Origin of the sequence: Methylobacterium gnaphalii, from assembly GCF_007992215.1 — a bacterium.
Classification (GTDB): Bacteria; Pseudomonadota; Alphaproteobacteria; order Rhizobiales; family Beijerinckiaceae; genus Methylobacterium; species Methylobacterium gnaphalii.
On the sequence record NZ_BJZV01000004.1, the window covers coordinates 56,794 to 282,191 of the forward strand.

The 225,398-nt window shown below is 66.7% G+C and carries 206 protein-coding genes, 1 tRNA gene and 1 pseudogene (2 of these 208 only partly in view); 103 read left to right on the forward strand and 105 right to left on the reverse strand.

The features are described 5' to 3' along the window. A protein-coding gene (locus MGN01_RS04625) for a hypothetical protein (RefSeq protein ID WP_147045423.1) crosses the window boundary here: on the forward strand, positions 1 to 114 show its end. Its footprint begins 357 nt before the window's first position; the window shows 114 of its 471 coding nt (coding positions 358–471); its start codon lies off the left edge, out of view; its stop codon occupies positions 112 to 114. 5 nt (positions 115 to 119) lie between these two features. On the opposite strand, the gene hyi is transcribed toward MGN01_RS04625, so the two are convergent. Beyond that, positions 120 to 911, reverse strand: a complete 792-nt coding sequence (hyi, locus tag MGN01_RS04630; protein WP_147045424.1) for a hydroxypyruvate isomerase — start codon at positions 909 to 911, stop codon at positions 120 to 122. 169 nt (positions 912 to 1,080) lie between these two features. Here hyi and MGN01_RS23405 point away from each other — a divergent pair, with 169 nt between their 5' ends. Together MGN01_RS23405 and MGN01_RS04635 are read left to right on the forward strand one after the other, a co-directional pair. Further along, the gene (locus tag MGN01_RS23405; protein ID WP_170245836.1) at positions 1,081 to 1,236 is read left to right on the forward strand and encodes a hypothetical protein; all 156 of its coding nucleotides are present in this window, start codon (positions 1,081 to 1,083) and stop codon (positions 1,234 to 1,236) included. Between the two features lie 90 nt (positions 1,237 to 1,326). Continuing rightward, positions 1,327 to 1,674 (forward strand): PetM family of cytochrome b6f complex subunit 7, encoded by a 348-nt coding sequence (locus tag MGN01_RS04635; RefSeq protein WP_147045425.1) that lies wholly within the window; start codon positions 1,327 to 1,329, stop codon positions 1,672 to 1,674. A gap of 13 nt (positions 1,675 to 1,687) precedes the next feature. On the opposite strand, the gene MGN01_RS04640 is transcribed toward MGN01_RS04635, so the two are convergent. After that, positions 1,688 to 2,077 (reverse strand): PRC-barrel domain-containing protein, encoded by a 390-nt coding sequence (locus tag MGN01_RS04640; RefSeq protein WP_147045426.1) that lies wholly within the window; start codon positions 2,075 to 2,077, stop codon positions 1,688 to 1,690. A 113-nt stretch (positions 2,078 to 2,190) separates the two neighbouring features. Here MGN01_RS04640 and mepA point away from each other — a divergent pair, with 113 nt between their 5' ends. Beyond that, complete coding sequence (mepA, locus tag MGN01_RS04645) at positions 2,191 to 3,120, forward strand: penicillin-insensitive murein endopeptidase (RefSeq protein WP_147045427.1); 930 nt, start codon at positions 2,191 to 2,193, stop codon at positions 3,118 to 3,120. A 54-nt stretch (positions 3,121 to 3,174) separates the two neighbouring features. Next, on the forward strand, positions 3,175 to 4,572 hold the full coding sequence (locus MGN01_RS04650; RefSeq protein WP_147045428.1) for an amino acid permease: 1,398 nt from the start codon (positions 3,175 to 3,177) through the stop codon (positions 4,570 to 4,572). 92 nt (positions 4,573 to 4,664) lie between these two features. Here MGN01_RS04650 and MGN01_RS04655 read toward each other — a convergent pair whose 3' ends face one another. The 7 genes from MGN01_RS04655 to cpdR all read right to left on the reverse strand — a co-directional run bounded on the left by MGN01_RS04655 (position 4,665) and on the right by cpdR (position 9,188). Further along, a complete protein-coding gene (locus MGN01_RS04655) occupies positions 4,665 to 5,660 on the reverse strand; it encodes a phosphoribosylaminoimidazolesuccinocarboxamide synthase (RefSeq protein WP_147045429.1) in 996 nt (331 codons plus the stop codon). Positions 5,661 to 5,790: 130 nt separating this feature from the next. Beyond that, positions 5,791 to 6,294, reverse strand: coding sequence for a TIGR00645 family protein (locus MGN01_RS04660; protein ID WP_147045633.1), 504 nt, complete (start codon positions 6,292 to 6,294; stop codon positions 5,791 to 5,793). Between the two features lie 80 nt (positions 6,295 to 6,374). Next, positions 6,375 to 7,040: a peptide-methionine (S)-S-oxide reductase MsrA gene (gene msrA, locus MGN01_RS04665; protein ID WP_147045430.1), complete on the reverse strand. Its 666-nt coding sequence runs from the start codon at positions 7,038 to 7,040 to the stop codon at positions 6,375 to 6,377. Positions 7,041 to 7,127: 87 nt separating this feature from the next. Further along, on the reverse strand, positions 7,128 to 7,613 hold the full coding sequence (locus tag MGN01_RS04670) for a DUF1178 family protein (protein WP_147045431.1): 486 nt from the start codon (positions 7,611 to 7,613) through the stop codon (positions 7,128 to 7,130). Between the two features lie 20 nt (positions 7,614 to 7,633). After that, the gene (locus MGN01_RS04675) at positions 7,634 to 8,476 is read right to left on the reverse strand and encodes a carbon-nitrogen hydrolase family protein (protein ID WP_238257797.1); all 843 of its coding nucleotides are present in this window, start codon (positions 8,474 to 8,476) and stop codon (positions 7,634 to 7,636) included. Further along, positions 8,476 to 8,733, reverse strand: a complete 258-nt coding sequence (gene grxC, locus MGN01_RS04680) for a glutaredoxin 3 (protein WP_147045635.1) — start codon at positions 8,731 to 8,733, stop codon at positions 8,476 to 8,478. Before grxC ends, MGN01_RS04675 begins: the two co-directional genes overlap by 1 nt. Before the next feature lie 98 nt (positions 8,734 to 8,831). Then, a complete protein-coding gene (gene cpdR, locus MGN01_RS04685; protein WP_147045432.1) occupies positions 8,832 to 9,188 on the reverse strand; it encodes a cell cycle two-component system response regulator CpdR in 357 nt (118 codons plus the stop codon). 153 nt (positions 9,189 to 9,341) lie between these two features. On the opposite strand from cpdR, the gene MGN01_RS04690 reads away from it, so the two are divergent. Continuing rightward, positions 9,342 to 10,238: an N-formylglutamate amidohydrolase gene (locus MGN01_RS04690; RefSeq protein WP_174804553.1), complete on the forward strand. Its 897-nt coding sequence runs from the start codon at positions 9,342 to 9,344 to the stop codon at positions 10,236 to 10,238. A 266-nt stretch (positions 10,239 to 10,504) separates the two neighbouring features. Here the strand turns inward: MGN01_RS04690 and MGN01_RS04695 are convergent, their stop codons facing one another. After that, a complete protein-coding gene (locus tag MGN01_RS04695; RefSeq protein ID WP_147045433.1) occupies positions 10,505 to 11,185 on the reverse strand; it encodes a DUF4142 domain-containing protein in 681 nt (226 codons plus the stop codon). A gap of 152 nt (positions 11,186 to 11,337) precedes the next feature. Then, positions 11,338 to 11,898: a DUF4337 domain-containing protein gene (locus tag MGN01_RS04700; protein ID WP_147045637.1), complete on the reverse strand. Its 561-nt coding sequence runs from the start codon at positions 11,896 to 11,898 to the stop codon at positions 11,338 to 11,340. 110 nt (positions 11,899 to 12,008) lie between these two features. Between MGN01_RS04700 and MGN01_RS04705 the strand changes: the two genes are divergently transcribed. Both MGN01_RS04705 and MGN01_RS04710 read left to right on the forward strand, forming a co-directional pair. Further along, complete coding sequence (locus tag MGN01_RS04705) at positions 12,009 to 12,740, forward strand: MBL fold metallo-hydrolase (protein ID WP_147045434.1); 732 nt, start codon at positions 12,009 to 12,011, stop codon at positions 12,738 to 12,740. A gap of 68 nt (positions 12,741 to 12,808) precedes the next feature. Continuing rightward, a complete protein-coding gene (locus MGN01_RS04710; RefSeq protein ID WP_147045435.1) occupies positions 12,809 to 13,330 on the forward strand; it encodes a DUF2059 domain-containing protein in 522 nt (173 codons plus the stop codon). Positions 13,331 to 13,339: 9 nt separating this feature from the next. Here MGN01_RS04710 and hemA read toward each other — a convergent pair whose 3' ends face one another. Further along, positions 13,340 to 14,674, reverse strand: a complete 1,335-nt coding sequence (gene hemA / locus MGN01_RS04715; RefSeq protein WP_174804554.1) for a 5-aminolevulinate synthase — start codon at positions 14,672 to 14,674, stop codon at positions 13,340 to 13,342. A 328-nt stretch (positions 14,675 to 15,002) separates the two neighbouring features. Between hemA and MGN01_RS04720 the strand changes: the two genes are divergently transcribed. Both MGN01_RS04720 and murA read left to right on the forward strand, forming a co-directional pair. Next, complete coding sequence (locus tag MGN01_RS04720; protein ID WP_147045436.1) at positions 15,003 to 15,191, forward strand: hypothetical protein; 189 nt, start codon at positions 15,003 to 15,005, stop codon at positions 15,189 to 15,191. A 165-nt stretch (positions 15,192 to 15,356) separates the two neighbouring features. Continuing rightward, positions 15,357 to 16,646 carry a UDP-N-acetylglucosamine 1-carboxyvinyltransferase gene (gene murA, locus MGN01_RS04725; protein WP_147045437.1) on the forward strand — a complete coding sequence of 430 codons (1,290 nt, stop codon included), beginning with the start codon at positions 15,357 to 15,359 and terminating at the stop codon, positions 16,644 to 16,646. Positions 16,647 to 16,700: 54 nt separating this feature from the next. Here murA and MGN01_RS04730 read toward each other — a convergent pair whose 3' ends face one another. After that, the gene (locus MGN01_RS04730; RefSeq protein WP_174804555.1) at positions 16,701 to 17,012 is read right to left on the reverse strand and encodes a hypothetical protein; all 312 of its coding nucleotides are present in this window, start codon (positions 17,010 to 17,012) and stop codon (positions 16,701 to 16,703) included. Positions 17,013 to 17,257: 245 nt separating this feature from the next. Here MGN01_RS04730 and MGN01_RS04735 point away from each other — a divergent pair, with 245 nt between their 5' ends. Continuing rightward, complete coding sequence (locus MGN01_RS04735) at positions 17,258 to 18,673, forward strand: EAL domain-containing protein (RefSeq protein ID WP_147045438.1); 1,416 nt, start codon at positions 17,258 to 17,260, stop codon at positions 18,671 to 18,673. Positions 18,674 to 18,765: 92 nt separating this feature from the next. Next, positions 18,766 to 19,665: a TIGR01459 family HAD-type hydrolase gene (locus MGN01_RS04740; RefSeq protein ID WP_147045439.1), complete on the forward strand. Its 900-nt coding sequence runs from the start codon at positions 18,766 to 18,768 to the stop codon at positions 19,663 to 19,665. A 9-nt stretch (positions 19,666 to 19,674) separates the two neighbouring features. On the opposite strand, the gene MGN01_RS04745 is transcribed toward MGN01_RS04740, so the two are convergent. After that, positions 19,675 to 20,961, reverse strand: a complete 1,287-nt coding sequence (locus MGN01_RS04745) for a PQQ-dependent sugar dehydrogenase (protein ID WP_147045440.1) — start codon at positions 20,959 to 20,961, stop codon at positions 19,675 to 19,677. 415 nt (positions 20,962 to 21,376) lie between these two features. Here MGN01_RS04745 and trxA point away from each other — a divergent pair, with 415 nt between their 5' ends. After that, positions 21,377 to 21,697 (forward strand): thioredoxin, encoded by a 321-nt coding sequence (trxA, locus tag MGN01_RS04750; protein WP_147045441.1) that lies wholly within the window; start codon positions 21,377 to 21,379, stop codon positions 21,695 to 21,697. A gap of 147 nt (positions 21,698 to 21,844) precedes the next feature. Here trxA and MGN01_RS04755 read toward each other — a convergent pair whose 3' ends face one another. The 4 genes from MGN01_RS04755 to MGN01_RS04770 all read right to left on the reverse strand — a co-directional run bounded on the left by MGN01_RS04755 (position 21,845) and on the right by MGN01_RS04770 (position 26,328). Then, positions 21,845 to 22,723: an outer membrane protein gene (locus MGN01_RS04755; protein WP_147045442.1), complete on the reverse strand. Its 879-nt coding sequence runs from the start codon at positions 22,721 to 22,723 to the stop codon at positions 21,845 to 21,847. A gap of 260 nt (positions 22,724 to 22,983) precedes the next feature. Then, complete coding sequence (locus MGN01_RS04760; RefSeq protein ID WP_147045443.1) at positions 22,984 to 24,309, reverse strand: bifunctional folylpolyglutamate synthase/dihydrofolate synthase; 1,326 nt, start codon at positions 24,307 to 24,309, stop codon at positions 22,984 to 22,986. 45 nt (positions 24,310 to 24,354) lie between these two features. Next, positions 24,355 to 25,233: an acetyl-CoA carboxylase, carboxyltransferase subunit beta gene (gene accD, locus MGN01_RS04765; RefSeq protein ID WP_147045444.1), complete on the reverse strand. Its 879-nt coding sequence runs from the start codon at positions 25,231 to 25,233 to the stop codon at positions 24,355 to 24,357. 132 nt (positions 25,234 to 25,365) lie between these two features. Next, complete coding sequence (locus MGN01_RS04770; RefSeq protein ID WP_147045445.1) at positions 25,366 to 26,328, reverse strand: hypothetical protein; 963 nt, start codon at positions 26,326 to 26,328, stop codon at positions 25,366 to 25,368. A gap of 406 nt (positions 26,329 to 26,734) precedes the next feature. Between MGN01_RS04770 and dnaK the strand changes: the two genes are divergently transcribed. The 3 genes from dnaK (at position 26,735) to MGN01_RS04785 (ending at position 30,762) form a co-directional block, all read left to right on the forward strand. Beyond that, the gene (dnaK, locus tag MGN01_RS04775) at positions 26,735 to 28,651 is read left to right on the forward strand and encodes a molecular chaperone DnaK (protein WP_147045446.1); all 1,917 of its coding nucleotides are present in this window, start codon (positions 26,735 to 26,737) and stop codon (positions 28,649 to 28,651) included. A gap of 141 nt (positions 28,652 to 28,792) precedes the next feature. Next, positions 28,793 to 29,944, forward strand: a complete 1,152-nt coding sequence (gene dnaJ, locus MGN01_RS04780) for a molecular chaperone DnaJ (RefSeq protein ID WP_147045447.1) — start codon at positions 28,793 to 28,795, stop codon at positions 29,942 to 29,944. 170 nt (positions 29,945 to 30,114) lie between these two features. Then, the gene (locus MGN01_RS04785; RefSeq protein WP_147045448.1) at positions 30,115 to 30,762 is read left to right on the forward strand and encodes a class I SAM-dependent methyltransferase; all 648 of its coding nucleotides are present in this window, start codon (positions 30,115 to 30,117) and stop codon (positions 30,760 to 30,762) included. Positions 30,763 to 31,211: 449 nt separating this feature from the next. Here the strand turns inward: MGN01_RS04785 and MGN01_RS23410 are convergent, their stop codons facing one another. Genes MGN01_RS23410 through MGN01_RS04810 form a run of 5 tightly spaced genes read right to left on the reverse strand, consistent with a single transcriptional unit; the run spans position 31,212 to position 34,790 of the window. After that, entirely contained in the window at positions 31,212 to 31,433 is a 222-nt protein-coding gene (locus MGN01_RS23410; protein WP_170245837.1) for a hypothetical protein, read from the reverse strand. Positions 31,434 to 31,454: 21 nt separating this feature from the next. Then, complete coding sequence (deoA, locus tag MGN01_RS04795; protein WP_147045450.1) at positions 31,455 to 32,765, reverse strand: thymidine phosphorylase; 1,311 nt, start codon at positions 32,763 to 32,765, stop codon at positions 31,455 to 31,457. Then, positions 32,762 to 33,517 (reverse strand): deoxyribose-phosphate aldolase, encoded by a 756-nt coding sequence (gene deoC / locus MGN01_RS04800; RefSeq protein ID WP_147045451.1) that lies wholly within the window; start codon positions 33,515 to 33,517, stop codon positions 32,762 to 32,764. The genes deoA and deoC overlap by 4 nt, the downstream gene beginning before the upstream one ends. Beyond that, the gene (locus MGN01_RS04805) at positions 33,514 to 34,341 is read right to left on the reverse strand and encodes a purine-nucleoside phosphorylase (protein WP_147045640.1); all 828 of its coding nucleotides are present in this window, start codon (positions 34,339 to 34,341) and stop codon (positions 33,514 to 33,516) included. Before MGN01_RS04805 ends, deoC begins: the two co-directional genes overlap by 4 nt. Before the next feature lie 8 nt (positions 34,342 to 34,349). Then, positions 34,350 to 34,790 carry a cytidine deaminase gene (locus MGN01_RS04810; protein ID WP_147045452.1) on the reverse strand — a complete coding sequence of 147 codons (441 nt, stop codon included), beginning with the start codon at positions 34,788 to 34,790 and terminating at the stop codon, positions 34,350 to 34,352. A 110-nt stretch (positions 34,791 to 34,900) separates the two neighbouring features. Between MGN01_RS04810 and MGN01_RS04815 the strand changes: the two genes are divergently transcribed. Further along, a complete protein-coding gene (locus MGN01_RS04815; protein WP_147045453.1) occupies positions 34,901 to 35,125 on the forward strand; it encodes a DUF2093 domain-containing protein in 225 nt (74 codons plus the stop codon). A 191-nt stretch (positions 35,126 to 35,316) separates the two neighbouring features. On the opposite strand, the gene lpxK is transcribed toward MGN01_RS04815, so the two are convergent. The 3 genes from lpxK to MGN01_RS04830 are packed head-to-tail and all read right to left on the reverse strand — an operon-like array spanning position 35,317 to position 38,321. After that, entirely contained in the window at positions 35,317 to 36,297 is a 981-nt protein-coding gene (gene lpxK, locus MGN01_RS04820; RefSeq protein ID WP_147045454.1) for a tetraacyldisaccharide 4'-kinase, read from the reverse strand. Continuing rightward, positions 36,298 to 37,602 (reverse strand): 3-deoxy-D-manno-octulosonic acid transferase, encoded by a 1,305-nt coding sequence (locus tag MGN01_RS04825; RefSeq protein WP_147045455.1) that lies wholly within the window; start codon positions 37,600 to 37,602, stop codon positions 36,298 to 36,300. Further along, positions 37,599 to 38,321, reverse strand: a complete 723-nt coding sequence (locus MGN01_RS04830) for a lysophospholipid acyltransferase family protein (protein WP_147045456.1) — start codon at positions 38,319 to 38,321, stop codon at positions 37,599 to 37,601. The genes MGN01_RS04825 and MGN01_RS04830 overlap by 4 nt, the downstream gene beginning before the upstream one ends. A gap of 210 nt (positions 38,322 to 38,531) precedes the next feature. Here MGN01_RS04830 and MGN01_RS04835 point away from each other — a divergent pair, with 210 nt between their 5' ends. After that, entirely contained in the window at positions 38,532 to 39,428 is an 897-nt protein-coding gene (locus MGN01_RS04835) for a metallophosphoesterase family protein (RefSeq protein ID WP_147045457.1), read from the forward strand. Positions 39,429 to 39,482: 54 nt separating this feature from the next. On the opposite strand, the gene MGN01_RS23415 is transcribed toward MGN01_RS04835, so the two are convergent. Then, positions 39,483 to 39,647, reverse strand: coding sequence for a hypothetical protein (locus tag MGN01_RS23415; protein ID WP_170245838.1), 165 nt, complete (start codon positions 39,645 to 39,647; stop codon positions 39,483 to 39,485). A gap of 572 nt (positions 39,648 to 40,219) precedes the next feature. Between MGN01_RS23415 and MGN01_RS23420 the strand changes: the two genes are divergently transcribed. After that, positions 40,220 to 40,651 carry a PilZ domain-containing protein gene (locus tag MGN01_RS23420; protein ID WP_280178536.1) on the forward strand — a complete coding sequence of 144 codons (432 nt, stop codon included), beginning with the start codon at positions 40,220 to 40,222 and terminating at the stop codon, positions 40,649 to 40,651. On the opposite strand, the gene MGN01_RS04845 is transcribed toward MGN01_RS23420, so the two are convergent. The 3 genes from MGN01_RS04845 to MGN01_RS04855 all read right to left on the reverse strand — a co-directional run bounded on the left by MGN01_RS04845 (position 40,652) and on the right by MGN01_RS04855 (position 46,147). Further along, on the reverse strand, positions 40,652 to 42,037 hold the full coding sequence (locus MGN01_RS04845; RefSeq protein WP_147045641.1) for a peptidoglycan L,D-endopeptidase MepK: 1,386 nt from the start codon (positions 42,035 to 42,037) through the stop codon (positions 40,652 to 40,654). A 374-nt stretch (positions 42,038 to 42,411) separates the two neighbouring features. Next, entirely contained in the window at positions 42,412 to 44,439 is a 2,028-nt protein-coding gene (locus tag MGN01_RS04850; protein WP_147045459.1) for a L,D-transpeptidase family protein, read from the reverse strand. A 214-nt stretch (positions 44,440 to 44,653) separates the two neighbouring features. Further along, on the reverse strand, positions 44,654 to 46,147 hold the full coding sequence (locus MGN01_RS04855; protein WP_147045460.1) for a sigma-54-dependent transcriptional regulator: 1,494 nt from the start codon (positions 46,145 to 46,147) through the stop codon (positions 44,654 to 44,656). 337 nt (positions 46,148 to 46,484) lie between these two features. Between MGN01_RS04855 and MGN01_RS04860 the strand changes: the two genes are divergently transcribed. The 6 genes from MGN01_RS04860 to MGN01_RS04885 all read left to right on the forward strand — a co-directional run bounded on the left by MGN01_RS04860 (position 46,485) and on the right by MGN01_RS04885 (position 53,503). Beyond that, entirely contained in the window at positions 46,485 to 48,314 is a 1,830-nt protein-coding gene (locus MGN01_RS04860) for a M3 family oligoendopeptidase (RefSeq protein WP_238258326.1), read from the forward strand. A 211-nt stretch (positions 48,315 to 48,525) separates the two neighbouring features. Beyond that, complete coding sequence (locus tag MGN01_RS04865) at positions 48,526 to 49,887, forward strand: ABC1 kinase family protein (protein ID WP_147045462.1); 1,362 nt, start codon at positions 48,526 to 48,528, stop codon at positions 49,885 to 49,887. 113 nt (positions 49,888 to 50,000) lie between these two features. Beyond that, positions 50,001 to 50,294, forward strand: a complete 294-nt coding sequence (locus MGN01_RS04870; RefSeq protein ID WP_147045463.1) for an aa3-type cytochrome c oxidase subunit IV — start codon at positions 50,001 to 50,003, stop codon at positions 50,292 to 50,294. 143 nt (positions 50,295 to 50,437) lie between these two features. Beyond that, positions 50,438 to 51,646 carry a Re/Si-specific NAD(P)(+) transhydrogenase subunit alpha gene (locus MGN01_RS04875; RefSeq protein WP_147045464.1) on the forward strand — a complete coding sequence of 403 codons (1,209 nt, stop codon included), beginning with the start codon at positions 50,438 to 50,440 and terminating at the stop codon, positions 51,644 to 51,646. Positions 51,647 to 51,648: 2 nt separating this feature from the next. Then, on the forward strand, positions 51,649 to 52,098 hold the full coding sequence (locus MGN01_RS04880) for a proton-translocating transhydrogenase family protein (protein WP_147045465.1): 450 nt from the start codon (positions 51,649 to 51,651) through the stop codon (positions 52,096 to 52,098). Between the two features lie 4 nt (positions 52,099 to 52,102). After that, a complete protein-coding gene (locus tag MGN01_RS04885) occupies positions 52,103 to 53,503 on the forward strand; it encodes an NAD(P)(+) transhydrogenase (Re/Si-specific) subunit beta (protein WP_147045466.1) in 1,401 nt (466 codons plus the stop codon). Between the two features lie 227 nt (positions 53,504 to 53,730). Here the strand turns inward: MGN01_RS04885 and MGN01_RS04890 are convergent. Then, positions 53,731 to 53,807, reverse strand: a tRNA-Pro gene (locus tag MGN01_RS04890). Between the two features lie 94 nt (positions 53,808 to 53,901). After that, on the reverse strand, positions 53,902 to 54,651 hold the full coding sequence (locus tag MGN01_RS04895; protein WP_147045467.1) for a 4'-phosphopantetheinyl transferase family protein: 750 nt from the start codon (positions 54,649 to 54,651) through the stop codon (positions 53,902 to 53,904). 416 nt (positions 54,652 to 55,067) lie between these two features. Between MGN01_RS04895 and MGN01_RS04900 the strand changes: the two genes are divergently transcribed. After that, entirely contained in the window at positions 55,068 to 56,057 is a 990-nt protein-coding gene (locus MGN01_RS04900) for a LysR family transcriptional regulator (RefSeq protein ID WP_147045468.1), read from the forward strand. A gap of 91 nt (positions 56,058 to 56,148) precedes the next feature. Here the strand turns inward: MGN01_RS04900 and MGN01_RS04905 are convergent, their stop codons facing one another. From MGN01_RS04905 to MGN01_RS04935, 7 genes are all read right to left on the reverse strand, one after another. Beyond that, positions 56,149 to 57,021, reverse strand: coding sequence for an RNA polymerase factor sigma-32 (locus MGN01_RS04905; RefSeq protein ID WP_147045469.1), 873 nt, complete (start codon positions 57,019 to 57,021; stop codon positions 56,149 to 56,151). A 244-nt stretch (positions 57,022 to 57,265) separates the two neighbouring features. Next, positions 57,266 to 57,859 (reverse strand): CarD family transcriptional regulator, encoded by a 594-nt coding sequence (locus tag MGN01_RS04910; RefSeq protein ID WP_147045470.1) that lies wholly within the window; start codon positions 57,857 to 57,859, stop codon positions 57,266 to 57,268. 422 nt (positions 57,860 to 58,281) lie between these two features. Beyond that, the gene (fdxA, locus tag MGN01_RS04915) at positions 58,282 to 58,620 is read right to left on the reverse strand and encodes a ferredoxin FdxA (protein WP_147045471.1); all 339 of its coding nucleotides are present in this window, start codon (positions 58,618 to 58,620) and stop codon (positions 58,282 to 58,284) included. A gap of 234 nt (positions 58,621 to 58,854) precedes the next feature. Continuing rightward, entirely contained in the window at positions 58,855 to 59,145 is a 291-nt protein-coding gene (locus MGN01_RS04920) for an RNA-binding S4 domain-containing protein (RefSeq protein WP_147045472.1), read from the reverse strand. A gap of 42 nt (positions 59,146 to 59,187) precedes the next feature. Continuing rightward, positions 59,188 to 62,439 carry a helicase-related protein gene (locus tag MGN01_RS04925; protein ID WP_147045473.1) on the reverse strand — a complete coding sequence of 1,084 codons (3,252 nt, stop codon included), beginning with the start codon at positions 62,437 to 62,439 and terminating at the stop codon, positions 59,188 to 59,190. Positions 62,440 to 62,519: 80 nt separating this feature from the next. Then, positions 62,520 to 62,843: a hypothetical protein gene (locus tag MGN01_RS04930; protein WP_238258320.1), complete on the reverse strand. Its 324-nt coding sequence runs from the start codon at positions 62,841 to 62,843 to the stop codon at positions 62,520 to 62,522. A gap of 208 nt (positions 62,844 to 63,051) precedes the next feature. Further along, positions 63,052 to 63,960: a DUF3108 domain-containing protein gene (locus MGN01_RS04935; protein ID WP_147045642.1), complete on the reverse strand. Its 909-nt coding sequence runs from the start codon at positions 63,958 to 63,960 to the stop codon at positions 63,052 to 63,054. A gap of 369 nt (positions 63,961 to 64,329) precedes the next feature. Here MGN01_RS04935 and MGN01_RS24545 point away from each other — a divergent pair, with 369 nt between their 5' ends. After that, positions 64,330 to 64,524: a DUF2735 domain-containing protein gene (locus tag MGN01_RS24545; RefSeq protein ID WP_147045474.1), complete on the forward strand. Its 195-nt coding sequence runs from the start codon at positions 64,330 to 64,332 to the stop codon at positions 64,522 to 64,524. A gap of 9 nt (positions 64,525 to 64,533) precedes the next feature. On the opposite strand, the gene MGN01_RS04945 is transcribed toward MGN01_RS24545, so the two are convergent. From MGN01_RS04945 to MGN01_RS04970, 6 genes are all read right to left on the reverse strand, one after another. Beyond that, positions 64,534 to 65,760: an acyl-CoA dehydrogenase family protein gene (locus tag MGN01_RS04945; RefSeq protein WP_147045475.1), complete on the reverse strand. Its 1,227-nt coding sequence runs from the start codon at positions 65,758 to 65,760 to the stop codon at positions 64,534 to 64,536. A 137-nt stretch (positions 65,761 to 65,897) separates the two neighbouring features. Continuing rightward, positions 65,898 to 66,218 (reverse strand): HPr family phosphocarrier protein, encoded by a 321-nt coding sequence (locus tag MGN01_RS04950; RefSeq protein ID WP_147045476.1) that lies wholly within the window; start codon positions 66,216 to 66,218, stop codon positions 65,898 to 65,900. Positions 66,219 to 66,365: 147 nt separating this feature from the next. After that, a complete protein-coding gene (locus tag MGN01_RS04955) occupies positions 66,366 to 66,767 on the reverse strand; it encodes a PTS sugar transporter subunit IIA (RefSeq protein WP_147045477.1) in 402 nt (133 codons plus the stop codon). Between the two features lie 124 nt (positions 66,768 to 66,891). After that, complete coding sequence (locus tag MGN01_RS04960) at positions 66,892 to 67,419, reverse strand: HPr kinase/phosphorylase (RefSeq protein ID WP_147045478.1); 528 nt, start codon at positions 67,417 to 67,419, stop codon at positions 66,892 to 66,894. After that, the gene (locus MGN01_RS04965; RefSeq protein WP_147045479.1) at positions 67,416 to 69,269 is read right to left on the reverse strand and encodes a sensor histidine kinase; all 1,854 of its coding nucleotides are present in this window, start codon (positions 69,267 to 69,269) and stop codon (positions 67,416 to 67,418) included. The genes MGN01_RS04960 and MGN01_RS04965 overlap by 4 nt, the downstream gene beginning before the upstream one ends. 32 nt (positions 69,270 to 69,301) lie before the next feature. Then, positions 69,302 to 70,012 carry a response regulator transcription factor gene (locus MGN01_RS04970; protein ID WP_147045480.1) on the reverse strand — a complete coding sequence of 237 codons (711 nt, stop codon included), beginning with the start codon at positions 70,010 to 70,012 and terminating at the stop codon, positions 69,302 to 69,304. A gap of 266 nt (positions 70,013 to 70,278) precedes the next feature. Here MGN01_RS04970 and MGN01_RS04975 point away from each other — a divergent pair, with 266 nt between their 5' ends. The 4 genes from MGN01_RS04975 (at position 70,279) to MGN01_RS04990 (ending at position 75,882) form a co-directional block, all read left to right on the forward strand. Further along, complete coding sequence (locus MGN01_RS04975) at positions 70,279 to 71,091, forward strand: HugZ family pyridoxamine 5'-phosphate oxidase (RefSeq protein WP_147045481.1); 813 nt, start codon at positions 70,279 to 70,281, stop codon at positions 71,089 to 71,091. Between the two features lie 139 nt (positions 71,092 to 71,230). Beyond that, positions 71,231 to 73,036, forward strand: a complete 1,806-nt coding sequence (gene lepA, locus MGN01_RS04980) for a translation elongation factor 4 (protein ID WP_147045643.1) — start codon at positions 71,231 to 71,233, stop codon at positions 73,034 to 73,036. A gap of 258 nt (positions 73,037 to 73,294) precedes the next feature. Beyond that, positions 73,295 to 74,794 (forward strand): ATPase domain-containing protein, encoded by a 1,500-nt coding sequence (locus MGN01_RS04985; RefSeq protein ID WP_147045482.1) that lies wholly within the window; start codon positions 73,295 to 73,297, stop codon positions 74,792 to 74,794. After that, the gene (locus MGN01_RS04990; protein ID WP_147045483.1) at positions 74,791 to 75,882 is read left to right on the forward strand and encodes a sensor histidine kinase; all 1,092 of its coding nucleotides are present in this window, start codon (positions 74,791 to 74,793) and stop codon (positions 75,880 to 75,882) included. The genes MGN01_RS04985 and MGN01_RS04990 overlap by 4 nt, the downstream gene beginning before the upstream one ends. Before the next feature lie 16 nt (positions 75,883 to 75,898). On the opposite strand, the gene MGN01_RS04995 is transcribed toward MGN01_RS04990, so the two are convergent. Further along, entirely contained in the window at positions 75,899 to 76,828 is a 930-nt protein-coding gene (locus tag MGN01_RS04995; RefSeq protein WP_147045484.1) for an alpha/beta hydrolase, read from the reverse strand. 195 nt (positions 76,829 to 77,023) lie between these two features. Next, positions 77,024 to 78,841, reverse strand: a complete 1,818-nt coding sequence (gene typA, locus MGN01_RS05000) for a translational GTPase TypA (RefSeq protein WP_147045485.1) — start codon at positions 78,839 to 78,841, stop codon at positions 77,024 to 77,026. Between the two features lie 361 nt (positions 78,842 to 79,202). On the opposite strand from typA, the gene minC reads away from it, so the two are divergent. Continuing rightward, positions 79,203 to 79,871: a septum site-determining protein MinC gene (minC, locus tag MGN01_RS05005; protein ID WP_238257617.1), complete on the forward strand. Its 669-nt coding sequence runs from the start codon at positions 79,203 to 79,205 to the stop codon at positions 79,869 to 79,871. A gap of 275 nt (positions 79,872 to 80,146) precedes the next feature. On the opposite strand, the gene MGN01_RS05010 is transcribed toward minC, so the two are convergent. Next, positions 80,147 to 80,518, reverse strand: a complete 372-nt coding sequence (locus MGN01_RS05010; RefSeq protein ID WP_147045487.1) for a 4a-hydroxytetrahydrobiopterin dehydratase — start codon at positions 80,516 to 80,518, stop codon at positions 80,147 to 80,149. A 228-nt stretch (positions 80,519 to 80,746) separates the two neighbouring features. Between MGN01_RS05010 and MGN01_RS05015 the strand changes: the two genes are divergently transcribed. Genes MGN01_RS05015 through MGN01_RS05025 form a run of 3 tightly spaced genes read left to right on the forward strand, consistent with a single transcriptional unit; the run spans position 80,747 to position 83,263 of the window. Further along, positions 80,747 to 81,733: an ABC transporter substrate-binding protein gene (locus MGN01_RS05015; RefSeq protein WP_147045488.1), complete on the forward strand. Its 987-nt coding sequence runs from the start codon at positions 80,747 to 80,749 to the stop codon at positions 81,731 to 81,733. A gap of 41 nt (positions 81,734 to 81,774) precedes the next feature. Further along, positions 81,775 to 82,509: an ABC transporter permease gene (locus tag MGN01_RS05020; protein WP_147045489.1), complete on the forward strand. Its 735-nt coding sequence runs from the start codon at positions 81,775 to 81,777 to the stop codon at positions 82,507 to 82,509. Beyond that, complete coding sequence (locus MGN01_RS05025; protein ID WP_147045490.1) at positions 82,490 to 83,263, forward strand: ABC transporter ATP-binding protein; 774 nt, start codon at positions 82,490 to 82,492, stop codon at positions 83,261 to 83,263. Before MGN01_RS05020 ends, MGN01_RS05025 begins: the two co-directional genes overlap by 20 nt. A gap of 55 nt (positions 83,264 to 83,318) precedes the next feature. On the opposite strand, the gene MGN01_RS05030 is transcribed toward MGN01_RS05025, so the two are convergent. The 3 genes from MGN01_RS05030 to MGN01_RS05040 all read right to left on the reverse strand — a co-directional run bounded on the left by MGN01_RS05030 (position 83,319) and on the right by MGN01_RS05040 (position 86,291). Further along, positions 83,319 to 84,533, reverse strand: coding sequence for an MFS transporter (locus MGN01_RS05030; protein WP_238257606.1), 1,215 nt, complete (start codon positions 84,531 to 84,533; stop codon positions 83,319 to 83,321). A gap of 27 nt (positions 84,534 to 84,560) precedes the next feature. Then, positions 84,561 to 85,418 (reverse strand): prephenate dehydratase, encoded by an 858-nt coding sequence (locus tag MGN01_RS05035; protein WP_147045491.1) that lies wholly within the window; start codon positions 85,416 to 85,418, stop codon positions 84,561 to 84,563. 129 nt (positions 85,419 to 85,547) lie between these two features. Continuing rightward, the gene (locus MGN01_RS05040) at positions 85,548 to 86,291 is read right to left on the reverse strand and encodes a 3-deoxy-manno-octulosonate cytidylyltransferase (RefSeq protein WP_147045492.1); all 744 of its coding nucleotides are present in this window, start codon (positions 86,289 to 86,291) and stop codon (positions 85,548 to 85,550) included. Positions 86,292 to 86,573: 282 nt separating this feature from the next. On the opposite strand from MGN01_RS05040, the gene MGN01_RS05045 reads away from it, so the two are divergent. The 5 genes from MGN01_RS05045 to MGN01_RS05065 all read left to right on the forward strand — a co-directional run bounded on the left by MGN01_RS05045 (position 86,574) and on the right by MGN01_RS05065 (position 93,296). After that, on the forward strand, positions 86,574 to 87,503 hold the full coding sequence (locus MGN01_RS05045) for a c-type cytochrome (RefSeq protein WP_147045493.1): 930 nt from the start codon (positions 86,574 to 86,576) through the stop codon (positions 87,501 to 87,503). A 119-nt stretch (positions 87,504 to 87,622) separates the two neighbouring features. Continuing rightward, positions 87,623 to 89,527 carry an extracellular solute-binding protein gene (locus tag MGN01_RS05050; protein ID WP_147045494.1) on the forward strand — a complete coding sequence of 635 codons (1,905 nt, stop codon included), beginning with the start codon at positions 87,623 to 87,625 and terminating at the stop codon, positions 89,525 to 89,527. Between the two features lie 113 nt (positions 89,528 to 89,640). After that, the gene (locus MGN01_RS05055; RefSeq protein ID WP_147045495.1) at positions 89,641 to 91,509 is read left to right on the forward strand and encodes an extracellular solute-binding protein; all 1,869 of its coding nucleotides are present in this window, start codon (positions 89,641 to 89,643) and stop codon (positions 91,507 to 91,509) included. 60 nt (positions 91,510 to 91,569) lie between these two features. Further along, entirely contained in the window at positions 91,570 to 92,673 is a 1,104-nt protein-coding gene (locus tag MGN01_RS05060; RefSeq protein ID WP_147045496.1) for a microcin C ABC transporter permease YejB, read from the forward strand. 116 nt (positions 92,674 to 92,789) lie between these two features. Beyond that, on the forward strand, positions 92,790 to 93,296 hold the full coding sequence (locus MGN01_RS05065) for a GNAT family N-acetyltransferase (RefSeq protein ID WP_147045497.1): 507 nt from the start codon (positions 92,790 to 92,792) through the stop codon (positions 93,294 to 93,296). A gap of 92 nt (positions 93,297 to 93,388) precedes the next feature. On the opposite strand, the gene MGN01_RS05070 is transcribed toward MGN01_RS05065, so the two are convergent. The 4 genes from MGN01_RS05070 to MGN01_RS05085 form a co-directional block, all read right to left on the reverse strand. After that, on the reverse strand, positions 93,389 to 95,473 hold the full coding sequence (locus MGN01_RS05070; protein ID WP_147045498.1) for a hypothetical protein: 2,085 nt from the start codon (positions 95,471 to 95,473) through the stop codon (positions 93,389 to 93,391). Between the two features lie 88 nt (positions 95,474 to 95,561). Then, positions 95,562 to 98,417 (reverse strand): DUF4159 domain-containing protein, encoded by a 2,856-nt coding sequence (locus MGN01_RS05075; protein ID WP_147045499.1) that lies wholly within the window; start codon positions 98,415 to 98,417, stop codon positions 95,562 to 95,564. A gap of 9 nt (positions 98,418 to 98,426) precedes the next feature. Then, positions 98,427 to 99,341, reverse strand: coding sequence for a DUF58 domain-containing protein (locus tag MGN01_RS05080; RefSeq protein WP_147045500.1), 915 nt, complete (start codon positions 99,339 to 99,341; stop codon positions 98,427 to 98,429). A 13-nt stretch (positions 99,342 to 99,354) separates the two neighbouring features. Further along, on the reverse strand, positions 99,355 to 100,362 hold the full coding sequence (locus MGN01_RS05085; RefSeq protein WP_147045501.1) for an AAA family ATPase: 1,008 nt from the start codon (positions 100,360 to 100,362) through the stop codon (positions 99,355 to 99,357). Positions 100,363 to 100,574: 212 nt separating this feature from the next. On the opposite strand from MGN01_RS05085, the gene MGN01_RS05090 reads away from it, so the two are divergent. From MGN01_RS05090 to MGN01_RS05110, 5 genes are all read left to right on the forward strand, one after another. Next, positions 100,575 to 101,000: a PaaI family thioesterase gene (locus MGN01_RS05090; RefSeq protein WP_147045502.1), complete on the forward strand. Its 426-nt coding sequence runs from the start codon at positions 100,575 to 100,577 to the stop codon at positions 100,998 to 101,000. Positions 101,001 to 101,073: 73 nt separating this feature from the next. Continuing rightward, positions 101,074 to 101,679: a DUF1285 domain-containing protein gene (locus MGN01_RS05095; protein WP_147045503.1), complete on the forward strand. Its 606-nt coding sequence runs from the start codon at positions 101,074 to 101,076 to the stop codon at positions 101,677 to 101,679. After that, complete coding sequence (locus MGN01_RS05100) at positions 101,676 to 102,356, forward strand: CoA pyrophosphatase (protein ID WP_147045504.1); 681 nt, start codon at positions 101,676 to 101,678, stop codon at positions 102,354 to 102,356. The genes MGN01_RS05095 and MGN01_RS05100 overlap by 4 nt, the downstream gene beginning before the upstream one ends. A gap of 34 nt (positions 102,357 to 102,390) precedes the next feature. Further along, positions 102,391 to 102,648, forward strand: coding sequence for a DUF6111 family protein (locus tag MGN01_RS05105; protein ID WP_147045505.1), 258 nt, complete (start codon positions 102,391 to 102,393; stop codon positions 102,646 to 102,648). After that, positions 102,648 to 103,898, forward strand: a complete 1,251-nt coding sequence (locus MGN01_RS05110) for a CCA tRNA nucleotidyltransferase (protein ID WP_147045645.1) — start codon at positions 102,648 to 102,650, stop codon at positions 103,896 to 103,898. Before MGN01_RS05105 ends, MGN01_RS05110 begins: the two co-directional genes overlap by 1 nt. Before the next feature lie 16 nt (positions 103,899 to 103,914). Here MGN01_RS05110 and trpA read toward each other — a convergent pair whose 3' ends face one another. Further along, a complete protein-coding gene (gene trpA, locus MGN01_RS05115) occupies positions 103,915 to 104,748 on the reverse strand; it encodes a tryptophan synthase subunit alpha (protein ID WP_147045506.1) in 834 nt (277 codons plus the stop codon). Positions 104,749 to 104,987: 239 nt separating this feature from the next. Between trpA and MGN01_RS05120 the strand changes: the two genes are divergently transcribed. From MGN01_RS05120 to MGN01_RS05130, 3 genes are all read left to right on the forward strand, one after another. Further along, on the forward strand, positions 104,988 to 107,069 hold the full coding sequence (locus MGN01_RS05120; RefSeq protein ID WP_147045507.1) for a PAS domain-containing hybrid sensor histidine kinase/response regulator: 2,082 nt from the start codon (positions 104,988 to 104,990) through the stop codon (positions 107,067 to 107,069). An 84-nt stretch (positions 107,070 to 107,153) separates the two neighbouring features. Next, on the forward strand, positions 107,154 to 107,489 hold the full coding sequence (locus MGN01_RS05125) for a hypothetical protein (RefSeq protein ID WP_147045508.1): 336 nt from the start codon (positions 107,154 to 107,156) through the stop codon (positions 107,487 to 107,489). 102 nt (positions 107,490 to 107,591) lie between these two features. Beyond that, complete coding sequence (locus tag MGN01_RS05130; RefSeq protein WP_147045509.1) at positions 107,592 to 108,179, forward strand: hypothetical protein; 588 nt, start codon at positions 107,592 to 107,594, stop codon at positions 108,177 to 108,179. Positions 108,180 to 108,201: 22 nt separating this feature from the next. On the opposite strand, the gene MGN01_RS05135 is transcribed toward MGN01_RS05130, so the two are convergent. Together MGN01_RS05135 and MGN01_RS05140 are read right to left on the reverse strand one after the other, a co-directional pair. After that, positions 108,202 to 109,215, reverse strand: coding sequence for an adenosine kinase (locus MGN01_RS05135; RefSeq protein ID WP_147045510.1), 1,014 nt, complete (start codon positions 109,213 to 109,215; stop codon positions 108,202 to 108,204). Positions 109,216 to 109,441: 226 nt separating this feature from the next. Beyond that, positions 109,442 to 111,130 carry a methyl-accepting chemotaxis protein gene (locus MGN01_RS05140; RefSeq protein ID WP_147045511.1) on the reverse strand — a complete coding sequence of 563 codons (1,689 nt, stop codon included), beginning with the start codon at positions 111,128 to 111,130 and terminating at the stop codon, positions 109,442 to 109,444. Between the two features lie 243 nt (positions 111,131 to 111,373). On the opposite strand from MGN01_RS05140, the gene soxC reads away from it, so the two are divergent. The 3 genes from soxC (at position 111,374) to MGN01_RS24380 (ending at position 113,468) form a co-directional block, all read left to right on the forward strand. Beyond that, entirely contained in the window at positions 111,374 to 112,684 is a 1,311-nt protein-coding gene (gene soxC / locus MGN01_RS05145; RefSeq protein WP_147045512.1) for a sulfite dehydrogenase, read from the forward strand. Further along, positions 112,665 to 113,198, forward strand: coding sequence for a c-type cytochrome (locus tag MGN01_RS05150; protein WP_147045513.1), 534 nt, complete (start codon positions 112,665 to 112,667; stop codon positions 113,196 to 113,198). The genes soxC and MGN01_RS05150 overlap by 20 nt, the downstream gene beginning before the upstream one ends. 144 nt (positions 113,199 to 113,342) lie before the next feature. After that, positions 113,343 to 113,468 (forward strand): hypothetical protein, encoded by a 126-nt coding sequence (locus MGN01_RS24380; RefSeq protein ID WP_280178534.1) that lies wholly within the window; start codon positions 113,343 to 113,345, stop codon positions 113,466 to 113,468. An 88-nt stretch (positions 113,469 to 113,556) separates the two neighbouring features. Here the strand turns inward: MGN01_RS24380 and MGN01_RS05155 are convergent, their stop codons facing one another. Further along, positions 113,557 to 113,877 (reverse strand): hypothetical protein, encoded by a 321-nt coding sequence (locus MGN01_RS05155; RefSeq protein WP_147045646.1) that lies wholly within the window; start codon positions 113,875 to 113,877, stop codon positions 113,557 to 113,559. 194 nt (positions 113,878 to 114,071) lie between these two features. Between MGN01_RS05155 and ligA the strand changes: the two genes are divergently transcribed. Beyond that, the gene (gene ligA / locus MGN01_RS05160; RefSeq protein ID WP_147045514.1) at positions 114,072 to 116,510 is read left to right on the forward strand and encodes an NAD-dependent DNA ligase LigA; all 2,439 of its coding nucleotides are present in this window, start codon (positions 114,072 to 114,074) and stop codon (positions 116,508 to 116,510) included. A 14-nt stretch (positions 116,511 to 116,524) separates the two neighbouring features. Here the strand turns inward: ligA and MGN01_RS05165 are convergent, their stop codons facing one another. Further along, positions 116,525 to 117,181, reverse strand: a complete 657-nt coding sequence (locus MGN01_RS05165) for a glutathione S-transferase family protein (RefSeq protein WP_147045515.1) — start codon at positions 117,179 to 117,181, stop codon at positions 116,525 to 116,527. Between the two features lie 394 nt (positions 117,182 to 117,575). On the opposite strand from MGN01_RS05165, the gene MGN01_RS05170 reads away from it, so the two are divergent. Together MGN01_RS05170 and irr are read left to right on the forward strand one after the other, a co-directional pair. Continuing rightward, positions 117,576 to 118,790 carry a polyhydroxyalkanoate depolymerase gene (locus tag MGN01_RS05170; protein WP_147045516.1) on the forward strand — a complete coding sequence of 405 codons (1,215 nt, stop codon included), beginning with the start codon at positions 117,576 to 117,578 and terminating at the stop codon, positions 118,788 to 118,790. 112 nt (positions 118,791 to 118,902) lie between these two features. Continuing rightward, on the forward strand, positions 118,903 to 119,406 hold the full coding sequence (gene irr / locus MGN01_RS05175; protein ID WP_147045517.1) for a Fur family transcriptional regulator Irr: 504 nt from the start codon (positions 118,903 to 118,905) through the stop codon (positions 119,404 to 119,406). A 55-nt stretch (positions 119,407 to 119,461) separates the two neighbouring features. Here the strand turns inward: irr and MGN01_RS05180 are convergent, their stop codons facing one another. Continuing rightward, complete coding sequence (locus MGN01_RS05180; RefSeq protein ID WP_147045647.1) at positions 119,462 to 120,004, reverse strand: SH3 domain-containing protein; 543 nt, start codon at positions 120,002 to 120,004, stop codon at positions 119,462 to 119,464. A gap of 220 nt (positions 120,005 to 120,224) precedes the next feature. On the opposite strand from MGN01_RS05180, the gene MGN01_RS05185 reads away from it, so the two are divergent. Further along, complete coding sequence (locus MGN01_RS05185) at positions 120,225 to 121,229, forward strand: 2-hydroxyacid dehydrogenase (RefSeq protein WP_147045518.1); 1,005 nt, start codon at positions 120,225 to 120,227, stop codon at positions 121,227 to 121,229. 57 nt (positions 121,230 to 121,286) lie between these two features. Then, a complete protein-coding gene (locus MGN01_RS05190; protein WP_147045519.1) occupies positions 121,287 to 121,577 on the forward strand; it encodes a hypothetical protein in 291 nt (96 codons plus the stop codon). On the opposite strand, the gene MGN01_RS05195 is transcribed toward MGN01_RS05190, so the two are convergent. Further along, on the reverse strand, positions 121,555 to 122,280 hold the full coding sequence (locus MGN01_RS05195; protein ID WP_147045520.1) for a sulfate transporter family protein: 726 nt from the start codon (positions 122,278 to 122,280) through the stop codon (positions 121,555 to 121,557). The two genes, MGN01_RS05190 and MGN01_RS05195, sit on opposite strands and share 23 nt — an antisense overlap. Before the next feature lie 126 nt (positions 122,281 to 122,406). On the opposite strand from MGN01_RS05195, the gene MGN01_RS05200 reads away from it, so the two are divergent. Then, on the forward strand, positions 122,407 to 123,351 hold the full coding sequence (locus tag MGN01_RS05200) for a Kelch repeat-containing protein (RefSeq protein WP_147045521.1): 945 nt from the start codon (positions 122,407 to 122,409) through the stop codon (positions 123,349 to 123,351). 228 nt (positions 123,352 to 123,579) lie between these two features. Beyond that, positions 123,580 to 124,758 carry an MFS transporter gene (locus MGN01_RS05205; RefSeq protein ID WP_238257608.1) on the forward strand — a complete coding sequence of 393 codons (1,179 nt, stop codon included), beginning with the start codon at positions 123,580 to 123,582 and terminating at the stop codon, positions 124,756 to 124,758. A 4-nt stretch (positions 124,759 to 124,762) separates the two neighbouring features. Here MGN01_RS05205 and MGN01_RS05210 read toward each other — a convergent pair whose 3' ends face one another. Beyond that, positions 124,763 to 125,632, reverse strand: coding sequence for an NAD(P)-dependent oxidoreductase (locus tag MGN01_RS05210; RefSeq protein ID WP_147045523.1), 870 nt, complete (start codon positions 125,630 to 125,632; stop codon positions 124,763 to 124,765). A 147-nt stretch (positions 125,633 to 125,779) separates the two neighbouring features. On the opposite strand from MGN01_RS05210, the gene MGN01_RS05215 reads away from it, so the two are divergent. Continuing rightward, on the forward strand, positions 125,780 to 127,168 hold the full coding sequence (locus MGN01_RS05215) for an MFS transporter (protein WP_147045524.1): 1,389 nt from the start codon (positions 125,780 to 125,782) through the stop codon (positions 127,166 to 127,168). Positions 127,169 to 127,250: 82 nt separating this feature from the next. After that, entirely contained in the window at positions 127,251 to 128,042 is a 792-nt protein-coding gene (locus MGN01_RS05220) for an SDR family NAD(P)-dependent oxidoreductase (RefSeq protein ID WP_147045525.1), read from the forward strand. Positions 128,043 to 128,107: 65 nt separating this feature from the next. Here MGN01_RS05220 and MGN01_RS05225 read toward each other — a convergent pair whose 3' ends face one another. Beyond that, the gene (locus MGN01_RS05225; RefSeq protein ID WP_147045526.1) at positions 128,108 to 128,452 is read right to left on the reverse strand and encodes an SWIB/MDM2 domain-containing protein; all 345 of its coding nucleotides are present in this window, start codon (positions 128,450 to 128,452) and stop codon (positions 128,108 to 128,110) included. 1,180 nt (positions 128,453 to 129,632) lie between these two features. On the opposite strand from MGN01_RS05225, the gene MGN01_RS05230 reads away from it, so the two are divergent. Further along, on the forward strand, positions 129,633 to 129,905 hold the full coding sequence (locus tag MGN01_RS05230) for a hypothetical protein (RefSeq protein WP_147045527.1): 273 nt from the start codon (positions 129,633 to 129,635) through the stop codon (positions 129,903 to 129,905). A 119-nt stretch (positions 129,906 to 130,024) separates the two neighbouring features. Beyond that, positions 130,025 to 130,465, forward strand: coding sequence for a PRC-barrel domain-containing protein (locus tag MGN01_RS05235; protein ID WP_147045528.1), 441 nt, complete (start codon positions 130,025 to 130,027; stop codon positions 130,463 to 130,465). An 82-nt stretch (positions 130,466 to 130,547) separates the two neighbouring features. Here the strand turns inward: MGN01_RS05235 and MGN01_RS05240 are convergent, their stop codons facing one another. Beyond that, positions 130,548 to 130,943 carry a hypothetical protein gene (locus MGN01_RS05240; protein WP_147045529.1) on the reverse strand — a complete coding sequence of 132 codons (396 nt, stop codon included), beginning with the start codon at positions 130,941 to 130,943 and terminating at the stop codon, positions 130,548 to 130,550. Between the two features lie 391 nt (positions 130,944 to 131,334). Here MGN01_RS05240 and MGN01_RS05245 point away from each other — a divergent pair, with 391 nt between their 5' ends. From MGN01_RS05245 to MGN01_RS05255, 3 genes are all read left to right on the forward strand, one after another. Further along, entirely contained in the window at positions 131,335 to 132,051 is a 717-nt protein-coding gene (locus MGN01_RS05245) for a PRC-barrel domain-containing protein (RefSeq protein ID WP_147045530.1), read from the forward strand. Further along, positions 132,048 to 133,382: an MFS transporter gene (locus MGN01_RS05250; RefSeq protein WP_147045531.1), complete on the forward strand. Its 1,335-nt coding sequence runs from the start codon at positions 132,048 to 132,050 to the stop codon at positions 133,380 to 133,382. Before MGN01_RS05245 ends, MGN01_RS05250 begins: the two co-directional genes overlap by 4 nt. A gap of 296 nt (positions 133,383 to 133,678) precedes the next feature. Further along, complete coding sequence (locus MGN01_RS05255) at positions 133,679 to 135,445, forward strand: ABC transporter ATP-binding protein (protein WP_147045532.1); 1,767 nt, start codon at positions 133,679 to 133,681, stop codon at positions 135,443 to 135,445. An 82-nt stretch (positions 135,446 to 135,527) separates the two neighbouring features. On the opposite strand, the gene MGN01_RS05260 is transcribed toward MGN01_RS05255, so the two are convergent. Further along, positions 135,528 to 136,442 (reverse strand): manganese catalase family protein, encoded by a 915-nt coding sequence (locus MGN01_RS05260; protein WP_147045533.1) that lies wholly within the window; start codon positions 136,440 to 136,442, stop codon positions 135,528 to 135,530. Between the two features lie 216 nt (positions 136,443 to 136,658). After that, positions 136,659 to 137,354, reverse strand: a complete 696-nt coding sequence (locus MGN01_RS05265; protein ID WP_147045534.1) for a L,D-transpeptidase — start codon at positions 137,352 to 137,354, stop codon at positions 136,659 to 136,661. Between the two features lie 476 nt (positions 137,355 to 137,830). Between MGN01_RS05265 and MGN01_RS24660 the strand changes: the two are divergent. Together MGN01_RS24660 and MGN01_RS24665 are read left to right on the forward strand one after the other, a co-directional pair. Beyond that, a pseudogene (locus MGN01_RS24660) lies at positions 137,831 to 138,438 on the forward strand (DUF8370 family protein); the annotation flags it as partial. Positions 138,439 to 138,657: 219 nt separating this feature from the next. After that, positions 138,658 to 139,299 carry a DUF8371 domain-containing protein gene (locus MGN01_RS24665; protein ID WP_488803221.1) on the forward strand — a complete coding sequence of 214 codons (642 nt, stop codon included), beginning with the start codon at positions 138,658 to 138,660 and terminating at the stop codon, positions 139,297 to 139,299. Between the two features lie 114 nt (positions 139,300 to 139,413). Here the strand turns inward: MGN01_RS24665 and MGN01_RS05275 are convergent, their stop codons facing one another. The 4 genes from MGN01_RS05275 to MGN01_RS05290 form a co-directional block, all read right to left on the reverse strand. Beyond that, positions 139,414 to 139,878 (reverse strand): hypothetical protein, encoded by a 465-nt coding sequence (locus tag MGN01_RS05275; RefSeq protein ID WP_147045535.1) that lies wholly within the window; start codon positions 139,876 to 139,878, stop codon positions 139,414 to 139,416. A gap of 516 nt (positions 139,879 to 140,394) precedes the next feature. Further along, complete coding sequence (gene trmB / locus MGN01_RS05280; RefSeq protein ID WP_147045648.1) at positions 140,395 to 141,099, reverse strand: tRNA (guanine(46)-N(7))-methyltransferase TrmB; 705 nt, start codon at positions 141,097 to 141,099, stop codon at positions 140,395 to 140,397. 355 nt (positions 141,100 to 141,454) lie between these two features. After that, positions 141,455 to 142,630: a methionine adenosyltransferase gene (gene metK / locus MGN01_RS05285; RefSeq protein ID WP_147045536.1), complete on the reverse strand. Its 1,176-nt coding sequence runs from the start codon at positions 142,628 to 142,630 to the stop codon at positions 141,455 to 141,457. A gap of 139 nt (positions 142,631 to 142,769) precedes the next feature. Next, positions 142,770 to 143,180 (reverse strand): helix-turn-helix domain-containing protein, encoded by a 411-nt coding sequence (locus tag MGN01_RS05290; RefSeq protein WP_147045537.1) that lies wholly within the window; start codon positions 143,178 to 143,180, stop codon positions 142,770 to 142,772. Between the two features lie 642 nt (positions 143,181 to 143,822). Between MGN01_RS05290 and MGN01_RS05295 the strand changes: the two genes are divergently transcribed. The 3 genes from MGN01_RS05295 to MGN01_RS05305 all read left to right on the forward strand — a co-directional run bounded on the left by MGN01_RS05295 (position 143,823) and on the right by MGN01_RS05305 (position 148,158). Beyond that, positions 143,823 to 144,632 (forward strand): DNA-binding protein, encoded by an 810-nt coding sequence (locus MGN01_RS05295; RefSeq protein ID WP_373319145.1) that lies wholly within the window; start codon positions 143,823 to 143,825, stop codon positions 144,630 to 144,632. Between the two features lie 7 nt (positions 144,633 to 144,639). Beyond that, entirely contained in the window at positions 144,640 to 146,118 is a 1,479-nt protein-coding gene (locus MGN01_RS05300; RefSeq protein WP_147045539.1) for a M48 family metalloprotease, read from the forward strand. Between the two features lie 279 nt (positions 146,119 to 146,397). Further along, on the forward strand, positions 146,398 to 148,158 hold the full coding sequence (locus tag MGN01_RS05305) for a sensor histidine kinase (protein WP_147045540.1): 1,761 nt from the start codon (positions 146,398 to 146,400) through the stop codon (positions 148,156 to 148,158). Between the two features lie 22 nt (positions 148,159 to 148,180). On the opposite strand, the gene MGN01_RS05310 is transcribed toward MGN01_RS05305, so the two are convergent. After that, entirely contained in the window at positions 148,181 to 149,101 is a 921-nt protein-coding gene (locus MGN01_RS05310) for a hypothetical protein (protein WP_147045541.1), read from the reverse strand. A 265-nt stretch (positions 149,102 to 149,366) separates the two neighbouring features. Between MGN01_RS05310 and MGN01_RS05315 the strand changes: the two genes are divergently transcribed. Continuing rightward, the gene (locus MGN01_RS05315; protein WP_147045542.1) at positions 149,367 to 149,963 is read left to right on the forward strand and encodes a superoxide dismutase; all 597 of its coding nucleotides are present in this window, start codon (positions 149,367 to 149,369) and stop codon (positions 149,961 to 149,963) included. 180 nt (positions 149,964 to 150,143) lie between these two features. After that, entirely contained in the window at positions 150,144 to 151,673 is a 1,530-nt protein-coding gene (gene murJ, locus MGN01_RS05320; RefSeq protein ID WP_147045543.1) for a murein biosynthesis integral membrane protein MurJ, read from the forward strand. On the opposite strand, the gene addB is transcribed toward murJ, so the two are convergent. From addB to ahcY, 7 genes are all read right to left on the reverse strand, one after another. Further along, positions 151,674 to 154,784 (reverse strand): double-strand break repair protein AddB, encoded by a 3,111-nt coding sequence (gene addB / locus MGN01_RS05325; RefSeq protein WP_147045544.1) that lies wholly within the window; start codon positions 154,782 to 154,784, stop codon positions 151,674 to 151,676. 140 nt (positions 154,785 to 154,924) lie between these two features. Next, the gene (locus MGN01_RS05330) at positions 154,925 to 155,671 is read right to left on the reverse strand and encodes a nucleotidyltransferase family protein (RefSeq protein ID WP_147045545.1); all 747 of its coding nucleotides are present in this window, start codon (positions 155,669 to 155,671) and stop codon (positions 154,925 to 154,927) included. A gap of 93 nt (positions 155,672 to 155,764) precedes the next feature. Continuing rightward, a complete protein-coding gene (locus tag MGN01_RS05335; protein WP_147045546.1) occupies positions 155,765 to 156,190 on the reverse strand; it encodes a VOC family protein in 426 nt (141 codons plus the stop codon). A 52-nt stretch (positions 156,191 to 156,242) separates the two neighbouring features. Then, complete coding sequence (locus tag MGN01_RS05340) at positions 156,243 to 156,566, reverse strand: hypothetical protein (RefSeq protein WP_147045547.1); 324 nt, start codon at positions 156,564 to 156,566, stop codon at positions 156,243 to 156,245. 131 nt (positions 156,567 to 156,697) lie between these two features. After that, a complete protein-coding gene (gene tsaE, locus MGN01_RS05345; protein ID WP_238257613.1) occupies positions 156,698 to 158,281 on the reverse strand; it encodes a tRNA (adenosine(37)-N6)-threonylcarbamoyltransferase complex ATPase subunit type 1 TsaE in 1,584 nt (527 codons plus the stop codon). Between the two features lie 147 nt (positions 158,282 to 158,428). Continuing rightward, positions 158,429 to 160,942, reverse strand: a complete 2,514-nt coding sequence (locus tag MGN01_RS05350; RefSeq protein WP_147045548.1) for a sensor histidine kinase — start codon at positions 160,940 to 160,942, stop codon at positions 158,429 to 158,431. Positions 160,943 to 161,309: 367 nt separating this feature from the next. After that, positions 161,310 to 162,716 carry an adenosylhomocysteinase gene (ahcY, locus tag MGN01_RS05355; RefSeq protein WP_147045549.1) on the reverse strand — a complete coding sequence of 469 codons (1,407 nt, stop codon included), beginning with the start codon at positions 162,714 to 162,716 and terminating at the stop codon, positions 161,310 to 161,312. A gap of 280 nt (positions 162,717 to 162,996) precedes the next feature. Between ahcY and MGN01_RS05360 the strand changes: the two genes are divergently transcribed. The 4 genes from MGN01_RS05360 (at position 162,997) to MGN01_RS05375 (ending at position 169,833) form a co-directional block, all read left to right on the forward strand. Further along, positions 162,997 to 164,718, forward strand: coding sequence for a caspase family protein (locus tag MGN01_RS05360; protein ID WP_147045550.1), 1,722 nt, complete (start codon positions 162,997 to 162,999; stop codon positions 164,716 to 164,718). A gap of 222 nt (positions 164,719 to 164,940) precedes the next feature. Continuing rightward, on the forward strand, positions 164,941 to 165,579 hold the full coding sequence (locus tag MGN01_RS05365) for an OmpA family protein (protein ID WP_147045551.1): 639 nt from the start codon (positions 164,941 to 164,943) through the stop codon (positions 165,577 to 165,579). A gap of 150 nt (positions 165,580 to 165,729) precedes the next feature. Next, positions 165,730 to 166,614, forward strand: coding sequence for an efflux RND transporter periplasmic adaptor subunit (locus MGN01_RS05370; RefSeq protein WP_170245841.1), 885 nt, complete (start codon positions 165,730 to 165,732; stop codon positions 166,612 to 166,614). A gap of 60 nt (positions 166,615 to 166,674) precedes the next feature. Continuing rightward, positions 166,675 to 169,833, forward strand: coding sequence for an efflux RND transporter permease subunit (locus MGN01_RS05375; protein ID WP_147045553.1), 3,159 nt, complete (start codon positions 166,675 to 166,677; stop codon positions 169,831 to 169,833). Positions 169,834 to 169,903: 70 nt separating this feature from the next. Here the strand turns inward: MGN01_RS05375 and MGN01_RS05380 are convergent, their stop codons facing one another. Beyond that, positions 169,904 to 170,806, reverse strand: a complete 903-nt coding sequence (locus tag MGN01_RS05380) for a ketopantoate reductase family protein (protein ID WP_147045554.1) — start codon at positions 170,804 to 170,806, stop codon at positions 169,904 to 169,906. A 149-nt stretch (positions 170,807 to 170,955) separates the two neighbouring features. Here MGN01_RS05380 and MGN01_RS05385 point away from each other — a divergent pair, with 149 nt between their 5' ends. Further along, the gene (locus tag MGN01_RS05385; RefSeq protein WP_147045555.1) at positions 170,956 to 171,147 is read left to right on the forward strand and encodes a hypothetical protein; all 192 of its coding nucleotides are present in this window, start codon (positions 170,956 to 170,958) and stop codon (positions 171,145 to 171,147) included. A gap of 81 nt (positions 171,148 to 171,228) precedes the next feature. Here MGN01_RS05385 and MGN01_RS05390 read toward each other — a convergent pair whose 3' ends face one another. The 9 genes from MGN01_RS05390 to MGN01_RS05430 form a co-directional block, all read right to left on the reverse strand. Next, positions 171,229 to 172,032 (reverse strand): efflux RND transporter periplasmic adaptor subunit, encoded by an 804-nt coding sequence (locus MGN01_RS05390; protein WP_170245842.1) that lies wholly within the window; start codon positions 172,030 to 172,032, stop codon positions 171,229 to 171,231. Between the two features lie 156 nt (positions 172,033 to 172,188). Further along, the gene (locus tag MGN01_RS05395) at positions 172,189 to 174,000 is read right to left on the reverse strand and encodes an AsmA family protein (protein WP_147045557.1); all 1,812 of its coding nucleotides are present in this window, start codon (positions 173,998 to 174,000) and stop codon (positions 172,189 to 172,191) included. A 134-nt stretch (positions 174,001 to 174,134) separates the two neighbouring features. Continuing rightward, positions 174,135 to 177,887, reverse strand: coding sequence for a methionine synthase (gene metH / locus MGN01_RS05400; RefSeq protein WP_147045558.1), 3,753 nt, complete (start codon positions 177,885 to 177,887; stop codon positions 174,135 to 174,137). 163 nt (positions 177,888 to 178,050) lie between these two features. Next, on the reverse strand, positions 178,051 to 178,971 hold the full coding sequence (gene metF / locus MGN01_RS05405; protein WP_147045559.1) for a methylenetetrahydrofolate reductase [NAD(P)H]: 921 nt from the start codon (positions 178,969 to 178,971) through the stop codon (positions 178,051 to 178,053). Positions 178,972 to 179,023: 52 nt separating this feature from the next. Continuing rightward, positions 179,024 to 180,034 carry an ArsR/SmtB family transcription factor gene (locus MGN01_RS05410; protein WP_147045560.1) on the reverse strand — a complete coding sequence of 337 codons (1,011 nt, stop codon included), beginning with the start codon at positions 180,032 to 180,034 and terminating at the stop codon, positions 179,024 to 179,026. A 335-nt stretch (positions 180,035 to 180,369) separates the two neighbouring features. After that, positions 180,370 to 181,857 carry a PAS domain-containing protein gene (locus MGN01_RS05415; protein WP_147045561.1) on the reverse strand — a complete coding sequence of 496 codons (1,488 nt, stop codon included), beginning with the start codon at positions 181,855 to 181,857 and terminating at the stop codon, positions 180,370 to 180,372. Positions 181,858 to 182,407: 550 nt separating this feature from the next. Next, positions 182,408 to 183,688 carry an aspartate aminotransferase type Ic gene (locus MGN01_RS05420; RefSeq protein WP_147045562.1) on the reverse strand — a complete coding sequence of 427 codons (1,281 nt, stop codon included), beginning with the start codon at positions 183,686 to 183,688 and terminating at the stop codon, positions 182,408 to 182,410. A 104-nt stretch (positions 183,689 to 183,792) separates the two neighbouring features. Then, positions 183,793 to 184,707 carry an ROK family protein gene (locus MGN01_RS05425; RefSeq protein WP_147045563.1) on the reverse strand — a complete coding sequence of 305 codons (915 nt, stop codon included), beginning with the start codon at positions 184,705 to 184,707 and terminating at the stop codon, positions 183,793 to 183,795. Positions 184,708 to 184,720: 13 nt separating this feature from the next. Further along, positions 184,721 to 186,115 (reverse strand): dicarboxylate/amino acid:cation symporter, encoded by a 1,395-nt coding sequence (locus MGN01_RS05430; protein WP_147045564.1) that lies wholly within the window; start codon positions 186,113 to 186,115, stop codon positions 184,721 to 184,723. A gap of 298 nt (positions 186,116 to 186,413) precedes the next feature. Here MGN01_RS05430 and MGN01_RS05435 point away from each other — a divergent pair, with 298 nt between their 5' ends. After that, positions 186,414 to 186,818 (forward strand): L,D-transpeptidase, encoded by a 405-nt coding sequence (locus MGN01_RS05435; RefSeq protein WP_147045565.1) that lies wholly within the window; start codon positions 186,414 to 186,416, stop codon positions 186,816 to 186,818. 58 nt (positions 186,819 to 186,876) lie between these two features. Here MGN01_RS05435 and MGN01_RS05440 read toward each other — a convergent pair whose 3' ends face one another. The 3 genes from MGN01_RS05440 to MGN01_RS05450 form a co-directional block, all read right to left on the reverse strand. Beyond that, entirely contained in the window at positions 186,877 to 187,773 is an 897-nt protein-coding gene (locus MGN01_RS05440) for a CYTH domain-containing protein (RefSeq protein ID WP_147045566.1), read from the reverse strand. 227 nt (positions 187,774 to 188,000) lie between these two features. Continuing rightward, positions 188,001 to 188,420: a peptide-methionine (R)-S-oxide reductase MsrB gene (msrB, locus tag MGN01_RS05445; protein WP_147045567.1), complete on the reverse strand. Its 420-nt coding sequence runs from the start codon at positions 188,418 to 188,420 to the stop codon at positions 188,001 to 188,003. Between the two features lie 80 nt (positions 188,421 to 188,500). Continuing rightward, complete coding sequence (locus MGN01_RS05450) at positions 188,501 to 189,655, reverse strand: YihY/virulence factor BrkB family protein (protein WP_147045568.1); 1,155 nt, start codon at positions 189,653 to 189,655, stop codon at positions 188,501 to 188,503. A 370-nt stretch (positions 189,656 to 190,025) separates the two neighbouring features. On the opposite strand from MGN01_RS05450, the gene MGN01_RS05455 reads away from it, so the two are divergent. Both MGN01_RS05455 and MGN01_RS05460 read left to right on the forward strand, forming a co-directional pair. Continuing rightward, positions 190,026 to 190,271: a hypothetical protein gene (locus MGN01_RS05455; RefSeq protein WP_147045569.1), complete on the forward strand. Its 246-nt coding sequence runs from the start codon at positions 190,026 to 190,028 to the stop codon at positions 190,269 to 190,271. 189 nt (positions 190,272 to 190,460) lie between these two features. Continuing rightward, on the forward strand, positions 190,461 to 190,679 hold the full coding sequence (locus MGN01_RS05460) for a hypothetical protein (protein ID WP_147045570.1): 219 nt from the start codon (positions 190,461 to 190,463) through the stop codon (positions 190,677 to 190,679). A gap of 30 nt (positions 190,680 to 190,709) precedes the next feature. Here the strand turns inward: MGN01_RS05460 and MGN01_RS05465 are convergent, their stop codons facing one another. Together MGN01_RS05465 and MGN01_RS05470 are read right to left on the reverse strand one after the other, a co-directional pair. Then, a complete protein-coding gene (locus MGN01_RS05465; RefSeq protein WP_147045571.1) occupies positions 190,710 to 192,233 on the reverse strand; it encodes a malonate--CoA ligase in 1,524 nt (507 codons plus the stop codon). Between the two features lie 74 nt (positions 192,234 to 192,307). After that, positions 192,308 to 192,751 (reverse strand): hypothetical protein, encoded by a 444-nt coding sequence (locus MGN01_RS05470; RefSeq protein ID WP_147045572.1) that lies wholly within the window; start codon positions 192,749 to 192,751, stop codon positions 192,308 to 192,310. Positions 192,752 to 192,883: 132 nt separating this feature from the next. On the opposite strand from MGN01_RS05470, the gene MGN01_RS05475 reads away from it, so the two are divergent. Further along, positions 192,884 to 193,639 carry a collagen-like domain-containing protein gene (locus MGN01_RS05475; RefSeq protein WP_147045573.1) on the forward strand — a complete coding sequence of 252 codons (756 nt, stop codon included), beginning with the start codon at positions 192,884 to 192,886 and terminating at the stop codon, positions 193,637 to 193,639. A gap of 100 nt (positions 193,640 to 193,739) precedes the next feature. Here MGN01_RS05475 and MGN01_RS05480 read toward each other — a convergent pair whose 3' ends face one another. After that, positions 193,740 to 194,960 carry a TIGR03862 family flavoprotein gene (locus MGN01_RS05480; RefSeq protein ID WP_147045574.1) on the reverse strand — a complete coding sequence of 407 codons (1,221 nt, stop codon included), beginning with the start codon at positions 194,958 to 194,960 and terminating at the stop codon, positions 193,740 to 193,742. A gap of 199 nt (positions 194,961 to 195,159) precedes the next feature. On the opposite strand from MGN01_RS05480, the gene MGN01_RS05485 reads away from it, so the two are divergent. Next, a complete protein-coding gene (locus MGN01_RS05485) occupies positions 195,160 to 196,164 on the forward strand; it encodes a TerC family protein (protein WP_147045575.1) in 1,005 nt (334 codons plus the stop codon). 6 nt (positions 196,165 to 196,170) lie between these two features. Here MGN01_RS05485 and MGN01_RS05490 read toward each other — a convergent pair whose 3' ends face one another. The 3 genes from MGN01_RS05490 to MGN01_RS05500 all read right to left on the reverse strand — a co-directional run bounded on the left by MGN01_RS05490 (position 196,171) and on the right by MGN01_RS05500 (position 198,272). Next, positions 196,171 to 196,683, reverse strand: coding sequence for a hypothetical protein (locus tag MGN01_RS05490; RefSeq protein WP_147045576.1), 513 nt, complete (start codon positions 196,681 to 196,683; stop codon positions 196,171 to 196,173). 111 nt (positions 196,684 to 196,794) lie between these two features. Then, positions 196,795 to 197,550 (reverse strand): N-acetylmuramoyl-L-alanine amidase, encoded by a 756-nt coding sequence (locus MGN01_RS05495; RefSeq protein ID WP_147045577.1) that lies wholly within the window; start codon positions 197,548 to 197,550, stop codon positions 196,795 to 196,797. After that, positions 197,547 to 198,272, reverse strand: a complete 726-nt coding sequence (locus MGN01_RS05500; RefSeq protein WP_147045578.1) for a TerB family tellurite resistance protein — start codon at positions 198,270 to 198,272, stop codon at positions 197,547 to 197,549. The genes MGN01_RS05495 and MGN01_RS05500 overlap by 4 nt, the downstream gene beginning before the upstream one ends. Positions 198,273 to 198,520: 248 nt before the next feature. Between MGN01_RS05500 and MGN01_RS05505 the strand changes: the two genes are divergently transcribed. After that, entirely contained in the window at positions 198,521 to 199,432 is a 912-nt protein-coding gene (locus tag MGN01_RS05505) for a LysR substrate-binding domain-containing protein (protein ID WP_147045579.1), read from the forward strand. 172 nt (positions 199,433 to 199,604) lie between these two features. Beyond that, positions 199,605 to 201,785, forward strand: a complete 2,181-nt coding sequence (katG, locus tag MGN01_RS05510; RefSeq protein ID WP_373319179.1) for a catalase/peroxidase HPI — start codon at positions 199,605 to 199,607, stop codon at positions 201,783 to 201,785. A gap of 118 nt (positions 201,786 to 201,903) precedes the next feature. Here katG and MGN01_RS05515 read toward each other — a convergent pair whose 3' ends face one another. After that, positions 201,904 to 202,173 (reverse strand): YMGG-like glycine zipper-containing protein, encoded by a 270-nt coding sequence (locus tag MGN01_RS05515; protein ID WP_147045581.1) that lies wholly within the window; start codon positions 202,171 to 202,173, stop codon positions 201,904 to 201,906. A gap of 171 nt (positions 202,174 to 202,344) precedes the next feature. Between MGN01_RS05515 and MGN01_RS05520 the strand changes: the two genes are divergently transcribed. From MGN01_RS05520 to MGN01_RS05600, 16 genes are all read left to right on the forward strand, one after another. Further along, a complete protein-coding gene (locus tag MGN01_RS05520; RefSeq protein WP_306437175.1) occupies positions 202,345 to 202,920 on the forward strand; it encodes an urease accessory protein UreE in 576 nt (191 codons plus the stop codon). Between the two features lie 554 nt (positions 202,921 to 203,474). After that, positions 203,475 to 203,759, forward strand: coding sequence for a hypothetical protein (locus tag MGN01_RS05525; RefSeq protein ID WP_147045582.1), 285 nt, complete (start codon positions 203,475 to 203,477; stop codon positions 203,757 to 203,759). A 106-nt stretch (positions 203,760 to 203,865) separates the two neighbouring features. Further along, complete coding sequence (locus MGN01_RS05530) at positions 203,866 to 204,183, forward strand: hypothetical protein (protein WP_147045583.1); 318 nt, start codon at positions 203,866 to 203,868, stop codon at positions 204,181 to 204,183. Beyond that, complete coding sequence (locus MGN01_RS05535; protein WP_147045584.1) at positions 204,152 to 204,964, forward strand: hypothetical protein; 813 nt, start codon at positions 204,152 to 204,154, stop codon at positions 204,962 to 204,964. The genes MGN01_RS05530 and MGN01_RS05535 overlap by 32 nt, the downstream gene beginning before the upstream one ends. Positions 204,965 to 205,019: 55 nt before the next feature. Beyond that, a complete protein-coding gene (locus MGN01_RS24550; protein WP_170245843.1) occupies positions 205,020 to 205,274 on the forward strand; it encodes a MerR family transcriptional regulator in 255 nt (84 codons plus the stop codon). A 509-nt stretch (positions 205,275 to 205,783) separates the two neighbouring features. After that, entirely contained in the window at positions 205,784 to 205,987 is a 204-nt protein-coding gene (locus MGN01_RS05545) for a hypothetical protein (protein WP_147045585.1), read from the forward strand. Further along, on the forward strand, positions 205,987 to 206,304 hold the full coding sequence (locus tag MGN01_RS05550) for a hypothetical protein (protein ID WP_147045586.1): 318 nt from the start codon (positions 205,987 to 205,989) through the stop codon (positions 206,302 to 206,304). Before MGN01_RS05545 ends, MGN01_RS05550 begins: the two co-directional genes overlap by 1 nt. 960 nt (positions 206,305 to 207,264) lie before the next feature. Next, positions 207,265 to 208,758 (forward strand): terminase large subunit, encoded by a 1,494-nt coding sequence (locus tag MGN01_RS05560; protein ID WP_238257936.1) that lies wholly within the window; start codon positions 207,265 to 207,267, stop codon positions 208,756 to 208,758. Continuing rightward, positions 208,758 to 210,002: a phage portal protein gene (locus MGN01_RS05565; protein WP_147045589.1), complete on the forward strand. Its 1,245-nt coding sequence runs from the start codon at positions 208,758 to 208,760 to the stop codon at positions 210,000 to 210,002. The genes MGN01_RS05560 and MGN01_RS05565 overlap by 1 nt, the downstream gene beginning before the upstream one ends. Next, positions 209,999 to 210,679, forward strand: coding sequence for an HK97 family phage prohead protease (locus tag MGN01_RS05570; RefSeq protein WP_147045590.1), 681 nt, complete (start codon positions 209,999 to 210,001; stop codon positions 210,677 to 210,679). The genes MGN01_RS05565 and MGN01_RS05570 overlap by 4 nt, the downstream gene beginning before the upstream one ends. A 10-nt stretch (positions 210,680 to 210,689) precedes the next feature. Then, the gene (locus MGN01_RS05575) at positions 210,690 to 211,949 is read left to right on the forward strand and encodes a phage major capsid protein (RefSeq protein WP_147045591.1); all 1,260 of its coding nucleotides are present in this window, start codon (positions 210,690 to 210,692) and stop codon (positions 211,947 to 211,949) included. Between the two features lie 310 nt (positions 211,950 to 212,259). Beyond that, positions 212,260 to 212,886, forward strand: coding sequence for a hypothetical protein (locus MGN01_RS05580; protein WP_147045592.1), 627 nt, complete (start codon positions 212,260 to 212,262; stop codon positions 212,884 to 212,886). Continuing rightward, entirely contained in the window at positions 212,883 to 213,185 is a 303-nt protein-coding gene (locus MGN01_RS05585) for a hypothetical protein (protein WP_147045593.1), read from the forward strand. The genes MGN01_RS05580 and MGN01_RS05585 overlap by 4 nt, the downstream gene beginning before the upstream one ends. A gap of 9 nt (positions 213,186 to 213,194) precedes the next feature. Beyond that, positions 213,195 to 215,609, forward strand: coding sequence for a hypothetical protein (locus MGN01_RS05590; RefSeq protein WP_147045594.1), 2,415 nt, complete (start codon positions 213,195 to 213,197; stop codon positions 215,607 to 215,609). Next, complete coding sequence (locus tag MGN01_RS05595) at positions 215,606 to 216,436, forward strand: hypothetical protein (protein ID WP_147045595.1); 831 nt, start codon at positions 215,606 to 215,608, stop codon at positions 216,434 to 216,436. Before MGN01_RS05590 ends, MGN01_RS05595 begins: the two co-directional genes overlap by 4 nt. Next, positions 216,433 to 216,957: a MerR family transcriptional regulator gene (locus tag MGN01_RS05600; RefSeq protein ID WP_147045596.1), complete on the forward strand. Its 525-nt coding sequence runs from the start codon at positions 216,433 to 216,435 to the stop codon at positions 216,955 to 216,957. The genes MGN01_RS05595 and MGN01_RS05600 overlap by 4 nt, the downstream gene beginning before the upstream one ends. 124 nt (positions 216,958 to 217,081) lie before the next feature. Here MGN01_RS05600 and MGN01_RS23430 read toward each other — a convergent pair whose 3' ends face one another. Together MGN01_RS23430 and MGN01_RS05605 are read right to left on the reverse strand one after the other, a co-directional pair. Continuing rightward, the gene (locus tag MGN01_RS23430; protein ID WP_170245845.1) at positions 217,082 to 217,225 is read right to left on the reverse strand and encodes a hypothetical protein; all 144 of its coding nucleotides are present in this window, start codon (positions 217,223 to 217,225) and stop codon (positions 217,082 to 217,084) included. Positions 217,226 to 218,593: 1,368 nt separating this feature from the next. Then, the gene (locus MGN01_RS05605) at positions 218,594 to 219,667 is read right to left on the reverse strand and encodes a tyrosine-type recombinase/integrase (RefSeq protein ID WP_147045597.1); all 1,074 of its coding nucleotides are present in this window, start codon (positions 219,665 to 219,667) and stop codon (positions 218,594 to 218,596) included. Positions 219,668 to 219,789: 122 nt separating this feature from the next. Between MGN01_RS05605 and dusA the strand changes: the two genes are divergently transcribed. Further along, complete coding sequence (gene dusA, locus MGN01_RS05610; RefSeq protein WP_280178535.1) at positions 219,790 to 220,818, forward strand: tRNA dihydrouridine(20/20a) synthase DusA; 1,029 nt, start codon at positions 219,790 to 219,792, stop codon at positions 220,816 to 220,818. A gap of 12 nt (positions 220,819 to 220,830) precedes the next feature. On the opposite strand, the gene MGN01_RS05615 is transcribed toward dusA, so the two are convergent. Continuing rightward, the gene (locus tag MGN01_RS05615; protein WP_147045651.1) at positions 220,831 to 221,541 is read right to left on the reverse strand and encodes a sigma-70 family RNA polymerase sigma factor; all 711 of its coding nucleotides are present in this window, start codon (positions 221,539 to 221,541) and stop codon (positions 220,831 to 220,833) included. Between the two features lie 398 nt (positions 221,542 to 221,939). Between MGN01_RS05615 and MGN01_RS05620 the strand changes: the two genes are divergently transcribed. Further along, a complete protein-coding gene (locus MGN01_RS05620; protein WP_147045599.1) occupies positions 221,940 to 222,617 on the forward strand; it encodes a response regulator transcription factor in 678 nt (225 codons plus the stop codon). Continuing rightward, on the forward strand, positions 222,610 to 224,055 hold the full coding sequence (locus MGN01_RS05625) for a sensor histidine kinase (protein WP_147045600.1): 1,446 nt from the start codon (positions 222,610 to 222,612) through the stop codon (positions 224,053 to 224,055). The genes MGN01_RS05620 and MGN01_RS05625 overlap by 8 nt, the downstream gene beginning before the upstream one ends. Positions 224,056 to 224,110: 55 nt before the next feature. Here MGN01_RS05625 and MGN01_RS05630 read toward each other — a convergent pair whose 3' ends face one another. The 3 genes in view from MGN01_RS05630 to cobS are tightly spaced (at most 42 nt apart) and all read right to left on the reverse strand, a layout consistent with a single transcriptional unit that may run on beyond the window. After that, positions 224,111 to 224,806 (reverse strand): retropepsin-like aspartic protease family protein, encoded by a 696-nt coding sequence (locus MGN01_RS05630; protein WP_147045601.1) that lies wholly within the window; start codon positions 224,804 to 224,806, stop codon positions 224,111 to 224,113. Next, positions 224,803 to 225,015: a DUF1289 domain-containing protein gene (locus MGN01_RS05635; protein WP_147045602.1), complete on the reverse strand. Its 213-nt coding sequence runs from the start codon at positions 225,013 to 225,015 to the stop codon at positions 224,803 to 224,805. Before MGN01_RS05635 ends, MGN01_RS05630 begins: the two co-directional genes overlap by 4 nt. A 42-nt stretch (positions 225,016 to 225,057) precedes the next feature. Then, positions 225,058 to 225,398, reverse strand: partial view of an adenosylcobinamide-GDP ribazoletransferase gene (gene cobS / locus MGN01_RS05640; RefSeq protein ID WP_147045603.1) — the end only. Its footprint extends 487 nt past the window's final position; 341 of the gene's 828 nt are visible here — the last part of the coding sequence; the start codon falls outside the window, past its right edge; its stop codon occupies positions 225,058 to 225,060.

Consider the following 225,398-nt stretch of genomic DNA (forward strand, 5'->3'; position numbering starts at 1 on the left):
ACCAATCCGGTCGCCCAGCCGGGCAGCGTGAGCTGCAGCGCCGAGACACCGGGCGGAGCCTTCGCAGCCGAGTTCGTGACGGACGGCAAGCCGCCCGAGATCGTGAAGCCCTGACGGGTTCAGGCTGCCGGACGCGTCCGGTAGGGCGCGAACCAGTCGAGACCGTCCTGCGTGCGCGCGGCCGGGCGATACTCGGCGCCAACCCAGCCGTCATAGCCGATGCGGTCGAGCCATTCGAACAGGCTGGAGAAGTCGATCGCGCCGCTGCCCGGCTCGTGCCGGCCGGGCGCGTCGGCCACCTGGATATGGCTGATCTGTCCGAGATGCGCCGCGATGGCCGCCCCCGGATCCTCGCCCATCATCCGCATATGGTAGACGTCGTACTGCACGAAGAGGTTGGCGGAGCCGGTCTCGGCGATCAGGTCCAGCGCCTGCGCCGTGCCCGTCAGGAAGAAACCCGGCATGTCGCGGGTGTTGATCGCCTCGATCACGAGCCGGATGCCGGCCCGCTCCAGCTCCGCGGCGGCGAAGGTGAGGTTGTCGAGGAAGGTGTCGCGCAGCCGCGTCCGGCTGATCCCCTCGGGCGCCAGCCCGGCGAGGCAGTTCAGCCGGGTGCAGCCGAGCGTGGTCGCGTAGTCGATCGCGCGGCCGACGCCGTCACGGAACTCGGAGACCCGCTCCGGCAGGATGGCGATGCCGCGCTCGCCCGCCTCCCAGTCCCCCGGCGGCAGGTTGTGCAGGACGCACGTCAGGTCGTGACGCGAGAGCCGTTCGGCGATGGCTTCTTTCGGTGCCTCGTAGGGAAACTGGATCTCCACCGCCTCGAACCCGGCCTCCGCCGCCTGTTCGAAGCGGTCGAGAAAACTGTTCTCCGAGAACAGCAGGCTGAGATTGGCGGCGAAGCGGGGCATGGGTCGTGGAACCTGGGGCGGAAACGTCGCTTCGATCCGTCGCGTCTCGCGATCATGCAGCGGCGCAGATCAGCCGAGGGCAATTTCACCGCGACGCGGCGGAACGCGCGGCTGCTAGGCGTGGATATCCCCTGATGAGACCGTTCCCCGCAGAGGGCAAGGCAGCGGCATGACGGAGTCGTTCCTTCCTATCCTGTTTCTCGTCGCCGCATTCAGCGTCACTGCCGTAGCCGCAGCCTTCCTCACGCGGCTCGTCCTACGCCGGCGGCGTACCGAGAAGCCGGTCGCTCAGGAATGTGACCCGCGCGATCTACGCACCTGGTAGGCGCGAGACGGCTCCTTGCGCCGTCTACGGTGCACCCGTATTCAGCTCTCGGACCGGCTCCGCTCGGGCGGAGCGGCGAGACCCATTTCGATGCTCCGTTCCATCGCCAGCTTTCTCGGCCTGCCCTTCCTCAGCCGCGCGCTCGGGTTGCTGCTCCTGGCCGGCGGCTTCGTGCAGATCGTCTATGACGGCGCCCGCTCCATCGCCAACAACACCTTGCGGATCACCACCTTGAGCGAATTGCTGTTCGCGCTGTTCAAGGACAAGGCGAACGCGCTGCAGGGCTCGATCGAGGGTGTCGCCCCGTGGCTCTGGCAGGCGCTCGTCCTACCGCTGACGCTGGCACCGGCCGCCGTCGTGCTCCTGCTGATCGGCGCGGCGCTGCTCTGGCTCGGCCAGCCGGGCCGAGAGCCGATCGGCTTCGTGATGCGGACCTAAGGCGCCACCGGTCTCAAATCCCCCAGTAGGGTGCAGCATTGTAGTAGCGGTGGACGTGCTCCTCCCATTCGCGCTCGTCCTGCGGGTCACCGCCCTCGGGAGAGCGAGCGGGGGCGTTGCGGAGTTGCTCCTCGGTGATGTCGACGGAATAGGCGTCCATGCCGGTGTCGTAGGTCAGCACGGCCCAGGGCAGCGTGTAGTAGTCCTCGCCGAGGCCGAGGAAGCCGCCGAAGCTCATCACCACGTAGGCGACGCGGCCAGAGGTCTTGTCGAGCATCAGGCGTTCGATACGGCCGACCTTGCTGCCATCCGGCCGTCTGACCTCCGCGCCGACGACGCGGTCGCTCGCGATCAGGGTGCGGGGAGGGCGCTGGGCCGTCCCGGTCTTGGTCTCGGTCTCCATGGCGCAGGTCTCGCAACCTTGTTACATCGTGGCTGAAAAACGCCTGGGCAACCGGGCACGTTCCGGTGGGGCGGTCCAGCCGCTCGCGTCTTGTTCGAGGGATCCACGAGCCGATGCCGCTGACCGTCCGCCTGCCCTGTGCACTCGCCTTCACACTGGCGATGCTCGCCGCACCAGCCATGGCACAGGACAAGGGAACGCTCGATCCGAAGCCGCTGCCGCCGCTCGCCAATCCCAACGACCCCTCGACGCCCGCCAAGGCGCTGTTCGGCCGTGTCACCGCGCCGTCGAGCGGCCCGGCCGTGCCCTACGGCTCCTACGCCAAGGGCTGTTTCTCGGGCGGCGAGGGCCTGCCCTTCGACGGGCCGACCTGGCAAGTGATGCGTCCCTCGCGCAACCGGCGCTGGGGCACGCCCTACCTCATCAGCTTCATCGAGCGGCTCGCGAACAAGGCGCCGCAGGTCGGCTGGCCGGGACTGCTGGTCGGCGACATGGCGCAGCCGCGCGGCGGGCCGATGCTGACGGGCCATGCCTCTCACCAGATCGGCCTCGACGCCGATGTCTGGCTGACGCCGATGCCGAACCGCACCCTGACGCGGGCCGAGCGCGAGCAGATCTCGGCCACCGACATGGTGCGCGCCGACCGCCGCGACATCGACGAGGAAGTCTGGACGCCGGCCCATACCGCGCTGATCCGGCTCACGGCCCGGCAGCCGGAGGTGGCGCGCATCTTCGTGAATGCGGCGATCAAGAAAGCGCTCTGCCGCGAGGCCGGCAGCGACCGCGGCTGGCTCACCAAGGTCCGCCCGATGTACGGGCACAACTACCACTACCATATCCGGCTCGCCTGCCCGCGCGGTGCCGAATCCTGCAATGATCAGGCGCCTCCGCCCAGCGGCGACGGTTGCGGGTCCGAGCTCGACTACTGGTTCAGCGCTGCGGTGCTGAACCCGCCCAAGCCCAAGCACCCGCCGCGGCCCAAGCCGCCGATGACCATGGCCGCGCTCCCCGACGCCTGCCGAACCGTTCTGCACGCGCGCTGACGGGCTCGCCCGCGCCTCTCGCGCGGCAGACTTCGATCGTGCACGATCGGCGGCATGACCGTTCAGGATCGACGCCTGCCCTCGCCGCCGGAACACAGGGCCGCCCGGCTGCGCCCGGGATTGCGACACCGCCACCTCGGCATGATCGCCCTCGGCGGCATGATCGGGGCCGGGTTGTTCGTCGGCTCGGGGTCGGTCATCCGGCAGGTCGGGCCGGGAGCCTTCCTGTCCTATGCCGCCACCGGCCTGCTTATCATCCTGGTGATGCGGATGCTCGGCGAGATGGCCACGGCCGCGCCCTCCACCGGCTCGTTCGTCAGCTATGCCCGGGAGGCGCTGGGCGACTGGGCCGGCTTCGCAACGGCGTGGCTCTACTGGTACTTCTGGGTGATCGTCGTCGGCTTCGAGGCCGTGGCCGGGGCCGGACTGCTGCAGGTCTGGCTGCCAGAGGTGCCGCTCTGGACGCTGTCGCTCGGCCTAATGCTCTTGATGACGGCGACGAACCTCACCTCGGTCGGCGCCTACGGCGAGTTCGAGTACTGGTTTGCCGGCATCAAGGTGCTGGCGATCCTCGCCTTCCTTGTCCTCGGCGGCAGTTTCGCCCTCGGGCTCTGGCCCGGCCATCCGATGGATTTCTCGAATCTATCACGCGGCGGCGGCCTGTTTCCCAACGGCGTCGGCGCGATCTTTTCGGGGGTCGTGGTGGTGGTGTTCTCGATGGTCGGTGCGGAAATCGCCACCGTTGCCGCCGCAGAGACACCTGATCCGGCGAAGGCCGTCGCGCGGGCGACACGCACCGTGGCTCTTCGGATCATCATCTTCTACGTCGGCTCGATCCTGCTGCTCGCGATCATCCTGCCGTGGGATGGCCTGGCGCCGGGCGGCTCGCCCTTCGTCGCCGCCTTCGAGCGGATGGGGTTCGGCTGGGCGGGCGACGCGACGAATGCGGTGGTGCTCACCGCTGTCCTGTCCTGCCTGAATTCGGGACTCTACACCGCCTCGCGGATGCTGTTCGTCCTCGGTGAACGCGGCGAGGCGCCGAGTGCGCTGATGCGGCTCAACCGTTCCGGTGTCCCCGTATCCGCGATCCTGGTCTCCACAGCCTTCGGCTACCTTGCGGTGGTCGCCGCCTACCTGTCGCCGGATGCGGTCTTCCTGTTCCTGCTCAACTCCTCGGGCGCCGTCATCCTGCTGGTCTATCTGGCGATCGCGGTCTCGCAGCTGATCCTGCGGCCGCGCATCCCGCCGGGTCGCGCCGTCGTGCGGATGTGGCTCTATCCCTACCTGACGCTCGCCACGATCGCGGCGATGCTCGGTATCCTCGCCGCCATGGCCTTTCAGCCGGAAACCCGCTCACAGCTGATGCTCAGCCTGCTCTCGGCCGCGTTCGTGCTGGGTGCCTACGGTCTCCGACGACGCCTCGGCGCCCGGACCGCCTCGGCAGTCTCGTAAGATGGGCCGAACGAGCCTGTCGTTCGAGCCGAGGTCCGGGAAGGGTGCAGTCAGCGCGGGGCACGAGGTGAACGCTGAGCACACAGCGGCGCTCAGGCCGCCCCATTCGCGGAGTCACGCAGATACGCCGTGAGGTTGCGCTGGATACGCTCGAGCGGCACTTCGGCCGGATCGGGCAGGGCGAAGGTCTGGCCTGTGATGGTCTCGAAGGCGCGGATATAGACGGCGGCGGTCTCGAGCACGACTTCACTGGGGATCTCCGGGATCGGGTCTCGGTAAGGATCGCAGCGCGCGACAACCCAGTTGCGGACGAAATCCTTGTCGAAGCTCTCCGGCGCCATGTCGGCCGCAAAGCGTTCGGGGTAGCTTTCCGCGAACCAGTAGCGGCTGCTGTCGGGGGTGTGGATCTCGTCGGCGAGCACGATCCGTCCGTCCGCGTCTGTTCCGAATTCGTACTTGGTGTCGGCGAGTATCAGGCCGCGCTCGGCCGCCAGTGCCTGGCCGCGAGCGAACAGTGCCAGCGCCGTCTCGGAGACGGTCCGCCACTGCTCTGCCGTGAGCAGCCCCTGCTCCAGGATCGCGGCAGCGGTGAGCGGCTCGTCGTGCCCGCCATCAGCCGCCTTCGTCGTCGGCGTGATGATCGCTTCCGCCAGCCGCTCGTTCGGGCGCAGGCCCTCCGGCAGCCGGTGGCCGTACATCTCGCGCTCGCCGCGCCGATACCGGGTCAGGATCGACGTCGAGGTCGTGCCCGCGAGATATCCTCGCACCACGATCTCGACCGGCAGGATGTCGAGGCGACGGCCGACGACCACGTTCGGATCCGGATAGGCGAGCACGTGGTTCGGACAGATGTCGGCAGTCCGCTCGAACCAGTAGCGAGCGGTCTGCGTCAGAACTTGACCCTTGAAGGGAATGGCGGCGAGCGGACGGTCGAAGGCGCTGATCCGGTCGGTGGTGATCAGGATGCGGCGACCGTCGGGGAGATCGTAATTGTCGCGGACTTTGCCCCGGTAGCGGTTCGGCAGCCCGGCGATCTCCGCCTCGGTCAGAACTTGATGTGCGTGCTGCGCAAGAGAAGCGATGTCCATCGACTGCCTTGTCCGCTCGGCTCGAAATGAAAGAGCGATCAGGCCTCGTAGCAGGAAAGCGGCATGACCGCTTGCACTATGCGCTGGAGGCGGTGCGGCCTGACCGATCGACGGGCGAGCGCCCGGCCGCTCAAGAGTCGTGGTGCCCCGCCGAAGCCCGGTCCGTCAGCGCCATGAGGAGACCCGAGACCACGAAGACCATGTGGATGCCGACGAACCAGGCAAGCTCGCGGTCCGTGTAATTCTTCATGTCCATGAAGGCCTTGAGGAGCTGGATCGCCGAGATCGCGACGATCGACGACATCAGCTTGAGCTTCAGCCCCGTGAAGTCGATCGTGCCCATCCATTCGGGCCAGTCCTTGTGGTCCGTATGGTCGAACTTCGAGACGAAGTTCTCGTATCCAGAGAACATCACGATGACCAGCAGCGAGGCGGTGAACGACAGGTCCACCAGCGTCAGCACGCCGAGGATGGTCTGCGACTCGTCCAGCTCCAGCAGGTGCCCGGCGAAATGCCAGATCTCCTGGCCCAGCTTGACCAGGAGGATCAGCAGACCGAGCACCAGAGCCGCGTAGAACGGCGCGAGCAGCCAACGGCTCGCGAAGAGAAAACGCTCGAAGCCCCGTTCCAACATCCGTCTGCCGATCCCCTCTGCGACCGGCAGCGGATGTGCCATGCGGGTGCCGCCTCTTCAAGCGGCCCCGCTCGGAACGGCTACGCCGCCGCCGCGCCCTCACCGAGGCCGACCGGGCACGACACGCCGGTGCCGCCGAGCCCGCAATAGCCGCCCGGGTTCTTGGCGAGGTATTGCTGGTGGTAGTCCTCGGCGAAGTAGAAGGCCTCGAGTGGCGCGATCTCGGTGGTGATCGCCCCGTAGCCCTGCTCGGCCAGCGCCCGCGCGTAGCGCTCGCGCACGGCGCGCGCCGTCTCGGCCTGGGCCTCGCTCGTCGTGTAGATGCCCGAACGGTACTGCGTGCCCGTGTCGTTGCCCTGGCGGTAGCCCTGGGTCGGGTCGTGGCTCTCGAAGAAGGTCTTGAGCAGCGACTCGAGCGGCAGCACCGCAGGATCGTAGGCGACGAGCACGACTTCGTTGTGCCCGGTCTGGCCGGAACAGACCTCCTCGTAGGTCGGGTTCGGCGTGAAGCCGGCGGCGTAGCCGACGGCCGTCACGAACACGCTCTCGGGCAATTGCCAGAACTTGCGCTCGGCACCCCAAAAGCAGCCGAGACCCAGCACGATGGTCTCGATGCCGGGCGGGTAGGGGCCTTTCAGCGGATTGCCGTTCACGAAGTGCCGCTCGGCGGTGGGCAGCGGGTTCGGACGCCCCGGCAGGGCATCGGCGGCGGCAGGCATTTCGGCGCGCTTGCGGAAGAACAGCATGGATACGCCTCTCGCGTGTCGGGAGATGTCTTGGGTCCCCCGAATATGGGGTGCGAGACCCGCGCTTGCGATGGGCGTCTGGGCCGTTCAGTGCCGGTCGTCGAGCGCTGGCGGCAGGGGAGCGACCTCGATGCCCTCGTCGATGAGGGCGCGGGCCTCCTCCAGGCTCGCCTCGCCATAGATCGCGCGGGTCGGTGCATCGCCGTAATGCATGGCGCGGGCTTCGTCCGGGAAGCGTTCGCCGACATTGTCGGCCGTGCGCGTTACCTCCTCGCGTACCGCCCGAAGCAGCGCGCGCAGGCGTTTCTCCGCCTCGGCGATCATCGGCACAGCTGTTTCGGCCGATGCGGCAGGCGGCGTGTCCGCTCCGCTCTCGACCGGAGCGGGCAGCCCGGTCCGTTCCCTGTCCCTGCGTGCGATCGCAGGAGCCATCAGAGCCTTGGAGACCTTGCGCGAGTCGCAGAACGGGCAGGAGACGAGGCCGCGCTCGGCCTGCTCGTCATAGGCGCTGCCGGAGGGGAACCAGCTCTCGAAGCTGTGGCCTGAATCGCAGGCGAGTGTGTAGCGGATCATGGGACTTAGATGGGGACGGCTCAGGCGTGGCGCACGCTGAAGGGTCGCGCGTTGCGCAGGGCCGGGATACGCCCGCGGACCTCAGCGACCTGGGCGAGATCGATCTCGGCAAGGATGATGCCCGGTGCGTTGCCCTCGGCCTCGGCGAGGATCCGGCCCCAGGGATCAACGATCAGGGAATGGCCGTAGGTCTCGCGGCCGTCCTCGTGCAGGCCGCCCTGGGCTGCGGAGATCATGAACGAACCCGTTTCCACGGCGCGGGCGCGCTGCAACAAGTGCCAATGCGCCTCTCCCGTCTGCCGGGTGAAGCAGGCCGGCGCAGTCAGCACCTCGGCCCCAGCCTCGGCCAGAGCCCGGAAGATCGCGGGGAAGCGGATATCGTAGCAGATCGAGATGCCGAGCTTGGCCCAGGGCAGGGAGGCCATCACCGCGCAGTCGCCGCCGGTATAGGTCGCCGATTCCCGCCAGCTCTCGCCGTTCGGGAGATCTACGTCGTAGAGATGGACCTTGTCGTAGGAGGCACGGATTTCCCCACCGGCATCGATCAGGAAAGCGCGGTTGGCGATCTTGTCGCCGTTCCTGACGGCGAGCGAGCCGATCTGGATGACGACGCGGTTCTCGCGGGCTGCCTCGCGCAGGCCGGCGAGCGTCGGGTCGGTCTCCTGCGGCCCGATCCGTTCGAACAGGCGCTCCCGGTCGCGCTCCACCAGGGAGGTCATCTCCGGGGTCTGGACGTAGTCGGCACCGCGTTCGGCCGCTTCGCGGATCGCAGCCACGGCCGCGTCGCGGTTGGCCAGCGGCTCGCGGCCCGAGCGCATCTGCACGCAGGCGGCGACGAAGCGACGGGGTTCGACTTGTGCCATCAGGGAGTCAGCAGGGGATCGAGGCGCCCCGCCCGGTCGAGGGCATAGAGGTCGTCGCAGCCGCCAACATGCGTCTCGCCGACGAAGATCTGCGGCACGCTGGTACGGCCGCCGGCGCGCTGCGTCATCTCGCGGCGCGCACCGGCGATCTTCTCGACGTCGATTTCGTTGAAGGCCGCGCCCTTCTCCTTCAGCAGGCTCTTCGCCGCCGAACAGTAGGGGCACCAGGCTGTGGTGTAGATCGTGACCGGCTGCATGTTTGGGAAGGCCGTGCGAGGGATTGCACGACCCATATAGTGTCCCGGCAGGCCGTTCCTATTGCACGCGCCACACAGGCGCCCGCTTTGCCGGCGGCTCAGGCTGCCAGCAGCTTCTCGACCTCGTTGACGAGCTCACGCAGGTGGAAGGGCTTCGAGAGCACCTTCGCGTCCTTCGGAGCCTTCGAGTCGGGATTGAGCGCAACCGCGGCAAAGCCCGTGATGAACATCACCTTGATGTCGGGGTCGAGCTCGGTGGCGCGGCGCGCCAGCTCGATGCCGTCCATCTCCGGCATCACGATGTCGGTGAGCAGCAGCTCGAAAGGCTCTTCGCGCAGACGGTTATAGGCCGAGAGGCCGTTGTCGAAGGACAGCACCTCGTAGCCAGCGTTCTGCAGCGCCTTGGCCAGGAAGCGGCGCATGTCATTGTCGTCTTCCGCGAGAAGGATCTTCATCGAACGGCTTCCTAGGGCTCTTCGAGGCCCGACATGACTCGGATGTTCTTTTCATAAAGCGGCGGCTTGGTAAACACAGCGTTAAGGCTTGGCCGGCGGGCCCGGTGTCGCGGCTCGGTGGACAGGATCGCCCGCGCACAGCAAACTGCGCCGATGATCGAGCGCCCCGCGCCCCAACCCAGCGATTTCGACCCGCCCTTTGCCGTGGACGAGCCGGACACGCACGCGGTTCCGTTCGTGTTCAATACGCCCCATTCGGGGGCGATCTACCCAGGTCATTTCCTGGCCGCGTCGCGCCTCGACGCGCTGTCGCTGCGGCGCTCCGAGGACGCCCATGTCGACCGGCTTTTCGCGCCCGTCGTCGCTCTCGGCGCGCCGCTGATGCGCGCGCACTTTCCGCGGGCCTATCTCGACGTGAACCGCGAGCCCTACGAGCTCGATCCGCGCATGTTCCTCGGGCGCCTGCCGCCCTTCTCCAACACTCGCTCGATGCGTGTGGCCGGAGGGCTCGGCACAGTGCCGCGCATCGTTGCGGACGGTCAGGAGATCTATCGCGAGCGGCTGCCGGTCGAGGACGCGCTCGCTCGCATCGAGCAGCTCTACAAGCCTTATCACCGGATGCTGCGCGGTCTGATCCAGCGCACGGTGAAGCTCTTCGGCAACGCCGTCCTGATCGACTGCCACTCGATGCCCTCGACGAGCCTCGGCCGGAACGAGGATGGCAGGGTCGACATCGTCCTCGGCGACCGCTTCGGCACTGCCTGCGCATCGGTCCTGATCGACAGTTTCGAGCATCACCTGCAGGCGCGCGGCCTGCGCGTGGTGCGCAACAAACCCTATGCCGGTGGCTTCATTACCGAGCATTACGGGGAGCCGAACCTGTCGCGGCATGCGCTGCAAATCGAGATCAACCGCGATCTATACATGAACGAACGTACGCTCGCTCTAACGGCCGACTTCGACGCTCTTGTGGAAAGCCTGACCCATGTCACGGCGGCGGTCGCGGCTGATTGGACGGGCTGGGGTGCGCAGCGCATCGCCGCCGAGTAGTCTCGGCCCCAAGACACTGATCTGAAAAGAAAAAAGGCCACTCCCGAAGGAGCGGCCCGAAGTCTAGGGAGGAAACGCCCAAGAAGGGCTGCAAAACCGCGACGCCATCGCGATCTCGCAATGCACAAGATACAGTGCGGCGCACAAAGCGCAAGCGAACTTGAATACAAATTGTCTGCGCTGAGCGCATGGTGGGCTTGTGAGGACCGCAAGCTATGCAACTGCGCAAGGGGCGGCGCAGAGAATTTGACGCTTCTGAAGCTGACTCAGCTGCCCAGGCTCAGGTCGATATGGGACGAGCGGTCGTGCTCAGCGGCAATGTAGGGCAGAGCCTCGTTGGCGAAGCGGCGGCCCTCGATGCTGTCCCCGCTGCGCGAGTAGCCTTCGTAGAGCGCCAGTGCACGGGCATCGGCACGCGCCTGTTGGGCGACGTAGGCTTGATCGAAGCTGCCCGCGTCCGGCGCGGCGCGAAGCTGGTCGATTCGGGCTTGAGCCTTGGGACCGAGGGCGACGCGAGGGCCGAGCTCGACCGGAGCACCTTCAACGATCGGCGTGGTGACGGCGACCGGTGCGAGGACGATGCCTGAGGGATTATTCGGCGCGGCTTCGCTGCTGCGTGCGTCGTAGGCAATGAGGCCGCTGGCCGTCAGCGAAGTGTCGGGCGGCAGCAGCGCTTCGGTTGTCGCCTTGCGGGTCTCGATGACGCGGCGGGCATAGTCGCGCACGTCGCGATTGCGCGAGCGCTGCAGGGCGAGCCGGCTCGCTTCGATGCTCGCTGCATCCGAACGCAAGGCCTCGGCCCGGAACGTGCCGGTGTTCGTCGTGGCGCCGACGGGAAGGGTCACCTCTGAAGGCGCGATGCGCACGGGGAGTGGCTCTTGCGCCAGAGCGGAGCCGGCGAGAACCACGGACAGGCCGAGGGCAACCGGGGCGAGGGCTTGTTTCATGAACGTCTCGACATTCGATCCGCACCGGCCGTGCCGGGGCAACCGGCCGACCAACAGGTGGGAGGAATCGTCGTTCCTGCATTCCAGCGTTGCCTGAAGGGCCGAGACAACGATGCCCAGAGAACCGTTTCCCTAACGCGACATCGCGGACCTCAATGGAGGAACGGCAGAGTGTGCGGCGCGAACATGCCGAAGGCGGCCAGAGCCAGTCCGGCGAAACCGAGGAAGCCGCCGGCGAAGGCGAGCAACACGATCCCGGTGATCACCTCGGCCGAGGCCAGTACGATCCCGACCTGGAACGCCGCCGAGGCGAGTTCGTAATGGTGGTAGCGCTCCAGGGCGAGGTCACGTCTGTGCTCCGAGTCCTTGGCCTTGGCAGCAAGCTCCTTGCGACCCTCGCCGGTGGCGGGCTCGGATTCCCAGCGGGCGATTGTCTTGGTCCATTCCTCGCGCTTCGCCTTCACTGCCGGGTCGTTGCCGGCGGGCGGAAGGAGCCCCAAGGCTTCGTCGGCGGTCTTGAGCACGGTGGCGCGGATGGTGCGGGCCTGGAAATAGGCCCATTGGTTGGAGGCCTCGACATTGGCGCTGAGTGCCTCGGTCTGCGCGCTCTTCGCCAGGGTCTCGGCGCCCGCCAGGAACAGCGCCAGCACCGAGATCAGCAGCGCCACACGCTTGTTCGACCCCTCGACCGCCCCGTGACCGCCACCCGACATCCGTGCCATCCCTCTGTGATTCGCAAGCGTCGCAGTCACAGCCCATGATGGGACGGCACGCAACGCGAAACTGCTCCGTCAAATGGACCGTTGAGGAGGGGGAGCTGATCATGAGGCTACAGGTTCTCGGATGCGGCGATGCCTTCGGATCGGGCGGGCGCTTCCACACCTGCTTCCATGTCGAGGCAGAGCGCACCCGCTTCCTGATCGATTGCGGCGCGTCCTCGCTCATCGCGATCCGCCGCTTCGGCGTCGACCCCAATGACATCGACACGGTGTTCATCACCCATCTGCACGGCGACCATTTCGGCGGCCTGCCCTGGCTAATCCTCGACGGACAGCTCGTCAGCCGCCGGACGAAACCGCTTGTGATCGTCGGGCCGCCGGGCACGGAGGCGCGGCTGTTCGCGGCGATGGAGGCGCTGTTTCCCGGTTCGAGCACTGTCGAGCGCCGTTTTGCGGTGGACGTCCGGGAGATCGAGGCAGGAACGCCGCTGACCGTGGGCGAGGTGAAGGCCAGCGCCTTCACCATGCGTCACCCATCCGGGGCGCCCTCGCAGGCGCTGCGTCTGGAGAGCGGCGGCAAGGTTGTCGCCTATACCGGCGATACGGAGTGGGTCGACGCCATCGTGCCGGCCGGCCGCGAGGCGGACCTGATGATCGCCGAGGGCTACACGATCGAGCGTCCGGTGAAGTTCCACCTCGACTGGGCGACGCTGAAAGCGCGCCTGCCGGAGATCGCCCCGAAGCGGCTGATGCTCACGCATATGAGCGAGGAGATGATCGCGCATCCGGCCGACGGCTACATCGCGGCCGAGGATGGGCTGACCGTGGAGTTTTGAGCGCTGTCGCCGTTGCGTCGTAGAAGGAGGATAATCCCCGCCCGCTTCGCGGGATAAGGAATCCTATCATGCGCTCACTGGTCCTGGCCGGGCTTTTCTCCCTCGGCATCTGCCTGTCGCCGGCTCTCGCCCAACCCGGTGCGCCGCCGCAGGTCGCGGCCGATCCCGAGCGCCTCGCCGCCGCGAAGGAGGTCGTCGCCGCCGCTCAGGGCGATCGGGCGGCCGTCATGGCGGCGATGAAGACCCCGATGATCGGGATGATGCAGCAGATGGGGATCAAGGAAGCCGACCGGGCGCAGGTCATGGTCGACGAGGTCGTGCTGCCGACGCTGGCCTCGCATTACGACGACCTGCTCTCGGTGCAGGCCCTCGCCTTCGCGGCGGTTCTCTCGAAGGAGGATCTGAAGGCGGTCGCCGCCTTCTACGGGACGCCGGCGGGCAAGAACATGGTCAAGGCCCAGCCGCAGCTCTCGCAGGCGATGCTGACCGGAATGCAGCAATGGATAGGCTCACTGGCCCCCGAGCTGCGCGAGAAGATCGCCAAGGCCGCGCAGGCCCATGGCTGGGACGGCAAATCCGCCAAGCCCTGAGGCGTTCCGTCACTCCGCGGCGGCGGCGAAGATCGTCCCCGCCCGCGGCAGGTCGAGCGTGTCCCAGGTCTCGACCAGGGCGGCCGTCAACGTCGCGATGCGGGCATCGTCGTGGAACGGCGTCGGCGTGATGCGCAGGCGCTCCGTTCCGCGCGGCACGGTCGGATAGTTGATCGGTTGGATGTAGATGCCGTGACGCTCCAGCAGATGGTCGGCGGCCGCCTTGCACAGCTCGGCATCGCCCACCATCACCGGCACGATATGCGTGTCGGTGGCGAGCACCGGCAGGCCGGCAGCGTCGAGCGCGGCCTTGGTATGCGCGGCCTGGCGCTGATGCGCCTCACGCTCGACCTGCGAGCGCTTCAGGTAGCGTACCGAGGCGCGGGCGGCAGCGGCGACGGCCGGCGGCAGGGCCGTGGTGAAGATGAAGCCGGCCGCATGGCTGCGTACCGCGTCGCAGAGCACGGCCGAGCCGGTGATGTAGCCGCCGACGCAGCCGTAGCCCTTGGCCAGCGTGCCCTCGATCACGTCGATCCGGTGCATCACGCCGTCGCGCTCGGCGATGCCGGCGCCGCGCTCGCCGTAGAGGCCGACGGCGTGAACCTCGTCGATATAGGTCATGGCGCCGTAGGCATCCGCGAGATCGCAGATCGCCTCGATCGGCGCGACGTCGCCGTCCATCGAGTAGACCGACTCGAAGGCGATGAGCTTCGGACGGTCGCCGGCCTCGCGCAGCAGTTGCTCAAGATGGCCGAGATCGTTGTGGCGGAAGACGCGCTTCTCGCAGCCGGACTGGCGCACGCCCTCGATCATCGAATTGTGGTTGAAGGCGTCCGACAGGATCAGGCAGTTCGGGATCAGCTTAGCGATCGTCGAGATGCCGGTCTGGTTCGAGACGTAGCCGGAGGTGAAGACGAGGCCCGCCTCCTTGCCGTGCAGGTCGGCCAGCTCTCGCTCCAGATCCACCAGCGGCGACGTGTTGCCGGCGATGTTGCGGGTGCCGCCGGCGCCCACGCCGCAGCGCTTGGCCGTCTCGGTCATCGCGCCGACAACCTCGGGGTGCTGACCCATGCCGAGGTAATCGTTCGAGCACCACACAGTGATCTCGCGGGTGCCGCCATCGGGCTTGCGCCACTTGGCCTGGGGGAACCCGCCCGCGATCCGCTCGATATCCGCGAAGACGCGGTAGCGGCGCTCGGAGTGCAGCCGGTCGACGGCCTCGCGGAAATGACTGTCGTAATCGATCTTCGATGCGGAACCGGCCCGGAACTTGCCAGGACCGTCAAAGTCTACGTCCAGACGATCAGTGGCGATGGTCTGCGTACGCACTGGAGTCACGGGCATCCGTCCTCGACGCTCTTCTCGGCTGCGGGCCTCGACGCCTCTCGACCAGCCCCAGGACCGGTTGCGTGCGGAGAGCGATCTCCGCGGCGGCCCGTCCGAGTGTGTTCTGCGGCCAGGACAATAGTAGCGATGTTGGAATTGGTTCAAGGTGACTTCTGGCAATCCAGCCCTGCACCTGTTGAGACGGCGTCGCAAAGTCGCTAGCCGTGGATGGGACCGAGACGCGGTGACGCGCAGCGGGGCAAGGGCTGCGGTGTCAAAAGAGGAATGTTGTCAGAAGTCTAGCGCTGCTGTCGGATATCGGCAGAGGCAGGGTCAGGCGGCGGCGATGCGTCGCGCGATGGAGACAGGGTCTGAGACGATGTCGCGCCAGGAACGATTGAAGTCGGCCTTGCGGGACAACCTCAAGCGTCGGAAAGAGCAGGCGCGTGGTCGGGCTCAGACGGCCGAAGCGGGCGCCGAGCCGACCAGCGAGCCTAAGCCGCCGCCCGACAAGAGCGACGGCAACCAGCCTTGAGCCTGCCGGCGCTCGCGATGCATTGCGGCCACAGACCATGACTTCCGCGGTCCTCCATCATCCTCTTTCCGCCCCATAGGCCTTATACTTGGCCGTTAAGAGGGGCATCGGCCCCGGAATGATCGGTGCGACGCCCGCAGACGGGTTCGCGCCCAGGGAACGGACATGGACCGCATCCACATCACCGGCGGCGCGCCTTTGAATGGCACGATCCCGATCTCGGGCGCGAAGAACGCAGCGCTGCCGCTGATGATCGCCAGCCTGATGACGGGCGAGACACTCGAACTCATCAACGTGCCGCGGCTCGCCGACATCACGTCGCTCACGCGTATTCTCGGCAATCACGGCGTCGACCAGATGGTCGTCGGCAAGCGTCCCGGCCAGACCGCCGAAACCGGCCAGACTATCCGGCTCACCGCCTCCAATATCATCGACACCACGGCCCCCTACGAGTTGGTCTCGACCATGCGCGCGGGCTTCTGGGTGATCGCGCCGCTGCTGGCGCGCTTCGGCGAGGCCAAGGTCTCGCTGCCCGGTGGCTGCGCCATCGGCACGCGTCCGGTCGACCTGTTGATCATGGCGCTGGAGAAGCTCGGTGCCGAGATCGAGATCGACGGCGGCTACGTCATCGCCAAGACCAGGAACGGCTTGCGCGGGGCCGAGATCAGCTTCCCGAAGGTCACCGTCGGCGGCACTCATGTGGCGCTGATGGCGGCCGCGCTCGCCTACGGCACCACCGTTATCGACAACGCGGCGCGCGAGCCCGAGGTGGTCGATCTCGCCGAGTGCCTGATCAAGATGGGCGCCCGCATCGAGGGCGCCGGCACGTCGCGCATCGTCATCGAAGGTGTCGCCCGTCTCGGCGGCGCGCGCCATGAGGTCCTGCCCGACCGGATCGAGACGGGCACCTACGCCATGGCTGTGGCGATGACCGGCGGCGACATTGTCCTTGAGAATACCCGCGCCGACCTGCTCTCCTCGGCCCTCGACCTGCTCGGCACCACGGGCGCCGAGGTGTCCTCGGTCCCCGGCGGCATTCGCGTGCGCCGCAACGGCGGTGGCATCCACGCGGCGGACGTTACCACCGATCCGTTCCCGGGCTTCCCGACCGATCTGCAGGCGCAGTTCATGGCGCTGATGACACTGGCCAAAGGCCAGTCGACCATCCGCGAGACCATCTTCGAGAACCGCTTCATGCACGTGCAGGAGCTGGCGCGGCTCGGTGCCAAGATCCGCCTCGACGGCGACCTCGCCATCGTCGAGGGCGTCGAGCGGCTGAAGGGTGCGCCGGTCATGGCGACCGATCTGCGCGCCTCCGTGTCGCTGGTGATCGCCGGTCTGGCGGCCGAAGGCGAGACCCAGATCAACCGGGTCTACCATCTCGACCGTGGCTTCGAGGCTCTCGAAGCCAAGCTCGGCCGCTGCGGCGCGCAGATCCAGCGCGTCCGATCCTGAGACGATATCCGCCGGAGCGATTCTCTGCCGGATATCCGACGCTGAAGCGGGGCTTCAGTAGCCGTTGTCGATCGCGCCGCGCTTCGGGCCAAAGCCGGGTATCTCGCAGCGGCACGGCGAATCCTGCGGTGCCGGCGGGTAGGGGCAATTGCCGCGCTTGGTCACGCAGAGGCTCCCCTGACGGCCATAGGGCCGCGGGCGGGGGCGATACTCGTCGTCGTAGCGGCGCTCGTAACGGCGTGGGCGATCGTATTCATCGCCGCCGTAATACGGGCCGCCATACTGAGCGGTTGCAGGCACGGCACCGACCGCCATCCCCAACACCGTCGCGGCCATTGCTGCCAACGCCACACGCTTCACGGTCATTCGCTGCCATCCCTCACATTCAGGCCGTCGCGCAGACGCTGCCGACCGCCCTCGCTCATCCGCCGAACCGGGCGCACGATGGGATCATTTCTACCCAAGGTGGATGAACCGGGCCTGACACCGCGGACAATGCCACACCTTGGCATTATCGGTTGGCGACTGGGCCGAGAGGGCGATGGCGCCTTGCGGCCAAGTCGGACCCTCGCCAAAAGGTTAATCTGCTTCTGGTTGCGCCGACCTCTGAGATGAAGACCCCGATGGCCAAGTCGATCGGCCTGCGTGGCGGCCTCTGGACCATCGGTCTCGTCGGGCTGCTGGTCGTGCTGCCCCTGTCGATCGTCGCCCCCGTCGCGGGGGCACTGGGCTTGGCCGTGCTCGGGCTCATGGCCACGCTTCTGACGGCGATCATGCAGCAGCGCCGGGTCAGCGGTCTCTCCGCCTCCCAGGAGAAGCTGTCGAGCGAGATCGGCGTGCTCTCGCAGCGCCTGCTCAAGGCAGAGGCGGCGGTCACCGTCGCGGCCCGCGCCGTGCTCGCGAAGACCGAGCCGCCGGCTGCCGCGCCGACGTCCGCCGATGAGACGCTGGCCGCCGGGGTCGAGGACGTCACCCGTGAGATCGGCCTGCTTAGCGGCATCGTGCGCGAACTCGCAGAGGTAGTTTCCGCCCAGGAGGCCGAGATTACTCGTCTCAAGGCCGCTCCCCCTTCCGCACCGGCATCAGCGCCGCCCACCGCCCCGCTGCGCCGGGTGCCTCCGCCGGCCGCAGCATTCAAGCCGCCTGCATTCGTGCCGGCCAATCGCGATCCCGAGCATGAGGCGGCGCTGATCGAGGCTTTCGACGGCAACGGCCTCGAAGTCTGGCTGCAGCCCGTCGTGACGTTGCCGCAGCGCAAGGTGATTTCTTATGAGGCGCTGGCCCGCCTCAGGCTCGGATCCGAGATCCTGGCGCCCGAAGCGTTCCTGTCGGCCTTGGAGCGGCACGGCCGCACCACGGCGCTCGATCGCCGCATGATCCGCAGCAGCACCGTGATCGCCCGGCATCTGCAGGGCCGCGGCAGCCATGCGACGGTGGCCTATGGCCTCTCGCCGCTCTCGCTGTTCGAGCCGAATTTCCTGCGCTCGCTCGGCAACCTTGTCTCGGACGGATCGGACATCGTCGGCCGTGTGACCGTGACGCTGCCGCAGGCAAGCTGGCGCAGTCTCGATGCCGAACAGAACACGGTCCTGGGCGCCCTGCGCGGCCGGCTCGGCTTCGGTCTCGACCGGCCCACGGATCTCCGCTTCGATGCGAGCCAACTCGCCGAGCGCGGGGTATCGCAGATCAAGGTGCCGGCCGCGCTGCTGCTGCGGCCGCCGTCGCGGGAGATGATGCCCGACATCGCCATCGAGGATCTCGTCACTGCCCTCGGGCGGGCCGGCATCCGTCTGGTGGCGACCGAGGTCGAGCGCGAGGGTGAGGTGCCGGACCTGATCGACCTCGACGTGCCCCTGGCACAGGGGACGGTGTTCGCGGGCCCGAAGGCCGTGCGTGCCGAGGTGTTTGCCGAGGCCAAGGCTGCTGCCGCCGAAGCCGCGGTGCAGGCGGGCGGCGAGGCTCAGACGGCATCCGGGGCGCCGCAGCAGCGCAAGGCCTTCCGGGACTTCCTCCGCCGCGCCGTATGATGGCAGCGGGCATCCGACCCCATCCCCGGGCGATTGATTTCCGGAGCCGTCGTCCCTAACCGGGCGGACATCTTCCGAGATCCGAGATGTCCATGCCTGACCGCGCGGCCGCGGCCCCCGTCCCCACGCTTCGCGGCTTCGCGGAGGTGGCGGAGTCCTACGACCTCGTCCTCTGCGACGTCTGGGGCGTGCTCCATGATGGCCGCATCGGCCACAGGGCGGCCGGCGAGGCGCTGATCCGCTACCGTGGACTGCCTGGGGAACGGCCGCGCCGCGTCATCCTCGTCTCGAACGCGCCGCGTCCCTGGCGCGGAGTCCAGACCATCCTCGACGGCTACGGCGTTCCGCGCGACGCCTACGACGCCATCCTGACCTCGGGGGACCTGACGCACGAATTGCTGGCGCAGCATCCGGGTGAGCGGGTCTATCACCTCGGTCCGGATCGCGACCGTCCGATCTACGAGGGACTCGATCTGAATCTGGTCTCGCCGGCTGAAGCGCAGCGCGTTGTCTGCACGGGCCTGTTCGATGACGACACCGAGACGGCCGAGGATTACCGGGAGGCCCTCGCCGATTTCCGGGCGAGAGAAATCCCGATGATCTGCGCCAACCCCGATCTGGTGGTTGAGCGCAATCGCCAGCTGATCCCCTGCGCCGGCGTGATCGCCGCGGCCTATGCCGAGATCGGCGGCGAGGTCGTCTATGCCGGCAAGCCGTATCGGCCGATCTACGACGCGGCCCTGGCCAAGGCCGGAACGCTCGACGGTCTGTCCGCGCCCGACCTCACCCGGGTGGTGGCGGTGGGCGACGCGATCCGCACGGATATTGCCGGGGCGAGCGCGGCGGGCATCGCCTCGATCCTCGTCGCCCGCGGGATCCATGCCGAGGAACTCGGACTTACCGCTGAGCATCACAGTCTCGGCGACCTCGCCGACTGGCTCTCGCGCCAGCCGGTCAGGCCCGATGCCGTGATTGAACGTCTCGTCTGGTGAGGACCAGCCTCAGCTGCCCTTCTTGGAGGTCAGCTTGAGAATCTCGCCGTTCTCGCCTTCGGTGACGGCATAGATCGCGCCGTCGGCGCCGACCTTCACATCGCGGATGCGACGGTCGAGCGGGACGCGCTCTTCGGTGACGACGGTGTCTCCGGCTAGCTTGAGCACGACCAGTCCCTCGCTGACGAGGCCACCGACGATGAACTGGCCCTTCCAGGCCGGAAACATGTCCTTGTCGTAATAGGCGATGGCCGAGGGACCGATGACCGGATCCCAGTAATAGACCGGCTGCGACGTGCCGGCTGCCATGGTGGCGCCGTCGGCGATTTTATCGCCGGAATATTCAAGGCCGTAGGTCGCGATTGGCCAGCCGTAATTGATGCCGGGGCGCGGGCGGTTGAGCTCGTCGCCTCCGCGCGGACCGTGCTCCACAATCCAGAGGCGGCCCTGGCCGTCCAGAGTCGCGCCCTGCACGTTGCGGTGGCCATAGGACCAGATCTCGGGCTTCGCCTTTTCGCTGCCGGCGAAGGGGTTGTCCTTCGGCGCGTTGCCGTCCGTGTCGATGCGGAAGACCTTGCCGAGGCCGCTGGTGAGATCCTGGGCCTGTCCGCGGGTCTGCTTGTCGGAGCGCTCGCCCACGGTGACGAACAGCTTGCCATCCGTCGAGAAGACGAGGCGCGAGCCGAAATGCTTGTCGCCGTCATAGGTCGGTGTCTGGCGGAAGATGACCTTCAGATCGTCGAGCTTGGCCGTGCCGCCGCTCTCGATCAGCTTCGCCTTGGCCACGGTGGTGCCGTTGCCCTTCTCGCGCGGCTCCGAATAGCTGATGTAGACGAGCCGGTCGGCGGCGAAGCTCGGGCTCAGGGCGATGTCGAGCAGTCCGCCCTGGCCGCGAGAATCCACCTTTGGCACGCCCGCCACAGCGTCTCCGATGGCTCCTTCCTTGGAGATGATGCGGATCTTGCCCGCCTTCTCGGTCACGATCATGCGCCCGTCGGGCAGGAATTCCAGCGCCCAGGCCGAAGCCAGGCCCTTGGCAACCGAGGCGACCTCGACCTCCGTCTTCTGCGGGGGCTGAGGTGCACGGGTCTGGTTCGGCAGGAGTGGCTTGTAGTCGGTGTTCGGCGCCTGCGACTCGGCGGTGCTCCCGGTGCCGGACGCGTTCGGCGTCTGGAAAGCCTCGCCCCCCAAGCGAGCCTTCGGCGTGCCCGCATCGTTGGTCTGGGCGAAGCCGCTCTGCTGACCCAGCCCGAGGGCGGCGACGGTAGCGAGCAGGAGAGGGAGAGTGCGCTTCACGTGATCAAATCCTTGAAATCGGGCTCAGCCGCGGGTGGGTCCGCCGTCCGAGCGCCTCCCCGGTCCCGGCGGTGCATGCTCCGCGAGAGGCCAGAATGAGTCCGAAAACCGCGAAGTGGCGCGGGTCACCTCCGCAGATGGGGCAGCAAAGCCCCGCGGCGAGGGTTGGCGGCCTAATCGGTGCCGTTAACGTCCACGCCGACGCGCGATCGGCGAGGTTCATTGTCACCGCACGCGGACGACGGATCGGCATGAGATCCTCGCGTGTCAGGCCTGTCTCCGGCGAGGGCGCCTTGACCGTACGGCGGGGCATCGCCAATTCTGCATCAATCCCCCGGCATCGTCCCTCTGCGAGGATCGATCGCGCGACGCGGCATGGGTCCGCGGGGAAACGAGATTGTGAAAGGGTTTGACGATGGCGACGGTCAAGGTAACCGATGCGAGCTTTGAGCAGGATGTTCTTCAGTCCGCCGAGCCCGTCGTCGTGGATTTCTGGGCGGAATGGTGCGGTCCCTGCCGCCAGATCGGCCCGGCGCTGGAGGAGATCTCCACGGATCTGCAGGGTAAGGTGAAGATTGCCAAGGTTAATGTCGACGAGAACCCTGGCATCGCCTCGACCTACGGCATCCGCTCGATCCCGACGCTGATGATCTTCAAGGATGGCAAGCTCGCCAGCCAGAAGGTCGGCGCGGCGCCCAAGGGCGACCTCTCACGCTGGATCCAGGCCAGCGCCTGACCGTTCCGGCGCGCCCGCCGATACAGCGAAGCCCGGCCGAGAGGCCGGGCTTTTTCGTTGGCGTGTCATGCGTTGGACCAGCGCAACGAGAAAAGCCCGGCCAGATGGCCGGGCTTTCCTGCGAGGGTCGAGACCCGCGGGTTCGGCTTAGTACGAGCCGAACTTGTAGTTGATGCCGGCGCGCACAACGGCGAACTCGGTGTCGTTGCGGCCCGACGGGCCAGCCACGAGAACGTTGCCACCGACACCGGTCGCGAAGGTGGTGCCAGCGCCGTTCACGGCGAAGACACCGGCGTTGCGGCCGTTCTGATCGAGGTTCACGTACAGACCTTCGACCTTGAACGTCACTGCCGAGGAGCGGAAGAAGTTCAGGAACGAGTCGGTGGGCAGAGCGTATTCGATGCCGCCGCCGACGGTGTACCCGGTCTTGAAGTCGTCGGTCGAGGAGTTCGGCAGGCCGAACTGACGGCCGCCGCCAGCGCCATAGGCGAAACCGCCGGTGGCGTAGAACAGGACACGATCAAAGGCGTAGCCGAGACGACCGCGGACGGTGCCGAAGTAGTCGAGGCCCGACAGGCCGTTCGGGTTGAAGAACAGCACGCCCGGATTGGCGACGCCGCCAGCCACAGCGAAGTTGTTCCGGCCGCGGCCGAAGTCGGCGTACTGGGCGTCGGCTTCGACACCGACGACCACGCCCGAACCCGGGGTGAACTGGTAGTTGTAGCCGATCTGACCGCCGCCGACGAAACCGTCGTTGCTGGCGCCGTTACCGAAGGCGAAAACGCCCGTGGTCGGAGCACCAGCAGCGGTCAGCACGAGGCCGTTGGCGGGAACGCCGATGATCGTCGGAGCCTGATCGCCAACGCCGAAGCCGTAACCAGCGTTGAAACCGGCGTAGAAGCCCGTCCAGGTGAAGACCGGAACCGGCGTGAAGACGGGAGGAGCCGCGCGGCGCGGCAGGTCGGCCGCGGAAGCGGCGGCGGTGAGCGCCGTGAAGGCGGCGAAGGATGCGAGAAGCTTTTTCATTGTTTGATCCCCAGCGAAGTGCCCGATCGCCGGAGAAGCTAGACCATTCCGCCCAGGAGTGATGTAGCCTCGAGGACACACCGTTTGCTTTGAAGCGGTCGCCAAAATTCGAGCCAATCGGCGATGGTGCCCTTCTCAGACGAGAATCGCGCCATCTCGGCAATGAATGCGATCCCAGCATTCATCGAGGTCATGGTTACTGTGTTCTTAATCCAAAATTTCGCGCGGTGACGGGACGATTGCCGGCGAAAACTTGAGAATCAGGCCGGCGGCGTCCCGTTCGCTTCGAGAACGGCCCCCGCAAGATAGAGCGAGCCGCAGATCAGCACGCGGGGCGGTTGCTCGAAGGGGAAGTTGGAGAGGCCTAGCAAGGCGGCTTCGGTGCCCCCTGCTACGCGCGTCGATAGTCCGACGGATTCGGCGATCTGCGCGACCTCTTCGGCCGGACGAGCTGCGATCTGGCCGGGAATCGGTACGGCGACGAGCGTGCGCGCGAGCCCGACGAAGTTCTTCAGGAAACCCTCGGCATCCTTGGTGCCGAGCAGTCCCACCACCAGCACGAGGGGCACGTTGCTGCGCTCGGACAGGTCGGCCATGGCAGCAGCGAGGATGCGGCCGCCATCGGCATTGTGGCCGCCGTCGAGCCAGAGCTCCGCATCCTTCGGCATCATGTCGGCGAGTCGCCCACGAGTGAGTCGTTGCAACCGGCCCGGCCAGTCGACGTTGCGCAGGCCGGCCTCGTAGGCGGACGTGCCGAGGTCGCCGAATCCTGCCGCGCGCAGCGCTGTGATCGCGGTCCCGGCATTCACGAGCTGATGGCGCCCGGTCAGTCGCGGCAGCGGCAGGTCGAACAGCTCGGCCTCGTCCTGGTAGACAAAGCGGCCGCTCTCCTGGTGGACCGAGAAATCCTGGTTGCCGACGAGAATCGGCGTGGCGCCGACCCGTTCGGCCTGGCGGCACAGCACCGCATCAGCCTCGGCATAATCCTGGGCGGCGATGACGGCGGGACAGCCGCGCTTGAAGATGCCGGCTTTCTCGGTCGCCACCAGTTCAAGGGTGTCGCCGAGATACTCAGCATGGTCGCGCCCGATCGGCGTCACTACGGCGCAGGCGGGCTGCGCGATCACGTTCGTGGCATCGACCCGGCCGCCGAGGCCGACTTCGAGCAACAGCACGTCCGCCGGGGCTTCGGAGAAGAGCAGCAGCGCCGCGGCGGTGGTAATCTCGAACACCGTGATCGGATCGCCGGCATTGGCGGCCTCGCAGCGGGCGAAGGCCTCGGCGAGGCGCTCCTCGGGCACGAAGGTGCCCCCGCCGATGCCGCCGATCCGGATGCGCTCATGGAAGCGCACGAGATGGGGCGAGGTGTAGACGTGGGCGGCCAGACCCCCGGCTTCGAGAATCGCCCGCATGAAGGCGATGGTCGAGCCCTTGCCGTTGGTGCCGGCGACGTGGATCACCGGCGGCAGGCGTCGTTCCGGGTGGTTCAGCTTCGCGAGAAGGTTCTCGATCCGCCCGAGCGACAGGTCGATCGTGCGCGGATGAAGGGCGAGGAAGCGCCCCATCAGGGCGTCTGATGAATCCATGTCTCGCTGATCGCGGTCTTCTTGATCGGTTCGATGGCCGGCGGGTCAGGCGGCCTTGGCGGTGGGCACGTTCAGGAGCAGACCGCAGAGCCGTGCGATCGTCTCCTTGAGATCCTTGCGATGCACGACCTGGTCGACCATGCCGTGCTCGCGCAGGTATTCCGAACGCTGGAAGCCGTCGGGCAGCTTTTCACGGATGGTCTGCTCGATCACACGGGGGCCGGCAAAGCAGATCAGCGCGCCCGGCTCGGCGAGATGCACGTCGCCGAGCATCGCGTAGGAGGCGGTGACGCCGCCGGTGGTGGGGTTGGTGAGCACCACAATGTAGGGGAGCTTGGCCGCATTGAGCCGGCGCACGGCGACGGTGGTGCGCGGCATTTGCATCAGCGAGAGGATACCCTCCTGCATGCGCGCGCCGCCAGAGGCCGAGAACAGCACGTAGGGCGTCCGCTTTTCCAAAGCCGTCTCGGCGCCGCGCACGAAAGCCTCCCCGGCCGCCATCCCGAGCGAGCCGGCCATGAAGGCGAATTCCTGCACCGCGATCGTCGTCGGTAGGCCGTTGACCCGGCCGAACCCGATCTTGAAGGCGTCCGGCATGCCGGTCTTGGCGCGGGCTTCCTTGAGGCGGTCGACGTATTTCTTCTCGTCGCGGAACTTGAGCGGGTCGGTGGCCACCTCGGGAAGCGGCACGTCGATCCAGGTGCCCTCGTCGAACATCGTCTTCAGGCGCACCTGGGCGCTCATCTTGAGATGATGCTCGGAGCCGGGGATCACCCAGAGGTTCTGCTCGACCTCCTTGTGGAAGACCATCTGCCCCGTGTCGGGGCACTTGATCCAGAGGTTCTCCGGGGTCTCGCGCTTGTTGAAGAGCGTCTTGATTCTCGGCCGAACGACCTCCGAGATCCAGTTCATCGGTTCGACCATGCGAACGTCCCTGCCGCGAAACGACGGATATCGAGCCGGACTGCCTCACCGGGCGATCGGCTCATCGGCGAGCGCTTTATCCCAGATCCTGTCGCGGCGAAACGGATCGCGTGCGCCGCGGCTGGCCAGTCGTCATTCGGCGATGGCCGCGGCACCACTGTCGGGATTGACGCCGTCGACGGCCGCGGGCTTCCGGCGCACCGGCCGTGGCGCGACGCTCGCCGTCGGTGCGGTCACGCCCAGCCGGGTAGCGAGCGAGATCGCGCGGGCCTCCGTGTAGCGCAGATGGCAGAAGCCATGCGCGCCCTCACGAGCATAGGTCCGGCAGATCTCCTCGCGGTCGGACGAGAAGGCGGCCTGCTCCTGGACGATGGGGCGCACGTCCTGCCCGCGCACGCGCTGAGTCATGATCTTGTAATTGTCGTAGACGGCGCGGTCGGCGGTGCCGCGGGCGCTGTCGAACTCGCCCGAGCGCGCGATCAGGCTGGCGGCGGGCGGCCCCCACAGACCCTTCGGCGTGGTGGCGCAATCCGCGGCGGAGAAGGTGCAGATCGCGCTGCCGCCGAGCGGCGTCGCGAGCACACTGCCGTCGAGTATCTCGAAGCGGAGAGGGCATTCGGCTGCGGCCGCCTCGAACCGCGTGACGCCCTCGGGCTTGCCGGAGGAGGTCAGGGCGACTGGCGCGCCGGCGCTGAGCTTCACCGTGCAACTCTCGGTCGGTTGCGAGATCTTGGTGCCCGGCAGCGTCACCTTGGCGGTGACGCCCGTGCCCGCACGTTCGAGCTTCAAGCCACCGGTCAGACCGTTGAGCATGAGATCCTGTCCGAAGACGTTGTCCTCGACCGGCGTCCGAAGCACCACCGGCTGGCGCGGCGGCGGTGGGGCCGTGGGCTTGGCCTCCTGGGACGGATCGACCGGCCCGGGCGCACCCGGGACCGGCTCGGCAGGGACGGGCTGGCGCGGCACGGGCGGCCTTGCCGCGCGCCCGATTCCGAACAACTCCTCGAAGAAGTTCTGCGCGCTCGCCGGTCCGGGCACGAGTGCCGCCGGTAGCGCGAGAGCCGAGAGGACGAGGAGGGTGCGGGGGAGGCTCATGACAACTCTCGCCCGTGGAGCGGGGTCGGCGCCCGCGGCGATGCCGGCTTCGCTGCGGGTGCGAGGACATCGTGAGGGCAGGATGGGCCACGCTCTAGCATGAGACCCGTGGCAGGGACGTGGCAGGCCCGTAACATTTCGGGGGCAGAACGGCGAATCGGGTTGCCGATTCCTCGACCGTCACGGGTTCGCGGCCGACTTGGCGGGTCGTCTTGCGGCTCCGCAACCACATTCTTATATCCGGCGAGGCACGGCGAGGGGGCCGATCCGACCGGGTTACGGTGTGGACCCTCCCCCTAGTCCGTTTCCACGCTTTCAGTTTTGCACCGCCATTAAACCCAGCCATGGGCCGAGCTGCTTCGGGGCTCGGCGGTCTGCTTGAACAGAGAACCAGAGGGATCCCACCATGGGTAAAGTCATCGGTATCGACCTCGGCACCACCAATTCCTGCGTCGCCGTTATGGAAGGGTCGCAGGCCAAGGTCATCGAAAATGCGGAAGGCGCCCGCACCACGCCGTCCATCGTCGCCTTCACCGACGACGGCGAGCGCCTCGTCGGCCAGCCGGCCAAGCGCCAGGCCGTCACCAACCCCGACCGCACCTTCTTCGCGATCAAGCGTCTCGTAGGCCGGACCTTCGACGACCCGATGACGAAGAAGGACATGGGTCTCGTCCCCTACAAGATCGTGCGCGGCGACAACGGCGACGCTTGGGTCGAGGCCGACGGCAAGCGCTACTCGCCGTCCCAGATTTCCGCCTTCACGCTGCAGAAGATGAAGGAGACCGCCGAGTCGCATCTCGGTCAGCCGGTCACGCAGGCCGTGATCACGGTCCCCGCCTACTTCAACGACGCTCAGCGCCAGGCCACCAAGGATGCCGGCAAGATCGCCGGCCTGGAAGTGCTGCGCATCATCAACGAGCCGACCGCGGCCGCGCTCGCCTATGGCCTCGACAAGAAGAAGAGCGGCACCATCGCAGTCTACGACCTCGGCGGCGGCACCTTCGACGTATCGATCCTCGAGATCGGCGACGGCGTGTTCGAGGTGAAGTCCACCAACGGCGACACCTTCCTCGGCGGCGAGGACTTCGACAACCGGATCGTCGAGTACCTGACGGCCGAGTTCAAGAAGGAGCAGGGCATCGACCTGACCAAGGACAAGCTCGCCCTTCAGCGCCTCAAGGAGGCTGCCGAGAAGGCCAAGATCGAGCTGTCCTCGGCCACCCAGACCGAGATCAACCTGCCCTACATCACCGCCGACAACACGGGGCCGAAGCATCTGGCTCTCAAGCTGTCACGCGCGAAGTTCGAGTCGCTCGTCGACGATCTCGTGCAGCGCACCGTCGAGCCCTGCCGCAAGGCGCTCAAGGATGCCGGCGTGAGCGCGTCCGAGATCGACGAGGTGGTGATGGTCGGCGGCATGACCCGCATGCCGAAGGTCACCGAGGTCGTGAAGTCGTTCTTCGGCAAGGAGCCGAACAAGGGCGTCAACCCGGATGAGGTCGTTGCCATCGGCGCCGCGGTCCAGGCCGGCGTGCTCCAGGGCGACGTCAAGGACGTGCTGCTCCTCGACGTGACCCCGCTCTCGCTCGGCATCGAGACGCTGGGCGGCGTGTTCACCCGCCTGATCGACCGCAACACCACGATCCCGACGAAGAAGTCCCAGACCTTTTCGACGGCCGAGGACAACCAGAACGCGGTCACCATCCGGGTCTTCCAGGGTGAGCGCGAGATGGCGGCCGACAACAAGATGCTCGGCCAGTTCGACCTCGTCGGCATCCCGCCGGCTCCCCGCGGCATGCCGCAGATCGAGGTGACCTTCGACATCGACGCCAACGGCATCGTCAACGTGACGGCGAAGGACAAGGCGACGAACAAGGAGCACCAGATCCGCATCCAGGCCTCGGGCGGTCTTTCCGACGCCGACATCGAGAAGATGGTCAAGGATGCCGAGGCGAATGCCGCCGAGGACAAGAAGCGCCGCGAACTCGTCGAGGTGAAGAACCAGGGCGAGAGCCTGATCCACACCACCGAGAAGTCGGTGGCGGAGCATGGCGACAAGGTCGGCGCCTCCGAGAAGGGCGCCATCGAGTCCGCCATCGCGGCCCTGCGCACGGCGCTCGAGGGCTCCGACGTCGAGGCGATCAAGGCCAAGACCAACGACCTGATGCAAGCCTCGATGAAGCTCGGCGAGGCGATGTACGCCGCGAGCCAGGCCGAGGGCGCGCCCGAGGGTGGTGCGGCTCCCGGCGCCGAGAAGAAGGACGATGTCATCGACGCCGACTTCCAGGAAGTCGACGAGAAGAGCGAGAAGAAGCGGGCCTGATCTCAGGCGTCGCGACGATGGGGCCGGAGCGATCCGGCCCCGATACGTTCTGTCGGTCTTTTGTGCAGTGACGGTATGAGGACGTCTTGATCCCCGGGCATCCCTCGGGGATCAAGCATGTCGAGGGTTTCGAGGACGGGCATGTCGAAGCGGGACTACTACGAGGTTCTTGGTGTCACGAAGACGGCGACCGAGACCGAGCTGAAGGTCGCCTTCCGCAAGCTCGCCATGGTCCACCATCCGGACCGCAATCCCGGCGACAAGGAAGCCGAAATCAAGTTCAAGGAGGTCAACGAGGCCTATCAGTGCCTCTCCGACAGCCAGAAGCGCGCGGCCTATGACCGCTTCGGCCATGCCGCTTTCAGTCAGGGCGGAGGTGGCCCTGGGTTCGGCAACGAGTTCGGCGACTTCATGTCAGACATCTTCGAGAACTTCTTCGGGGATGCGCAGGCCGGGCGCGGCGGTGGCGCCCGCGGGCGCGGCGGCGCGCCGGGTCGCGAGCGCGGCGCGGATCTGCGCTACAATCTTGAAATCACGCTCGAGGAGGCCTTCTCGGGCAAGACCGAGACGATCAAGATTCCGACTTCCATCGCCTGTGAGACCTGCTCCGGCACGGGCGCCAAGCCGGGCTCCAAGGCCAGGACCTGCCAGACCTGCGCCGGTTACGGACGGGTTCGTGCGGCGCAAGGTTTCTTCGCCATCGAACGCACCTGCCCGAACTGCCACGGCCGCGGCGAGGTGATCGACGATCCCTGCTCGGCCTGCTCAGGGGCAGGCCGCGTCGAGCGCGAGCGCAGCCTCTCGATCAACGTGCCGGCCGGCGTCGACGACGGCTTGCGCATCCGGCTTGCCGGCGAGGGCGAGAGCGGGTTGCGCGGCGGCCCCTCGGGTGACCTCTACGTGTTCCTTTCGATCGCGCCGCATCAGTTCTTCCAGCGTGACGGTGCCGACCTGTTCTGCCGCGTGCCGATCTCGATGGTCACGGCCGCGCTCTCGGGCGAGATCACCGTGCCGGTGATCGACGGCGGCCAGACGCAGGTCCGCATCCCGGCCGGGACTCAGGCCGGCAAGCAGTTCCGCATCAAGGGCAAGGGCATGCCGGTGCTGCGCTCGCGCGAGGTCGGTGACCTCTACATCCAGGTCTCTGTCGAGACGCCGCAGAACCTGACCAAGCGCCAGCGCGAGTTGCTCCAGGAATTCGATCAGTCGGCCTCGGCCGAGAACCACCCTGAGAGCGCCGGTTTCTTCTCGAAGGTGAAGGATTTCTTCGTCAGCGGGACGATGCGCCAGTGATCGCCGATCGCGGGATCAAATGCGGCACATTTCCTGTTATGGCTGTGGCGGCAGGTCGCACCGGGTCGCGATTTGCTGGCAGCAAGCCTCACAGCGGTTGCTGGCTTGACTGTGTGAAGCCTTTCATCGTCTAGCCTTTTCGCCCAACTCCGACCCGAGGGTCTCAGCTCTTGCCGCCGCTACGCCGTCCCAGCGCCAAAGCCGTCGCCGTGTCCAGCAGCATCAAGCGTTCACCGGCCGAACGGCGAGAGGCCTTCGAGGACGATGCTCGCTTTCTCCGCTCCTGGTTCGAGCGTCCCCTCGTCACCGGTTCGGTGACGCCTTCGGGGAAGATGCTCGCCCGGACAATGGCCTCCTACGTCGATCCCCGCATAAGCGGTCCGGTGATCGAACTCGGTCCCGGCACCGGCCCGGTGACCGAGGCCCTCATCCGCCGCGGCATTGAGCAGGAGCGGCTGATCCTGGTGGAGTTCAATCCGGCGTTCTGCGAGCTGCTGCGTGGCCGTTTCCCGCGCGCGACCGTGCTGCAGGGGGACGCCTACCGCATCCGCGATACGCTCAAGGGATTGGTCGAGATGCCCTGCGCGGCGACGATCTCCAGCCTGCCGCTCTTCACCAAGCCGATGGAGCAGCGCATGAACCTGCTCCAGAACGCGCACGACCTGATGCATCCCGGCGCACCCTTCGTTCAGTTCACCTACGCCGTCGTGCCGCCGATTCCAGCGAAGTGCGAGGCGGGCAGCTACACCGCGAGCCGTTCCAACAAGGTCTGGCTCAACCTGCCCCCAGCGCGGGTATGGGTCTACCGCCGGCCCTGACGCTCCATTCCCGCGTATCCCCTCTAACCGCACGCGATGAGAGGGCCGCGCGCACCTCATCGTGCAAGCAGCGAGCTCAGGCAGAGCCGACGCGGTGTTGAGGGGCTGCCGCCAGATCAGGCACATCCTGTAACCCGCATCCCTGGCTGCCGCCTCGATTGGCCGACGGCCAGGTCGTTAGATCCCTCTCTCCGCAAGTGGCGCAACCAGACTGTTCGCTGGATGGATTGGTGGCTTTGTTCACCGCTTGCCGCACTTTGTTGCAGTTTGTTGCTTTTCCTCTCACGCCACATTCAGGGCGCGCGCCCTAGATCTTCTCATCCAGGTCGGAATCCCCGGCCCTAGAGAAGGAGCTCAGCATGACGAAGGATCGCTCGACCCGGCGAGGGCGTACAGCTCTTGCCGCTGTAGCCGTGATCGCAGGCGGACTCTTCGCAGCCGTGACTGGGTCAGCTCAGGCCGCGCCGCTCGCCCCATCCGCGGCCGAGATGGTGGCAGGTGATGCCGGTACGACCGCCGTGCATTGGCGTGGCCATCGTGGCTGGGGCCATCATCATCACCCCGGTTGGGGGCACCGCCACCACGGCTGGGGACATCGTCACCATCACCATGGCTGGGGTCACCGTCACCACGGCTGGGGCCACCACCACCACCACCATGGTTGGGGCCATCGTCACCGCTGGTAGCGGAGCTCAGCTGACGCGTTCGAGGATCGCCTCCCTGATCTCCAGCGCGTCGACTCCTACGCGGTAGGCGGCCCTCAGGGCCGCCGCCGCAACCTCTGCGGCGCCTTCGTCGCGGGCATGCACCATCCCAAGCGGGGCCCCCGCGCCGACTGTATCACCCGGCCGCGCCAGACTTGAAAAGCCGACGGCATGATCGATCCCGTCCTGTGGTCGCGTGCGTCCACCGCCGAGCCTGATCACCGCTAATCCGATTTCCCGAGTCGCTATGCGCGTGACGATGCCCGGCGCCTCGGGCTCGACCGCCTGGATGACCGGTGCCTTGGGTAGGTGCGCACTCGAAGCCCGCAGCAGATTGCTCGGGCCTCCGAGACCCGCAATCATGCGCTCGAAACGCTCGGCCGCCTGCCCAGAGTCTAGCGCCCGCTCCAGCCGCTCCGCGCCCTCGGCCACATCCGCCGCGAGACCGCCAGCCACCAGCATCTCGGCAGCGAGCGCCAGCGTCACCGCGTGGAAGCGCGGCTCCCGGCTTCGACCGGCGAGGTATTCGATCGCATAGGTCACCTCGACGGCGTTACCGGCGGCCGAGGCCAGCGGAGCGTCCATGTCGGTGATCAGTGCGACGGTTCGCATCCCCGCGCCGTTGCCGACGCCCACGATGCTCTCGGCCAGTGCCCGCGCCTCGTCGAGCGTGCCCATGAAGGCGCCCGAACCAGCCTTCACGTCCATGACGAGCCCGTTGAGCCCCGCAGCAAGCTTCTTGGAAAGGATCGAGGCGGTGATCAGGTCGAGCGACTCTACCGTGCCGGTAATGTCGCGGATCGCGTAGAGACGCTTGTCGGCCGGGGCGAGGTCGCTGGTCTGACCGATGATCGCGCAGCCCGTTTCCGTGACTGTTTTCCGGAAGGCATCGAGCCCCGGCGTCGCATCGTAGCCGGCAATGCTTTCGAGCTTGTCGAGAGTGCCACCGGTATGGCCAAGGCCGCGCCCCGAGATCATCGGCACGTAACCGCCGCAGGCCGCGACCATCGGGGCCAGCGCGAGGCTTACCGCATCGCCGATGCCCCCTGTGGAGTGCTTGTCGAGGACGGGGCCCGGCAGATCCCAGCGCAGCACGGTGCCCGATTGCGTCATCGCCCGAGTGAGTGTGACCCGCTCGCCGAGTGACAACCCGCGGAAGAACACGGCCATCGCGAAGGCCGCCGCCTGTCCCTCGGTGACGCTGCCGTCGGTGAGCCCACTGATGAAACCGGCAATCGTCGCCTCGTCCAGCAGGGCCCCGTCGCGCTTGGCCCGGATGACCTCTTGCGGCAGCTTCACGGCGCGGCGTCCCTGGCCCGGACGAGATCGGCGTAGAGGCTGCTCGCACCGAGCCGCATGGTCCTGGGAGTTGCCCAGGCCGGTCCCATGATCCGGTCGGCGAGGTCGAGATAGGTCGCGGCATCCCCGACGGTCTTGAGGCCGCCGGAGACCTTGAGGCCGCCGCGGCCGTGACCGTGGATCGCCTGCAGCATGACCTCGGCCGCCTCTGGCGTCGCCGAGACAGCGCTCTTGCCGGTGGAGGTCTTGATGAAGTCGGCGCCCGCTTCGAGGGCAATCCGGCTCGCCTCGGCGATGGGCTCCGCCGCGGCCAGGATGCCGGTCTCGAGGATGACCTTCAGCGGCTGGCCGTGGTCGCAGACCTCGCGCACGGCCAGGATCATGTCGCGCACCAGGGCTTTCTCGCCGCGGAGCAGCGCAGCGTAGGGCATGACCAGGTCGATCTCCTGCGCTCCGTCGCGCAGGGCCTGGACCGTGTCCTCGATGGCCAGCGCCACATCCTCGCCGCCGGCCGGAAAGTTGATCACGGTCGCCACCGCGATCGGGTCGCCGTGCAGTCCGCGCAGGCACTGCCCGACGAATTGCGGCCAAACGCAGACCGCCGCGACGCGGCCCTCCCGTGCCGTGCGGCAGAGCGTATCGATGGCGCTCGCCCTGCAGGCATCGCCGAGATCGGTGAGATCGAGGAGCGGGATCGCGCGGCGGGCGTAGCCCGCTTCGTCCTGCGGCGAGAGCATCGGGCTATCCGTCATGATCCGGGCGTCGAAGAGGGGAGGGGCAGGCGCCTGACGAAGGCGGTGACGAGGCGTGCGAGATCGTCCGCGGCGCGGGCCGCGACAGCCTTGGTCTCGGCATGGTGCGGATCGCTGCCCGCGATACCGGCGGCGTAGTTGGTGACGACGGAGAGGGCAGCGACCTTCAGGCCGAGGAAGCGCGCAAGGATCGTCTCGGGCACTGTCGACATGCCGACGAGATCGGCGCCGAGGTGCCCGGCCATACGCACCTCGGCCGGCGTCTCGAAGCTCGGCCCCGAGAACCAAGCGTAGATGCCCTCGTGCAGGGGAATGCCGGTCTCAGCGGCGGCCTCATGCAGCCATGTCCGGAAGCCAGGATCGTAGGCGTCAGTCATCGGCACGAAGCGAGCATCGCTCGCCTCGCCGATCAGCGGGTTGAGGCCCGACAGATTAATATGGTCACGGAGGACCACGAGGCTGCCCGGCCCGGCCTCCGGCATCAGCGAGCCGGCAGAGTTCGTCAGCAGTAGCGTCGCGACGCCGAGTTTCTTGGCGACCGTGAGCGGCAGCCGCATGGCCGCGGCATCGCCCGTCTCGTAGGCATGGATGCGCCCCTCGAAGACCAGCACTGGGCGATCTGCGAGGCGCCCACGAAACAGCGACCCCGCATGCCCGCTGACGCCCGAGCGCGGGAAGCCGGGGATATCGGCATAGGCGATGCCGATGCGTTGCCCCAGGCAGGAGGCTAGGCCGCCGAGACCGGTGCCGGTGACGATGGCGCAGGCATAGGGTCCCTCGAACCCGCCCCGGCGCAGGCATGTGAGAGTGTCCTCGAGAGGCATCTCGTCACTCACGCGAGGTTCTCCGGACCGAAGGAGGCCGGAAGAAGCTCGTCGAGGGTGAAGCGGGCGCGCAGGCCCATCGGATCGGCCGCGAGGACAGGTGTATCGGGGGCTGCGAATTCGCGGATACGCTGCCGGCAAGCGCCGCAGGGCGTCACCGCGGTGGGACCCTCGCCGAGGACTACGATCGCCGCGATGCACGTTCCGCCGCCCGCGATCATCGCGGAGATGGCGCCGGCCTCGGCGCAGCTGCCGACCGGATAGGCCGCGTTCTCGACATTGCAGCCGGCATGGATCCGGCCCGCCTCGTCGACCAGCGCCGCGCCGACGCGGAAGCGCGAGTACGGCGCATGGGCGCGCTCGCGCACCGCGCGCGCCGCCTCGAACAGCGCCTCGACGGCGGGATGATCCGGCGCGGAATCGGAGGCTTGCGGGACCGGGCTTGGCATGGCCGACCATAGGCCCGAGCTGCCGCCGCCTGTCGAGAGGTATCTCGGTTCGATCGACAATCGCGACCGGACGGCGTTATGACGCGATCGAACAGGCAGGAGTGGCAAGGATGCTCGGTCGCTACGATCGCGGATCACCCGGCGGCGAGGCGAAGGTCGAGTACGGCGACGGCACGATGCGGGTGGTCAAGCCCGGCAACTTCGTGCGCTGCGCCGTGACCGGCGAGGAGATCGCTCTCGATGCCCTGCGCTATTGGAGCGTCGAGCGCCAGGAAGCCTACGCGACCCCGGATGCTGCGATGCAGCGGCTCAAGGCGATCGGGCTAGCAGGCTGATCTCACGTCGATGACCGTGTCCCGGGACTCGCCGTAGGCGAGAACCTGGCCTCGAAGGCGCACGAAGCGTGCAATCCGCCCGTGATGCCGCTGTGCCCGTCGTAACGCGGGTCCAGCCGTGGATTCGGATTCCGCTGCGCTGCCCCGGAATGACGGTTGAGGGTATTGGCTCGGCCGGGTGGGGGCTGACGCTAGGCCGGTCGTGGCCCAAGCATCTCCTGCAGCTGCGCCCTCACTGTTACTTCGTTCTCGAACACCAACTCCACCGCGAGCGTCTGCGCGAAGTTCGGTGGCAGCCGGACGGCGTCCTTCTCGGTGGTAACGAGCGTTGCGCCGACCCGCTCGGCCGACTCTGCCAGGGCGTCCAACTCACTCTCCGTGAAGCGGTGGTGGTCCCCGAAGACCCGCGTTCCGACGAGAATCGCCCCCACACTCCGCAGCGTCTCGAAGAACTTTTGGGGCCGGCCGATTCCTGCGAAGGCAAAGACCGGCCGGCCGGCGAGGCCGTGATCGGCCCGCGGCACCAGCCGGCCGCGATGGACCGGCAGGCCGCGGCGTTCCGCCTCCCGCGCGATGGCACCGCTGGCAGCGCCGTCACCGATCAGCACGATCCCGCCGACATGCGGCCATTGCCGTGCGAGCGGCACCCGAAGCGGGCCGGCGGGAAAGGTCAGGCCGTTGCCGATGCCGGCCCCGGCATCGACCACGGCGAGCGACAAGTCCTTGGCGAGGGTCGGATTCTGTAGGCCGTCGTCCATCACGACCACGTCGGCTCCCCCCCCGGTGCAGAGCTGCGCGCCGGCCGGACGATCGCGCGAGACCACCGTCGTCGCGAAGCGTGCGAGCAGCAGCGGTTCGTCACCCACCGCATCGGCATCATGCCGAGAGGGATCGACGACGAGCGGCCCTTGCTCCCGACCGCCATAGCCGCGTGACAGGAAGGCCGGCCGCCGGCCCTGTTCGCGCAGCATCGTGGCGACCGCGATCGCTGTCGGCGTCTTGCCGGCGCCGCCAAGGGTGAGGTTCCCGATGCAGAGCACGGGGCAGGCGGCGCGCTCGCCCGGCTCATCCATGCGCTTGGCCGTGAAGCTCCCGTAAAGAGAGCCGGCCGGTGCAAGCAGACGTGCCAGCGGGGAGGGGGGCGTTCGCGCCCAGAAGCCGGGCGCGCGCATTCAGGCCGGGGTCCGGGCCGCGAGCTTGAGCTGCGCCACGAACGGATCGAGCACCGCGAGGGTGCGCAGGACAGCCCCCTCGAACGGCCGCAGGGCCGCCTGGCCCCGCTGCGCCATCACATCGATCCGGCGATGGTCGGCGAGCAACTCTCCGACGGCGGCCGCGAGGTCGCGCGCGTCGGTCACGGTCAGGGCACCGCCCGCCGCGTCCAGGGCACGGTAGGGCTCCGCGAAATTGGCGACGTTCGGCCCGTGCAGGACCGCGGTGTCGAGGCGCACCGGCTCGATCGGGTTCTGGCCGCCATGGGGCACCAGCGAGCCGCCGAGGAAGACGAGCCGGCTGAGCCGGTAGAACAGGCCGAGCTCGCCCAAGGTGTCGGCCACGTAGAGATCGATGGACGCCTGCGGCCGGCCATTCTTGGCGCGCCGGCTTGTGCGCAGGCCGGCGGCGCTGGCGCAGGCAGCGACCTCTTCGCCCCGGCGCGGGTGGCGCGGCACGATCACGGTGAGGAGGTTCGGCAGCCGCTCCTTGAGCAAGGCGTGCGCCTGGGCCACCACTTCGTCTTCACCGGGATGCGTGCTTGCCGCGACCCAGACCGGCCGGTCGCCGACCATATCGCCGAGATAGGCGAGCTGCTGCGCGTCGGCCGGCGGCACCGCGGAATCGTATTTGAGATTGCCGACCACTTTCACGCGCGGCGCCCCCAGGCGCAGGAAGCGCTCGGCATCGTCCGTGGTCTGGACGAGGCAGACCGAGATGCGGGCGAGCAGCGCGGCAGCAGTGCGCGGCGAGCGCGCCCAGCCCTTGAACGAGCGCTCCGACATTCGGCCATTGACGAGGATCAGCGGCACCTCGCGCCGGTGCAGTGAGATCACGGTGTTCGGCCAGATCTCGGATTCGGCGATCACCGCGAGGTCGGGCTGCCAGTGGTCGAGGAAGCGCTCCACCCAGCGCGGCGCGTCGAGCGGCATGTACTGGTGGACCGCTCCAGGGGGCAGCCGCGAGCCGAGGAGTTCCGCCGCGCTCCTCGTGCCAGTCGTCACGAGCACGGAGAAGCCGCGCTCGATCATGCCCTGGATCAGCCCGATCAGCGAGAGTGATTCGCCGATGCTGGCGCCGTGCATCCAGACGAGGTTTCCGGCGGGCCGCGCTCGGCCTGGGCGCCCCCGACGCTCGGGCAGGCGCCCCGGATCCTCCTTGCCGCGCCGTGAGCGCCAGGCCAGGAGGCCCGCGACGGCCGGCTCGCCGACATACAGGCCGTAGCGATAGGCCTGCAGCGTGATGGGGAGCGACGGCGCTCTCATGCCGGATTCCCGACGCGGTCCGTACGCCCGACCAGCGTGTAGGCCTGGTCGTGAACGCGGTTCAGCTCGGTCTGAACCTTCATGCGCAGGCTGTCGACGAGCTCGGGCTCGACCTCGCGCGGCACCCAGATCGGCTCGCCGAACACCATGGCCCCCCGGCCAAAGGGCAAGCCGAGGCAGGCCCGGTCCCAGGAATTGAAGCGAATGTGACGGCTCGTCACCACGGCAACCGGCAGGATCGGCCGGCCCGAGAAACGCGCGAGCATGATGATACCGGCATCGCAGACTCGCGAGACCTTCGGCACGTCGGCCGAGAAGCAGACGGTGTCGCCGCCTTTGAGCGCGCGCACCATGGCGCGAAGACCCTCGGCGCCGCCCTTGGCCTTGGCGTCGCGCACCACACGGCCACGGGCACCGGAGGCGCGCATCACCCGCACGCCCATTCTTTCCAGAGCGTAGGTGTTGATGTTGCCGTCCGGCGACTTGGAGATGATCGTGGCGATGCGGTCGTGCGGGCGTTTCATGAACGAGATCATGATGTGCTGGCCGTGCCACATCGCGGCGATGAACGGGCTGGTCTCATCGAGCCAGGCATCGGGTGCGGCGGGAACCACGGTGAAGCGGTTGGTACGCTGCACGAGGTTCAGATAGCCGTAGGCGGCGAGGCCGAGAGCCTTCTGCACGAGCGGCTTGCGGCCGATGGTCTTGATGAGGCCCATGTGCCGGGGGCGGTCTCCCGCTCTTCGCGCGCTGCTGCCGGAGGCCGCGACGGCCGCGGTCGGCGAGACGCGGCTCTGTACTCTTAGTTAAGATTGGCGCGCAACCTCGCCGGCCTGCGAAACGTCGTGCGGTTGACCTTCGGCCCGACTGCGGCACATGCGGGCCCATCAGTCATTCACTCACGGTCGCGTGGCCTCGATCCCTCGCCGATGTTCCGTCTCGCCCACATCACCGATCCACATGTCGGGCCGCTGCCCCGGCCGAAGCTGCGCCAACTCCTGAGCAAGCGTGCCACCGGCTTCATGAACTGGCATCGCGGGCGTGGCCGCCACCACGACATGGACCTGCTGGCGGCTCTCCTCACAGACCTCCACCAGCAGGATTGCGACCACATCGCCTGCACGGGCGACCTCTGCAATATCGGCCTGCCCGACGAGTGGGAGACGTCTCGGATCTTCCTCGAAGCCCTCGGCGCGGCCGACCGTGTGAGCTTCGTGCCGGGCAACCACGACGCCTATGTGCGCGGCTCCCTCGAAGGCCTGCTCGCCGCCTGCGGTGCCTGGACGGCGGGCGAGGATGGCCGAAGCGGCGCGTTTCCCTATCTGCGCCGCCGCGGCCCGCTGGCCCTCGTCGGACTGTCCTCGGCGATCCCGACCAAGCCTTTCGCCGCGACCGGACGGGTCGGGCCGACGCAAATTGAGGCAGCCGAGCGGCTGCTTCGTGCGCTGGCTGATGAACCCGAGCCTCCCTTCCGGGTCGTCATGATCCACCATCCGCCTCACCCCGGCGGCGCGCGCCCCGGCCGCGAGTTGAAGGATGCGGAGGCCTTTATCGCGATGATCGCCCGCGCCGGCGCCGAGCTCGTTCTGCACGGACACAATCACGTCGGCAGCGTCGCCTTCGTCGAGGGGCCGAACGGGGCGATCCCGATCGTCGGCGCGCCCTCGGCCTCGGCCCGCAGCATCCGCGAGCATCATCGGGCCTCGTACTACCTCTACGATATCGTGAGGGACGGTGGCCGGTTCGCGATCACGGCGGCGGAACGCGGTCTGACTGCGGAGGGGACGATTGGCCCGTTGCGCCCTCTGGCCCTGATACGGGCATGAAAAAAGGCGCGGACCGCACCGGGTCTGCGCCTTCTTCTAGTCCGATTGAGTGGCTCAGCCTACGACTGAGATCGGAGTACCGCGCTGCTGCTGCCGGGCAATGCTCGCCTCGTAGCGCTCTGCCTGAAGGCGCGTCAGCCCTGCAACGAGGGCCATCGTGCCGCGATAGACCGTGTAGGTGCCGTCCTGCGTAGGTTTGACGCGAATCGCTTCCTGCATGCGTTGGCTCCCTGCCCCCATGACAATCGTTCTCGGACGCGACTGAATGGGGTCATGCTACCTCGGTCGCGCCTTCCGACAAGGGTGTTGGACCGCGTGAAAACCAACATTCGTCGCTGCAGCGCGGAAGGCATTGCAGGGCAGCCGACACCTTGGCTTGTGGATCTGAGGTATGCGCAGCAATGGCTCGTTCCGAGAGCGAATTGCCAAAACTGCGTAAGTATCGACGGGACGTTTATTATCGGCGTCGTGTCCGATCTCGGCCCCTTGAGCGATGATCGATTGTGCCGTGCAGCGAGAGCGGATGGGGCGCCCTGAGCCGTCCTCGCTTGGATCAATTTTTGTCACGCCAATGTGAATATGTCGCAGCCGCCGTCGGCCCATCCGAGGTCGGGAGATCGCTCTGACTCTACGGGTCGCGCCGACGCCAGGGCACCATCGCGTGCGGCGATGCAGTTTAGCTGTTCATGAAAATCAGATTTCGGTGCATCGACCTAAAAATCTATTCTTGTGAAAGTTGGCATCAAGAATTTGGTGACAGCGTCGCAGGCTCGGGAACGCGTGGTGGACTCATGCCAAGTGAGGCGCTCGTCAAGTTTCTTGCGAATTCGGGAGGTGTGGGCGGCGAGCCGTCCGGCGACTCGCCTGTGCGCGAACGGCGCAGTGAGCCCCGCATGCCGACCAACTGGATCGCCAAGATCCTATTGTCCAGCGGCGAAGAGATCGCCTGCACCGTGAAGGACGTCTCGAAATCGGGCGCACGACTAGGCCTGCCTGATACGGTTGCGCTGCCGGAAAGCTTTCAGCTCAAGGTGGTCGGCTACGACTTCCTGTTCAACGTCCGGGCGGTCTGGCGGAGCGGCCACTGCGCCGGTGTACGGATCGAGCGATTCGGGAGGCAGCCGCCTCCCGTGACCAAGCCGGAGGAGCCGAAGCCTGCGGCCGAACCGGCCAAGACCCAGACCGTGCTGGTGAGCCGGCGGAGCCGCTTTTCCTTGTCTTGATCAGTTGCCGAGCGCCGAGCCGGAGAAGTGCGTGGCAGCGAGGTCGTCGCCTGGGCTGCGTGCCGAGAATTGGGTCGCGACGGCGTCGACGGCGAAGATGTCCTCCGGCGCCTCGTCCGGCTTCGATTGGATGGCGGCGAGGCGGATGGGGACATCGCGGCGGGCCGGCTCGGAAGCGCCCTGTGCCTGCGTTGAGAACAGCGCGCGCAGGTGATCGCGCGCATCGGCTTCGGCCGGGAGCAGATGGAATGCGGCCGAGGTGACTGGCCCGGTGCCGAGCGCGAAGTTGGCGAGACCGGCATTGCCGATGCCGGCCACTTGGACGGCACGCCCTGGCGGGAGCGGCGCTGCGATGGCGGCGGCGAGAGCGGCGAACTCCGCAGGACGGCGCGGCGGAAGCGGTGCGACGCGGGCCGAGCCCTCGTTGGAGGTCTGCTCCGTCTTCTCGGCGGTGAGCAGGGCCTTGGCGGAGGGTGTGTCGCTACCCTCCCGGCGCAGCATGGCGTTGCGCAGGGTATCGGTACTGTTCGGCGCGGCGTAGGCGAGCGCCTGCCGGGCGCCGGTCGCATCGTTCGGGTCCGCGCTGGCGACGGCGATCGTCGCCTTGCCGCGCGCCTTGCCCGGCGTGGCGGCGGGGGTCGAGGCGGCGCTGTCGGAGCCGCCGAACAGGCCGGCGAAGAATCCTTTCAGGCTCGGGCCGTCATCCATCGCGTCGGCCGAGGCGACTGCCGTGTAGCCGAGCACGGTGCCGCCACGGGCCAGAATCTCGGCACGTGCTTCCTCATAACGCGGGAAGGGCTTGCCGTTGGCAGGCAGGTGGACGGTCTTGCCGTCGGGGAAGATGCGGGCGAGCTGATCATGCGTCATGCGCGGCCAGGCACGCACCGAGCCGACGTCGAGATGTACGAAGGGTGAGCCCGAGCGCGGATACCAGCCGACGCCGCCACGCTGCAGCCGGACGCCAGCGGCGCGGATGTCGTCGATCGAGGCGTCGGTCATGAAGAAGTCCATGGCCTTGCCGAGCGTGTGCTGGCTGTGCTCGGCGACGCCGCGGGAGCGGCGGCGCAGCATGCCGTTGGTCTTTGGACTGCGGTAGCCGCAGACGACGCGCAGGGGCTGCGTGGAGCCGATCGAGCGCTGCGCCTCCCAGACGACGTCGAACAGGCGCGGGTCCATCTTGATCGACTCGGCCTCGCGCCAGTCGCGCAGCAGCCAGTTGAGCTGATCGAGGGCAGCCTTGTCGTAGCGGCCGTCACGTTTGAACGTGACGGTGATGCTCTCCTTGGTGTGCTCGTGGATCAGGGAGAGCGTGCGGGTGTCGCCGTTGGCGACCGCGTTTTCGGTCTCGACCGTGCCGGCGAGCATCACGGCGGCAAAAGCCATCATCGAAACGATGTGCCGGGGGCGTCCACGCCGTGGCACCGCGGTGCCGGTGCGGCGGAGGCGGCCAAGCGAGAGCCCGGCGAGGATGCCGGCCCGATCCCGAAGCGATGTCAGCACGATGGTCTACCCCTCGCAGACGGCATGGTGCTCTGTGTCGGGCACAGGGCATCATGGTGGGCGCAAGGTTGTCGATGACCGTGATCGCGCGGCGACCGAGTCCTGATGCTGCTCACCCTCTCGTGAACTGGCTAAAGCTCAACCGTGGCGGAATCGTGCCGGGCAAGGTCTTGGGCGCATCGGCGCCTTGGAAACAGCGTTCCGAGACTGGCCGTATTGGGACGCACCTGCTTCTCGTATCGGTGTTTCGACGTTCCGCCTCACCACCACGTCCGGGATGCGGACGGCGCCGGTGCGGGCGTCCACAGGTCCGGCTCGCCATACTCGACCGGCGCCGCGCGCCTCGGGCGCATGACAGGCCGCGGCTCCGCGGATGCTCGCCGCGTCTCGCGGCGTGGTGAGGCCGGCCGCGTCGCGGTAACCGCCGGAGTGGACGGGACGCTCGCCACCCGGCGCGCAGGCTCCTTCGGCACCGACGCCATCGCACCCGGCCGCGTCGAGAGGCCGAGCGCCTCCTTGATGCGAGCATCGTAGCCGTAGAGGTCCGGCAGCGTCCGGTAGACGCCGGCATCGTCCACATAGGCCGTGAAATAGGCGATGTGGACTGGGAGTTTGTGCGGCAGCCTGATCGAGCGTTCGCCCTTGCCGATCAGCTTGCGCAGGCTCGCTTCGGTCCAGGTATCCGGCAGCACTGCGTCGGCGAAGCGGAAGGGGTCGTCGACGCGCACGCAGCCATGGCTGAAGGCGCGCTTCGCGGCCGAGAACAGCGAGCGGTTCGGCGTGTCGTGCAGGTAGACCGCGTGCTGATTCGGGAACAGGAATTTGATGAAGCCCAGGGCATTCTTCTCGCCGGGCGGCTGCCGCAGCGAGATCTGCCCGCGGCGGTTCACCACCTCGAAGCCGGCGGTCTTTCCGGAGGCGAGCATCTGCTTGAGGATCGAGGGCGGCACGTACCAGGATGGGTTTACCACCGCGGTTTCCATGGCGCCGGAGAAGATCGGCGTCGGGGAATCGGTCTTGCCGACGATCACGCGGGTCTCGTCGCGCATCACCCCGCCGCGATAGACCCGCAGGCGGAACTCGGGGACGTTGACCAGCACGTAGTCGGGGCCGAGCTCGCGCGGCAGCCAGCGCCAGCGCTCCATGTTGGAGATCAGCTCGGCTTCGTCCCCGCTGCGCGGCGCCGGTGACGGCGCGTCGGCAAGCGCCAGCGCGACGATGGTCGAGCGGGTCAGGTTGCCGTTATCCGGCAGGCCGCGGCTGCGCTGGAAGGCGGCGACCGCGTCGGAGACGGCCTTGTCGTAGCTCTCGGGCTCGCCGGGCGCCGCATCGAGCGTGCCGGCGCTGCGCGCGGGCAGGCCGAAATGCTCGCGCAGGAGCGGAACGCGCGGATCGCTCATTCCGACCTTGAGAACCGGACCGACCGGAAGGCGCAAGGGCTTGGGCACGCTCGCTGTCGATACCGGGTCCGCGCCGCGCAACGTGGCGAGCCGCCGCTTGAGGGCGAGGTAGCCCTCCTGGTTCGGGTTGTAGGCCTGCAGACGGTCGCCGGCCTCCGTGCCCGACACGGCGAGCTGGCCGAGCACCAGATCGGCCGGCATGATGTTGAGGTCCGGCGTGATCAGCTTCGAGATCGCGGCGAGGTTGACCCGGCCACCGCGGGCATCGCGTGCGTAGAGCACAATGGCGGCCGAGAGCTTCAGCTCGGCATCGGCGATCTCGGCCGGGGACATCGTGACGCCGGCGCCTGCTAGCACCGGAATCGGGTAGGCGCTCGGGTTGAGGCCGTCCTCGGCGGCGGCGCGTAGCCGCGTGATCAGGGATTGCGCGGCGGGTGTGAAGGCTCCGCCGTCGATCCAGACGGGTTTGTAATCGGCGATGGAGTAGAACACCTGCATCGCCTCGCGCTCCTTCGGCGTGAGGCGCGCCAGCAGCGGCTTGCCGTCCTTCAGCCGCGCGAGGATCGCCTCGCCCTGCGGGTCGAGCGCCTGCGTCGGAGCCGTGGGAGCGGCCGTCGCCGGCTGCTCCTCCTTGGCGGGTTCCTTGAAATCGGACTGGGGCGGCGTGTCGCTCGTCGGCGGCAGCGAGCCGAGATCGTCATGCGAGGCCGACGGAGAGGTAGCAGCCTCGACGGTCGCCGATGGCTCGACGGCGGCGCTGCGGATCGTCGATGACGGCTCGGCCTGCGGCGACTGCGCGCGCGCCAGCGTCGTCACGCCGACGGAGGATGCCAGCGCCATGGCCAGGACCGCGGCGGCCGCCCGCGATCCGTTCGACGAAACGCGCATGACGAAGTCTCCTCCAGTATGGCTCGAGGCCATACGGACTGTATGATTATCGTCTCAAGCACGGCCGTGTGCAACCGCACCGGTCCCCTCGAGACATGGCTTCGACGCGCTCTGTGTCGGGACGGCCACCCTTCTGTGACTGCCCTTGCGCGACCCTGTGGCGCTGTCACCGCACCGACATGGATGGCCTGTCCAGGGATCACCTTGGACAACCTCAGGCTGCGGCCTCGTCCTGCTTATCGTCGCCGTCGAGGCCCAGATCCTTGAGCTTACGGTAGAGGGTGGATCGGCCAATTCCAAGGCGGCGCGAGACCTCGGACATCCGTCCCCGATAGAATTGCAGGGCGAAGCGGATCACCTCGGCCTCGACCTCCTCCATCGTCTTCATCTCGCTCGTATCCTCGACGACGAGGGACATGGCGTGCGGGTCGCGCACCTCGACCCGGACGATCTCGCGCACCGGCTCCAGGCCACCGGCAGGCAGCATCGGCTGGCTCGGCAGCGGCGGGATGCGCACGTCGAAGCCTTCGACCTGCGCCGCGATCTGCGGGAATTCCGAGACCGAGAGCTCGTCGCCGTCGGCGAGCACCACGGCGCGGAAGAGAGCATTCTCGAGCTGGCGGACATTGCCGGGCCAGGGATAGCGGGTCAGCAACGCCATCGCCTCCGATGAGATGCCGCGCAGGCGCTTACCCTCCTCGGCCGCGAAGCGGGCGCAGAACGAGCGGGCGAGATCCGGGATGTCCTCGCGGCGCGCGCGCAGGGGCGGCAGGGTCATCGGGAAGACGTTGAGACGGTAGTAGAGGTCCTCGCGGAACTTGCCCTGCTTCACGAGATCCAGCAGCGAGCGGTTCGTTGCCGAGATCAGGCGGATGTCGACGCGCACCGAGCGCTTGCCGCCGACCGGGTCGACCTCGCCCTCCTGCAGCGCGCGCAGCAGCTTTACCTGGGCATCGAGGGGCAATTCGCCGATCTCGTCCAGGAACAACGTGCCGCCCGAGGCCTCGACGAACTTGCCGGCATGACGCTCGGTGGCGCCGGTGAAGGCGCCTTTCTCGTGGCCGAACAGGGTGGATTCGACGAGGTTGTCGGGAATCGCTCCGCAATTGACGGTGACGAACGGCTTGCCGCGGCGCTCGCCCGAGCCCTGAATGGCGCGGGCCAGCACTTCCTTGCCGACGCCGGATTCGCCTTCGATCAGGACGGGGATGTTCGACTTGGCCGAGCGCTCTGCGAGCCGCATCACCCGGTCCATGTCGGGGCTTTTCGAGGTGAGGTCCTTGAAGCCGAGTGCGCCGGAGGCGCGGCGGCGCATGCGGCGGACCTCCTCTTCGAGCTGGTCGACGCGCAGCGCGTTCTTGATCGAGACCTGAAGGCGCTCGGCGCCCGCAGGCTTCACCACGAAGTCGACGGCGCCGGCGCGCATGGCGTTGACCACTGCGTCGATCGAGCCGTTCGAGGTCTGTACGATTACCGGCGTATCGATGCCGCTCTTACGCATCTCCGCCATGACGCCGAGGCCATCGAGGCCACCCGGCATCACCATGTCGAGGAGCACCACGTCGATCTCGCCGCCGGCGCGCAGGGCGTTGAGGCCGTCGAGACCGTTCTCTGCCACGCGTGCCTCGAAGCCGAGCCGGCGCACCATGCTCTCCGTGAGGCGGCGCTGCACCGGATCGTCATCGACGATGAGGACGGTGGTCGACATGCAGGTCCCTCGCTTCTTGTTTGGGGACAGCCGGTTGCGCGTCCGGCTCGCCTCGTGGCGCGAGGCGTCCGGCGAACGGCATCGGGGCTGTTCCGTTTCGAAGCGCAGGGTCGCCGAAGAGCGTAAAGCTCCGCTTAACGACGTTGCGAGTTTTTGCCGGGCCGTGTGCGATCGGCATCTTTGAATACGATCTTTGCCGGGATTCCCTGCTGCCTCGTTGAACGGCCGCCGAGGCACGCGATATCAGGCGCTCACCCGCACCCGATGGGGCGGCCATGACGCCGCCGGAGAGCAGAACCCCATGTCGAGCCGAGCCTCAGCGCCCGCAGGATTGTCGATGGCGGCGCACAGCCCCGCCACCGCGAAGGCGATGGCCGACGCGGTCGGCCTCGGTCCGCTGCCGGAATGGGACCTGCGCGATCTCTATGCAGGCATCGACGCGCCGGAATACCGCGACGACCTCGCGCGGGCCGAGGCCGAGTGCCGGGACTTCGCCAAGACCTATGCTGGTCGGATCGCTGAACTCGCCGAGGGACCCGATGCCTCCGAGGCGCTCGGGGCGGCGGTGAAGGCCTACGAGGCGATCGAGGATCTGCTGGGTAAGCTGATGTCCTTTGCCGGCCTCGTCTATTCGGGCGACACCACCGACGAGGCTCGCGCGAAATTCTACGGTGATACCCGCGAGCGCCTGACCGCGGCCTCCGGCGACCTGCTGTTCTTCGGGCTCGAACTGAACCGGGTCGACGACGCGGTGATGGACCGTGCGACGGCCTCGGGACCGCTCGCCCACTACAAACCCTGGATCGACGACCTGCGGAAGGAGAAGCCCTTCCAGCTCGACGACCGGATCGAAAAGCTCTTCCTCGAGAAATCGGTTACGTCGAGCGCTGCCTGGGACCGCCTGTTCAATGAGACCATCGCGGCGCTCCGCTTCCCTGTCGGAGGCGAGAAGCTGCCGCTGGAGCCGACCCTCAACAAGCTGCAGGACCCGGACGGGGCGGTGCGCCGCGAGGCGGCCGGCGCGATCAGCGAAACGTTGCGGGCGAACCTGCGCGTGTTCACGCTGATCACCAACACGCTGAGCAAGGACAAGGAGATCTCGGACCGCTGGCGTGGCTTCAAGGATGTGGCCGATGCGCGCCATCTCTCGAACCGCGTAGAGCCGGAAGTCGTCGCCGCGCTGGTGGAGGCGGTGCGAGCCGCCTATCCGCGCCTGTCGCACCGCTACTATCGGCTGAAGGCGAAGTGGTTCGGCGTGGAGTCGTTGCCCTACTGGGACCGCAACGCGCCGCTGCCGAAGGTCGAGCAACGCACGATCCCCTGGACTGAGGCGCGCGATACGGTGCTCGACGCCTACGGCGCCTTCTCACCGGAGATGGCTGGGATCGCCCAAAGGTTCTTCGACAAGGGCTGGATCGATGCGCCGACGCGGCCCGGCAAGGCTCCGGGCGCCTTCGCCCATCCGACTGTGCCTTCGGTCCACCCCTTCGTGCTGGTAAACTACCAGGGCAAGCCGCGGGACGTGATGACGCTCGCGCACGAACTCGGCCACGGCGTTCACCAGGTGCTCGCCGCCGGCAACGGTGCGTTGATGGCCCCGACTCCGCTGACGCTTGCGGAAACGGCCTCCGTGTTCGGCGAGATGCTGACCTTCCGCCGCCTGCTCGCGGCCACCACGGACAAGACCCAGCGTCGCGCCATGCTCGCCGCCAAGGTCGAGGACATGATCAACACGGTGGTGCGCCAGATCGCGTTCTACTCGTTCGAGCGCAAGGTTCACCTCGCCCGCTCCAAGGGCGAGCTGACCGCAGAACAGATCAACGAGCTCTGGATGTCGGTTCAGGCCGAGAGCCTCGGTCCGGCAATTACCCTCGACAAGGGTTATGAGCCGTTCTGGGCCTACATCCCGCACTTCATCCACTCGCCGTTCTACGTCTACGCCTACGCCTTCGGCGATTGCCTCGTGAACTCGCTCTATGGCGTCTATGTGAAGGCCGAGGACGGGTTCGTGGAGCGTTACTTCGCCCTGCTGAAGGCCGGCGGCTCGAAGCCCTACGGCGAGCTGCTCCAGCCCTTCGGACTCGACGCGAGCGATCCGAGCTTCTGGCAGATCGGCCTCGGCATGATCGAGGGGATGATCGCGGAGCTGGAGGGGATGGAGGATTAACGTCTCTCCAATCGCTTGCGATCCGGCGTTCGATTAAACGACGCATGACGATGTCGGGGGCGTTGACGAGTAAGTTGGGACCCCGCTCGTCCATCGCGGCCAACAGCGGCGCTCTTGGTGACGCCCGCGGCGCACGGACCCAGCGCCCTGGTGTCGGCCACGCCTCGACTTATCTCGTGAGCGAAGACGCAACACGAGACAGAACCCGCCGATGGCCGAAACCGACCGCGAAGCCAACCGCTTCTCCGCCCGCGCGAGCCGTTATGCCAGCGTCGGCGCGAATATGGGTGGCGTCGCCGCGCGCATGGCGGCGGCGCGGCTGTTCGGAGGGGAGGGCACTACCAACGCCGCGGCCCTGGCCCAGGCGCTGGGCGGGCTCAAGGGCCCGATCATGAAGGTGGCCCAGCTGATGGCCACCATCCCCGACCTGCTCCCGCCCGAATACGCGACCGAGCTGCAAAAGCTGCAGGCCGATGCACCGCCCATGGGTGCCGCCTTCGTGAAGCGCCGGATGATGGCCGAACTCGGCGCCGACTGGCAGACACGGTTCAAGAACTTCGATCTCAAGCCCGCGGCAGCTGCCTCGCTCGGTCAGGTCCACCGGGCCATCTCGCTCGATGGCGTACCGCTCGCCTGCAAGCTTCAGTATCCGGACATGCAATCGGCCGTGGAGGCCGATCTCAAGCAGCTTGAGATGATCTTCGCCCTGCATCGCCGGATGAATTCCTGGCTCGATACCAGCGAGATCAAGAAGGAGATCGGGGCGCGGGTCCGCGAAGAACTCGACTACGCCCGCGAGGCCAAGCACGCCGCGCTCTACGGCACAGTGCTGAAGGAGGTCGACGCGGTGCGCGTGCCCGTGGTCGACCTGGACCTGTCCACCAAGCGCCTTCTGACCTTGGGTTGGCTTGACGGTGAGCGCATCCTGTCCTTCGCGGAGGCACCGGTGGAAATCCGCAACCGCATCGCGCAGGCGATGTTCAAGGCCTGGTGGCATCCGTTCAGCCGCGCGGCGGTGATCCACGGCGACCCGCATCTCGGCAATTACACCGTCTTCTCCGAGGGCGGCGAGGCGCAGGGCATCAACCTGCTCGATTATGGCTGCGTGCGGATTTTTCACCCGCGCTTCGTCGGGGGCGTGGTCGATCTCTATCGCGGCTTACAGAACGACGATCACGACCGCGTCGTGCATGCCTACGAGGTCTGGGGATTCAAGCGCCTCGATCGCAAGACCATCGACATCCTCAACATCTGGGCCCGCTTCATCTACGGGCCGCTGCTCGAGGACCGCACGCGTACGGTCGCCGATGGCGTCCAGCCCGGTGCCTATGGCCGACGCGAGGCGTTCTCGGTGCATCAGGCCCTGAAAGAGCACGGACCGGTGACGGTGCCGCAGGAATTCGTGTTCATGGATCGTGCTGCCGTCGGGCTCGGCGCGGTATTCCTACATCTGCGCTCCGAGCTTAACTACCATCGCCTGTTCGAGGACGAGATCGAGCATTTCTCGCTTGACTCCCTTGGTGGCCGGCAGAAGGCAGCTCTCGATGCGGTCGGCCTGAACTCACCGGTCTGAGAGATTCCCCAAATCAGTCGTTTGCCGACGGCCAAGCCGATTGCCGCTGCGAAAACCATGCGCTAAATCCGCCCGGGACCAGAATAAGACATATTCGAGGGAACGGGCTCGCAATGGCCGATACCAAGACCGTGTCCGGTGCGCTGTATAGCCCGGCAATGGACGAGAAAACTCACGAGCAGACCTACCGCGGCTTCGTGAAGTTCGTCGAGATCGGCACCGTGACCGTGCTGTGCTGGGTTCTCGCGCTTGCCGTCGGCGGCGTGCGTGAGGCGTGGCTGACTGCCATCGGCGGCGTTCTGCTCTCCTGGGTCGCTGCTGCGATTGGCGCCTTCGTCCCCTCGATCGGCTGGAAGGCTCCGGCCGTGGTGCTGGCGCTGCTCGCCCTGGCTCTGGTCTTCGGCTGAGCCTGCCCAGGCTTTCATCACGTTTCTGAGGCAGGTCGCGGCCGAGGTATCCGGCGGGTGCGGCCTGCACAGGTCAAAACATCATCAAATAGGCTCGGATACCGGCATCCCTGTGGGGATGTTGTAAGAACGGGAGCTCTTGAATGCGCATCGGCGTCTTGGCGGAATCGGATCCGGGAGAATCCCGGGTCGCGACCGTCCCCGACTTGGTCAAGAAGTACGTTGCGCTCGGTGCCGACGTCACCATCCAATCCGGTGCCGGCAAGGATTCCGGCATTCCCGATGCGGATTTCGAGGCCGCTGGCGCCCGGATCGTCGGCTCGGCCGCCGAGGCCGTCGGTGATGCCGACCTCGTCCTGAAGGTCCGCCGTCCCAATGCCGACGAGCTGAAATCCTTCAAGAAGGACGCCGTCGTCCTCGCCATCATGGATCCCTACGGCCGCGAGGCCGAGCTGAAGGCGATGGCCGATGCCGGCGTGTCAGCCTTCGCCATGGAGTTGATGCCCCGCATCACCCGTGCGCAGGTGATGGACGTCTTGTCCTCGCAGGCGAACCTCGCCGGCTACCGTGCCGTGATCGATGCCGCAGCCGAGTTCGGTAAGGCCTTGCCGATGATGATGACCGCCGCCGGCACCGTGCCTGCGGCCAAGGCCTTCATCATGGGCGTCGGAGTCGCCGGCCTCCAGGCCATCGCCACCGCCAAGCGCCTCGGCGCAGTGGTCTCGGCCACAGACGTGCGCCCGGCCGTGAAGGAGCAGGTCGCCTCGCTCGGCGGCAAGTTCATCGCTGTCGAGGACGACGAGTTCAAGCAGGCCGAGACCTCGGGTGGCTACGCCAAGGAGATGTCGGCTGAGTACCAGAAGAAGCAGGCCGAGCTGGTCGCAAGCCACATCGCCAAGCAGGACATCATCATCACCACCGCGCTGATCCCGGGCCGTCCGGCCCCGAAGCTCGTGTCCAAGGCGATGGTCGATTCGATGAAGCCGGGTTCGGTCATCGTCGACCTGGCTGTCGAGCGCGGCGGCAATGTCGAGGGCGCCAAGCTCGGCGAGGTCGTCACCACCGAGCACGGCGTGAAAATCGTCGGCTTCGCCAACGTTCCGGGCCGCCTCGCCGCTACGGCCTCCGGCCTCTACGCCAAGAACCTCTTCGCTTTCGTCGAGACCATGGTCGACAAGGAGTCGAAACAGCTCGCGGTGAAGTGGGACGACGAGCTCGTCAAAGCGACGAACCTCACCCGTGACGGCCAGGTCGTCCACGACTCGTTCAAGTCCAAATCCGAAGCTTCCGCGCCCGAGGCCCCGGGTTTCGACGCAACCAAACCCGCTACGCCTGCGACCGGGGAGAAATAAGAATGGCTACTCTTCCCTCGGGTGCGGCGGCCGACCAGGCCCAAGCCGCTGCTGCTGCCGCTCGCGCGGCTGCCGACATTGCCCGGCAGAATGCCGATTACGCCCAGAGCATCGCCGACGGCCTCGGCCACGGTGCTGCAGCCATCACGCACGGCGCGGTCGACCCAACCGTGTTCCGCCTCGCGATCTTCGTTCTCGCGATCTTCGTTGGCTACTACGTGGTCTGGTCGGTGACCCCGGCGCTGCACACGCCGCTGATGTCGGTCACCAACGCGATCTCGTCGGTCATCATCGTCGGCGCGCTGCTCGCCGTCGGCGTGCCGCTGGTCGAGCAAGGCACCGGCTGGGCCCGTGCCTTCGGCTTCATCGGAATCGTGCTCGCCAGCGTGAATATCTTCGGCGGCTTCCTCGTCACTCAGCGCATGCTCAGCATGTACAAGAAGAAAGCCTGAGCCGATGTCTGAGAATATCTCCTCGCTTCTCTACATCGTCGCCGGCGTCATGTTCATCATGGCGCTGCGGGGGCTCTCGCACCCGACGACCTCTCGTCAGGGCAACTATTACGGCATGGCGGGCATGGCGATTGCCGTGCTCACCACGCTGATCGGCCATCCGCCCGCCGGCGGAAGTGCCTGGCTCCTGGTGCTGCTCGGCCTCGCCATCGGCGGCGGCATCGGTGCCGTGATCGCCAAGCGCGTGCCGATGACGGCCATGCCGGAGCTCGTCGCCGCCTTCCACTCTCTGGTCGGTATGGCTGCGGTCTTCGTTGCGGCCGGCGCGCTCTACGCTCCGCAGGCCTTCGGCATCGTCGAAAACGGCCATATTCATCGGCAGTCGCTATTTGAGATGGGCCTCGGCGTCGCGATCGGCGCGATCACTTTCACGGGCTCAGTCATCGCTTTCGCCAAGCTGTCGGGCCGCATGTCCGGCAAGCCGATCATCCTGCCGCAGCGTCACCTGATCAACATCGGTCTGGCTGCGCTCCTGGTGGTGCTGCTTGCCGTGTTCATCGGCGGCGAGAGCAAGGCGGTGTTCTGGCTGATCGTGCTGATATCGCTGGCGCTCGGCGGCCTGCTGATCATCCCGATCGGCGGCGCGGACATGCCCGTCGTCATCTCGATGCTCAACTCGTACTCGGGCTGGGCCGCGGCCGGCATCGGCTTCACCCTGGGCAACCTCGCCCTGATCATCACCGGCTCACTGGTGGGCTCGTCGGGTGCGATCCTGTCCTACATCATGTGCCACGCGATGAACCGGTCGTTCTTCTCGGTCATCCTGGGCGGCTTCGGCGGCGAGACCGCCGGCGGCGGCGCGGGTGGCACCCAGGAGCAGCGTCCGGTCAGGCAGGGTTCGGCGGACGACGCCGCCTACCTGATGAAGAACGCCGAGCGCGTCATCATCGTCCCGGGCTACGGCATGGCCGTCGCCCAGGCGCAGCACTCGCTGCGTGAGATGGCCGACCTGCTTAAGAAGGAAGGCATCGAGGTGAAGTACGCGATCCACCCGGTCGCGGGCCGCATGCCGGGCCACATGAATGTGCTGCTTGCCGAGGCCAACGTGCCCTACGACGAGGTCTTCGAACTCGAGGACATCAACAGCGAGTTCCGTGACGCGGACGTCGCCTTCGTCATCGGTGCCAACGACGTCACCAACCCGGCGGCGAAGACCGATAAAACCTCGGCGATCTACGGCATGCCTGTGCTCGACGTGGAGAACGCCAAGCAGGTGCTGTTCCTGAAGCGCGGCATGGGATCCGGCTATGCCGGCGTCGAGAACGAGCTGTTCTTCCGCCAGAACACCACGATGCTGTTCGGCGATGCCAAGAAGATGGTCGACTCGATCCTCAAGGCGATGTGATCCGCTGGCTCGGCCCGGGATTTCGAGTCCGGGCTGAGCCTCCCGCTCCAAACAAAAGCCCCGAGGCCCATACCGGCCTCGGGGCTTTTGTTTGCGTCATGCTTCAGCCTGTCGCGCCTACGAAGCGCGCCGAACGGCCCCATAGGAGGCACGCTTTCGGCTGATACAGAATGCGGGTTGAAACGGAGGGCCAGATGTTCGGGCATCGGCCTAAATGTTTGATATCTTGGTCGGAGTGGCAGGATTTGAACCTGCGACCCCCACGTCCCGAACGTGGTGCGCTACCAGACTGCGCTACACTCCGAAGCACGGTTGAAAGCTCTGCTTTCAGCCAGCGAGCGGGCTTATAGCTGGGGGGCGTGGCCCCCGCAAGCGCATTGGGAAAAGGTTTTCCGGGCTCACGCCAGGTTGGTGGACCAGTCCGCGTCGAGGCTTCTCAGCAGGCAGGCTGGTCCTTCGCCTTGGATCGCGACGGCGCCGACATGGTCTGGCGCAGGATCGAGATGCTGAAGGCTCCAGCCTCGTGCTGCCTGTGCGGAGCCGTCGAGCGATACCAGCGCGGCGGGCTCCGGCGGGACCGCGACGACGAAGCGGTTGAGCGGAAAAGACAACCCCGCGCCCAAGGCCTTCACGAAGGCCTCCTTGCGCGTCCAGCAGGCGTAGAAGGCAGCCTGGCGATCGGCCGGCGGCTGGGCTTCTAGTGCCGCAATCTCGGCACGCGAGAAATGACTACGGGCAAGGCCTAGGCAGTCCGAGAGCGGCCGTGTCAGCTCGACGTCGACACCGATCCGCCCAGCCGGCGACAGGCCGATCAGGCCGATGCGCCCGGAATGCGACAGGTTGAATGCCAGCCGGTCCCGCCAGGGGCCGTCGAGTTCCGGCTTGCCGGCGGCACCTGAACGGAAGCGGAGCAGGCCCGGGTCAGTGCCGAGCGCCCCGGCCAGGATGTGGCGCAGCGCCGCGTGGCTGGCCGCGTAGCGGTCGCGATCTTCCAGGCGCAGAAACCGTGCGGCGCGAGCGCGCTCATCCTCCGAGAGCGCGGCTAGGCAGGCGTGGCGCCATATCTCGTCGAGCGTGAGATCGATACGCCAGACCGTAGGCTCCCGAAGAGGGCCCGGCTCGGCGATGGGCCAGCTCGTCACTGTCATCACGAGCTACCTTCGTCCAAAGTTGAATGGAGATGTGAGGGGCGTCTTCCGTATTCAGGCATGCTTTAGGCCCGATCAACGCCGAGCCTCATGTAGGGCTCGCTCCCGATCAGCAGTCGGACAAGGGGCAACTGGGCCGTGAATTCGGCAGTGCGGAGAGTTGCCACTGGCGCAAACGATCGTCGCCGTTTTGGCGCTCACAACAACGTGCAGCCTCGGCTTTCGCGCAATTTACGATGATTTCTAGCGATTTCGTTGCGCGGACGGAAATATGATTCCATGAACGGTATCGTACCGACCGTGCCACCTAGCGTTGATTGCTAAGCAGTATCTTCTTTTGAAATAATATCCTCAGGATTGAGGCGACCGCTACACTCGAACCCAACTAAGCCCGTAGACATCGAGCAGATTCCATCATGCCACATCCGCAAGTCCTGAGAGATATGGCGTTATTTGTGGAGGTCGCTAAACGCAAAAGCTTTAGTCAGGCTGCTGCGGCTCTCGGGATGCCTATATCATCGTTGTCGCGCCGAATAACATTATTCGAATCGGCGATTGGTTTGCGTCTTCTTGACAGGACAACGAGAAAACTTGTTCTGACCTCTTACGGAGAAGCCTACCTCAACCAGGCCACCCGATTGGTCGAAGAGGCTCAGCGTACCTTCGACGACATGGTGGCGCAGGCCAAGGGACCGAGCGGGTTGCTGAAGATCGCTGTTCCCCCGGACTTTTGGGTTCTGCGGCATCTCTCAGGCATCATCTCGGAATTCTCCCACGAGCATGAGAACATCCACGTCCACGTGGATCTCAGGCCGCCGCCCGTTGATCTCGTGGGCGACAATTACGATCTCGCCATTGCCATTGAAGAGCCGCGCGAGACGTCCCTGATCGTACGCAAGGTCGGTGATCTCGAGAACGCGCTGTTCGCCTCACGGTCGTACATGCTCGCCCACGGGCGGCCGGAGCATCCGCAGCAGCTTCCCCAACACCGTGTGATCCTCCCGGCGCAGGGAACCAGTGCCAAATGGGTGCTAACCCGCGGCAGCGAGACGGCGACCGTCGCGGTGACCGGGCCGGTCTCCTGCAACAGCCTGAGTCTTGCGCGGCAGTTCGCCGTGTCGGGCCAAGGCATCACTGCGGCGAACATGATCAACGTTGAGCGTGATCTGAACTCTGGCAAGCTGGAGCGCGTTCTACCGGATTGGTGGCTGCCGCCTACGCCTGTCTATATCGTGACCACCTCCCGGCTCTTGCCAGCGAAGGCCCGCAGCTTCATCGATTTCGCTACGCGGCGCCTCAATGCGATCCTGGTCGCCGTTGCCCGCGGCACCCCGGTCCCTGAGACCTACGCCGACGAGTCCCGTAAGGACCACGCGCCGCAGCCCATGTTCGCGGTCCGGTCCTGACCGGTCCTGCTCGAAGGAAAATGACGCTCTAAAGGAAAAGGCAGCGGAGCTGTTGGTGCTCTGCCGTCTGTCCGCCCGCGCCAGCTTGGTATCAGGCGTAGATGTTGTTCGCTGAATTCGGAAAACGGTCTGCCAGCGCGCGGCGGAGCTTCTCTAAAGCGCGGTTCTCGATCTGCCGTACGCGCTCCTTCGAAATGCCGAGGCGGTGCCCGAGAGCCTCCAGCGTCGCTTGATCCTCGGCGAGACGGCGCTCACGCAGGATGCGCAGTTCACGTTCGGACAGCACCGTGAGGGCTTGCTTGAGCCAGTTCAACCGGCGCTCGCCGTCGACCGTGGCGGTGACCGTCTCGTCCGGCAGGGCGGCGCCGTCGACGAGGAAGTCCATCCGCTCGGAGGAGGCCTCGCTCTCCTCGCCGACCGGGGCGTTGAGCGACATGTCGGGTCCCGACAGGCGTGCATCCATCAGGGCGACGTCCTGGGTCGAGACGCCAATCGCCGTGGCGATGCGGCTGTGAATTTCGGAGCCGACCTGCTCCTCAGTGGATTGCATGAGGCGAGCGCGCAGACGGCGCAGGTTGAAGAACAGGGCCTTCTGGGCCGAACTGGTCCCGCCGCGCACGATCGACCAGTTGCGCAGGATGTAGTCCTGGATCGAAGCGCGGATCCACCAAGTGGCATAGGTGGAGAAGCGGACTTCCCGCTCCGGCTCGAACCGGGCTGCGGCTTCCATGAGACCGACATGACCCTCTTGGACGAGATCGGCCATCGGCAGGCCATAGTGGCGGAAGCGACCGGCGAGCGCGATGACGAGGCGCATATGGGCTGAGATCAGGCGATGCAGAGCACGTTCGTCGCCCTTGTCCTTCCAGCTGACGGCGAGGCCACGTTCTTCGTCCCTCGCAAGAAATGGCGCCTCCATCGCGGTCCGAATGAACTGACGCCGAATCCCTGCGATTTCCGCCATCCCCGTCGTGCCTTTCTGGTGCAAGTCTTATGGCAGCAAGGGTACGGCAACGGCTGACCGTGTCGCGCGGACTCTGCTGGGCGTAACCACAACACGTTTGCGCCCAACGTTGTTCCGCATTTTTCGCGCTGCAAGGTGGAACGGGCCAACAGATTTTCAAGCCATCCGAAAGGAGGGCCAAAACAAAAAACCCGGCGCAAATACGCCGGGTTTGAAGGTCGTCTTAACGAGGAGAAGGTGCCGATCAGGCTGCCTCCTCCTGCACGTCGTCGCTATCGGCCTCGCCGTCGGTCTCGGCATCGGCCTTGGCGCGGCGTGGCGACTTGGCAAGACTCTGCTCGATGAGCTTCAGCGCCTCGGTCTCGGTGATCTTGTTCACCGAGGAGATCTCGCGGACGATCCGGTCGAGCGCGGCCTCGTAGAGCTGGCGCTCGCTGTAGGACTGCTCAGGCTGCGCCTCAGAACGGTACAGGTCGCGTACCACCTCGGTCACCGAGATCAGGTCGCCGGAATTGATCTTCGCCTCGTATTCCTGGGCGCGGCGCGACCACATGGTACGCTTCACGCGGGCGCGGCCGGTCAACACGTCGAGTGCCTTCTTGACCAGGTCCGGCTCGGCGAGCTTGCGCATGCCGACGCTGTTGGCCTTCGCGGTGGGAACGCGCAGGACCATCTTGTCCTTCTCGAAGGAAACGACGAACAGTTCGAGCTTGTAGCCAGCGATCTCTTGCTCTTCGATCGCGGTGATGCGACCCACGCCATGGGCGGGATACACGACAGCCTCGCCGGTCTTGAAGCCCTGACGGCCGGTGGTCGTCGTCTTCTTGGCTGTGGTCATGCGAGAAGGGCTCCAGATCATCGCGCGCGGAAGCGTGTCCGCGCAAGGTCACTTCCGGGTTGGGAGACCCGGCTCATACCACTCGACCGACCGGAGCGTCCCTTGCTCCCGCCGGCTCCCAGGCCTGCCACACGATCAAGCAAAGACTGATCCGCCACGGAAAGCGAGGTGGCTTTCCGTAGGCGATCACATGCAACCTCTGTCCAAAGCTGGAACCGCAAGGAGGCGGCGGAGGGAGCACGTCAAGCGAGAGCGACGGCAGACTTATGTCTACCACAATCCGGGCTTCGAATCAAAGGATTGTCGTGGCGTGACAAAGGCTCCGCACAAGCGGTACGCCCTTCTGGCGGTCCCCATGGCATCTCTGCCGGCTGCCTCAATCTTGTCCAGCGAGAGGCTGCTTCCCCGAGTGACTGCGGCTCTCAGTCGCCGGAGCCAGCATTGGCGGAGAAGTGTGCTTCGAACTTGTTGGCCACCCCGTCCCACTCCTTGGCGTCGGCAGGGGCGTCCTTCTTCTGGGTGATGTTGGGCCAGCTCTTGGAATAGTTCGCGTTGAGCGTCAGCCAGCTCTCAAGACCCGGCTCGGTATCCGGCTTGATCGCCTCGGCCGGGCATTCCGGCTCGCAGACGCCGCAATCGATGCACTCATCCGGATGGATGACGAGCATGTTCTCGCCCTCGTAGAAGCAGTCCACCGGGCACACCTCGACGCAGTCCATGTACTTGCACTTGATGCAGTTGTCGGTGACGACGTAGGTCATGGGCTGCTTGGTCCTCGGTACGCTTTCTCGGGCCTGTCCTGCCGCGTGTAATGACGAACCTGCTGTGGTCCGTCGAGCGTCGGTTTCCCGTTCCGTGACGTACAGGGTTTCGAGGTGCCTGCACGCTTCCGTGCGCCTTAGACCCTGCCTTCGGGACTGACAAGCCGATGTGGACTGCGCGACGCTGGTCGGCGGCAGGGTGTCGCGCCGCCGCCATGCCGATGAACGGTTCGCTCAGGAAGACGTCGATTCCTCCAGCGGGGGATTAACGTCCTCGTAGAGCAGACGAGCCTCCGGCGCGGGGCCACGGCGCTCGCCTAGATCGCGTACCCTGACAAGCACCGTGCCGTGCGCTGCGGCGACCGTGAGAACGTCGCCGACGGCAAGGCCCTTCGCTGGGGCCTCAGCCCGCTTACCGTTGAGCCGCACGTGCCCCTCTGTGACGAGGCGCGCGGCTAGAGAACGCGTCTTGGCGAAGCGCGCGAACCAGAGCCACTTGTCGAGGCGCTGGCGACCGGGGTTCAAGCGAGACCTTGCACCATGACGGCCGCTCCGATCCTCGTTGCCTCAGTTCTTGCCGCCATCGCCCGATTCGAGCTGCGCTTTGAGAGCGGCGAGCTTGGCGAAGGGCGAGTCCGGATCGGGCTGCCGTTCGCGGCGCGGTGGACGAGCCTCGGCCTTGCGGGCCTCGTCGCGGGCCTGATCGGGGCGCCGGTCCGGCCTGCCGCGCTGGTCGCGGCGCTGGCCGCCCTCGAAGCGCTCGCGTCCACCGTCGGGGCGCTCGCCGCCGCGGCGGCTGCCGCCATCGCGGCGTCCTCCGTCCTGGCGGGGCTCACCGGATCTCGGCTCGCCCCGGCGTGCATCGCCGCCGCGTGGGCCACGGTTCGGCCGCTGGCCGGCGGGGCGCTGATGGCGGTGGAGACGCCAGATTTCGGTGGTCTCGACAGGGGCCGGCTCGGCTGCATCCTCGACCGGTGTGCCGGAAGCAGTGGTCTCGTCTGACGCCTCCGGCTCGGGGGGGGCAGCCTGCACCTCGGCAAGCACAGTTGCCGGCTCGGCAGCCGCCACAGGCGCCTCGGCCGGCTCCGCGTCCGTCGATTCAGCCTGGGGCTCGGGCTCGGCGGCCGTCGGTGCCGCCTGTACATCCGTTTCGGCAGCGGGCTCGACGGTCGGGGCCTCGGCGAAGGCAGGTTCGGACGCCGCGGCAGCCTCTTCAGTTGCCTCGGAGGGCTCCGTGGATTCGCTGCTGGTAGCCTCGGCCTCGCCGGAGGCGGCAGCCTCCGTGATGGCGCTCTGCTGCGCCGGGACGGCCGGTGCGGTGGCGGCGGCCGGGACCAGTGCAACCGTGATGGGCGGACCTTCACGCGTTTCGGAGACGTATCCGAGCGATTTCAGGATCGAGGCGAAATCCTCGCCCGAGCAGCCGACCAGCGAGGTCATATTGACCGTCGCGGTGAAGCCGTCGCCGTCGGCGGTGCCGGCCGGCGGCTCGCCGGGCGTCGTGCCGGGGCGATAGGCAATGGCAGGACGGATCAGGTCGGCCAGGCGTTCCAGGATATCGACGCGCACGGCCCGCTCGCCGCAGACGCGGAAGCCGGCGGCACGGTAGAGACCCTTGGCAATCTCGGGGTCGACCTTGATCGAAGTGCGGCCCGAACCCGCGAGATGCGCGATCTCGTCGAGCCCGCGCTGGTCGAGGCCGCCGTTGCGCAGCGCCCAGAGCTGGGCGGCGAGGGTGCGCGGCGCTGGCTTCAGCAGGGCCGGCAGGAAGATGTGATAGGCACCGAAGCGGATGCCGTGGCGGCGCAGGTTGGCCCGGCCATCCTGATCCAGCGTGCGCATCTCGTGAGCGACCTTGGCCCGCTCCAGCACGCCGAGGGATTCGACGACCTGATAGCCGATACCGCGCGACAGGCCGGTGAGATCGGCAGCCGACTCGATCTCCATCAACGGGCCGAGCAAGCGCACGACATAGGCCTTCAGCCAAGCGGTGAGGCGGCCCTCGACCTTTTCGCGGTGCGAGCCGGTCAGGCCCTCGTCGGCGATGAGGCGCAGGCCCGGCTCGAATAGCTTGTCGCCGGGGGTGAGCTTGGCGACGGGGTCGCCCGTCCAGCGCACGATGCCATCATGCGAGAGCACCAGCGCGGAATCGGCAGCCGCCGAGAAACGTTCGGCCCTGGCTTCGATCTCGCCGCCCAGTGCCTTCTCGGCGGCACTGCGCAGGGTTTTGGCCTCGTGGCCCTCCGCTTTCGCATCGGGGACGAACTGAAAGCCGTGGAGGTGGCCGACATGTTGACCCTCGACGGTGACGTCACCGCCGGGAGTGATCTCAGCTTCGAGCATCGCGTTCTCTCGTAAGCGCCGCATCAGGACGCTGGTCCGCCGGTCGACGAAGCGGCTCGCGAGGCGCTCGTGCAGGGCATCCGACAGCCTGTCCTCTACCCGACGCGTCTCGCCCTGCCAATGCAGGGGGTCGACGAGCCAGTCGGGGCGGTTCGCGACGAAGGTCCATGTGCGCCCCTGCGCGATCCGCTGGGAGAGTGTATCGATGTCGCCATCCGTACGATCAATCATCGCGACGTGCTTGGCGAACCAGTCATTCGGGATGCGGCCGGCCATGCCGCGCATGAGGAAACGGTAGAGCTGGGCGACGAGGTCCGCATGGGTCTGCGGGTGGACCTTGCGATAATCGGGCACCCCGCAGGTATCCCAGAGCCGCTGCACCGCCACCTTGCCCTGGGCGAGATCGCGGATGTCGTCCTCGCGTGACAAGATCTCGAAGGACGCCTGGTCCTCGCCGATCGGCGCGCGGGTCAGGCCCCCCTCGTGCGGGTGCTCGTCCAGGCTCCGCTGCAGGGCCTCCAGCGACGAGAAGCTCAGATCCGGGTTGCGCCATTGCAGGATGCGCACGGGATCGAACTGGTGGTTCTCCAGCGCCTCGACCATCTCGGGCTCGAACGGCTTGCAGCGTCCCGTCGAACCGAAGGTGCCGTCGGAGAGGTGGCGTCCCGCGCGTCCCGCGATCTGTCCCATCTCGGCGGCGGTCAGCTTCCGGAAGCGGGTGCCGTCGTATTTCCAGGTGGCCGCGAAGGCGACATGGTCGACGTCGAGGTTGAGGCCCATGCCAACGGCGTCGGTCGCCACGAGATAGTCGACCTCGCCGGATTGGTAGAGTTCGACTTGTGCGTTGCGCGTACGGGGCGAGAGAGCGCCAAGCACCACCGCTGCACCCCCGCGCTGGCGCCGGATCAGCTCGGCGATGGCGTAGACCTCCTCGGCCGAGAAGGCGACGATCGCGGTACGGCGCGGCAGGCGCGAGATCTTCTTCTCGCCGGCGAAGCTCAGGGTCGACAGGCGCGGGCGCGTAGTGACGTGGATGCCTGGGATCAGCGACTGCACCAGCGGCTGCATGGTTGAGGAGCCGATCAGCAGCGTCTCCTCGCGCCCGCGCCGATAGAGCAGGCGGTCGGTGAAGACGTGACCGCGGTCCATGTCGGCGGCGAGCTGGATCTCGTCGATGGCGACGAAGGCCACGTCGAGATCGCGTGGCATCGCCTCGATGGTGCAGATCCAGTAGCGCGGCCGATCCGGCTTGATCTTCTCCTCGCCCGTGACGAGGGCGACCTTCTCCGCGCCGACCCGCGCGACGACGCGCAGGTAGACCTCACGGGCGAGCAACCGCAGCGGCAGCCCAATCATGCCGGTCGGATGCGCGAGCATCCGCTCGATGGCGAGATGCGTCTTGCCGGTATTCGTCGGGCCAAGCACCGCCGTGGCGCCGCGGGAGCGCGCCTGCGGGGAGAGCGAGTGAAAATTCATCCTGTAGTCGGCAGTCCCTTCGACGGGGGACGTCGATGCGCGTCCAGGCCGCGCCGGCGAAACCGTAGCCGGCGAAACCTCTAACGATATCGCGGCTGCGGCGGGCCTCCGACGAGCGGCTGCCGAGTATCATATGGGGTCGATCGCTGCTCAGGACCAACCTGCGGCGCGATGACCGGGTTTGCGTAGATGTCGACCCTCACCGAAGGCTGCTGCGGCGTGACGTCGGCGCAGAGCGTGTCCGGCACCGCCGTCAGCGGCCCCCGGCGGGGCCGGCGATGCTCGATGACTTGGGCAGAGGAAAAGGCGTCGCCGCCGCAATCACGCGCGCCGGCCGACAGCTCGCCCGCTGCTGCAGGGCTGGCGAGGAGCGAGGTGGCGACGAAGAGGGCGATCCGGTGCATGAACCCATCACACCCGGCAATCGTGAAGATGCGGCTAAATGCTCCGGCACAACCTCGAACGACGGGGCTGCCAGACGCAAGACTACGTGATGGCCCTTCGTCCCATCTAGCCGCCTTGCCGTCCTCTTCTCAATTCGCAACGATGGACGAGCGCGAGAGGATGCCGCCGGGCAGCGCCGTCAGGGGCGCAGCACCGAGGATGTGTCGATCACTGACCGGCAAGGCTCGCCTGAACCATCGCCCCTTCGGGCGCAGCCTGCGTGCGGCCGGCAGTGCCGGTCGGGGCGCCGGAGCGGGTCCAGCGGGTCGCCTCGATGATGTTGGTGCCAACTGTCGTGCGCACGGAGATGCGCATCGGCACGAGCACGCGTGAGCCTTCCACCGGCGCGAGCCAGACCGACATGTCGCGGTTGTCTTCCATGAACTTCACGCCGGGGCGGTCCGGGCGGTGTCCACCGATCGCCACGTAGCGGGCGTTGCAGACCAGGACCGGACCACTGTAGCCGGGCTTCTCGACCTGGCGGGTCTCGGCATAGCTCAGCACGACGTTGAAGCGGGTGGCGCCGTCGAAGATCGGCAGGGTGCGGTTGCAATTGGCCGGATCGGTGAGCTCACCTCGGCCGTGCGCAGGCATCAGCAGGGCGCTGGCGGGATCGACGATGCCGCGCTTGGCGGCGGCCGTCACCGGCACGCGGTCGCCCATGTCGGGCAGCGGCGGAATGACCTCGGCGCGCGAGACGTTGCCGTTGGCAAGCGACATGCGCACGGCGATGCCCGAATTCGTGGTTCGCGTCGCGATCGAGAAGGCGTTCGGCAGCGGCTTGTCGGCCATGGCGCCCGAGGCGCGGGCCGAGCCCTGGCCGCCGGTCACGGCGCCGACGAGGCCGGTGAGCTGGGCCGAGACGTCCATGCTGTAGCGGCTGCCCTGGAAGGCGCCGGAGAGCTGCGCGGTGCCGATCGGGAAGCCAGCAAGGTTCACGCCGTAATCGACCACGACGCCCGTTCCACCGGGTGGGGCCTTCGCTGCCCGCGGGCGAGCCTCGGCGCTGCCGCCGGCGAGACCGCACAGGAGGGCGGCGGAGATGAGAGCGGCGCGCGGAGCGGGCAGGGCGCACATGGTCACGACTGGGATGTCCTCAGAACAGCGCGCGACCGATGCCGGCGCTGCACGCATCATTACGGATCCATCGTCCAGCCTCATGGTTAACAGACGGTTCTCCGACGTGAAGTCGCCGCGACACCACACTCGCGAAAAGCGTCTCGCCACTGTTCGGCCCTATGGCTCCCGTGCCTGTGTTTTTGGCGCGTCCAAAGTTTCGGCATTCGTGCTGCAGTTGCTCACGAATGATCCGAAAATCAGCATGCACATATTGAAAGCATTCGACGCCTTTTTATCGATAAGATGATGTTAGCGACTTGAAACGTCTGATACGAAGATCGAATTGAAGATCAGTAATCGCAGGATCGCACAAGCAGAGGCAGCGCGATGTCCGTGAGCAGCCAGCAGGGATCGGCCCGGATTTACCAGTTCGTACCGCGTGCTCAATCGAGCCAGCCGGTCAGGCGTGATCAGGCGGCGCCGGTAGTCGAGCTGATGCCATCACGCCTCACATTCTGTGATTTCGGAAGCGCCTCGTACCACGATGCAGCCATCGAAGAGGATCGTGCCCGCAAGTCCTGAGCTCTACGCTCACGCCTTCGGCAGCATCCTGTCGCTGATGATGCGGCGCTGGATTTCGCTCGTTCCCTCGAAAATCGTCGTCAGTCGCGCATCGCGCCAATAGCGCTCCACGCGCCGCTCGGTGGTGTAGCCATTGCCGCCGTGGAGTTGCATGGCCTGGTTGGTGACCTTCACCGCCATCTCCGTGGCGAGCAGCTTCACCATGGCGCAGCCGCTCTCGGCCGGCTCTCCCTCATCGAGCAGATGCGCGGCCTGCTGCCAGAAGGCGCGGGCCTGCGCGACCTCTGCCGCCATGTCGGCCAGTGCAAAGCGCAGCGCCTGGAAGTCGCCGATCGGATGACCGAACTGCTCTCGTTCCTGCAGGTAGGCTTGAGTGTCCTCGACGGCGGCGCGGGCGACCCCCACGGCTCGCGCGGCGGTGTGGACGCGGGCGATGTTGAGCCCGCGCTGCACGGCCGCGAAGCCGCCGGAGTCGGCATCCGCGCCCTCGTCACCGTAGAGGCCGGTGAGCCGGTCGCTCTCCGGCACGCGCACGCCGTCGAGTTCCAGCTCGAAGGTCAGGAAGCCGTGATAGCCAATCTTGTCGATCACCGTGCCCTTGATGCCGTCGGGGAAGGTGCCGGGTTGCTTGATGACGAGGAACGGCTCCAGCCCGGCCGAACGGGGCTCGCCAGGCCCCGGATCGCGGGTGCGGGCCAGAACCTCGATGAAGTCGGCGGCCTTGGCGAAGCCGGCCCAGCGCTTGGTGCCGGTGATGACCCACTCATCGCCCTCGCGCACCGCCCGGGTCTGCACGCCTGCGAGATCCGATCCGGCCGTCGGCTCCGAGAGCGAGATCGAGCCGATCCACTCGCCGCGGGAAGATTTGCGCAGCAATTCCCGCTTGCGGTCCTCGTCGAGCGTCTGCGTGCCGAGGCCCTGGCCACGGGCGAGGATCGAGCCGACTGAGAGCCAAGCGCGGGACAATTCTTCCGAGATCAGGCAGTACTCGAAGACCCCGAGACCCATGCCGCCGTACTCGGCGGGGATGGTGATGCCGAACCAGCCCTTCTCCGCCATCGCGTCGATGAGCGATCGGGGCATTTCACCCTTCTGCGGATCGAGCTCGTCGGCGATCGGCATCACTACGTCGCGGGCGAAGGCGCGGGCCTCGCGCTGCAGCCGGACGCGGGTCTCGTTTCTCCAGGGTGAGAGCAACTCGGGCGGCCGGGGCTGGTGGCGGTCCTGCTTCGGCATCAGGGCTCCGAGTGCAATCGCGTGACGCGAGGCCTTGCAAGAAGTGCGGCCGTGCTCGGGCTATAACCCGCTCGCCCGCCGACGGTTGCGGCCGCAGAATTGCCAATGCCTGGATCAGGTTGACCCGAATCGGCGGCCTATTCGTCTTCGCCGAACCGGGTCGCGAGCAATTCTTCGATCGCATCGAGCGCGGCTTCGGCATCCTCACCGATGGCCGTGACGTAGATCGAGGTGCCCTGCGCGGCACCCAGTGTCAGCAGCCCCATGATCGAGCGACCGCCGACTGTCTCCCCGGCGCGTGTGACGGTGACGGTGGAGGAGAAGCGCTCGACCATCTGCACGAACTTCGCCGAGGCGCGCGCATGCAGACCGCGCCTGTTGATGATCGGCATCGATCGGACAAAACCGCCCTCGGGAACGTCCGGCGCCGCGTCGTCGGTGCTGAAACTGTCGCTCATCGCCGTGGCGTCGTCCTAGGAAGCGGCCGGATCGGAAAAGCGCCTCGCACGAGGACGGGAGGCCCGAGCGCAGATAGAGCGCTCAAGCTGAACGGCGACCGAAAGGACGAAGGGCTGATCGTGGAAGGCTCGAAACCGGGCGGCCGGCTATTTTCCGGCCAGGACGCGCGAGGCGACATTGATGTATTTGCGGCCGGCTTCCTGGGCATGGAGCACCGCGTCGCTCAAGCTCTCCTCGTCGCGCACGCTGGCGAGCTTGATCAGCATCGGCAGGTTGATCCCGGCGACCACCTCGACTTGGCCGCCGTTCATACAGGACAAGGCAAGGTTGGAGGGCGTGCCGCCGAACATATCGGTGAGCACCACGACGCCAGCTCCGGAATTTACACGGCAGACCGCGTCCATGATGTCGCGACGGCGCAGCTCCATGTCGTCCTCGGGGCCGATCGTGATCGTCTCGACCTGCTCCTGGGGGCCGACCACGTGCTCGAGCGCGGCCTTGAACTCGGTCGCCAGCAGGCCGTGAGTCACGAGCACCATTCCGATCATGGAAGCGCTTTCCGACACCGTTCGAGCGGCGTCGCCGAGTTGTGCAGCGCCAGATAAAGCGCGAGCCATTTGAGACGTTTCGCCCATTCTCACGGCATCACCATACATGATGGCCCTGCCCGCGCTATACGTTGCGATCGTCGGCAGCCCACGCAGCAGCCGAGTGCGACCGTGGAGACACGATCGCGTCTTGCCGCATTGCAGTAAGCGCCTGTCGAATCACGTATGCGCGAGGCTGACGGGGTTCAAGCCGCAGAGAAGGCAGGCAGATCCCGAGAATCGTCGCAGGCTCGGCCGCATCCTCCGGCAGGCGCGGGCACTCCTCCACCAGATCGACGACGAGCCGAATCACGGCGGCTGGCGCGATGTCGGCCACGCGCCGGATGCCGAGACCCCGTAGCTCGATCAGGCCGGCGATGGCCGGGTGCGGGCGGGCGACGATCCGGCCGTGCCGCACGGTGAGCCGAACCCGATCGTCCGCCACCAGCCGCGCATGCCGGCCCACCATGTCGGCATGGTCCAGAAGCTTGAGGCAGAGCGAAGATTTCCCGGAACCGGCGGGTCCCCGGATCAGGACGCCATCCTCGCCGAGGACGAGGCAGGTGGCATGGCAGGTGAGCCCGGAGGCCGTGTCCTGCCTGCTCCCGCTCACGCCGCTTTCTCGTCAGGTCCGAACAGATCGGCGCGCGAGGCTGGCGGCAGCCGGACCGTGAAGCGGGCGCCGCGTACCGTTGGCTGGCCGTCCTCGTCGGCGGGACCGGGTCGGTTCTCGGCACGGATGGTGCCGCGATGCGCCTGGATGATCTGGCGCGAGATCGACAGGCCGAGCCCGGAATTCTGACCGAAGCCCTGCTCCGGCCGGTCGGTGTAGAAGCGCTCGAAGATGCGCTCCAGGGCATGCTCAGGAATACCCGGGCCCTCGTCCTCGACGATGAACTCGATCTCCTTGGCCGAGCGACGCAGGGCGACCCGCACCGCTGCACCGGGCGGCGAGAACGAGCGCGCATTGTCGAGGAGGTTGTTCACGACCTGGCCGAGGCGGCTGTCATGGCCGACGATGCGGAACGGATCGTCGATCTCGCTCGGCGGCTTCTCCAGGTCGAACTTGATGATCGCTGCGCCCGCGCGCCGGCGCTCGTTCGCCACCGAGACGACGGTGGTGAGCAGCTTCTTGAGGTCGACCCGCCGCGCTTCGGCGCGGGCGAGTTCGGCATCGAGGCGCGAGGCGTCGGAGATGTCGCTGATCAGGCGATCCAGGCGCTTCACGTCGTGCTGGATGATCTCCAGGAGCCGCCCGCGCGACTCGTCGGACTTGGCCAGCGGCAGGGTTTCGACGGCGCTGCGCAGCGAGGTCAGCGGGTTCTTCAACTCGTGGCTGACGTCGGCCGCGAAGCTCTCGATGGCGTCGATGCGGCGGTAGAGCGCCTGGGTCATCTCGCGCAGCGTGCCGGAGAGATGCCCGATCTCGTCGGTACGGCTGGTGAAGTCAGGAATTTCCTGGCGTGACTTGATGCCCATGCGCACCTTCTCGGCCGCGTCGGCGAGGCGGCGCACCGGCCCGGCGATGGCGCCCGCGAGCAGGATCGAGAGCACCAGCATCACCGCGGCGGCCACGAGAAACACCTGGAGCAGGCCGAAACGCTCTGAAGCGATGACCCGGTCGATGTCGTCGCCTTGAGTCGAGACCATCAGGGCGCCGCGCACGCCGCCGGTGCGCTGGATCGGCACGGCCACCGAGACCACGGTCTCGCCGAGCTCGTTCCGGCGCACGATGGTGCCGCGTGAACCGGACAGGGCCGCCTCGACCTCCTTGAGGCTGCGGCCGTTCTGCGGGCCGACCTCCTCGGTCGTCCCGGTGCGGTCGCCGAGCATCAGGCCGAGGATGCGGATCTGCAGGAAGTCCCAGCTGCGTTCGAGGAAGTTGCGCTTGTGGCGCGGCGTCGGATCGGGTCGTCCGGCATCGCCCCGCGTCGAGAGGGAGCGCGTGTCGAACAGCAGACCGCCCTCCTGGTCATAGACGCGGGCGCGATGGCCCGTCGGCGTCACCAGACGGCGCAGCAGCGGCGCGACCTTTTCCGGGTTCAGGGGAAAGCTCAGCGCGGAGGGGTCGTCCTCGCCTTCCTTGCCCTCGCCGGCCTGGAGCTGGAGCAGGCGGTCGGGATCGACGCGGATGGTGTCGGTATCGACGGAAGCCTGCGCGGCGAGTGCGCCCGCGATGATCTCGCCCTGCACGAGAAGGCTCTGGATGCGGGCCTGGATCAGCCCCTGCCGGAACTGGTTCAGGTAGAGGAAGCCGACCAGCAGGACGATCAGCCCAACGAGGTTCAGGACGACGATGCGCCGCGTCAGGCTCGACGAGGCGCGCTGGCCGATGCCGTTCCAGATGTCGCTCAGCCAGTTCAGCGGCGGCTGACGGAACAGCGCCGCGAGCGTGCTGAGGCGGCCGGCCGGACGCGAGCCGGCGTCGCCGGACGAGGACGTGCGGAAGAAGGGTGCGAGCATCGCGCTGAAGCGCTTCGTCCTGTGGAGAGCTTTCACGCTTCCTTGAAGCGGTAGCCGACGCCGTAAAGCGTCTCGATCATGTCGAAGCTGGTGTCGGTCACCTTGAACTTCTTGCGCAGCCGCTTGATGTGGCTGTCGATGGTCCGGTCGTCGACATAGACCTGGTCGTCATAGGCTGCGTCCATCAGAGCGTTGCGGCTCTTCACGACGCCAGGGCGCTGGGCGAGCGACTGCAGAATCAGGAACTCGGTGACCGTCAGCGTCACCGGCTCGCCCTTCCAGGTGCAGGTGTGGCGCTCGGGGTCCATCATCAGCTGGCCGCGCTCCAGGGAGCGAGCGGCGGCTTCGGCGTCGGCCTTGGCGGCGTTGGCCGGATCCTTCGGGGCGAAGCGGCGCAGCACCGCCTTCACGCGCTCGACCAGGAGCCGTTGCGAGAACGGCTTATGGATGAAGTCGTCCGCGCCCATCTTGAGGCCGAACAGTTCGTCGATCTCCTCGTCTTTCGAGGTCAGGAAGATCACGGGAAGGTCGGATTTCTGCCGCAGGCGCCTGAGAAGCTCCATCCCGTCCATGCGCGGCATCTTGATGTCGAAGATCGCGAGATCGGGCGGCGAGTGCTTCAGCCCATCGAGCGCCGAGGCACCGTCGGTATAGGTCTGGATGCGGTAGCCTTCGGTCTCGAGCGCGATCGAAACCGAGGTGAGGATGTTCCGGTCGTCGTCGACGAGGGCGATGGTCGGCATTCGCTTTCCCTGACTAGTCGGCACGCCGGCGGATGGTCATGAAAAAGCCGCCCCGGCCCCGATCCTGTTGAACAGGCTTGTCATCGATACGGATGGCGGCCCGCTTCGGGACGGACCGGTTCGCGCATCTGAGCTGTGTCCTTTACGACCATCGCTGGAAAAAAGCGAGTGAGTCTCATAGCTTGGCCGTATAGAGGCCTCCGCGACGTCCCGCCCTCGTGCCATGTGCTGCGGCCTCGCTATGCTCGCCTCTCGGGGAAGAAACGATGTCCGAGACCGAGCCGTCCAACCAAGTGTCTGAGCCGGCAGGCGTCTCACCGCGCGAGCAGGCCCGGCCGCTTCCCGCGGGCGAGGCAGGCTTCGACGCGATCGGCCTCGGCCGGCATCTCCTGCGCACGATCCGCTCCGGAGCCCTCGCGACGCTCGATCCGGAGAGCGGCATCCCCTTCGCCTCGCTCGTCACCATCGCCACCGACGTGGACGGCACCCCGCTGATGCTGCTGTCGCGGCTCTCGGCGCATACTCGCAACCTGATGGCCGATCCGCGCGCCTCGCTGCTGTTCTCGGCCGGCGGCAAGGGCGATCCGCTCGCCCATCCCCGGCTCACCGTGACCGGCCGTGCCGTTCGCACGGAGGAGCCGCGGGCGCGCGAGCGCTTTCTCGCCCGCCATCCGAAGGCAAAGTTCTACGCGGATTTCCCCGATTTCGGCTTCTTCGCGCTTCAGCCGATCGCTGGCCACCTCAATGGCGGCTTCGCCAAGGCCGCGACGCTCGCCCCGGCGGACCTGCTGCTCGACGTGACGCAGGCCGAAGCGGTGATGGCGGGTGAGCGCGGCGCCGTCGAGCACATGAACGCGGACCATCTCGATGCGATCGCACTCTACGCGCAGGGCGTCGGCGAGGAGGGAGGCGGCTGGCGGCTGACCGGCCTCGACCCGGAGGGCATGGACCTGATCTCCGGCGACCGCACGGCGCGCGTGCTCTATCCGAGCCCGGTCTCCGACATGGGCAGCCTGCGCAAGAGTCTCGTTGCGATGGCGCAGGCAGCGCGGGCAGGCGGCGAGAGCCATCCCGGCTGAGCTTGTCCTCGACGTCTTGCGCTGCCGCCTTGGCGCTGAGCCCGCCCGCTGCTATCTCCCGCGGCTCATACGTTTCCCTCTTCAGACCTGCCGTGCGCCGCCAGCCCATCCGCCGGGCCGCCTCGCGCCGGGGACCATGATGACCGCCTCATCCATCGACAACATCCGCAACTTCTCGATCGTCGCGCATATCGACCACGGAAAGTCGACGCTCGCCGACCGGCTGATCCAAACCACCGGCACGGTGGCGCTCCGCGACATGAGCGAGCAGCTGCTCGACTCGATGGATATCGAGAAGGAGCGCGGCATCACCATCAAGGCGCAGACGGTGCGCCTGGAATACCGGGCGGAGGACGGCAAGGATTACGTCCTCAACCTGATGGACACCCCCGGCCACGTAGACTTCGCCTACGAAGTGTCCCGGTCGCTGGCCGCCTGCGAGGGTTCGCTGCTGGTGGTCGACGCCTCGCAGGGCGTCGAGGCGCAGACGCTCGCCAACGTCTACCAGGCGCTCGATGCCAACCACGAGATCGTCCCGGTCCTCAACAAGGTCGATCTGCCTGCCGCCGAACCGGACCGGGTCAAGGAGCAGATCGAGGAGGTGATCGGCCTCGATGCCTCGAATGCCGTGCCGATCTCGGCCAAGACCGGCCTGAACATCGAGGCGGTGCTGGAGGCGATCGTCACGCGCCTGCCGCCCCCCAAGGGCGACCGTGACGCGCCGCTCAAGGCGCTGCTCGTCGACTCTTGGTACGACGTCTATCTCGGTGTCGTCGTGCTCGTGCGCATCGTCGACGGCGTGCTCAAGAAGGGCATGAACATCCGCATGATGCGGGCCGATGCCGTGCACGGCGTCGACAGGATCGGCGTGTTCCGCCCGAAGATGGCGGATATCGGCGAACTCGGCCCCGGCGAAGTCGGCTTCTTCACCGGGTCGATCAAGGAGGTCGCCGACACCCGCGTCGGCGACACGATCACCGAGGACAAGCGCCAGTGCAAGGAGATGCTGGCAGGCTTCAAGGACGTCCAGGCGGTCGTGTTCTGCGGACTCTTCCCCGTCGACGCCGCGGAGTTCGAGAACCTGCGCAGCGCCATGAGCAAGCTCAGGCTCAACGATGCGAGCTTCTCCTACGAGATGGAGACGAGCGCGGCTCTCGGCTTCGGCTTCCGCTGCGGCTTCCTCGGCCTGCTGCACCTTGAGATCATCCAGGAGCGTCTGGAGCGCGAGTTCAACCTCGACCTGATCTCGACGGCACCCTCGGTCATCTACCGCCTGCAGATGACCGACGGCACCACGAAGGAGCTGCACAACCCGGCCGACATGCCGGACGTGATGAAGATCGAATCGATCGAGGAGCCCTGGATCCGCGCCTCGATCCTGACGCCGGACGAGTATCTCGGCGGCGTGCTCAAGCTCTGCCAGGACCGGCGCGGCACGCAGGTCGACCTCAACTACGTCGGCAAGCGCGCCATGGTCGTCTACGACCTGCCGCTCAACGAGGTGGTGTTCGACTTCTACGACCGCCTGAAGTCGATCTCGAAGGGCTACGCGAGCTTCGACTACCACATCTCGGACTACCGCGAGGGCGACCTCGTGAAGATGTCGATCCTGGTCAATGCCGAGCCCGTCGACGCCCTCTCGATGCTGGTCCACCGCTCCCGTGCCGAGCATCGCGGCCGCGCCATGTGCGAGAAGCTGAAGGACCTGATCCCGCGCCACCTGTTCCAGATCCCGGTCCAGGCTGCGATCGGCGGCAAGATCATCGCTCGCGAGACGATCAAGGCCCTCTCCAAGGACGTCACCGCCAAGTGCTACGGCGGCGATATCTCCCGGAAGCGCAAGCTCCTGGACAAGCAGAAGGAGGGCAAGAAGAAGATGCGCCAGTTCGGTCGCGTGGAGATCCCGCAGGAAGCCTTCATCGCCGCACTGAAGATGGACGATTGAAACTTACATGTCTTTCTCACCTCCTCGGCGCGGGACGAAGTGCGTCCATTCGGGGAGGTCGAATGATCGCTATGGTACAACTGTTGGACAGATCGCTCGATCACACGCAGGCATCTCGACAGACAGCCGAATGGCAGGCAGACGTTGCAGTAATCCAAGCGGGTCAGAATGGCGGTGATTGCCGCTCATTCTCCTAGTCCACCGGACTAAGATCCGTTCATTGGTGAACCTGTCGCGGCACAGCCACGTTCGAAGGTCATGACTACGACTGACGCGATCCACGACAAGGCCGCCTTCGCCATTTCCGGTCTCGACGATGTTCTCGGGGGCGGATTGGCACGGAACCGGCTCTATCTGCTGGAAGGCGATCCCGGCACCGGCAAGACCACGGTCGCATTGCAGTTCCTGCGGGAAGGCGCGCGACTCGGTGAGCGGGTGATGCACATCTCGCTCTCGGAGACTGAGGGTGAGCTGCGCGATGCGGCCCGATCGCATGGCTGGTCGCTCGACGAGAACATCGACATCTTCGAGCTGATCCCGCCGGAGAGCCTGCTCGACGCCAACCAGCAGCAGAGCCTGCTCTACTCCTCGGACCTGGAGCTCGGCGAGAGCACCAAGCTGATCTTCGAGCGGGTCGACGCGGTCAGGCCCGTCCGCGTCGTGCTCGACAGCCTGTCCGAGATCCGGCTGCTAGCGGGGGGCTCGCTGCGCTACCGCCGCCAGATCCTCGCCCTGAAGCACTACTTCGCCCGGCAGGGTGCCACGGTGCTGATGCTCGACGACCTCACCAGCGACGTCATGGACAAGGCGGTCCACAGCATCGCGCACGGCGTGATCCGGCTGGAGGAACTCGCGCCCACTTACGGGTCCGAGCGCCGCCGGCTTCGAGTGATCAAGTATCGCGGCCAGCGCTTCCGCGGCGGCAATCACGACTTCGCCATCACCACGGGCGGGGTGGAGGTGTTCCCGCGCCTGGTCTCGCTGGAGCACAAGACGGAGTTTCAGCGGACGCGGCTTGCCTGCGGTATCGCGGAGGTCGACACTCTGCTCGGCGGCGGCATCGACGCCGGATCGAGTACGCTGATCCTGGGGCCAGCCGGAACCGGCAAGTCGCTATTCTCTGTCCAGTACGTCTGCGCGGCCGTGGCGCGTGGCGAGCGGGCCGCGATGTTCATCTTCGACGAAGAGCTCGGCCTGCTCCTGGAGCGCACGCGTGCCATGGGTTTCGACCTGCAGAGCATGCGCGATAGCGGTCGGCTCGCGATCGAGCAGGTCGACGCTGCGGAGCTCTCGCCCGGCGAGTTCGCGCACAAGGTCAGGGGCGTCGTCGACAACCTGCAGGCCAAGACCGTGGTGGTCGACAGCCTCAATGGCTACCAAGCGTCGATGCCGGAGGAGGGCGCCCTGATCCTCCACATCCACGAGTTGCTGCAGTACCTGAACCGGCAGGGGGCAGCGACCTTCGTCACCGTTGCCCAGCACGGGCTCGTCGGAGATATGAAATCGCCCGTCGATGTGACCTACCTCGCGGATACGGTGATCCTGCTGCGCTACTTCGAGGCGGTGGGAGAGATGCGCCGGGCGATCTCGGTGGTGAAGAAGCGCACCGGCGCACACGAGAACACCATCCGCGAGTACCGCATCACGAACGGCGGCCTGCAGGTCGGCGCGCCGATTAAGGCTTTCCAGGGTGTATTTCGTGGGATCCCGTCGCTCGTCAGGGAGAGCGTTCCGCTCTTGGACGACGACGCATCGTGACGGTTCCCGGTAATCCGAATTCCGAACGTGTGCTGATCCTCGCCCCGCACGGGCGTGACGCTACGATCGCCTCGGGCCTGCTCCACGAGGCAGGGCTTCGCCCCCTGATCTGCGAGGATGTCACCGCCCTGCACCGCGGCCTCGAGGAGATCGCTGGCATGGCGCTCGTCACCGAGGAATCCGTGCGTTCGGCGGACCTCTCCGCCATTAGCCGCTGGATCGCGGCGCAGCCGGCCTGGTCGGATATGCCTTTCGTGGTCCTGACCAGCCACGGCGGCGGCATCGAACGCAATCCGGCTTTGACGCGGCTCGCGGAGGTCTTCGGCAACGCCACCTTCCTGGAGCGCCCGTTCCATCCGACGACCCTGGTCAGCATGGTGCAGGCGGCGCTACGCGGCCGCCGCCGCCAGTACGAGGCGCGCGGGCGCCTGGAAGACCTTCGCCTCGGTGAGGCGCGACTCAAGGTGATGCTCGCCGCCGAGAAGGTTGCCGCCGAGCACCAACGGCTGCTGATAGACGAGCTGAATCACCGGGTGAAGAACACGCTCGCGACGGTGCAGTCGATCGCGATGCAAACCCTGCGCAACGCCGACAACACCGCTCAGGCGAACGAGGCGCTGGAGCAGCGCCTGCTCGCGCTCTCGCGCGCCCATGACGTGCTCACCCGCGAGAACTGGGACGGGGCCGATCTCCACGACGTGGTGACCCAGGCGATCGCACCATTCCGCGATCGCGACGGCCACCGCTTCCGTGTTGAGGGACCGGATGTGCGCCTCAACCCGCGCATGTCGCTCGCCATCGCCATGGCGTTGCAGGAGCTCGCTACCAACGCCGTGAAGTATGGCGCCCTCTCCAATCCGGTCGGATTCGTCACGATCACCTGGTCGTCGGAGAGGAAGCATGGGCTCGATGCGCACCTGAGCTTCCTCTGGCAGGAGCAGGATGGGCCGCCCGTCGTAGCGCCCCAGCGCCGCGGCTTCGGCTCCCGGCTGATCGAGCGCAGCCTGGCGCGCGACCTCGACGGCACCGTCGAGATCGCCTTCGAGCAGACCGGCGTGGTCTGCCGGATCGAGGCGCCGCTGGCGTAAGGCCGTTGGCGCCCGGCTAGAGCCCGTAGGCGAGGTCAATCGCCGCCCGTGCGAGCAGGCCGTCGCGCGGGCGCAGCGCGTCGAGCACGGAGAAATGGTTCGCCTTCGACACGGGGATGAGGGCGCCGGGAGCGTGCTGCGCGGCGCGAAAGGCGTGGAACACGCGCGAATTCTCGACGAGCGGCGACAGCTCCGCGCTGCCGTAGGCCAGCGTCAGCGGCTTCTCGACGGCCGGCAGGCGCAGGGGCGAGAGTGAAGCAACCTCCTCGTCTGTGAGCTTGAGCTTGTCGTTGAGATAAGTGTCGCGTAGCGGCGCCAGCTCGAAGATCCCGGAAATCGCGAGCCCGGCCTGCACGCTCGGATGCGCCAGCAGCTGCGCGGCGAGATGCCCGCCCGCCGACCAGCCCGAAATGATGACCGGTCCGGCGATGCCGTGCTTCGGGCCTTCGGTGCCCAGCCAATCCAGGGCCGAGATCAGCTCGGCCACGATCTGCGAAAGGGTGGCGTCCGGAGCCAGGGTGTAGCCGGGTAGCGCCGCCGACATCCCGGCCTCGCGCACGCCGTCGGTCAGGCAGGAGAAGCTCTCGCGCGAGCGTGCCTGCCAATAGCCGCCGTGGATGAAGACGAAGCAGGGGGCCTTGGGGTCCTTGGCCGGGAACAGGTCCCAACGGTTGCGCTCCCCCTTGCCGTAGGGGAGGTCGACCGTGTCCTTGTGTGCCTTGCGCAGCTCAGCCGAGGCCGCATTCCAGCGGTCGATCATACCGGCGCCCTCGGGCACCGCCGCACTGTTGTTGTAGGCGGCGTCGCGCTCGGCCCGGTTCATCGTCGCCCAATTGTCCGGACCCTCGACGAGGTTCTGCGCGGCGCTTGGCGCCGCGATCAGCCCGGCACCGATGAGCGCTCCCGCGCTGCCGGCGATCAGGGTGCGGCGACTGGGATCGGTCATGGAGGCTCCGGCTGGCAGGATGCTGCGCCGGTGATCTGTGCGCTACGCCTTACGGTCAAGCAAGCAGGCGCCCTGCCTCGCCTTCGAGGCGAGGGGGACGATGCGCAGGCATGGTGGAGCGGGCGTCCAAGCCTGAACCGAGGCCACTCCGGCCGCTGCGCGCCCTCCCAGTAGGGAGGAGGGCGCGTGGAGGCTCTAGGCTTCCTTCGAGCGCTCGAAGCGCTTGCGGTCGTTCGGGTCGAGGTGGATCTTGCGCAGGCGGATGGACTTCGGCGTGACTTCCATCAGCTCGTCGTCCTGGATCCAGGCCAGCGACTTCTCCAGCGTCATCCGGATCGGAGGCGTCAGGCGCACGGCCTCGTCCTTCGAGGTAGTGCGGATGTTGGTGAGCTTCTTGCCCTTGAGCACGTTCACCTCGAGATCGTTCTCGCGGTTGTGCTCACCGACAATCATGCCCTGGTACACCTTGGCGCCGGGCTCGATCATCATCGGGCCGCGGTCTTCCAGGTTCCACATGGCGTAGGCCACCGCCTCGCCCTTGTCGTTCGAGATCAGCACGCCGTTGCGGCGGCCGGCGATCTCGCCCTTGAAGGGCTCGTAGGCCTTGAACAGGCGGTTCATGATCGCCGTGCCGCGGGTGTCGGTCATCAACTCGCCCTGATAGCCGATCAGGCCGCGGGTCGGGGCGTGGAAGACGAGCCGCAGGCGACCGCCGCCCGACGGGCGCATCTCGATCATCTCGGCCTTGCGCTCGGACATCTTCTGCACGACGACGCCGGAATATTCCTCGTCGACGTCGATCACGACTTCCTCGACCGGCTCCAGGGTCTCGCCGGTCTCGCTCTTCTCCAGGACGACGCGCGGACGCGAGACGGCGATCTCGAAGCCCTCGCGGCGCATGGTCTCGATCAGGATGGAGAGCTGCAGCTCGCCGCGGCCGGAGACGTAGAACGAGTCCTTGTCGGCGGCTTCCTCGATCTTGAGCGTGACATTGCCCTCGGCCTCCTTGAACAGGCGGTCGCGGATCATGCGGCTCGTGACCTTGTCGCCCTCGGTGCCGGCGAGCGGCGAATCATTGACGATGAAGGACATGGTGACGGTCGGCGGGTCGATTGGCTGGGCCTGGATCGGCTCGTTGACCTGCGGGTCGCAGAAGGTGTCGGCCACGGTGCCCTTGAGCAGGCCCGCGATGGAGACGATGTCGCCGGCCTCGCCCACGTCAATCGGGGCACGCTCGAGGCCGCGGAAGGCCAGGATCTTGGAGACGCGGCCGGTCTCGACGACCTTGCCCTCGCGGTCGAGGACCTTGATCGACTGATTCGGCTTCACCGTGCCCGAGGCGATGCGGCCGGTGATGATGCGGCCGAGGAACGGGTTGGCCTCGAGCAGCGTGCCGAGCATGCGGAACGGGCCTTCCTCGGTCTTCGCCTGCGGCACGTGCTGCAGCACGAGGTCGAAGAGCGGGGCGAGGCCCTCGGACTGATCGCCCTCCGGCGTGGTGTTCATCCAGCCGGCGCGGCCCGAACCATAGAGGATCGGGAAGTCGAGTTGCTCGTCGGTTGCGTCGAGGGCGGCGAAGAGGTCGAACACCTCGTTGACCACCTCGTTGATGCGGGCGTCAGGCCGGTCGACCTTGTTGATCGCCACGATCGGGCGCAGGCCGATCTTGAGCGCCTTGCCGACCACGAACTTGGTCTGCGGCATCGGGCCCTCGGCCGCATCCACCAGCACGATCACGCCGTCGACCATCGAGAGGATGCGCTCGACCTCGCCGCCGAAATCGGCGTGGCCAGGCGTGTCGACGATGTTGACGCGGGTGTCCTTCCACACGACCGAGGTCGCCTTGGCTAGGATGGTGATCCCGCGCTCCTTCTCCAAGTCGTTCGAATCCATCGCCCGTTCTTCGACGCGCTGATTCTCGCGGAAGGTGCCCGACTGCTGGAGCAGCTTGTCGACGAGCGTCGTCTTGCCGTGGTCGACGTGGGCGATGATGGCGATGTTGCGCAGCTTCATCGGGAGTATGGCGTCCGAAACGGGTCGAGCCCGACGGGGCGGGGACCGCTTCTTGCGGTCCTCGACGTCGGGCGGGGAGGGCTGGATCGTGTCGCGCTGCAATAGAGACAGCCGGCCCATCCGGCAAGGCACACGCACGCATGCCATGTTCTCGTCGGCACAGTGACGTGAGGCGCCGCGGCGAATCAGCCCGACATGGGCGCCGAAACGTGTTGACGGGGCAAGGCAGTCACGGGCGCGGCCAGCAACCTGCTATAAGACCGGATCGTCTCCTCGTTTTCGATGCTCAGCGGATATCGCCTTGACCGGCCCTGACCCCTCCCGCCCGCCGATCCGCTTCCGCGGCCGCTCGTTCCTGGCGATGGTGCTGGCACCGGTCCCGCCGATCGCTCAATGGCTGGACGAGCTCGACGCGCTCAAGCAGCGTGCGCCGGCCTTCCTCACCGTGCGGGCGCTGATCCTCGACGTGACGGGTCTGAGTTTCGACCGCTCGGACCTCGCCGACCTCTGCGCCGAGCTTGCCAAGCGCAACATCACCATTCTCGGCATCGAGGGCATCGGCCCGACTGCCCTCGGCCCCGGCTTCCCGCCGCCACTGACGGGCGGGAAGGCCGCCGACGATGTGATCGTGCCCGAGGGCAACGCGGCTCCCGCAGCTCCCGCCGTTCCAGTCCCGGCCGCCGCCGCCAAGCCCACGCGAGCGCGCTCCCTGGTGCTCGATCAGCCGGTCCGCTCGGGGCAGGTCATCCAGCATCTCGACGGCGACGTCACGGTAATGGGCTCGGTCGCCTCAGGCTCTGAGATCATCGCGGGGGGCTCGATCCACGTCTATGGCGCGCTGCGCGGGCGGGCCATCGCCGGCGCGGTGGGCGATGCCAACGCCCGCATCGTCGCCCGCCGCTTCGAACCGGAGCTCATCGCCATCGACGGCCTCTACAAGACGGCCGACGATCTCGGCCAGAAGCTTCGGGGACAGGCCGTGCACGCGCGGCTCCACGACGACACCATTGTCGTGGCCGCGCTCGATTGAGCGACAGGTTGAGGGCTCTGGAGAGCATCGTGACGCAAAACCGGCCCGCGCTCCTCACAGCGGCGCGGAACTGCGGGACGCCGGGGAACCGGATGTGTTTGCGATCACTGCGCGCCGTGAGGTTCCACGGCGTCCCGCGTCACCCCATCGCTGGGGTGTATTCCTGGGCTATGCCCCCGGCGGCTCACCGCGCGGGGACGATGACGTGCATCCGGATCGCATCATCATTCCTCGCCCGCCTTCGGGCGGAATGACGATACGAGAAAAACAGCCGGCTATTTTTCGTATTTGATGTAGGCGAAGCGCGGGTCGTCGGGCGTCCCGGAGAGCGGACCGTCCTCCTTGCCGGGCTGCCACATCACCACCTCTTCGATCTTCTTCGCCAGGGCGAAGTCGGATTCGGTGATGCCCTTGGCCGCGTGGTTCATCAGCCGCACCTCGACCCAGGCATAGGAAGCGGTGATGTCGGGATGGTGGAAGGCAGCCTCTGCGAGGTGGCCGACGGTATTGATGATCATCAGCGTGCCCTTCCAGCCCGCCGTCTTGTAGGTCCGCCGGATCCAGCCATCCTCCAGGCGCCAAGTCGGCAGCTCGGCCTTGAGCCGCTCCTCAACCTGAGCCTCGTCGAAGACCGTCGCCTTGGTCATGTCTCTCTCCACAATCGCTCGAGGGCGTATGGCCTGAAGCCTGCGCCGAGTTCCAAGGAGGTGCAACCGCCCCTCGTCCCGGCCTCAGAGTTCGGCATTTGCCGCAGGCCGCGAGCGGTTCTGCGCTGTGGACGGCGTGAGGGCGAATCCTTATTTGAAATCCAAGAGATTGCGTCCGGCGCGCGGGGCCGGATGATCGGTCCCCCAGCCATTAGGGAGAAGGCGCCCATGCTGTCACGGCGCGGACTGCTTGCGACTGCGGCCCTCTGGCCGCTTCCAGCGATCCTGCCTGCGCGCGCGGCGTCCGACGTGATCAAGCTCGGCGTGCTGCCCTTTGGCACGGCCTCCTGGGAGGCGGCCGTCATCAAGGAGCGCCGGCTCGACGAGGCCAATGGCTTCACGCTCGAACTCGTCAAGCTCGCTGGCAACGATGCGGCGCGCATCGCCTTCCAGGGAAACCGGCTCGATACGATCGTCGGCGACCTGATCTGGGCGGCGCGGCTACGCGGCGAGGGACGCAACGTGAAGTTCCTGCCCTACTCCACCACCGAGGGCGCCGTGATGGTGCCCGCGAATAGCCCGATCAAGGGCCTGAAGGACCTCGCCGGCAAGCGCCTCGGTGTCGCCGGTGGCGCTCTCGACAAAAGTTGGGTCCTCCTGAAGGCGCAGGGCCGCGAGACCGGCACGATCGACCTCGAGCACAACGCCCAGCTCGCCTTCGGCGCGCCGCCGCTGCTCGCGCAGAAGCTCGAGGCCGGTGAGCTCGATGCGGCGCTGCTCTATTGGCAATACTGCGCGCGGCTCGAGGCCAAGGGCTTCCGGCGGCTGATCAGCGCCGACGACGTCATGCGGGCCTTCGGTGCCAAGGGTTCGGTCTCGCTGATCGGCTACCTGTTCGAGGGCGAGACCATCGAACAGCGTCCCGAGGCGGTGAAGGGTTTTGCCCGCGCCTCGCGCGCCGCCAAGGACATCCTCGCCAACGAGCCGGAGGCCTGGAACGCGGTGCGGCCGCTGATGGCGGCGGAGGATGACGCGACCTTCGAAGTCCTGAAACGCGACTTCCTCGCCGGGGTGCCGAGGCGCGCGATCGAGGCCGAGCGGGCCGATGGCGAGCAGATCTACACGACCCTTGTGCGCACGGGCGGCGAGCAGCTTGTCGGCACCGGCAGGACCCTGCCGCCGAACCTCTACCTCGACGCGACGGGCAAGGGCTGATCCTGTGAGCCCGTTTCCCGTCCGGAGCTGCTGACGCGCCGATGGCTCTTCTCGCGCGTCTCGCCTCGCTCGTCGTGCTGCTGGTGCTGTGGCAGGCCGTGTCCGTCTACGCGGACGTGCGCACGCTGCCCTCGCCCGCTTCGGTCGCCGCCTTCATCGGGCGGGAGGCCGGGAAGGGTGACCTGTTCTCCAACGTCGGCATCACGCTCCTGCGCGTGGCGATCTCCTTCATCATCGCGATGAGCCTCGGCGGACTGCTCGGTATCGTGCTCGGCCGCTCGAAATGGGCCGACCAGATCCTCGACACCCCGCTGCTCGTGATCCTCAACACACCGGCCCTTGTCATCACGGTGCTCGCCTATGTCTGGCTCGGACTCACGGAGACAGCGGCGATCGTCGCGGTGGCGCTGAACAAGCTGCCGAACGTCGCCGTGATCATGCGCGAGGGCGCCCGCGGGCTCGATCCGGGTCTCGAGGAAATGGCGGCGAGCTATCGCTTCGACCGGCGCACCTGGATTGGCAACGTTTTGGTGCCGCAGCTCCAGCCCTTCGTGATCGCTGCCGCCCGCTCCGGCATTTCGCTGGCCTGGAAGATTGTGCTCGTGGTGGAGTTGATCGGCCGGCCGAACGGCGTGGGCTTTGCCATCAACTACTATTTCCAGCTCTTCGACGTCACGGCGGTGATCGGCTACAGCCTCGTCTTCATGACCGTGATGCTCGCCATCGACACCCTGATCCTCCAGCCGATCGACCGCCATGTCCGCCGCTGGCGCTGAGCGCACCCAGGTGCCGGCCGAAGTGGCCGAGCCGCTGCTGCGCGTCGCCATCGCGAAGAAGGTTTATCGGCGCGCGGGGACCGAGCCAGTCGAGGCCGTGCGGAATCTTGCCTTCGACGTCGGCCCGCGAGAGATCACCTGCCTGATCGGCCCCTCGGGCGCCGGCAAGACGACCACCCTGCGCATCCTCCTCGGCCTCGACACCGATTACGAGGGGGCTGTCCTGCCCGATCCCGCCGAGGCCGATATCGCCATGGTGTTCCAGGATCCGCGGCTGCTGCCCTGGCGCAGCGTCGAGCAGAACGTGCGCCTCGCCCTGCCGCGACCGGACCGCGCGAAGAACCTCGACGACCTGTTTGAATCCCTTGGGCTGGCGCCGTGGCGGGAGCGCTATCCGGGTGCACTCTCGCTCGGGATGCAGCGCCGCGTCTCGCTGGCCCGCGCCCTGGCGCAGGAGCCGCGCATCCTCGTCCTCGACGAACCCTTCGTCTCCCTCGACGAGGCGGCGGCGGCGGGGCTGCGCGGGCTCGTCGTAGCGGCGGTGGAGCAGTACGGCACCAGCGTACTGATGGTCACTCACAACGTCGATGAGGCCATCGAGATCGCCGACCGGCTGCTGCTGCTCTCTGGCCGTCCGGCGAGCCTCGTCGCTACCGTCCCGCTCGACACGCCGCGCTCACAGCGCACGCGCGGCTGGGCCGAGGCAACGCGCAGCGGGCTGGCTCAGCGTTATCCGAGCGTGATCGCCGGCTGACCGGCTCTCCCCGTCATGGCTTCGCTGTGCTGGCAATGACGGCCCGGTCGTGTCCCTAGATCGGTTTCGCCGGGCGCGCCAAGCGGATCGACGTCACCACTCCCACCGCGAAAATCACCGCAGCACAGAGCGCGAGCGCCGGGAACTGCCCGAGATGCTCCAGCGTGAAGCCGAAGATGGCGACGCTCATGGCCTGGCCGCAGAAATACGAGAAGGCGTGCAAGGCGACAGCCGAGGCCCGCGCCGTCGGGGTCAACTCTGTCACTTGCACCTGGAAGGTGTTGTGGAGCATGTAGAAGCCGAGGCCGAGACCGACGAAGGCTGCGCAATCGACCGGCCAGTGGCTGGCAAGCCCGACGATCAGCAACGCGAACGCGCAGATGGCGCCGCCGACGACGAGCATCCGGTAGATACCGAGGAAGCGCAGAAGCAGCGGCACCAGCAACGAATAGAGCAGACCTCCCACCGCGAAGCCGGCGAGCACCAGCCCAGCCTCGCGCGGGCCGCCCTCGCCCCGCGCGCTCAGCAGCGGCGCGATGTAGGGCAGCACGCCGAAGATCGCGATGCCCTCGACAAAGACCGCGGAGAACAGAAGCCGCGCCCGCGGATTGGCGATGAGCGAGCCGTAGCGGGCAATGGCCTGACCGATCTCGATCGACTTCGGCGGTGCCCGCTTGCCCTTGTCGAAGCCGAATAGGGTAGTAGCGCAGCCGAGCGCCGCGACGATCCCGGTGGCAGCGAAGACGCCGCGCCAGCCGATCGTGGCCTCGATCAGGCCGGCGAAGGTCGAGCCCAACAATTGGGCGAGGATCACCGCGACGAGGAAACGGCTGATCGCCACCTGGCGCTGCACGAGCGGTACCTGATCCCCGAGCATCGCCAGAGACAGGGGGATACAGCCACCGGCCGCGCACCCTGCGATCATGCGCAGCACGAAGAGCAGGTCGAGGTTGGGCGCAGCCGAGCAACCGATCAACGCGACGGTCAGGGCGGCGAGGCAGCCGACGAGCACGCGCTCCTTGCCCAGGGCATCGCCCACGGGACCGAGGATCGGCTGAATCAGCGCATAGGGCAGCACGAAGGCGGTCGAGAGGAGGGCCACCGTATGCGGGTCGCTCTCCAGGTCGTGCGCGAGCACGCCAACGAGAGGCTCGGCCGAACGCAGGGCGAAGCTGCTGGCAAAGCCGGCCGCCGACAGCACGAGGACCAGCCTGGAATGCGACGAAGGGCGTGGTTCGGCTCCGCCGGTCGAACCGATTCCGGCGGTCACGCGGAAAAGTCCGTCATGACGGCGGGCCTACTCCGCCGCCTGCCGCGTCGTCGCTCGAAATGGGTGAGCCGGGTAGGTGCCGATGATCCGCAGCTCTCGCGAGAAATAACGCAGCTCGTCGAGGGCACGCAGAAGCGCCGGATCGCTCGGATGGCCGTCGACCTCGGCATAGAACTGGGTCGCGGTGAACCGTCCCTCGACCATGTAGCTTTCGAGCTTCGTCATGTTCACGCCATTCGTGGCGAAGCCCCCCAGCGCCTTGTAGAGCGCGGCTGGTATGTTGCGCACCCGAAAAACGAAGCTGGTCACAGTTTCCACGCCTTCGGGCAGCGTCGGGCCGGGCTCGGGCGAGAACACCACGAAGCGCGTGGTGTTGTGCGCCTCGTCCTCGACGTCCCTCTCCAGGATCTCCAGCCCGTAGACGTCGGCCGCGAGCGCCGGGGCGAGGGCGGCGCGGGTCGGGTCGCGGATCTCGGCGAGCTCGCGGGCCGCGCCGGCGGTATCGCCCGCCACCACGGCCTTGAGCCCGAGCCGGCGGATGACCCTGCGGCACTGGCCCAGCGCATGGATGTGACTGTGCACGCTGCGCAGGTCTTCGATCTTCACTCCAGGCATCACCATCAGCTGGAAGTGGATCGGCAGAAAGTGCTCGGCGATGATGTGTAGCGGCGAGTGCGGCAGCAGATGATGGATGTCGGCGACACGGCCGGCGATCGAATTCTCGATCGGAATCATCGCCAGCGCCGCCCGGCCCTCGTTCACTGCCGCGAAGGCGTCCTCGAAGGTGGCGCAGGGCAGCGAAGACCAGTCCGGATAGGCCTGGGCGCAGATGATGTGCGAGTTGGCGCCGGGCTCGCCCTGATAGGCGATGGTCTTGTCGGTCATGGGCAGGCCTTCTTGTCGTTGGCCCTCGACCGGTTCCGGCCGAGGGCGTCCGCCGCATGAGCGGCGACGCGCCTTCGCACCTGCCGACGGCCGAAAGTCAAAGTCGTCATCGTCCGAGGCCGTCGGGGCTCAGTTGAGCCGCCGGCGCGCCAGCAGCGTGCGGGCACGGTCGAGATCCGCCGGCGTATCGACGCCGAGCGGCAGGTCGTCGACGATCATCGCGTCGATACGCATGCCCACTTCGAGGGCGCGAAGCTGCTCCAGCTTCTCGCGCCGCTCGAGCTCGCCCTGCGGCAGCGAGACGAAGCGGGTCAACGCCTTTCTCCGATAGGCGTAGAGGCCGATATGATGGAACAGAGGGCCCTCGCCCCAGGGCGCGCGGCTTCGCGTGAAATAGAGCGCGTGCAGTCGGCCTGGACCGACCGCGTGACCGACGAGCTTCACGACGTTCGGGTTCTCGGCCTCCTCGGCCTCGGTGATCACCGCGCAGAGCGTCGCAATGTGAACGTGAGGGTCGGCAAGCGGCGGGAGCACCGCGCCGATCACGGCGGGATCGATGGTGGGCAAGTCGCCCTGGACGTTCACGACGACGTCGTGCCGGCCCTCCGGATCGACGATCTCCAGGGCTTCGGCGAGCCGGTCCGAGCCGCTGGCATGGTCGACGCGGGTCAGCACGGCCAAGCCGCCCTGTGCCTCGATGATGTCGACGATCTCGGGCGTGTCGGTGGCGACCACCACCGGGCCGATGCCGGCCTCGATGGCGCGGCGCCAGACATGCACGATCATCGGCTCGCCCACGATGTCGGCGAGCGGCTTGTTCGGCAGGCGCGTCGCGGCGAGGCGGGCGGGAATCAGGACGAGAGGATCGGACATCGCTGGGGCCGGAGGGCGGGCTCGTCGTGCACGGAAGGCCGGTGCTTAACAGCGGCGGCGGCCCTTGTCATGGAATGGCTGTGGGATCCGCGCCGTCCCTGCGGCTCCGGTGGCACGATGCCGGTCCAAAACCGCGCGATCGCGGTGTCCGCGACGCGCGGAGCCATTGTCAGCAACAGGGGCTTGCGGCTAAGCACCTTCGAAATCCTCCAAAGTCCGGCGGTACCGCCGTCGGACCCTCGATAGGCCGGGTCCCGGACCCTGCGCGCGGAGCTGGCGAGAATGGACTCCTTCGAGATCAACAAGGTCGCGGGCGCGGTGCTCGGGACCCTGCTGTTCGCCTTCGGGACGGGCTTTCTCGCCGAACTGATCTACACCCCGAAGGCCGCCGGCACCGCAGGCTATGCCCTTCCGGGCGGCGGCGAAGGCGGCCACGGTGGCGCTGCGCCTGCGGCCGGTGGCGAGGCTGCCGCAGCGGGATCGATCGCGACGCGGCTCGCCAGCGCCGACCCCGAGAAGGGCAAGGCCGGCACCAAGGCCTGCCAGGCCTGCCACAGCTTCGAGAAGGGCGGCCCCAACAAGGCGGGACCGGACCTCTGGGAGGTCGTCGGCCGCAAGAAGGGCTCACACGAGGGCTTCGCCTATTCCGACGCGATGAAGGCCAAGGGCGGCGACTGGAGCTACGAGGACCTCGACCACTTCCTGACCAAGCCCAGCGAGTACGTGAAGGGCACCAAGATGGCCTTCCAGGGCATCTCGGCGCCGGCCGAGCGCGCCAACGTGATCGCCTATCTGCGCACGCTCGCCGAGAGCCCGAAGCCGCTTCCGGCCGCCGAGACGAAGGAAGAGGGCAAGAAGGACGAGGCCAAGCCCGCCGAAGGCGATAAGAAGGCCGATGCGAAACCGGCCGAGGGCGAGAAGAAGCCGGACGCTAAGCCTGCCGATGGCGCCAAGAAGACCGAGGACGCCAAGCCGGCCGACAACGCGCCCGCGCCTGCTCAGCAGCCTCAGGGTGTGAAGGGCCAGGGAGCAGGCCAGCAGAACGAGCCCGCGCCATCACAGGCACCCGAGGCGAAGCCCGCCGAAGCCGCCAAACCTGACGAGAAGCCTTCCGCGCCTCCCGCGACCGAGCCGGCCGCCAAGCCCGACCCTGCGGCCGAGGAGAAGGCCAAGCAGGAGCAGAAGCCGGACGAGAAGCCCGCTCAGCAGTAAGGGCGAACGCGCCGGCCCTGCGCGCACGCGCCGGGTTGGCCTCAGGCCGGCCTCCGTCCTAGAACGTCGCCCGACCCTCGCGCCGTATCGGCCGCAGGGAACCGGGAGACCGCTCGACAGTGACAGGACCCGCCGTAATCGGACGCCGCAGCTTCCTCGCCGGAGCTCTGGCCGTCGCCGCCGCCCGCAACGCCGCAGCGCAGGGCGGCGGGGCTCCGGTCTCGGCCCAGGAGGCGCCCGGCACCTGGCGCCATGCGCTGACGCTGCTCGGCGACCCGAAATATCCCGCCGATTTCAAGCATTTCGAATATGCCGATCCGGCTGCGCCCAAGGGCGGCCTCATTCGGCTCGGAGCGCAGGGCGGCTTCGACAACCTCAACTATATCGTCAACGGCCTCAAAGGCGATCTCGAGGGCGGGGTCACCCAGATCTACGACTCGCTGATGGAGGATTCGGGCGACGAGCCGTTCTCTTCTTACGGCCTGATCGCCGAGGGCGTGCGCATCGGCGAGGACGGCAAGTCCGTCACCTACCGCCTGCGCCCCGAGGCCAAGTGGCATGACGGCCAGCCGATCACGCCGGACGACGTGATCTGGTCCTTCGACACGCTGAAGGCCAACAGCCCGTTCTACGCCGCCTATTACCAGAGTGTCTCGAAGGCGGAGAAGACGGGCGAGCGGGAGGTTACCTTCCGCTTCGACGAGGCCGGCAACCGCGAGTTGCCGCAGGTGCTCGGCCAGATGCAGGTGCTGCCCAAGCACTGGTGGACGGGCAAGGATGCCAGCGGCAAGGCGCGCGACGCCACGCAGACGACGCTGGAGCTGCCACTGGGCTCGGGGCCCTACAAGCTCGCCAAGATCGATGCCGGCCGCAGCGCGGTCTACGAGCGCGTCGCTGATTACTGGGCCAAGGACCTGCCCGTGAATGTCGGGCGCAACAACTTCCAGACCGTGCGCTTCGAGTATTTCCGGGACGGCTCGGTTCTGCTGGAGGCCCTGAAGGGCGATCTCTACGACTTCCGCACCGAGAACGTCGCCCGCAACTGGGCGACTGCCTACGACGACTTCCCGGCCGTGAAGGAAGGCCGGCTGGTCAAGGAAGAGTTCCCGAGCCGCGGCACGGGCATCATGCAGGCCTTCGTGTTCAACCTGCGCAAGGACAAGTTCAAGGACGAGCGGGTCCGCCGGGCCTTCAACCTCGCCATGAACTTCGAGGAGATGAACCGGCAGCTCTTCTACGGGCTCTACAAGCGGATCGATTCCTTCTTTTTCGGCTCCGAGCTGGCCTCCTCGCAGGCGCTGCCGGAGGGCAAGGAGAAGGAGCTGCTGGAGGGTCTGAAGGACAAGATCCCCGCGAGCGTCTTCACCGAACGCTACAAGAACCCGGTCAACGATACCCCCGAGGCGGTGCGCGCCAACCTGCGCGAGGCCGTGAAGCTGCTCCGCGAAGCCGGCTATGAGCTGAAGGGCGGCCAGACGGTCAGCAAGGCCAGCGGCGAGCCGCTGACCGTCGAGTTCCTGGAGTTCCAGAACGTCTTCGAACGGGTGATCCTGCCCTTCGCCGCACAGCTCAAGCTGATCGGCATTCAGAGCTCCATACGGGTGATCGACCAGGCGCAGTACCAGAACCGGATGCGCAACTACGAGTTCGACATCACCACGTCGAACTGGCCGGAATCGCTCTCGCCCGGCAACGAGCAGCGCGAATTCTGGGGTTCGGCGGCCGCCGACAAGCCCGGCACCCGCAACATCGCCGGCATCAAGGATCCGGCCGTCGACGCGCTGATCGAGAAAGTGATCTACGCCACCGACCGCGAGAGCCAGATCACGGCGACCCAGGCCCTCGATCGGGTGTTGCTGTCGCACAATTACGTGCTGCCGCAATGGTCGTCGCCGACGATGCGAACGATCCGCTGGAACCGCTTCTCGCGGCCGAAGCTGCTGCCGAAATACCGAGGATCGGGCTTCCCGGCCACCTGGTGGTACGACGAGGCGCTCGCTGCCAAGACGGGGGCGCCGCGTTGAGCAACGACCCCGGCCGGCACCCGCCCGTCACTGTGAGCGACGCGAAGCCATCCAGGGCCACGGGGCCGACAGTGCCCTGGACTGCCCCGCCTTCAGCTCGCAATGACGGGGGGATGCAGCCGAGTCGTCGCGCCCTGGTGGTCGGTGCAGGCGCATGCGCGGCAGCGGGCGCCTTGCCGCGCATCGCCCGCGCCGCCGAACCTCGCGTCACGCACGGCCTGTCGAGCTTCGGCGAGCTGAAGTACCCCGCCGACTTCAAGTACTTCGACTACGTGAATCCTGTGGCCCCGCGCGGCGGCATCTTCTCGGCGCAGCTGACCCAAACCTTTGGCAATCAGGCCTTCGACACCTTCGACACGCTGAACGCCTACGTCTTCCGCGGCAACGGTGCTGCGGGCATGAACCTCACCTTCGACAGCCTGATGGTGCGCGCCCTCGACGAGCCCGACGCGCTCTACGGGCTCGTCGCCCGCGCCGTCGAGATCAGCCCGGACGGCCTGACCTACAGGTTCTTCCTGCGGCCCCAGGCCCATTTCGGCGATGGCACGCGGCTCACCGCCAAGGACGCGGCCTTCTCGCTGAACATCCTCAAGGAAAAGGGCCATCCGACGATCTCCCAGGTGATCCGCGACATGGCGGAAGCCTCGGTGGAGAACGACGAGACGCTGGTCGTGCGTTTCGCGGCCGGGCGCAGCCGCGACCTGCCACTGGTGGTGGCGCAGCTTCCGATCTTCTCCGCGACCTATTTCGCCTCCCGCGATTTCGAGGAGCCGACCCTGCAACCGCCCCTCGGCTCGGGACCCTACCGGGTCGGTCGAATGGAGATCGGCCGGTTCATCGAGCTGGAGCGCCATCCCCATTATTGGGCGGCGGACCTGCCAGTGGCGATCGGCCAGAACAACTTCGAGCGGGTGCGTTACGAGTATTTTCGCGATCGGCAGGTGGCGTTCGAGGCCTTCAAGGGTGGCGCCTTCACCTTTCGCCAGGAATACACCTCGCGGATCTGGGCGACGGGCTACGATTTCCCGGCCGTGCGCGAGGGCCGGGTAAAGCGCGATACGCTGCCCGACGAGTCGCCGCCCAACATCCAGGCCTGGTACTTCAACACCCGCCGGGAGGCCTTCAAGGATCCGCGCGTTCGCGAGGCGATCGGGCTGTGCTTCGATTTCCCCTGGACCAACCGCTCGGTCTTCTACGGGGCCTATGCCCGCACCTCGTCCTTCTTCGAGAAGACCGAGTTGATGGCCAAGGGGCCACCCTCGACCGAAGAGCTGGCCCTGCTGGAGCCGTTGCGGGACAAGCTCTCCGAACTCGTCAGCCCCTACATCTTCGGCGAGCCGTGGTCGCCAGCCGTCGCCGATGGATCGGGACAGGACCGGGCGTTGCTGAAGCGCGCCGACACCCTGCTGAAGGAGGCCGGCTGCAAGCGGGATGGCGGCCGGCTGCTGCTGCCGAACGGCAAGCCGCTCGAATTCGAGTTCCTCGACAACGATCCGGTCTTCGAGCCGGTGATCCAGCCCTTCATCAAGAATCTCGGGTTGCTCGGCATCCGGGCGAGCCAGCGGGTGGTCGACGCCTCGCAGTACCAAGCCCGGATGCGCGACTTCGACTTCGATGTCAGCTCGCGCGCCACGGGCGCCGATCCGACACCGGGGCCGGAGCTTCGCGAGGCCTTCAGCGCGCGTTCGGCCGAGATCAAGGGCTCCAACAACCTCGCCGGCGTCAGCGACCCCGTGGTCGATGCCTTGCTGGAGAAAGTCGTGGCCGCCGAGTCGCGGGCGGAGCTGACCGTCGCCTGCCGTGCCCTCGACCGGGTGCTGCGCGCCGGACGCTACTGGATTCCGGCTTGGTACTCGCCGAACTACAAGCTCGCCGTGTGGGACGTCTTCGGCCATCCGGAGAAACCGCCGAAATACGCGCTCGGCGTGCCGGGCCTGTGGTGGTTCGACGAGGCGAAGGCCACGCGGATCGGGCGGAATTGATCCGATGCGGACGGTGCAGCGTCCCTTCGCTCGCTATGGCGGAAGTCGTTAGGGTTCCTCATGCTCGCCTATATCGCCCGCCGCATCGCGCTGATGGTCCCGACGATCTTCGGGATCATGCTGATCACCTTCGCGATCATCCAGTTCGCCCCCGGCGGACCGGTGGAGCGCGTGCTCGCGCAGATGCAGGGCCAGCAGGAGGGCTCGCTCTCGCGTGTCACCGGCGGGCAGGGTGATCTCGGCGGCGGTGTGACCCGCGGTGGCAGCGGCGAGTCCAACTCGAAATATCGCGGCGCGCAGGGGCTCGACCCGGCCTTCATCAAGAAGCTCGAGGTGCAGTTCGGCTTCGACAAACCGGCGCCCGAGCGCTTCGCCAAGATGCTCTGGGACTATGTCCGCTTCGATTTCGGCAAGAGCTATTTTCGCGACGTCTCGGTGCTGCAGCTGATCAAGGAGAAGCTCCCGGTCTCGATCTCGCTGGGCCTCTGGATGACGCTGATCTCCTACGCGATCTCGATCCCGCTCGGCATCCGTAAGGCGGTCTCGGACGGGTCGAGCTTCGACATCTGGACGTCGAGCATCGTGATCATCGGCTACGCGATTCCGAGCTTTTTGTTCGGTCTTCTGCTGATCATCCTGTTTGCCGGCGGCTCGTTCTTCCAGATCTTCCCGATCCGCGGCCTGACCTCGGAAAACTTCGACCAGTTGAGCCTGGCCGGAAAAGCCTTCGACTATGCCTGGCACCTCGTCCTGCCGCTCGCGGCCCTGGTGCTCGGCGCCTTCGCAACCTCCACGCTGCTCACCAAGAACTCGTTCCTCGACGAGATCCGCAAGCAATACGTGATGACGGCACGGATGAAGGGGCTGACCGAGACGCGCGTGCTCTACGGCCACGTCTTCCGCAACGCGATGCTGATCGTGATCTCGGGCTTTCCCGGAGCCTTCATCACGGCCTTCTTCACCGGCTCGCTGTTGATCGAGACAATGTTCTCCCTCGACGGACTCGGGCTGCTCTCCTTCACGGCGATCATCGGACGCGACTATCCGATCGTCTTCGCGACCCTGTACATCTTCTCGCTGATGGGCCTGGCGGTGAATCTGCTCTCGGATCTGATCTACACCTGGATCGACCCACGCATCGATTTCTCTGCCAGGGCGGCGTGAACTCTGCTATCGGCGCCTTCTAACCTCTGCCGTCATTGTTTCGCCTTCGGCTCGCAATGGCGGAAGATCGATGCCCCAGACCCAGCAGGGGCAGGTATGTTTTTGCAGATCTCGCCTTGACCGCGCTCTCCCTCGATATCCGGCTCGAACGTCCCGAGGATGCGGAGGCGATCGAGCGCCTGCACGCTCGCGCCTTCGGGCCGGGGCGTTTCGCGCGGACCGCCTACCGGCTGCGCGAGGGCGCGCATCTCCCGCCGGAGCTGTGCTTCACGGCCATGGTCGGCACCTATCTCGTCGGATCGATCCGCTTCAGCCCGGTTGAGGCCGGAAGAACGCCGTTGCTGGCGCTCGGGCCACTGACGGTCGATCCGAGCTTTTCGAGCCGTGGCATCGGCCGCAGCCTGATGAATGCGGGGCTCGATGCGGCACGGGCCCGTGGGCACAGCCTCGTCATGCTGATCGGTGACCTGCCCTATTACCGGCGCTTCGGGTTCTCCGTCGTGCCACCGGGCCGCCTCGTGCTGCCGGGCCCGGCTGATCCGGCCCGCATCCTGTGGCTCGCGCTGTCCGAGGGCGCCGTGGACCGCATATCAGGAAGCGTCAGCGCACGCCGCGAGCCGTAGCCTCCGCGCAAGCTGCGGGACCCTCAAGCACGTCGCGGATCGATCAGACCGCGAGGCGGCCTTCTGCCTGCGCCGCTGAAGGGGACGGCCGATCAAGCTGCCCGGCCGCGCCGCCCCTCCACCAGCCACATCGCCAGCACCGCCAGGGCCAGCGCCGCAAGCGCCCATAGGCCCAGCGCCAGCGGATAGACCTCGACGCCCAGGATGTTGGCGCTGTCGCTCGGGCGGAAACCGATCCAGTCGGCACCGCCGAGGCGGCCGCCGCGCGCGATCTGGAGGCGCGGGATCGCAGTGCCGCCATTGGCATCGGCCACCCGGCGGATCGTGCCGCCGCTGGCCTCCGCCACGGCCTTCAGGCGCTCGGTATCGCTGAACACGTCGGCAAGCTCGCGCGGATTGGCCGGGCCGACGCTGACGAAGGCCACGAGATTGCCTGAGCGCAGGGTGTGCAGGCCGAGCTGATCGGCCTCGAAGGTCGCGGTGAACAGCCCCGGCTCGCCTTGCGTCAGATCGAGGGTGCGCGTGTTGCCGGTCGGCCCTGTGACGGTGACGGGCTCGGCCGTCTCGCTCATGGTCTGGCGCTCGACACGGACCTCGCGGCCGCGGCCGGTGGTCTGGGCGCGCAGGGCCTCCTCCTCAAGGCCCGGCTCCTTCATCAGCCAATGAGCAAGGCGGCGCAGGAGGTCGAGATACGGCCCGCCCTGCTGGTAGCCGCGCGCCCAGAGCCAGGATTGGTCGGACAGCATCAGCGCGACGCGGCCCTTCTCCTCGCGGGAGAGATCGAGCAGCGGCAGGTTGCCGGCGCCGGAAAGGATCGGCTGAATGCCTGGACGCGTCTGCGAGGAGACGATGCGCAGCCAGTCGCCCCAGGCCGGGGGCTTCGCCTCGGAGCCGGGCAGCGCCCGCGTCACCGGATGACGCGCGCCGATATCGGTGATCGCCGCCTTGAAGGCCTGCTCGACGACCTTGCCGTTGGGCTCGCCCGGCAGCACCGAGGCGAGCCGCGTGCGGGCCAGACTCATCGACGAGGCGAATTCCGGCCCGGCAGCCACCAGAAGCGCACCGCCCTCGCGGACGTAGCGGACGATGTTGTCGAAATAGGCCGAGGGCAGCACGCTCTGGTTGGCGTAGCGGTCGAAGATGATCAGGTCGAAGTCCTTGATCTTCTGGACGAACAGCTCGCGGGTCGGGAAGGCGATCAACGACAGCTCGGAGATCGGCGTGCCGTCCTGCTTCTCGGGCGGACGCAGGATGGTGAAGTGCACGAGATCGACGCTCGCATCCGACTTCAACAGGTTGCGCCAGGTGCGCTCGCCCTGGTGCGGCTCGCCGGAGACGAGCAGCACCCTGAGCTTCTCGCGGATGCCCTCGATGGGCAGGACGGCGCGGTTGTTCACCGTGGTCAGCTCGCCCGGCAGCGGCTCGACCTCGATCTCGACGACGTTCGGGCCGCCATGCTCGATCTTGGTGGTGAGCGAGAAGGGCTGGCCCGTCGGGAAAGTCTTGCGGCCGATCTCCTCGCCGTCGCGGCGTACCGTGACGGTGGCATTGCCGGTGCCGCCGCGCTCCTGCACCTCGGCCCGGATGGTCAGGTCCTTGCCGACGATGCCGAAGCGGGGGGCCTCCAGCATCTTGATCTGGCGGTCGCGCTCGTCCGGATGTCCGGTGACGAGAACGTGCAGCGGCGCCTTGATGCCGAGGGCCTCCAGGCTCTGCGGAATGTCGTGCACGACCCCGTCGGTGAGCATCACCACGCCGGCCAGCCGCTCGGGCGGCACGTCGGCGAGCGATTGCGAGAGGGCGGTGAACAGCCGGGTGCCGTCGTCGCCGTCGTGCGCGTCCTGCACGTCGATGAAGCGCGGCTCGATATTGGCGAGCGCACCGAAGCGCCGCTCCAACTCGGCCTTCACCTGATCGGTCATCTGCGAGCGGTCGCCGAGCTGTTGCGAGCCCGAGCGGTCGACGATCACCGCGGCGACATCCTTCACCGGCTCCCGGTCCTCGCGCACCAGGGACGGGTTCGCCAGCGCGCCGAGCACGAGGGCGAGCGCCACGGCGCGCAGCAGCGCAGTCCGTCCCCGCGCCACGATGGCCAGCACGGCGAAGGCTGCGACGATCACGCCGAAGCCCGCGAGCACCGGCCACGGGATCAGGGGGGTGAAGCTGAGGCTCAGCATGGGGCGAAGCCTTCAGTGATGACCCGGGAAATCCCTCGCCCCGCGTGCGGGGAGAAGAGAGGTGCGTTGGCGATGCGAACTGAAAAACTCACTGTCCCAACCGCTCCAGCAAAGCCGGCACGTGGACCTGATCGGCCTTGTAGTTCCCCGTCAGCGTGTAGATCACGATGTTCACGCCGCCACGGAACGCCATCTCGCGCTGGCGCTGGTCGCCGCCGGACATCGGGTAGAGCGGCGCGCCCTCCTTGCTAAAGGCCCAGGCCGCGGCAAGGTCGTTGCCCGTGATGATGATCGGCGTAACGCCGTCGCCGGCGCGGGCCGGACGCCGCTCGGCGCCATCGGTGGGAGCCGGGGGCAGGGCCTCCACCCAGGTCTGGCCCGTGGTGTAGCGGCCGGGGAAATTGTCGACGAGGTAGAAGGCCTTGGTGAGCACGTGGTCGTTTGGAATCGGCTCGAGCTCGGGCACTTCGAGGGTCGAGAGCATCTGGCGCAGATAGGCGCCCTCGGGCGTCGGCGGGCCGCCGGGACGGGCGACCAGGGCATCGCGGGTATCGAAGATCACGGTGCCGCCGTTGCGCATGAAGGCGTCGATCTTGCGGATCGCGGCCTCGCTCGGCTGGGGCCGGCCGGCGACGATCGGCCAGTAGATCAGCGGGTAGAAGGCGAGTTCGTCCTTGGCCGGATCGATCCCTGCCGGCTCGCCGGGTTCAAGCGCGGTGCGGGCGGCGAGCACCTGCGTCAGGCCCGACAGCCCGCTCCGGCTCGCCGTGTCGACGGCGGTGTCTCCGGTGGTGACGAAGGCCAGCCGCGTGATCAGCGCCGACTCGAGGCCGTTGGGCCGGCTGGCCTGCGGCTCGGCCGCGTGGGCCGGCTCGGTCGCGGGCAAAACGGCGAGAAGGCCGAGACCGACGAGCGCGATCGCCGCCGGACGGCTGCGCAGGCGTCCGGCCAGCCCGCCGCGTCCCCGGCCGCCGAGGAAGCCGCCGAGCCAGAGACCGGCGAGCGTATCGAGGACCAGCAGCGCCAGGGCGAGGCTGAACAGGACCGCGCGCAGGTCCAGCGTCTCGGCCCCGCCGAGCCCGCCGACACGGATGCCTGCGATGGCGCCGATGTCCAACGGCTTCAGGCGATCGTCGGATTTCAACGCGTTGACGCTGATGCCGCCCTCGGCAGGCCCGTAGAAGCCCGGCGGATGATCGTGCGTGGCCCGGTCGCCGTAATCCGCCGAGACGGCGGTCGCGGATGCGGGTGGGGAGCCCAGCGCACCGAAGCCGTCGAGAGTCAGGCGCGGCGCGAGCACGGCAGCCTTGGCCTGCCCGCCTTCGCCGGTGCTGGGCTTGGCGCCGGAGCCGGCCATGCCGACGACCCGGCGCAGCATATCGACGAAAAGCCCCGAGAGGGGCAGGTTCGACCAGGTGGTGTCGGCGGTGACGTGGAACAGCACGACGAGGCCTCCGCCGCGCTTCTCGGCAGTGACCACGGGCGTGCCGTCCTGCAGGGAGGCCCAGGTCTTACCGGGAAGGTCGCCATCGGGCTCGGCCAGGATCTGGCGGCGCACGCCGATATCCGGCGGCGGCTTGAGGCCTGCGAAGGGGCTCTCGGGCGCGAAATCCGCCACCGTCTTCGGGTTGTCCCAGGACAGCGTGCCGCCGAGGTTGCGGCCGCCGCGGCGCAGGCGCACCGGCACCAGCGGATCGTTGCCCGCGGCGAGACGCGGACCGGCGAAGCGCAGCAGCAGGCCGCCATCGTCGACGAATTTCGTCACCCGCGCGAGCGTCTTGTCGTCGAGGGCCCCGACATCGGCGAGCACCAGCACGGTGACCTGGTTGTCCAGCATTTGCCCGATCGCCTCCGCCGTGCCCTGGCCGCCGCGCGGTTGCTGTACGTCGGCGAAGGGGGTGAGGGCGCGGGACAGGTAGTAGGTCGGCGCGAGCAATGGCTGCGCCTGATCGCTGGTTCCGCCGAAAACGAGGCCGACGCGGCGGCGCTTGCCGCGCTCGTCCATCAGCACGACAGCGCCGGCGGAGCGTTCGCCCGAGATCTCCAGCCGGGCGATGGTGTTGCGGATCTCGACCGGCAGGTCGAAGCCGACCTCCTTCTCCGTGCCGTTCGGCTCGAAGGCGTAGGCCGTCTCGGCGAGCGGCAGGCCCTTCTGGTCGAGCGCGCGTACGGTGCCGGTGTCGCGCCCGTTCGGTGCGGCACGCAGGACATGGGCGACGAGCCGCCCGCCGCTCTCGCCGCCGGCAAGCGCCAGGGCAGGGGGCTGATCGGCCTTCAGGACGGTGAGGGCCGTGCCGCGCTTGGCAACGAGCTCAGCGAGGGCCCTCGGGAAGCCGGCCCCGCCGGCATCCTCGATCCCATCGCTGATCCAGACGATGGCGGCATTTGGGGTTTTGTCGAGGAACGTGCCGATCTGCGACAGATGCGCCGAGCGATCGGTGAGGATCGGGCGGGGCTGGACGGCCCGCAGGCGTTCCAGGGCCGCGGCTGGGGCCTTCGCCTCAAGCACGCTTCCCGGCGTGCCGGCCGGATCGGCCGTCGGCAGCAGCGCCACCGGACGGCCATCGCGGGCGGCACCCTCGATCTCGTCGGTGGCTGCGCGCTGACGATCACGCCAGTCGTGGGCTGCGCTGAACCCGTTGTCGAGCAGGACGAGGAGCGGCGTGCGACCCGAAGCGGCGCCGATGCCGGCTGGGTTCCAGACCGGTCCTGAGACCGCGAGGATCAGGCAGGCGGCGGCGAGGATGCGAAGCAGCAGCAGCCAGGGCGGCGTGCGCGCCGGCGTCTCGCGCCTCGGCAGCAGATCCGCAACGAGCTTGAGCGGCGGAAATTCGATGCGCCGCGGCCGTGGCGGTGTCACCCGCAGCAGGAACCACAGAGCCGGCAAAGCGGCGAGGGCGGCCAGCGCGAGCGGTGCGGCGAAGGTGAGGGGAAGTCCGAACACGACGTCTCCTCAGCCGCTTCCGCGCGCGGCGGCGACGAGCGTGAGCAGGCGCAGCGCCACCTCGCTCGCGGGGCGATCGGTTCGGTGGATCGTCAAGGTCCAACCCTGTGCCCGTACGATCTCCGACAACCCGTCGCGATGCGCCGTGATCCGTGCCCGATAGGCTTCGCCCCAGGCATCGGCATCGCCGATATCGAGGCTCGCCCCGCCCTCCGGTTCGTGCAGGACGGCCTGTCCGGCGAAGGGGAAGGTCTCCTCGATCGGATCGACGATCATGACGAGGTGGCCGTGCGTGCCACGACCCGAGATCGACTGAACCGAGGCGCGGATGCGATCGAGCGGTGTCAGGAAATCGCTGACCAGGATGGCCTCGTCGAAGCGGCCGGGCGTGGCGGTAGGCGGCAGGTCCTGCGTCAGGCCGGCCTCGTCATGGGCAAGCGTCTGCGCCATGCTCTCGATGATGCCGCGCGAGGACACGGAGCGGGTCAGCCCGAGCAGCCCGACTCGCTCGCCGCCTTCGACGAAGGTGTCCGCCAAAGCGAGCCCGAGCACCAGCGCACGCTCGACCTTCGGAGCGAGGGCCAGGTCCGACGCGAAGCCCATGGAGGCGGAGCGGTCGATCCAGAGCCAGATGTTGTGGGCGGCTTCCCATTCCCGTTCGCGGACATAGAGCCGGTCGTCGCGGGCCGAGCGGCGCCAGTCGATCCGCGCAGCGGCCTCGCCGGTGACGAAGGGGCGAAACTGCCAGAAGGTCTCGCCCGGCCCAGCCCGGCGGCGGCCGTGCAGGCCGTGCGCGAGCAGGCTCGACACGCGCCGCGCCTCCAGGATCAGGCGCGGCATCCGATCGGCAAGCGAGAGCGCGCTTTCGGCCTCGCCCCGTCCGGGGATGCGTCGGTCGGCTTCGACGAGCCGGGTCTGTACCATTCCGTGCGGCGCCTCAGAGCTTGTTCGCGAGCTGCGCGATCAGCCCCGGAATGGTCTCGCCATCGGCGCGGGCGGCGAAGTTGAGCGCCATGCGGTGCTTCAGCACCGGCTCGGCGAGCGCCTTCACGTCGGCGACGGAAGGGGCGACGCGGCCCTCGATCAGCGCACGGGCACGCACCGCCAGCGTCAGCGCCTGGCTGGCGCGCGGGCCGGGCCCCCAAAGCAGCTTCTTGCCGATGGAGGCATCGCCGCCTTCGGGACGCGCGGAGCGCACGAGGTCGAGGATCGCATCGACCACCGCGTCGCCCACCGGCAGGCGACGGACGAGGCGCTGCGCGGTCAGCAGCTCCTCCGTGGTCATGACCGGCTTGGCCGTCTGGTCGTTAACGCCGGTGGTCTCGATCAGGATGCGGCGCTCGGCGGCCCGGTCGGGATAGTGGATGTCGATCTCGAGCAGAAAGCGATCGAGCTGGGCTTCCGGCAGCGGGTAGGTGCCCTCCTGCTCAATCGGGTTCTGGGTGGCGAGCACGTGAAAGGGGCGGGGCAAGTCATGTCGCTCGCCGGCCACCGAGACGTGATGCTCCTGCATCGCCTGGAGCAGGGCGGATTGCGTGCGCGGCGAGGCGCGGTTGATCTCGTCCGCCATCAGGAGCTGGGTGAAGACCGGCCCCTTCACGAAGCGGAAGGAGCGATGCCGCTCGGCATCCTCGTCCAGAATCTCGGTGCCGAGGATGTCGGAGGGCATCAGGTCGGGTGTGAACTGCACGCGCCGGGCATCGAGGCCGAGCACCGTGCCGAGCGTCTCAACGAGCTTCGTCTTGGCCAGCCCCGGAAGGCCGACGAGCAGGCCATGGCCGCCGGACAGGATGGTGACGAGGGCGAGGTCGACCACCGCCTCCTGGCCGAAGATCACCGAGTGGATCGAATCGCGTGCCCGGCCGACCGCGGCGAGGCAGGATTCCGCCGTCGCGACGATGCCGTCGTCGAGGCTCATCGCTGCCGGATTGGCGCCCTGTGCCATCGAGGGGGATGCTCCGCGTGAGGTAAGGATCACGTCGTGCGCGAGCGTGACCGGGGACGATCGAGTCTGCCGCCGAACACGGGGCGAAGGCAAGCACCGCGGTTTCGCCCGAGCCGACGCACGCTATATGGGCAGGATCGGCGCGACCGCAGCATGGCCGCGACATCATGCGTTGGGCGGACCGACCTTTCGCCGCAAGGGAGCAGGACCGGATGGGCGAGCAAACCGCGGAGACGGCGTTTCCGGCTGGCTGGACGGCTTTCGAGGATCCCGGCTTCGTTGCGCTCACCGGGCCGGTCCATCACCGCACCGTCGAGGGTCGCAAGGAATTCGCTTTCCGGGCCGAGGAGAAGCACGTCAATCTCGTCGGCCTCGTCCATGGCGGCATGCTGGTGACCTTCGCCGACCGCTCGCTCAGCATCGTCGCCATGGATGCGATGGAGGGAGCCGGCTGCGTCACCATCGAGATGAACGTGCAGTTCGTGGGGGCCGCCAAGATCGGCGACCTGGTCGAGACGGTGCCCGAGGTGGTGCGCAAGACCTCCTCGCTGGTGTTCATGCGCTCGATCCTGACCTGCGGGGGGCGTCCGCTCGCCACGGTGTCCGGGATCTGGAAGTTGCTGAAGGACCGCCGATGAAGCCCGGGGTGGGCTGCATCGGCGCTGCCGGGCGTCACGAAACAGGCGGCCGTCAGACGCGTTTGAGTTCCCGATGACGCCCGATCCAACCCCAGCTGCCGTCGATCCCGCCCTCGGCCGGCTCAGTGCGGCGCTCGGCGCGCTGCCGAAGCGCGGCCCGCCGCCCGTCGAGCAATGGCATCCCGAGCATTGCGGCGAGATCGATATCCGCATCGCCGCCGACGGCACCTGGTTTCACGAGGGCGCGCCGATCCGGCGGCCGGCCCTGGTCAAGCTCTTCTCGACGATCCTGCGCAGGGAGCCCGATGGAACCACGGTGCTGGTGACGCCCGCGGAGCGGATGACCATCACCGTGGACGACGCACCCTTTCTCGCCGTCGAGATGGCGGTGGAGGGCGAGGGTGAGGCGCGGCGCATCGGCTTTCGCACCAATGTCGACGATCTGGTGCCGCTCGACGAGAGCCATCCGATCCGCTTCGAGCAGGACGGCTCGGGCGGGCTCAAGCCCTACGTGAAGGTGCGCGGCGGTCTCTGGGCCCTGCTGACGCGCGCACTCACCCACGAGCTGATGGACCTCGTCGAGGAGCGCGAGGTCGACGGAGAACCTTGGCTCGGGCTGACGGCCGGGGGCACCTTCCATGCCATCGCGCGCAGCGCCAGCCTGGAAGCCACCGAATGAGGCCGCTCGACGGGGCGCTTGCCCTCGATTGTCCGGCGATCCATGCGGACGCGCTCCCGGATTTCCTGCGCCGGGCCGAGCGCGGGCTGGCGCGCGAGGCGCCGGGACCGGGCGACCCCACCTCCAATCCGCGCGGCGACCACGACCTCGATCCCGATGGAATCGCCGTCGCGCCGCCGCTGCCGCATCGTCCGGCAGCGGTGCTCGTTCCGATCAAGCCGGTACCCGGCGGCCTCGCTGTGGTGCTGACGCAGCGCGCCGTGCATCTGCGTGACCATTCCGGCCAGATCGCCTTCCCCGGCGGCAAGGTCGATCCCGGCGACCCCTCGCCGATCGACACCGCCTTGCGCGAGGCGGAAGAGGAGATCGGCCTCTCGCCGGCCGCGGTGCGACCGCTCGGCTATCTCGATCCCTATCTCTCGGCGACCGGGTTCCTGGTGACGCCCGTGGTGGGGCTGGTGGAGGAAGACGCATCCCTCACCATCAACCCGAACGAGGTCGCCGACGTCTTCGAGGTGCCGCTCGAACACCTGATGGACCCCGGGCGCCACCTCATCAAGACGCGCAGCTGGCAGGGACGGATGCGAATCTACTACGCGATTCCCTTCGGCGAGCGATTGATCTGGGGTCTCACGGCCGGGATCGTGCATAATCTCTACGAGCGCCTGTTCCGGTAAGGCGCGCGGCTCCGGATTCGCTTAATCGGCCATCATGCTCCGCTGGATCCTCGAAGAGCTTCTGCTCTTCGCGATACCCTTCATCGCCTTCGCCGCCTTCCTCGCGCTCACGCGGCGCAATCCGCTGCAGGCCGAGCACTGGGAGGAGCAGTGGCTGCGCCTCATGCTGGCGGGCGCGTCGATCATCGTCGTCTCGCTCGTGTTGACGGGGCTCTTCGCCACCCGCCACTCCGAGGGCTACGTCCCGCCGCACATGGAGAACGGCCGCCTCGTGCCGGGGAAATTCAAGTGATCCCGGCCGGGCTCGACGCGGACGGGCCGAAGCGGCTGCTCGACCGTCCGGGCGTGGCGACCTGCCTTGCCGCGCTGAAGGCGGAGGGTGAGGAGACCCGCCTCGTCGGCGGCTGCGTGCGCGACGCGCTGCTCGGCCAGGACGCCGCCGACATCGACTTCGCCACGACGCATCCGCCCGCCGGCACCATGGCGCGCGCCAAGGCGGCCGGCCTGAAGGCGGTGCCGACGGGTTTCGAGCACGGCACCGTGACTCTCGTCGTCGACGGCGCGCCCTTCGAGGTCACGACGTTGCGCGAGGATATCGAGACCGACGGGCGCCACGCCGTGGTGCGCTTCGGCCGCGATTTCGCCCGTGATGCCGAGCGGCGCGACTTCACCATCAACGCGCTCTCGCTCGGCGCCGACGGACATCTGCACGATCCCGGCGGCGGACTCCGCGACCTCGCCGAGGGCCGGCTTCGCTTCATCGGCGATCCGGCGACGCGCATCCGCGAGGATGCCCTGCGCTCGCTCCGCTTTTTCCGCTTCCACGCCCGGTTCGGCCGGGGTGAGCCGGACCGGCCGGCGCTCGATGTTATTATCGCGGCCCGTGCCTCGCTCGATCGCCTCTCGCACGAACGCGTCAGGGCGGAGTTGCTCAAGCTGCTGCTCGCCCCGCGCGCCGTACCGGCCGTCGCGGTGATGAGCGAGACGGGCTTGCTCTCACGGCTTCTCGGCGGTGTCGTCGATCTCGGCCGCCTCGCCCGCGCCTCCGCCGATCTGGCCTCGCCGGCGATTGCGCGCCTTGCCGCGCTGTCGGTGCAGACGGTGGAGGATGCCGAGCGGCTGCGCGAGACCTTGCGGCTCTCCAAGGCCGAGCACGCCCACCTCGCTGCCTATGCAACCGCGCTCGCCACTCTTCGCGATCGGGCGGAGATCGCGGTGCGGGATATCCGCGGCCTTGCGGCAACCCTCAGGTCGGAGATCGTCGCCGAGGTCCTGCGCGCGATCGAGGGCGAGCCTCGCCCGCGGGTGGAGGCCGAGGCTCTGGCCAAGTTGGCCGATCTCGTCGCATCCCGCGAGAGGCCGGCGCTTCCGCTCGGCGGTGCCGATCTCGTGGCCCGCGGCGTTGCGCCGGGACCGGCCGTCGGCCGGGGCCTCGCAGCGGCACGGGCGCTATGGCTGTCCGAGGGCTGCCCAACCGGCGAGGCAGAGCGGGAGCGGCTGATCGCCCACGCCCTCGGAGCGGCCGGCCGCGGCCAGGACTGAGCCGGGTCTCGGAGGCTCATGCGCCCGACTTCGCACCGCGTACGCCATCCGCCAACTCGCGTACCAGGCTGCCGACCGCCGCGACGGTGCCGGGCGTTGCGCGGTTCTCCGCGTCGAGACTGCCGGCGAGGGCGGAGACCAGGGCGGAGCCCACCACGACGCCGTCGGCGCCGCGGGCGATCTCGGCGGCATGCGCACCCGTCTTCACGCCGAACCCGACCACCACCGGCAGATCGGTATGTGGGCGAATGCGGCCGACAGCCTCGGCGACGCGGCCGAAATCCGGGGTCGCGGTGCCGGTGATGCCGGTGATCGAGACGTAGTAGACGAAGCCCGCCGTGTTCTCGAGAACGGCCGGAAGCCGCTGCGCGTCCGTCGTCGGCGTGGCGAGGCGGATGAAGGCGAGGCCCTTGGCCAGTGCCGGCAGGCAGAGCTCCTCGTCCTCCTCGGGCGGCAGGTCGACGACGATGAGGCCGTCGATTCCGGCGCTCAAGGCGTCGTCGAGGAAGCGCGTGACGCCGTAGACGTAGATCGGGTTGTAGTAGCCCATCAGCACGACCGGCGTGTCGCGGTTGCCCTCGCGGAAGCGTGCCACGAGGTCGAGCGTCTTGCGCAGGTCCTGGCCGGCCGCGAGGGCGCGCAGGCCCGCCGCCTGGATCGCCGGGCCGTCGGCCATCGGGTCGGTGAACGGCAGGCCGAACTCGACGATGTCGGCGCCCGCCTCCGGCAGGGCTTTCAGCACGGCCAGAGAGGTCTCGGGGTCGGGGTCGCCTGCCATCACGTAGGTCACGAGGGCCGCACGGCCTTCCGCGCGGCAGCGGGCGAAGGTGGCGTCGATGCGGGCGGTCATGGCCGAAATCCGGGAACGAGGGAGGCAGGATCCGAGGCCGCGCCTACACCATCGGCGCCCATGCGTGAAGCGCGGGCGCGTCTCACGGCAATTGCCGCCGCAGCCGCCGTCTCGGGAAGAATCGCGAGAATTCAGAGCGTTTTGGTCAGACTCCCTTAGGCGTCTTTCTCAAGCCGCCCTTCATGCGCGGCTGCGACGATCCGGGATCCTGGCCCTTGGGCCGTGCGCGGAGCGTGCTGATGTCGGTCGATGGGATCGCGCTGCTGGTCTTGAGCCTCACCGTGATCGCGCTGACGACCATTCTCGTCGTCGCCATCCGGCGCAGCGGCCCACTGACGCACGAGGCTGACGATGCCGAGGTGCTGCAGGATCGCCTGTGGCTGCTCGCCGAGAGCGAGGAGCGATACCGGACCCTGATCGAGGCGACCACCGAGTGCATCGTCCAGCGCGACGACCAGGGCCGCATCACCTTCGCCAACGAGGGGTTCGCCGCGATGCTCGGCGCGCGGCCCATCGATCTCCTCGGCTCCAGCGTGCAGCTCCCGATCCTGGAGTCGGGTGAGGTCGTGCAGCGTCCCGACGGCGTGCGCCAGATCGAGGAACGCGTGCTGCCGGTCGATGGCCGGCCGCGCTGGTTCTCCTTCATCGAGATGCCGGTTCAGGGCACGGGTGGCGCGCCGCACTGGCTGCGGGCCGGCAGCGACGTTACCGCCCGGATCGAGGCCGTCCGCTCGCTCGACGAGGCCAAGAGCCGGGCCGAGAGCGCCAACATCGCCAAGTCGCGCTTCCTCGCCACCGTCAGCCACGAGTTCCGTACGCCGCTCAACGGTATCCTCGGCATGGCCGATCTCGTGCTGGAGACGGGCCTCGATGCCGAGCAGCGCACCTATGTGGAAGCCGTGCAGACCAGCGGCCGGGCGCTGCTGACGCTGGTGGACGGCATCCTCGATTTCTCGCGAATCGAGGCCGGAAAGCTCGACCTCGCATCCGAGCCCTTCGACATCGCCGCGACCGTCGAGGGTGTCGTCGAGCTGATGGCGCCGCGCGCGCAGGACAAGGGCCTGGAAATCGCTCTCGACGTCGCCGAGGATTTCCGGTGTCAGCGCGTCGGCGATGCGGACCGGGTGCGCCAGATCCTGCTCAACCTCGCCGGCAATGCCATCAAGTTCACCGAGACCGGAGGCGTCGGCGTCAGCCTGTCTCAGGCGGATGAGGCGGTGGTCCTGTCGATCGAGGATACCGGGCCCGGCATTCCCGAGGAGCGGATTCCGATGCTCTTCGAGGAATTCGAGCAGGGCGACGGCAGCGCGAGCCGCAGCCATGAGGGGACCGGCCTCGGTCTTGCCATCACGCAGCGGCTCGTGGACCGCATGGGCGGGCGCATCGAGGTGAACTCGAAACCCGGCCGCGGCAGCACGTTCCGCGTGATCCTCCCGCTCCCGCTCGCGGGAGACGAGGTGGCGGTCCGCGCACCTTCGCTCCGAGCGCGCAAGGTGCTGATCGCCGCCGATTCCCCATTCCAGGCCCCCTATCTCGCGCGGCGGCTCTCGCGCTCGGGCGCGGCGGCCGTCATCGTTCCGAGCGTAGAAGCGGCGCTCGACGCGCTCGACGGAGCCGGCTTCGATGCGGTCATCGCCGATCGGTCTCTGGGGGATGCCGACGTGCGCCGTCTCGCGGCCGAGGCTCGGCGCAGCGGCGTGCGCTGCAGCCTGATCCTGCTCTCGCCCTTCGACCGCCGGGAGTTCGGCGCGCCGGGCGCGGCCGGGTTCGACAGCTACCTGATCAAGCCGGTGCGCGCCCGCTCGCTGTTCGACCGCCTGCTCGAACCCGGCGCCGGACCCGCAGCGGAGACGTCTGAGACGAGGCCGGCTCCGCGCTCCATTCCCGCCCAACCGGCCATGTCCTCGACCGCGAAAGGGCGGCACCGACCCGGAACGGGGAAGCGCGTGCTTCTCGCCGAGGACAACGCGATCAATGCACTGCTCGCCACCAAGGCGCTGGAGCGCCTCGGTGCCACGGTGACGCTCGCCCGCGACGGCATCGAGGCCGTGGCCGCGGTCGAGGCGGCAGCAGAACCCTTCGACCTCGCGCTGATCGACATCCGCATGCCCGGCCTCGACGGGCTAGGCACGATCCGGCGCATCCGTGCCCTCGAAGCTGCCGGAGCACCGGTGCCGCATCTCCTGGTCGCGCTGACCGCGAACGCAGCCGGAGAGGACGAGCGGGTCGCCCGCGAGGCCGGCTTTGACGACTTCCTGCCCAAACCCCTGGACCTCAAGGCCTTGCCTGGACTGCTGGAGTGGCGCTCGCAGGCGGCCTGACGAGGTTCGCGGCGGAAAAGCGCTTGCCTTGCCCGGCTTGCAGGCCCGATCACTCTCGCCGTCGGAGAGAAGGCTAAGGCTCGGATGAAGGTTTCGGTTTGTGCGCTCGTCCTCTCGCTGCTGGCCTCGGCCGTTGCGGCCCAGGATAAGCCCCTGGTCATCCCGCAGGTCGAGGGCGCGAAGCAGGGCCGCGTGATCGGCCGGGCCATCGCCTGCGGCGTTCCTCAGGAGCGCACGGGCGCGGCGATCGCAGTGAACCGTCAGCGGATGCTGGCCGCGGTTGGCGCGGCCTTCACCGAGGATCGCTATCTGCCGGCGCTCAACGACGCGACGTCGTTCGAGGCGAGCTTGCCGAAGCCGTCCGAGGCCGCTTGTGCCAAGGCCGTGACGGAGTTCGAGGCCCTGGAGCGGGCGCACTAGGCCGCGGCTTGGTCGATCCACCTCGCCCCCGTGACCGAATCTTAACTCTGGAGGAGCAGGGTCGCGACTGGGGGGTGTTCAATCATCGCGAAAGCTTCTCCGATGAGTACGATCTCGGCCGCCTCCCAGGCCTATCCGTCGCCCAAGCAGCGCATTCTCGACAGCATTTCGAGTAAGGCTAGCGCCGGCAGCATCAGCAGCACCGACCAGACCGCCCTCGACGGCGCCGTCGAGTCCATCGACAGCAGCTTGACCAGCAACGGGTCGGTCTCGCCGAGCAGCCTCAGCCCCTCCGACCTGAAGAGCCGGATCGACGGCCTGATCTCCCAGCAGGTGGACAGCGGCGCGCTCACCAGCGACCAGGCCGACACCCTCAAACAGGTGCTCTCGCAGGGCCACAGTGGTCATGGCGGCCATCACGGTGTCCACGGCGCCGGTGGCTCGCCACCCGCACTGCCCGCGGCCGACGGGTCAGACGATTCGGATGATTCCGACGACCCCTTCGCAGCCGTGCTGAACGGTTCGACCGCGACAACGGGCTCGACCAGCGACCCCGCTGGCGACCTGCTGTCGAGCTTCATGAAGCAGTTGCAGGACTCGCAGAACCAGACGAGCGCCTATGGTGCGAACGGCACCAACGGCAACAACAACGGCTCCGCCAGCGCGATGCTCCTCGACTTCCAGGCCTGAGCGCAGCCCGAAATCCAGCAGGTCAGAGCAGGTTCTGCGCCTTCGCCAGGGCAACGAGGTCCTTCTGCGGACGCGCGCCGATATGCTCGATCACCTCGGCCGCTGCGAGCGCCCCGAGGCGGGCGCTGGCGACGTGGTCGAGGCCGCGGGCGTGGCCGGCCAGGAAGCCGGCGGCGAAGAGATCGCCCGCGCCGGTCGTGTCGACCACCTCGTGGACGGGTGAGGCCGGCACAGACTTGACCTCGCCGCCCTTCACCACGAGGGCGCCCTCGGCCGAGCGCGTGACGAGGCCGAGCAGGTGTCGGCCCTTGGCGTCGCGCTCGTCGCGCAGAGCCTTGATCGCGGCCTCGGCGTCGTCGGTCTGGTAGAGGCTCTTCAGCTCGGCGAGGTTGGCGAAGAGGATGTCGATGCTGCCGTCACGGATCAGACCGAGGAACTCGTCGCGGTAGCGATCGACGCAGAAGGCGTCGGAGAGGGTCAGCGCCACGGCGTTTCCGGCGCCATGAGCAATCTTCACGGCCTTGCGGAAGGCGTCCTTGGCCGCCGGCGGATCCCAGAGGTAGCCCTCGAGATAGGTGACGCGGGCGCTCTTCACCGTCGCCTCGTCGACATCGGCCGGCGAGAGCCCCTGGCAGGCCCCGAGATAGGTGTTCATGGTGCGCTCGCCGTCGGGCGTCACCAGGATGAAGCAGCGCGCCGTAGCCGGGCCGTCCGTGGCCGCGGCCATGTCGAAGCGTACGCCGGTCGCCCGCAGGTCATGCGCGAACAGGCCGCCGAGCTCGTCGTCGCGTACCTTGCCGATGAAGCCGGTTCGCGCGCCGAGAATCGCCGCGCCTGCCGCCGTGTTGGAGCCCGAGCCGCCGGAGACGACGGTGGTCTGGCCCATGGCTCCGAACAGCTCCTCGGCCCGGGCCTCGTCGATCAGGGCCATGGCGCCTTTCGGCACACCCTGCTTGGCGAGGAAGTCCTCGTCGGTCCGCGCGATCAGGTCGACGATGGCGTTGCCGAGGACGAGAAGATCAAGAGGTTGAGACATCGGGCCGTCCGGTCTGTCGGTCGAGATGGCCGGGGCTGTCGCATTGCGGCGGTGGGGCGTCAACCGACCGAGCGTGGACCCTCCGCTCTCGTCGTTCCGGGTTCCGCTTCGTGGTCCCGGAAAGTCGGTGATGGATCCCAACGAAAAACCCCGCCCGGTGAGGGGCGGGGTCTTTGGGGGGCAGGGTCTTGGGGAGCAGCGTCTTGGCGTTCGTCTCGGGCTGCGCTCAGGCGGCGCGCACGGTGGCAAGGAAGCGGTCGACCTCGCCCGTGAGCTGTTCGGCCTGCCGCGACAGCTCGGAGGCTGCGCCGAGGACCTGGCTCGCGGCGGCCCCGGTCTCGTCGGCGGCGCTGGCGAGGCCGGCGACGTTGCTGGTGACGTCGCTGGTGCCCATGGCGGCCTGGGCGACGTTGCGCACGATCTCCTGGGTGGCCGCACCCTGCTCCTCGACGGCGGCGGCGATCGAGGTGGCGACGCCGCTGATCTCCTCGATCCGGGCGGTGATCGAGCCGATCGCCGTCACGGCCTGGTTGGTCGAGCCCTGAATCTGGGTGATCTGGGTGCTGATCTCCTCGGTGGCGCGTGCGGTCTGACCGGCCAGTTCCTTGACCTCGGAGGCCACCACGGCGAAGCCGCGGCCGGCCTCGCCGGCGCGGGCCGCCTCGATGGTGGCGTTGAGCGCCAGCAGATTGGTCTGGGCGGCGATGGTCGAGATCATGGCCACGACGTCACCGATGCGGGTGGCGGCGCTGCTCAGCTCCTTCACCAGGGCGGTGGTCTGGCTGGCCTCGGTGACGGCCGCGCGGGCAAGGTCCGCCGAGCCGCCGACCTGACGCCCGATTTCCAGAACCGAGGCGCCGAGCTCCTCCGCCGCCGCGGCGACGGTGTTGACGTTGGAGGCAGCTTCCTCCGCGGCCGCGGCGACCGAGCCGGACTGACCTGCCGTCTGGCTCGCGGTGGCGGTCATGGTCTGGGCGGTGGCCTGCAGCTCGGTGGCCGAGGACGAGACCATGCCGACGATGCTGCCGACGGCGCGCTCGAGGCCGTCGGCCAGCTCGCGCATCGTGTGCTTGCGCTGCTCCTCGGCGCTGGCGCGGGCCAGAGCGGTCTCCTCTTCGAGGCTGCGCATGCGCAGGAGGCCCTCCTTGAAGACCTGCACGGCGGCGGCGATGGTGCCGATCTCGGTCTTCTCGCCCTGGTGCGGCACGTGGACCGAGAGGTCGCCGGCGGCGAGCGCCTGCATCGGCTTGACCACGGAGGCGATACCGCGGGTCACCTGACGGATGATCACGCCGGCCGACAGCACTGACAGGACGAGGCCGAGGATCACCGCGCCGACGCCGAGCGTCCAGGTGGTGTCGTAGACTTCGCCGCTGCGCTTCTCGGCGGCGGCGGCGCCCTCGTTGTTCAGGGTGACCAGCTTGCCGAGCTCGACCGAGGCGGCGCGGCGCGGTGTCATGCCCTTGGTTTCGTAGAGGTTGAAGGCCTCCGCCTTCTGACCGTTCCGCGAGAGCTGAAGGATGTCGGCGCGCACCGTCTCGAACTGGGCGAGCGAGCTGACGAAGGCCTGGTAGATGGTGCGCTCCTCGGGCGAGGAGATCATGCGCTCGTAACCGGTCCGGGTATCGGCCAGGATCTTGCCGAACTTCTCCATGTCCTTCTCGATGGCGGCAAGCGAGGCCGGATCGACGGTCTGGGTATGGCGCAGCAGGAGGGAGCTGCTGCGGGCGGTGTAGGTGTCGATCACGCCGAGCGCGCGGATGCTCGGGAGCCAGTTCGTCTCGATCTGCAGGCTGTTCTCGCGCATGCGCTGGGCGCCGACGATGCCGAGCACGCCGAGGCCGACGACGAACAGAGTCAGCAGCGTGAAGGCCGCGATCAGCTTGGAGCGGATGGAAAGGTTCTGGAGCGACACGGCGGACCTCGAGTGGCAGCCGATCAGGTCGGGGCGCGCGGCTGCGGTCCCTGTTCTTTGCTCGATAATGATTAAAATTTGGCTGGATTTGGCACACCACATACGGTTGGAGCCTGACTTTCCGAAACCGTTGCAGTGGCGCGGCCATGGCTGATGCTGCCGGAAGCGGTCATAAAAGGTGGCGCTCCACCAGCCGCACGAGGCTGGCGGAGCGGAGCCTCTCGGACTTCCTCGGGACGACGCATGGCGAAGGACAGACGTTTCAGCCGGAATGGATCGGCCGAAAGGGCCGGGGACGGCGCCTCGCAGACGCGCCGGCGCTTCCTGTCGCGGGGAACCGCGCTTGTCGGCGGATCGATGGCCGCCGGTCTCGCGGCCGAGACGGCGCTCTCGGAGGAGGCGGCGAACGGGCCGCCGAATGTCCCCGAATGGATGAAGGCGCCTGGGGCGGATACCGGCGCGCAGCCCTACGGCACGCCCTCGCCCTTCGAGAAGCATGTCGTCAAGAACGTCTCGAAATCGCTCAAGCAGTACACCTCGGCCTCGGTCCGCACGCCGCTGCAGGAGCTCGACGGGATCATCACGCCGAACGGCCTGTTCTACGAGCGCCACCATGGCGGCGTGCCTGAGATTGACCCGGCCCAGCATCGCCTGATGATCCACGGCCTCGTGGAGCGGCCGCTGATCCTGACAATGGAGGAGATCCGGCGCTTCCCATCGGAATCGCACGTCTACTTCCTCGAATGCTCGGGCAACCCGGACTTCAAGGCGATCCATGCCGGGAAGACAGCCTCGGACCTCGTCGGGCTGCTGAGCTGCGCCGAATGGACCGGTGTGCGCCTCAAGACGGTGCTGGAGGAGGCCGGGCTCAAGCCGGGCGCGAAATGGGTGGTTGCGGAAGGGGCGGATTCCGCCGGCATGACCCGCAGCATTCCCATCGAGAAATGCCTCGACGATGCGCTGCTGGTCTACAGCCAGAACGGTGAGCGGCTGCGCCCGCAGCAGGGCTATCCGCTGCGCGTCTTCCTGCCCGGCTTCGAGGGCAACATGAGCGTGAAGTGGCTGCGCCGCCTCAACGTGACGGACGAGCCGGCCTATTCCCGTGAGGAGACCGCGAAATACACCGACCTGATGCCGGATGGCACGGCACGGCAATTCACCTTCGTGATGGAGGCGAAGTCCATCATCACGCGGCCCTCGGGCACGCAGCGGGTGGAGCGTGGCTTCAACGAGATCACGGGCATCGCCTGGAGCGGTCGCGGCAAGATCACCCGGGTCGAGGTCTCGGTGGACGACGGCAAGAGCTGGCAGGATGCGGGGCTGCAGGCGCCGGTGCTCGGCAAGGCGCTGACCCGGTTCCGTCTGCCCTGGACCTGGAACGGCGAGCCGGCCCTGATCCAGAGCCGCGCCACCGATGAGACCGGCTACGTGCAGCCCACCTTCGAGGCGCTGACCAAGGCGCGCGGCATGAACTCGTTCTACCACGACAACGCGGTCATCCCCTGGCGCATCGCGGCGAGCGGAGAGGTCTCCAATGGCTATCCGAAGGCTTGAGATCGCCGCCGCGCTAGCCCTGGCGCTGGCCGGATCGGCCCAGGCCGAGGGCCGCTACGGGCTGGGGCGCCCGGCGAGCGAGGCCGAGATCGCGGCCTGGAACATCGATATCGACCGGGACGGCAAGAAGCTGCCCCCGGGCAGCGGCAGCGTCGCCCATGGCCGCGAGGTCTTCGCCGCGCAATGCGCCTCCTGCCACGGCGAGCGGGGCGAGCGCGGCCTCGGTGACCGGCTGGTGGGCGGCCAGGGGACGCTGACCTCCGCGAAGCCCGTGAAGACGGTGGGCAGCTACTGGCCCTACGCGCCGACCTTGTTCGATTACGTCCACCGCGCCATGCCGATGAACGCGCCGCAATCGCTCGGCAACGACGACCTCTACGCCGTGGTCGGCTACCTGCTGAACCTCAACGGGTTGGTCGCCGACGACGCGGTGCTCGACGCGCAGTCGCTCTCGGCGGTGCAGATGCCGAACCGAGACGGCTTCGTTCCCGACCCGCGGCCCGACGTGCGCTGAGCAGTCCAGGCCATCTATTCGAAAAACCTGATCGTTTCGTTCGATCTTATTCGGGTTTTCCGGAAGCGGATGAGGGGCCACCTTCCTGTCATCAGATGACGGCCGACAGGGCCGTCACCGAACCCGAATGACAGGAGTTTCACCATGACCCGTCTCGTTTCCGCCGCCGCCGTCGCTCTCTCGCTGGTCGCCGCCACCGCTGCCCAGGCCCAGAGCTACACCTCCCCCGCAGGCGTCCCGGTGTCCGCCTCTCAGGCCCACGGCCGCTAAGCCGTCAGCGCCGGCAACCCTGGCGACCGGAAAAAGGCCGGCTCCCGATCGGGGCCGGCCTTTTCCATGCGCGCTGTCCCGCCGAACTCTATTGCTGCAGCGACTTCGCCTCGCAGCTGGCATACTCGCTGCTCGCCTTCACATAGGCGTTGAGCTTCTGGATGTAGGCCTCGGCCAGCGGCCGGAAGGCCTGCGCTTGAAGGTTGTAGGCCTTAACCGCGTCGTTGAAGCTGTAGGCCTCCCAGCCTGGGCAGCCGCCCTTGGCATCGAGGCAGGCCGGCTTTTCAGGCAGCTTCGGCTTCTCGGGCTTCGCCTCGGCCGGCGGTGGCACGGGGGGCGTGCAGGCGATCGGCGCGGCGAGCGCCGTGCCATGGGCGAGCGCCCAGCTTCCCAGGACTGCCACTGCCATCGCGCGCACGGTCTGCATCGAACCCACTCCCGTCACTTCATGGCGTCTTTCGCCGGGGCGTGTGGCAGGATTCGGGTTCGGATGTGGCCCTGCTCGACGGCACCGGCCTTCGTCCAGAGCAACCGCCGCCCACGGTCTTGTCCCACGCGAGGCGCGATGCTGTAGAGGGCGCCGCTTCAGAAGGGTTCGCGTTCATGGCCAAGGCAGCCGCCGCCTCCGTCGAGGCTCTCACGGAAGAGAGTGCCAAGGCGCGTCACGCCGCCCTCTCGGCCGAGATCGCGGAGGCCGACCGGCTCTATCACGGCGAGGACGCGCCCGAGATTTCGGATGCCGAGTACGACGCGCTGCGGCGCGAGCTGGAGCAGATCGAGGGGCGCTTCCCCGATCTCGCCGGGACGGGTGAGGCCAGCGCCTCGGTGGGCGCAAAACCGTCCTCGAAATTCGAGAAGGTGAAGCATGCCGTGCCGATGCTCTCCCTCGGCAACGCTTTCGCCGAGGAGGAGGTCGACGAGTTCGTGGCGCGGGTGCGCCGCTTCCTGAACTGGCCGGACAACGAACCGCTCGCTTTCACCGCCGAGCCGAAGATCGACGGGCTGTCGCTGTCGCTCCGCTACGAGGACGGCCGGCTCGTCACGGCCGCCACGCGAGGCGACGGCGAGGTCGGCGAGAACGTTACGGCGAACGCGCTCACCATCGACGACATTCCGGAGCAGTTGGCGGGCGACCCGCCCGGAACCTGTGAGGTGCGCGGCGAGGTCTACCTCTCACACGAGGATTTCGCGGCCATCAACGCGCGCCAGGAGGCGGCGGGCAAGCCGCTCTTCGCCAATCCGCGCAACGCTGCCGCCGGTTCCCTGCGCCAGCTCGACCCGAGGATCACGGCCTCGCGCCCCCTGCGGTTCTTCGCCTATGCCTGGGGCGAGGTGAAGCCGGCCTTCGAGGGCACGCAATCGGGCGTGCTGGAACGCTTCAGGTCGTTCGGGCTGACGGTGAACCCGCTCACCGTCCGCTGCGAGACAGCGGCCGAGTTGATCGCGCATTACCGCGAGATCGAGCGCCAGCGGGCGGATCTCGGCTACGATATCGACGGCGTCGTCTACAAGGTCGACGACCTCGCCCTGCAGAAGCGGCTCGGCTTCGTCTCGCGCTCGCCGCGCTGGGCGCTCGCCCATAAATTCGCGGCGCAGCAGGCTTTCACGACGCTGGAGGCCATCGACATCCAGGTCGGCCGCACCGGCTCGCTCAACCCGTTGGCCCGGCTGAAGCCGGTCACGGTCGGCGGCGTGGTGGTCTCGAACGCGACGCTCCACAACGAGGGCTACGTCCAGGGCGTCGGCGGCAACGGCGAGCCGATCCGCGAGGGGCGCGACATTCGCGTCGGCGACACGGTGATCGTGGTTCGCGCCGGCGACGTCATCCCGAAGGTGATGGACGTGGTGCTGGAGAAGCGCCCGGCCGATGCCAAGCCCTTCGTCTTCCCCGATCGCTGCCCGGCCTGCGACAGCAAGGCTGTGCGCGAGTTCAATCCGCGCACGAAGAAGCGCGATGCGGTCCGGCGCTGCACGGGCGGCCTGATCTGCCCGGCGCAGGGCGTCGAGCGGCTGAAGCACTTCGTCTCGCGCAACGGTTTCGACCTGGAGGGGTTCGGGCAGACCTATATCGAAGTGCTGTTCGAGGCCGGTCTCGTGAAGCAGCCGGCCGATCTTTTTCGGCTCCAGTTCGAGCCGCTTCGGGCCGCCATCGTCGCGCGGCGCGAGGAGCTGTCGGCGCAGAGGCGCGGCGAGGGCGAGGCAGCACCGAAGAAGGCCCCCAAGAAGAAGGGCGAGGACGAGGACAAGGCGATCCACAACCTGCTCGCCTCGCTCGATGCGCGCCGGAAGATCCCGCTCAACCGCTTCCTGTTCGCCCTGGGCATCCCGCATATCGGGGAATCGACGGCCAAGGCCCTGGCCAAGCGGTTTCCCGACATGCAGGCCCTGAAGGCGGCGCTCGACGCGGCTGCCAAGGCCCAGGCCGGTCCCGACTGGCTCGAGCTGTCGGCGATCCCGCGCATCGGCCCCGGCACGCGCGACAAGCTGCTCTCCGATATCGAGGCATCGCCGGGCGAAGCCTTGAAGGGGCAGTCGATCGGTGCCCGCCTGCGCGCCCGGCTCACCGCGAGCCAGGGCGAGGCGCTGCTTGCACATTACGGGGATGCCGAGGCGGCGGAGGCGGCCCTCGAACGGGCGGCCGGACAGAAGCCGGGCGAGGCGTATCACCTCTTCGCCGATGACGGCGAGATCGGCCCGGTCGCCACGGACTCGCTGATCCAGTTCTTTTCCGAGGCGCACAACGCCGACGCGGTCGCTGCCCTGCTCCAAGAGGTCAGCGCCGAGCCGATCGAGGCCGCGACGTCTTCGGCCGCCTTCTCCGGCAAGACGGTGGTCTTTACCGGCACCCTCGAAAAGATGACCCGGAGCGAGGCCAAGGCCACGGCCGAGCGCCTCGGTGCCAAGGTCTCGGGGTCGGTGTCGGCGAAGACCGATCTCGTCGTGGCTGGGCCCGGTGCCGGATCGAAGCTCAAGGATGCCGAGAAGCACGGGGTGAAGGTGATCTCGGAGGACGACTGGCTGGCGATGCTGGTGAGCGCCTGACGGGCCGACCGAGATCAGAACTCGATCTCGAGCTCCTCGATCTCGTCCGGCTCCTCGATTGCCGCCTGTGTCCATTCGGCGAGCAGATCCCAGGCGAGGATGGTGTCGCGGTAGGTCTGCGCCATGAAGGGCAGCTTCACGTCGTAGGTGCGAAAGCGCGTACAGACGGGGGCGTACATGGCGTCTGCCAGGGTGGGGCGCGCGCCGAACAGGTAAGGGCCGCCGGAGCGTCCCAGGCAATCCTCGAAGATCGCCACGATGCGCTCGATGTCGCCCCCGGCGCCGTTGAAGATGCGGAAGCCTGGAATATGCGCCCGCAGGTTCATCGGCAGCGCCGAGCGCAGGTTGATGAAGCCGCCATGCATCTCGGCCGAGACCGCCCGGCAGCGGGCGCGCTCAGCCGATGCCTCCGGCAGGAGGCCGGCGCCGGGATTGATCTCGTTGAGGTACTCGCCGATGGCGAGGGCATCCCACACCGTCACCGGGCCGTGGGTGAGCCGCGGCACCAGGAACGACGGTGACAGGTGCAGGAGCTCGGCGCGGGTTGAGGAATCCGAGCCCGACAGGAGATCCAACTCGAAATCGAGCCCGGCCATGCGGCAGAGCAGCCAGCCCCGCAGCGACCACGACGAGTAGTTGCGGCTGGAGATCGTGAGCGTCGCGTCCGCCATGTCCGTCTTCCCCCCTGCACGAGCCATGATCGGGGATATCCAAGACTCGTGCCGTTGCATGACGCTGCCGCACGAACGGAACAGCCTTGCGCCTGATACTCAGGCTTATTCCCGAGACTGTTATGGCCTTTGGCGAGCGCGCCCACTGGCATCTGCAGGTCGAAATCCAAGATTCTAGCGTGAAAACAATCGTTTATTGCTGGCGGGCAACGTGAGGCAATTATGCTTCACTCATCCTCAAACACGCTGAACTTGTACCTTTTGCCGGTTGCGCAGTTTCGCCTCGGCCGTAACCCTTGCGGATCCGCTGTCGTGCTCGCCCGAGCGCAGACATTTCGGACCATCGTGGACGCGCTGGACTTGTCCGGCTGGTGCCCCGGGAGGCGCGGATCTGATGATGTACCGCTCGTTCGATGCCCAGTCGGACTTCGCCCAGCAGACGCGCAGCTGGGGACGGATGTTGAACCAGGTGGTCTCGCCTTGGGCAGGCACGCCGTTCCGCGAACAGGCGAACTGGTGGTCGGCGGGCGCCCGCATGATGATGCGCGCGGGCCTCACCTTCGCCCGGCCGGATTACGGCATCCACGCGGTCACGGTCGGCAACCGCGAGGTGCCGGTTGTCGAGGAGGCGGTTGCGGCGACGCCCTTCGCCACGCTGCTGCGCTTCCGCAAGGACATCGAGAGCCCGCAGCCGAAGGTGTTGGTGCTCGCGCCGCTCTCTGGCCATTTCGCGACGCTGCTGCGCGGCACCGTGCGCACCCTGCTCGCCGACCACGACGTCTACATCACCGACTGGCACAATGCCCGCGACGTGCCGGTCTCCGAGGGCGTGTTCGGCTTCGACGACTATGTCGACCACGTCGTGCGCTTCCTGGAGACGATGGGGGAGGGCTCGCACCTCGTCGCCGTCTGTCAGCCGGCCGTGCAGGCGCTGGCCGCCACCGCCGTGATGGCCCAGAGCGGGAACCCGGCCCAGCCGCGCAGCATGACGCTCATGGCCGGCCCGGTGGATTGCCGCATCAGCCCGACCTCCGTGAACGCGCTCGCCACCTCGAAGCCGATCGAGTGGTTCGAGAAGAACCTGATCAGCACGGTGAGCAGCCGCCACAGGGGCGCCGGCCGCCGGGTCTATCCGGGCTACATGCAGGTCGCGGCCTTCGTCTCGATGAATGCCGGGCGCCACAGCCAGGCCCATCAGGACTTGTTCTGGCACTACATGCGCGGCGAGTCGGACAAGGCGCGGGCCATCGAGACCTTCTACGACGAGTATTTCGCCGTGCTCGATCTCACCGCCGAGTTCTACCTCGAGACGGTCAAGACGGTGTTCCAGGACTACACTCTGGCGCGCAACGCGCTGACCCATCGCGGCGAGTCGATCGACATGCGCGCGATCCAGCGCACGGCGCTGATGACGGTGGAAGGCGAGCGCGACGACATCTGCGCAGTCGGCCAGACCATGGCCGCGCACGATCTCTGCGCAAGCCTGCCGGCCCATATGCGCAGCCACCATCTGCAGGCCGGCGTTGGCCATTACGGCGTGTTCTCGGGGCGCAAATGGGAGGGGCAGACCTACCCGCTGGTGCGCAACTTCATCCAGTCCCACGCATGAACCCTGCGTTGGGCGCCGGGGACGGTTCCCCTGGCCAGCTTGCCGCAGGCAGCCCGGATCCGTATACTCTACCGCTATATGTTCTGGTGAAGAGTGAGCCCTTAGCCCGCCGATGTCCGATCTGGTGCAGCTTCAGGCCGTGTTGAACGCACGTCCGTCATCCATTCCGAGCGAGGCCCCGGGCCGTCGCGGCTGCCCGCTGTCGGATCTGCGCGACCGCTTGCGCCGCGCGGGCCTGCGCCCCACCCGTCAGCGCCTGTCGCTCGGCTGGCTGCTCTTCGGCCGTGGCGACCGCCACCTGACCGCGGAAATGCTGTACGACGAGGCGATGCGGGCCAAGGTGCCGGTCTCCCTGGCCACCGTCTACAACACGCTGCACCAGTTCACCGAGGCCGGCCTGCTGCGCCAGCTCGCGCTCGATGGGTCGAAGGCCTATTTCGACACCAATCCGAGCGAGCACCACCACTTCTTCCTCGAGGAGGAGGGTGAGGTGATGGACATGCCGGAATGCGGCATCTCGGTCGAATCCCTGCCGAACGCGCCCGAGGGCATGGAGATCGCCGGCGTCGAGGTGATCGTGCGCCTGCGCCGCCGCGGAGCCTCCGGCCGCGCCTGATCCGGCCGGATCAACCAGTTTTCGAGAAAGGCCGGCGAGGGATCGCCGGCTTTTTTCATTCCACGGTCTCGTTCGGATACACGCCCCAGAGCCGCTCCTGGCGGATATAGCCGTCGACATCGCTGCGGCTCTGCGGCAGCGCGACGATGACGCGGCACCAGGTGCCGGTGCAGCTCTTTACGCTGCCGATGACGCCGGGCTCGAGCTTGGCCTCCTCGGTCGATCCGGCATCGGCGCGCGCGAGCAGCGGCACGGTGGAGGCCGCCTTCGCTCCCGTCGGCGGGGTGACGACGGCGGTGCGGCGTCCGGAGAGCAGGGAGTGCAGCACCCAGCCCTCGGTGCCCTCGGAATCGCGGATGCGGCGCCAGGTCTCAAACTCGGCGATGATCTCCACCGGCAGCCCGGCCCGGCGATAGACCCAGAGCGTGCGATGGTCCTTCGACGGCCCCTCGCGCAGGTTGACGCGGTCGGTCTTCAGGCTGGCATAGCGGGGCAGCGGCAGCTTGGTCGCGCGGCCACCCTCGGGAGGCGCGGCGCTGGCGGGGCTGAGGCCGGCGAGAAGGAAGGCGAGGGAAGTCCCGAGAATCGCGTGGCGCATCATCGATCGTCCTTGGCTCGTCGCCCGGAGCCGCGGGAGCTTGGCCCGCATTGTCTTCCGACCTCTCTCTGGTAGAGAAACCGGGAAGATGTGCGGCGGAGTTGAGCCCGCGGCGCCTCGGTCGATCGTTCCATCTGGCCGTGTCACGGTTAATGGAGCGTAAGTCCGGGCGCCGAGAACTCTGCCGGAAGCGTTGCGAGGAAACCTCGCGGGAGGAACCATGTCGTCGTTGAAGCGCAAGCCGCTCGTGGTGGTGACGCGCCGCCTGCCGGAGGCGGTCGAGGCGCGCATGCGCGAGCTCTTCGACACGCGCCTCAATCCGGACGACGCGCCCCTGGCGCAGGACGCCCTCGTTGCGGCGTTGCGCGAGGCCGACGTTCTGGTTCCCACCGTCACCGACGAGATCGATGCGGGACTGCTCGCCCAGGCCGGCCCGAACCTCAAGCTGATCGCCAATTTCGGCAACGGCGTCGATCATATCGACGTCGGCACGGCGCTGGAGCGCGGCATCACCGTCACCAACACGCCGGGCGTGCTGACGGAAGACACCGCCGACATGACCATGGCGCTGATCCTGGCGGTTGCCCGCCGGGTCGCGGAAGGCGCGCGCATCATCCCCGAGGACAATTGGAGCACCGGCTGGTCGCCGACCTGGATGCTCGGCCGCCGCATCACCGGCAAGCGCCTCGGCATCGTCGGCATGGGCCGGATCGGCCAGGCTCTGGCCAAGCGCGCCAAGGCGTTCGGCCTGTCCATCCACTACCACAACCGCCGCCGGGTGCCCTCGGCGATCGAGCAGGAACTCGGCGCGACCTACTGGGAGTCCCTCGACCAGATGCTGGCGCGCGTCGATGTGGTGTCGGTGAACTGCCCGCACACGCCGGCGACCTACCACCTGCTCTCGGCCCGCCGCCTGAAGCTGATGAAGCCCGAGGCCATCGTCGTGAACACCGCTCGCGGCGAGGTCATCGACGAGAACTCGCTGGCGCGCCTGATCGAGTCCGGCGACATCTCGGGCGCCGGCCTCGACGTGTTCGAGCAGGAGCCGGCGGTGAGCCCGCGCCTCGTGAAGCTCGCTCGCGCCGGCAAGGTGGTGCTGCTGCCGCATATGGGCTCGGCGACCCACGAGAGCCGCACCGATATGGGTGAGAAGGTCATCATCAACATCAAAACCTTCATGGACGGCCACCGGCCGCCGGACCGGATCCTCCCGAGCATGCTCTGAGACGGGCTTTCAGCCTCGGGACGCGACGCCGTAGGACTGCGCCAGAAGGATCAGGCGATGGCGGATGACAGCGAGCTCGACCGGACGATCGCTCCGCTGATCGCGCTGGCGCAGGAGGTTCTGCGCGGGAGCGCCTCCGCGGATACGGTCCAGGACGTGTCCGAGGAGGACTGGGGGGCTCTGCTCGACAGGATCCCGGCGCAGGCCCGGCAGAACGGCCTCGGCCTGCCGCTCGGCTGGCAGGAGGCCCTGACCCGTTACCGCGACCGTCAGCGGCTGCGGGCCGATGTCGACAACACCCGGCTCGCGGAGCAGGGTGAGGTGTTCAGCCGGGAAGACGACGCTTAGCGGCTGCAGCCGGTGCCTCGAGCAGCGCCTTGCGGCTCAATCCCTTGTGCACGTGGACCATGAGCGCGATGCCGAAGAGCGGCACGGCGAGGTTCACGATCGGCACCACCATCAGCCCCGCAAGCGCGGCCCCCGCGGTGAGCGTCGTGAGGTTGAAGTGCCGGCGCATCGCCTGCGCCTCGGCGATCGGCCGGAAGCGGCTGGCGGCGGCCTCGAAATATTCGCGGCTGAGCAGGTAGGCATTGGCGCCGAAGAAGGCGACGAGGTTCACGCCCGGCACGAAGATCAGGAGCAGCGCGACGAGGTTCACCACCAGCGCCAGCCCGGCGAAGCGCAGAGCGTAGAGCAGGGCCTGACTCCAGGGCAGGGCGCGGCCGGGCGGATCGTTCGGGAAGTCGGTGCGCTCGACGATCTCGGCGGCATCGTCGAGGAAGAAGCCGGCGACCAGGATCGAGACCGCCGGCATGATGTAGGCGAGGGCCACGAACAGCCCGGCGCCGGCCAGGAAGAACGCGATGGTGTCGAGGATCGGGTAGTCGGCCGCGATGTGGTGGCTCGCCTGGAACCACTGGATCAGCCGCGTCAGCGCGAACCAGACCACGATCAGGAGGCCGAGCGTCAGCGCCAGCGATTTCAGGAGGATCGCCCGCATGGCAGGCGAGAAGACCTGGCGCAGGGCCGCGGCGGCGGCTTTGATCAGCATCGGGGGTCCGCTTGTGCAACGACGTCGCGAGGGGTTCTCGCCGTACTCTGTCCTCCGTGCAAGGGCGGGTCCTTTCGCGGAGCCGCGCGTTCTCCCCCGCGAGCACATACTGAAGCGGAGCCGAGCATGCCGAGAACCGTCGCCCTGCTGATTGCGGGCACCCTGCTGGCTTCGCCGGCCGCAGCGCACGAGGTCGGCGCCTGGGCCGGGGCGAGCACGGCGCCGGCCGAGCGCTCGGAGGTCGCCGTCGCGGCGGTCGACGGCAAGGCTTACGTGGTGGGCGACTATAACGGCGAGACCGAGCTTCTGATCTACGACCTCGCGGGGGACAGCTGGAGCCGCGGCGCGCCGTTTCCCTATCCCGTGCACCACACCATGGCGGTGGGGCAGGGCGGCCTGATCTACGTGTTCGGCGGCTACGTGAACGGCTGGGAGGCGACGGACAAGGCTTGGGCCTACGACCCGAAGACGAATGCCTGGACGCCGCGCGCGCCGCTGCCGACCGCCCGCGCGGCCGGCGGCGCGACGCTGCTCGACGGCAGGATCCACGTCGTCGGCGGCAGCATCTCTGGCCGCAAGAACAACCCCGCTCACGAGGTCTACGACCCCGCGACCGATCGCTGGACCAAAGCCGCGCCGCTGCCGACGCCGCGCGATCACCTCGCGGTGCAGGCCCTCGGCGGCAAGATCGTCGCGGTCGGCGGAAGGGTCGACGGCAGCTCGGCCCAGAACCTCACGGCGAACCAGGTCTATGATCCTGCCAAGGATGCCTGGAGCGAGGCCGCACCGCTGCCGACGGCCCGCAGCGGCACCGCCTCGGCGGTCCTGGGGCAGGATGTCTACGTGATCGGCGGCGAGTCGAACCAGAAGACCTACGACGAGGTCGAGGCCTTCGACCTTCCGAAGAACTTCTGGCGCAGCCTCGCCAGACTGCCGACGGCCCGGCACGGCTTTGGCGCAGTGACCTATGACGGCCGGATCTACACCATCGTCGGCAGCCCGAAGCCCGGCGGGTTCAAGTCGGGTACGGTGGAGGTGTTCGACCCGAAAGGCGGCCCGGCAACACGCTGAGGTTCCTCTGCCGGTCCTTCGGTGATGGGATCGTGGGGCAGCCTCGGAATGACGACGGTCGGGCGGAGGTTGCGCCAGGCACAGGGCCGACATGCCCCTGCTCGGGCCTGCGGAACGGCGCGCTCGTCGCTAGGTTGCGGACATGCTGCGCTGCAAAATGGATTGGCTGTGACGAATTCTTCCGCTGTTTGTTGCGACGACAATCCTGCGCTCGATGCCGGAGGCGAGGTGTCTCCCTCGCTCGTCATCCTCGCGCTCGCCGTCGGCGGTTTCTCGATCGGCACGACCGAATTCGCCTCGATGAGCCTGCTGCCGGAATTTGCACCGGCTTTGGGCATCGACGCACCGACGGCCGGCCACGTGATCAGCGCCTACGCGCTCGGCGTGGTGGTGGGCGCACCGGTGATCGCGGTGCTCGCGGCGCGGATCGCGCGGCGGACGCTGCTCGTCGGCCTGATGGTGATGTTTGCCATCGGCAACCTGCTCTCCGCCCTGGCGCCGAGCTACGCGGCGATGATGGCCTTCCGCTTCATCGCCGGCCTGCCGCACGGTGCCTATTTCGGCGTGGCCATGCTGCTCGCCGCCTCACTGGTGCCCCACGCGAAACGGGCGCAGGCGGCAGCGAGGGTGCTCACGGGCCTCACCGTCGCCACAGTGGTCGGCGTGCCGCTCGCCAATGTCATCGGCCAGATCTTCGGCTGGCGCTGGAGTTTCGGGATCGTCGCCGGGCTCGCTCTGCTGACGGCCGCCCTGGTGCGGCTCTACGCGCCCCTGAGCCCGCCCATTGCGGGGGCGAGCCCGCTGCGGGAACTCGGTGCGCTCAAGCGCCGACAGGTCTGGCTGACGCTCGGCATCGGCGCCATCGGCTTCGGCGGCATGTTCTCGATGTACACCTACCTCGCCTCGACCATGCTGTCGGTGACGCGGGTCTCGCCGGCCCTGATCCCCGTGGCTCTCGCCGTCTTCGGCGCGGGACTGACCATCGGCAATCTCGGCTGGGCCTGGATCGCGGACCGCTCCGGCAAGCTTATGCTGTCGGCGGGCGCGACCTTGGTGTGGAGCGCCGTGGTGCTCGCCCTCTACCCGGCTGCGACCGCGAGCCTCTGGACGCTGCTGCCCGTCGTCTTCCTGATCGGCTGCAGCGGCGGCCTTGCCACCATCCTGCAGACCCGCCTGATGGATGTGGCGGAGGACGCACAGACGCTCGCCGCGGCACTCAACCACTCCGCCTTCAACGTCGCCAACGCCCTCGGTCCCTGGCTTGCCGGCCTCGCCATCGCCGCCGGCTTCGGCCTGCCGTCGACGGGTTGGGTCGGCGTCGCCCTGGCGCTCGGCGGCCTTGCCGTCTGGGCCGTGTCGCTGGCGCTCGATCGCGGCCGGGCGCCAGCGGTGCGCCCGGCCGTGTGAGGCCTTAAGACTGCCCGCTGCGCCGCGCCGCCACGGTGGCCAGCGCCGCGAAGTCGCGCTCGCCGTCGCCGTGGCTGATCGCGTCGATGAGGTTGTCGCGCAGCACGCTGGCGAAAGGCATTGGCACCCCGGCGCCCTCCGCCGCTGCAAGGACGAGGCGGATGTCCTTGGCACCGAGCCGTAGGGTGAAGCCCGGCGGCTCGTAGCGGTCCTCGGCGATCAGCGCGCCGTAGCCCTTGTAGACGGGCGAGGCGAACAGCGTGTTGGTCAGAAGGTCGAGCAGCGCGGCCTTCGAGACGCCGTGGCCCTCGGCGAAGGCCGAGGCCTCGCCCATGGCCTCGATCGCCGAGACGATCATGAAATTGCCGGCGAGCTTCACGGCATTCGCGGCCGAAGGCTCCGAGCCGAAGCGCCAGGTTTTGGCACCCATCGCGTCGAGGAGCGGCTGCACCTTCGTGATGGCAGCATCGTCGCCGGCCGCAACGATGTTCAGGGCCGCGTTCGCTGCCGCCTCCGGCCGCCCGAAGACGGGGGCAGCGACATAGGCTACGCCGGCGCGCTCGTGGATTGGAGCCAGCTCCCTGGCAAGCGCGACCGCCACCGTCGACATGCTGACATGCACGGCCGGCCGCTCGGCACCGTCGAGCAGGCCGCCCTCGACGATCACCGAGCGGAGCGCCGCATCGTCGGCGAGCATGGTGATCGCCGCGTCGCCCCGGAACGCCTCGGCCGCGGTGGCGACGCGCGTCGCGCCCTCGATGCCGTTTGCAGCCTCGGGCGAGCGGTTCCACACCCGGACGGTATGGCCCGCCTTCACGAGGTTGGCGGCCATGGCCTGGCCCATGCGGCCAAGTCCCAGAAATCCGATATCCATGCTCATCTCCGCCTCGGTAGGTCTTGCGGAACGCCAGGGGCCGCCGCGGAACGCATCACGGCGCCAGGCGACGGTTGCGGGTCGACCGCGCAGGGAAGATAGGGCATCGCCTCGCCCACATCGCCGCTGGAGGTCTTCCGCGACAGCATGACCGACACGCCTCAAGACGGCCTCCCGATCCGTGAGCGCCTGCTCGCGCTCCTGGCAATCGCGCTGGCGATGACGCTGGCGGTGCTCGACGGCGCGATCGTGAACGTGGCGCTGCCGGCCATGGCGAGGGATCTCGCCGTGCGGCCGGACCAGGCGATCTTCCTCGTCAACGGCTACCAGATCGCGGTGACCGCCTCGCTGTTGCCGCTGGCGGCGCTCGGCGACGGCATCGGCTATCGCAAGATCTATCTCGGGGGCCTGTCGGTCTTCACCCTGGCCTCGGCCGCCTGCGCCTACGCGCCCTCGCTCGACCTGCTGATCGTCGCGCGGATCGCGCAAGGGCTCGGCGCGGCGGGCATCATGAGCGTGAACATCGCGCTGGTGCGCTTCATCTACCCGGCGCGGCTGATCGGGCGCGGTGTCGGCAACGTCGCGCTCATCGTCGCCGTGGCCTCCGCCGCCGGACCGACGGTGGCCGCCGCGATCCTCTCGGTGGCGACCTGGCACTGGCTCTTCCTGGTGAACCTGCCGGTGGGCCTGGCGGCCCTGCTCGTCGGAGCGCGCACGCTGCCCCACACGCCGGCGAGCGGGCGCCGGCTCGATCTCCCGAGCAGCGTGCTCAACGCCCTGACCTTCGGCCGCGTCATCATCGGCGTCGACGGGCTCGGCAGCGCCGAGAGCCGCCCGCTCGCCTTCGCCGAGCTCGGGGGGGCCCTCGTCATCGGCACCGTCTTCGTGCGCCGCCAGCTCGCCCTGCCGGCGCCGCTGCTGCCGGTCGACCTGCTGCGCATCCCGGCCTTCGCGCTCTCCATGGCTAGCTCGATCTGCGCCTTCTCCTCGCAGATGACCGCCTTCGTGGCGCTGCCCTTCTACCTGCAGGACGTGCTGCATCTCTCGGCGACGCAGACCGGCCTGCTGATGACGCCCTGGCCGATCGCGGTGGCCGCGATGGCGCCCTTCGCCGGGCGGCTCTCCGACCGCTATCCGCCGGGTCTGCTCGGCGGGATCGGCCTCGCGACCATGGCGGCCGGGCTCACCGGCGTGGTGCTGCTGCCGGCCGATCCCTCGACGCTCGACATCGTCTGGCGGCTGAGCCTCACCGGGCTCGGCTTCGGCCTGTTCCAGTCGCCGAACAACCGACTGATCATCACCAGCGCCCCGCCGGAGCGCAGCGGCGGCGCCAGCGGCATGCAATCGACGGCGCGGCTGACCGGCCAGTCGCTCGGTGCGGCGCTCGTCGCGGTGCTGTTCGGGCTCACCCATGCCGACGGCGCGGGCGGCAGCCCGGCCCGTGCCGTGCTGTTCTCGCTTGCGGCCGCCATCGCGCTGGCGCTCACCGGGACGGTCACCAGCGTCCTGAGGAAGCCGCGGCCCGCAAAGTCATAGGGCGGGCATGGTCGATCGGTGCGCCCGTTCCTACGTTGCAGATGCGGGCGGGCGAGACCTTCAAGACGACGCGAGTGCAATCATGAATATCGATCTCACGGGCAAGAGCGCCCTCGTCACCGGTTCGACGGGCGGCATCGGCTACGCGGTGGCCAGGGAGCTGGCGCGGCTCGGCGCCTCCGTCGCCGTGAACGGGCGCACGGGTGAGCGGGTCGAGGCGGCCATCGCGCAGCTCAAGAGCGAGGTCCCGGACGGCCAGTTCATCCCCGCGGTCGGCAGCGTCAGTTCGGCCGAGGGCGTCGACGCGCTGGTCGCCAGCCTGCCGGCGGTCGACATCCTGATCAACAATGCCGGGATCTTCGAGCCGCGGCCGTTCTTCGAGATCGAGGATCGCGAGTGGCAGCGCTTCTTCGACGTGAACGTGATGAGCGGGATCCGGCTCTCGCGGGCCTATACGCCGGGCATGGTCGAGCGCGGCTGGGGGCGCGTGGTGTTCATCGCCAGCGAGTCCGGGATCAACATCCCCGTCGAGATGGTCCATTACGGGATGACGAAGACGGCGCAGCTCGCCATCTCGCGCGGCCTCGCCGAGACCGTCGGCGGCAGCGGCGTCACCGTGAACAGCGTGCTGCCGGGGCCGACCCTCACGGAGGGCGTCGCGGAATTCCTGAAATCGATGGGCGGCGCCGGAGCCGATCTCGATCAGGTCGGCCGCGAGTTCATCGCGGAGAACCGCCCAACCTCACTGATCAAGCGCCTTGCCTCGGCCGAGGAGGTGGCGAGCATGGTCGCCTATCTCTGCACGCCGGCCGCCAGCGCGACGACGGGGGCGGCCCTGCGGGTCGATGGCGGCGTGCTGCGCAGCATCGCCTGATCCGAGGAGCGCGCCGGCCGCTGACGAGGCCGGCGCCACTCCGGGGGAGGGTTAGCTAGCCCGGCTCAGGCCTTGAGGTGGGCGGCGAGGTGCTTGTTCATCTCGAACATCGAGCACTTGTCCTTGCCGAAGACCTTCTTGAGCTTGTCGTCGGCGACGATCTCGCGCTTGTTGGCCGGGTTCTGGAGGTTGTTCTTCTTGATGTGCTCCCAGACCTTGCTGACCACCTCGCCGCGGGCGAGCGGCTTGTCGCCGACGATGGCGGCGAGCTCGGGCGACGGCTTGAGGGGCTGCTGCAGGGCGTTCGGCTTGGCGGAGGCGCTCTTGGCGGTCGCGCTCTTGGCCGGGGCGGCCTTCGCGGCCGCGGCCTTTGGCGCGGCAGCCTTGGTCGTGGTGGTATTCTTAGCCATGGATTTCCTCCGTTCGGCGCTTGAGCGCAGATAGCTTGCCGGCCCGCCCCACGGGCACGTAGCAGCAACAACTAGACGGTGGCGCCGCCGTTCCAAGAGCGGAATGTCTCCGCCGCCCATGCCATCCACAGGCGTAACCCGCTTCCCGGATCATTCCGCGCCCACAGGGAAGTCCTGCACGCACCGAACCAAAGCTGTTCTCCGTCCTTCGGGATCAGGTCAAGTCGAAATGGTCGACTTCTGCGTGTATCGACCGGATTTCTCTCTGTTTGGGGCGATCTGACCGCTTCTGCGCACAGGCGACGGGCGTCACGGGATGTATTCGAGCGGCGTCGCCGATCGTAAAGGGGCCTCGGCCGTGCCGTCGCAGACCGGTCGTCGGCGGCCCGGCACAGCCGGGGATCCCAGGGGGCTTCTCACTCAGGCAGGGGCGATGGGTCGCATTGTCCGGCCGGAGTCTCGAGGCGGGCACTCCGCATCCGCCCCACCGTAGAAACCGCTCACTCTCTCATGAATAGTTGCGAATGCTGCGAGCCGCCGATTCTGGAGCGTATGTCCGGCGAGAGGCAGCTCCGGATGCTTCTGCCGATCCAGATCGGAGCAGGTTTGCCTCGGTTTCATCTCGACATCGGCGACGCGATCGTGCGGTCTCCGGTTGGCTGGGAAGCCGTCGCCAGCCGCATGCGCCCGATGATCAAGCCTGGATCCGGCGGCGCCCCCGTCGACCGCTGCGGGTCAGGACGAAGCGGGCGAGAAAGCTTGCCAGGTCGAACGACCGACCTGCCCTTCCAATCCGCACATCGATGCGTCCCTCGTCTGCCCATTGTCTTGCAAGAACGATGGCTGATGCCGGGCGTCCGCGCACCGCGGTCACGAGAGTGCCCCTGTCGAAGGCGCTGACTGTATAGGGCACCGGAAACTCCGTGCTGACTTGCGAATACAAACGTCTGCGCGTTCCTGTGTTCCACTTCGACGTTCCGATATAAACTCGCTGCGCTGCTGCACACGTCGCAGAAGATACTCGAGAGACGCGGGAAAACCTGCCTTATGTAAGTGTAGGCTTTGGCAACCCATGGAAGTCTGGCGTGATCGCCGCCGGGTGCCTCTCCTGTTCGCGCCGCTGACGCCCGATTGCAGAAGCCCCCGTGTGGTTGCCACACTCGCGAGGTTCAGGAGCCTCATGGCCTTCGCAATTGCTCCGATCGAGGAACCAGAGCCCGGCGAACGAGCCTATCGCGCCTATCGGCTCACAGCGTCGGGCGGCATCTGCGGCGTCGAGCACATCGAGGCCGGCGATGACGACGAGGCCAAGCTGCTCGCGGCCATGATCGTCAACAAGCATGGCGTCGATCTGTGGGAGCGTGCGCGGTATCTGGCGAGCTTCCCGCCTCTGAGGGCCGCGTTACGCCGGGAGGAAGCCTCCCCTGAGCACAGGGTGCAGGAGGGCGGGTAAGCCGGCTGTCCCGTCCTGCGCCGACGGCTGCACCCTCACATCCGGTCTTCTCCCATCCGGGAACCTCCCGCGGCTCCCGCGCTTTGGCAGGCCTGTGACCGCTTGCAGGGAGACAGCCGATGCCGACCGATCTGCCCAAGGAGCGTGCCCTGAGGCCACCGGGCAGCCTGGAGCTCGATCCGTCCTCCGGCGAAGGCGTCGCGGTTGACGAGACGGGGCGGCTGATCGCCTCGAACAAGGTCGAGGGCACGCCGGTCTTCAACGGCAGCGGCGAACGGCTCGGCTCGGTCTATAATTTCATGGTCGACAAGGTGTCGGGACAGGTCGCCTACGCGGTGCTGTCCTTCGGCGGCTTCCTCGGGATCGGCGAGACCTATCACCCGCTGCCCTGGAACGCGCTCACCTACTCGGTGGAGCTCGGAGGCTACGTGGTCGACCTCGACCGCGAGACCCTGGAGGGCGCGCCGACCCACGGGCCGGGCGAAGACCCGTTCTCCGAGCCCGGTTACGGCGAGCGTCTGAAGGGTCACTATGGCGGCAGGAAAGCGCCCGCGGCGTGATGCCCTCCGCGCGCCGCCCGTCCAGGCCTTGGCGCGCCGTGCGGATGACGGCCTCGGAAGACCGTCGGAGGCCGGCTTGGCCCTAGAACTTGCCGCCCATGCCGATGCCGCCGCTGGGCGTCAGGGACGGGGTCATGCCGTTGCTGCCGCCGCGGCCGCCGGTATCGGCGCCCTCGATCTCGTCGCGGCGGATGCGGCGGGGGCCGGCATCGGCCGTGCGCGTGTCACCCTTCGCGTTCTTGGGCAGCGACAGCGGACGGCCCGGCGCCGTGGAGATGGGATTGCCGTCGTCGTCGACGGCGACGGAGGTGCGCTGCGGAGCGCCCTTGATGCTGTCGCGCAGGGAGGGCGGCGGTCCGACCTCGGTCTCCGGCATGACGCCGCCCGTGCCGCCGATGATGTTCCCGAGGCCGCTGTTGCAGCCACCGAGCGAGACGGCGAGGAGCGCCACGGCGCAGAGTCTCGACGGAAGGGACATAGGCTCAAGATCCTCGAACAAGCCGCGACTGCATCCGGTGGGCTAGGCCGTGTTCCGGGCACCTCTACGGCCAGGATTGGGCGAAAAACAGACATCGCATCAGCCGATGTAAAGCGGTTCGGATGTTGTCCGCACGATTTCGGGGCCCTGCGCCGAGGTTTCCCGCGAGCGTTGCACGGTTGCGCCACCGAGCCGGGCCCCCCTTCGCGCCGCGGCCGCGCTGCCATCATCCGGCTCTTCGAGATCCATATCTTCGCCAAGGTCGGCCGCGATACGGGTGTCGCCAGTGGCCGGCGCCACGCGACTGGTTTAACCGATCGTTAACGAAGCCGGCCGAACCTTCGTCGTCTGTCAGATCCGCGACGGGTGGGGCTAACCGTGAGGTAGACGGGTGCTGAGACTGATCCGGACGATCGCATCATTGACGGTCGCCTTTGGTTCGCTGGCGACGGCTGCTCATGCCGGCGAAGCCGGTTCGGCGGGACAGCCCGAGGCACCCCCGAGCGCACCGGCAGCCACGCCCACCCCCGTGCCTCCGCCCGTCCCCCAGCCTACCGGTTCCGCGCCCGTCGCGACGCCCGGACAGCCCCCGGCCCAGCCACCCGCTCCCGCGGCCAATGCGCCGAGCCACGGGACGCCCGCCCTGGTGCTCGACACGGCAGACTACGAGGGGCTCCTGGGCAAGAGCGTGCGCGCCCAGAACGGCGACGATCTCGGCCGGATCATCGACGTGATCACCGACCGCGAGGGCCGTCCCCGTGCGGCGATCATCGATTTCGGCGGCTTCCTCGGCGTCGGCTCGCGCAAGATCGCCGTGGACTGGCGGGTGCTGAAATTCACCAGCGAGGGCAAGACCGGCCGCATCACGCTGGCCTTGAACCGTAACCAGGTCCGCGTCTCGCCCGAATACAAGACCGGCGAGCCCATCGTGGTGCTCGGCGCCACCGGCCAAAACACGCCGGCGGCGGAAGGCGAGGCCGCCGCCGCGCCTGCTGCTGTGCCAGGATCTGCGCCCGCTGCGGCACCGGCTCCTGCGCCTGCCGCGCAGGACAAGGCCGCTGCCTCCGACAAGCCGGTGGATAAACCGGAGAAGACTCCGGATAAATGATCGCGAACCGCCCCTTGGAGAGGCGCGCCGTCGGAGCGCGTGATGGCGCCCGGCCCGAGCCCCGCGGACGCGCGGGCCGGCCGGCCCTGCGCCGCGACGCGGTGACTGGTGGCCCGATGCCCGAGACGCCGGAGGCATCGAAGCGCAGCGGCCGGGGGCTCGATGCCTTCACCTTCTTCATCGCGAACCTGCAGACCGGCTTCGGCCCCTTCCTCGCTGTCTATTTCACGCAGCAGAAGTGGACCCAGTCGGATATCGGGCTCGCCCTGACGGTAGGCGGCCTGGTCAGCCTGCTCGGCCAGGTGCCCGGCGGTGCCTTCGTCGATGCCTCGCGCTCCAAGCGTTTCGCCGCCGGCTTCTCGGCCTTCTGGGTCGGGGCGAGCGCGGTGATGCTCGCGGCTTTTCCGAGCTATCTCGTCGTACTGCTCGCCATGGCGATCCACTCGGCGGCGAGCTGCGTGCTGACGCCGGCCATCGCCGCCATCGGCATCGGCATGGTCGGGCACGCCAAGGCCGGCGCGCGTCTCGGGCGCAATGCAAGTTTCTCCGCCATCGGCAACGCGCTGGGCGCGGCCTCGATGGGGGCGATCGGTTACTACCTGACCAATGACGCGGTGTTCTACTTCGCCGGCGCCCTGGTGGTCCCGGCCCTGTTCGCGCTGTCCTTCATCCCGGCTCGCTCCATCCGCGAGGTCTCGCAGCCGGAGGCCGGCGCCGCCGAGTCCGAGGGATCGGTGAAGGCGCTGCTCACCAACCGGGCGCTGCTGTGCTTCGCCGCCTGCATGGTGCTGTTCTTCCTCGCCAACGCCGCGATGATGCCGCTGGTCGGCAGCGTGCTGACCATGCGGGCCAGCGAGACCGCGACCGCGCTGGTGGCCGCCTGCATCATGGTCCCGCAGGCCGTGCTCGCGCTCACCGCCCCGCTCGCGGGCCGCCTCGCCCAGGTCTGGGGCCGCAAGCCGCTCCTGCTGATCGGCTTCGCCGCTCTGCCGATCCGCGGCCTGCTCTTCGCCTACGTGGACAACCCCTACTGGCTGGTCGCGATCCAGATCTTCGACGGCGTCTCGGCCTCGGTGCTCGGGGTGATGGTGCCGCTGATCGTCTCCGACGTGACCCGCAGGACCGGCCGCTTCAACCTCGCTCTCGGCGCCGTCGGCACGGCGATGGGACTCGGCGCGGCGCTCTCGACCTCGTTCGGCGGCTACATGGCCGACCATCTCGGCAGCCAGAGCGCCTTCCTCGGTCTCGCCATCGTTGGCGCGCTGGGAACGGCGCTGGTGGCGCTCGTCATGCCCGAGACGCGGCGGCCCGAGCCAGCGCAGCAGCCCTGATCGACCCGCGGCCGGGTTTCGACCGGCGCCGTCATTTCCGGGCCGCGAAGCGGAACCGGACAGGCGGCGATGGTTTGTCGAACTGGCTGCCAGGCCTGGCTTCGAGCGGCGCGCGACTTGCGTCGGATCATGCCGCCCGCTCAACTCGGGTTCAGGTTCGGCGGCTATAACCGCAAAAACGGCGGCCCGCCGAAACATAGGGCGACGCATCGCGTTGCGTTACGGGCACCCCTGCGTTTGCGGTGGTTCCCCTTCAGCGACGACGTTTATCGATCGAATCGGGATTTGCGATCGCGATGGAAGAACTCACACCGTACGCGGACCGGCCGTTCGCCTTCGTTGGCCGGTACCTGAAGCGGCGCCTGCTGCCCCACCTCGTGATCCTCATCTCGGTTCTCGGAGCCGTCAGCTTCTCGGTCTCGACCGACTGGGCGCTGAAGGGCGTCGTCGACTCGCTGAGCAAGGGTCCGAGCAGCGGCCAAGTCTGGACCGCGCTCGCCGTTCTGATCGCGTTCATCGCCGCCGACAACCTGCTCTGGCGCGTGGCCGCGCTCATCGGCGCCTTCACCTTCGTCGGCGTGACCGGCGACATCCGCCGCGACCTGTTCCGGCACCTGACCGGACACTCGCCCTCGTTCTTCTCCGACCGTCAGCCCGGGACGCTCGCCTCGCGCATCACCGCCACCTCGAACGCGATCTTCACGGTCGAGAACATGGCGACGTTCAACGTGCTGCCGCCCTGCATCGCGGCCTTCCTGTCGATCGTCTATATCGGCACCGTGAACCTCACGATGGCGCTCGTGCTCGCCGGCATCTTCGGCGCCGTCGTCGTGCTGATGTTCAAGATGGCCTCGGCCGGCAAGCCGCTGCACCACGACTTCGCCGCGAAGGCGGCGAGCGTCGACGGCGAGATGGTCGACCTCGTCGGCAACATGAACCTCGTGCGCGCCTTCTCGGCCTTCCGCCGCGAACAGACCCGCTTCGAGGGCACCATCGGCACCGAGATGCGCTCGCGCCGCTCCTCGCTGCTCTACCTCGAGAAGCTGCGCATCACGCACGCCTTCCTCACCGTCGTCTCGATCCTCGGCCTGCTCTACTGGGTCATCGAGATGTGGGAGGCGGGCAATGCCACCAACGGCCAGGTTGTGCTCGTCACCACGCTCGGCATCCGCATCCTCGCTGCCACGCGCGACCTCGCCGTGGCGCTGGTGGACGCGACCCAGCACACCGCGCGCCTCTCCGAGGCCCTGCACACGCTGCTGCAGCCGCACGATCTCGTCGACCATCCCGAGGCGGTGCCGCTGGAGGGCAAGGGCGGCGTCGAGATGAATTTCGACCACGTCGCCTTCCAGTATCCGGACGGCCGCACGGTCTTCTCGGATTTCAACCTGAACATCCCGGCCGGGCAGAGCGTCGGCCTCGTCGGCAAGTCGGGCGGCGGCAAGTCGACCCTGTTCTCGCTGATCCAGCGCTTCTACGAGGTGCAGGGCGGCAAGATCGAGATCAACGGCCAGGACATCACCCTGGTGACACAGGAATCCCTGCGCGAGGCGATCACCGTGGTCCCGCAGGACGTCTCGATGTTCCACCGCTCGCTCCTGGAGAACATCCGCTACGGCCGGCCGGATGCGAGCGACGAGGATGTGCGCAAGGCTGCCGAGGCGGCGCATTGCACCGACTTCATCGAGGCCCTGCCCGAGGGCTACGACACCATCGTCGGCGACCGCGGCGTGAAGCTGTCGGGCGGCCAGCGCCAGCGCATCGCCATCGCCCGCGCGATCCTGAAGGACTCGCCGATCCTGCTCCTCGACGAGGCCACCTCGGCGCTGGATTCCGAGTCGGAATCGGCGATCCGCGCGGCGCTCGCCAACCTGATGAAGGGCCGCACGGTGATCGCCATCGCGCACCGGCTCTCGACGCTGAAGGATTTCGACCGGATCGTCGTGCTGGAGGATGGCCGCATCAGCCAGGACGGCTCGCCCGAGATGCTCACCCACAAGGAGGGCTTCTACCGGGAGTTGCTCAAGAAGGAATCGATGTCGGTGTCGCTGGCCGCGGCCTGAGACCCCGGCACGGCTTGGAAAAAAGGGCGCCCGGTCCAACGGCCGGGCGCCCTTTTTCTATGGTGGTGAGCGAGCAATCGCCTCAGCGGCTCTTCTTGTAGAGCTTGCTCGCGATCTCGAAGATCTCCTCCGGCGCATAGTTCGGTGCGAAGGCGCCGTAATTGCCGTCGAGCTCAGGGATCTTGCCGCCCTCCGGCATGCCGTCGACGATCTCGAGGTTGCCCGGCGGGTCGCCCGGCAGAGCGACCTCGTCGTTCGACCAGACGCCCGCTGCCTCCTTGTAGTCGTCCGGGCTGAACCGGTAGAGCCGGCGGTGCGAGCCCTCCTGCAGGTACTTCTGACATTCGGGGATCTTGTCGAGGACGATGTTCGGCGTCGGCAGCATCTTCTCGATCTCGACGCCGGTGATCTTCTTCAGCGCCAGCGCGTAGGAATGCGCGTGCACCGAGCCGCGCACGAGGAGATAGCCGCAGACCTCGCGGCCGGTCGGGTCCGACAGCGTCTCGTAGACCCGCAGCTTGTGGAGCCTGGCGCCGCATTCCAGGTGGAAGTTGTGCAGCAGGTCGATGATCAGGTTCCCGGTCGTGGTCACCATGTCCATGTTCCAGGAGGCGGCATTGCTGTTCATCGGCATCGCGCCGCCGCCGTTGCTGAGGAACGAGCCGGCGAGCCGCACGTCCTTCATCTCCTCGAAGGGCGCCTTCGACACGTCGACGTCCGGGGTGTCGTCACCGGGCCCATTGTTGAGCATCGCGACGCCGGTCGAGACCAGCTCCACGTGGCCGAGCTCTTCCGCGAAGATGCTCGAGACCAGGCTGTAGAACGGGCGCAACTTCGACTTGTCGCGGAAGTTGAAGCTCTGGAACATGTAATTCCCGAGCGTCGACATCTCGCCGTACTTGCCGCCGAGCAGCTCCTGCAGCGCGGCGGCGGCATTCGGGTCGGGTCGCTTCGGCTGCGGCAGTTCTGCCTGCAGGCGATCGATTCTCATGAACATGGCGGGTGCTCCTCGCGCGATCTGCGCAAGGGGCTAGCCGCCGGGACGCCGTGATGTTCCCGCAGGGTCAGGAAGAAGACCCACGGGCCCGCGCCGCCGGAGGGCGCCGGCGCATCGTCATCCCGCGTGGTCCGTGAAACGACGCTCCGCCGCTCCGGGTTCCCAACCCCCAGGGATCGCGACGCAATCGCCCGGCGCGCGGGCGGCCCGGAGCCTTCAGGCCGGCAGCACCACCACCTTCGTCTTCACCGGCGTGCGGGCATAGAGGTGGATCATGTCCTGGCTCAGCAGGCCGACGCAGCCGCTGGTGATGCCGCTGCCGATCGTGTCCGGCTCGCTGCTCGCGTAGATCGTGTAGAGCGTATAGGCGCCGTTCTGGTAGAGATGCAGCGTGCGCGCGCCGAGCGGATTGTCGAGCCCGCCCGGCATGCCGCGCGCATATTTGGCGGCCTCGGGCTGGCGCTTGATCATCTCCTTCGGCGGCGTCCAGGTCGCCCATTCGGACTTGCGGCCGACATAGGCATCCCCGTGCCACAGGAACCCGTCGCGGCCGACATTGGCGCCGTAGCGCGTGGCCGTCCCGTCGCCCTCGACCCGGTAGACGTAGAACTTGCCCGGATCGACGATGATCGTGCCCGGCGCTTCCTTCGACTCGTACTGCACGACCCGGCGATAGTATTTCGGATCGACCTTGCTGATATCGACGGCCGGGATCGGAAATTTCTCGTTCGGCATCGGCCCGTAGGTCTCCCGCGCCTGGGCGAGGAGCAGGGCATCGTTCCCCGCGCAGCCGGCGAGCCCGAGCGCCCCGAGACCGGCGGCCGAGCCGCCGAGAAACGCCCGCCGGCTCACCAGCCCGGCCCGGCGCCCCGGCCGGGCGGCCGCATCACCTGTCCCATCGTCCCACATCATGACCCTGGGATCCCCTCTCCGGCGCCCGGCGCGTCAGCCCGCGTTCCCGCGCGTGTACGGCCAAGCTAAAATGGCCGATGGACAGCGCGCCGTGCAAGCTCGGCCTTCGCCGTATGGCAACGACTGTGCGGCATCCGTGAGGCAGGAGGGCAGGGAGTTCGGGCTATCCATTGTCGGCGAGGCTGCGTCCGACGTACCGCACGGAGGTCGCCAGCGCGCTCCGGCTTTCGACACTGAAGGATTTCGACCAGATCGTCATGCTGGAGGATCGCCAGATTTCTCCCTGCGGTGGCAAGAATTAAAAAGGAACACGACACAGTCCGAGGTTGGTGTGAGCCATTTTCCGAATTTGAACCGCTAAACGCGAAATCGTTGTTGACATCCATTGAGCCGAACATTCGCGATTGTATCTATGCATGCTGCCATCTGGCAGCATTAGGCGATAAATTTTCTAATCTACGGTTTGCCGATTTAGCATGGCTACATTCTTCAATGAGTTTTTTGGATTTACCGATGACCAAGTCGATGAATATGGTGCGTTTAACGTCTCATTGATTAACGATCTTCCCTTATTCATTGACCCATTTTTGCTATTCAATAGCGACAAAGAAGAATATAAGCGGCTTCATACAAGCATTTTGCGATATATAATCTTTTTCGAGATGAGGTTTCGGCGGGGCGTGTCAACAAAGATCGCATTAAAGCTTGGTTCTTTTTTCCTGAGGTGAAGCAGAATTGGCTGGGCTTCTCTCTTGCCGGCAACAAGGGGTCGGGTCTGGGTGAGAAATTCGCTTTCGCTCTTAGAGACAATCTTCAAAGCGTTTTTTCCGATTTTGGCGCCGAGCGCATCTCCCGAAGCAGTCATATTGAGAAAGTCTGCCTTATCAGTGATGGTGTCGGACGTGATAATATCAGTGATTTCACTCTAAATCTAATACTCGACTACATTTGCAACTATACGCAAAAGTTTGCATTAGAATACATCGCGCCTCAGTGGCGACGTATTGTGTGGCTTGGAAAAACAGAGTTTGATTACAGTCTAAAGGCATGGACTCGTAAGAGATACGAATTGCCGTACATTGATGGTGATTACGTTCTCCTGACACCAAAAGATATACTCACAAGGGATGAGAACTGGATAAATCGCGGCGATATGGTGAAACAGTTTGAGGAAATACCAGTTGCTATTCCTGACGCGGAGCTTAGAGGTCAAGTATTTGCGTATTTCGACAGTGTTTTAGCGAAACACGAGGATAGACACGCTAGCCAAGAAGAGCGCGCAGAAGCAGTTATCAAAACTTACATGAATTTTCCAGAATTGCTTGACTGGTACATCCGATACAAAGAGGACAATGGTAATAAGGCTACAGATATTAGCGCTGAGAAAGTCGCCCTAACAAAATTCATATTTCAGCATCAGGTAAAGCAGATTCAGTCTCAACTAGCTAATGAGACAGAATTCTACTCCTTAACAAACTCGACCTACGAAGAGACTCACCAAAGATTGGCTTTTTTCAAAAATGTAATTGAAGCCAAAGGTGGCCATCGAATATTTTGGCGTGGCAAGGAAGCAATCACTCGGGAAAGCGATCTACAGATCCTATGCAAATTTATTTGGTTTGGCACGCCGTCTGACGCCAGCGCAGAAGTTAACGATGGGAGAGGACCGGTTGATTTCAAGATTAGTCGCGGGGCTCTCGATAAAACTCTCATCGAGATGAAACTAGCAAAGAATACTAAACTGCGACAAAACCTTGAGAAGCAGCTTCCAATTTATATGGCGGCAAGCGCAGCGCGCCGAGGGATCAAAGTCACTATTTATTTTACCGCAGCGGAAAAAATAAAGACAGACGCAATTCTGAGCGATGTTGGTATACTTGGGCACAAAGATATTGTGCTTATAGATGGTCGCAACGACAATAAACCATCAGGATCTAAAGCTTAAAAAATGTTTTATAATATGCGATGAATTCTTAAATAGATGATTAATTTCGCAAAAGACTAAGTAGTGTTATAAAAACGTGTCATGACAATACATGCGGGTGGCGCGTCAACTAAGTTAGCTTATCGCGCTCCCCATTTTCGCCCTTCGCGCCCGCGACACCCGCGAGCGCGGCATCCCAGGCCGGTCGAGCCGCTGCGCCAGCGCGAGCACCCGAACGGCGCGGGCGAAGGCGGCGGGGGTTGCGGCTGGGTCCAGCTCGACCCGGCGGACCAAGTCCTCGGCCGCGCGCAGGACCCGCTCCGCCAGGAGACCGCGCCGCGCCCGGCGCTCGGCCTCCGCGCTGAGCGGCGGCAGGTCGTCGGCAGCTTGGCCGCCCTGCGGCCTGATCCAGCCGCCCTCCAGCACGTGGCGCGAGATGGTCGCGCGCGGCACGCCGGTGATCCGCGCGATGGCCCGGTAGGAGAGGGCGCTCGTCTCGATCAGCCGCCGCACCTCGGCGAGCGCCGCCGGATCATGCGGCTGGCCCCGCGCCCGCGCGGGCCGGGGCTCCGCTGGGAGCGTCGCCGAGAGTCTGAGCACACTTCCCCACGTATAGGAAATATGTCATAGTATGGGTTGGGTGTCAAGGTTTTTGGGTCGGGCACATTCCACCCAGAACCTCATCCTGAGGTGCGGAGCGTCGAAGGAGGGCTCCAGGGATCTCGCTGGCTTCTGGAGGGATCCTTCGAGGCTCCGCTTCGCTTCGCACCTCAGGATGAGGGGGGATGAGTGGAATCGGGCGGCAGGGATTGGTGGGTGGGTGGCCGGCGATCGGCGCGGCTACGTTTGTTTGGGCGAACGGTGCGAGACCCGGCGCCGGAGTGCGGGCGGGCGTGGGACAGGTGGGACGGGCGTCCCAGATTCGGCCCTTTCGCAGGTTTCGGCCCTGGCCGCGTTCGGTTTATCGGCGCGCTTCCGTCATCGGGCGCGGGGGCGATGCTGTTCCGGGCTATCTGCGCGGGCGCCCGCGCGTTGGCGCGAGACAGCGTCGATCCTGCCACGCCGGGGCCCTCGGGTGAGCGCGCATGCTGCCCGGGGCGAGCACGCGCGGCAGGATCAGGCCGGGTCCGGCTCGCGGATGAAGGTGAGGTAGCTCGGGCGCCTTCCGGCCGCGATGGCCTTGGCCTCGTAGCGGGTGCCGGGCCAGCCGGGGAAGGGTTGCCGCCAGTCGTCGGCGCGCTCAGCCGTCCAGCGCAAGGCGGGGCAGCGGGCGGCGCGCACCAGGGTCCAGCCGGCATAGTCGTCGATGTCGGAGGCGAAGCGAAACAGCCCGCCGGGCCGCAGCACGCGGGCGATCTCCGCGAGCGAGGCATCCGAGACGAAGCGGCGCTTGCGCTGGCGGCGCTTCGGCCAGGGATCGGGATAGAGCAGGTAGACGCGCGCGAGGCTCGCATCGGGCAGGGCCGCGAGCAGCGCGGTGGCGTCCTCGTCGCGGATGCGCACATTGGTGAGGCCGCGCTCGTCGACCTCGCGCAGCAGCTTCACCACGCCGTTCACGAAGGGCTCGCAGCCGATGATGCCCACGCGCGGATGCTTCTCCGCGTTGTCCGCCAGATGCTCGCCGCCGCCGAAGCCGATCTCGACCCAGACCTCGTCGACGGGGCTGGGGAAGAGCGCGGGCGGATCGAGCCGGCTGCCATCCTCGGGTGGCGTGACGCGCAAGGCCGGCAGCAGGGAGGCGAGGCGGTCCTCCTGGGCCGGGCGCAGGCGCTTGCCCTTGCGGCGGCCGAAGAAGGCGCGGTCTGACGGATCGGGTTGAATGGGACTGGTCTCGCGCTGGACGGGAGGCCCGTGTCGCGCAAGGCCGGGGATGGGACAAGCGCGTTTTTCGGGTGGCTTCCCCTCGGCCCACCCAACCCCCTCATCCTGAGGTGCGAAGCAGGGCGAAGCCTCGAAGGAGGCCTCCAGGGATCGGCGCGCCCTCTGGAGCCCTCCTTCGAGGCTGACGCTGCGCGCCAGCACCTCAGGATGAGGGGGGTGGGTGGGATGAGCCGGTGGGAGCCGAGCCGGTTGTGAGGCCCCGGCGTCGTTGTGGGGCCGAAACGATCCAGGGCCGACACCCGGCTTTTGCGGGTGCGGCCCTGGATGGCGTTGCTCGCTCTGAGGGAGCGGGGTCTTAGAAGGCGGACTTCAACTTGTCGGCGAGGTCCGTCTTCTCCCAGGAGAAGCCGCCATCGGCGTCGGGCTCGCGGCCGAAATGGCCGTAGGCCGCGGTGCGGGCGTAGATCGGCTTGTTGAGCTGGAGTGCCGTGCGGATGCCGCGGGGCGAGAGGTCGATGGCGTCGTTGAGGACGGCCTCGAGCTTGGCTTCGTCGACGTTGCCGGTGCCGTGCAGGTCGACATAGATCGAGAGCGGCTTCGACACGCCGATCGCGTAGGAGAGCTGGATCGTCGCCTTCGAGGCGAGGCCGGCCGCGACGACGTTCTTGGCGAGGTAGCGGGCGGCATAGGCCGCCGAGCGGTCGACCTTGGTCGGGTCCTTGCCGGAGAAGGCGCCGCCGCCATGGGGCGCCGCGCCGCCATAGGTGTCGACGATGATCTTGCGGCCGGTGAGGCCGGCATCGCCGTCGGGGCCGCCGATCACGAACTTGCCGGTGGGGTTCACGTGCCAGACGGTCCCTTCCGTGATCCAGTCCTGCGGCAGGGCCGCGCGGATATAGGGCTCGACGATGGCGCGCACGTCGGCCGAGTCGAGGGATTCGTCGAGGTGCTGGGTGGAGAGCACGATCTGCGTGGCCTCGACCGGGCGGCCATTGGCGTAGCGCACCGTGACCTGGCTCTTGGCGTCGGGGCCGAGCTTGGCGGCGTCGCCCTGCCGGGCCTTGCGCGCGTCGGCGAGGTCCTTGAGGATCTTGTGGGCGTAGTAGATCGGGGCGGGCATCAGCGAGGGGGTCTCGTCCGAGGCGTAGCCGAACATGATGCCCTGGTCGCCCGCGCCCTCGTCCTTGTTGCCGGCCGCATCCACGCCCTGGGCGATGTCGGCGGACTGGGCGTGCAGGTAGATCTGGACGTCGTTGTTCTTCCAGTGGAAGCCGGACTGCTCGTAGCCGATGTCCTTCACGGCCTCGCGGGAGAGCTCCTCCAGGTCCTTGAAGGTCACGGAATCGGGGCCGCGGACCTCGCCGGCGATCACCACGCGGTTCGTGGTGGTGAGCGTCTCGACGCCGAGGCGGGCCTCCGGCATCGCGGCGAGATAGGCGTCGACGACGGTGTCCGAGATCCGGTCGCTCACCTTGTCGGGGTGGCCTTCGGAGACGGATTCGCTGGTGAACAGAAAATCTGAGCGCGGCATGGACGGCACCCCCGTGACGGGCGCGCCAGACCTATCGCGGCGCTTGACCCTTAAACGCCGCCTTCTCTCACCCCACCCCCCCCGCGGTCAACCCGACACAACGAACTCGTCCGTTATATCGAACGGTTCTGAAGAGTGGTCAGCGGTTCAGCTGATGCGAGAGCGCATCGATCATTCTCGTCAGGTCGCGTCTGCTCGCTTCGTCGAAGTTGTCGGATACATGCTTGACGACAACAGCCGCGAGACCCGTCCAAGGCTCGTCCGACGAAAGCGGTTGCTGGTCGGCGTCGGCGAAGCCGCGATCGGGGACATCGTCGAGGTGAGGAATTTCCTTGAAAAACTCCGACAAGGGCACCCCGGTCATCCGACTCAGAATTTCGAGATGGACTGCGCTGATCCGATTGATGCCTTTTTCGTATTTCTGAAGCTGTGCAGCGGACATTCCGAAGCTCTGGGCGACCTTGCGCTGGGTCAGGTTTGAGCGCTTCCGCTCCTCCGCCATGCGCTGGCCCAGATAAAGATCCCGCGCGTCCGTCTTTTGCCCCGCCATGTCGCGTCCTGCGCAGTGCCATCCGTTGCCCGGATCATTCTGCACGATTTTCGTAGTGATCAAGCTATGAAAAGTAGCGGATGATAAATTTAGAACTAATTTTACAATAAAACAGATGATGGCGTCCCCGGCAGGGCTCGAACCTGCGACCCCAGGTTTCATACCACTTCGGTTTTCACCGCCACCCGAGAGGTATGCTTCGGGTGTTCGTGGTCTGGACTATCCCTTCACCGTGGGCCTCGGAACGAAGCCTTTAGGTGCCGCCCGTCTAGTCTCTACACCTTCCTGCGGTCTCGCAGGCTTGGCTCGGGATCGGCAGGCGCCCTCGCGAGCGCTGTGAGCTTTCCCCGACTTTGAGCGGATCCGCCGCGCGGTTTCCCCTCGCGACGCCCAATTTTCTCTAGGAAACCTGTGCTCTGTCCAGCTGAGCTACGGAGACAACCGCCGCTGCCATAGCATTGCGGCGAGGCAGCGCCAACAGGCGGTTCGCAGACGATGTCGCCGGCAGGCCACGGTGCCTGTATTTACCGTCTGCGCGAGCAATCTTTGCGGGAAACGCATCAACGACCGCCGAAGAACTGCCGCAGATGGCCGGAATGATGTGCACGCGCTCAAACCCGCGCCGCCGATCCCAGTCCGTCCGTGCCAAGATTGTCCGTTCCAGCCGCCGGCTGCCTGATTTTCGCGTTCGCGGTCCTTCCGACGGCGGCCGCGCCGCGGATCGCGCCGGAATCCTGTCAGGCCTCCGCCCTGCGAGAGGAGCGTCTCGCCAGCGTCAGCCCTCGCGGCGAACTGGCCCTAACCTCCGGTGCGCGCACGATCCTCGACGGCATCCATTGGCCGGAAACCGAGCCGGAAGCGACGCAGGCTGCCGCCCACCTCGCCGGGCTCTGGGGCAGGGGACTCGCGATCAGCCAGCGCGGCGAGGTCGATCGCTGGGGCCGCGCGCGGATCGATGCCGTTGCCGAACCCGTCCTCGAAACGGATGAGCCTGCAGATCTCGCCACCGGTCTCGTTGCTGTCGGCCTCGCCCACGCGGATGCTGGCGAGAGCGACGTCTTCTGCCGGACCGACCTGATCAAGCTCGAGGCCGAACCGCGCCGTGACCGGCGCGGTATCTGGCGCGAGCCCGTCCTCGCCGCGGGCGATGGCCCGGCGCTCGCAACCCATGCAGGCACCTTCATCATTGCAGAGGGCCGGATCGTCGGCGTCGGTGAGCGGGCAGAGCGCACCTATCTCGACTTTGCGCGGCACGCAGCGGATGGCTTGACCGTAACGGTGACGAAACGCACTTGGCGGATCATGCGGGAGCGTGGTTTGACTGCCGCCACGCTGAGGGGGCGCCTCGCGCGAGTTCGCGGCAGACTGGAGGTTCGGCGAGGGCCGATCCTCGAGATCGTGAGCGCGGACATGATCGAGGTGCTGGAAGGGGAGCGGGCGCTGACGCGCTGACGGGTTAATGGTTGGGGCTCTGCAGCATAGACCGCGAACGGAATTCACGCGGCGCCTGATCGCGCTCGGCGGACTCGCCGCCACGCTCGCGGGATGCGCCGGCGAGCAGACCGGCACGATCCTCGCACCGGCTACGATCTCGGTGCCGGCCCAGGCGCCGCGTACCACCGGACGTCGCATGGCCGACGAGGCGGATCACGCCAAGCTCGTCGCCTCCTTCGGCGGCGAGTATCGTGCGCCGGCAACCCTGCGTCTCCTGAGCGAGGTTACTGACCGCCTGGTGCGCGCCAGCGATCGGCCTGAAGAGACCTACGCCGTCACCCTGCTCGATTCACCCGTGGTCAATGCCTTCGCGTTGCCCAGTGGCCGGCTCTATGTCACCCGCGGCCTCGTCGCTTTGGCCTCCGACACCTCCGAGGTCGCGGCCGTGCTCGCCCACGAGATCGCCCACGTCACCCTGCGCCACGCTACGGCGCGCACCGAGATGGCGCTCCGCTCGCAACTCGTCAGCCGCGTCGTCGCCGACGTGCTGAACGACCCGGCCACCGGTGCACAGATGGAGAGCCAGTCGAAGGTTACCCTCGCGCGCTTCTCACGCGACCAGGAGTTGGAGGCGGATGCGGCCGGCGTGAAGACACTGGCCGGTGCCGGTTTCGATCCGTTCGGCGCTGCTCGCTTCCTCAACGCGCTCAACCGCACGATCGCGCTGAAGAGCGGCACCGGTTCGGGCTCCGAGCCGGACATGCTTGCGACCCATCCGGGCACCACTGAGCGCATCAACCTCGTCACGCGGGCCGCACGACGCATCGGTGCACCAGGGCTCGGCGTCGACGAGCGCGCCCGTTTCCTCGCTGCGATCGACGGTATCGCCTACGGCGATAATCCCGGTGACGGCATGGTGCGCGGCTCGCGCTTCCTGCATCCGAGCCTCGGCATCGCCTTCGAGATCCCTGATGGCATCGCCATCGAGAACACCCGCAACGCGGTGCTCGGCACAACCCGCGACGGCAGCCGCCGCATCCTATTCGATCAGGTTGAGAGCAGCACCGGCCGCAGCCTCGAGGATGTGCTCAAGGCGACCTGGAACGACGGTATCGATAGCGCCTCCATTGAGAACCGGATCGTCGATGGCCGCTCGGCGGTCTTCGCGGTCTCGAAGGGCAAGGACTGGACCTTCCGTCTCGCCGCGATCCGCGTCGGCGAGAGCACCTTCCGTATGATCATGGCCGCGAAGGGCTCGGCCGATCCCAATGTCGCCTTCCGCCGCTGGGTCGACAGCCTGTCGGGCGTCGATCCGGACGAGGCGCGCTCGCTGAAGCCTCTGCACCTGCGCATCGTCACAGCGTCGTCGGGAGACACTGTCGAGCAGTTCGCGTCCCGCATGGTGGTCACCGACCGCGCGCTCGACCGGTTCCTTGTGCTCAATGGGCTTGATCGCGGCGCCATCCTGAGGCCGGGTCAGGGCTACAAGCTGATCGGTGAGTAGAAGCGTTCCAAGTATCTCGGCTGTCTCAGCGACTCTCGCATCGACATTCCTGATGCCATAGGCCAGTTCAGGATCACGGCAATGCGTTGTTTGCCGACATTTGCCGAAACGGGGCACCACGGCCGTTTCTGCTCCCATGCCATTTGAGGCCCAATCCCGGGCAAGCCTTGCCGCGGCCCGTTCCCCCGTCCATGCTGCGCCGGGCTTGCTGGACAGGGCTGGCGAGCGAAGAATTCCGCCCGCTAGACCGTCTGGGAGCGCGCTGAAAGAGGTTGCGTCTTGGAAGACAGAGGCGAGGACGACGACCGTGCGGCTCCGTCCGTTCCCGGCCTGCATGAAGCAGTCTTCTCGGCGGCGTCCGTTGGCCTTGCACTGATCGCCGCGGACGGCCGGACGGTGCGCGATGCCAACCCGTTCCTATGCAACCTGCTCGGCTATACGCCAGGCAGCCTGGCTGGCGCGCCCGTCACCAAGTTGTTCACCGATCGCACGCCGGTCCTCACAGCCGGCATCCGGCGCTGGCGCAGGGCCGATGGCGAGGGCATCGACCTGCGCCTGACGATCACCCCGGCGGCGCGTGCCGAGGGCGAGCCCGATCTCGTTGCTGTGGTCGAGCCAGTCGATGCCGACGAGCTCGTCCGTGCCGAGCAGAACCGCGACGCCGTCATCGCCGCTGGCCTCGGCGAGTGGCGCTGGGAGGCGGCGCACGGCCAAGTCTCGCTCTCGCGCCGCGCCGGCGAGATCCTCGGTTACCCGGCGGGCCGCTCCGCACGCTGGGCTACGATGCAGACGGGCTTCTTCCCTGGAGACTATCAGCGCATCCACCAAGCTGTGACCGCGGCGCTGGCCCGGCGCGCGCCTTGGGAGTTCGAGAGCCGCTTCGTCCGCGGCAGCGACGGCGTGGAGATCGCCATCAGTGTGCGCGGCCAGCCAATCTATGGCGCCGACGGGACGCTCAGCGGCATGGTCGGCATCGTCCGCAACGTTACGCAGCGCATCGAGGCGCAACGGGCTCTGCGTGAGCGTGAACAGCGCCTGCGCGTCGCGACCTCGCTCGCAGCGCTCGGCATCTTCGAGTGGCACCTACTCGACGACGCGGCGATCTGGGAAAACGAACGCATGTTCGAGATCTTCGGGCGCCGGCAGGAAGAGGGTGGCATCGGCAAGGGCGAATTTCTCAACACCATCCTCCACCCGGAGGATCGCGTGAAGGTGCGCCGGCAGATCACCAAGGCGCTACGCCAGGATGGCGTTCTGCACGTGGCGGGCCGAATTCGGCATTTCGAAACGGGCGCTTGGCGCAACATCGAGATGGCGGGTCGCTTCGAGCGCGATGCCCCGGGACAATTGCCGACGCGCCTGATTGGCGTGGTCGCGGACGTCACCGACCGCCGTCAGGCGCAGGAGCGCCAGAGCCTGCTGATCCGCGAGTTGCACCACCGTGTGAAGAATACGCTTGCCACCGTGCAGGCGATCGTCGGCTCCACAGCACGCACTGCCACGAGCATCGACAGTTTCTACGAGGCCTTCGTCGGCCGCATCAAATCGCTCTCGCATACGCATTCGGTGCTCACCGAGGACACTTGGCAGACGGCGAGCCTGCACGGTCTGCTGGTGAACGAGCTGATGCCGTATCTTGGGACCGACGAGGCGGAGGGCCTCGGATCCCGCGTCTCCCTTGACGGGCCGGAGGTCGACCTGCCCTCGGACATCGCCGTGCCGATCGGCATGGCGATCCACGAGCTCACCACTAACGCCGCGAAGTACGGGGCACTCTCGACCCGCCAGGGCCGGATCAGCGTGAGCTGGTCGATCATGCCGGGCGGCGAGGCGGGCATCCTGCACTTTGCCTGGCGGGAGAGCGATGGACCGCCGGTTACAGCGCCGTCACGCCAGGGTTTCGGCTCACGGCTCCTGCAACGGGTATTGACCACGCAGGTCCAGGCCCGGGTGCAGAGCGAGTATCCCTCGGAGGGCTTCCGTCTGGTCATGCAGGCGCCGTTGCCGGGCCGGAACGCGGCGCTCAACCCATTGGTCTGACGCGCATTGTCGCCCGCGTGTGTCAGGCCGCGCCGCGGGCGCTTGTCTCGCCACCGGAATCCACGAAGGCCTTCAGTTCGTCGAGCGACTGGAAGGTGAACTGCCCACGCGGCGTGTCGGCCTGGATCGTCCCGTTGGCGAACATGACGTAGGTGTTGGCGCCGGACGAGTAGGTGCCGACGACCTGCAAGTCATCGGATTTGAGCGGCTCGGTTTCCGTTGCCGCTGGCTCTTCGGGGATCGAGGAGGCGTCTGTCGCAGCTGGCTCGGGCTCGGCGAGCGCCGGTTCTTCGAGAGCTGGCCGCAGCGCGAGCTCCTCCTGAGCTGGGTCGGGCTCGGGAGTGGGCTCGGCTGACTTCTCGTCAATCATCGCGTCGACCGCAGCCCGTGGACCATGGCCAGGACGGTCTTCGGGGGAGGCGAACAGGTCCTCGTCCGGCGAGATCGGCTCGTCCGGGGCAGGTGACGATACCTGGCTCGGCACGGCGGGCGAGAGCAGGTCCGGAAGGGGCGGCTCTGCCTCAAGGTGGTAGCTGGGGGCCGAATCGAGGGATGGATGATGGTCGTGGCCAGCTAGGTCGCGTGCGGATCCGAGTGCCACTCCGGCGAGGCCCGCTGCGCCCGCCGTGGCAGTGGCCGGTCCGGCCGACAGGGGCGAGGTCTCCTCGATGGAGGGCGCGCGCAGCGGGGCAGCCGACATCGGGAGGGCCGGTTCGGACGCGACCTCGCCTCCGTCGTGCCGGCGGAGCGTCGAGAAGAGCCGCCTCAGCTCCATGAGCGCCACTGCGATGCCGAGCAGTACGGCACCCGCGGACGCCGCCGTGGCCCCGCCAATCACCAGGACCTGCCCGCTCTCCAGCCGGACGTAGGGAAAGCCCTGCACCACGGCGGCGATGCCGCCGACGATCATGACGAGGCTGAGCGCGAACAGCGCGATGATCATGGGATACTCATATACGGCCGCAGCGACCGCTGCGGGTGATGCGGCGAGGATAAGGCTCTGGGATGCATTTTCAAAATTGTATGACCGGCCGCAGCAGGCTTGCGCACAGCCGCACGGTCGGCGCAGGACGATCATGCGACATTGCGGCGTTGCCGAGGCGGCGGAATGACTTACCTACAGCGCGGTCGTCCCGAGAGGCCGCACGCATCGTTTCATGCGCCAAGACCGATTTCGCCCCGGGGCTCAACCGACACGGAGTGACCAGATGACCCTGACCCTGCCAGAGCTTCCCTACGCCTACGACGCGCTCGGCCCGTACATGTCGAAGGAAACCCTCGAGTTTCACCACGACAAGCACCACAAAACCTATGTCGACACGGCCAACAAGCTGCTCGAGGGCAGCGAGCTCGAGGGCAAGAGCCTCGAGGAGATCGTCAAGGCCTCGCACGGCTCCAACCAGCCGCTCTTCAACAACGCGGCGCAGCACTTCAACCACCTCCATTTCTGGAACTGGCTGAAGCCCAACGGCGGCGGCCAGCCTCCGGCTGCGCTGGCCAAGAAGATCGACGAGGATCTCGGCGGCTACGAGAAGTTCAAGGCGGACTTCATCCAGGCCGGCATCGGCCAGTTCGGCTCGGGCTGGGCCTGGGTCGCCGTGAAGGACGGTAAGCTCGCCATCATGAAGACCCCGAACGGCGAGAACCCGCTGGTCCATGGCGCCAAGCCGATCCTCGGCGTCGATGTCTGGGAGCACTCCTACTACATCGACTACCGCAACCGCCGCCCCGACTACCTCAAGGCTTTCGTCGAGAACCTGATCAACTGGGAATACGTCGAGAAGCTGTACGGCGAGGCGAAGTAAGCCGGCTTAGCGCGCTGTTCCGGCGTTGCTGCCTTCGAAGCCGCTCCTCTCCCGAGGGGCGGCTTCTTTCGTTGTCGGGCCGGCGAGCGCCTGATCGGCGGCTTGCATGTGACGCCGCGCCGAGCCTAGACCTGCGGCCTGCCCGGCTCTGTCCGCCCAACCCCTCATCCTCCCCAAAAAATGATCCGCTCCATCCTCTCCGTCAGCGGCTGGACGCTGGTCTCGCGGGTCACGGGATTTGCCCGCGACGTGGTGATGGCGGCGATCATGGGCGCCGGCCCGATCGCCGATGCCTTCGTCGTCGCCTTCCGGCTGCCGAACCATTTCCGTGCGATCTTCGGCGAAGGCGCCTTCAACACCGCCTTCGTTCCGGCCTATGCGCGCCTCGAGGAGGCCGGCGAGGCCGGATCGGCGAAGCGTTTCGCCGACCGCGTCTTCACGCTGATGCTGATCGTGCAGGTGATCCTGCTGGCCCTTGCCTGGCCGGCCATGCCCTGGGTGGTGAAGGCGCTGGCCCCCGGATTTTCCGAGGATGCCCAGCGCTTCGATCTGGCGGTTTCGCTGACGCGGATCACCTTCCCGTACCTGCTGTTTATGACGCTGGTGACGTTGTTTTCCGGCGTGCTGAACGCCCATCGCAAGTTCGCTGTGGCGGCCGGTGCGCCGGTTCTCTTGAATCTCGCGATGCTGGCGGCTTTTGCCCTCGTCTTCCTGTTTCCGAATGCCGGCTACGCTGCTGCCTGGGGCGTCACCGTCTCCGGCGTTCTGCAATTCGCCCTCGTCTGGTGGGCCTGCCGCCGTGGCGGCTTCGCCCCGGGCGCGACGCGGCCAACGCTCGCCGATCCCGACATGCGGCGCTTCTTCAAGGTGCTCGGCCCGGCGGTGATCGGCTCGGCCGGGTTCCAGATCGCCTCCTTCGCCGACACGATCATCGCGAGCTTCCTGCCGGTGGGCGCGGTCTCGGCGCTCTACTATGCCGACCGGCTCTATCAGCTGCCCTTCGGCGTCATCGCCATCGCGGCGGGCACCGTGCTGCTGCCCGAGATGAGCCGCCGGCTCGCCGCGGGCGACGCCGCTGGCGCGCATGCGGCACAGAACCGGGCGGCCGGGTTCTCGCTGGCCTTGTCGGCCCCCTTCACGGTGGCCTTCCTGACGCTGCCGGGGCTGATCATGGCGGCCCTGTTCCAGCGGGGCGCCTTCTCCGCGGAGGATGCGGCCCGCGCGGCCTCCGTGCTCGCCGCCTACGGCGTGGCGCTTCCCGCGGTCGTGCTGGTGAGGAGCGCGGTCGCGAGCTTCTATGCGCGCCAGGATACGGTGACGCCGCTCGTCGCCTCGCTCACCGGCATCGCCGCGAACGTGTTGCTGAAGCTCGTGCTCACGGGCCCCTACGGCGTGACGGGCCTCGCTCTGGCGACGGCCGTCGGGCAATGGATCAACCTGATCCTGCTCTACGGCCTGGCCTTGCGCCGCGGCTGGACGGCGCCGGGCCGCACGCTCGGGGTCACGGTGCTCGGCGTGACGGTCGCCTGCGTGGTGCTGGCGCTGCTCGCCGTCTACGGCCTGCCCATCGCCGAGCGGCTGGTACCGCCGCTGCCGCATCTGCGCGAGATCGCGGTGCTCTCGGTACTCGGCGCTGCAGGCGCGGCCGCCTACGGGGGAACGCTGATCGTGGTGCTCGCCGCGCTGGGAGTACGGCTCAGGCGGACCTGATCACTCCTCGCCGGCCAGTGACCATTCGAGCACGCGGGCGAGGTGGTCGTACTCGTTGTAGGCGCGGGCATATTGCGGATAGGGGCGCGAGACATAGGCCGCCTCGCCCGTCATGAAGCGCGCAATCAGACCGCGCAGCCGCGCGACATGCTCCTCGACGACGGCCTCGACTGTACGTGCCTCTCCCTGGGGCGGCTTCACCGGTACAGGGCGGAAGGGTTCGCGTCCGCCGGAGGCATGGACGTAGAGCAGATCCGGCGTGGTGCTCGCCTTCATGCCATCGAAGGCTCCGTGCATGAGCATGGCGGCTTCCAGCGTGAGCTGAGGCGAGAAGCCGGCAAAGACCGTCTTGTTGCTCGGCGGCGCGCCGGTCTTGAAGTCCACGATGCAGTAGCTGCCGTCCCGGCGCGCCTCGATGCGGTCGGCGCGCCCGGTCAGGGTGAAGCTCTCCGTTCCGAGCGGGATCGTCCACTTGCCGGCGATCTCGGGCCGGATCTGCGCCAGTGCCGGTCGGCGTTCGCGCTCCCAGGCGAGGAACGTCGCGGCCATCCGCTGGAAGCGCGGAAACCACTCCGCGTAGAGTTCGGGGTAATCCTTCCGAATCCAGGCGAATTCGTCTTCGGCGAGCGCGTCCAGCCGCGCCTTGGCCTCGCTCGGATCGTCGATGGCGTCGGGATAGAGCCCGACGAATTTCGCCATGACGTCGTGCACCAGCGTGCCGCGTTCGCTGGCGCCGGGTGGAACGGCGAGGTCGTCGAGCGCCTCGAGGCCGAGCACGTATTCCGCGAAGATCGAGTAGGGGTCGCGCACCAGCCGCTCGATGCGGGTGACGCTGAGGCTGCGCGGAAACAGGGCCGGATCGGGCCGCGGCGCCGGCCGGGTCAGGCGCGGTGCGCGCGCGTCGCGGGTGCTGTCGAGGGCGAAGGCGTAGCCGCGCAGGCGCTGTCCGGCCGCGGCTGCGATCTTCCAGGCCTCCTCGCCGCTGAAGGCCCGCAGCCGCTGCAGGAAGCGCGACGGCACCTGCGGCGTGCCCTCGCGCTTGGCGGCGCGGGTGATCACGGCATCGTGGCACCCGAGCGCCTGCACGAAGTCGTGGGCGCTCTGGCCGATGCGCCGCTCGGGCGGGTTCAGCCCGACCCGGGTGCGCATCGGGCGATTGAGGAAGGCGTCGGTCTTGGTCCGCATCGGCCAGACGCCCTCGTCGAGGCCGCCGAGGATGATGCGATCGACGCTGAGCAGGCGCGCTTCGATCAGGCCGAGGATGCGCAGGCGCGGATGCACGGAAGCGGGCATCGCGACGATCGTGCAATCCTGGGCCAGTGCGGTGAAGAAGGCCGGATAGTCGCGCAACTGCCCGGACAGCTCATCGACGGTGGCGAAGCCGAGATCGTCGAACAGCCCGTCGAGCACGTCGAGGGAGGGATCATCGGGCGATCCGGCCGGATCGTCGGCCGGGCCGTCCATCAACCGCTCGCAGGTCGCGCGATGGTGCTCGGCCACGGCAACGAGGTTGCAGACGCCCTCGCAGGCACCGGCAAAGCCCGCAAACGCGTCGTCGAGCCGTTCGATCAGCGTCTCGGCGAGCTCCCAGTCGACAGGTTTCAGGCGGCGCCGCGCCCGTGGGACGCGGCCGGATCCAGCCCGCGCTGAGCGGATCGCCTCGCGGAGCCCGGCAAAATCCGCGCGCGGCGCGGGACCGCGCAGGACCCCGATCTCCAAAGCGGCGGCTCCGCGCACGACATCGGCGCGAGCCAGCCCGAGCCGGACGAAGGGATGCGACAGCAGGGCGATGACCCGTGCCGGCTCGACGGCTACGGCCAACTCGGCGGCGAGCCGCGCGAAGCGGCCGGCCGGAGCGCGGGCGAGGCTCGCACCGGCGGAATCCTCGGCCGCGATGCCCCAGCGTGCCAGCTCCGCCGATACGCGCATCGCCAGCATCCGGTCCGGCGTGACGAGTGCGGCGGTGGCGTCGGGCGTTTCCAGCGTCTCCCGCAAGGCCAGCGCGATCACCAACGCCTCTTCGCGCTCGTCGAGGGCCTCGACCACGGCGATGCCGTCGAGGCCCCGTTTCGCGGTTTCGATCCGCGTCTGAATGTCGATGTCGGCCCAGGCATCGGTGGTTTCGGCCGAACGCAGGGCCTGTGACAGCACCGTCTGCCGCACCTCTGCCGCTGGTGAGAGTGTGCCGAGGGCCGTGATGTCCGCACGGGCGATATCGAGGCAGCCCGGACCGAGCAGACGGTGCAGGATCGCCTGTGGATGGCCGTGCGCGATCTCCTCCTCCGTCTCGATCGCGGCCCATCCCGCGTCATCGAGGCTCTGGTCGAGGCCGGGCAGCACCACGGCGCCGCGGGGCAGGGCGGCGATCGCTGCGATGAGCTTGGCGGTTGCCGGCACCGAGCCGGTCGAGCCCGCGACGATCACCGGGTCGGCGGGCTTTTCGCGCCGCAATCGGTCCGCTTCGGCGAGCACCATCAGGCGCGAGCGGGCGACGGGATCGCTCAAGCCGCGCTCGGCGAGGATGCCGGGCCAGTTCTCGGCGGCGATCTTCAGGAAGTCGAGGGTCAGGCCGAAATAGCGCGAGTGCTCGGCCTCCACCGCCGCGCCAATCTCGTTCCAGGGCAGGCCCTCGACAGTGATCGCGTCCATCAGCCGTTCGAGATCCGCCGCGAGGCAGAGGGAATCGGCCGGGGAGGAGGGCACCAGGAAGGGCACGTCGTCGCTGATCGGCAGGAGGCCGCGGTCGATCGAGTTCGACCACCCCTGCACCAGCCGCGACAGGATCAGCCGGCGCTCCAGTGGCGGCATCGCCGGGTTCAGGGCCTGCGCGGCCGTCTCGAGCTGCGGGCTTGCCGCGAGGTCGAGCTCCGCCTCGTCGGCCTCGCCGAGCGGGATCATCCGTGGCAGCAGAGCCGCCTGCCCGAGCCGCTGCGACAGGATCGCCGAGAGAGCCGGCACGGCACGCCGCGTCGGCAGGTAGAGCGTGACCGTTCCGAGCGCGAAGGGATCACCCCCGACATCGCCCACGAGCCGGCCGGAGACCAGTGCATCGGCGAGCGTCGGCAGGAAGGGGGCGCCGGGCGGAATCGTGAAGATGTGGGACGCGGGCATGCCGAGAAGGGTCTGTACTCGTCTTCAGCTTAGCCGACCCTGCCACGAAGAAGAACGAGCCCTCGTCCCGGATCACCTTCCTCTTCGCTGCAGGCGTCCGGGGCGCGGGTCGAGGCTCACGTGGCCGGGTTCACAGGCGCTTACGGCGCGGTCGCGCTCTCCTTCACACGCGCCTCGGCGGCGGCAATGGCCTCAGGCGTGCCGACATGCAGCCACTGGCCGTCGAGACGAAGCCCGTAGAGGCGCTCGCGCTCGACGGCGCGGCCGAACAGGGTGGTCAGAGAGAAGGAACCGTCCGGCGTATCGGCGAAAAGCTCAGGCTTCAGAATCGCGACGCCGGCATAGATGAACGGTGCCACCTCGCGCTCGCCGCGCCAGGACAGGCGGCTGTCGGCATCCATGAAGAAGTCGCCCGCGCCCTCGTAGCCGAGGCTCGTTGCCGTGGGGGCAACGAGGAGCAGGATGTCCATGGCCTGCGAGTCCCAGGTTTCGATGAGGCGGGACAGGTTGGGACGTGGGCCTTCGAGCCAGAACGAGTCGGAGTTGAACACGACGAAGGGCTCCTTGCCGAAATGGGCCAGGGCCTTCTTCACGCCGCCGCCGGTGTCCAGCAGGGCATCGCGTTCGTCTGAGATGGTGATCGCGGGCGCGCCCGTGCGGCGCAGGAGATGCCCCTCCATCTGATCGGCGAGCCAGTGGATGTTGACCACGGCCTCGCCGATGCCGCCCTCAGCCGCCCGGTCGAGAGCATGGTCGATCAGTGCCTTGCCGGCAACTTCCACCAGGGGCTTGGGCACCGTCGCCGTGATTGGGCGCATCCGCTTGCCGAGGCCCGCGGCGAGCACGAAAGCGCGCGTGATCGCAGTCTGTGTGGGGGCGTCGCTCATACCGGCCAAATCTCTCGCAGGCACAGGCACGAGCCGTGCCTCGGCATGGTGTGCACGCGGGTGTCCGCGTCAAGCCGGGAAGCGGCTGCCACCTCAGTCCGGCAGACGCATGCTGCCGTCGGGCAACAGCGCAAATCCCGGGTTCCAGGCCACTTCCCAGAGGACACCGTCGGGATCGGCGAAGTAGCCGATATAGCCGCCCCAGGAGACGTCGTGTCCCGCCTTCACCAGGGTCGCACCGGCCTCGACGGCCTTGGCCAGCACCGCGTCGGTCTCCTCGCGGCTCGCCGTGTTGTAGGCCAGCGAGAAGCCGCGAAAGCCGCTGCCCTCCGCGGGCAAGCCGGCATCGCGCGCGAGATCTTCGCGCGGGTAGAGCGAGAGGGCGAGGCCACCGAGCTGGAAGAAGGCCACGCCTTCCGCGGCTTTGACCGAGCGGGTCCAGCCGAGGGCCTCGTAGAACCGGATTGCCCGGGGCAGATCGCTCGTGCCGAGTGTGATCAGGGTCAGGCGCGGCTGCATGGTGAGATCCTTTCCCGGGATCGAGAAGCAGAGGCTTGCAGCAACAGGCGCGTCACATGCCGTGCCAGACTCGCTTGAACACGCCCTTCACGACGGATGATTGGCCGGCGCCCCGATCGACAGTCATGGTCATCTGCAGTTCGTCGCGTTCCAGCCGGAAGCTGATTGCGAAGGGACGACCGCTGACCCAGGTACGTCCGACCTCCTGCCAGCGCCCGGCCCCGCTGAAGTTGGTGCCGCCTGCACCATCCAACGTTGCCTGCCACCCGTTATTGGCGATGACAGATAGGCGACCCGCCATGCGCACGAACGCGATGCTGCACGTCGGGCATGCGCCCGCATTGGACGCAACCTGCCCCCACTCGCCGAGAAGCACGTCTCCCTCCCCGGCCTGCGCTGGGCTGGCAGCGATTGCCAGAACTGAGAGCATCACTGCGATCGCTCCCGGCGCGGCCCACACCAAACGGGCGCCGATGCTCCGTGCCGGGTGGGCGTGCCTCGCAAGCGTCATTCGCCTGTGCCGACGAGGTCCGGCAGGTGCTCGGCGTGCCATGTGCGCAGATTCTCGAGCGACGGATGGGCGAGATTGCGGGCGAGGTAGCCCTCGATTCGCGGCAGGTGGGCGAGGTAGCCCGGCTTGCCGTCCCGCTTGTTCAGCCGGGCGAAGATGCCGAGGATCTTCGTCGCGCGCTGGGCGGCGAGCACGGCGTAGGCGCGGGCGAAGGCCTGCATGTCGAAGTTCTGGTCGCGGGCCCGGCGCTCGCGGATGTAGAGGCCGAGCAGCCGCAGCTCGAACTCCGCGCTCGCATCGACGCGGGCATCCTGCAGCAGCGAGGCGAGGTCGTAGGCCGGGTGGCCGAGCACCGCGTCCTGGAAATCGATCAGGCCGACCCGTTCCAGGCCGTCGCGGTCCGCGAGCCAGATCAGGTTCGGCGAGTGGTAGTCGCGCAGCGTCCAGGTCGTCGGCTCGGCGAGGAGATCCTTCAGAGCCTCCGTCCAGAGGGCGATGAAGTCGCTGCGGGCGGCTTCGTCAAGCGACGTCCCCTTATGAGCCGTGTACCATTCGGGCATCAGCTCGGCCTCGAACAGCAGCGCGTCGAGATCGTAGGGTGGCAGGTGGTGATCGACGCCGTCGGCCACCGGCAGCACAGGCGGCAGGTCGGTGGCGTGGAGCCGGGCGAGCAGGCGCACGGCCTCCGAGTAGCGCTCCGGACGCGGCGCGCCGTTCTCGACCACCGGCTCGCTGCCGAGATCCTCGATGATCAGCAAGCCATGCGCGCGATCCTCGGCATAGATCTTCGGCGCCGAGAAGCCGAGCGCCCTGAGACCGCGATCCATCGCGACGAAGGCGTCGACGTTCTCCGCGAGCTTGACGATGGCGCTGTAGGGCTTGCCGTCGCGCACGGGCGGGCCGTCGGGGCGGGCTGGTGCGATCATGAGCACGGCGCTGGTGCCGTCCGGCTTCACCAACCGCTCATAGGCGCGGGCCGAGGCATCGCCCTGCATGAAGCGGCGCTCGGCCTCGTCCCAGCCGCTGCGGCCGAGCAGGGTGCGGATGGCGCGGGCCCGATCGAGCCGGGCGCGCATGCCGTTCAAGCCGTCGATGCGCACGAAACGCGCGCCCTCGCCGAATTCCGGCCTGAGCGACAGCTCCACCGTGAGAATCGGCGTCGCGCGCGGCTCCATGCGCTCCGGCCACTCGACCAGCGTGATGGCCGTTTCGGTGATCTCGTCGAAGCCGAGTTCGATCAGTTCGTCCGGCCCGCGCAGGCGGTACAGATCCGCATGCACGATCGGCGTGCCGGGCTGGTCCCCGCGGGGTTTGGCCTCGTAAGGTTGGATCAGCGTGAAGGTCGGGCTCGGGACTTCGAGATCGTAATCGCGGGTGAGCTCGCGGATCATGGCGCGCGCGAGCACAGTCTTGCCGCCACCGAGGCCGCCGGAAAGCGCCACGAGGTCGCCCGGCACGAGCATGCCGGCGAGGAAGGCGCCGAGATCCTCGGTGGCACCCTCCTCGGGCAGAACGATCTCCCAGGGCTTCTGCGCAGCAGCCGTATCTGCCTCGTGCCCGTCGTCCCGATCCTGGTTCACCGCATTCTCCTCCGCCCCGGCCCCCGCGTGGATCGGCCATGCGCGAAGGTCAACGTGTCCCGGGTACAACCTTAGACCAAAACAGTCCTGTTCCGAGAGCCTTCGGGCAGCTTTGGACCCACGCGTCCCGCCCGGCCGCCGTCGAAATCACTCCGCTGCGTTGCGATTTCCCTCCGGCATTTCCAGCGGGAAGACGCAGGTGACGCAGGTGCCGGCACCCAGCGTCGACTCGATGGAGACGCGGCCGCCATGCAGCTCGACGAAAGAGCGCACGATCGAGAGACCGAGACCGACGCCGCGATGCTTGGTGCCCAATGTGTGGCTCTCGAACCGGTCGAACACCCGCTCGATCACGTCCGGCGGTATCCCGCGGCCCTGGTCGAACACCTTGAGCACCAACTCGTCGGAGGTACGCCGCACCTCGACCTTCACGCGCTGGCCGGCCCGCGAAAAACCCACTGCGTTGGACAGCAGGTTGAACAGGATCTGCCGCACGCGTTTCGCATCTGCCGGGAAGCTTCCGACGTTGCCCGGCACGTCGAGGTCGAGCGCGATGTTCGACTCCTTGAGCCGGTCCTCGACACCGCGCACCGCTGCCTCGATGGTCGAGCGCACGTCGACGGTCTCCCGCTGTAGCGCCAGGGAATGGGCGTCGATCGAAGCGAGGTCGAGGATGTCGTTGATGATCGCCAGCAGCGCCGAGGAGGAACCGCGGATGTGGTCGGCATATTCGCGCTGGCGGGCATTCAGGGCGCCGACCGTCTCGTCGCCGAGCAATTCGGTGAAGCCGATGATATTCGTGAGCGGCGAGCGCAACTCGTAGGAGACGTGGTGGACGAAGGTGTCACGCAATTGCGCTGCCCGCTCCAGGGCCTCGTTCTTCTCGGTCAGCGCGCGCTCAACGTTCACGCTGGCGGTGACGTCGATGAAGGTCAGCAGCGTCGCGCCGGCGGGCAGGGGCTGGGCCGTACAGTCGAGCACCGAGCCGTCCAGGATTTCCAGACGGCAGGACAAACCGGAGCGGGTCTCGCTCAGGCCCGTGACGATGCCGCGGATGGCCATCCAAGGTTCGGGGTCGGGCGAGAGCGTGCGGCAGGCCGCGATCACCGCGTCGATGCGCGGATGCTCCTGCACGGACGACTCGTTGACTCGCCAAACCGCCCGGAAGGCCTGATTGGCGAGGCGCAAGCGGCCGTCGGCGCCGAACAGGGCCACGGGCTCCTTGAGGGTGTCGAGGGTCTCGCCCTGCTCCTTCATCGCCGCTGAGTAGCGGGATTCGAGCATCAGATTCTCTGAGACGTCCTGGAACAGGTAGGTCAGGCCGCCTTGCGGGTTCGGGTCGGCGATGACGTTCAGTGTGCGGCCGTCCGGCAGATACCAAGGTCCCTCTGTCGCCTCGACGGCGCGGTAGGCGCCGAGCACCTCGGCCTTCCAGCTTCGAAAATCAGCCTGCTCTGGCAACTTCCGCATCACGCGCAAGCGATCGAGGATCTCGCCGTCGAGCGGTCTCCCATCGAGGAACGCCGGCTCAAGGCCCCAGAGCTTTTGATAGGCGGTGTTGTGAAAGATCAGACGCTGGCCCTGGTCGAACATTGCCACCGCGGTTGGCAATCGGTCGAGGGTGCGGACATGCGCCGCCATCTGGCGCTGGTGATCGGCCTTCACGCTCTCGAGATCGGTCACGTCGACCGCGATGCCGACCCGGCCGCCCTCGGCCGTGCTCTCGCTGACGTCGAGGATGCGCCGTGCCCCTGCAACGACGGCCGAGAGACGTAGCGCCTGGGAGGCACCGCCGAGGCCGGTTTCCTCTCGGGCGACCCGCTCGCGCGCGCTACGGTCGAGGAGTTCGACACCGGCCCGGAGCACCGCCTCTCGGCTGCCGCCTTCGACCGCCGAGACGTAGGCTGTGTTCACGAAGGCGAGCGCCCCGGAATGGTCGCGGTGCCAGACCGGCTGTGGGATGGCGTCGAGGAGACCTTGCAGGGCAAGGATCTCGTCCGCGGCGGCATCGATGCTGGCCTTGGCCTCGATCAGGGCCCGGTGCTCGCCGGTGGTCTCACGCAGGCGCAGCAGCGCGCGGCCGCTCACCGCCTGACCGTGCGCCTCCACGTAGCGGCCCGACTGGGTCCGCAGGGTCCGGCGGAATCCGGTGCCGCGCCGGCACAGGGTCTCGATTTCGGCTTCGAGCACCGTCGCATCCGGCTGAAGGAGCCAGGTACTGAAAGCGAGGATGCGCCGGCTCGCAGAGTGGGCCTGCGCCACCGCACCGAGATGCGTTCCGTCCAGCGCGAAGCTGGGATCGCCCTCGATGGTCGGCTCGCCGCGTCCGGCCCAGGCGATGATGACCTGGCTGTCGGCGTTGAGCAGCAATTCGGCGCGGTCGTCGGCACCCTGCAGGGCAACGAGCGCACCCTGGAGCGCCAGTTCGCGGCGGTTCCAGCCGGAGCGCTCACGGAGGTAGAGCAGCGAGAGGATCGTCGCGAAAGCGGTGAGTCCTACGAGAACGGCGAGCACTGTGGCGCTGTGCGCTGGCATGGCGTGCATCAGCGGGCCCGACGCCATGACGGAATCCTGCGCGGCCGCCATGCAGGGCGTCCCGGCAAAGATCACGCACAGAGCGCCGGCGCGCGTCAGGCTGCGCGCCGCCCGTTCAAGCCCCATGGCCCCCACCGTCTCCAAAACCCACCGACGGACCGCCGACGGGGTGCCGCTGGGCGCTCGCACGAGCATCCCGGCTGGCAAACGCTGCCGTTTCCGCTCCCGGCAACGGCCGAACGCGAAGCACCCTCACCTGAGAATCGAGTCACCATATCTCGCCGCAGAATCGCGCCGGAAGGGGGAATTCGGCGTCGGGCTCACGCCGTCGGCTGCGGGCGCAGAAAAGCCACAGTCAGAAAAACCGGTCTTGACTTCGGCTGATGTTGGTGGATCGTTTTTGGACTGAGAACGAAACAGGAAAAGCCCGGCAAGAGGCCGGGCTTTCCAGTCGTCATCAAGTCTTCAGAAGTTTAGGGCCGAAGGCATAAGATCAGTAGCGGTAATGTTCGGGCTTGAATGGGCCGTTTTCGTTCACGCCAATATAGGCTGCCTGATCAGGGCGAAGCTTCGACAACTTCACGCCGATCTTCTCAAGATGAAGCTTGGCAACCTTCTCGTCGAGGCTCTTAGGTAGCGTGTAGACCTGCTTCTCGTACTTGCCCGGGTTGGTCCAGAGTTCAATCTGGGCCAGCGTCTGGTTGGTGAACGAGGCCGACATTACGAAGGACGGGTGACCGGTGGCGTTGCCGAGGTTCACCAAGCGGCCTTCCGAAAGCAGGATAATGCGGTGGCCGTCGGCGAAGGTGATCTCGTCGACCTGCGGCTTGATGTTCGACCACTTGAGGTTCTTCAGGCCGGCGACCTGAATCTCGTTGTCGAAGTGGCCGATATTGCAGACGATCGCGCGATCCTTCATGGCCCGCATGTGCTCGATCGTGATGATGTCCTTGTTGCCCGTGGCGGTGACGAAGATGTCCGCGCGCGGGGCCGCGTCCTCCATCGTCACGACCTCGTAGCCTTCCATGGCAGCCTGGAGCGCACAGATCGGGTCGATCTCCGAGACCAGGACGCGGCAGCCTGCGTTGCGCAGGCTGGCGGCCGAGCCCTTGCCTACGTCGCCGAAGCCCGCGACCATCGCGACCTTACCCGCCATCATGACGTCGGTGCCGCGGCGGATGCCGTCGACGAGCGACTCCTTGCAGCCGTAGAGGTTGTCGAACTTCGACTTGGTGACAGAGTCGTTCACGTTGATTGCCGGGAAGAGCAGTTTGCCCTCCTTGGCGAGGTTATAGAGGCGATGAACGCCCGTGGTGGTCTCCTCGGAGACGCCGCGGATCGAGTCGGCGAGACCGGCGAACCAGCCCTTCGGCTTCTCGGCGAGCTTCTTCTTGAGGAGGGCAAAGAACACCTCTTCCTCCTCGCTCTCGGGCTTGTCGAGGAAGGCGGTGTCGCCGTTCTCGGCGCGCAGGCCCAGATGCACGAACATCGTGGCGTCGCCGCCGTCGTCGAGAATCATGTTCGGCATGCCGCCGTCATGCCAGTCGAACAGGCGCGCGGTGTAGTTCCAGTAGTCTTCCAGGGTCTCGCCCTTCACGGCGAAGACCGGAATGCCTGCGGCGGCAATGGCGGCGGCGGCGTGATCCTGGGTCGAGTAGATGTTGCAGGAGACCCAGCGGATGTCGGCGCCGAGAGCCTTGAGCGTCTCGATCAGCACCGCGGTCTGAATCGTCATGTGCAGCGAGCCGGCGATCTTGGCGCCTTTAAGCGGCTGCGATGGGCCGTATTCCTCGCGAGTGGCCATCAGGCCCGGCATCTCGGTCTCGGCGATCGAGATTTCCTTGCGGCCGTAATCCGCGAGCGCGATGTCCTTGACGATGTAGTCGGTGGCGGCAGCCATATGTCTCAATCCTCTTGCTGTGCCGGCGTTCGGCGCCGTCTCTAGCAGGCTGCCTCGTAGGAATCAATCAAGACATAAAGATGTCTTTATATAAGGTCGAGTCTGGCTGCGGCCTTTGAGAGTGGCGAAGGCGGCAAAGAGCAGGTCGAAGACATCCGGGAGCCGTTTCGATGATCGGCGGCGGATCGAAGTCATGCTTGATTGTTGAAAAGGCGCAGCACTCTTGCGGAGTTCTTGTAGCGGCCGCTATCACCGCACCGCCGAGTCTGACGAGGACTGCATGCGCCTTCTCACAACCCTTGCGGTCTCGCTGGCGTGTCTCGCCGCGCTCGCCGTTTTCGGTCATTCGGCGCCCGTGGAGGCTGCTTCAAGCCGGGTCGCATTGCTCATCGCCAATGCAGACTATCCCGATAGCGACGCCGAACTGCCGACGCCGAAGAACGATGCGGCTGCCCTGGCAGAGGCGCTGACCCGCCGTGGCTTCGCGGTGGAGGTTGTCACGAACCTCACCAAGGACCGCTTCCAGAGCGCGATCGACGGCTTCATGCGACGGATCGAGCCGGGCTCCACGGCGCTGATCTTCTACAGCGGCTACGCGATCCAGGTCGCGCGCAAGAACTACCTGATCCCGATCGACGCGAAGATCTGGAGCGAGCCGAACGTCCTGCAGGAGTCCGTTGGCGTTGACACCCTGATGGCCGAGACCGCCAAGCGGGGCGCGAGCAACAGGTTGCTCGTGCTCGACGCCTCGCGCCGCAACCCGTTTGAGCGGCGCTATCGCAGTTTCTCGACCGGACTCGCTCCGGCCGCGGCTCAGCCGGGCTCGCTGGTGCTGTACTCAGCCGCCGCCGGAAGTGTCGTCAATGAGACGAGTGCCGGCCGCAGCCTGTTCGCGACCGAACTCGTCAAGCAGATCGCCCTGCCGGGGATCAGTGCTGAGGAGGCGTTCGGCGCCACGCGCGATGCCTTGTCTAAGGCAAGCAAGGGCCAGCAGGTGCCGGCCCTGGTCTCCACTCTCGAAGATCCGTTCTCTTTCGATCAGAACTATGTGAAGCCGGCCGCTTTGAAGCAGCCGTCGGCTGCGGTCGAGCCCGAGGCGCCCCCACTCTCGACCAAGCCTGTAACCATTGAGTCCAAAGCCGAGCCCAAGAGCGCGGAGCCGGTGGCGAAGCTCGATCTCCCGCCGGACCCCGGCGATCCTCCATTGTCCCCGCTGGCGGCAGCCCCATCCGCAGCAGTCGAGCCAAAATCCAAGCCGCTGGCCGACGCCAACCCCACGCAGCCCGTCCAGACGGCGGCCAAGGAGCCTGATGCTCCGCTCACGAGTGACGCGACAACCTTGCGCGAATTCGAGGATGCGAAGGCCATCGGCTCGCGAGAGGCATACCAGGACTTCCTCAACCGGCATCCCGACGGATCCCTAGCCACGCAGGCGCGCGCCGAAATCGCGAAGCTCGACACGACCACCTCGCCGCAGTCAGCACAACCTCCGACCTACACGCCGGCCGAGAGCGCCCGGAAAGCCGCACTCGACGAGCGGATCAAGCAGAACCCACGCGACGAGCAGGCCTACTACGAGCGCGGACAATTCTACGCGCAGCGCGGCGAAACCATGCCGGCCATCGCCGATTTCGACCAGTCGATCCGGATGAACCCGCGCAATCCGGAGGCCTACAACAACCGCTGCTGGATGCAGGCCGTCGCCGGGGCGCTCGACCGTGCGCGGGCCGATTGCGACCAGGCCCTGAAGCTTCGCCCGAACTACGTCGATGCCCTCGACAGCCGCGGCTTCGTAAACCTCAAGGCCAGTCGTTTCCGCGAGGCGGTCGCCGACTACGACGCGGCCCTGCGGCTCGATCCGGTGCACAGCTCCTCGCTCTACGGGCGGGGTATCGCCAAGCGCCGGCTGGGTCTGACCGGGCCGGCCGAGAAAGATTTTGCGGGCGCTCTGCAACTCAATGCTGGCATTGGCGACGAATTCGCCGGCTACGGATTGCGCTGAGAGACGACGACACACGAGGCAATCGAGGGAGAACAGCAGACGCAAGGCCAGTGCCCCGTCCGAAGACTGACCTGATCTGTCGTTTTGTGTCGCGGCGCACGGCTGTTCTGTGGGTTGCCTGTCATCACGTCGTTGATCGGCGCGCCGCGCCATGTGAAGACAGCCGAGGTGCAGGATGTCGCAAGCATCGACCCCTTCGCCTTATCATCATGGGAGGCTCTGATGGTGAGCTCAGCACGTACGGTCCGCTGGGTAATCGGGTCCGGTGCCCTGGCCCTTGTCGCCCTGTCCCAGGCGGCCGGCGCCCAGGAGGTGACGGAGCAGCAAATCGTGCGGGCATTGATGCCGCCACCGAAGACCCGCGGCCTTTCGCTCGGTGCGCCGACTCAGGCTGAGGTCGTCAACACGGACAAGGCCTTCGTCGATTCGCTGCGCGGACGGTCGACGCGCTCATTGAGCCTCGGCGATCGGGCGAAGCTCGACAGCGTTGCCGCCGACAAGCCGGCGATCGACCTCGTCATGGAGTTCGATTTCAACTCAGACGTCCTGCGCGGCGAAGCCCTGGCCACCGCCGACAAGCTCGGTCGGGCGCTCTCCAGCCGCGAACTGAAGGGTCAGACCTTCATGATCGCGGGCCATACCGACGCAAAGGGCGGCGAGGATCCGAACCAGAAGCTCTCCGAGCGCCGGGCGGACGCCGTGAAACGCTACTTGGTCCAGACCTACCGCATCCCAGCCGACACTCTGATCGGCGTCGGCTATGGCAAGTCGCATCTCAAGAACGCGGCTGATCCATTCGGGCGTGAAAACCGCCGCGTCCAGGCCGTCAACATGCTTCAGGTAAGGACAGCTGAGCGCTGATCCCTCGCAGCCGGCGCGCTCGGTCGCCATCGAGACAATGGACGGCCCGGCAGTGGCCGAGAGGGAGAAGCGGGGGGCATGCACGAGGGTTCGATCAGGCGCCGATCTTCTCATTTCTTAGGGGTTGCGTCGGTCCTCGCTTGCCTCGCCGTGCCAGCTGGCGCCGAGAGCACGCCCGAGGGCACGAGCGTTGTCGGCGTGCGTGCAGGCGCGGCCTGCCTGAAGGAGCAGGTCCGCATCAGCGGTTTTGCGCTGGCCCGCGAGGAAAGCGGCGCCAGCGTGCCGCTCGAAGGTTACCGCATCTCCGAAATTCTCGTCAGCGAGGGCGACACGGTAACCGTTGGGCAGGAACTCGCACGCGCGACGCGGCTCGGCGGTGATACCGGACGGCCTGGGCTGGCTCAGGCCCTGCCGCCGACCTACAGCCTGCGTGCGCCGATCGCAGGTCGGATCACGAAACTCAACCTGCGCGTCGGCATGGTCACGAGTCTAGCCTCCGCGATCCCGTCCGCCTCGGGCCAGCCACCCGAGCCACAGGTGCGGATCATGGCCGATACGGGCATCGACCTTCTCGTCGATGTCCCGAGCCTGTTCATCACCAAGATCCGTACCGGTCTGACGGCACGCATCCTGATAGAAGACGGCCGCGAGGCTGCCGGAACGGTCCGTGTCCCTGCGAGCGAGGTCGATCCCGCGACCCAGCTCGGCCGTGCCCGCCTCTCCGTAGAGCCGGCCGCCGCGCTGCGCCCCGGTCAGTTCGCGAGCGCGGTGCTCGACACGGCTCGCGATTGCGGCCTGTCGGTGCCGCGCACAGCAGTGAGCTATCGCAACGGCGAGGCCACGGTGCAGGTACTGAATGGGACGGCGGTGGAGACGCGGAGCGTGCGCACCGGGTTGTTTGATGAGAACGCCATCCGCATTAGCGACGGGCTTAGCGAGGGCGAGCCTATCGTCGCCAATTCCGGCAACGACCTTCGCCCCGGCGACAAGGTGCGCTCGGTCATCATCGACGGCGCCAGCGGAGCATCGCGATAGACATGGGCCGGTGCATGACAGCGACCGCTCCCTTCCTTCGTTCGCGCGTGTCGTGATCTGATGTCGCTCAATATCTCGGCGCTCGCGATCAAGCGGCCTCTGCCTTCGGTCGTCTTCTCGATCATCCTGCTCATCCTCGGCTGGACGAGTTTCATGCGGCTGCCGGTGACCCGGCTGCCCAGTGCCGATATCCCGCTCGTCTCCGTGGTGGTCTCGCAGTTCGGTGCGGCCCCGGCCGAGATCGAAGCGCAGGTCACCAAGACCATCGAGGACGGCGTCTCGGGCGTCGAGGGCGTGCGCCACATCGCGTCGTCGGTGACAGACGGTCTCTCAATCACCACCATCGCCTTCCGCTTGGAGACGAATACCGACCGGGCGCTGAACGACGTGAAGGACGCGGTGACGCGCATCCGCGCGAACCTCCCGCGCAGCGTCCAGGAGCCGTTGATCCAGCGCGTCGACGTGGTTGGCCTGCCGATCGTCACCTACGCGGCCTCTGCCCAGGGCAAGAGTCAGGAGCAGATCTCCTGGTTCATGGAGAACAGCGTCAAGCGGTCCTTGCAGGACGTGAAAGGCGTCGCGCAGGTCGAGGTGATCGGCGGCGTCGAGCGTGAAATCCGGGTGGCGCTCGACCCTGACCGGCTCCAGGCCTTCGGGCTGACCGCGGCCGATGTCAGCCGGCGGCTCTACGGCACCAACATCACCGTCACCGGCGGCCGGGCCGAGATCGGCGGTCGCGACCAGGCGATCCGGACACTCGCCTCCGCCAGGACGCTGAAAGAGCTCGCCGGCACCATGATCACGCTGCCGAGCGGTGGCGAGGTCCGGTTGCAGGACCTCGGCATGGTGACTGACGGCATCGCCGACCGGCGTACTTTCGCCCGGCACAACGGCGAGCCGACGGTGGCGGTGGGCATCAAGCGCGCGCAAGGCGCGAGCGACGTGGTGGTGGCCAAGGCGGTCGCGAAGCGCATTGCCGAGATCAAGGCCGAGAACCCGGACTACGACCTGAGCCTGATCGATACCTCGGTCGATTTCACCCTCGGCAACTACGAGGCGGCGATCCATACCCTATTCGAGGGTGCCATCCTCGCCGTCATTATCGTGTTCCTGTTCCTGCGGGACCTGCGCGCCACGGTGATCGTCGCCGTCTCACTGCCGCTGTCGATCTTCCCCGCCTTCTGGGCGATGGACATGCTCGGCTTTTCACTGAACCTGATCAGCTTCCTGGCGATCACGCTCTCAACCGGCATCCTCGTCGACGATTCCATTGTCGAGATCGAGAATATCGTCCGCCACATGCGGATGGGAAAGAATCCGATTCAGGCGGCGATGGACGCCGCCGACGAGATCGGCCTCGCCGTCGTTGCGATCTCGCTGACCATCATCGCCATTTTCGCGCCTGCGAGCTTCATGTCCGGCATCGCCGGCCAGTTCTTCAAACAGTTCGGCATCACCGTCGCGGTGCAGGTGTTTTTCTCCCTCATCGCCGCGCGTTTCGTCACACCGATGCTCGCCGCCTACCTGATGAAGCCGCATCAGGCCGAGGAGAAGCCGCCGGGACCGCTGCTTCGGGCCTATACAAAGTTGGTGACGCTCTCGGTCGAGTGGTCTTTCGTCACCGTGCTGATCGGGCTCGCCTTCTTCGCCGCCTCGATCGCCAGCGTCGGGCTGCTTTCGAAAGGGTTCCTGCCGGCGCAGGATACCGCGCGCTCGGTGATGGCGCTGGAACTGCCGCCCGGCGCGCAGCTCTCCGATACCGAGAAGGTGACCGAGCAGGTGGTCGCCGTGATCCGCGGGCTGCCCGAGGTGCGCAGCGTCTTCGTCGATGTCGGCCGCGTGCCCAAGGAGCCGGTGGAATTCCGCCGCGCTTCGCTGATCATCAACTATACCCCGAAGGCCGAGCGCTCGATCACGCAGGTCGAGCTGCAGCGCGAGATCGGAAAGCGCCTGAGGCAGGTGCCGGACATCCGCTTCTATTTCGTCGACGAGAATGGCCTGCGCGCCATCTCCCTCGTCGTGCGCGGCCCCGATCCGCGCATCGTTGCCAACGTCGCCAACGAGCTCGCCGGCCAGATGCGCCGCCTGCCGACCGTGGCAAACGTCATATCGGGTACGACCCTCGACCGGCCGGAGCTACAGATCCGTCCGCGTCTCGACCTTGCCGCCCGCCTCGGCGTCTCGCCGACGATCCTCGCCGAGACGATCCGCGTTGCCACCATCGGCGATGTCGGCCCAGCTCTGGCCAAGTTCGATGCGGGCGACCGACTGGTGCCGATCCGGGTGCAGCTCGACGACAAGGCACGGGCCAACCGGCATATCCTGGAGCAGCTTCGCGTGCCGAAGGGAGGTGGCGGCTCGATCCCACTCTCGGCTATCGCCGATCTCGACTTCCAGCAGGGTCCCTCGAATATCAGCCGTTATGACCGCCAGCGGCAGGCGACGGTCGCCTGCGACCTCGTCGGCATGGCCGCGCTGGGCGACGTGCTGAAATCGATCGACTCGTTGCCTGTGATGAAGTCGCTGCCCAAGGGCGTCACGATAAGCCAGTCGGGCGATGCCGAGAGCCTCAACGAGCTCTCTGAGGGCTTCACTCAGGCGATCAGCGCCGGCCTGATGATGGTCTACGCGGTGCTCGTGCTGCTATTCGGTTCATTCCTGCTGCCGCTGACCATCCTGTTCTCGCTGCCGCTCTCACTCGGCGGCGCGGTTATCGCGCTGATGATTACCGGCAAGCAGCTGACCACTCCGGTCTCCATCGGCATCCTCATGCTGATGGGCATCGTCACCAAGAACGCGATCATGCTGGTCGATTTCGCGGTAGAATCGATCCGTCACGGCATGCCACGGGACGCCGCGATCATCGATGCCGGCCAAAAGCGAGCGCGGCCCATCGTGATGACCACCATCGCCATGGTTGCTGGCATGCTGCCCTCGGCTCTGGCTTTCGGTATCGGTGGCGAGTTCCGGTCGCCCATGGCGATCGCGGTGATTGGCGGCCTGATCCTCTCGACACTGCTGTCGCTGGTCTTCGTGCCGGCAGTTTTCGTGGTGATGATGAAGCTATCGAACGGATCGGGTGCCACCTTCCGGCGGGTCGCCTCCCTGTTCGACCGCAGAAAAAAGCCGGCGGAGGTCGCTGGCTCCGCGACCGACCCCGCCAAGCTGCCACTTGGCGCGGTGCCTCAGGGTGGCGGTTCGGCCGGCCCTTCACGCTGATCGCCGGGCGCCGACGCGCTCTTTGAGGTACGCTGCCACCTCCGGCTGATCGCATCCTGAGCTTCGACCTTCAGACGGTAGGTTGCACCTTGGATTCCATCGCCTTCACCAGTGTATGGAGCACGCGGTTAACGGGCGTCGGCACGTTCAGCGCTTCACCTCGTCGGACGATGAAACCGTTGAGATGATCGATCTCGCTTGCACGGCCACGCGAGAGGTCCTGCGCGGTCGACGAGAATTGCTCGGGCATCGCCTCGGCCAGCGCGAGGACGCTTTGGAGGCAGTCAGCCGGGATCGTGATGCCCGAGGCCGTCGCGACGGCAGTGCATTCCTTGACGAGATCGGTCATGACGGCCTCGACGCCCGCCACGTTCATCAGGCGGCCATAGGGCAGTTGCGTGACTGCCGAGAGCGCGTTGTAGGCGCAGTTCAGGATCAGCTTGCCCCAGAGCGCATCGATGGCGTTCGCAGAGATCGTCGTCGGAATGCCTGCGGCGGTAAAGGCGGCGGCGATCGTTTCGCTCGCAGGCCTCCGGCCGATGATGAGGTCGCCTCGGCCGTTGTGCTTCACGTGGCCTGGCCCGGCCATCTCGGTGGCGACATAGACGGCCACCGGAACGACCTCTCTCCCCACCACGGCCGTCATCCGCTCCGCATTGTCGACGCCGTTCTGCATGCTCAGCAGGGTGGCATCGGGCGACAGATGCGCGAGGAGGGCGCGGCCGACATCCTCGGTATCGTCTGACTTCACGCAGACCAGCACCAGCTCTGCGCCGGCAGCGCCGCTCATGTTCATGGCGGCCGCCATCGGCACCGTTTCGCGGCCGGCGTCGGTCTCGAGTAGAAGGCCACGCTCGCGGACGGCATCGACGTGCTGCTGCCGGCCGATCAGCGTGACGGAATGCCCGGCCCGCGCCAGCAGACCGCCGTAATAGCAACCGACCGCACCGGCCCCCATGACGGCGACCTTCATGGTGCTTGTTTCCCCATCATCACCTGCCTCCGCCGCGAGGAGACGACCCGTGCGCCATGCAGGGCTAGCCCGAGACGGATTTGCAATCGAGAGCACATGGTCATAACCCGAGCGTGGCCGTTACCCAGCCGATGACCGAAGGATATTGGATGACGTCAGATACGCAGCTCGATCGCACTTCCGCGCCTCTCGCTTCTGTCTCTGAGCAGACCTGCCCCGACACCACCGATCCTTTCGACGCGCCGCTCATCGAGAATGGGCGGGCAGCTTCCAACTCCGAAGACGTTTCGGAAACGCCTCCGACGAATACGTTCGAGGGCTTCGGCTCCTTCTCGGGCTGATGCATGACCGGCTTGTTGCGGTGCCGGGGATCACCGCAGCAGGCCATCCTCCGCGAGGCCACCGCGGCGCAATTCCGGCCGCTAGCGGCCGCCGCCGACGCTGCCCTTGTCGCCGACCATGACGGGATTGACCCGGTCGCCCTCGCGCACGAAGGCGCCGGCACGGGTTAGGACGAGGTTGGTCTCGCCGAGACCAGAGCGGATCTCGGCATCCTCCCCATCGGTCAGCCCGACGACGACCTGCCGCGCCTCGATGCGGTCTCCCTCGACAACGTGGACGATGGTGCCGTCGGGCTCATAGGTGACCGAGGAGAACGGCACCGAGAGCCCACAGCTCTCGCCGACATCGACGATGCCGCGCGCGAAGGTGCCGATGCGCAGATCCTGGTCCGTGCCGAAGCCGATCCGCACCCGACCGAGCTGTGTGGCGGGGTCGGCTGCCTGATCGATCCGGCGCGTCTTGCCCGTGACCGACGAGAGGCCGAGCGGTGTTACCGACGCAGCCTGTCCCGCCTTGAGCCGGGAAAGATCGTCGATCGCAACGTGGGCTTCGAGCTCGATCTCGCCCTTGGCAGCGATGCGGAAGAGCGGGCCGAGTCTCGATGAGACCGGGAGACCCGCCTCCGCGGCGCTGCGCACGATCAAGCCGGCGACGGGCGCGCGCACCGCAAGGCCGGGCGCGTTGCCCGGATCGCTCGGCTGCACGACACGCGCCAGGACTTGGCCGGAGGCGACCTCGTCGAGCGGCTGGGCCAGGACCTGGGTGATGCGCGCGCCTTCCAGCTCGGCGCCGACATCGACGATCTCACGCGCGACGAGGAAGCCGGTGACCTCGACTCGGTCGCGGAAGCAGCGCTTCATGACCGGCCGGACACTCACCGACATGTCGACCGGTCGCGCTGCAGGCTCGTCCGCGGCGAGGCTCGGGCCGCAAGGCAGAACAGCTGCGAGCACGACGGCCGTAAAGCCGCCTGCGCACCGGTACCGCCCTATCGTCTCGTCCGGTCGGATCATTGGGCCACCCTCATGGCTTGGCCGGCATCATCGTGCGGAGTCGGGGTCGTCGTCGAGGGAGCGCGACCGCGGACGCAGGGGCGATCCACGGTCCGATTTGCCGAGGAGGCCATCGAGCAGGCCGCCGAGGGCGTCGCCGATGTCCTTGGTGCGCTCTTCGCCGATGATGCTCGACCCGAGATCCTGCAGCGATTGCATGGCGCCTTCCGGGTTCTCGGCAATGCCGGAAAAATCGGCGGAGACGGCAGGGTTGGCCCAGGGGCCGACGATGTGGACCGGCACATCGAGCGGATTGCGGCCGCCCTGGCGCCGAGCGCCCGAGCCGACCACATGCGGTTTCAACCGCACGTCGAGGGTGCGCGCGATCAAGTCGATGCTACCGATACCCGTTGCCTCGATCAGCGAGGTTTTCACCGCGAGATCGTTGGACACGGCCTGCCCGCCTGAGAGGCTGAAATTGCCGGCGAGCTTGTCGAGTCGGGTCACGAGCGCGCCGTTGCGTCCGTTCCTTGAGGGCAGCCCGCCAATCGCCCCGGCGAGATCGAGCCCGTCGATCCTGCCGTCCGTTACCGACACGTTGGCCGAACCGGTAAGCGAGCGTCGAACGGCATCGAGCTCTGCGCCCTTGGCTTGCAGATCGGCCCGCAAGGTGCCGCGCCCGTCGATCCCGCGCACTCCAAAGGCATCGGATAGAAGCGGCAAAACCTGCATCTTGCTGAGCGAGACCGCGAGCTGGTGCTGACCGCCGTTCTCGGCCTCGGGCGAGAGCACGTAGCGTCCGCGCGCGCTTCCGCCGTAGCCGGAGGCTGCGGTGAAGGCTGCGTCGAGCCCGTTGTTCTTCACGCTGCCCGTCAGCACGACCGTGTCGAACCGCGCCGGCCCGAGGCTGAGGTGTGCAATGGCGACCCGACCCGTCGCGTCGAAGCCCGAGAACCACCGCACATCCGGAATCGTGTCCGGGCCCACCGGCACAACGAGCCCGGCCTGCTGCCCGGATTCCAGTTTTGCGGCACTCGCCGCGTCGATCAGCATGAGCTTGTCGAGTTGCGCATCCAGGCTGATCCTGGGCTTGGCCTGGTCCCAATCGACGGCGATGCTGCCCTTGAACGGGGAGGCGTCGATCATTCCCACCCGGGTGTCGAGCGAGAACCCGGCCGGTCTCACGCTCGCCGTGCCGCTCGCCGCTACGCGCAGGGACTTCCCGTCGCGCGGGTTGAGCGTGACAGTGAAGTCGCCGTTGTTCTGGCCAGAGACCGGCCAGTTCAAGCTCGCGACGGCGCTCGCGCGCGGCAGTTCGAGCGTGGCGCGGATTTCGCTCAAAGGCTTGGCCGAGGCGAGATCGAAGGTGATCTCCATGCTCTCGGCGGAGGCGAAAGCGGCGCGTCCCGATTCCGTGAGGCCCGCATCGGCACCACGTGCCGTGATCTCGACGCTCGCGGCCTTGCCTGTGCTCCGCGACCGCGCCGCTTCCCCGGGCGCTCCGGACTTGCCGGTCAGCGGCGCGCGCAGGCTGATGCCCTGTGCGACGGCGTGGCCGCTGCTGCCCGAGCCGAGGATCAGCGACATGGAATTGCCGATCCGCAGTTCGTGAATCCGCGCGCCTGCGATGTCTGATCCTTCCCGATCGTCACCGAAGGCGAGGTTACGCAGGACGATCTGCAGGGTTGGAGAAAAACTCAGTCCAACGCCTTCGACCCGCCAATCTTGGCCGGTCTCTTCGCGCAGCCGACCGGCGACGTGCCGCCGCGCGGTCTCGGCGACCGAGGGCCAGACCACGACCGCCGCCATAACGGCAACGATCAGGGCCAGTCCGGCGACGGCGAAGCCACGAAGTCTCATCCAATGCTCGCTGATGTCAGTGGCACGGGCATGCCCTGATCTCCCATCGGCATGGGCTATTTGTCGAGACCTTGCTGTTCAGCCGAATCCAGCGAAGTGGCGGCAGCCGGCGTGATCGCCGGCTGCCTTCCAGCCTATTCCGCGGCCGCCGCCAGATAGTTCGCTGGATCGTAGTTCAGGATTGGACCGAGCCAGCGCTCGACCTCGCGGATGTCCATCGCCTTGCGCTGTGCGTAGTCCTCGACTTGGTCGCGCTCCACCTTGGCGACGCCGAAATAATGCGATTGGGGGTGCCCGATGTAGAGGCCCGAGACCGAGGAGCCCGGCCACATCGCGTAGGATTCGGTGAGCTTCACGCCGATGCGGCGCTCGGCCTTGAGCAGATCGAACAGCGTGACCTTCTCGGTGTGGTCGGGCTGGGCCGGATAGCCCGGAGCCGGACGGATGCCGTCGTATTTCTCGTGAACGAGGTCGTCCGAGGTAAAGCTCTCGGTCGGCGCGTAGCCCCAGAACTCCTTGCGCACGCGCTCGTGCATCCGCTCGGCGAAAGCCTCGGCGATGCGGTCGGCCAGCGCCTTCACGAGGATCGAGCGGTAGTCGTCATTCGCCCGCTCGAACTTCTCGGCGATGCGCACCTCTTCCAGGCCCGCCGTCACGACGAAGCCGCCGATGTAATCGGCAACGCCGCTCTCTTTCGGAGCGACAAAGTCCGAGAGGCAGGTGTTCGGACGGCCGTCGCGCTTCGAGAGCTGCTGACGCAAGCCGTGGAAGGTGGCGAGCACGTCGCTGCGGCTCTCGCCGGTATAGAGCTGGATGTCGTCGCCGACCGTGTTGGCTGGCCAGAAGCCGATCACCGCCTTCGGGTTGAACCAACGCTCCTCGACGATCTGCTTCAGCATCTTCTGCGCGTCGTCGAACAGCGCCTTGGCGGCCGGTCCCTGGACCGCATCGTCGAAGATTGCCGGGTAGCGGCCCTTGAACTCGTAGGTCTGCAGGAACGGCGTCCAATCGATATAGGGCACAAGGTCGGCCACCTCGTAGGAGCCGAACACTCGGGCATCGGTGAAGCTCGGCTTCTTTACCGAGTAGCCCGACCAGTCGATTTTGAAGGCATTGGCGCGGGCTTTCGCCAGCGGCAGGCGCTGCTTGTCGGCCTCCGAACGTGCATGGGCGTCGGCGACCTTCTTGTACTCGGCGCGGACGCTCTCGATCACACCGCCGCGGCTCTCCTTCGAGATCAGGCTCGACACCACGCCGACCGCGCGGCTGGCATCGGTGACGTAGACCGCCTGCCCGCGCTCGTAAGCCGGGTGAATCTTCACAGCCGTGTGGACGCGACTCGTCGTGGCGCCGCCGATCAACAGCGGCACGTCGAAGCCCTCGCGCTCCATCTCGCCGGCGACATGCACCATCTCGTCGAGGGAGGGCGTGATCAGGCCGGACAGGCCGATAATGTCGACCTCTTCCTTCTTGGCCGTCTCCAGGATCTTGGCAGCCGGCACCATCACGCCGAGATCGATGATCTCGTAGTTGTTGCAGGCGAGAACGACGCCGACGATGTTCTTGCCAATGTCGTGGACGTCGCCCTTCACGGTGGCCATCAGCACCTTGCCGGCGGCTTTGCGCTTGCCGTCGCCGCCATTGGCCTTCTTCTCCTCCTCCATGAAGGGTTCGAGATAGGCGACAGCCTGCTTCATCACGCGGGCCGACTTCACGACCTGCGGCAGGAACATTTTTCCTGAGCCGAACAGATCGCCGACGACGTTCATGCCAGCCATGAGCGGGCCTTCGATGACGTGGAGCGGACGCTCGACGCCCTGCCGGGCCTCCTCGGTGTCGGCGATGATGTACTCGGTGATGCCGTTGACCAGCGCGTGCTCGATGCGCTTGGCGACCGGCGCCTCGCGCCAGGACAGGTCGGCGGTCTTGGCTTTCGCCTCGCCGCCAGTCTTGAAGCGCTCGGCGGCCTCCAGCAGGCGCTCGGTCGAATCCTCGCGGCGATTCAGGACGACATCTTCGCAGAGCTCGCGGAGCTCAGCCGGGATCTCGTCATAGACCGCGAGCTGGCCGGCATTGACGATGCCCATGTCCATGCCGGCCTTGATGGCGTGGTACAGGAACACCGCGTGCATCGCCTCGCGCACTGGCTCGTTGCCGCGGAAGGCGAAGGACAGGTTCGAGACGCCGCCCGAGATATGGGCGTGCGGCAACGTCTCCCGGATCGTACGCGTCGCCTCGATGAAGGCCACGCCGTAGGGGTTGTGCTCTTCGATGCCGGTGGCGACCGCGAAGATGTTCGGGTCGAAGATGATGTCTTCCGGAGGGAAGCCGACCTGCTCGGTCAGCACCTTGTAGGCCTTGGTGCAGATCTCGACCTTGCGCTCGTAAGAGTCGGCCTGGCCCTGCTCGTCGAAGGCCATGACCACGACTGCGGCGCCGTAGGAGCGGCAGACCTTGGCGTCGTGGATGAACTTCTCGATGCCCTCCTTCATGGAGATCGAGTTCACGATCGGCTTGCCCTGCAGGCACTTGAGGCCGGCCTCGATCACCTCGAACTTCGAGGAATCGACCATGACCGGCACGCGCGAGATGTCGGGCTCGGCGGCGACGAGGTTCAGGAACTCAACCATCGCCTTCTGCGAGTCGAGCAGGCCCTCGTCCATGTTCACGTCGATGACCTGAGCACCGGCCGCGACCTGATCGCGGGCGACGTCGAGGGCGGCGGCGTAGTCGCCGTTGGTGATCAGCTTGCGGAACTTGGCCGAGCCGGTGACGTTCGTGCGCTCACCCACGTTCACGAAGGGGATGTCCTTCGTCAGCGTGAAGGGCTCGAGGCCCGAGAGCCGCATCAGGGGCTCGCGTTCGGGGATCCGGCGGGGCTTCTTGTCGGCGACGGCCTCGGCGATCGCGCGGATGTGGTCCGGCGTGGTGCCGCAGCAGCCACCGACCATGTTGACGAGGCCCGAGGCGGCGAACTCACCGACGAGCTTGCCCATCGCCTCCGGGCTCTCGTCGTAGAGGCCGAATTCGTTGGGCAGACCGGCATTCGGATAAGCGCAGACCAGGGTATCGCAGATGCGCGAAAGCTCGGCGATGTGACCGCGCATTTCCTTGGCGCCGAGCGCGCAGTTGAGGCCGAAGGTGAGTGGGCTCGAATGGCGCAGCGAGTGCCAGAAGGCCTCCGGCGTCTGTCCCGAGAGCGTGCGGCCGGAGAGGTCGGTGATGGTGCCCGAGATCTGGATCGGCAGCTTGATGCCGGTCTCCTCGAAGACCTGCCACGCGGCGGCGATTGCCGCTTTGGCATTGAGCGTATCGAAGATCGTCTCGATCAGGATCAGCTCGGCGCCGCCGTCGATCAGGCCGCGCACCTGCTCGACATAGGCTTGCTTGACCTGGTCGAAGGTCACGGCGCGGAAGCCGGGGTTGTTCACGTCCGGCGAGATCGAGAGCGTACGGTTGGTTGGGCCGATGGCACCGGCCACGAAGCGGCGGCGGCCATCCTGCTCCTCTGCGAGCTTGGCGGCCTCGCGGGCGAGCCGTGCGCCCTCCTTGTTCAGCTCGTGGATGATCGACTCCATGCCGTAATCGGCCTGGGCGATCGTGGTGCCGGAGAAGGTATTGGTTTCGCAGACGTCGGCGCCCGCTAGGAAGTAGTCGAGGTGGATCTGCCGGATTGCGTCGGGCTGCGTCAGGATCAGGAGGTCGTTGTTGCCCTTCTGATCGTGGGCGTGATCCATGAACCGCGAGCCGCGAAAATCCGCTTCGCCGAAGCCGAGCCGCTGGATCACGGTACCCATGGCGCCGTCGAGCACGAGGATTTTTTCGGCCGCGCGCTCGCGCAGGGCCTTCTCGATCTCGGTGCCGTCGACGGGCGGGAAGTCGGTCATTGCATATCCTTCGGGACGCGAAGTCCCATCAACTCACATTGCCCTGAGGTGCCGGCGCGAAGCGGCGGCCTCGAAGGGTTGTTCAGATTCCACCGCGATCCCTGGAAGACCCTTTGGGGCCGCTGACGCGGGTGCCTCACGGTGAGGGGACTGAAAACAGCGTCTACGCCGCCTTCCGATCTGCCGCTTTCGGCGCCTGACCGCGCAGGCCGAGGATGTGGCAGATCGCATAGACCAGATCGGAGCGGTTCATCGAGTAAAAGTGGAAATCGTTGATCCCCGCATCGACGAGGTCGACGACCTGCTCGGCCGCTACCGCTGCCGCCACCAGCCGGCGCGTCTCGACATCGTCGTCGAGGCCCTCGAAGCGGGCGGCGAGCCAATAGGGCACCGAGGCACCGGTGCGCCGCGCGAAGTTTGCGGCCTGCTTGAAATTCTGCACCGGCAGGATGCCTGGAATGATCGGGATGGTGATCCCGGCCGCGCGCACCTTGTCGAGGTAGCGGAAATAGACCTCGTTATCGAAGAAGAACTGCGTGATCGCCTGATCGGCACCGGCATCGACCTTCGCCTTCAGCGCGTCGATGTCGGCTTCGAGAGAGGCGGCCTCGGGGTGAACCTCGGGATAGGCCGAGACGGAAACCTTGAAGTCGCCGACTTTCTTGATGCCGGCCACGAGGTCGCAGGCCTGGGCGTAGCCGCCCGGATGCGGGCGATAGGTGGTGCCGACACCGTCCTGCGGGTCGCCCCGCAGGGCCACGATGTGGCGTACGCCCGCGTCCCAGTAGGACCGCACGACATTGTCGATCTCCTCCTTCGTCGCATCGACGCAGGTGAGGTGCGCGGCCGGCTTCAGGTTGGTTTCCTTGACCATGCGCGCGACGGTGTTGTGCGTGCGCTCGCGGGTCGAGCCGCCGGCGCCGTAGGTCACCGAGACGAATTTCGGCTGCAGCGGCGCGAGCCGCTCGATCGACGACCACAGGATCTTCTCCATCTCGTCGCTCTTCGGCGGGAAGAACTCGATCGAGACGCGGATCGGACGGAAGCCGTCCCGGCTGGCGCGGTGGCTGTTGGCGGTGGGCATGGGATCGTCCTCTATGTCTTATCGGTTCAGACGAGGCTTTCGGTCGTGTCGGTCAAGCGACGGCGCGTTCGGAGTTCAGGGCGGCGACCGAGATTTCCTCGGCGAGCCAGAGCGTCACGGTGAGCGGATGCTCGGTGCCGTCGGTCGGGGCGATGTCGCGATGCTCGACATGGTCGAGTCCGGCCTCGACGAGCCAGTTCGAGACCTGATCGGCCGCGAAGCCGAGGCGCCGATGGGCCTGGGTCTCGCGTAAGGATTCGAGGCTGTGCGGCGCAAAGTCGACGACGAGCAGGCGGCCGCCCGGCGCGACGAGGCGCGCGGCCTCGCGCAAGGCGCGCGCCGGATCGTCGAGGTAGTGCAGCACCTGATGCACCACGACGAGGTCGAAGCTGCCGCGACCGAAGGGCGGCGCGTGGATGTCGCCCTGGCGCAGGTCGACCCGCGCGAGGCCAGCCTGTTCCAGATTGGCGCGCGCCACCGAAAGCATGGCGTGGCTGGAATCGAGGCCGGTTGCCCGGGCTGCCAATGGGGCAAGCAAGCCGAGCATGCGGCCGGTGCCGGTGCCGAGGTCGATCAGGCTGCGGATCGGTCTGTCGCCGAGCGCCTTCAGGACAGCCGCCTCGACCGTTGCCTCCGGCACGTGAAGCGAGCGCAGGCGGTCCCATTTCGGGGCCAACCGCGCGAAGAAGGCTTGGGCCGATTCGGCACGCAACTCGCGCACCGCATCGAGACGGGCGCGGTCCTCCGACAGGGGAGGCGTCTCGCGGTCGAGCCCGGAGATCACCGGATCGATGAGGCCGATGCTCGCCTCGCGCAGGCGAAAGAACGCCCAGGCGCCTTCGCGATGCCGCTCGACGAGTCCCGCTTCGACCAGCAGCTTGAGGTGGCGCGAGATACGCGGCTGAGACTGACCGAGGATATCGGTCAGGTCGGTCACGGAAAGTTCGCCATCGGCGAGCAGGGCGAGGATGCGCAGCCGCGTCTCCTCAGCGACGGCACGCAGCATGCCGACGGCGTCCGCAAAGGGAAGTGGTGCTGTCACGATCGGGCTCGCATCAGACATAAAGATATCTTTATGTGCGACGAGGGCTTTTGGCAAGCCTTTTCAAACAGCATGGTTGGAGCGGCGTTGCTGCTCGCAGCCCGCCCCGGCCGAGCCGGCGTAAAAGGCGGTGAGGCCGAGCAGCAGCGTCGAGGCGGTGCGGCGGGCGATCAGGGCCCGATCTCGCCGGTGCGTTGCTGGACCGTCTGCCGGAGGCGGACGCGGATTGCGCTCACAGGGCCGCCGGCACAGCGGGCGTCCCGTTCGAGAAGCCTCTCGCGACTTTCGCGCAGGAGGTGGAGGCGGGCGTCGCGACATGGCAGACGTTCGACCTGCCCCAACGATGTCGTCGCACCTCAAGAGTGTTGCGGCCGTTCCTCTGTCGCGCGTTCGGGGAGTGGGGCTTCCACCGTGAACACGACGCCGCGCGGACGGTACGCGATCTCTGCCGTGCCGCCGAGTTCGGAGGCGAGTGCCCGCTCGATCATGCGCGTGCCGAATCCTCGCCGTGAAGGCTCGGCCACCGGCGGCCCACCGATCTCTTCCCAGCGCAGCCAGAGCAGCGGCGGCCGAGAGCCGTTCACGACGTCCCAGTTGAGGATCACGTGGCCCTTGTCATTCGACAAGGCGCCGTACTTCATCGCATTCGTCGCCAGTTCGTGCAGCGCCATCACGAAGGCCAAGCTCAGGCGCGGTGACAGCCAAATCTTGGGGCCACCTGCCTTGAAGCGGTCGGCTGCGCCATTGCGGAAGGGCTGGATGGCTCCCTCCACGATCTCGGCGAGGGTGGCCCCCTCCCAGCTCTCCCGCGTCAACACATCATGGGCAGCCGCGAGGGATTGCAGCCGGGCATCCAGCATTTCGCCTGCCTCTTTCAGGGAGGTGGCGTTGCGCAGGGTCTGGTGCGCAATCGACTGCATCGTAGCCATCGAGTTCTTCACCCGATGGTTCAATTCGCCCGCGAGGAGAAAACGATGCTCTTCGCCGCGCTTGCGCTCGGTGATGTCGATCGACACCCCCGCCATGCTCAGGGGCTCTCCATCCGCTCGGTAGAAGGTCTGGCCCCTGACCTGCAGCCAACGCACCTCTCCCTGAGGCGTACGCACGCGGTACTCGATGTCGTAGTCGCCATCGTTGGCAATCGATGCCTGCACGGCTGCCTGCATCCGTTCCCGATCTTCAGGAAGAATGGCGCCGATCAGTTCGTCGTAGCCGAATGGTTCACTGGCATCCCTACCGAAATTTTCCTTGCAGCCGTCGGAGGCCACCAATCGTAACTCGGTCAGGTCAAGCGTCCAGGACCCGAAACGCCCTGCTTTGAGAGCGAATTTCATGCGCTCCTCGCTGCGGGTGAGATCACTGGTTCGCCGCTCGACCTCCCGCTCGAGTGCGTCGCGGTCTTTCTGGATGCGCACCAGCTTGTCGCGCTCCAGCGTGACGTCGAATTGCGACGCGAAGAAATACGTGAGGTCGCCGTCGCGATCGAAGACCGGAGAGATCAGAAGGCGGTTCCAGAACAGCTCGCCATCCTTCTTGTGGTTGAGCAGCTCGATTTCAATTGGAACGCGCCGTTCGATGGCATCGCGTATTCTGTCCACGTCCTCGCGACGTGTTTCCGGGCCCTGCAGGAACCGACAGTTCTGGCCGATTATTTCGTCGGGACTATAGCCCGTCAGCCGGCAGAACGCCTTGTTGGCAAATACGATTGGATTGTCAGGCTTGCTAGGGTCCGTAATCAGCATCGGCATCCGCGTTGCCCGGACAGCGGCAGCAAACGGATCGGAGCTCGCTTCGGATCGGATGATTTCCGCGCCGATACGGTCGTGCTCTTGGTGGTCGGTCAATGCTTTGCCGCCCCCCGCGCGACGTCAGCGGCTATATGGCCGCTTTGACGGAAGCTTAGCATAGCGCAATTGAGTTGTGCACATGCACATTAGTCGCAAGAGCACATAATAACGGTACGATTCGATACCTTTAGGTCGTTGGGTGAGATGTTAGACCGTTCGGGATTCTCGATATCTCAGCGGTCGAGATGTCTCGCGTGACCGTTGCGGGCAGCCCTCTATCAAGAGGTTCGACAAGAGGCCGGCGGCGGCAGGCATTGTTCCAATCGCAGGGCAGCCGCTCTGCTTGCGGGATCATCCGCCCGGTTCCGACACGTCCCATTCAAGTCTTGGCGGGAGCGGTGCAAGCGAGGAAAGAGGACTCGCAGGGCTCGAAATGACCTGCGTTCAACGGGGTTTGTAGCCTCAATCCTGTCACTCGGAATCGCCGACGACGAATTCCGGGTTCACGAACGGCCTCAGTGCTGGATCGGAACCGTGCATCAGGGGTCATTCCGGGTTCCGCTGCGCGGCCCCGGAATGACGGTGGCGATGTTACCTTCGCGGACGATCAGCCGTGGATGCCGGCCTGCTTCTCGATGGCCGCGAGCAGAGTGCAGATCGCAATGCCTTCCGCAGCAGCTTTCACGTCCGAGAGCGACGGGAAGGTCGGTGCGAGGCGCAGCGTGCGGTCGTGCTGGTCCTGGCCGTAGGGTGAGGTCGCGCCAGCCGGGGTCAAGGCGATGCCGGCCTCCTTGGCGAGCGAAACGATCCGCTTGGCGGTGCCTTCGACAGCGTTGAGGGTAACAAAGTAGCCACCCGCCGGCCGCAGCCACTCAGCCGCACCAGTGCCGCCCAGCTTCGCTTCGAGGATCTGAAGCAGGGCCTCGAACTTCGGCGCGACGATCTGCGCCTGCTTCTCCATATGCGCCTCAAGGCCGGCATGGTCCTTCAGGAAGCGAACGTGGCGGAGCTGGTTCAGCTTGTCCGGCCCGATGGTGCGGAAGAAGGCGCGCTCCAGGTACCAGCGCACGTTCTCCGGCGAACTCGCGAAGAAGGCGAGGCCGGCGCCTGGCAGCGTCACCTTCGAGGTCGAGGCGAAGATGAAGGCGCGGTTCGGGTTTCCCGCCTCGGCGCAGAGCGCGAGGATATCGGGGATGGTGTGGTGGTCCTTGGTGAGGTGGTGGACCGAATAGGCGTTGTCCCAGAAGATGCGGAAATCCGGGGCGGCCGTCTTCATAGCCGCGAGCCGCCGGGAGGTTTCCAGTGAGTAGGTCTCACCCGAGGGGTTAGAGTATTTCGGCACGCACCAGATGCCCTTGACGGCATGGTCCTCGACGAGGCGCTCGACCATGTCCATGTCGGGACCCTCGCCCGTCATCGGCACCGGGATCATGCGGATGCCGAGTTCCTCGCAGATCGCGAAGTGGCGGTCGTAGCCGGGCACCGGGCAGAGGAAGGTCGGCGCACCCTCGCTCCAGGGAGCATTCGAGTCCGGCACGCCCTTCAGCAGGGCAGAGACGATGGTGCCGTGCATGAGCGCGAGGCTGGAATTGTCGCCGACGACGATCTGGTCGGCCGGCGCCTGGATCATCTGCGAGAACAGCCTGCGGGTCTCGGGCAGGCCATTGAGGCCGCCGTAGTTGCGCGCGTCGACGTTGCCCTCAGCGAAGTAATCGCCGTTGCCGGGCAGCGTCAGCATGGCGTTGGAGAGATCGAGCTGTTCGGGCGAGGGTTTGCCGCGGGTCATGTCGAGCTTGAGCCCGCGCGCCTTGAAGGCTTCGTACTCCGCACGCACGGCGTCATGGCGGCTGCGGAGCGTCTCGGAATCCATGCTGGTGAGCGTCGTCATCGTGGTCTCAGACTGCGAAGGGGCAAACGGGCAGTGTCGGGCCCTCCCATACAAGCGGCGGCTCGTTCTGTGTAGGGAGCGCCGGTGACAGCTCCCATGCAGTGTCAAATGGGCACTTCCCACAGCCAGGCCGCGCCCCGTACGCCGGAGGCGTCGCCGTGCAGGCTCGCCCGGACCGGCGTGTCGAAGACGTCGGAGAAGACATGCGGCGTGATGGCCGCAGGCAGGCCGTCGATCAGTTCCGGCACGCGCGAAAGTCCACCGCCGAGAACGATCACGTCCGGATCGAGGATATTCACGACATGGGCGATGCCCCGGCCCATCCGGTCGAGATAGCGCGCGAAGGTGTGATGCGCGGCCGGCTCGCCCGCGCGCATGGCGGCAACGATCGCCTCACCGCTGAGCGTCTGCCCGGTGCTGCGGGCGTGATCCGCGGCGATGCCGGGACCGGACAGCCAGGTCTCGATACAGCCATGGCGCCCGCAATAGCAGGCGGGACCGGGCCGTTCGTCGTCGCGGGGCCAGGGAAGCGGGTTATGACCCCACTCACCGCTGACGCGCCCGCGTCCCGATAGCGGGCGCCCGCCGATGGCGATGCCCGAGCCCACGCCGGTGCCGAGGATCACTGCCCAGACGAGATGCGCGCCGGCGCCTGCGCCATCCGTGGCTTCCGAGACGGCGAGGCAGTTGGCGTCGTTCTCGACCCGCACCGGGCGTCCGAGCGCCCTTGCGACATCGGCCTCGAAAGGCCGGCCGATCAGCCAGGTCGAATTCGCGTTCTTGATCAGCCCGGTCGCTGGTGCGACCGCACCGGGCATCCCGATGCCGACGCTGGCACCGGTGATGCCGGCCTCGGCCTCGATCGCCGTTACCAGAGCGGCGATGGCAGCGAGCGAGCCGGCATAGTCGCCGCGCGGCGTTGGAATGCGCTGCGTGGCGAGGGTTCGCCCGTCCGGAGCCAGCACGATCCCGGCAATCTTGGTGCCGCCGAAATCAATGCCGATGCGTGCGCGGCTCAAAACCGGCGGTCGCCTACTGTGCAGCGACTACGGTGGCGCCCGGCTTGTCGACATCCGAAATCACGTCGGGCGCGTGATCGGAGATGTCGGTACCGATCGCGACCGGATGCGCCATCACCTGACGCAGCTTCGCCTTGTCGAGCTCGCCCTCCCAGCGGGAGACCACCACCGTGGCCACGCCGTTGCCGACAAGGTTGGTCAAGGCGCGGCACTCGGACATGAACTTGTCGACGCCGAGCACCAGGGTCATCGCGGCGACCGGAACCGGGTTGCCGGGGATGGCGGCGAGCGTCGCAGCCAGCGTGATGAAACCCGCGCCGGTGACGCCTGAGGCGCCCTTCGAGGTCAGCATCGCGACGAGAAAGATCGTCGCGTATTGCCAGAAGGTCAGATCCGCACCCACTGCCTGCGCCAGGAACAGGGTGGTGAGCGTCATGTAGATGTTGGTGCCGTCGAGGTTGAACGAGTAGCCGGTCGGGATGACGAGACCGACCACCGAGTCCGAGGCGCCGAGGCGCTTCATCTTCGTCATCATGTGCGGCAGCACCGTCTCCGAGGACGAGGTGCCGAGTACGATCAGGAGCTCGTCCTTGATGTAGGCGAGGAACTTGAAGATCGAGAAGCCCGAGAAGGCCGCGATGCCGCCCAACACCACGAGCACGAAGAGCAGCGAGGTGATGTAGAAGGTTCCAACGAGCCAGGCGAGGTCGACGACCTTGCCGATGCCGTACTGGCCGATGGTGAAGGCCATCGCGCCGAAGGCACCGATCGGCGCGAGCTTCACGATAATGCCGATGATGCGGAAGAACACCTGACCCGCGGCCTCGATGCCGTGGGTGATGCTCTCGCCCTTTGCCCCCATGCCCGTGAGCACGACGCCGGTGAGGATGGAGACCAGGAGGACCTGGAGCAGGTCGCCTTCGGCCAGCGCGTGGAAGAAGCTCTTGGGAATGATCGCAAGGATGTGCGCGACCGTTGAATCGCTCGCGGCGAGCTTCGCGTAGCCCTCCACCGCCTTGGCGTCGAGCTTGGACGGATCGGCGCCGAAGCCTGCGCCCGGCTTGACGACTTCGCCGACCACGATGCCGATGAAGAGCGCGAAGCTCGAGACCACCTCGAAATAGATCAGGGCCTTCAGGCCGACGCGGCCGACCTTCTTGAGATCGCCGATCGAGGCGATGCCATGGACGATCGTGCAGAATATGATCGGCGCGATCATCATCTTGATCAGCGCGATGAAGCCATCACCCAGCCATTTCAGCGACTTACCCTGGTCCGGATAAAGCCATCCGAGCAGAACACCTAGCACGATCGCAATCAGCACCTGGATGTACAACACTTTGTACCAGGGAGTGTGATGCGCGGCAGGTGCGGCTGCCCCTGGATGATGTGTGATCGACTGGGCCATTTTTCCTCGCCGCTGACACTCGACCGTGCCGGCCCCTTTCGGGCTTGGATGGACGCTAGCGGGTTTGCCATTGCCGCTCAACGGCATGTCGGTAGTTTGCTGGCGCTCAGCTTGTGAGAAAGTTGTCGAAACTGTGGCATGGCCTCTTTTGCGCCACACCGCGGAGTGCCACGAATATTCGCCCAGCTCAGCTTCTGTACTCGGCGATTTTTCTGCCGGTTACAGATGGTCCGCTGGTGACCACTGCTGAGCGCGGAGTTTTCCCGTGATCGTCTTCAGACTAGCTGAAACGGCCGTTATGGCCGTTCTTTCGTTGTGCGCACTTGTCACGATTGCTGCCGCCCCTGCACAGGCGGACGTTGTTGCGAAGATCGACAAGTCGAACCAGCGCATGCGGGTCTACGTCAACGGCACCTTGAGACACGATTGGGCGGTCTCGACGGCGCGAAAAGGCTTCGTCACGCCGAGCGGAAGCTACCGCGTCGGCCACATGGCGCGAATGCATTACTCGAGGAAATACCATAATTCGCCAATGCCTTACTCGCTATTCTTCCGTGGCGGCTACGCGATCCACGGCACTTATGCGGTAGGTCATCTCGGGCGTCAGGCGAGCCACGGCTGCATCCGCTTGGCGCCGGCTCACGCGGCTGCGCTCTACGAGCTGACGCGGATCTATGGCGGCACGCGGGTCGTGATCCGCTAGCTTTTCAAGGTTTCACTTGATCGGATCGGACGCGTGGCGTCCGATCCGTAGAGCGGCGTCAGCTCTGGTTCGTGCGACGAGGGCGGACGGTCCAGCGTTCGAACGAATTGCCTGCATCGTCGTCCTTGGCCGGTTCCTTCGGCTGTTGAATTGCGGCGCTGAGGGCTTGCGACAGGCTCTCGATCACGTCGTCGATACGCGCGTCGCCCTTGTCTTCAGCCGGCGCTGCCGCCTTGGGTGCCTCGGTAGGTGTTGGTGCAGGAGGTTGCGCCTCGACGGCGGACTCCGGAGCCTTCACCTCGGCCGGTTCCGGCGGGGGTGCTTCCGCTACGGTAGCAGGTGCCGGTGGTGCGACTGGTGCGGGAGCCGGAGCTGCCGGGATCGGCGTCGTATCGGTCAGGGGCGAGCGCCGCACGCTGCTGCCGAAGCCGAAGCGCGGCTCGATCAGATCGAGCACTGCGTTGAGGGCGGCGTTCGTCAGGCCAATCTCGCCGACAGCCGGCACGCCCTGCGTAGCTACCGAATGACGATCGTAGCCCGTCTCTTTCGAGACCTCGGTGCCGAACCAGGCCGGCACCACGAAGGCATTCGCGCTGGCCTCGTCGTCGAAGGACACGTTGGCGATGTCGAGCCCAGTGGGCGTGACATAGCGGTCGATCTGGACGTCGCGGCCGCCGAGCGGAACGATGGTGCGCTCGTAGACAGCCTTGCCGGAGCAGACGTCGAGCAGCGCGTCACCATGGACGCGCGGCACTTCGGTGCGCTCTTCCGTCGAGCGGCCCTCTGAATCCGTGGTGACAAGCACGAGATGGCAATCCTGCCCGTCAATCCGGACGAAGGACGTGCGCCCGGCCTGCGGGGCGAAGTAGCCTTCGGTAATGCGAGAGCCGCCTCGCTCCTTGCGGATCAGTCGCACGAGCGACGGTGCAATCAGAAAACGCCGGACGACACTCATACGCTCACCTCCCCGCGGGGTTCGACGTCGAGCGGCCTGTTCGCTTTGGCCGGAATCGCGCCGCCGGCGCCAAGCCGTCGTCTCGAAACCGGGGAAGCGAAGTCGCTCGGCATCTCTATGCCGTTCATCGCTAAGCGAAACGCCGTCGAAATCAAGACAGTTCACCCTTTGTCACGACGGCATTAACCCTCTCGTCCCCATACAACGCCCTCCGTGCATCGGCAGGATCAGTTCGCCGGTTCGAAGTGTAGCGAGACGCCGTTCATGCAGTAGCGCAGCCCCGTCGGCGCCGGACCGTCGTTGAAGACGTGCCCGAGGTGGCCTTGGCAGCGCGCACAATGCACCTCGGTCCGGGTCATGCCGTGGCTGCGGTCGACAGTGGTCTCCACGGCGCCTTCCAGAGGCTCGAAGAAGCTTGGCCAGCCACTGCCGGACTCGTACTTTGTGGCCGTCTCGAATAGTGGGGCGCCGCAGCCGACGCAGTTGTAGATGCCCGCGCGCTTCTCGGCGTTGAGGCAGCTCGAACCGGGCCGCTCAGTGCCATGCTCGCGCAGGACACGGTACTGCTCCGGCGTCAGGCTCTGGCGCCATTCCGCGTCGCTGCGCGTTTCAGGCGGCCTAATCGTGCCGGCATCGTGCTCGGCCATGGGTGTCCTCCAGGTCTCGTGGTCTTATCGTTGCCCCGATATGGGGTCTTGGCACTGATTGAGCGAGGCTGGAAGACGCTTCAGGCTGCCGCGCCCACCGTGTCGGCCATCCGAGCTTGGCGCTCGCCGAGCGCCCGTTCGCGGCCGGTCGTGGAATCCCGTGCCGTCTGGTGCTCGATCTCCGCGTTGATCTCGCCGCCCAGAAGCACGATCGTCGCCGAGATCCAGATCCAGGTCATGAAGCCGATCACGGCGCCGAGCGAGCCGTAGGTCTCGTTATAGGAGCCGAAGCTCGCGACGTACCAAGAGAACAAAATCGAGGCGATGATCCAAAGCAGTCCGGCCACAGCACCGCCGACGCCGACCCAACGCCAGCGCGCAGGTTCGCGGCTCGGCCCGTATCGGTAGAGGATGGTCAGGCCGCCGAGCAGCACGATCAGCAAGGCCGGCCACCGCAGCATTGCTAGCGCCCAGGCTCCGTCGCCAAGGCCGATGAAGTTGAACACCAGGGGCAGGACGACGATCGCCGAGAGCGCGAGGATCACAAAGAGGAGCGCGCCGATGGTGAAGGTCAGCGAGCGCAGGTTCAGCCAGAAGAAATTGCGCTTCTCCTCCTCCTCGTAGACCACATTTAGTGCATCGAACATCGCCTTCATCGCGGCATTCGCGCTCCATAGCGAAATCACGAGCGTGGTGAAGAAGGTCAGCCCAAGCGTCCCGCTGCCCTTGGCTGCGATACGCTTCACTTGCGCGCCGATAATCTCGATGGCCGAATCCGGCAGCACGCCGCGTAGGCTGGCCAGATGATCGTTGATGGTGCCTGCATCCGAGACCAGGCCGTAGCATGTCACGAGTGCTGCGATGGCCGGGAATAATGAGAGAAGAGTGTAGAACGTGACGCCCGCTGCGACGGAGAGCACGCGGTCATTGTTGAATTCCTGGAAGACCCGGAAAGCAATGTCCTTCCAGCCCGGCGCCTGGATCTCGGTAGGATTCTTCGCGGCGCGGCCGCGGTCGGCCTGTGTAGCAGCGACCCAGAGCGCGCTGCGGCCCTCGTGCGAATGCGCGCCGCCATTGCGTTCGCGCCTTTCCGGCATTGTGCTGTCGGGGCGTGCGGATCGCGAGCGGCGGGGGCTCGCGGCGATCACGATCAGCGCCGCGCCGAGCGCTAGAGTCCACAGGATCGGCGATGCCTCGCCGTTTCGATCGGGCGGAGATGTGAGAGGCGACGACATCGGCAATGGAGGGCCTGATCCGGGAGGACGGAACTCAACGAAGATCAGGCTTGGCTGTTCCACCCGTGTTCGCCCTGATGCAATGAGCACTTAAGTTGCGTGCCGGGATAGTGAGAGCGGCGATGACTGCGTGTTCTGCGCAGTTCGTCCTGATGCGCAGTCGATAGATTTTGAAAAATCAGATAACCCGAAAAATATGCAGTAATTATGCATCATTTGATATCATAAAATTGATCTGCGTTTGAGCACTAGCGTGCCAAACATGGCAAAATCTGCGTAGAGATTTGAGCCAAGGTCGGCCGGCCGCTAAGGCTGTAAGGATCATGCGCTCAGTTCGACATGCGCGCGTCTAGGCGCCGTGGAGATCGGCATGTCAGACATTCGGAAGAGTGGGCTGCCCGAGGACGATCAGCACCCGGTCCGCACCTATCGCGTCGTGGCTCTCGACGACGACGGCAGGGTGAATGCGAGCACCACGTTGCCGGCCATCGACGACGAGGCTGCCAAGCGCTTTGCCCGGCGCATGGCCAAGGGCTTTGCTGTCGAGCTCTGGGATGGACTGCGCTTCATTGAGCATTACGACAGCCGCGAGACGGCCTCGTACGGTTGCGGTTGATCGATTGGGACGTCGTTCGCCCGTTGCAGGGTAGGAGCCGTCCGCGCACCGATGCATAAAGCAAGGACAGGGCGGGGGGCCGTATCCGGCTTCGCTGTTCGCGAAGTCTCCGTAAAGAATTCTCGCATTGCGATTGTTTCGCCAGCTCATCAGGTTTCCTGCAGCGACAATGGTCGGTGGAGGACGGTGATGGGCTCGCAGACGCTCGCGGTAGATGATGGTCAGTCTGCACAGGACTGGCAGACCGCCATCGCGATCGGGTTTCTCGCGCTGACATGGTTTGGCGCGGCGCTCGATCGGCGCGGCACCATCCTCGACAGATCGTCGGCAGCCTCCCGTATGACCGATAGGAGCGCCGTGCCGCTCACCGATGCTGAGTTGGTTCGGGAGATGCTCGCGCACGATTGATGCTAGTACCGTCCGCGGCATGACAGCCGTTCAGCCGTCCCGGTACAGCCCGGCATGGGTCTCGCGCAGCAGGTTCTTTTGAACCTTGCCCATGGCATTGCGCGGCAGATCATCCGCGAAGAGCACGCGCTTCGGCTGCTTGAAGCGGGCCAGCCGTCCCTCGAGCGCCTCGAGGATGGCGGCTTCATCCCGTGCCTCGGGACTGGCGACGACCACCGCTGTGACGCCCTCGCCGAAATCTGCATGCGGCAGGCCGATCACGGCCGACTCGACGATGCCGGGAAGCCCATCGATCTCGGTCTCGATCTCCTTCGGATAGACGTTGTAGCCACCGGTAATGATGAGGTCCTTGCCGCGTCCGACGATGTGAACGTATCCGCGTGCATCTACTTTGCCGAGATCGCCGGTGATGAAGAAGCCGTCGGCCTTGAACTCGGCGGCAGTCTTTTCGGGCATACGCCAATAGCCTTTGAAGACGTTCGGGCCCTTCACCTCGATCATGCCCACATCCCCGTCCGGCACGAGCGCGCCCGTCTCCGGATCAACCACGCGCAGCGCCACGTCCGGCAGCGGGAAGCCAACAGTGCCGGCGATACGATCGCCCTCGTAAGGGTTTGAGGTGCTCATGTTGGTCTCGGTCATGCCGTAGCGCTCGAGGATGGCGTGACCGGTGCGGGCGGACCACTCGCGGTGCGTCTCGGCAAGCAGCGGAGCCGAGCCGGAAATGAACAGGCGCATATGCGCGGTGGCCTCCCGAGTCAGGCCGGGCTGCTTGAGAAGCCGCGTGTAGAAGGTCGGCACGCCCATCATGACGGTGGCCCGCGGCATCACAGATAGGATCTGCCCCGCATCGAGCTTCGGCAGCCAGAGCATCGATGCGCCGGCGATCAGCACGGTGTTGGTGGCGACGAATAGGCCGTGGGTGTGGAAGACCGGCAGGGCATGAATCAGCACGTCCTCGGGCGTGAAGCGCCACGCCTCGGCGAGGGTCAGGGCGTTCGAGGCGAGATTGCCGTGGCTGAGCATGGCGCCCTTCGAGCGCCCGGTCGTGCCGGAGGTATAGAGGATCGCAGCGAGGTCGTCGGACCCGCGCGCGATATCTTCGAATCCATGACCGGCGGCGTCGGCGGCGTCTCTCATGCTGCCGTTGCCGTCGCTCCCGAGGGTGAGCAGTGTGAGGACGCCGGCTGCCTTCGCGACCGGCGCGAGGGCAGCCTCGCGAGCCGGATCGCAGACGAAGACGGCCGGCTCGGCATCCCCGAGGAAGTAGGCAATCTCCCGATCGGTATAAGCGGTATTGAGGGGCAGGAAGACGGCACCGACTCGCACCGCGCCGAGGAATAGGAAGATCACCTCAGGGCTCTTTTCGACCTGAGCCGCGACCCGATCCCCTGGCTTTACGCCCTGCGCCGCAAGGGCCGAGGCGTAAGCGCCCGAGCGCGCGACGAGGTCGGCGTAGCTGATGCGAAGCCCATCCGGCGTCTCCAGCATCGTCTTGCTCGCCGGCTCCGGCGGAAGATGCGCGAGGATGAGGTCGAAGAGATGATTGGCCATTGCGTGCCGTCGGCGTTTCCGGTCCCGACAATGGGATTGGCGCGGTTCAGTGCAGCGTTCAAGTCCGCCGGCGATCAGCCCGGCGGAATGCGTCCGACCGAGCAGAGCGTGCGCAGGGATGATGAACCCGGATCCGCGTAGCAACTTGCCGACCAACCGCTTTGCTGGATGAAAGACTTGCGGCGCTCGCGCAGGGCCGTCTCGTAGGCTCGCACCAGCGCGGCTTCGACGGTGGCCGGCGGCACGTCGATTGCAATTCCGCCAGCGGTCGACAGGTCGCGGTAATAGGCGGCGGACGGGCTCGGATCGGACGATGAGGCCTGGATGATCGGCTCGGCGCGGCAGGTGATGTCGATCTTGAGGCCGCTGGCGGAACGCACGTCGATACTGGGGCCGACCCGCCGCCCGACCTTCTTGGCGCCGGTGGCTTCGGCGATCCGCCCGACCAAGGCGTCGCATTCGTCAGCCTGCGCGGCGGTCGAAAGGAGAAGAAGGCAGGCGAGAGCAGTCCGGATCATCGGGGCAGTCTTTGGCAAAGGCACTGCGGGAAGTCGAGGCTGTTTCGTCCGGTCCTACAAACGCTCGCGCAGGCTTGACCGGAGGGCCAGCGCAATCGCAGGTGCAGGTCGGTTCGCGGAGGAGCGGGTTTCATGATCGGGCGCGTTTGTGCAGCTTTGGCACTGATCGCCAGCGCGGGATGGCCCGCGGCCGCTCAGCAACCGGCGGCTCCCGGTCCGGCAGCTCAGCTGGAGCTGCCGCACGAGCGCTCCAAGCCCCGCCGGCCGCGGCAGCCTCAGCAGCCGATCATGGTCTACGATGCCCGCATTGAGGCGGGCGATCTGCGTATCTCGGGAAGCGTGCGCAAGGGTGGCTTGATCGTCGTGCTCGACGACGACATCTCGGTAGCGGCCGACGCCCGCGGCCGCTTTACCTTCCGGCTGCCATACCGCCCACGCACCTGCATCGCCACGCTGAAGGTTGAAGAGGACGAGCGCGAGGCTGTCATCGCTAATTGTGCTCCAGAGGGTGAGGCTGGGCCGAAGGGTGAGCCCGGCCCGGCAGGACCGCAGGGCGTGGCGGGCGTCCAAGGACCGCAGGGGATGGCAGGCCCGGCTGGTGCTCCAGGAGCGCCAGGGCCGGCTGGTCCCAGGGGTGAGGCTGGCGCCAAGGGCGAACCAGGCCAGCCGGCGGCGCCGGCACAGGCCAGCTCGCCGCTGCGGGCGCTACATGCCGGCGCCTGCCCGGAGGGTGGCTGCGAACTCACCTGCGAGAGCGGCGAGGTGCTGGTCTCGGCCTATTGCCTCGGCACCGCCAACCCGAGCTACCGAGCTGGCGCGGACGGCTCTACTACGGTGACCTGCCCGGCTGGCGGTGAGGGCATGATGGCCATCTGCGCGAGACCCTGAGCGCTTCCGGATCCTAGGCGGGACTGTAGTGCGCATACCTCTGTCCCCGGGTGCGGGAAGAGGGTTCCGCACCATCCGGGCCGATCGATCTGAAGCGGGTTCAGCCGCGCGTCTCGCGCAGCCAGTCGATCAGGCCGCTGGCGGCTGCGCGGCCGCTCGCAAAACTCGCCTGAAGCAGGTAGCCGCCGGTCGGCGCCTCCCAGTCGAGCATCTCGCCGGCCAGAAAGCTGCCGGGGTGGGCGCGCAGCATGAAGCGCGCGTCGAGTTCGTCGAAGGATACGCCGCCAGCTGTCGAGATCGCTCGGGCGATCGGTGCGGGCTCTAGGAGGCGCAGGGACGCAGCTTTGATGCTTGCGGCGAGGGCCGCGGGGGTGTCGGGCAGGTGTCGGCCATAGGCTTCCCGCAACAGGCCAGCCGCGACTGGGCTGAGACCCGCATTCTTGCGCAGCCGTGTTGCCAGCGACGCACCGGGTTTCGGATGACCAAGGCGCTGGGCTAAAGCCTCCGCGTTGAGATCGGGGCGCAGATCGAGAACCAGCGTCGCGGCGCCGTCAGCCTGGATCGCTTCGCGGATCTCCCGCGAGAGCGCGTAGACCGCGCCGCCCTCGATGCCTTGCGCGGAGATCATTGCCTCGCCGCGAACCTGCTTGTCGCCGAGCCGCAGGCCGACCCGCTTCACCGGCTCGCCCGCGAAGCGTCCAGCAAAATGCTCCGACCATCGTACCGCGAAGCCGACATTGGCCGGAAGCAGCGGCGCAACCGCGACGCCGCGGCTTCGGAGCAGTGAAACCCATGCGCCGTCCGAGCCGAGCCGCGGCCAGCTCGCGCCGCCCATGGCGAACAGGCAGGCGCGCGGTCGAATCTCGACGGCGCCGTCGGGGCCTTCGAAGGAGAGCGCGGTGCCATCCCAGGTCGTGAGGCGGTGGCGGGTGCGGATCGTGACACCGAGCCCACCGAGCCGGGCGAGCCAGGCGCGTAGCAGCGGCGAGGCCTTGAAGTTCTTCGGAAACACCCGTCCGCTCGACCCGACGAAGGTCGGCTGACCGAGCCCTTCGCACCAATCACGTAAGGCATTGGGCGGGAAGGTCTCGACCGCCTTGCGCAGCACCACATGCGCCGGATGGTAGCGATCGAGAAAAGCGGGAAGCGGCTCCGAATGGGTGAGATTGAGGCCACCTCGGCCGGCGATCAGCAGCTTGCGGCCGACCGATGGCATCCGTTCGTAGACTGTCACACGCTGACCTTCCGCAGCCAGCACCTCGGCCGCAGCCAACCCGGCGGGGCCGCCGCCGACCACTGCGATGTTCTCGTCTCGCACCATGTCAGGGGGCAGGCCGCGCCGCGGGTATGCCTGTCAACCCTTTGCGCGAGATGTTCTCGGCGAACACTGCCCTTGATTCGCCAGACTCCGCTCGCTAACTCGCGGCCATCGGCTGCGGGCCCCTCTGGCGGACGCATTCTCATGCCTCCGTGATGTCGGAGCCGATGCTCTCTTCAACGAAGCTTGGGCTCCGCAGACGATGGACTTCCTGCATATTCTATGGCTCGGCCAGCCCGTCTGGATGTGGCTCGGGTTCCACGTGGTGGTCGTGACGCTGATGGCGCTCGATCTTGGCCTGCTCCACCGGGACAAGAGCCGCGTGATCGGGGTCAAGGAAAGCCTGATCCTTACCACCTGCTACCTCGTCCTCGGCCTCGCGTTCGGAGGCTGGGTCTGGTGGTACATGGGCCGCACACACGGCGAGGAGTTCGTGACTGGATTGGTCATCGAATACTCGCTGTCGATGGACAACGTCTTCGTCATCGCGGTCATTCTCACCGCGCTCGGCGTGCCGCGATCGGCTCAACATCGGGTCCTGGTCTGGGGAATTCTCGCCGCCGTCCTGCTGCGCGGGTTGATGATCGGGCTCGGCTCAGCGCTGGTCGCCCAGGCGCATTGGGTGCTGTCTCTGTTTGCCGCCTTCCTGATCTATGCCGGCCTGAAGATGCTGTTCTCCAAGGAGGAGGGCGAGGCGGATGTCGAGAACAGCGCCTCGCTGCGCTTCCTGCGCCGGCACCTGCGCGTCACGAAGGAGCCGCATGGCCAGCGGTTCATCGTGCGCCTGCCTGATCCCAAGTCCGGCAAGGCGGTTCTGTGGTTCACCCCGCTCGCGTTGGCGCTGACGGCGGTAAACATCGCCGACGTGATCTTCGCGGTTGACAGCGTTCCGGCGATTTTCGCCATCACCACCGACCCGTTCATCGTCTACACGTCGAACATCTTCGCCATCCTCGGACTGCGCTCGCTCTATTTCGCGCTGGCGGCGATGGTGGAGCGCTTTGCGTACCTGAAGACGGCGCTAGCCTTCATCCTGATCTTCATCGGCGCCAAGATCGTTGTCGCCGATACACTCGGCCTCGTGGACCTGCCGCCCTGGGTCTCGCTTGCGGTGACCTTGGTGCTGCTGACCATCGGCATCGTGTACAGCCTGTGGCGCACCCGAGCCGTCTCGGATGCGCATGGCGAGGCGAGGCACCGCGCTTGAGTTGGGTCAGCGCGCCTCAACCGAGGCGCGCAGACTCTCCAGGATCTTGTTCACGTCGGCATCGTACCGCTTGTCGCCCGCCGGCGAGGCCCAGTAGCTGATGAGCAGATGGCGCCGGCCCTCCTCCTTCGGGACAATCGAGAGGTACCGGATCACGGTCGGCCCCTTCTCGTAGGTCGCTGGATAGTCCGAGCTCTTGAGATCGTAGGTCGCGAACTCCACCGACTGAGTCTTCGCCTCGCCGGTGATCGCGACGCCCTGCTTCTTGAAATAAGCATTGTGCTCGGCGAGCAGGGTCTCAAACTGTGCCGGCATGTAGCTCTCGAACCAGACATAGACCTCGTCGTCACCAGTCCTGGCCTGGATGCCCCGGTCGATCTCCGAGACCTTCCAAGCGGAGGGAATGTCGGCCGTAATCGGTGGGTTGCCCGGTGCGATCCTGACCGGTTTGGCGAAAGCCGCGGTCGTTAAAGCGAGACACGCGGCAACGGTGAACGTGGAAGCAAGTATCGAGCGCATGGCGCATCCCCAGGGGGCAAGTCCCCAGCGCATAGGCTTCGAGTCCTTGCGTGCCAGCAAGGGCGAAACCACGCCCGTACGCAGTTATCCCATGTAAGGCAGAGACTTGGCTCAACCCGCGGGTTGCATCGCGATCAGGTCGCGCAATGTGGTGATGGTGGAGGCATCGGCAACACCGTCCACTCGGGCCTGCCGGAAATGGCGCTGGAAGGCAGTCACGACAGCCTGCGTATGCAGGTCGAATATGCCGCTGACCGGCTGGTCATAGCCGTACAGTGCAAACATCTCCTGCAGGGCCCGGATCGGCTCGCCGGAATCGCCCCGCGAGAAGAAGCGGCCGTCGCGGATCGGTGCCGGTTTCACGAGATGGCCTACACCGGCTCGCGCCAAGCGTTCCCAGGGGAAGTTCTCGCCCGGATCCTCCTTGCGCTCAGGTGCGACGTCGGAATGTGCGAGCACGCGCTCGGCGGGGATCGCGTTGCGGGCGACAATGTCCTTCGAAAGTGCGATCACCGCATCGATCTGCTCGGCTGGGTAAGGCGGCAGGCCCCCGATATGACCAGGATGCACAATCTCAATGCCGAGCGAGCGCGAGTTAATATCGCGCTCGCCCTGCCAGCAGCCGAGCCCGGCATGCCAGGCACGCTGACTCTCCGGCACGAGCTGCGCAATGCGCCCATCCTCGAAGACGAGGTAATGCGCTGAGACCTGGGCCGCGGCCTCACAGAGCCGGTCCAGAGCGACCTGTGCATTGGCCATGCCGGTATAGTGCAGGATCAGCATGTCGACCGGACCGCCCTTGCGCTCGCCGTGGTTCGGCGAGGGCACAACCTCGTGGACGAGGGCGCTGTCGCCCGGAAAGCTCATGCCAGTGCTCGCTCCTGGACGATGCGGTCCCAGGCCGCGTTGATCGCGGCGAGCCGCCGAGTGGCGATGGCCACGGCTTCCGGCGGAAGGCCGCGCGCAATGGCCCGGTCTGGATGGCTTTCGGCGACGAGGGAGCGGTAGCGCGCCTTCAGTTCCGCCTCGCTCGCGCCCCTCTCCAGACCGATCACGAGATAGGGATCGTCCGCGCGCTGCACGTGTCGGGCGGCGAGCCGCTCGAAGGCCGGTTCGTCAAGCCCAAAGATTCGCGCGACCTCGCGCAGGTAGCGGTCCTCGTTCTGGTGGATTGCGCCGTCCGCCTTGGCGATGTGGAAGAGCCCGTCGAGTACATCCACAAGCAGCGCGGGCTCGTCGTGAAAGGTGCTGGCAAGTTGCTGCGCGTAGCCCTCGAACCCGTCTGTGGTCTTTTTCGCGAGGTCGAACAGGCGTTCGACGCTGGCCCGGGCCTGGGGCTCGACCTCGATCACTTGCCCGAACGCCTCGACCTCGGACGGCGTCACAACGCCGTCGGATTTTGCCATCTTGGCGGCGAGTGCCACGAGGCCAGTGGTAAAAACCACGTCGCGCGGCGTCGCGCCGAAGGGTGCGCCCTCGCGGTCGACCAGGAAATGTCCGGCAACCGAGCCGGCGAGCGCCCCGATCGGGCCTCCGACCAGCGCGCCGAGTCCAGCTCCGCCGATCTTGCCCCAGATGCCGAGGCTCATCGCGCGGTGCCGTTCAAGCGGGCGGCGAGAGACCGCCGGCAGAGACGATGGGGCAAGGGCGTGGCCTGCGCAGCGTTTCGGGCCGGTTGCTAAAGCCGAATGGCGTTTCGGGCGCAAGGCGCACGGTCGATGCTGTTTCGATTGCATGGTCAAACCAGCGCCCAATCCTCAACTCAGTTTGCTGGGTTCATGACAGACATAGGTTGCAGGCGCTGGACTTCTGTCGCTGGTCGCGGCCACGGTCCCTCATGACCTTGCAGGATCTCCGCTATCTCGTCGCGCTCGTCGACCATGGCCATTTCGGTCGGGCGGCCGAGGCCTGCCATGTCAGCCAACCGACACTCAGCACACAGATCAAGAAGCTCGAAGCGCAGCTCGGCGTGACGCTGTTCGAGCGCACCAATCGCTCGGTCCGTGTCACGGCCTATGGCGAGGAGGTGGTGGCGCGGGCGCGGCAGATCCTGACCGATGTCGAGGCCATCGCCAACGTTGGGCGGCGAGTGGCAGGGCCGCTCGTCGGTACGTTCAGTCTTGGGGTGATTCCAACGCTCGGGCCCTACTTGCTGCCCTGGCTCGTGCCGGCCCTCAACAGCGATTATCCAGAGCTGCGTCTGGCGGTTCACGAGGATCTGACCGCCGCGCTGATCGAGCGGCTGGTCTCGCATCGGCTCGATGCTGCCCTGGTGGCCCTGCCGGTGGAGGATGGCCGGCTGGAGATGCTCCCGCTGTTCGACGAGCCGTTCTGGTTCGCCGAGCCCAAGGGCGGAGAGGCGCTGGCCGAGGTGCTAACTAAGGACGACCTGCGCGGCCGCCGTCTGCTTGTGCTCACCGAGGGGCACTGCATGCGCGACCAAGTTCTCTCGCTGTGCCGCACGCCGGACCGCGAGGCTGAAGAGGATTTCCGGGCGACGAGCTTGGAAACCATTCGCCAGATGGTGGCGACGGGCATGGGCAGCACGCTGCTTCCAGCAATGGCCGTTGAAGAGTTCCGCAACCGCGGCGTCACCGTGCGCCCGCTCGATGCCGGGCTCGGTCGGCGGATCGGATTGGTCTGGCGTCGATCCTATCCCCGTTCGCGGGACCTGCAGCTGGTCGCGCGCACATTACGCAACCACTTGCCTCGGGGTGTGTCGAGTCTGGTAGCCAAGGATCTGCCATAGGTCGTCTCAATCATACATATGCTGGCAATCAATTATACAAACGGTCTAAAGAGCCTTACACAAAGGTGGCACGGTTTTCGACGGCGCGCGGTGGCGAGGCTTGGCTCCAAAGAGCCGGTCGGCGGCGCGTCCGTGAGCAATTCTCGCCGATGTGATGGAGTTCGACATGGACATGCAGGTTGATGGGCAAGGTGGCGGCAAGTGCCCGGTGGCGCACGGCCCCGGCGGCCGACGCAACCGCGACTGGTGGCCCGAGGCGCTCAGCCTCGAGCGTCTGAACCAGCACAATCCCCGCTCGAACCCACTGGGCGAGGCTTTCGACTACGCCAAGGAGTTCGAGACCCTCGATCTCGATGCCGTGATCAAGGACCTCCATGCCCTGATGACGGATTCGCAGGAATGGTGGCCCGCCGACTTCGGCCATTACGGCGGCCTGTTCATTCGCTTGGCTTGGCACAGCGCCGGCACCTACCGCACGACCGATGGGCGCGGTGGCGCCGGCGGTGGTCAGCAGCGCTTCGCGCCGCTCAATTCCTGGCCGGACAACGTCAACCTCGACAAGGGTCGCCGCCTGCTGTGGCCGATCAAGCAGAAATACGGCAACAAGCTCTCTTGGGCCGACCTCTTTGTGCTCGTCGGCAACGTCTCCCTCGAGTCGATGGGCTTCAAGACATTCGGCTTCGCCGGCGGCCGCGCTGATACTTGGGAGCCTGAGGAGTTGTTCTGGGGCCCCGAGGGTACTTGGCTCGGTGACGAGCGCTACTCTGGCGAGCGTCAGCTCTCCGAGCCGCTCGGCGCTGTGCAGATGGGCCTGATCTACGTCAACCCGGAAGGTCCTAACGGCAAGCCGGACCCGCTCGCCTCGGCCCGCGATATCCGCGAGACCTTCGCTCGCATGGCGATGAATGACGAGGAGACGGTGGCGCTGATCGCCGGTGGCCACACGTTCGGCAAGACCCACGGCGCGGGCGACCCGTCCTTCCTCGGCGCGGAGCCTGAAGGCGCGGTCATCGAGGACCAGGGCCTCGGCTGGCGTTCCAAGCATGGCACCGGCCGTGGGGGCGACACCATTGGCGGTGGACCGGAGGTGACATGGTCTCAGACCCCGACGAAGTGGAGCAACTACTTCTTCGAGAACCTTTTCAAGTACGAGTGGGAGCTTGAGAAGAGCCCGGCTGGTGCCCTGCAGTGGGTGGCCAAGGATGCGGCTGCCGACGTGCCAGATGCGCATGATCCTTCGAAGAAGCATCGCCCGAAGATGCTGACCTCGGATCTCGCCCTGAAGGCGGACCCGGCCTACGAGAAGATTTCGCGCCGCTTCTACGAGAACCCGGACGAGTTCGCGGACGCCTTCGCGCGCGCCTGGTTCAAGTTGACCCACCGCGATATGGGGCCGATCCAGCTCTACTGCGGTAAGCTCGTGCCGAAGGAAGAGCTGATCTGGCAGGACCGCATCCCGGCCCTCGACCACCCGGTCGTCGATGCGCAGGATATCGAGACACTCAAGCAGAAGGTGCTCGCCTCCGGCCTCACCGTCTCGCAGCTGGTCTCCACCGCCTGGGCCTCGGCCTCGACCTTCCGTGGCTCGGACAAGCGCGGCGGCGCCAACGGCGCGCGCATTCGCCTGGCTCCGCAGAAGGACTGGGCGATCAATGATCCGGCGCAGCTCGCCACCGTCCTCGGCAAGCTCGAGGCGATCCAGACCGAGTTCAACGGCTCGGCTTCTGGCGGCAAAAAGGTCTCGCTTGCGGATCTGATCGTTCTGGCCGGCGGCGCTGCCGTCGAGAAGGCGGCCAGGGATGCAGGTTTCGACGTCACCGTGCCGTTCACCCCCGGCCGGATGGACGCCTCGCAGGAGCAGACTGACGCCGCCTCCTTTGCTCCGCTGGAGCCGCGCTCCGACGGTTTCCGCAACTACCGCGAGGGCTTGCAATTCATGGCGCCTGAGGAGGCACTGGTGGATCGCGCTCAGCTCCTGCGGCTGTCGGCCCCGGAGATGACGGTGCTGGTCGGCGGTCTTCGCGTGCTCGGCGCCAATGCCAACGGCTCGAAGGACGGCGTGTTCACCGACCGGGTCGGCAAGCTGACGAATGACTTCTTCGTCAACCTGCTCGACATGCGCACCGCCTGGACGAAGGCCGGCTCGGAGAACGCCTTCGAAGGTCGCGACACCAGGACGAATGAGCTGAAGTGGACGGCGACCCGCGTCGACCTGATCTTCGGCTCGCAGTCGCAACTGCGGGCCCTGGCCGAGGTCTATGCTGGTTCCGATGCGCAGCAGAAGTTCGCCGAGGATTTCGCTGCGGCCTGGACCAAGGTGATGAACGCCGACCGCTTCGACCTGGCGGCCTGAGCACTCAGGCGATGCAATGAGGAAAGGGCGGCGCTCGCCTCCGAGCGCTGCCCTTTCTCGTGAAAAAGGCCGGAGCGTGAGCCCCGGCCTTCCCCAGATCCGTTAGAGCTGCTTCGGCTCAGCGGCAGTACACGTCGCCGTAGGCGTCGCGGTAGGTCCCGTAGGGGCAGCGCGGGGCAGTGGCTGCGCCGCCGATGGCACCAGCTGCGCCGCCGATGGCCGCACCGGCCAGCGCGCCGCTCGCACGGCCGGTGGCCAGACCGCCGACCGCAGCGCCGAGGCCGGCGCCGAGGGCGCCGCCGCCGACGGCGCGCTCGCCCGGCGTGTTGCAGGCGCCGACGGACAGCGCCAGGGTGGCGGCGAGCAGGGCCGCGGTGATCTTCTTCATGGTCGAACGACTCCCTTGTGCATCGGCCCGCTCGACGTTTTCGCCGTAGCGCACCCTGAGGCCGATTGCGGCCTTCGACCGAGGCACGTCACGCGATACGGTCAAGATTGCGGCGGCGGCGGCGCGGGGCATGACATTTCGCGCGCGACGGGCCATTTGAGGCGCAATCTGTTGCGCAAACACACCGAAGCCTTCGAGGATCTCATGCCGAATGCCACCCAGATCGTCCGCAAGGCCGCCGTCCGGCCCGAGCAGGTCGTGGACACGGTCGTGCTCGATCACGCTGCGCGAAGCGTGGCGTCCGGCTCGCTAAGTGCCTCTGGCGGAACAGTATTCGCGCTCACCCTGGCGAAGGCCACACAGGTCGAGGATGGCGACGCCTTCCGCCTCGACGACGGTCGCCTCGTCGCGGTGAAGGCCGCCGAGGAGGCGCTGCTCAAGGTGCGAGCCGACAAGATCGCCCGGCTCCTGCGGCTCGCCTGGCAGCTCGGCGGGAGCCACGTTCCGGCCGAGATCGATGCCGATGTGCTCTATGTTCCGGCGAGCGCTGCCGAGCTGGTGCGCGGCTCGGGCTGCGCCGCGACGCCGGTCCAGCGCGCGTTCCGGCCGGAGAAAGAGGCGCATGATCACGGCACCTGCGGCCACGATCACAGCCACGACCATGGCCATCATCGCGGCCATGCCCACGCTCACAGTGAACATGATGCGCATGATCACGCGCACCACCATCACCACCACGATCACTGAGTCCCCGGCCGATCCGAGATGTCCCTGACCGCGCGCGACCTGCGATTCTCCGTCGCCCCGATGATGGATGGAACCGACAGAGCGTAGTTTACAGAGCGAAATCGGCCGTACCGAATTCGCATGCTGTACGAAAATCGCACCAGTCGGTCCTGCAAATAGTTTCGGAAACAGGACGGCAGTCTCAAAATCCGCATAAACGAAAGCCGCCCTAGTTGCCCGGGGCGGCTTTTCCGTTCAGTCTCGGTAGTGGAGCCTCAGAACCTCCCGCAACCGGGCCTGCCAGGGCTTGCGGTTGCATTCACAGAGCGACGGAAAATCCTGCCAGGGATCTGCCTTCGCATCAGCGCCGTGCCGAATTTAGCCATTCGGTGCGCCCGGTGAAACTATGCCGGGAGTCCCGTCGCCATACAAGACCCCTAACGGGGGAAAGCGGCGGGGCGGTTCTCTGTGGCCGTTCTGAGCCTCCCGGCGCCAGTCCCGTTCGGCTGGTGTGAAGTCCCCAGATTTGGGGGCTTCCCGGTCCTCAGAAGCCGGCCCCTCACAGAGACCGAAAGATGTCCCAGAACCCGATCTATGCTCAGGCTCCGGAAGGCCCGGGCGCAAATCTCACCCATCCCCATTTCGAGAGGCCCGGCCGGGATATCGAGCGCGGTTTCTACATAGCTCGCCGCGTCTCCTGGGTTCCGAATTCAGGCTGGACCATCGTCATGGTCGACGACCCACAAGGCGATCTGCGTGTGTTCGAGCCCGGGGCCCCCAAGTCGGATCCGATAGGAAAGTGGGTTTTCGGCGTGCGGGTCTCCGGTTTCGAGCACCTTCCCGACTACTGCTCCCACTGATCAACCGCGCGGTCGCCTGTTGATGGGTGGCCGCGCGCCCGCAAGCGCCAGACAAATTTAATTCGATGAGGTATCGTTCTCTCGCAATTGTTTTTGAGGCAAGCCGATGAGGTCCGGAGCGAAAGTCCAGCACACGAAGGGCCATACCCACGGCCGCAACCGCCACCGCATGGTGGTGACCGGCTCACTCCTCGGCGACGCACCGCGCATCGAGCTCAGGATCGTCGCCAAGGGACTGACAGATAGATGGATCGACATGAGTCCTGCGCAGGCTCGCGAAGCCGTGCGGCTGATCTCTGATGCCATCGCCCAAACTGAGAACCCGTCGAGCCACGACTCGCACCCTTCAACAGAGGCCGGCGCTCGTGGTGCGCCCGGCGAGGCCTCGACAGATGACCGATCGGAAGAGCCGCTCCACGCCTGAGGATGGGCGATCATTCAGCTCGTGGAAGTTTGACATAATCAACGCCAGCAACGCCGACGCCGATCTCAAGCCGGCGCCGCTTCGTTTCTTTATGCGCGTCCTCAGAGCGATGGACGAAAGCAAATGGGATCGTGAGGCAGGCACTTGCGAGGCTCGAATTTCCGACGAGGCGATTGCGGACGACGTGCCGGGCTGCACCAATCGCCACACAATTCAGGATCATCGAAACGCGGTAGCCACGGCCGCTTGGTTCACCTTCGTGCCCGGAAGTGGGCGCACGCCCACGATTTATCTAATTTCCGATCGGAAGGTGAATTCGATCTTCGATGATTTAGACATCAAGGGCGAAGCTCGAAGGGAGCGACGCCGCGCGGAACTGGAGCGATTTCGAGACGGGGGCAAACGCAGCCAACCTAAGAAATCGAGACGGGGGCAAACGCAGCCAGAAAAGGCGATTGAGACGGGGGCAAACGCAGCCACGTCTGGTCAAGATACCCCCCGTGTTCACCTTAGAACATCACCTTACGGGCTATCTCTATCGAAGCAGGATGAGACTCAGGACGCACACACTCATGCCTGTCGCACTCCGAACTGTTGGCAGCCTGCAACGGTGATCGATCGCAAACTCGGTGAGCGATGGTGCGACGAGTGCGCTGAAGCTGCGATAATCCTCGATCCAGTGCCAATTCCAGCGCGTGAATTAGCCTCCAGCGAATTAGCCGACCCGGAATTAATCGGAGATCCGGGATCCGATTACCGGGCTCGCTCTCGTGGCGAATAGGAATTCCGTAATTCGATCGGCCCGGCGCAATCCGGCTTATCTGTCGAGCGGTGAGGTGGCAGCCTCGTTAAAGCTGCCTTCTCACGTCCTGGCCTATTGGCGAACCAAATTCCCGCTCATCCGACCGCTGGTCGACGCAAGCGGCCGATATCGCTACGCCACCAACGACCTCTATTTGATCCGAGGGATTCAGCACCTCGTTTACGTCGAGCTCTATTCGATCCGAGGGGCGCAGCGGATCCTTCGCCTGCGCGGCGTCGAGTTCGTGCGAGCAATTGGCCGTGGCGAGGCAAGCGCGGTTTCGGGCTGAACCAGCGATACGCACTCAGGGCCACTGAGAAGCCCATTGGCAGCTTAGCGCTACCTCGCCGCTCAGAACGGCGCGAACGGCCTAGAATCGAAACGTCGCGCGCTGTAATTGCTATCCAGAATTGAAGCTGTGTGCGCACGGGTTTGAGAGATGCGGCGAGGCATCGGGCCGAATGCCCTCCAGCCGGGCAATTAGACCGCAGCGCTAATTCATCCCGCTCGTGCTAAGACCGAATTACGCGAGAGCCATCAGGCCCGCGACGGATTTGCGCACTTCGAGTGCTTTTCCCGAACCGTTAAAAGGTCATGCGACCCGAATCCTAGATAAAGGATTGCACGAGAACGCGTTTCTCGAATTGCGGGCGGCGGCAATATCGGCGCTTATGTCTCCACGCCGGGAGCTGCGCCTAGAGGCCTTCCGGCCCTGACAGCCTGACAACGAAGACCGCAACGCCGCTCGGATCTCCGCGCGGTGCTTTCGCACGTCCGTATCTGATCGGAGCCTCCGAAATGCAGATCCCCGCCCAGCGGCCGCAAGCAGCGCCGCCTTCGAAACTCGCTGTGATCATCTGCGAATTGGCAGAGCGCGGCATCGAGACGACCCCGCTGGCCATTATCGCCCGTGCAACCGACCTCGGCCTGCCGGAGCATGAGATAGACGCCATGTGCGTCAAGCTCGCCTCTAGCGGCGCGCAAATGCCGGCGAACGCGTGATGGCGGATGGTCAGCCAATTCCGGTGCGCGTGCTCGGACTGCGGATCGCCAAGCGTGCGCTCAATGGCAATTCCGATAGCGGCCTGGTCTGCACCTTCGATATCGCGGTTCCGGGCTTCACGTTGTTCGCCGCTGGTCTCTATCGGCGGCGAGACGGGAAGATGATGGTCGTCCCGCCGAGGTCTGAGCGCCACGACGGCATCGCCACCGGAATGCGAATTGATAGCGAGCCGCTTCGCGATGCGATGCTGAATGCTGCCCGCGAAGCTGCCCGCGCGTTTGGTGCGAGCGTGGATCCGGTCCCGGCCGAAGCCTGATCCATGGCCCGGCCGAATGCACGAGCGCGAGGATATAGCTCGGCGTGGGATAAGGCGCGCGCCGGCTTCCTGCGCTCTCATCCGAACTGCGCACGTTGCCCCGCGCCCGCCAGCGTCGTGCACCATCGCCGGCCGCATCGCGGAAACCAGGTGTTGTTCTGGGATCGCACGAATTGGGAGGCGTTATGCAAGCCCTGTCACGATGGGCCTGCGCAGCGTGAGGAACAGCGCGGCTATTTCGAACGCCTCGGACTGGACGGGCTGCCGAACGATCCCCGTCACCCCTTTAACCGACCGGATGCGGACTGATGACCGTCGTCGCGCAGGCCAATGGGGCGGGGCGGGTCGAGAGTCGTCGCCTAAGGAGCGGGGACCGGTATGGATCCCTTTCCGCTGAATTAGTTTCGGTGCGCGACGCACGCAGCAGCCCCTTGCCGTCCGTGCCGGCGATGGATAAAAGGCGCGCCCTCAGCTTCGGGGGTGTCATCGGGTTCGATCCCATTCGTCTGGCCTATCCTTGCCGTCCTTCTCTGTACGTTCGTTGGCTATTTCGCCAACTCGCCGAAAAAGGAGCTCAGCATGGAAAATTCTAAGACTAAGTTGTCGAAGGAGAAGGTTAAGATGAAGATGGCAGGCATTGTAAGTATCGTTCGGAATAGCTGGAGCGCGTTGCTCCTCACAATCTGGGCGGTAGGGACAAGCTGGACGAGTGGTCTCGTGCCCTTCACCCATAGGGCCGCGTAGTAGGCTTAGCCTCCGCGGCCCTTTTTAATTTATCAATCCGCTTCCCCAATGGGGCTGCGTGGACCCGGCGCTCGCCGCATGCGCGAGGCCAAAGAGGCTTTAGGCGCGCGCAGCCGACGACTGCCCTGGTGCAAGGCTAGGCTAACACGCGCCGAGCGCGTCATCGCTTTCCTGCAATGGCTGCCGATCACGAAAGGACCTCTCGCTGGGAAGCGAATGCGCCTCCTGCCGTTCCAGGTCGAGTTCGTTGACGAGATTTACGGCGACCTTGACGCGAAGGGCCTCCGCCGACGCCGCATCGGGATCCAATCGTGCCCAAAAGGCCAAGGCAAAAGCGGCTTGGTCGCCGGTTTGGTGCTCTGTCACCTGCTCGGACCTGAGAGCGAAGCCCGCGGCGAGGTGTATTCTGCGGCGATCGATCGAGGGCAAGCGGCGCTGATCTACGCCGAATGCGAGGCAATCATCGAGCAGGTGCCGGAATTTGCTGTACGGGCGAACTGCCAGCGGTTTGTAAAGCGGATCGAGGTGCAGCAGGGGCAAGGCCGAGGATCGGTCTACGAGGCCTTGAGCGCCGACGCCCGGCGCGCGCACGGACTCGCCCCATCCCTCTGGATTTACGACGAGCTCGCACAGGCGAAAGACCGCGTGCTGCTAGACAACCTCATAAATGGATTGGGCAAACGCAAGGAAGGGCTCGGTCTCTGCATCAGCACCCAGGCGCCGGCCGACGATCATCCCCTCTCGCAAATGATCGACGACGGCCTTCGGGGAGATGACCGGAGCATCTTCGTTCAACTGCTCGCTGCTCCGCCCGACGCGGACCCGTTTGCCGAGGCGACTTGGTTCGCCTGCAACCCGGCGCTCGGCAAATATCTGAGCCTCGAAGAAATGCGGCAGGCGGCATTCCGGGCCCGGCGCATGCCCGCGTTCGAGCCCTCATTCCGAAATCTTCGACTGAACCAGCGTGTCGACGCCAACGAGGAGGCGCGAGTCGTGACGCTAGGGACGTGGCGCCGGGGAAACGTCGATGTCGACCGCGCGGCGCTCGCCGGCCGCCGGTGCTTCGGAGCGCTCGACCTTTCCGGCAAGCACGACCTGACAGCCTTGGTCCTCGTCTTCCCATCCGACGACGAGCCGGCGACTTTCGCAGCCTTGCCGTTCTTTTGGACCCCGCAGGACCAGCTCGGGGGCAGACGCCCGGCCGAGCAGGAGCGGTTCCGACAGTGGATCGACGCCGGCATGATGGCGGCCGTTCCAGGCCCTACGATTCGATACGGCTTCGTTGCCGCTGAGATTGCTCGCCTCTCGCGTGAATTCGAGATTCAGGTGATCGGCTTCGACCGGTGGCGGATCGACGACTTTCGCCAGGATCTCGCGGACATTGACGCCGATTTCCCGGTGCCGCTTGAGCCGTTCGGCCAAGGCTTTGCGAGCATGTCGCCCGCGATCGAGTGGTTCGCGGAACTCGCGTTGACGGGCCGCATCCACCACGGCGGCCATCCCGTGCTCACCGCGTCCGTCGTCAACGCCATCACGGTCTCGGACCCGGCCGGAAATACCAAGCTCGACAAAGAGAAATCGAACGGCCGCGGCCCGGTGCGCATCGACGGCGCGGTGGCCTTAGTCATGGCACTGGCGATGGCAAAGCGATTCCAGGCCACCCCGCCGCCCGACGTCAGCGGCTTCCTCGAAAACATGGTCTGGGCCTGATGGGATTGTTGTCGTTCATTGGGCGGCAGTTCACGCTGCGAGATCGAGACTTTTGGACATGGTTCGGAGGGAATCCCTCCTGGACCGGCAAATCTGTGACGCCCGAATCCGTCATGCAGATCGCGACGGCGCTGGCCTGCATCCGGCTGACCGCGACGACCGTCTCGACCCTGCCGCCGCACGTCTATCGTGAACGGCCGGATGGCTCGCGCGAGCGGCTCCCGAACCATCCGTTGGCGGTCTTGCTGAGCCAGTCGCCGAACGCGGATCAGACGCCGGCCGAGTTCCTTGAGGGCATGGTCGGTTGCATGATGCTGTTCGGCAATGCCTACGCGCTCAAGACGAGCTCGACAGGGCAGGTCCGCGCGCTGACGCTGCTGCGGCCGGACCTGATGACGGTTAAGCGCGATCGGGAAACCTACGCGCTCACCTATGAGTATTCGGACCCACGCGGCCGTGAGGTCTACCAGCCGGAGGAGATCTGGCACCTTCGCGCTTTCGGCCTCGGCGGGGATCTCGGCCTCTCGGCGGTAGAGTACGGACGGCAGGCTTTCGGCCTTGCGATGGCGACCGACGAGGCGGCCGCCCGCACCTTCTCGAATGGAATGCGGCCTGGCGGCTTCTTCAAATCCGACAAGGAGCTAACGCCAGCGCAACGAGAGCAGGCCAGGCAGACCCTGATCAAACCCATGCAGGGGGCTGAGAACAGCGGCCGCATCGGCATCCTCGAGGGGCAATTCTCCTGGCAGGAAGTCTCGATGCCGCTGAAGGACGCCGAATTGCTGGCATCGCGTGGTCTGCACATCCAGGAGATCTGCCGGCTGATGGGAAATATCCCCCCGGTGCTGATCGGGCACACCGGTGAGGGCGTGACGCATTTCGGGACCGGCATTGAGAGCTTGATCCGGGCGTGGCTCACGGTTGGGCTCGGGCCGCTTCTCGGCCGGATCGAGCAGAGCGCATCCCGCGCGCTGGTCTCGCGCGCTGATCGCGGCAAGGTGTGGTGCGAGTTCGCCCGCGATGGCCTGCTCCAGGCCGACAGCGAGGCGCGAGCGAAGCTCTACGCCTCGGCGGCACAGAACGGCTGGCGGACCCGCAATGAAATCCGCGCTCTCGAAAATCTGCCGGCTCTGGAGGGCGGTGATGCGCTGACCGCACAGTCGAACCTCGTGCCGCTCGACAGGCTCGGGACGATCGTCACCGCGACCACTACCCAGGAACATCAGCAGGAGATCCGGCAGTGAACCTCAAGCGCCGAGCATTCCCGCTCCAATTAAAGGCGGCACCGGACGGCGAGGGTCGGTTCACGGCCTACGTGTCGGTGTTCGGCACACCCGACAGCTACCGCGAGATAGTCGCGCCGACCGCCTTCGACGCGAGCCTCGCCGCCACGGCCGCCGCGGGTCGGAAGATCCCGATCTGCTGGCAGCACAACCTCGCGGAGCCGATTGGAGTCTGGGACAGCCTCACGCCCGACGAAAAGGGCCTGCTCGGCGTCGGCGACCTATGGCTCGACGTGGCGCCCTACGCTCGGATCGCGCAGCGCGGAATGCAGGCTGGCTGCATCACCGGCGCGAGCATCGGGTATTTCGTCACCGGCGATAGCTTCAACGAGGCCGAGCGCGTCCGCACGCTCACGGGCATTCAGCTCGTCGAGGCCTCGATCGTCACCGATCCGGCGCACGACGATGCGCGGATCGACGTGGTCAAGGCGAAGCTCGCCGCGGGCGAGACGCCGACAGAACGCGAGTTCGGGAAGTTTCTTCGGGAGAAGGGCTTCGCGCGCTCGGACGCCGACGCAATCGCCAGCGTCGGGTTCAAGGCTTGGGCCGCGGGAGCGGGCCGGTCTCCTCAGGCGAAAGACCCCGCCATCTCCAGCCTGATCGAGGCGGCGGGCGGATACTCACTCCCCACCATCTGAGAGCATTCAAATGAACATGCATGTTTTGACCGTGCCGCATCGCGGCTACGGAACGAAGGCGGCTGGCCAGGATCCGTCCGACGACTCCACCGAGTTCAAGGTGCTCGCGGACGCGTTGGAGAAACGCAATCGCGAGTTCGGCGAGTTTGCCGAGAAGGCCGCTGCCGAGGTCAAAAAGCACGGTACCGCGCTGGACGAGACCGCGGCCGCGCTCGCCAAGGCGCGCGAGGAAGTCTCCGATCTTGCCGCGCGCATGCTCGAGATGGAGCAGAAGGGCGCGCGCCGGCCGAGCGGCGAACCGGAAATCAAGAGCCTCGGCGCCCGGGTGACGGCCGCTACGGAGTTCAAGGCGTTCGCCGGCGGCGGCCGCAAAGGAACGCAGCGGATCGAGGTGAAGGCTATCACGTCGGCGCCGAATTCCGCTGGCTCCCTGATCGTGCCGGACTACCAGCGCGCGCCGGTCATGCTCCCGCACCGTCCGATGACGGTTCGCCAGCTTCTGCAGCCGGGCCGCACCGCGTCGAACCTCATCTATTTCGTGCGCCAGTCCGGCTTCACGAACAACGCGGCGGTGGTGGCCGAGGGCGCACAGAAGCCCGAGTCCAACATCGTGTTCACGCCTGACCAGGCACCCGTTCGCACCATTGCTCACTGGATCCCGGTTTCTCGGAACGCCTTCGACGACGTTCCCGGCATGGAATCTCTGATCGATGGTGAACTCGTCTATGGGCTCGACTACGTCGAAGAGCAGGAGCTTCTCTTCGGCGATGGTACGGGCGAGCACCTGGACGGACTGGCGACGCAGGCAACGCCCTTCGCCGCGCCGACCGGGCTGACTAGCAGCGCATCGGCCGGATCGGGAGTCGACAAAATCGACACACTGCTCGCGGCTATTGTGCAGTCCGAGGTCGCGCTTCTCCCAGCGACGGGCATGGTCCTCAACACTATCGACTGGGCGCAGATCGTCTCGTCGAAGGACAGCACCGGCCAGTATCTCGGCAATGGTCCATTCGGCTCTCAGCAGGGTCGCAGCATCTGGGATCTGCCGACCGCGGTCACCCCTGCCATGCCGCAGGGCAAATTCCTGGTGGGCTCTCTCGGCACCTCGGCGCAGATCTTCGACCGACTCGATGCCGAGGTCGTCGTCTCGTCCGAGGATCGGGACAACTTCATCAAAAACATGCTGACGGTTCGCGCCGAGAAGCGTCTGGCGCTCGCTGTGAAGCGTCCTGCCGGCATCATCTACGGCTCATTCCGCGCTGCTGCGTAAGGCCGGCTCAATCCATGGAGCCCAGCCACGCGCTGGGCTCCTCCCTGTCCGTCACCGGGAGAAGCCTACATGCCGAGGGTCCGAGTCCTCCGCCCGTTCGCCAACGATCATCACAGCGACATTGTGCAGCCGGGCGACGAAATCACCGTAAGCGAAGTTCGGGCTAAAGCGCTCGGCACAAAGGTCGAGCTAATCGAGGCGAAGGCCGCGCCGGCGCCCGCCAACAAGATGGCGCCGATCGCTGAGAACAAAGCCGCTCCGTCGCCGGTCAAGCGCGGGCCCGGCCGGCCGCCGCGAGCGAGGTAAGGTCATGCTCACGGTGATCACCCCGGCGACGTCGACCGCTCTCACTACGGTCACTCGTGCACGGGCGGTTCTGGATTTTCCTCTCGTCGACGACGGTGCGGCCTCGATGCTGATAGCTCAGGCCTCGCGCGTCATCACCGACCACTGCCGGCAGACGTTCGCGTTGGAAACTGTCCGCCAGGTGTTCGGCTGGGACGAGACGCGCGGGGACGGGCCGATCCTCGCCCGCGGGCCCGTCGTCGAGATCCTGAGCGTGAGCAGTGGCGGCACGGTGCTGCCCGGCTCGGAATATGCGGTCGACACCCGCACCGGGCGGCTCCGGCGCCTCGACGCGGACGGCACGCCCCTAGCGTGGTGGGGCGGATCTCTCGCGATCGATTATTGCGCCGGATACGTCCTGCCATCGGACAGCGACGGCGCCCCGGCATCAACGCTGCCGGAGTCGATCGAGCGCGCGGCGATCCTGCTCCTCGGCAGCTATCTGTCGCAGCGCGGGCGCGATGTGAGCATCAAGAGCGACGCTGTCGAGGGCGTCGGCTCAACCTCGTATTGGGTGCCTGGCGCATCCGATCGGCTCGTCTCGCCCGAGGCGGAACAGCTTCTCGCGGACTACCGCCGGTTCTGGCCATGACGGTTCCGCTGCGCACGCGTGCCAACCTGAAGGCAGCCGGCCGCCAGATGGCGACCGAGGCGGTAGCCGCGCTCGCCGCTCACTATGCGACGCTTCGGCCCGACGAGATGACGGAAGCGCTCGAAGATCGGCTTCTTGCTGAGATGGCCTTCGCGATGCACGCCACCGCCGAGTCCTATCGTTCCTTGGGCGTGCCGGCACCTTGGATCGCAAAATTCAGATCCACCTTCATCCGAACCGCCGGCGAGGGTTGTCGGGCCTTGGGCCTGACGCTTCTGCCCGCAGCCGGGAGCGCCTGAGGATTTTCGATGGTTAGCGTGAACACTCTCCGCACGGTCACCGTGCGCTTTCAAAGCGAAGGCGCCGAGAAAGCACGCTCTGACGCGACGTCTGTTGCCACCGCCCACGACCTGATTGCGAAGGCGACCGAGGCGGCGGCATCTGCGACAGAGCGCGCGTCACAGCGCCATCTCCAAGCAATGACCGCCTTCGACAAGCAGCGCGCTGTCCTTGATCAACTCGTCAAGACCCAGCAGCTTGAAATGACGACGCTTGCGCAGATGGGCACTGCGAGCACCCAAAGCGCAGCTGCCATGACGCGCGCCGCGAACCAGAATGAGCAGGCTATCGGCGGCGTCGGATCTGCCTTTAAGGAAACGGCGAAATTCGCCGTGGAGCATCCGGTTCTGGTAGCAGCTGGGTCGGCACTCGCTGCTCGTGCACTGAGCGGCTACGCGGCGACGGCGGCGACCAGCCTCGGAGCGGCGTCGCTCGTCACAGCCAAGTACGCGGCCGAGAGCGCTGCGATGGGTAGCTCCGTCGCGGGAGCCGCCACTCTGGCGTCGAGAGGGCTCAGTGCGGCCTCCGCGGGCGCTACCGCGGCGGCCGGCGGCCTCGCGACCTATTCGGCGTCCGTAGGCTCCCTAACGACGAGCGTCGGCCTTCTCACGCGCGGCGTCGGCTATGTCGTCCCGGCTCTGGCGCCTCTCGCCATCGGTTTTGCGGTGTTCGAGGTGGGTAAGCTCGCAGTCGGGCAGGCGAACGAGCAGATTGAGCGCTTCGTCCACCTCGGCGAGAGCGCCGATCGAGGCAACACCGGCGTCGAGTTCTTCCAGCGATTCAGCGAGGCTGCCAAGGACGCCAAGGTCGGGGCCGACGCGATCGAGGCCGCGTTGAAGACGGCCACGGGCACGGTGATCCCGAAATTTGAGCAGGCCGACCCGATCAGAAATCACCTCTCGGATCTGTTCGAGTCGGGCTATCTGGGCGACCGGCAATCTCAGGGTCTTGCGGACTACCGCAAGGCCAACTCGGCAGAGGGGCGCATCCGCGGCGCCGTAACTGCCATGCAGGAGCTGCAGCAGGCGGGCGAGCGCCTTGCCGCAATCGACTTGGCTGACCGCCTATTCGGCGGCGACGTTGCTGACCGTATCCGGCAGGGCAAGCTTCAGATTGATGCCATCGCCGAGAGCCTGGACCGCAAGCGCGACGACATCATTACCGCGCAGCAGGTGCAGCAGGCCGCGGAGTTCAAGGAGCGGCTCGACGACGCCTATCGATCGATCGACGACGCATTGCGCGTCTCGGTCTCGCTCGCCGAGGCCGGCCGGGCGATCAATAACGTGTGGCTCAGCATCGCCGAGTCGACGGCCAAGGCCGCTATCGCCAGCAGCAGCTATCTCGACAAGATGGTCGCAGCGGCGAACATGTCGGGCGGCCTGCAATCGCCTCTCACGCTCGGGAGGGAAACGCCGGTTGGCTCCGGAAACCTCGCGGGTGAGTTGGGCGCCATCGCCGGAACGTCGGCGCGCGGACGCGTGCTCTATCCCGAAGCCATCGGGCCGCAGCTTCCGCCAACCGCGATCCTACGCGACGTCCCCCTGCCGCCGCGGCGCCCGCTCGACATGGTGCTGAGCCCTGAAAAGTACGGGATTGGCGTTAGCCCTCGAGGAGCCGGCGGAGATCAGACAGACACTCGCGACGCCTACGATTCCGCCGTCAAGTCGATGGAGGATCGCATTCGTCATCAGCAGCAGGAGATTGCCACTTTCGGCCAGGCTGCTGACGTCGTTGCTCGCTACAGAGCTGAGACCGAGCTAACGACGGCAGCCCAACGCGCCGGGCGGGACGTTACGGGTGAACTCAAAACTCAGATTTCTGGGCTCGCCGATCAGGCAGCCGCAGCGGCACTGAAGCAAGACCAGTTGCGCGAGGCGATGAGAGGGCTCGATGACGCTCGCTCGACCGCGCAGGGTATCTTCTCCGGCTTCGGAAATGATCTTGCGCGAGGTTCAACCTTCGCGGATGCGATGACGAGCGCGCTGACCCGCCTGGAAAGCAAGCTCATCGATATGGCGACGAGTGGCCTCGTCGATCAGCTCTTCGGCAAGTCGGGAACGTCTGGGACCGGATTGTTGGGTGGCCTGATCGGAGGGTCGGGCGGCGGAAGCCTCTTCAGCGGTCTCGGGAAGCTGCTCGGATTCGCGGACGGTGGCCCGGTTTATGGGCCCGGTGGACCACGCTCGGACAACTTGCTGATCCGAGCTTCGCCCGGCGAATACGTGGTGAACGCTGCAGCCACGAGCCAGCACCGCGGCCTGCTCGATCACATCAACGGTGGCGGCATGTTCAACCGCCTGATGGGCTTCGCCGATGGCGGTCTGATCCCTTCTCCTACCGGCGAATTCGGCAAGGCCGGCGGTTTCGGCGAGGTACTGGCATGACGTCTGTAACGATCGTTCGCGGCGAAGATGTTGTCGCCATCGCCTCCGACGGAGCCGCCTATGACGATGAAGGCCGGTTGCGTCAGATCGTTTCGAAGGTGGAGCTCATTCCTCACTGCTCGCTCGTGTTGGCGAGCACAGGATCGCAGCTCGCCTCCTACAACTTCCGCGACCTGCTGTTTTGGCACCCGGAGCCGCCATCCACGTTCGACGGAGTGCTGGAGATCGCACCTGATCTTTCTCGCTCGGTCATGGACTACGTGGAGGAGCAAGGCGCATCCTCTACGCGCAAGTTCTCCCTCTACTTCGCAGGGTTTTCTGAGAGCCGCGGCAGACCAGAGACCTATGCCATCAAATCCTATGACTGGCCTGATGTGCCGGGTCCGGATGGCGTACTCAGAACCGCGCCGGCATTCACGCTAGTGCCCCTACCTGCAATCCACTGCACCCCGCTCCCTTCTGTCGAATTGGCAGAAGGCTTCGGCATCACGGTGCCGGGCGTGAACATGACCGAGATGCCAGAGGATGGCGTCCGCTACGCCATGGCAACCGTTGCAGCCAACCGCTTCGCTTTTGGCGGTCCCGATGCTGAACTCGCTGGTGAAGATCCCTTCTGCTGTGTCGGAGGCTTCCTGCAGATCACGACAATAGCCCGCAGCCATGTCTCGTCTCAGATCGTCCACCGGTGGCCGGATGTGATCGGCGAGCGGATGGATATCACGCGTGGCGAGCCCCACGAGCGTTGCCCGCTTTGGCTCCTAGCACCTCCCGCGCCGGCTACGGCGGCACAGGGAGTCAGCGACCCCACATCGGAGCAGGCCCCATGAATTGCGCCGTCCGCATTCCACAGCCGGCCGACTGTGTGTCGATGGTCCGTCACTGCAATGCCCCTCCCGGGCGGCACGGCAGCGCCCGCTCACCCGGGCATTTGCGACTGGCCCAGCTCAGCGCGATTTCGGGCGTCGACCTGCAAACGATCGACAATTGGACAGACCGCGGGGTGTGGCATCGCCCAGCGGATGGTCGGCACCGCCGCTTCACGTTCTGGGACTGCCTCCACATCGCGATCATTCGCGAGATGGCCAGCCTCGGCATGCACCTCAGCGGGCATGGCGCCATGCTCTCAGATTCGCTGATGGAATGTGCCCGGCTGCATGTGTCGTGGACGAAAGACACCAGCTGCGTGCCGAAACGAGTTGCGCTGTTCGCTCTCGACGACGAAGCCGAATGGAGCATGGATTGGTTGACCGACGATCCCGGCTTACCGCGGTCCTACGTGGTGCTGAACCTCAAGGCGATCACCGAGGAGGTGGCGCAGCGGTACAGAGAGCACTGCACGCCGATATAAAGTCGGCACTCGGCACGATTTCGGGGCGCATCCTTCGGGGTGCGCCCTTTTTTATTTCAAGAGCCCATTGCACGACGTTCGTCGGCAAGGGCTTTGTCGATCGCGTCGAGGACCTGTTGCGTATTCAGTAGGACGTTTCGATAATCGAAAATATTTGCTCATCATTGGCGGCATCCTCGTCAACTAATCTGCCGATGAGAAATACGCGCTTTTCTGCCATTTCGGCGCGCACTGTCTTGAGATGATGAGTTCTCTCACTGTCAGTCATGTTTCGAACATCCCGCTTTATTTATCGAATGAGGACCGAAGATTTGCGATCGGTTACATATCAATTATGAGGCGGAGACTGTCTTTCTAGCTAAACGCGCACTCCATATTTCCGAAACCATTCCCAAACGAAGCTGGGCGCAAAGCCCCAAATGTCGGTTATATCAACCCGGCATATAACCAACGAGTCCTCAGGTTTTAGGCCAGAAATGATTGAATTATAAATAGTTTTAGCGTCGTGGTTGGTGTATAAATACCATTGATAACCATCAAGTCGGAGCCAATCGCCTAAAGATCCAAGTTTAAGATCAACCATTTGAGGGTCAATGGCAGTGGTAATCCATCGAACACTAACTGAATAAATGTGCCCCGTCATTGTTTGGGTCCGTTTTCGATGTAGGCACTAGGTTGTTGCTGTGATGTCGCTTCGATTTTCCCAGAAGATTTGGAGGATATCTCCATCTGGCGCCATTGTATAAGTTCCGCTCCTTCAAGCAAAGAGACGCCAGGGTGTTTGTTTGCAAACCACAAAGTCCCGCCGAAATATATTGCGAAGATAAAAACTATAAGTCCCGCCACTAGTAGAAGATAGAGCGGGTCGCGCAATGAAAACGCGACTGATCCGAGGGCGATCACGGCAGCAATTGCTACTGAACTCGCTTTGCCCACAACTCCGCGAGCTAGTCGAATGCGCTCATATGCGGCAGCTACGACGCCCTGCGGTGTTGTGGCTGATGGCTCCGGCGCTGTCACAGAGACCTGTCCATGAGGTTTGATATCATCGGGTTATCCGGCCAGGGAGTTGATTAGTCCAGCGAGCCGAGAGGAATTGCCTGAACGCCCACGAGAGGGGGCACTCATCGCTTGATGCCGAGTTCGGATGGACAAGCAAAATCATTTAAATCGAAAGTAAAAATGCAGACCGGCCTACTCGGGGTCTTAACTGGTTCGCTTCTGCCAAACGACTGAGCGTCGATGATCGAAATAACTGTCTTTTTAACAATTCCGTTTATGTATAAAGTGCAAGGTAATGCCACCAGTACGTAAAATACGAGGATGTATACGATAGTATGTATATGTATATTAATAAGTGCCTCAAGCCATATTATCACGGCGGAGCTTATCTGAAATCCTACCGCAAATAACGCAATAGAATACAAAACTTCGAGGGGTGCCGAGTGCCCGATACTGGCGGCCAGTCCAACTGCTGCAGTCACCATCAAGTTGCGTGACGACTCGAAAAAGAATTTTATTAATGCCTGAGCGTCGCTTATTTTCCAGATTTCGCTGACGGCATACTTAAAAAATCCAACATCGAGGAAAGGCAATCGTGCGCCCCCGTACATACGAGCCTATAGATTTTGGCCTATCATAGTGCGGTCACCTCAGTCAGCCACTTCCAGCCCTCATATTTATCCCCTGCTGTTCTAATATGCGTATAGCGCTGGAGCGACTGCCAGGATTTATGGCCAGATACTGAGGCAGCTAGCGGAAGCGTCCGCCCCATTTCAAAAAGACGACTCACCCCATCGTGCCTGAGATCATGGAAAGTTAGGTCGACGATCCCGAGGAATGCACACGCTCGAGTGAAGGCGGCAGAGATGGCGTCGCCGGTGAACGGGAAAATCTGATCGTGGTCGTTCGGCATCGCTCGGACGATAGCCAGGGCCTCTGGCGTTAGTTCGCACCAGATGTCGTTGCCTGCCGTCTGTCCCGGATTCTTCATATCGCGGACCAGGATTCGCGAGCCTTCGTCATCGAGGTCAGCCCACGTAATGCGGGTGATCTCCTCCTGCCGGCGCGTGGAGAAGATCGCGAAGGCGATGATCCGCTGCATCGGTAGTGAACTCGGCCGGCGGTGACGAACGTTGCCGAAGTGCGTCATCAGCTTGTCGAGCTCTGCGAGCGTCGGGCGTCTATTTCTCTGCTTTGATTTCGAGATGAGCCCGAGCCGCTTGGCTACCTTCATGGCGTCATCCATCGCCGAGTCGTTGAGCGGATAGCCCCAAGCAGGCCTCGCGATGGCGAAGATCGATCCGAGGTGCGAGAGGTAATTGCCGACGGTTTGGGGCTGACGACTGGCAAGAAGCTCCTGAGCTAATTCGATGATGTGCGAGCTGCTGATGGTCGAGCACCGCTTGCCGGCGATGTCATACGTCTTGAGGGCTCTGAGAACCTGGGCCTTGGTGCGCCCGATCTTCTGACGGGAATCCTTGGTGTACCGATCGATGACGGCACCCAATTTCGGGTCATCAAGTTTCCCGATCGCCAATGCGCCGGGCTCGGCCAATTCACGTTCGCGCTTTTTGATCCAGGCATTCGCCGCTGGCCGTCGATCAAACGTCTGCGATTCTCGATGAACCAAGCCATCCTTTTTCACGACGATCTGCGCGTGGTATCCAAAGCCGCCCTTTTTGCGCGGCCGCTCGATGATCGTGCCCACGATGGCCTCGAATTCGGTACAGCATTGACCCGGTTTGGTACCGCATTGCTGTAATTTGAATCCCGACTGAGCGCCACTGAGGCCCAATTGGCAGCGAATACGAGAAACGGACTGACCGCTAAGTGATTGAAAAAGACGAATTATCCAACGAATTCAGCGACTGGCGGTTATCAGTTGCACCTATGATGGACTGGACCGACCGGTACTGCCGGGCGTTCCACCGGGTGCTCTCGGCCCGCGCCCGGCTCTATACGGAGATGGTGACCACCGGCGCGGTGCTGCACGGCGACCGCGAGCGGCTGCTCGGCTTCTCCGCGGCGGAGCATCCGGTGGCGCTGCAACTCGGCGGCTCGGACCCGGCCGCGCTCGCGGCCTCGGCGCGGATCGGGGCCGATCTCGGCTACGACGAGATCAACCTCAATGTCGGCTGCCCCTCCGACCGGGTGCAGGAGGGCCGCTTCGGTGCCTGTCTGATGCGCGAGCCGAGCCTCGTCGGCGACTGTGTCGCGGCGATGAAGGCGGCGGTCGCGGTGCCGGTCACGGTGAAGTGCCGCATCGGCGTGGATGATCAGGACCCCGAGGCGGCGCTCGACACCCTCGCCGCGGCGGTGATCGCGGCGGGCGTCGACGGTCTCGTCGTGCATGCCCGCAAGGCCTGGCTCAAAGGCCTGTCGCCGAAGGAGAACCGCGACGTCCCACCGCTCGATTACGGCCGGGTGGCCCGGCTGAAGGCGGCGCATCCCGGCCTGCCGATCGCGATCAACGGCGGCATCGCCGACATGGCCCAGGCGGCGACGCTGGTGGAGCAGGTCGACGGCGTCATGATCGGGCGCGCCGCCTATACCGATCCGGCGATCCTGCTCGAGGTCGACCCGCTGCTGTTCGGTGAGCCCGCGCCGGCTGCAGACCCGTTCGCGGCGATCGAGCTGTTCGCGCCAACCATTGCCGAGGGCCTGGAAAGCGGTTTGCGGCTACACGCCTTCACCCGGCACATGCTCGGCCTGTTCAATGGCCGTCCCGGCGCCCGCGCCTTTCGCCGCCACCTGGCGACGGCCGGCATGGCGCCGGAGGCCGATCTCGCCACCTTGCGCGAGGCGGTCGGCAAGGTCTCGCGGGACTGGCAGCCCCTTCCGGCGGGTCGGGCGGCGTGAAGCCTCACGGTCTCAAGCGGATGTGCGGCTGAGACGTCCATCGGCGAAGCCGAGAGAGGCGGCGAGTTCCGACCGGCCGCGGCTCACCCGGCTCTTCACGGTACCGACCTGGCAGCCGATCACTTCGGCGGCGTCCTCGTAGGTCATGCCCTGTGCGCCCACGAGGAGCAGGGCCTCGCGCTGGGAGGTGGGCAGTTTCGCGATCTGCGTCCAGACCTGCCGCAGCTCCATGCCGTCTTCCTGATCGGGCAGCGCGGCGAGCTGGCCGGCGAGGATGCCGTCGATATCCGCCACCTCCCGCTTTCGCTTGCGCCGCTCGCTGAAGAAGGTGTTGCGCAGGATCGTGAAGAGCCATGCCTTCAGGTTGGTGCCGGGTCGGAAGCTGCTCTGACTCTGCCAGGCCTTGAGCAGCGTATCCTGCACCAGGTCATCCGCTTGCGCAGGTCCGCCGGCGAGGCTGAGCGCGAAGGCACGCAATCCCGGAAGAGCGTCGAGCAAACCGTCGCGGAAGGCATGGCTATCGACCTCGGCCGTCGACAGCCGATCGAGTTCGGCGATCAGGGCGAGGAGCCGCGCGGGCTGATGCGGACCTTCGAAGGCGCAGTAGAATTCCCGAAGCTGCAGGCCGAGATGCCGGCGATCGGCATCCGAGAGCCTCGGACGGCTCGGGCTCTTTCGTGCAATGTCGGTCGTGGTGTCGTCGGATCGAGCATTGCGACGCATCGTCATCGACAAACCGTCAGTCCTTTTCTTGTTGCTTACAGATGGTGATCAAGCAATTGACCGTATCCGCTCTCGCAAATCGAGTATGAATAACAAATTAAGCAGAATTATTCTAAGATCATCGTCCAGACATGCAGAAATTGCCCGAGAACATCGCGATGTGCTTTCGGGGTGGCTCAAGATGTTCAGGTGCCGACACGGGTCGGCACCGCTCGATACGCCGTCACCGTGCGACGACGTTGGTCTGAGTTTGGAGCGCGACCCGGCGGGTGCCATTAAATTCGCGTTTAAGATCGGATCGGTGCGCGACCGACGGCTTGAAACCTTGGCATAGTCGAGGCTTGGCGGGCTCCCCGCTGCGAACCTCGCGCCGAGTCTGGACGAGGTGCTGAGGCGGGATGGGACGGCTACTGCTGGTCGAGGATGACGATGAGACTGCCGAGGAGGTGGTCGGCGACCTGCGTCGTCGCGGCTACGAGGTCGAACGGGCCGCGACGGGCCCGGACGGCCGAGCCGCGGCCTTTGCCGGCGGCTGGAACGTGATCATCCTCGACCGGCTCCTGCCGGGTTGCGACGGTCTTTCCGTGCTCCAGGACCTGCGCAAAGCGGGCGACAGGACGCCGGCTCTGCTGCTCAGCGCCCTCAGCGATGTCGACGAGCGCATCAGAGGATTGCGGGCCGGCGGCGACGATTATCTCACGAAGCCTTTCGCGCTCGGCGAACTCGCCGCCCGCATCGAGGCGCTGCTGCGGCGGCCGGTCGGGGCGAAGGAGGCGCTGCTGCGCCTCGGCACGCTCGAACTCGATCTCGTCAGCGGCAGGGGGCGTCGGGGTCGACGGGAGCTCGACCTGCTGCCGCGCGAACTGAAGCTGCTCGATTACTTGATGCGGCGTCCCGGCCAGGTCGTGACGCGGGCGATGCTGTTCGAAGAGGTCTGGAACTACCGCTTCGTTCCGAAATCGAACCTGATCGACGTCCATATCGGCCGGCTGCGGCGCAAGCTCGAAGCGGCCGGTGAACCGCCCCTGATCCATAGCGTGCGCGGACTGGGCTTCGCGTTGATGCCCGATGACTAGGTTCCCTTCGACCACCGCGTTCCGCTGGTCCTTCGCCATCGCGCTCTGGACAGCGACCGCCTCCCTGATCCTCTTCGCCTTCATCTTCTGGCAGACGACCTCGCTGGAACGCCGGGAGAACGACGAGACCATCGAGCGGCAGCTTGCCTATATTGCGGCCGATCCGACCGAGATCGTCCCGCGCATTCAGGACTGGCTGGGCGGCGGCATCCACGCCGACAGATTTGCCGGCTATTTCGCGCCCGACGGCCGTCATCTCGCCGGCAACATCACGGCGATCCCGTCGGGTCTCAAACGTAACGGCCAAGTGCGGGATTCCACGGGCCCGGTCTCCGTCAGCCATTCCGAGCCGCGCGACGATCTGCTCTGCGCAGCCCTTCAGCGCGCGGATGGCCACGTCGTCGTCGTGGCGTTGAGCGACGACGACATCGAGCGGGCCAAGGATGCGATGATCCGAACGCTCGGTCTCGCCCTCATCCCGATGATCCTGCTCTCGGTCATCGGCGGTATCGTCCTGTCGTCCCGCGCCCGCCGGAAGCTCGTGGCCACGGAAGGGGCTGTCGCGGCCGTGATGCGCGGCGACCTCGGCCAGCGCCTCCCGGCCGGAGCCGGACGGGACGAGTTCGATCGCCTGACCGCGAACGTGAACACCATGCTCGACCGGATCGAGATCCTGGTCGACGAGGTGCGCAGCGTTGGAGACGCTATCGCTCACGACCTGCGCACGCCGCTGACCCGGCTTCGGGCGCGTCTCGAACGCAGCCGCGACGAGGCGACCTCGGTCGAAGAGCTGCGGCAGGCGATCGACCGGGGTCTCGAATGGCTCGACCAGTGCCTCGGCCTGATCACGGCCATCCTGCGCATCGGCGAGATCGAGCATGGCCGTCGGCGCGCCGGCTTCCGCGACGTCAGCCTCGCCGATTGCCTGACGGAGGCGGCCGAGGTCTACGATCCGCTGGCCGAGGCCAAGAGGATCCGCATCGACCGCGCCATCGACGAGGGTCTGCCACCGATCTGGGGCGACCGGGAACTGCTGTTCGAGGCCCTCGCCAATCTCATCGACAATGCCGTGAAGTTCACGCCCGTGGGCGGTCGTATCCACCTCTCGCTGCGCCGGTACGGCGACGAGCTCGAAATCGGCATCGACGATAACGGTGCAGGCATCCCGCTTGCCGAGCGCTCGCACGTCTTCCAGCGCTTCTACCGGGCCGAGCCCGAGCGCCACAGCAGGGGCAACGGACTCGGCCTGAGCCTCGTCGCGGCTGTGGTCGCCCTCCACGACTTCACCATCACGCTCGAGGATGCCGTGCCGACGGGCTGCCGTTTCCGGATCGTCTGCCCGCTCGATGGGGCCACGGGGACGGCGAGGCCGAGGGCAGGCGAGCCGGCGCTCGTCTCGGCCGGTGTCGCGGACCAGGCCGAGGCGCCGGGCTCGTGAGCCGCTAGAGGAGCGGCGCGCGATACGATCCGGCGAGGAGGCTCGCCATGCCGGCCTAGCGGCTCCTGAGGATCAGCCGGTCGCCGCGCACCTCGTAGGAGGGCAGGCGGGTCAGGAAGCTCTGGCCGAGCAGGTTGGTGCTCAGCGCGCCGGGCTGGCTCACCATGGCATCGACGTTGCGCTCGGTGATCGGGCCGATGGTGATGGATTCCAGCCGGATCGGCGCGGTCATCGCCGTGCCGTTGGCCGTGGAGACCTTCTGGGTGAACTCCCGCTCGGCCGGCTTGATGCCGAGCGCCGCGGCGCTCTCCATGGTCAGCACGACGGAGCTCGCTCCGGTATCGAAGGCGAAGCGCTGCTCAGCGCGGCCGTTGATCTCGGCGAATACCGAGAAGTCGCCGTCCGAGCGGCGGGTGATGGTGACCTCGCCGCCGGGCCCGACCACGGCCGTACCCGGCCGAAGCGAACCGAGCATGGTGCCGCCGAACTGCCGGGCCTGCTCCCTGTAGGTGTAGCCGGCGATGACGGCCGCGCCGATCGCCGCCCAGATCAGCAGGTGGCGCAGGTTCTCGCTCATGCGATCGCGGAAACGGTGCCAGATACCGGCGGTCATCAGGATGAGCAGCGCACTGAGATAGGCGAGGTGCCCGAACTGGTCCGAGTCGACGCCCGCGACCTGGCTGTGGTCGCCGGCCGCGATCAGCGCGATCAGGGCCGCGCCGAGGATGCCGAGCCCGATCCAGAGTCTCATCGTCCCTCGCCGGTGCGGTGGGGATAGGCCTGGCGCAGGCGCTCGGGGAGGAGCGCCATCAGCGCCAGCCGCTGCGGTTCGCTCATCGAACCCCAAAGGGCAATCTCGTTCCGTGAGCGGCCGCACCCCTCGCACAGGCCCGTGACGGCATCGAGAACGCAGACCTTGGTGCAGGGGCTGGACGGCTTCGGGCGGAGAGGAGCGTTCATCACCGGGGCAGATGGGCCGACGCGCGGCCGGGAATCAAGGGCTCACACCGGGGTTGCCGCCAGAAGGCCGATCAATCCGAAGATCTCGGCAACCTGCTGGCAGGCGCCGATGACGTCGCCGGTCTGGCCGCCGATCTGTTGCCGCGCGAGGCGGGTCAGCCCGTAGGCGGCGGCCGGGGCGAGTGCGAGCATCAGCACGACGCCGAGCAGCGGCAGGCCCGCCGCCCAGGCGATCAGGCCGAGCAGGAGACAGATGCCGGCGGCGATCGCGACCGTCGGAGGTGTCGGGCGGCCGACCGAGGCGCCGGCGCCGCCGGGCCGGGCGGGCTCGAGCAGCACCATCGGTGCAAGCGCGGCGCTGCGCGAGACGGCGGCGACGAGCA

Coding starts and splice junctions, on each gene's coding strand:
- hyi (WP_147045424.1), bottom strand. CDS start 911: ATGCCCCGCTTCGCCGCCAATCTCAGCCTGCTGTTCTCGGAGAACAGT.
- MGN01_RS23405 (WP_170245836.1), top strand. CDS start 1,081: ATGACGGAGTCGTTCCTTCCTATCCTGTTTCTCGTCGCCGCATTCAGC.
- MGN01_RS04635 (WP_147045425.1), top strand. CDS start 1,327: ATGCTCCGTTCCATCGCCAGCTTTCTCGGCCTGCCCTTCCTCAGCCGC.
- MGN01_RS04640 (WP_147045426.1), bottom strand. CDS start 2,077: ATGGAGACCGAGACCAAGACCGGGACGGCCCAGCGCCCTCCCCGCACC.
- mepA (WP_147045427.1), top strand. CDS start 2,191: ATGCCGCTGACCGTCCGCCTGCCCTGTGCACTCGCCTTCACACTGGCG.
- MGN01_RS04650 (WP_147045428.1), top strand. CDS start 3,175: ATGACCGTTCAGGATCGACGCCTGCCCTCGCCGCCGGAACACAGGGCC.
- MGN01_RS04655 (WP_147045429.1), bottom strand. CDS start 5,660: ATGGACATCGCTTCTCTTGCGCAGCACGCACATCAAGTTCTGACCGAG.
- MGN01_RS04660 (WP_147045633.1), bottom strand. CDS start 6,294: ATGTTGGAACGGGGCTTCGAGCGTTTTCTCTTCGCGAGCCGTTGGCTG.
- msrA (WP_147045430.1), bottom strand. CDS start 7,040: ATGCTGTTCTTCCGCAAGCGCGCCGAAATGCCTGCCGCCGCCGATGCC.
- MGN01_RS04670 (WP_147045431.1), bottom strand. CDS start 7,613: ATGATCCGCTACACACTCGCCTGCGATTCAGGCCACAGCTTCGAGAGC.
- MGN01_RS04675 (WP_238257797.1), bottom strand. CDS start 8,476: ATGGCACAAGTCGAACCCCGTCGCTTCGTCGCCGCCTGCGTGCAGATG.
- grxC (WP_147045635.1), bottom strand. CDS start 8,733: ATGCAGCCGGTCACGATCTACACCACAGCCTGGTGCCCCTACTGTTCG.
- cpdR (WP_147045432.1), bottom strand. CDS start 9,188: ATGAAGATCCTTCTCGCGGAAGACGACAATGACATGCGCCGCTTCCTG.
- MGN01_RS04690 (WP_174804553.1), top strand. CDS start 9,342: ATGATCGAGCGCCCCGCGCCCCAACCCAGCGATTTCGACCCGCCCTTT.
- MGN01_RS04695 (WP_147045433.1), bottom strand. CDS start 11,185: ATGAAACAAGCCCTCGCCCCGGTTGCCCTCGGCCTGTCCGTGGTTCTC.
- MGN01_RS04700 (WP_147045637.1), bottom strand. CDS start 11,898: ATGTCGGGTGGCGGTCACGGGGCGGTCGAGGGGTCGAACAAGCGTGTG.
- MGN01_RS04705 (WP_147045434.1), top strand. CDS start 12,009: ATGAGGCTACAGGTTCTCGGATGCGGCGATGCCTTCGGATCGGGCGGG.
- MGN01_RS04710 (WP_147045435.1), top strand. CDS start 12,809: ATGCGCTCACTGGTCCTGGCCGGGCTTTTCTCCCTCGGCATCTGCCTG.
- hemA (WP_174804554.1), bottom strand. CDS start 14,674: ATGCCCGTGACTCCAGTGCGTACGCAGACCATCGCCACTGATCGTCTG.
- MGN01_RS04720 (WP_147045436.1), top strand. CDS start 15,003: ATGCGTCGCGCGATGGAGACAGGGTCTGAGACGATGTCGCGCCAGGAA.
- murA (WP_147045437.1), top strand. CDS start 15,357: ATGGACCGCATCCACATCACCGGCGGCGCGCCTTTGAATGGCACGATC.
- MGN01_RS04730 (WP_174804555.1), bottom strand. CDS start 17,012: ATGACCGTGAAGCGTGTGGCGTTGGCAGCAATGGCCGCGACGGTGTTG.
- MGN01_RS04735 (WP_147045438.1), top strand. CDS start 17,258: ATGAAGACCCCGATGGCCAAGTCGATCGGCCTGCGTGGCGGCCTCTGG.
- MGN01_RS04740 (WP_147045439.1), top strand. CDS start 18,766: ATGCCTGACCGCGCGGCCGCGGCCCCCGTCCCCACGCTTCGCGGCTTC.
- trxA (WP_147045441.1), top strand. CDS start 21,377: ATGGCGACGGTCAAGGTAACCGATGCGAGCTTTGAGCAGGATGTTCTT.
- MGN01_RS04755 (WP_147045442.1), bottom strand. CDS start 22,723: ATGAAAAAGCTTCTCGCATCCTTCGCCGCCTTCACGGCGCTCACCGCC.
- MGN01_RS04760 (WP_147045443.1), bottom strand. CDS start 24,309: ATGGATTCATCAGACGCCCTGATGGGGCGCTTCCTCGCCCTTCATCCG.
- accD (WP_147045444.1), bottom strand. CDS start 25,233: ATGGTCGAACCGATGAACTGGATCTCGGAGGTCGTTCGGCCGAGAATC.
- MGN01_RS04770 (WP_147045445.1), bottom strand. CDS start 26,328: ATGAGCCTCCCCCGCACCCTCCTCGTCCTCTCGGCTCTCGCGCTACCG.
- dnaK (WP_147045446.1), top strand. CDS start 26,735: ATGGGTAAAGTCATCGGTATCGACCTCGGCACCACCAATTCCTGCGTC.
- dnaJ (WP_147045447.1), top strand. CDS start 28,793: ATGTCGAAGCGGGACTACTACGAGGTTCTTGGTGTCACGAAGACGGCG.
- MGN01_RS23410 (WP_170245837.1), bottom strand. CDS start 31,433: ATGGCCCCAACCATGGTGGTGGTGGTGGTGGCCCCAGCCGTGGTGACG.
- deoC (WP_147045451.1), bottom strand. CDS start 33,517: ATGACGGATAGCCCGATGCTCTCGCCGCAGGACGAAGCGGGCTACGCC.
- MGN01_RS04805 (WP_147045640.1), bottom strand. CDS start 34,341: ATGCCTCTCGAGGACACTCTCACATGCCTGCGCCGGGGCGGGTTCGAG.
- MGN01_RS04810 (WP_147045452.1), bottom strand. CDS start 34,790: ATGCCAAGCCCGGTCCCGCAAGCCTCCGATTCCGCGCCGGATCATCCC.
- MGN01_RS04815 (WP_147045453.1), top strand. CDS start 34,901: ATGCTCGGTCGCTACGATCGCGGATCACCCGGCGGCGAGGCGAAGGTC.
- lpxK (WP_147045454.1), bottom strand. CDS start 36,297: ATGCGCGCGCCCGGCTTCTGGGCGCGAACGCCCCCCTCCCCGCTGGCA.
- MGN01_RS04825 (WP_147045455.1), bottom strand. CDS start 37,602: ATGAGAGCGCCGTCGCTCCCCATCACGCTGCAGGCCTATCGCTACGGC.
- MGN01_RS04830 (WP_147045456.1), bottom strand. CDS start 38,321: ATGGGCCTCATCAAGACCATCGGCCGCAAGCCGCTCGTGCAGAAGGCT.
- MGN01_RS04835 (WP_147045457.1), top strand. CDS start 38,532: ATGTTCCGTCTCGCCCACATCACCGATCCACATGTCGGGCCGCTGCCC.
- MGN01_RS23415 (WP_170245838.1), bottom strand. CDS start 39,647: ATGCAGGAAGCGATTCGCGTCAAACCTACGCAGGACGGCACCTACACG.
- MGN01_RS23420 (WP_280178536.1), top strand. CDS start 40,220: ATGCCAAGTGAGGCGCTCGTCAAGTTTCTTGCGAATTCGGGAGGTGTG.
- MGN01_RS04845 (WP_147045641.1), bottom strand. CDS start 42,037: ATGATGGCTTTTGCCGCCGTGATGCTCGCCGGCACGGTCGAGACCGAA.
- MGN01_RS04850 (WP_147045459.1), bottom strand. CDS start 44,439: ATGCGCGTTTCGTCGAACGGATCGCGGGCGGCCGCCGCGGTCCTGGCC.
- MGN01_RS04855 (WP_147045460.1), bottom strand. CDS start 46,147: ATGTCGACCACCGTCCTCATCGTCGATGACGATCCGGTGCAGCGCCGC.
- MGN01_RS04860 (WP_238258326.1), top strand. CDS start 46,485: ATGGCGGCGCACAGCCCCGCCACCGCGAAGGCGATGGCCGACGCGGTC.
- MGN01_RS04865 (WP_147045462.1), top strand. CDS start 48,526: ATGGCCGAAACCGACCGCGAAGCCAACCGCTTCTCCGCCCGCGCGAGC.
- MGN01_RS04870 (WP_147045463.1), top strand. CDS start 50,001: ATGGCCGATACCAAGACCGTGTCCGGTGCGCTGTATAGCCCGGCAATG.
- MGN01_RS04875 (WP_147045464.1), top strand. CDS start 50,438: ATGCGCATCGGCGTCTTGGCGGAATCGGATCCGGGAGAATCCCGGGTC.
- MGN01_RS04880 (WP_147045465.1), top strand. CDS start 51,649: ATGGCTACTCTTCCCTCGGGTGCGGCGGCCGACCAGGCCCAAGCCGCT.
- MGN01_RS04885 (WP_147045466.1), top strand. CDS start 52,103: ATGTCTGAGAATATCTCCTCGCTTCTCTACATCGTCGCCGGCGTCATG.
- MGN01_RS04895 (WP_147045467.1), bottom strand. CDS start 54,651: ATGACAGTGACGAGCTGGCCCATCGCCGAGCCGGGCCCTCTTCGGGAG.
- MGN01_RS04900 (WP_147045468.1), top strand. CDS start 55,068: ATGCCACATCCGCAAGTCCTGAGAGATATGGCGTTATTTGTGGAGGTC.
- MGN01_RS04905 (WP_147045469.1), bottom strand. CDS start 57,021: ATGGCGGAAATCGCAGGGATTCGGCGTCAGTTCATTCGGACCGCGATG.
- MGN01_RS04910 (WP_147045470.1), bottom strand. CDS start 57,859: ATGACCACAGCCAAGAAGACGACGACCACCGGCCGTCAGGGCTTCAAG.
- fdxA (WP_147045471.1), bottom strand. CDS start 58,620: ATGACCTACGTCGTCACCGACAACTGCATCAAGTGCAAGTACATGGAC.
- MGN01_RS04925 (WP_147045473.1), bottom strand. CDS start 62,439: ATGAATTTTCACTCGCTCTCCCCGCAGGCGCGCTCCCGCGGCGCCACG.
- MGN01_RS04930 (WP_238258320.1), bottom strand. CDS start 62,843: ATGCACCGGATCGCCCTCTTCGTCGCCACCTCGCTCCTCGCCAGCCCT.
- MGN01_RS04935 (WP_147045642.1), bottom strand. CDS start 63,960: ATGTGCGCCCTGCCCGCTCCGCGCGCCGCTCTCATCTCCGCCGCCCTC.
- MGN01_RS24545 (WP_147045474.1), top strand. CDS start 64,330: ATGTCCGTGAGCAGCCAGCAGGGATCGGCCCGGATTTACCAGTTCGTA.
- MGN01_RS04945 (WP_147045475.1), bottom strand. CDS start 65,760: ATGCCGAAGCAGGACCGCCACCAGCCCCGGCCGCCCGAGTTGCTCTCA.
- MGN01_RS04950 (WP_147045476.1), bottom strand. CDS start 66,218: ATGAGCGACAGTTTCAGCACCGACGACGCGGCGCCGGACGTTCCCGAG.
- MGN01_RS04955 (WP_147045477.1), bottom strand. CDS start 66,767: ATGATCGGAATGGTGCTCGTGACTCACGGCCTGCTGGCGACCGAGTTC.
- MGN01_RS04965 (WP_147045479.1), bottom strand. CDS start 69,269: ATGCTCGCACCCTTCTTCCGCACGTCCTCGTCCGGCGACGCCGGCTCG.
- MGN01_RS04970 (WP_147045480.1), bottom strand. CDS start 70,012: ATGCCGACCATCGCCCTCGTCGACGACGACCGGAACATCCTCACCTCG.
- MGN01_RS04975 (WP_147045481.1), top strand. CDS start 70,279: ATGTCCGAGACCGAGCCGTCCAACCAAGTGTCTGAGCCGGCAGGCGTC.
- lepA (WP_147045643.1), top strand. CDS start 71,231: ATGACCGCCTCATCCATCGACAACATCCGCAACTTCTCGATCGTCGCG.
- MGN01_RS04985 (WP_147045482.1), top strand. CDS start 73,295: ATGACTACGACTGACGCGATCCACGACAAGGCCGCCTTCGCCATTTCC.
- MGN01_RS04995 (WP_147045484.1), bottom strand. CDS start 76,828: ATGACCGATCCCAGTCGCCGCACCCTGATCGCCGGCAGCGCGGGAGCG.
- typA (WP_147045485.1), bottom strand. CDS start 78,841: ATGAAGCTGCGCAACATCGCCATCATCGCCCACGTCGACCACGGCAAG.
- minC (WP_238257617.1), top strand. CDS start 79,203: ATGGTGCTGGCACCGGTCCCGCCGATCGCTCAATGGCTGGACGAGCTC.
- MGN01_RS05010 (WP_147045487.1), bottom strand. CDS start 80,518: ATGACCAAGGCGACGGTCTTCGACGAGGCTCAGGTTGAGGAGCGGCTC.
- MGN01_RS05015 (WP_147045488.1), top strand. CDS start 80,747: ATGCTGTCACGGCGCGGACTGCTTGCGACTGCGGCCCTCTGGCCGCTT.
- MGN01_RS05020 (WP_147045489.1), top strand. CDS start 81,775: ATGGCTCTTCTCGCGCGTCTCGCCTCGCTCGTCGTGCTGCTGGTGCTG.
- MGN01_RS05025 (WP_147045490.1), top strand. CDS start 82,490: ATGTCCGCCGCTGGCGCTGAGCGCACCCAGGTGCCGGCCGAAGTGGCC.
- MGN01_RS05035 (WP_147045491.1), bottom strand. CDS start 85,418: ATGACCGACAAGACCATCGCCTATCAGGGCGAGCCCGGCGCCAACTCG.
- MGN01_RS05040 (WP_147045492.1), bottom strand. CDS start 86,291: ATGTCCGATCCTCTCGTCCTGATTCCCGCCCGCCTCGCCGCGACGCGC.
- MGN01_RS05045 (WP_147045493.1), top strand. CDS start 86,574: ATGGACTCCTTCGAGATCAACAAGGTCGCGGGCGCGGTGCTCGGGACC.
- MGN01_RS05055 (WP_147045495.1), top strand. CDS start 89,641: ATGCAGCCGAGTCGTCGCGCCCTGGTGGTCGGTGCAGGCGCATGCGCG.
- MGN01_RS05060 (WP_147045496.1), top strand. CDS start 91,570: ATGCTCGCCTATATCGCCCGCCGCATCGCGCTGATGGTCCCGACGATC.
- MGN01_RS05070 (WP_147045498.1), bottom strand. CDS start 95,473: ATGCTGAGCCTCAGCTTCACCCCCCTGATCCCGTGGCCGGTGCTCGCG.
- MGN01_RS05080 (WP_147045500.1), bottom strand. CDS start 99,341: ATGGTACAGACCCGGCTCGTCGAAGCCGACCGACGCATCCCCGGACGG.
- MGN01_RS05085 (WP_147045501.1), bottom strand. CDS start 100,362: ATGGCACAGGGCGCCAATCCGGCAGCGATGAGCCTCGACGACGGCATC.
- MGN01_RS05090 (WP_147045502.1), top strand. CDS start 100,575: ATGGGCGAGCAAACCGCGGAGACGGCGTTTCCGGCTGGCTGGACGGCT.
- MGN01_RS05095 (WP_147045503.1), top strand. CDS start 101,074: ATGACGCCCGATCCAACCCCAGCTGCCGTCGATCCCGCCCTCGGCCGG.
- MGN01_RS05100 (WP_147045504.1), top strand. CDS start 101,676: ATGAGGCCGCTCGACGGGGCGCTTGCCCTCGATTGTCCGGCGATCCAT.
- MGN01_RS05105 (WP_147045505.1), top strand. CDS start 102,391: ATGCTCCGCTGGATCCTCGAAGAGCTTCTGCTCTTCGCGATACCCTTC.
- trpA (WP_147045506.1), bottom strand. CDS start 104,748: ATGACCGCCCGCATCGACGCCACCTTCGCCCGCTGCCGCGCGGAAGGC.
- MGN01_RS05120 (WP_147045507.1), top strand. CDS start 104,988: ATGTCGGTCGATGGGATCGCGCTGCTGGTCTTGAGCCTCACCGTGATC.
- MGN01_RS05125 (WP_147045508.1), top strand. CDS start 107,154: ATGAAGGTTTCGGTTTGTGCGCTCGTCCTCTCGCTGCTGGCCTCGGCC.
- MGN01_RS05130 (WP_147045509.1), top strand. CDS start 107,592: ATGAGTACGATCTCGGCCGCCTCCCAGGCCTATCCGTCGCCCAAGCAG.
- MGN01_RS05135 (WP_147045510.1), bottom strand. CDS start 109,215: ATGTCTCAACCTCTTGATCTTCTCGTCCTCGGCAACGCCATCGTCGAC.
- soxC (WP_147045512.1), top strand. CDS start 111,374: ATGGCGAAGGACAGACGTTTCAGCCGGAATGGATCGGCCGAAAGGGCC.
- MGN01_RS05150 (WP_147045513.1), top strand. CDS start 112,665: ATGGCTATCCGAAGGCTTGAGATCGCCGCCGCGCTAGCCCTGGCGCTG.
- MGN01_RS24380 (WP_280178534.1), top strand. CDS start 113,343: ATGACCCGTCTCGTTTCCGCCGCCGCCGTCGCTCTCTCGCTGGTCGCC.
- MGN01_RS05155 (WP_147045646.1), bottom strand. CDS start 113,877: ATGGCAGTGGCAGTCCTGGGAAGCTGGGCGCTCGCCCATGGCACGGCG.
- ligA (WP_147045514.1), top strand. CDS start 114,072: ATGGCCAAGGCAGCCGCCGCCTCCGTCGAGGCTCTCACGGAAGAGAGT.
- MGN01_RS05165 (WP_147045515.1), bottom strand. CDS start 117,181: ATGGCGGACGCGACGCTCACGATCTCCAGCCGCAACTACTCGTCGTGG.
- MGN01_RS05170 (WP_147045516.1), top strand. CDS start 117,576: ATGATGTACCGCTCGTTCGATGCCCAGTCGGACTTCGCCCAGCAGACG.
- irr (WP_147045517.1), top strand. CDS start 118,903: ATGTCCGATCTGGTGCAGCTTCAGGCCGTGTTGAACGCACGTCCGTCA.
- MGN01_RS05180 (WP_147045647.1), bottom strand. CDS start 120,004: ATGCGCCACGCGATTCTCGGGACTTCCCTCGCCTTCCTTCTCGCCGGC.
- MGN01_RS05185 (WP_147045518.1), top strand. CDS start 120,225: ATGTCGTCGTTGAAGCGCAAGCCGCTCGTGGTGGTGACGCGCCGCCTG.
- MGN01_RS05190 (WP_147045519.1), top strand. CDS start 121,287: ATGGCGGATGACAGCGAGCTCGACCGGACGATCGCTCCGCTGATCGCG.
- MGN01_RS05195 (WP_147045520.1), bottom strand. CDS start 122,280: ATGCTGATCAAAGCCGCCGCCGCGGCCCTGCGCCAGGTCTTCTCGCCT.
- MGN01_RS05200 (WP_147045521.1), top strand. CDS start 122,407: ATGCCGAGAACCGTCGCCCTGCTGATTGCGGGCACCCTGCTGGCTTCG.
- MGN01_RS05210 (WP_147045523.1), bottom strand. CDS start 125,632: ATGGATATCGGATTTCTGGGACTTGGCCGCATGGGCCAGGCCATGGCC.
- MGN01_RS05215 (WP_147045524.1), top strand. CDS start 125,780: ATGACCGACACGCCTCAAGACGGCCTCCCGATCCGTGAGCGCCTGCTC.
- MGN01_RS05220 (WP_147045525.1), top strand. CDS start 127,251: ATGAATATCGATCTCACGGGCAAGAGCGCCCTCGTCACCGGTTCGACG.
- MGN01_RS05225 (WP_147045526.1), bottom strand. CDS start 128,452: ATGGCTAAGAATACCACCACGACCAAGGCTGCCGCGCCAAAGGCCGCG.
- MGN01_RS05230 (WP_147045527.1), top strand. CDS start 129,633: ATGGCCTTCGCAATTGCTCCGATCGAGGAACCAGAGCCCGGCGAACGA.
- MGN01_RS05235 (WP_147045528.1), top strand. CDS start 130,025: ATGCCGACCGATCTGCCCAAGGAGCGTGCCCTGAGGCCACCGGGCAGC.
- MGN01_RS05240 (WP_147045529.1), bottom strand. CDS start 130,943: ATGTCCCTTCCGTCGAGACTCTGCGCCGTGGCGCTCCTCGCCGTCTCG.
- MGN01_RS05250 (WP_147045531.1), top strand. CDS start 132,048: ATGATCGCGAACCGCCCCTTGGAGAGGCGCGCCGTCGGAGCGCGTGAT.
- MGN01_RS05255 (WP_147045532.1), top strand. CDS start 133,679: ATGGAAGAACTCACACCGTACGCGGACCGGCCGTTCGCCTTCGTTGGC.
- MGN01_RS05260 (WP_147045533.1), bottom strand. CDS start 136,442: ATGTTCATGAGAATCGATCGCCTGCAGGCAGAACTGCCGCAGCCGAAG.
- MGN01_RS05265 (WP_147045534.1), bottom strand. CDS start 137,354: ATGATGTGGGACGATGGGACAGGTGATGCGGCCGCCCGGCCGGGGCGC.
- MGN01_RS24665 (WP_488803221.1), top strand. CDS start 138,658: ATGAATTTTCCAGAATTGCTTGACTGGTACATCCGATACAAAGAGGAC.
- metK (WP_147045536.1), bottom strand. CDS start 142,630: ATGCCGCGCTCAGATTTTCTGTTCACCAGCGAATCCGTCTCCGAAGGC.
- MGN01_RS05290 (WP_147045537.1), bottom strand. CDS start 143,180: ATGGCGGGGCAAAAGACGGACGCGCGGGATCTTTATCTGGGCCAGCGC.
- MGN01_RS05300 (WP_147045539.1), top strand. CDS start 144,640: ATGGTTGGGGCTCTGCAGCATAGACCGCGAACGGAATTCACGCGGCGC.
- MGN01_RS05310 (WP_147045541.1), bottom strand. CDS start 149,101: ATGATCATCGCGCTGTTCGCGCTCAGCCTCGTCATGATCGTCGGCGGC.
- MGN01_RS05315 (WP_147045542.1), top strand. CDS start 149,367: ATGACCCTGACCCTGCCAGAGCTTCCCTACGCCTACGACGCGCTCGGC.
- murJ (WP_147045543.1), top strand. CDS start 150,144: ATGATCCGCTCCATCCTCTCCGTCAGCGGCTGGACGCTGGTCTCGCGG.
- addB (WP_147045544.1), bottom strand. CDS start 154,784: ATGCCCGCGTCCCACATCTTCACGATTCCGCCCGGCGCCCCCTTCCTG.
- MGN01_RS05330 (WP_147045545.1), bottom strand. CDS start 155,671: ATGAGCGACGCCCCCACACAGACTGCGATCACGCGCGCTTTCGTGCTC.
- MGN01_RS05335 (WP_147045546.1), bottom strand. CDS start 156,190: ATGCAGCCGCGCCTGACCCTGATCACACTCGGCACGAGCGATCTGCCC.
- MGN01_RS05350 (WP_147045548.1), bottom strand. CDS start 160,942: ATGGGGCTTGAACGGGCGGCGCGCAGCCTGACGCGCGCCGGCGCTCTG.
- ahcY (WP_147045549.1), bottom strand. CDS start 162,716: ATGGCTGCCGCCACCGACTACATCGTCAAGGACATCGCGCTCGCGGAT.
- MGN01_RS05360 (WP_147045550.1), top strand. CDS start 162,997: ATGCGCCTTCTCACAACCCTTGCGGTCTCGCTGGCGTGTCTCGCCGCG.
- MGN01_RS05365 (WP_147045551.1), top strand. CDS start 164,941: ATGGTGAGCTCAGCACGTACGGTCCGCTGGGTAATCGGGTCCGGTGCC.
- MGN01_RS05375 (WP_147045553.1), top strand. CDS start 166,675: ATGTCGCTCAATATCTCGGCGCTCGCGATCAAGCGGCCTCTGCCTTCG.
- MGN01_RS05380 (WP_147045554.1), bottom strand. CDS start 170,806: ATGAAGGTCGCCGTCATGGGGGCCGGTGCGGTCGGTTGCTATTACGGC.
- MGN01_RS05385 (WP_147045555.1), top strand. CDS start 170,956: ATGACGTCAGATACGCAGCTCGATCGCACTTCCGCGCCTCTCGCTTCT.
- MGN01_RS05390 (WP_170245842.1), bottom strand. CDS start 172,032: ATGTCGGTGAGTGTCCGGCCGGTCATGAAGCGCTGCTTCCGCGACCGA.
- MGN01_RS05395 (WP_147045557.1), bottom strand. CDS start 174,000: ATGAGACTTCGTGGCTTCGCCGTCGCCGGACTGGCCCTGATCGTTGCC.
- metH (WP_147045558.1), bottom strand. CDS start 177,887: ATGACCGACTTCCCGCCCGTCGACGGCACCGAGATCGAGAAGGCCCTG.
- metF (WP_147045559.1), bottom strand. CDS start 178,971: ATGCCCACCGCCAACAGCCACCGCGCCAGCCGGGACGGCTTCCGTCCG.
- MGN01_RS05410 (WP_147045560.1), bottom strand. CDS start 180,034: ATGTCTGATGCGAGCCCGATCGTGACAGCACCACTTCCCTTTGCGGAC.
- MGN01_RS05420 (WP_147045562.1), bottom strand. CDS start 183,688: ATGACGACGCTCACCAGCATGGATTCCGAGACGCTCCGCAGCCGCCAT.
- MGN01_RS05430 (WP_147045564.1), bottom strand. CDS start 186,115: ATGGCCCAGTCGATCACACATCATCCAGGGGCAGCCGCACCTGCCGCG.
- MGN01_RS05435 (WP_147045565.1), top strand. CDS start 186,414: ATGGCCGTTCTTTCGTTGTGCGCACTTGTCACGATTGCTGCCGCCCCT.
- MGN01_RS05440 (WP_147045566.1), bottom strand. CDS start 187,773: ATGAGTGTCGTCCGGCGTTTTCTGATTGCACCGTCGCTCGTGCGACTG.
- msrB (WP_147045567.1), bottom strand. CDS start 188,420: ATGGCCGAGCACGATGCCGGCACGATTAGGCCGCCTGAAACGCGCAGC.
- MGN01_RS05450 (WP_147045568.1), bottom strand. CDS start 189,655: ATGTCGTCGCCTCTCACATCTCCGCCCGATCGAAACGGCGAGGCATCG.
- MGN01_RS05455 (WP_147045569.1), top strand. CDS start 190,026: ATGTCAGACATTCGGAAGAGTGGGCTGCCCGAGGACGATCAGCACCCG.
- MGN01_RS05460 (WP_147045570.1), top strand. CDS start 190,461: ATGGGCTCGCAGACGCTCGCGGTAGATGATGGTCAGTCTGCACAGGAC.
- MGN01_RS05465 (WP_147045571.1), bottom strand. CDS start 192,233: ATGGCCAATCATCTCTTCGACCTCATCCTCGCGCATCTTCCGCCGGAG.
- MGN01_RS05470 (WP_147045572.1), bottom strand. CDS start 192,751: ATGATCCGGACTGCTCTCGCCTGCCTTCTTCTCCTTTCGACCGCCGCG.
- MGN01_RS05475 (WP_147045573.1), top strand. CDS start 192,884: ATGATCGGGCGCGTTTGTGCAGCTTTGGCACTGATCGCCAGCGCGGGA.
- MGN01_RS05480 (WP_147045574.1), bottom strand. CDS start 194,960: ATGGTGCGAGACGAGAACATCGCAGTGGTCGGCGGCGGCCCCGCCGGG.
- MGN01_RS05485 (WP_147045575.1), top strand. CDS start 195,160: ATGGACTTCCTGCATATTCTATGGCTCGGCCAGCCCGTCTGGATGTGG.
- MGN01_RS05490 (WP_147045576.1), bottom strand. CDS start 196,683: ATGCGCTCGATACTTGCTTCCACGTTCACCGTTGCCGCGTGTCTCGCT.
- MGN01_RS05495 (WP_147045577.1), bottom strand. CDS start 197,550: ATGAGCTTTCCGGGCGACAGCGCCCTCGTCCACGAGGTTGTGCCCTCG.
- MGN01_RS05500 (WP_147045578.1), bottom strand. CDS start 198,272: ATGAGCCTCGGCATCTGGGGCAAGATCGGCGGAGCTGGACTCGGCGCG.
- MGN01_RS05505 (WP_147045579.1), top strand. CDS start 198,521: ATGACCTTGCAGGATCTCCGCTATCTCGTCGCGCTCGTCGACCATGGC.
- katG (WP_373319179.1), top strand. CDS start 199,605: ATGCAGGTTGATGGGCAAGGTGGCGGCAAGTGCCCGGTGGCGCACGGC.
- MGN01_RS05515 (WP_147045581.1), bottom strand. CDS start 202,173: ATGAAGAAGATCACCGCGGCCCTGCTCGCCGCCACCCTGGCGCTGTCC.
- MGN01_RS05525 (WP_147045582.1), top strand. CDS start 203,475: ATGTCCCAGAACCCGATCTATGCTCAGGCTCCGGAAGGCCCGGGCGCA.
- MGN01_RS05530 (WP_147045583.1), top strand. CDS start 203,866: ATGAGGTCCGGAGCGAAAGTCCAGCACACGAAGGGCCATACCCACGGC.
- MGN01_RS05535 (WP_147045584.1), top strand. CDS start 204,152: ATGACCGATCGGAAGAGCCGCTCCACGCCTGAGGATGGGCGATCATTC.
- MGN01_RS05545 (WP_147045585.1), top strand. CDS start 205,784: ATGCAGATCCCCGCCCAGCGGCCGCAAGCAGCGCCGCCTTCGAAACTC.
- MGN01_RS05550 (WP_147045586.1), top strand. CDS start 205,987: ATGGCGGATGGTCAGCCAATTCCGGTGCGCGTGCTCGGACTGCGGATC.
- MGN01_RS05560 (WP_238257936.1), top strand. CDS start 207,265: ATGCGCCTCCTGCCGTTCCAGGTCGAGTTCGTTGACGAGATTTACGGC.
- MGN01_RS05565 (WP_147045589.1), top strand. CDS start 208,758: ATGGGATTGTTGTCGTTCATTGGGCGGCAGTTCACGCTGCGAGATCGA.
- MGN01_RS05575 (WP_147045591.1), top strand. CDS start 210,690: ATGAACATGCATGTTTTGACCGTGCCGCATCGCGGCTACGGAACGAAG.
- MGN01_RS05580 (WP_147045592.1), top strand. CDS start 212,260: ATGCTCACGGTGATCACCCCGGCGACGTCGACCGCTCTCACTACGGTC.
- MGN01_RS05585 (WP_147045593.1), top strand. CDS start 212,883: ATGACGGTTCCGCTGCGCACGCGTGCCAACCTGAAGGCAGCCGGCCGC.
- MGN01_RS05590 (WP_147045594.1), top strand. CDS start 213,195: ATGGTTAGCGTGAACACTCTCCGCACGGTCACCGTGCGCTTTCAAAGC.
- MGN01_RS05595 (WP_147045595.1), top strand. CDS start 215,606: ATGACGTCTGTAACGATCGTTCGCGGCGAAGATGTTGTCGCCATCGCC.
- MGN01_RS05600 (WP_147045596.1), top strand. CDS start 216,433: ATGAATTGCGCCGTCCGCATTCCACAGCCGGCCGACTGTGTGTCGATG.
- MGN01_RS23430 (WP_170245845.1), bottom strand. CDS start 217,225: ATGACTGACAGTGAGAGAACTCATCATCTCAAGACAGTGCGCGCCGAA.
- MGN01_RS05615 (WP_147045651.1), bottom strand. CDS start 221,541: ATGCGTCGCAATGCTCGATCCGACGACACCACGACCGACATTGCACGA.
- MGN01_RS05620 (WP_147045599.1), top strand. CDS start 221,940: ATGGGACGGCTACTGCTGGTCGAGGATGACGATGAGACTGCCGAGGAG.
- MGN01_RS05625 (WP_147045600.1), top strand. CDS start 222,610: ATGACTAGGTTCCCTTCGACCACCGCGTTCCGCTGGTCCTTCGCCATC.
- MGN01_RS05630 (WP_147045601.1), bottom strand. CDS start 224,806: ATGAGACTCTGGATCGGGCTCGGCATCCTCGGCGCGGCCCTGATCGCG.
- MGN01_RS05635 (WP_147045602.1), bottom strand. CDS start 225,015: ATGAACGCTCCTCTCCGCCCGAAGCCGTCCAGCCCCTGCACCAAGGTC.